We start from the raw sequence: 230,686 nt of genomic DNA, 5'->3' as shown, positions 1-230,686 counted from the left end.
GCCGTGTTCCCAGCGGGGCAGGCCGTGCCCGGGCGCAACAAGACCGGGATGTTCGCCAGGGTCAGCGGTACGAGGACTGACTTAGGGTGGGTGCGTCGGCCGTACGTACGAGTGCGGGGCGAGCACCTGGCCCCGTGGGTGCGGCCGTCGCCCCTGGTCAGTACGTACGGCAGGAGTCCGGCAGTGGCAGAGCGCAAGCCGATCGAGTCATGGCTCACCGACATGGACGGCGTCCTGATGCACGAGGGCATCCCGGTGCCCGGGGCGGAGGCCTTCATCAAGAGGCTGCGCGAATCGGGCAAGCCGTTCCTGGTGCTGACCAACAACTCCATCTACACCCCGCGTGACCTGCACGCCCGCCTGAACCGCATCGGTCTGGACGTGCCCTGGGAGTCCATCTGGACGTCCGCGCTGGCCACCGCCCAGTTCCTGGACGAGCAGCGGCCCGGCGGCACCGCGCACGTCATCGGTGAGGCCGGGCTGACCACCGCACTGCACGACATCGGCTATGTGCTGACCGACCACGCCCCGGACTATGTCGTCCTCGGCGAGACCCGGACGTACTCGTTCGAGGCGCTGACGAGGGCGATCCGGCTGATCAACGACGGGGCCCGGTTCATCGCGACGAATCCCGACGAGACCGGCCCGTCGGCGCAGGGGCCGCTGCCCGCGACCGGGTCGGTGGCCGCGCTGATCACCAAGGCGACCGGGGTCGAGCCGTACTTCGTCGGCAAGCCCAACCCGCTGATGATGCGGCACGGGCTGAACGTCATCGGCGCGCACTCCGAGACCTCGGCGATGATCGGCGACCGGATGGACACCGATGTGCTGGCCGGCCTGGAGGCGGGCATGGAGACCTTCCTCGTCCTCACGGGGCTGACCCGGCCCGAGGAGATCGAGCGGCACCCGTTCCGGCCGTCGCGGGTCGTGGACTCGATCGCGGATCTGATCGACCTGGTCTGAGCGCGGGGGCGGGTACCGGGCGGACCGGCGGGTCCGGGCCCGGGACCCACCCGAATGGCGCAGGTGCGAAGCGCACCGGGATGCGGCCGGCCGGGCATGGGCGGACCTTCGGAGTTATCGGAGGTACACCATGCGTTCACCGCTTCTTACGCTCTGTGCCGCGCTCGCGGCCTGCGCGGTGACGGCGGCACCCGCGTACGGCGGCGAGGCGTCCGGCGCCGGGACCACCGCGGCGCGGGCCGCCGCGGCCGGCCCCGGCCACCCGGGCTCTCTCCGGGCCGCCGGCGGTGCCCCGGTCCGGGCCACCGCACGGCCGGCGGCCCTCGCCGGCGTCCTACCGCCCGCCCCGTCCGTCCGGCCCGATGCGGTGACCGACGCCGCCCCGCGCCGCGAACTGAGCAGCACCTCGGCCGTCGGGCTGGTGCTGGCCGGCGGCGCCGTCCTGGTCATCGCGGGGCAGTTGCTGCGGCTCCGGCTGCGGCTGCGCCGCGATCGGCAGGGCGACGCCGATGAGCGCTGAGGAGGACGGGCCGGAGGGGTTCCGCCGCCCTGGAGCGCTGCTGACCGGGGTGGCCTGGACGGTACTCCTGCTGGGGCTGTGGCTGTGGGGACGCGAACTGTCGGACGGGGTGGCCGCGCAGCTCGCCACGACCGGTGATGTCGCCGCCGTCGGCCGCCCGTTGGGCCGCCAGGCACCCCCGCAGGCGCACGCCCCGCTGCCCGCCTCCGCCGCGGCGCAGCCCCGCCGGATCAGCATCGGCGCACTCGGCGTACGGGCGGCCGGCATCGTCGGACGCGGCCTCGGCCGGGACGGCACCCTGACCCCGCCCCAGGAGGGCGCCACCGCGGACCTCGTCGCCTGGTACGAGGGCGGTCCGCGGCCCGGTGAGGCGGGCGCCGCGGTGCTCGTGGGCCGGGGCGGCGCCCCGCACTCCGTCTTCCGCACGCTGGCCCGCGCCAAGCGGGGGCAGCGGGTGGAGATTCAGCGGGCGGACGGCAGTACGGTGCGGTTCGCCGTCGAGGACGTCCAGATCTACGGCGCCGGCCACTTCGACGCCCGACGGGCCCACGCGGTCCGCGAGCCAGGCCGCGCCGAACTCCGGCTCATCGGCAGCGGCGGCCCCCAGGAGCCGGGAGCGCGCGGTGGGCGCGAGGGCCGGGGCGGCGGCGATGTGGTCGTGGTCTCGGCCTATTTGACGGGGCATACGGACTAGGACTTGTCCGGGCGATCAAGCCGGGCTGCTCGGCGATGCAGGCCCGGGGATGACGGCCGGCCGAGGGCGATCGTGGTCGTCGAAGTCCACTTCGGGCTCAAGTCGCCTGTGGTCCCTGCTCGTTGAGCATCTTGAGCATCTTGAGCATCTTGAGCATGGCCTGGGCTGTGTTGTTCTCGGAGTTGATCCCGTGGACCTCGGTGCCTTCAAAAGTGACGGGCTCGGCGCCGCGGGCGAACATGGCCTGTTCGTACGCGGTGAGCGCGGCCTCGAGGTCGTCGGGACACGCGGCGAGGGTCTTGCCGAGTTCGGCGCCGTCGAGCATGGCCAGGTTGGCGCCTTCGCCGTTCGGGGCTGCGAGGTGGGCGGCGTCACCGAGCAGGGTCACCCCCGGCACCCGGTCCCACCGGTGCCCGGCCGGCAAAGCGTGGTGAGGGCGCAGCACAGGCGTGACATCGGCGTCCGTGATCAGCGCGGTGAGCTCCGGCGCCCAGCCGTCGAACTCCCGCGCGATCCGCGCGGCCGCGGCGGAGGCATCGGTGAAGTCGATGGCGGCAAACCAGTCCTGCGGCCTGGCCAATGCCACGTAGGCGTGCAGGGTGTCACCGCTTTCCCGGTGAGCGAAGATCTCCTTGCCCGGCGAGGGCGCGATCATCGACCCGCTGCCAACCACCTTCGCGGAGCCGGTGTGCCGGTTGTCGGCGTCGAACAGGTAGGTCTCGACGAACGACGTGCCGACGTACTCGGGTGTGGCGTCGGAGAGCAGCGGCCGGACCCGCGACCACGCGCCGTCCGCGCCGACCAGCAGGCTGGTGACGGCGGTGCTGCCGTCGGCGAACGTCACCTCGTGGCGCCCCTCGCCGAGGGCGCGGGTGCCGCTGACCTTGTGCCCCCACCGGACGGTGTCGGCCGGGAGCGAGTCGAGCAGGATCCGTCGCAGCTCCCCGCGCTGCACCTCGGGGCGTCCGCCCTTGCCGTCGTCGGCCATCTCGTGCAGGACGGTCCCGTTCTGCTCGACGAGCCGCATCGTCTGGCGGCCCTCGATGACGATGGTGTGGAACGCGTCCATCAGGCCGGCCGCCTTGAGGGCGAGCTGCCCGTTGTAGTCGTGGATGTCGAGCATCCCGCCCTGCGTGCGTGCCGTCGGGGAGGTATCGGCCTCGTGGACCGTGACCGGGATTCCGTGGACGTGCAGGACGCGGGCCAGCGTGAGTCCGCCGAGTCCGGCGCCGACGATCGTGACGGGGGTGTGCATGGTGGCTCCTCGGGGTCGGGACCGCCCAGTGATCTCCGGCGGCCGTTTCTGGAAAGGTGCCAGGCCCCGCCGACCAGCCGCCGACATCGGACCGACAGCCCCGACAACTGACCGACGCCCACCCGGAACGGCGTTCAGCCCGGCGTCCGGATCGATCGTGCTCCTGCCCCGCGCGATCACGTCGGTGCTGGAGAAGATCCGCGTCCCGCGAGCAACGCGTCCACAACCGGCCCGGACGGGCGGCCATATGCCACGATGGATGCGGCCGGTGATCCCGAGCCGGCCGGGTTCCACGCTCCGAGGGGGAGTCGATGTACGGCAAGCCACGATGGGCTGCGGTGGGAGCGCTGGTGGTGCTGCTCGCCGGCTGCTCCTCGCCCGGCAGCGGCAGCGGCGACGACCGGACTCCCGACAGACCGGGCCAGCGCCCCAAGTCCACCGTCCCGTACTGGGTCAACCCGGACAGCAAGGCGGTCCGGCAGGTCTCCGCGTACGGCAAGGACGGCAAGGGCGCGGACGCCCGGCTCCTCGACAAGATCGCGAAGCAGCCGGTCGCCGAATGGATCGGGGTCGACGATCCGCAGGGCGAGGCCCGCGGCTTCACCGAAGCGGCGGCCAAGGCCGACCGCGAGGCCCTGCTGGTCCTCTACAACATCCCGCACCGCGACTGCGGCAGTTACTCCAAGGGCGGTGCCGCCGACGGCAATGCGTACCGCGGCTGGCTGGACGGCGTCCTCAAGGGCATCGGCGACCGGCCCACCACCGTCATCCTGGAGCCCGACGCGCTGCCGCACATCGCGGACAAGTGCACCCCACAGCAGTTCCACGAGGAGCGGTACGCGCTGCTGACCGAGGCGGTCGGCAAGCTCAAGGCGCTGCCGCACACCAAGGTCTATCTGGACGCGGGCAATCCGCACTGGATCAAGGACCCGGGCGCGATGGTCGAACCGCTCAAGCGCGCCGGTATCGACCGCGCCGACGGCTTCGCGCTGAACATCTCCAACTACCAGACCACACAGGAGAACACGAAGTACGGCAAGCGGCTCTCCGCGATGGTCGGCGGCAAGCCCTTCGTCATCGACACCAGCCGCAACGGCAACGGCCCGGCCCCCGGCGGCGACGACCCGGAGAACTGGTGCAACCCGCCCGGCCGCGCCCTGGGCACCCCACCCACCACCAGGACCGGTGACCCCCAGATTGCCGCCTACCTGTGGATCAAGCGCCCGGGCGAGTCCGACGGCACCTGCAAGGGCGGCCCCAAGGCGGGCGAGTGGTGGCCGGACTACGCCCTGGAGCTGGCCCGCCGGGCGAAGTAGCCGCCGCGGCGGGTGACTTGGTGGTCGGCGCCGTAAATCCTTCGGGGTCGGGGCTGGTGATGAAGGTTCAGGAGCGGTGCTGCCAGGCTTGAGCGCGTCCTGGGCCAGCCAGCGGCGCACGGTGTCGCGCAGCCGGTACCCCGCAGCCTGCCCCGCCCGGCACCGCCCCGGCCCCCGCAATGACCGGTGCAAGAGGCCATTTGGACAGGAAAAACGCAACTTCGACATGGCCCGCAGAGGCAGCTACCTTCACCTGGTCCTCGGCGATCGCCCACGGTCGCAAAGGAGTTCCTTCAGGCTGAGCCACCCGCGACGGGATGAGTTGGTCACGCCCCACGAATCCTCGCCCCCGTGCCCAAGCCACCGAACCGGGTCCACCAGGCCCCCCAACCAGGGAGAGACGCATGCCCCATCTTGCGCTGTACACATTCGGCGTCCTGAAGTCACCTCTCGCCGATCCCGCACCTCTCACGCGCGAACTCCACGCCAGCGGCGAGGCCATCTACCGGAAGATCAGCCAGCACCCCGGGTACCTCGCTCGGGCTGAAGCGGCAGACCGCGGCCGGGGCACACACTTCGACTTGGACTGGGGTGCATGGGGAGAGTTCGCCGTACCGACCTGGTACGGCAAGGGCCGCACTGTGGAAACCATCGCCCTGGACGCGACCCTCTCCCTCTGGACCGACCTGGCCCCCGCCTTCGACGCCATCTACACCGGTCTGCACCGTGAGGCGCTGAACAGGCGTTACGACTGGTTCGAGAGGGCAGAGCACCCGAATTACGTGTGCTGGTGGGTCTCCGACGGCGTGATACCCACCTGGCGGGACGGGGTTTCCAGGCTGGAGCACCTCCACGACCACGGCTCCGCGCCGCACGCCTTCACCTTCCACCAGTCATTCGCCCCGGACGGAACTCCGACCAGGGTCAAAGGCATCGGGCGTCGGCCGGCCGCCCGCACCCCCAAGACGGTCGGCTAGGCGCCGCCCGCGCCGGGGACCTTCAGCCAGACCGCCTTCGACGGCGTCCCCTGGCCGTCCACGGCGTTGAGCATGTACCACCCCGGAGGCACCAGCGACGGGTCCTTGGGCAGGGTGACGGTCACGCCGTCCTTGCCCTTCGACACCGTGAAGTCCAGCGCGATCGACCGCTGTTCGATGTTGGTGACATGGGTGAAGGACCCGGGCCGGATCAGCCGCATCTTCTTGATCCGGTCGGCGTGCGGGGCCCCGTAGGTGGCGGTGCCGCCGAGCCGGACGGTCCTGGTGCCCCGGTCCGTCAGCTCGGGGCGTCCGTTCCGGAAGAGGTAGGGCGGGGTGTAGAGGTCGATCTGCTGCTGGAAGACGCCCGGCTTGGTGTTGTCCTTGTCGGCGTAGAGCGAGTCGGAGCCGAAGGTCATCACCCGGCCGTCGGGCAGCAGCAGCGCGCCGGAGTGGTAGTTGCGGCCCACCAGCGGATCGGCCACCGGCCGGGCGCGGTTGGTTGTCGGGTCGTACAGCTCCGCCTTGAGGACGTTGGAGTCGCTGCGGCCGCGGTAGTCACCGGAGCCGTTGGTGGTCAGCACGGTGTCGTCCGGCATGATCACGCTGCTCGGGTAGCGGGCCTTGGCGTACAGCCGCGGGCCGTCCTTGAAGCGCGGTGCCGGATCGTGCAGATCCACCAGCCGGGTCTTGTCCGTGGACCGGGGGTCCTCGCCGACCCCGCCGCCGCCCAGCACCATGTACCGCTGCTTCTGCGCGGGCGGCAGCAGCACCGACATCGACGTCTCCAGGATGCCGGGATCGCTCATCCCGGGCACGACCTGGAACTTGTTCGACTTCAGGTCCCAGATGCCGGGGGTGCGGCCGATGTTGTCCGGGCCGTAGCCGGCGTTGGAACCGGTGTAGAAGACCCGGCCCCGGTCGGTGAGGAAGAGCGCGGGGTAGGTGGGGAAGAAGCGCTGCTTGGGCAGGTAGCTCCACTTCTTCGTCTTCGGGTCGTAGATCTCCTGCTTGCCGGGCACGACCTGCCCGATCTCGTCGAGCCCGGAGACCGAGAGGACCTTGCCGTCCTGGAGCGTGGTCAGCGTCGGGTACCAGCGGGCCTCGTTCATCGGGTCGACGCGCAGATAGCGCTCGGCGACCGGGTCGAACTCGAAGGCGTCCTTGATCCCCTGGAAGTCCTTCTTGTCGAAGGACAGCTTCTGCGCGATGCCGTAGAGGTTACGGGCATCCGCGCCGTTCAGGCCCTGGATGCGGTAGTTGTCCTGGGAGCCGGTGGAGTGCGAGGGGCCGTTCTTGAGCGCCTCGACATAGACCCGCGCCTCGCTGTGGGTCACGGTCACCTTGCCGGTCACCGGGTCCTTGGTCTTCTTCGCGCGGGGCACCACGACCGGGTCCTTGGAGGCGAAGGTCTTGCCGTTCTTCTTGCCGGTGAAGAGCGTGCCGGCCGGGAAGGTCCGGGGGCCGTCCGGGTTCTCGTTGTAGATGATCATGAGGCCGCCGGCCTTCTTCACATCGCCCTGGAGCTTCTCGTAGCGCTGGGTGCCGCCGGCCACCAGGAGCTTGCCGTCCGGGAGCTGGGTGTGCCCGGAGCAGAAGAGGTCCTTGGGCGTGGGGATGTTCTTGAAGGTGTTCTTCTCCGGGTCCCACAGCACCGTACGGAACGACTTGGCCCGGAAGTTCGCGGCGTTGTTGCCGGAGCCGGCGACCAGCAGCACCTTCCCGGTGTGCAGCAGCGCCGCGTGGATGGTGTTGATGCGGTACTTCTCGGGGACGTCGACGACATCCCAGTGTCCGTTGGCCGCCTTGTACTCGGGCTTGTTGATCTCGTACTGGTGGTACTGCGCAGAGGCGAAGCTGTAGAGCGCCGGCCCGTTCATCGCGGCCAGCACGACCACCACCCCCGTCGCTATGGCCACTCGGCGGGCGCGACGGCTCGGACGGTACTTCATGTGTGACGTCCCCCAAGGGCGATCTGCATGGTCTCTTCGGTCGTGGCGGGCCGTCCGGCGGCGCTGCCCGCGGAGCCCGGGTCACCGGCCGCGGCACCGGCCGCCCCGTCGCTGCCGTCGGCCGTGGCAGCGGACGCACCACCGCCGCCACCGGCCGTGGCCTGCCGCTTCTCCCGGCGTACGCCCACCCGCCAGGCGACGATCGGCGCCGCGGTGATCAGCATCGCCAGCGAGGCCCAGGTGACCATCGCCGGATGGCTGTGCCCCAGGACGAACGAGGCGGCCAGCGAACCACCGAAGACGGCAAGGAAGAACAGATGCACCCGGAAGGTGCCGAAGAGCGTGTCCGGGCTGGAGGAGTCGCCCTTCGGCGTCACCACGAACTTGCTCTTGCGGCGCAGTACGGCGTCGAAGAGCGACCGCGCGTAGATCGGGGCGGACAGCGCGGACATCACCATGCCGGCGACGCCGCCCGACCCCTCCGGCTCGTGCGGCGAGACATTGTGCCGCCGGTTCCAGACGTACAGCCCGATCTGGAGCGCCGAGGCATTGCCGTAGAGCATCATCCACACCGACGGATCGATCTCGACTCCCGAGGCGCCGAGGCCCAGGAACAGCGCACAGCTGAGCGCCGCCAGGATCCAGTTCAGCGCCGACATCGGGTAGAAGATCACCATCATGGTGTAGTTGAAGAGCCGGCCCGCCGGCAGGGAGAACGGCGCCTTCCAGAACTGCTTGAGGATCGTCTCGTACGTCCCGCGCGACCAGCGCAGCTGCTGGGTGAAGAAGTCCGTCCAGGCCGTGGGCCCCTCGCCGACGGCCAGTACGTCCGGCGTATAGACCGAGCGCCACTTCTGCCCGGTCACCGGATTGCGGTGCCGGTGCATCTCGAACCCGGTCGCCATGTCCTCGGTGATCGAGTCGTAGAGCCCGCCGATCTGCTTGATGGCGCTGATGCGGACGGCGTTGGAGGTGCCGACGAACATCGGGGCGCCGTAGCGGTTGCCGGCCCGCTGGATCAGCGCGTGGAAGAGGAACTGCTGCGACTCGGCGGCCTTGGTGACGAAGGTGTCGTAATTGCCGTAGACCTGCGGGCCGATGACGAAGCCGACGTCCGGGTCGCGGAAGAAGCCCAGCATCCGCTCCAGGTAGTTGGGCAGCGGGACATGGTCGGTGTCGACGGAGGCGAAGTAGTCGTAGTCGTCACCGTGTGCAGCCAGCCAGGCGTTGTAGTTGCCGTGCTTGGTTTTGGCGCGATGGGGGCCCTTGGCCTGATTCCACTCCGGCACGCCCTTGCGGCTGAAGTGGTGCACGCCCAGCCGCCGGCAGACCTCCTTGACCGCGGGGTCGTCGCCCTCGTCCAGCAGCCACACATGCAGCAGTCCGCGGTGGCGCACCTTGACCGCGGCCTCCAGGGTCTTCGTCACCATGGCGAGGGGTTCCTTGCCGGGGACGAAGGAGGTGAGGAACGCGACGCGGGTGCCGCTCTCGGGTATGACCGGGACCGGATCGCGGGCGACGAGGGTGGCGTGCGCATTGGACAGCACGTTCATGCACCGGAAGAACTCGATCAGCGCGATCGAGATCAGCATGACGGTGTCCAGCACCGGCAGGAACTCGAAGGCGGGGTAGTCGCGTTCGGTCCAGTGGGCCGGCTGGAGCAGCCAGGCGAGCAGGCCCAGCGACACCAGGGGCGCGGCGCCCAGCAGCAGCGCCGCCCGGATGCGGTGCGGCTCGCCGGCGAGCAGCGAGCGGTAGCGGACCTTGTAGGGCTTGTCCGGATCCGGTTGGGTGAGCGGGCCGGCCAGCCGGCTGTAGTGCTCGTAGTCGTAGCGCGGCAGCGGTTTGCGCTGGACGCGCCGCTGCCAGTGCTGGCGGGGCACGCGAAGGCGCGCCGTGGCGGACGGATCGAACGAGTTCTCCGACCGGGCGTCGTCACGCGGCGACGTCATGAGTCCATCCCCCCCACGCAGGATGAGCTGCGTGCCGTTGCTGAGCGCCCGGGAGCTCGGTCCCCCTCGACCGACCCGGGCTCACTGGTTTGTCGGCCGCCCGCACCATCAGACGGGGAATGCCGCCTTCCGGTTGTCTGTGAACACTCCGTGATCCTGCCAAGTGGCAGACTCTGTGTGTTCACATCACGCCAACCAGCGCCATCCCTTGTCCATATTTCACCTCAACCTAGTCTCTTTCAGGCCGAGTTCCCAGGTCAGGGTCCCGGAGCGGCCTCATGATCGCAAGACGGAGTCATGGCGGATACGGACAAGACGGTGCAATGCGGGGCGGTGCACGGCGCATTTTGCCTCACTCGGGCCCACCGTCGTCCGTAACTCTGCGCATTCTGATGAATTTTGGTCCGACGGCTTGAGGGTGCTCCACCTACGGATGTGGCACAGTCCGGCCGGCGAAGCGGAGTGATGCCTTCGGCAACGATCCCCCGCCAAGGACGCCCGGGAGGACGCCGACGAACAGCACGAGAAGGGTGCCGACAAGGTGAAGGACAGGCCGGATACGAGCACGTTCGGAGCGTTCGGGTGAGCGCCGGAGGGGTATGGCCCGGCCGCGTGGTGACCGTGCTGGCGCCGCCCGCCCTCCTCGTGCTCACCGCCGGCTGGCTCCTGCTGGACGCGGGACCGCTCCGTACGGCCGTGCTGTGGGCCGCGTTCGCCGCGCTCGCCGGATGCGTCCTGGCGCTCGCCGGGTGCGTCCTGGTGGCCGGGCGGGTGACGCCGGCGCGCGGGTACGCGCTGGCGCTGGACGCCGCCCGTGCCCCGGCGCCCGGGGCGGGCACCGCGATCCCCGCCGAGCTGCACGGCTCCCGCTGGCCCTGGGCCCGGGTCACCGCCCTCGCGTTCGCCGCGCCCACCGCCCTGGTGCTCTTCATCGGCCTGGGCGCCGGCGACCCGGACCGCAGCCCCACGGCCGGCCGGGTCGTCGCCGCCGGCTATGTGATCAAGGAGCTGCCGGTCGTCGCCGTACACCACGTCGAGCGCGCGGGCAGCAGCAGCCGCTCCTCGTCCGAGGCGGACTACACCGTCCGGCTGCCGGCGCCCGACGGCGGCAAGGGCGTCCCGGCCACCTTCCGCGCGGAGGTCCACCGCGGCCTCCGGGAAGTGGGGGACACCTTCCCCGTGGCGTATGCGCCGGAGCGGCCCGAGCTGGGCGCGGTCGGCGCCGCCTCCCGCTCCGTCGTCGAGGCGCAGCTCGCCGGCCGCACCCTGTCGTACGGCAGCGCCGTGATCGTCACCGTCCTGTGGGTGAGCGTCGCCCTGGCGGCGGTCTGCGCCGGGGCGGCCGGGACCGGCCCGCCGCGCCGCGGCCGCCGGGTCGGCAAGCACTGGGTCGCCCTGCGCGCGACGGCCACCGGTGTGACGGAGTACGTGGAGCGGCCCTCGGGCGATGGCGCCGGGCCAGGGGACAGGAAGAGCGCCTCTCGCTACGCGTGCCTGACCCTGCGCACCGAGGCCGGCGAGGTTCCCCTCCGCCTCGCGGCCTCGCACCAGCATGCCGCCTCGCCGCTCACCGGCGCCGAGGGCTGGCTGCTCTGGAACCCGGCCGGATCCCCGGCCCAGGTGCCCGCCGACTTCGTCGCGGACGACGGCTGGCAGCTGCCCGGCCGCATCCCCGGGCCCGAAGCCGCCCGGATCGCCGCCGGCCGGCCGCGCGAACCGTTCGCCGTCGACGCCGGCCGCCGGCCACACCTGCTGGAACTCGGCAGCCACTGGGCGCGCACCGTGCCGGCCGCCGCCCTGGTCGGCCTGGCCCTCTCGGTGGCCGCCGTGGGGGCGCTGCTTCTCCCGGCGGACGGCGGCTGGCGCGTCTGGGTGGCCGTGGCGGGCGTCCTCGCTCCGCCGCTCGGCTGGATGACGGCCGCACTGTCGGCCGCACCGGAGGCGAAGGCGGCGGTTCCGGCCTCATGACGTGGGGCCGGATGCCTTCCGGCCCCCGGGCCCGGTCTTCCGGCCAATGACTGAGGCCCCTCGCATGGCGAGGGGCCTCAGTCTTACGTGCGCCGCCAGGGACTCGAACCCCGGACCCGCTGATTAAGAGTCAGCTGCTCTAACCAACTGAGCTAGCGGCGCGCGCTGACCTGAAGAACTTTACACGACATCGAGGCGTGCTCCGTACCCCGGACTGCGCAGCTCACGCACGTGGGCCATGTGATCCCGGCCACTCGCCGGCCGGCGGTCGCGGCGCGCCTACCGTGCCGGACGTCCGTCCCCCAGGGGGCAGAAGTCCCCCGATCTCAGGACCTTCGACTGGCGGTCCGCCCGAATTGCTCTGTGAAGATCTGGTTCGGCGAGTCCATGGCCGTAAACCCTCAGTTGCCCCGTCAACATGCGATATCTCCTACGGGTTGAGAGGCTGAGGCGGAGCGCCAGGACGAAAGAACTGAACAGACCCGGGGGGCGCCGGCCATGGCGTCCGTCACTCCTCCCGCACCTCCCGCAACCCCACCCTCCACAGCAACGTCTGCCAGGACGCGCGCCCCGGACCGGGTCTCCGGGACTCGCCCCTCCGTCGGAAAGGTTGATCGTCATGGTGTCGACAGCCAAGCGCACCCTTGAGATGCAGCTCCTCCTCGGGCCGGACGAAGCGGTGCCGGTGGCCGGCCGGTTCAGCTACCGCAGCGACCGCCCGTACGAGGTCGAGGTCGCCTTCATCAGCCGCGGGCGCACGGTCGCCACCTGGCTGTTCGCCCGCGATCTGCTGCTCGGCGGGCTCCACGACGAGGTGGGGGAGGGGGACGTACGGGTGTGGCCCTTCCGCGGGCCGGGCGGGGCGGGCCGGGTGCACATCGAGCTGTCCACCGACGACAGCGTCTGTGAGCTGTCCGTACGCGCGACGGAGCTGACCGCCTGGCTGGAACAGACCGCGGCGATCGTGCCGCCCGGCCACGAGGGCCGCTACCTCGACATGGACACCCACCTGGCCCGGCTGCTCGCGGGAAGGTGCTGAGGGGATGGGGATGGGGGACAGGATGACCAGGACCACGAGGGTGGGCGACGGGGCCGCTGCGGCGGCCGGGACGCCGGCTGCGGGCGGGGGCACCGCGGTGAGGGCAGCTGTGTACGGGGGTGCCGCGGCCGGGGCGGCCGCGGCCGGTGCCGCCGCCTGTGTACCGGCCGCGCGGGGCGGTGCGGAACCGGCCATATCCGCCGGCCCCACTTCACCCCAGCCCCATGATCCCCGCGCGCACGGGTTTCTGCCCGAGCGGCCGCCGGTCCGTTCCATGATCGGAACCTGGACCCGGCTGGACGCCATGGCGCGCGCGGCCGCCGTCGCGCCGGACCGTGCGGCCGCCGTCGCCCTGGTGGAACGCGCCCGTCGCGCGGGCGAGTTGGCCGCCCTGCGGCAGCGGGTCTCCCGGCTCTCCCTGCGCAATGCGGAGGCCGCCGCGATGCGGATCGCGGTGATCGCGGTGTCCTGCGGATGGTGCGGGCTCGACCCGCAGGCGCCGGCCGCACGCGAGGTCGCCGACGAGGCGTTCCTGGAGCTGTGGGCGGCCATCGCGCACCGCATCGATCATGACCAGTTCGTCGCCCTGCCCACCCTCGCACTCCACAACTGGGCCCCCGAGCGCAAGCCGCGCCGCCATATCCCCATCGATCAACTGGCCCGGACCGAACAGCTGGTACCGATCGTCCGCTGGGCTCCGGAGGGCCAGCCGCTCAGCCGGCTGGACCGGCTGATGCTGGCCGCGACCCGGCTCGAGGCGCACGGGATCTGGCTCTTCCGGCTCGCCGAAACCCTCGCGGGCCGGTCGCCCGACGACACCTCCACCCCGACGGCGCTCCGCCGCCTGGTCCGCGTCCAGCACGCGCTGCGCGCCCAGCTGCACGCCGAGGCGGTGGAGCTGGCGGCCGCGCCGGCGACCCCGCAGCAGCGCGCGGTGCTCGGTGCGCTCGTCGAACAGGGGGCCCTGGAGCCGCCGGTGCTCCAGGCGGCCGATGCGGTACTGGGCATCGGCGGCCGCCGCATGGGCGAGGGCCGGCGCCAGTTGCTGCGCCGCCACCTCCCGGCGCAGCACCGCGCCTGGCTCAGCGCGATGGACCGCCACTGCGCGCCCGTACGCACCCTCGCCCACCGTGGCGGCCCCGACGCCGCCGTCTACCGCGAGGCCCAGGAGTCCCTGATCGCGCTCCGCCGTACGTACACGGCGCTCGTCCAGGCCGCCGCCCGCCCCACGGCCGCCCCGCTTCCGGCAGCCGCCTGAGGGCGGCGCCACGCGGCCCCGGACCGCGCCGGAAGGGCAGCTACCGGCCGCTGCCGCCTTCCGCTGCCCGGAGCCGGTGTCGCGGACGCGCGCAGGAATGACGAAGTGGGCGTCCCCGGAGAACCGGAAACGCCCACTTCTTACGTGCGCCGCCAGGGACTCGAACCCCGGACCCGCTGATTAAGAGTCAGCTGCTCTAACCAACTGAGCTAGCGGCGCGCGCTGACGAAAGAAATACTACCTGGTCGAGAGGGGTGCTTCTGACCACCCTGCCCACCGGGCCGCCTGCCCGCTCAGATCGCCAGCGACAGCAGAACGGGAGCGGCCTTGCGATTGAGGGTGTCGGCCGCCTCGCGCAGACGGTGGGCGTGCTCCAGCGGCATGGACAGCGCAAGGCAGCCGACGGTCGAACCGGCGGTGATCGGCACCGCCGCGCAGACCGTGCCGACGGCGTACTCCTGAAGATCCAGCACCGGGACCGTGGGCGGCTGGCTGTCGAGCTTGTGGAACAGGACCTTCTCGTTGGTGATCGTCCGGGAGGTGAGCCGGGCGGTCTTGTGGCGGGAGAGGTGGTCCTTGCGGCCGTCGTGGTCGAGCTGCGCGAGCAGGCACTTGCCGACCGCGCTGGCGTGCGCCGTACGGCGGAATTCGGCCCACTCGTTGACCTTGGGCGCCAGCGGTCCGTCGGCGTAGTGCAGGATCTTGACCTCGCCGTCGATGTACCGGCTGATGTAGACCGCCGCACCGACCGAGTCGCGGAGCTGGTCGAGGGTGAGTTGCAGCTTGTCGCGCAGCGCCCGGTCGCGGTCGCTGCCCGAACCGAGCAGCAGGAGCGATTCGCCGACGACGTACGCCCCGTCGGAGACCTGCTTGGCATAGCCCTCGCGCCGGAGCATCGTCAGCATCTGGGCAAGCTGGCCCGGGGACAGGCCCGTTTCGCGGGCGATCTGCGCATCGGTCACACCATCGGCGTGCCTGGAGATCGTTTCGAGCACGCGCAGGGCGTACTGCACCGAATGGAACGGCGCGGTCGGCTCGGGCTTCAGCGCCACGGTGTCCCCCTAGCAGGTTGGTACCGCTTGCGTCGTGACCGTCGTTGCGGGGCAGGTACGGTCGGGGTAGGTGCGACCGCTTCCCGGCAACGGGGCTGCTCTCACGATAGCGGCCAACGGCCCTCGATGGAGGGGGTCTTGACCGAAAAGAATCGCGCCGCAGTTTTCTGTACTGGGGCTTGAGACGGTGGCATATGCCAAGGTCACGGTGCTGCGCGCCGGCGCATTCCGCTTTCCGGAGAGACCCGGACACCGCGGCAGGTCACCCGGAGAAGGCTCCGGGAGGATACGGAACCGGCCAATTCCGTGGCCGGTTCCGTCGTTGCCTCACGGCGCCCTCGGAGCGTCCTGGGTGGGCGTCCTCAGCGGTTGCCCACAGCAGGCCTCGTCAGGACGTCCGCAGCATCTTTTCGTCGCTGGTCCACTTGATCTTGTTGCCCTTCCATGTGCTGACGTACCAGAGGAAGATGCGCTTCTCGGCCATCTGACGGTCGAAGTTGCAGACCTGCCAGCCGCCCTTGTAGTTGCCGTAACAGCGGAACCCGGGATGGCCGTTGGAGTTGGTCTGGCCGCGCACCTCGACCCGCAGGCCGTCCCTGAGGGTGTCCTTGATCCAGACGCGGTCACCCTTGGCGCGGAAGCACGCCATACCGGCCATCTTGCGGCCGTTGGAGACGGTGTTGCAGAAGGCGTCGAACCGGGTCGACTTCGTCGTCGGCTTCGCCTTCTGGGAGTGCACCGTCTTCTGGAGGTGTACGTCGCCCGCCGTGGCCGAGGCGGCACCCGGAACGGCACCCACCAGGGCGGTCGCGGCGAGCGCGGCCCCCGCGACGCCCGCGATCATTCTGCGCATCACACACCTGCCTTTTCAGAGACCAGGGAACAGAGTTCGACGTTCGGAGTTCGGAGTTCTGGATTCGAAGTTCAGAGTTCGCAGTTCGAAGTTCTGAGTCGTTCGTGTGCCGGGCAACCGGGAACGGCTCAGCCGTACATCGGCGTGCTCCACACGGTCTTCGCCTTTCCGGGGCCCCAGGAGCCGGTGACCTTGGTGCGCCACTTCTGGATACGGGCGTCGTCCTTGACTTCCTTGGTGGCCTTGAAACAAGCCCGGCCGTGGTTACTGCACTGGGCCGTCGCCATCTTCTTCGTGCCCTTGTAGAGGGTGACCGTGAGCTTGGTGTAGGCCGGCGTGTAGTTGCACTTGATGGCGCCGTTGCCGAACTTGTCGGTCCTGCGGTCGACACGGTCGGTGTAGGCGGAGACCTTGCAGGTCCTCTTCTGTACGGCCGGGCCGTGGTCCGCGGCCACCGCGGTGGTGGCCGCCATTCCCGTCGTACCGAGAATGCTCACCGCCGTGGCACTCACCAGGAGTGCCCGAGAGGCCTTGAGTGTGCGCATGCTGCATCCCCTCCGGATTTCGGCATGGGGCGAGGACGCATCCGGCCGCGAGTATCTCCCCCGCATCCGGAATTCCGTGAAAGGCGTCCCCGCCGGTGATTCGCCTCATAGTCTTGAGGAGCCCGGCGGGGCGGCCAATGTCACGCTGATGTCGGTTCACTGACGGTTTGAATCCTCAGCGGCGAGCCGCAGACCGTAACCGCGCACCGAAGCGATTCCGACGTCCACACCGGCGCGCTCCAGCTTCCGGCGCAGCCGCCGTACGGCACTGTGAATCACCGTGGTGTCCACTCCACAGGACGCCCCCCACACGTCCTGGACGAGTTCCTGGAACGAGACCACCCCGCCGCCGTGCCGGGTCAGGCAGGCCAGCAGCGCGATCTCCTGTGCGGTCAGCTCCAGCGGAACGCCGCGCCACAGGGCCCGTTGCTCGTCCGGCCGGATCTCCAGCCGGCTCACCTGGAGCGGGGCCTGCCGCGCGGCCGGTGCGCCGGACGGCTCGCCGTCCACCAGCCGCCTGGCCTGGTCGAGATCGCGGACGAGCAGAACCGGCAGATTGCTGTGCAGAAGTTCGCCGACGTGCGCCAGGTCGTCGACGCTGTGCGCGACGACGACGGCATAGGCGTCCTGGTGCGAAAGCGGCGGAACCTGGTATGCGCTGACAGGTGTGGTGAAAAACGAGACGTTCACGTCTCCACTGTCCTTCCCATGAAAAAGGGACCCCGTTGCATAGCCTGCGGACAGACGCCTGGAACGGCCCAACTCCGTTGTTCCACCCTGGTCATGAGGTGGTGTCATGGGCGTCGCGCAGGCCGTCCTGGAACGGTAGACGGTAGACGTCTTTTCAGCCATATGCCGCCGACTTGAGGAACAGTTGAGCCGGGCGTCGGGGCGATATTCCGGGATTCGCCGGGCATGACTCCGGTGTACGTACATGAGAAAGGTGGTGCGCCCCTGACGTAAAGGGGCGCACCACCTTGAACCATGCGGTTACCGCACGCGGTTCACAGCACCGCGCTGAGGAATTCCCGGGTGCGCTCGTGCTCCGGCTCCGTGAAGATCTTCTCCGGGGAACCGGACTCGATGACCCGGCCGGCGTCGAACATCAGGACATCGTCGGAGATGTCCCGGGCGAAATTCATCTCGTGGGTGACGCAGAGCATGGTGATGTCCGTGGTGTGCGCGATGTCCCGCAGGACGTCGAGCACCCCGGCCACCAGCTCCGGGTCGAGCGCCGAGGTCACCTCGTCCAGCAGCAGCACCTGCGGGCGCATCGCCAGCGCCCGGGCGATGGCGACCCGCTGCTGCTGGCCGCCGGAGAGCTGGGTGGGGTACTTGTCGAGGTGCTCGGTCAGGCCCACCAGGTCCAGCAGCTCGCGGGCCCGCTCCTCGGCGGCGTCCTTGTCCAGCCCCAGGACGTGCACCGGGGCCTCGGTGATGTTCCGCAGCACCTTCATGTTGGGGAACAGGTTGAACTGCTGGAAGACCATGCCGATGTTCTTGCGCACCTCGCGGATGTGCTTCTCCCCGGCGGGGACGAGCTTGCCGCCCTTCTCCTCGTGCGTCAGATATTCGCCGCCGACCTTGATGGTGCCCTCGTCCGGCTTCAGCAGCGTCATCAGCAGCCGCAGGATCGTGGTCTTGCCGGAGCCGGACGGGCCGATCAGGGTGACGTGCTTGCCCGAGGAGACCGTGAAGTCCAGCGAGTCCAGGACGGTGTTGGTCCCGAAGCGCTTGGTGACATGGTCGAAACGGATCAGCTCCGCGCCGTCCACAGCGGGGTTGGCGGTTTCCTTGGAGGGGTCTTTCGAGGGGGTGCTGTCAGCGGACAAGACGACGCTCCAGGGCTCGCAGGAGAAGGGACGTGGGGTAGGAGATGACCACGAAGAGGATGCCGACGACGGTGATCGGCTCCAGGTAGTCGAAGGTGGTGGCGCTGATGCTGTTCGCCTGGAAGAGCATGTCGGCGACGGTGATACCGGCCAGCATCGGCGTGTCCTTGAACATCGCGATGACGTAGTTGCCGAGCGCGGGCACCACCCGGCGGAACGCCTGCGGCAGGATCACCGCGATCCAGGTGCGCCGGCGCGGCAGGCTCAGCGCGGTCGCGGCCTCCCACTGGCCCTCCGGGACGCCGTCGATGCCGGCGCGGTAGACCTCCGAGGTGTACGTCGAGTAGTGCAGCCCCAGGCCGATCACACCCGTGGTCAGCGGTGCGAAGGTCAGTCCCCAGCCCGGCAGGACGAAGAACAGGAAGAACAGCTGTACCAGCAGCGGGGTGTTGCGGACGAATTCGACGAAGACGCTGACCGGCCAGGTCACCCAGCGGCTCGGCGAGCGCAGCAGCAGCGCCCACACCAGCCCGAGCACGAAGGAGACCAGCGAACCGTAGATCGTCGCCTGGACGGTGATCCACAGCCCCTCGAGGAGGTCGGGCATGATCTCACCGATGTAACTCCACGACCAGTTGTTCACGGCTTTCCTCCGGTGGCCAGCGCCTCGGGGCCCTGCTTCTCGACGGGCAGTTTGCGGGAGAACCAGCCCTCACCCTTGGGCACCGCCCGGCCCACCGAGGCCTTGGCGCGGCGCTCCAGCAGCCGCATGACCCGGGTCACCAGGAAGGCGACCACGAAGTACAGCACGAGGATGATTCCGTAGACCTGGGCGCTCTGACCCGTCGACAGCCGGGCCAGCTTGGCCTGGAAGGTGAGCTCGCCGATGGACAGCAGCGAGGCGAGCGCGGTGCCCTTGAGCAGCTCGATCAGCAGGTTGTTGAACGGCGGCATCATCTCGGGGACGGCCTGCGGCAGGAGCACCTTCCGCAGCCGCTGCCAGGGCGAGAAGCTCAGCGCGATGGCCGCCTCCCGCTGGGCGGGCGGCACCGCCTGGATGGCGCCGCGCACGATCTCCGAGCCGTACGCGCCGTACGACAGGCCCAGGGCCAGGGTGCCCGCCCAGATGCCGACGAGCTGCCAGCCCAGCAGCGGCAGCGCGAAGAACAGCCAGAACATCAGCACCAGCGCCGAGGTGCCGCGGAAGAACTCCACGTACACACCGGACAGGAAGCGGATGATCCAGAAGCGCGAGGTACGGGCCAGCCCGATGCCGAAGGCGACGGTGGCGGCCAGCACGGCGCTGTAGACCATCAGCTGGACGGTGATCCACAGTCCTTCGAAGAAGAGTTTCCACAGCGCAGAGGTCACTTTTTGCAGAGCTCCTTCGCCGTGAGGTCGGTCATGAACTCCTCGGTGAAGCCGTAGGGCTTGGCGATACGCAGGAGTTCGCCGCTCTTCTTCATCTTCTGCAGCTCGTGGTTGAAGGCGTCGCGGAGCCGGTTCTCGCCGATCCGGAAGCCGTAGCCGCCACCGTCCCGCTGGGGCTTGCCGTCGACCTTCGGGGTGAACGGCGCGGTCATCTCCACCTTGGGGTGCTGACCGGCCTTCAATGCCTCGATCATGGTCAGCGCGGTACCGGCGAAGGCATCGATCCGGCCGGCCTCCAATGCCTCCATTCCAGCGATCTGGTCGCCGTAGGTCTGGATCTCGCTCTTCTTGACGCCGTTGCCGACCGCGTAGTCGATCTCCGCATAGCCGATACCGGTGCCCATGCGGAGATGCTGACGGGCGATATCCGGATAGTCCTTGATCTTGTGCGGGTTTCCCTTGGGGACGAGAAAGGCGTCCTTCGACTCGTAATCCGGGTCGGAGAAGAGCACCGCCGCGCAGCGCGCCTTGTTGATGAACATGCCCGCGACGATCACGTCGTACTGGAAGGAGTGCAGACCGGGCACGAGCGCGCCGAACTCGACCGGCACCGGCTCGAAGTTCTTGATCCCCAGCCGCTGGAAGATCGTCTTGGCGACCGCCGGCGCCTCGCCGGTCAGCTCGCCCTTGCTGTTGATGGAGGCGTAGGGCGGTTCGCTGGCGATTCCCATGCGCACGGTGCCCTTGCGGCGCAGATCCTCCAGAAGGTGCCCGCCGTCCGTCGCCCCGGTGATGTCGACCTGGGAACAGCCGGTGACCGCTCCCAGGGCACCCGCTGCGCCGAGCGCCGCTACCCCCGCGAGCAGCGACCGACGGCGGATACCGCCTGTCAATTGGCCTGTGATCTCTGAGGTGTTCCATGGTGGTGGAGCCATGGGCGCGCGACTACCCGAACGCCTCACACTTATGCCGATCGTTTCCGGCCCTTGATGCAAGCGTTCGGGAGTTGTTCCGTACTGTTCCATGCTGTTCCGTACGCCGGTATTGCCCCCCTACGATCAGAGCATGACCGATCGCTTCATCGAAGTCTCGCTGGACAAGCGCGGTGTGAGCTGCACGGCCAAACTGCTCGACGACCGCGCGCCGATCACCTGCAAGGCGGTATGGGACGCCCTCCCGCTCGGCGGCGACGTTTACCACGCAAAATACGCCCGTAATGAGATCTACGCCCTGCTGGCGCCGTTCGCGCCCGAGGAGCCGCCGCTGGAGAATCCGACGATCACCCCGATCCCCGGCGATCTGTGCTACTTCACCTTCAGCGACGTCCAATTGGGTACCGCTTCCTACGGCTATGAGCAGGAGGCCAAGCACCAGGGCCGCGGCACCGTCGTCGACCTCGCGCTCTTCTACGAGCGGAACAACCTGCTGATCAACGGTGACGCGGGCTGGGTGCCCGGCATCGTGTGGGGCAGCGTCGTCGACGGCCTCGACCGGATGGCCGATGCCTGTCAGGACCTGTGGCGGGCCGGTGCGCTGGGGGAGACCCTCAACTTCCGGCGGGCCTGAGGAGCCCGGGGGCCGGGATCCGGGCGGCCCCCGCCTCGTAGAGGGCGTGCGCGGCGCGCAGTACCAGCGCGTCCGCGTGGCGCGCGCCGACCAGCTGGACACCGATCGGCAGCCCGCCGGCGTCCACCCCGCACGGCACGGTCGCGGCCGGCTGCTGGGTGAGGTTGAAGGGGTAGGTGAACGGTGTCCAGCCCGTCCAGCGGGTGTGCCCTGATCCGGAGGGCACTTCTGCGCCGGCCTCGAAGGCGGTGAGCGGTTCGGTGGGGGTCACCAACAGGTCGTAGTCGCGGTGGAAGCGGCCCATCGCCTGCCCCAGGGCCATTCGGGTGTCGACCGCCGCCAGGTAGTCCAGCGCGCTGTAGCGGGCGCCCTGCTCGCAGATCTCCCGCAGCCCCGGGTCCAGCAGCGCGCGCTGCGCCTCGTCCAGATGCTGTACGACCCGGGCCGCACCGCTGAACCACAGCGTGTGGAAGGCCTCCACCGGGTCCACGATGCCGGGGTCGGTCTCCTCGACATGCGCGCCGAGTCCTTCGAGCGTCGCCACGGCGCCCCGTACGGCCGCGGCGACCTCCGGGGACACCGTCACCTCCCGTACCGGCGACGGGCTGTAGGCCACCCGCAGCCCGGCCACCCCGCCGGCCAGCGCCTGACGGAACGAACCGGGCGCCGGCCCCAGCTCCGACCAGTCCCGCCAGTCCGCGCCGGTGATCACGTCCATCATCAGGGCCGCGTCCGCCGCGTCACGGGTCATCGGCCCGACATGCGCCAGCGTCCCGAAGGGGCTGGCCGGATAGTGCGGCACCCGCCCGTAGGTCGCCTTGAGCCCGAAGATCCCGCAGAAGGACGCCGGGATACGCACCGAGCCGCCGCCGTCGGTGCCCAGGCTCAGCGGCCCGGCGCCCAGCGCCACCGCCGCCGCGCTGCCACCGCTGGAGCCGCCCGCGGTGCGCCCGGGGTCGTACGGATTGCCCGTCACCCCGTGCCGGGGACTGTCGGTGACGCCCTTCCAGCCGAACTCCGGGGTGGTCGTCTTGCCGATGAACACCGCACCGGACTCGCGCAGCCGGGCCACCGACGGCGCATCCTCCTCCCACGGCCCCTCGGCCCGCACCGTCCGCGAACCGCGCAGCGTCGGGCTGCCCCGGGTCAGGAGGATGTCCTTGACGGTGACCGGCACCCCGTCCACCGGCCCGGCCGGCGTCCCGGACCGCCAGCGCCCGGCCGACTCCCCGGCGGCCGCCAGCGCCTGGTCCGCGTCGATCCGGACGAAGCAGTTCGTCGCTGCCTGGGCGGTCTCGGCGCGCTCCAGGACCGCCCGGGTGGCGTCGACGGGGGAGAACGCGCCGGCGGCGTACCCCGCCGTCAGCTCCGTGGCGGTCAGGTCCGCGAGGTGGGTGGGGTCGGTGGTCATACGTCCTCCGAGCGTTGGCCGCCCCGGGTGAGGCGGCGGGCGGGGCGGGGTCGGGGCGGCCGGGCCGGGGGCCGGACGCCGCGCCGTCACTGCACCGGTACGTACCCGAGCCGTTTGTCGACGACGTTGTGCAGCGGCTCGCCCGCCGCCCACCGGTCGAAGTTGTCCTGGAACTGCTCGGCGAGCGCGTCCCGCCAGCCCAGGGTGTCGCCGCTCATGTGGGGCGAGACGATCAGATGCGGCACGTCCCACAGCGAGCTGCCCGTCGGCAGCGGCTCGTGCTCGAAGACGTCCAGCGCCGCCGCCGCGATCCGCCACTCGCGCAGCGCCGCGACCAGATCGTCCTGGACGACCAGCGGGCCGCGCCCGACGTTGATGAACCGCGCCCGCGGCGGCATCCGGGCGAACGCCGCCTTGTCGAACAGACCGCGGGTGGCCTCCGTCAGGGGCGCCGCGCAGATCACCCAATCCGCGTGGGGCAGCAGGCCGTTCAGCGCGTCACTCGCATGGACGACGCCGAATTGCGGATCGTCCGCACGTCCCCGGCGGCCGACCAGATCGATCTTGACACCCAGTGTCAGGAGGGTGGCCCCGATGGCCCGGCCGATCGGCCCGGAGCCCACCACGACGGCACGGGTGCCGGCCAGCCGGAGCGTCTCGCGGTGCTGCCAGCGGCGCTGCCGCTGGAGCTCCCAACTTCCGTAGAAGTCCTTGGCCATGGCGATCACCAGCCCGGCGACGTACTCGGCGATCGGCTGCTCGAAGACGCCGCGGGCATTGGTCACCACCGTGTCGTCGGCGATCAGCGCCGGGCACAGCAGCTGGTCCACGCCGGCGCTCGCGGTGTGCACCCACCCGGGTTTGGGGCCCTTCTCCGGCCAGGCCCTGCGGATCGCATCGGAGGTGAAGTCCCAGGCCAACAGCACATCGGCGGTGGGGAGTCGGTCGGCCAGCGAGGCCTCGTCGGTGAAGATCACCCGGGCCCGGCCGGCCAGCCGGTCAAGCTTCGGCGGAGGGTCGGAACCCAGGACGAGGACGGTACTTTCGGACATGGGCCAGAAACCGTTCTGAAACGTGAGCCCCTTTCACTGGAAGGGGCGCCGACAGATGCCTGAGATGCGAGGATTGACCACGCTAAGAAGTCGTATCTACGGTGTCAACAACGGCATCTGTCCCGACGTCCCGGCTTGCTCCGGCTGCACCTCCTTCCTCGGCCACTGGCCTGGCCATCAGCCCTTCGTTTTCTAGGGGCCTTCAATGGACGTCTCCTTTCTGGGTGGCCCCCAGCCTCAGCTCGGTGTGGGCGTTGTCGCCCCTTTTGACTTCGCGCTCGACCGCGAGCTGTGGCGCTGGGTGCCCGACGATGTGTCCCTCCACCTCACCCGAACCCCCTTCGTGCCCGTCGAGGTCAGCCTCGACCTGGCCCGTCTGGTCAGCGAGCACGAAACACTGGACGCTGCCGTCCAGGCGCTGTGCGCGGTATCACCGCAGGTCATCTGCTATGCCTGCACCTCCGGCAGCTTCGTCGGCGGGGTCGCGGGCGAGCGGGCCATGTGCGCTGCCATGGTCCAGGCCGGGGAGGTTCCCTCCCTCACCACCTCGGGCGCACTGGTCGAGGCGCTGCGCGAGATCGGTGCGCGGCGCATCGCCGTGGTCACGCCGTACACGAAATCGGTCACCGATTCCCTGGAGCACTATCTCGGCGAGGCAGGCATCACGGTCACCGGCCGCGCCTACCTCGGCCTCACCCGGCACATCTGGAAGGTGCCCTACCGCGACGTCGTCGACATGGCCCGCGCGGCCGTCGTCGGTTCCGCCGACGCCCTCTTCATCAGCTGTACGAACCTGCCGACCTACGACGTCATCCCGCAGCTTGAGGCCGAGCTGCGGATGCCGGTGCTGTCCGCCAACCAGGTGACGATGTGGGCCGCACTGCGCGCCATCGGCGTCGAGGCCGTGGGCCCGTACCAGGCGCTGCTCGATCCGGTGGCACGGCGCGGTCCGGCCGCGATGACCGGGTCCGAGCCGGCCGGGCCGGGACCGGGAGCCCCGCGGGCAACCCCCGAGGCCGCCTTCGCCGGACCGGTCGCGCCCCCCGAGGGAGATCCGGTGGAAGGCCTCGACACCGCGCCCTGCCCACCCGAGGATCCCGGTCCGCTGCCCCCGGTTTGAGGCCGGTCCGAACCCGACCCCCACACCGGATGCTGCCGGCGTCGCCCGCCGTATCGCCGGCAGCGCTCCTCCCCAGGGGCGGCGCCCCACCCGTCAACACCCCCGCACCCACGAACGACCCGGCACCCGCAGCCGTACACGCAAGGGAGACCTGCATGGCATCGGTCGGCTTCCTCTACCCCGGCCACTCCGCCGAGGACGACTACCCCCGGCTGGAGACGATCCTGGGCGGCGCGGTGCGTCTGCCGCTCGTGCACACCGATATCGGCGAGGACGCCCACCGCGTCGACGCGCTGCTGGAGATGGGCTCGGCCGCCCGGCTGGCGGCCGGCGTGGCGGAGCTCAAGGAGCGCGGCGCCCAGGCCGTCGTCTGGGCCTGTACGAGCGCCAGCTTCGTCTTCGGCTGGGAGGGCGCCCAGGAACAGATCAGGGAGCTGTCCGTCACCGCCGGCCTGCCCGCCTCCAGTACCTCCTTCGCCTTCGCCCACGCGGTCCAGGCGCTCGGTGCCCGGCGGGTCGCGATCGCCGCGACGTACCCGGAGGACGTGGCCGAGTACTTCCGTGCGTTCCTGAAGTCCGCCGGAACCGAGGTCGTCTCCACCCGCGGCAGCGGGATCATCACCGCCGCCGAGGTCGGCACCTGGGGCCGCGAGGAGGTGCTGGCCCTCGCCCGGGCCGGCGACCATCCGGACGCCGAGGCCGTCCTGCTGCCGGACACCGCCCTGCACACCGCCGCGCATCTGCCGGCCCTCGAAGCCGAGCTGGGCAAACCGGTCCTCACCGCCAATCAGGTGACGGCCTGGGAGGGGCTGCGGCTGCTGGACCGGACGCTCTCCTGCCCCGCGCTGGGGACGCTGTTCTCACGCGGCGCCGACGTGTAGCGGCCCGCCTCCGCCCGGAATCTGACCCGGGAATAAGTGGAGATGGTCTCCGGTTGTCCTCCTCGCACACCCAGCACCAAGCGAGGAGGACCCGCCCGTGAGCGGCGAAGACGACGAGACCCGGGGCAGCGGCGAGGCACTCCGCAACGGCGGAGCGGAGACACCGGGTGGCGGGCGGGAGACACCGGCCGGTGGGCGGGAGATACGCGGCACCGCCCGGGGCAGTGCCGCGGTCCCGCTCTCCGTGCTCGACCTGGTCACGGTCGGCGCCGGCCGCACCGCCGCCGATGCGGTGCGCACCGCCGTCGACCTCGCCCGTACGGCCGAGCGCCGCGGCTTCCACCGCTACTGGGTCGCCGAGCACCACTCCATGCCCGGCGTCGCCTCCTCCTCACCCGCGGTGCTGCTCGCCCACCTCGCCGCGCACACGGAACGGATCCGGCTCGGCTCCGGCGGTGTCATGCTGCCCAACCACGCCCCGCTGGTCATCGCCGAGCAGTTCGGCACCCTGGAGGCGATGGCCCCGGGCCGGATCGACCTCGGTCTGGGCCGCGCGCCGGGCACCGACGGCGCCACCGCCGCGGCCCTCCGGCGGACCGGCCGTCCGAGCGAGGGCGGAGGGGAGGAATTCCCGCAGCAGCTGGCCGAGTTGACCCGTTTCCTGGACGACTCCTTCCCCGACGGTCACCCGTACGCCAGGATCCACGCGGTGCCCGGCCCGGTCCAGGCCACCTCGCCCGGCGGCGTCCGGTCCGTACACCGCCCGCCCCTCTGGCTGCTGGGCTCCTCCGGCTTCAGCGCCCGGCTTGCCGGCTCCCTCGGCCTGCCGTTCGCCTTTGCGCACCACTTCTCCGCGGCCGGCACCCTCCCCGCACTCGACCTCTACCGCGCCTCCTTCCGCCCCTCCGACGTGCTCTCCGAGCCGTACGCGCTGATCGGGGTCGCGGCGCTGGCCGCCGAGGACGAGCGGGAGGCCCGCCGCCAGGTCATGACCGGGGCCCTGTCGATGGTCCGGCTGCGCACCGGACGTCCCGGCCTCGTCCCGAGCCCCGAGGAGGCCGAGGCGTACCCCTATAACGAGCTGGAGCGCGGCTTCGTCGACAACTGGCTCGGCAACGTGGTCCACGGCACCCCCGACGTGGTCCGCCAGGGCCTCGACGACCTCGCCAAGCGCACCGGCGCCGACGAGCTGATGCTCACGGCCAACGCCCATGGCGCCGAGGCCAGGCTCAGGTCGTACGACCTGATCGCCGACGCGTACGGGATGTAGGCGCCGCACGTGGTGGCTGAGGCCGTCATGGATTCCGCCGGACCCTCGCCGCGGGGTGCAACCCCCAGAGCGAGGGTCCGGCGGAAGAACCGACGGCCCTAACCGCAACGTGGGGACTAAATGAACAGCGCCGCGACCCGGTCCGGTGCCACCGGCCGGGAGTAGAGCCAGCCCTGGCCCGTGTCGCACCCGATCCGGCGCAGCCGTTCCGCCTGCTCCGCGCTCTCCACGCATTCGGCGGTGACCGTGAGGCCCAGGCGGTGCGCCAGGGCCACCAGTGCCTCGACGATCATCTCGTCCGCCGGGTTGGGGTGCTCCTGGGAGCGGAAGCCGCGGACGAAGGAGCCGTCCAGCTTCAGTACGGACACCGGGAGGCGGCTGAGGTAGGCGAGGTTGGAGTAGCCGGTGCCGAAGTCGTCGATGGCGATCCGTACGCCCATGTCGCTCAGCGCCTGGAGGGCCTGGAGCGGGCGGCCGGCCGAGCCCATGACCGCGGACTCCGTCAGCTCCAGCTGGAGCAGCTCCGGCGGCAGCCCGGTCTCGGCGAGGATTCCGGCGACGTCCGCGACCAGGTCGGAGTCCCAGACCTGACGCACGGCCACATTGACGCTGACGAACAGCGGCTGGCCATCGGGGTGCGCCAGCTGCCAGGCGCGCGCCTGGTGGCAGGCCCGCTCCAGGACCCAGCGGCCCAGCTCCACGATCGCGCCGTTCTCCTCCGCCAGCGCGATGAACCGATTCGGCGGCAGCGTCCCGAACTGCGGATGCCGCCAGCGCACCAGCGCCTCCACGCCCTGCGCCCGGCCGTCCCCCAGTCCGACCAGTGGTTGGTACTCCAGGGTGAATTCGCCCCGGTCGACCGCCGGGCGCAGTGTGCTGGACAACGCCTGGCGGGTCATCCGGTGGGCGTTGCGCTCCGGGTCGAAGAGCGTCCAGCGGGCCTTGCCGTCCTCCTTGGCCCAGTACAGCGTGGTGTCCGCGGCCTGCATCAGACCGGTTGCGGTGGTGCCGGTGGCGGCCCGCTCCACCACGCCGATGCTCGCCGACACCGACAGCCGCTGCCCGGCCAGGTCGAACGGGCGCTGGAGCGCGTCGAGGACGCACTGGGCCAGTTCGGCGAGCTGGTCGGTGCCGGTGGAATCCTCCACCAGAAGTGCGAACTCATCCCCGCCGAGCCGCGCCACCAGATGACCGCCGCGGCCCGTACCGCGGTCCGCCGCGCTCTCCGCACAGCGCGTCAGCCGCTGGGCCACCGCGCTCAGCAGCCGGTCGCCGACCCGGTGTCCGAGGGTGTCGTTGACGGCCTTGAAGCCGTCCAGGTCGAGGTAGCACAGTCCGATCCGGCCGGTGCCGGCCGGCTCGAAGGCGGCGGTCTCGAGCGCGGTGGACAGTCGCTCGAAGAAGAGCGCCCGGTTGGGGAGGCGGGTCACCGGGTCGTGCATCTGGAGGTGCCGCAGCCGGGCCAGCAGATCGTGCCGGTCGCTGATGTCCGCGACCGACAGCAGCATCCGCTCCTCGCCGCTCAGCGGCTCCGGCGTCAACGGCTCGACGGTCACCTCCACCCAGACGGACTGCCCTTCGGGGTGTTTGAGGCGCCGGGTACAGCGCAGCCGGTCGCTGCGGCCGCACAGCACCTCGCGGTAGGCCGTCCACACCCGTGGGTCGGCACCGAGGTCGGTGAGGTCGGCGGCGGTGGCGGCGACCAGCTCCTCCGGGTCGGTGCCGACCAGCTCTCCGAAGGCGGGGTTGGCGGCGAGCACCAGACCGTCGCGGTTGAGCACCGCCATGGCCAGGCGCCCGGCGTAGAAGGCGGCGCGATAGTCGCCGAGCGAGGCGGCGGCGTCATCGCACCGGCTGGCGGGGGCCGCCTGGGCGTCGGTGGATTCTTTGGTCGTACCGTTACGCTCCGTCACTGAGGGCAGTGTCGCTCCGGGGGTGCGGCCCGGGCTGTCGGGGTGTCCGCTCACTGCTCGCTCCCGCATGGCGCTGGTCTCGTGATGGAGGGTGCTTCTCGCGCTGGAAAGTGTGGCGATCATAGAGGCTGGCACAACGGCCGATCCAGCGACGCAGCCGTGATCGTCGGCACGCATGACGGAACTTCAGCCATTTCTGTCCGGCTCTGTTCGCGCCGATTGCCCCCTTGGTCGTTTGTGACTTTCCGTAACGGGATGGCGGGGACGCGCCGATCACTCGTCTGGTCCTTCGAAACAGGACGAATAGCATTAAATCGCCACAGGGTAGATGAGGTCTCCGAATCCGTCCCTGGAGGTATGTGTGCCGCGCGCCCGGACGTCCGACGGGGTGGACCGCCGCCTGCGGCGCGTGGCGGCCGTCGTGACATCCCTGAGCGCGCTGATCGCGACGTCGATCGTCGCCGGCCCCGCCACCGCCTCCGAGGCCACCCTCTCCTGCGCACTGGGCCGCACCGACGCCCACCACTCCGAGGGCGTCGACAGCTGGAACGGCTCCTACACCCGCCCGGACCGGCCGCTGAACGCGGTGATGATCTACCTCTCCTTCCCCGACTCCCGGCCCACCGCCGCCCCGCAGCAGCTCTCGCGCGACTACTTCCCCGCCACCTCCGCCTTCTTCGAGCGCGCCTCGTACGGCAGGTTCCGGCTGCACCCGCATGTCCACCGGTCGTGGGTGACGATGCCCCGCTCCTCGGCCGCGTACGGGATACAGCGCGACTGGGACGCCGGGCGGCGCGCGGCCTATCTGCACGACGCGGTCGCCGCCGCCGATCCGTCGGTGGACTTCAGCCGGTACGACATGGTCTATTTCGTGGCCGATCCGGACGCTCCCGGTGTCGATTCGGACGCCACCAAGGTCGTCAATCTCGATCAGCCGATGCACGCCGATGACCGTGATCTGCGCCGGTTCGTCACCGTCTTTGAGCAGAGTCCGCCGGATCGCAACGTTCTTGCCCACGAAACCGGTCATGTCTTCGATCTGCCGGACCTCTATCACCGCCCCCAGAGGGACGGTAAGGGTGACTGGGACACCTATGTGGGTGACTGGGATCTCATGGGCAGCCAGTTCGGACTGGCCCCCGACCCCTTCGCCTGGCACAAGTGGAAGCTCGGCTGGATCGCCGACAACCAGGTCGACTGCGTCGATCTGACCGGCCGCACCATGTACTCGCTACGGAGCCTGTCCGCCCCCAAGGAGCCCCGCAGCCAGCGCCGCCCCCGGCTTCTGGTCGTCCGTACCGGCCACGACAGTGCGCTGGCCATCGAGGCGCGCCGTGCCGCGGGCAATGACCGCTCGCTGTGCTCCGAGGGCGTCCTGGTCTACCGCGTGCACAGCGGGACCCCCTCCGGGTCGGGGCCGGTGCACGTCCTCGACGGCCATCCCGGCACCTCCGCCTGCTGGGGCACCTCCGTCTACCCGCCGCTCGCGGATGCGCCACTGGGCGTGGGGGAGAGCCTGGACGACCCCGAGGACGGCGTACGCATCCAGGTCGCGGGGCGGTCGAGCGACGGGGACTGGGCGGTCAAGGTCGGCCGCAGCTGACGGCCCACCGGTGGCAGGCACGGCGCACCCGGCGTGATCCGTCCGGACATGACGAAGGCCCTCACCGGAGTGAGGGCCTTCGACCGTCTGTGCGCCGCCAGGGACTCGAACCCCGGACCCGCTGATTAAGAGTCAGCTGCTCTAACCAACTGAGCTAGCGGCGCCTGCTGACGGGGAAAACATTAGCATCATGGTCGGGGAGGACAAAAATCGGTTTGTCTCAGCCCTGCGCCAGCGCCGGAACGGGGTGCTGAGCTGCGGTTTCCCGCTGCACCCCGGTCGCCGCGCGGGCCGCTCGGACACAGGCCCACAGCAGCACGTCGGGGCCGGGCAGCCAGGGCTTGCGGACGTCCGGCGCGACCAGCCAGCGGGAGCCGGAGGGCGACGCGGGGTCGGCCGGGTCACCGGGCGGGGCGGTGGGGGCGCCGTACGCGGACGGGGTGTCGGTGTACGCGGGCCGGGCTTGCGCGGTGCCGGTCCCGGGGTGGGGGTGCAGCGGCGGGATGGTCACCGCGTCGCCGGCGCCGTGGCACAGCAGCGGCGGCACGGCCTTGCCCCACTCCTCCCAGACGAGCAGCGCCGGCAGCCGCTGGGCCGTGCCCGGGGCGGCGAACAGCAGGATCCGCCCGCGGTGCATGGCCACCGGCCCCGAGCCGGGGCCGTCGGACCATAACCGGTCCACCATGCGCCGCCCGAAGAGCGCCGGGGCGTTGATCACGTCGAAGGCGGTACCGCACGGCAGCACGCTCGGAGCGGCGGGCTCCAGGGCCCACAGCTCGTGCATCTCGTCCGGACGGGGGCTGGCCGAGGCGAGCCATTCGGCGCCTGCGAGCGTCACATATGCCGTGGTGGGAAAGGCCAGGGTGCGGGGGATCTCAGGCAGCCAGTCGCTCATGGGGACAGGTCTACCCAGGTGGCACAGGGGGTTTAGCCGATTGGCGGAAATCCGGACGGGGCGGTGGTGGGCCCGGTATCTTTCCTCCTTCGCATATGCCAGCGGCCCATGGTCATGGACCATGAGCCGTAAGCGGGGCGTGTGAGGTGGGTGGGGTGGGTGTGATCGGTCGGTGGGGGCCGGTGGTGATCGGTGGGGCCGGGAGGGGTCAGTCCATGTCGCCCAGCAGGGTGGTGCCGCTCCGCATCAGGCTGCGGCCGAACTCGACCATCTTCTGCGCATAGTCCTCGGTCCATTCGGCCTGCTCGGCGAGCACGGCGAGCGGCAGCCGGTCGAACCGGCTGGGGTCGGCCAGCTGGGCGGCCGCCAGTGCCTGGAACTCCGTGGCGCGGTCGGCCGCGGCGCGGAAGGCCAGGGTCAGCTCCGTCGCGCGGCTGAGCAGCTCGCGCGGGTCCTCTATCGACTCCAGGTCGAAGAAGTGCTCGGGGTCGGCTACGGCCTCGGGCGGCTCGAAGAGCAACTGCGCGGGCCTCATGCGCCGGGGGCCGGGCGCCATACCGCGTGGGTCGGGAGCCGGTCGCGGCTCGGACATGTACCTACCTCCAGATCGTGTGCCGCATTCCATTGTCCCGCTCCGCGCAAGTAGGCCCTAAGGGCGACACCCCTAGGGCCGCCACCGCACCCGGTGCTCCTCCAGGTGGGCCAGCACGGCGTGATTCGCCTCCCAGCCGTCCGGGAACTTGACCGTGACGCCCAGGCGGACCGGTTCGGTCGAGGGGTGTTCGTCCAGGAGGTCGGCGACGCCGGCGCGGCAGACGACGATGCAGGCGTGGCGGTGGCGGGAGGCCAGTACGCACAGCCGGCCGGTCTCCAGGTGGAAGGCGGTGGCGTCGGGCCGGCCGGAGAGCGGGTGGAGGACGACCGTGACGTCGAATTCGCGGCCCTGGAGGCGGTTGGCGGTGTCCACCGTGACATCGCCGGCCCCCAGACCGGCGAGTGCGGCGCGGACCGCCGCGGCCTGATCGCGATGGGCCGTGCCCACCGCGATCCTGTCCGCCGTCAGGGGCGCGGGACGGTCCGACTGCTCGCTGGTCGCCACCCCGCCGCGGTCCAGCAGCCGCCGCACCACCAGGGCCACCGCCCGTACCGCCTCCGGATCCGTACGCGGCGTATGGCGGGCGGGGAGCTCCAGCAGGCCCCAGCCGGACTCGGCGGCCTCGTCCAGGACCCGGTCCACGCCCGAACCGTCGCCCGGCACACCGAAGGACAGCCGGCGGTCGGCGTGGCCGGTGCCGCTGCGGAACGGCGTGTACGGGTAGAACGCGCCCGAGACCAGCGGTGCGGCCGAGGCGGGCAGCCGCCAGGAGACCGGCAGGCGGTGCTGCGGCAGATCGGGGTTGTGGGCCAGGAGGGTGGAGACCGCGCTCGACGAAGGGTCGTACGCCAGGCCGGCCCACTGCTCGGCGCCGACGACGCTGAACGGGTCCAGCTGCCCCGGATCGCCGACGAACAGCGCCCGCTCGAAGAGCCCGGCCACGCTCAGCAGGGCATCCGACCGCATCTGATAGGCCTCGTCCACGATGGCGTGCCGCCAGGGCTCGTCGACCTTGGTGTAGGCCCACTTGGCGGCCGTCGAGACGACGATGTCCATCCCGGCCAGATCGGCGGCCTTGGCGGACGTCCGCACCGCGGGCAGGTCGGCCAGCGCCGGGTCGAAGGCGCCCGGCTCGCTGCTGTGCAGCCGGCCGACCGGCAGCTCGGGGTCCTTCGCGGCGAGCCGCAGCACGAGGTCGTCGACCTGTGCGTTGGTCTGCGCCACGACCATCAACGGGCGCCCCGCGGCGGCCAGTTCGCGGGCCGCGCGGACCACCAGGGTGGACTTCCCGGCGCCGGGCGGGGAGTCGACGACCACACCGCGGCGGGTGCTGTGCAGGGTGTCGTGCAGGATCGCGTCGGTGGCCGTGGCGGCCGCGGCGGCGGGGTCGAAGGCGGACCGGGAAGCCGTGGCGTACGGGTCCTGGGTGGCCGTCATACGGCGGTGCTCTCCAGGCTGGTCGAGTGACGGGCGGTCGAATGGCGGGTGGTCGAATGGCCGGCCGGACGGAGGGAGACCGGGCGGCTGGCGGCCGGACGGTGAGCGGCTGGACGGCGGGAGGGCGTCACAGGAAGTCCTCCGCGGTCACGGGGTCAGGGGACTCGTGTGGTGCCTCCCCGGCACTCGGCGGCGGGCCGCCGTGCGTCCAGGGCGTGTCCTCGGGGTCCGGCAACTCCGGCCCGCCGCGCGGCGCGTGCTCGAACAGCGTCCAGCACACCGCCTCGTCCGGCTCCGGCACCGAACCGGGCTCCGGGGTCTTACCGCGCCCCATCCCGCCCGTGAGCCGCACCACCACGGCACCCGGCCCACCGGCGTAGGCCACGAACTCCGCGGTCTGGGTCTTGCCGTCCGCCAGCGGGCGGTAGAGCTTGACGCCCTCGGACAGCTGGGGGTGGTCCGCCGTCCGGAGCGTGACCAGCGGACGCGGCATCGGGCGCTTGCCCTCGGACATCGCCCTCTCCACGGCGGTGACCGTGCCACGGAACGCCTCGCCGGCCAGTCGGCGCCCCGCCATCACCAGCGGATCGTCCAGCGCTTCCTGGGCGTCCAGTTGGGCCTGCGCGGTCTCCCGTGCGGACAGCTTCTGTGCGGCGGTGACCGCATCGTCCTGCTTGGGCTGCGGCGGCTCCCCGGCGCGCACCCGGTCCCGGTGCGCCGTGTACGACCAGCGGTCACGCTTCCACCGGTCCGCCACCCGGGCGCCCGGCGGCAACGCCCGCAGCAGATCGACGCCCCGCCACACGGCGTCCCAGGTAGGCCGCAACTGGCCCTCGACCAGGGTCCGGAGCGCGTCCTCGGCGCCCGGCAGCCCGGCGTCGTAACGGGCCATCGCGGGTGCGAGCAGCCGGTTGTCGAACGCCGGTTCCGTGGCCGGGCCGGCCGGTGGGCACAGCAGCTGCCCGTCCGCGTCCCGCGCCGACTCCGCGCGCTCGGCCGCCTCCCGGCCGCTCACGCCCGGCGGCGGATCGATCCAGGCGAGCAGCGCGCCCAGGTGCTGATCCTCCAGCGCGCTCTGCCCGGTCGCCCAATGGCGGGTCAGCAGGCCCGTCATGGACAGCAGGAGGCAGGCGCCGGGCACCCGGGCCCGCTCGCCGAAGTGCGTCAGCCAGCGGCCCAGCAGCGGGACGTGCGGCGGTGCGGGATACGGCGCGGCCGGCTCCTGCTCGGCCGTCCGCCGGAACCGCATCGACCGGCCCAGCAGCCGTACGAACTCGATGCCGGCGGCGCTCGGCACGATCAACTGTGGTGCGTCCGCGCACAGTTCGACCTGCACCGGGACCTTCTTGCCGGTCTCGGGGTCGGTCTCCTTGCGCTCCTCCCATTCGATGGCGTCCGCGTAGCCGTCCACGTACGGCAGCACCGCCTCGGCCAGTTCGGCGAGGAAGGCGAACCGCAGATCGCGGTCGCGTGGCTGGGGGACGGCCAGCAGCACGGGCTTCTCACGGTCCGTGCCCACCAGCGCGCCCAGCGGGGCGCCGGCCTCACCCGCGGTCGTCAACGGGACGAGGACCAGCGGGCGTTCGGACAGATGACGGTGGCGGACCGTGCACCGCGGCTGGGCGCGACCCGCCGCCACTGCCTCCATCCTGGCCAGCGTCTCGATCAGCGACATCCCGGCTCCTCCGCTCGCGGTGCCGGTACCCCGGCGGCTCCGGCCAGCGCCTCGGCCCGCAGCGCGGCGGCCCGGCGCAGCGCGCGGACGGCCGGGTCGTCCGGGTCGTGGGGAACGGAGGTGGGGGTGTCCGGGCTGTCGGGGTCGTGGTGAAGGGTGCGGCGAGGGCAATCCGCAGCATCCACGGCACTCACGGCATCCACGGCGTCCGGGGCGTCCGGGGCGGTCAGGTCGTACCGCTCACCGGGCGCCGCCTCCGGGGCGGTGGCCGCCGCCAGCACCTCCTCGATCGTCCGCAGCCCGCCCAACTCGCCCCGTACACCGCGCCCCAGCGCCTCCACCGCGCCCTGCTGACGCGACCGCTTACGGCAGTGGAAGGCCAGCTCACAGGCGGCCAGGCACTCGGGGGCGTAGGCCGCATCGACCGCCTCCACCGCCTCGGCCAGCTCCTCCGCGGGGCGGGTCGCGGTCTTCCCGTCGTCCGCCAGCCGCAGATCGAACGTCGTCCCCGCAGGGAGACCGGCCGCGATCTCCTCCACCCGGGTCAGCTGGGCCAGCTGCCGCCGGGTCGTCGCGAGCTGCTTGCGGACGTCGACGGCCGCGGCCGTCGGGAGGTTGGAGAAGTCCTTCGGGCACACCAGCAGCACCCGGTCGCGCACCCGCACCGGGCGGCCGGTGTGCGCGCCGGTATGCCCGGCGACCCGCTCCAGGGCCAGCACATACACCGCCGCCTGCCGCGCGGCCGCGCCCACCTTGGCGGCGTCCGCCGAACCATCGATCATCGGGAAGGACTTGATCTCGACGACCGTCCAGCTGCCGTCGGGATGCACCACCACCGCATCCGGCTCCACATAGGCCGGTGAGCCGGCCACCTCGACGGCCAGCATCGGGTGGTCGAGCAGCGCCCAGCCGCCGGCCGCGGTCGCCTCGCGCAGCGCCAGCGCCGTACGCGCCGCCCGGCCCTCGGGACCGGCCGCGGACAGATCGGGGGTGGCCACCGCGTCCGGCTCGGGCGGCGGGGTGCCGGGAGCCAGGCGCTCGTGCAGCAGCCGCAGCAGCTCCGTACCGCCGTCGGCCTTCACCCGCGCCTCGAACGCATGGCCACGCACTATCGCGAACTGCGACTGGCCATAGGGGGCGGGCGAACCCAGCGCCTGGGCCAGCGCGCCCTTGTCTACGCCCGCGCCGTCCAGCAGCGCGCGGCGCCGGCAGCCGGGGTTGGCGGCCAGTGCGGCGAGCGCGCGGGCGTCCAGCGAGCGGGGGAGTACGCCGGGGCCGCGCAGCTCGGTGAGTCTCGCCCGGCTCACGCCGGGAGCTGCCCCCCACCGCAGGCTCGCTGTCGGCGCCGGCGGCTCCGCCGGAGGAGCGGCCGACGCGGGTCGACTGTCGCGGGAAACGTTCACCTGCCGAAGTCTCGCATCCGGCACTGACATACGAGGCCCCCACCACGGAATCGCGCGGCGCCAGGGGGTGGAGGCGGCCCGCCGAGGCGCGGCACCAGGGCATGGAGTCGGACCGGCTAGGCGCGGCACCAGGGCGCGGACCCGAGACGCGGCGCGAGGGCGCGGACCCGAGGCGCGGCGCGAGGGCACGGACCCGGCCGCCGAGGTGCGGCACCAGGGCGCGGACCTGGCCCGGCGAGGCGCGGCGCCAAGGCGTGGGGCCCGACCGGCGAGGCATGCCGCAGGCCGCTCCCTGCGCTTCCCCCGCCCCCTCCCCCTCCTCCCCCTTCGGGGGAGGGGGCGGGGGTGGGTTCGGGGGTGGGGGGAGGAGGGCACCCGAGCCCGAGCACCTCCCGGCCGAGCCCCCGGCCCTCCCCGCCCGGCTGCCCCGGCCCTCCGCGGCCCGGCTGCCCCGTCCTCCAGGCGAAGCCCCCTCCCTCCCCTCCCCACCCGCGGACAAACCCACCCCGTGCGCGAGAATGAAAACCCCGCGGTCAACGCTGCCCGCACCGAGCAACGACCGGCCGAGCGATCGGCGAGAGGTACGACCATGGCACCGCGCATATTCCTGGCCAGACACGGGCAGACTGAGTGGTCCCGTTCCGGTAAGCACACCGGCCGTACGGACATCCCGCTGCTCGACGAGGGCCGGCGCGGCGCCAAGCTGCTGGGCGAGCGACTGCACCACACCCCCTGGAACGGCCTGCCGGGCGTCGAGGTCCGCACCAGCCCCCTGGTGCGCGCGAAGGAGACCTGTGAGCTGGCCGGGTTCGGCGACCGGGCGCAGGAGTGGGACGCGCTGATGGAGGTCGACTACGGCGCGTACGAGGGCATGACCCCGGCCGAGATCAAGGCCGGGCGGCCGGACTGGCTCATCTGGCGCGACGGGGTGCCCGAGGGCGAGACGCTCGCCGAGGTCTCCGCACGGGCGGACGAGGTCGTCGCCTGGGCGCGGTCGGCGGAGCGCGATGTGCTGGTCTTCGCGCACGGCCACATCCTGCGTTCCCTGGGCGCCCGCTGGCTGGGCCTGGACATCTCCTTCGCGGCCCGCATCCGGCTGGACCCGACGTCCCTCTCGGTGCTCGGCTGGGCCTACGGCGAACCGGCGATCGAGCGCTGGAACGACACCGGCCACCTGGGCTGACCCGCCGCCGACCGCCCCCTGCCCAACGCCACGACCTGACGCCACGATCCGCCCCCCGATCCGGCCGGCCACGAGGTAACGGCCACGACGGCCCACGACGTGACGGCCCACGACGTGACGGCCCACGACGTGACCGGTCAGGGCGGATCACGGCGGTCAACGGCCGTCACCAGTGGTCGTCGGTAGTCGCCGCCCGGCCACCGCCCGGCCACCGCCCGGCCACCGCCCGGCCACCGCCCGGTCATCGGTCGGCCAGCGGCCCAGTGTTGGCCGGTCAGTACGCGGAGCCCGGCGCCGCCGGCCCCGCACCGGAAGGGGCGGCCGATGCCGTATGCCGTTCCAGGAAGTCGGCGACCGGGCGGTTGTGGCGGTGTGCCCGCAGCGTACGAGCCGTGCGGTCGAGCATCGTACGGATGCGGGCCGAGTGGACCTGCGCGAGCAGGGCCAGCACCCTCCCCCCGGCCGCCGCGGCCTCCTCAGGCGCACCGCTGTCCGCGAGGTCGTCGGCGAGCTCCGCGGTGAACAGGGCGATATTGCGGGTGAAGTGCGGATCCTGGAGGGCCACCGCCCGCTGTGCGTACTCCGCCGCGCGCTCCGCGTCGCCCAGCGCCGACCAGCACTGCGCCTCCAGGCCCGCCAGCTCCGCCTCCCCGTAGAACGTCATCCACTCCGGATCGCCGTCCCGCGCCCCGGCCGCGAACAGCCGCTCCGCCCGGGCCATTGCCTGCTCACAGCCGGAGCGGTCCGCGAGCCCCGCCCAGCCGCCCGCCTCGCGCAGTGCCAGCAGCGACAGCAGCCGTGGCGAGGCGAGCCGTTTGGCGGCCTGCTGGGCGGCCTGGGCGGCGCGGACCGCCTCCCGTGGCCGGCCGGCGTCGCGGGCGAGGAAGGCCGTATTGCAGAAGGCGTGTGCCTCCAGGGCGGCATCGCCGCAGACCCGGGCGGTGGCCAACGCCTCCGCGTAGTGCGAGCGGGCGTCGTCGAAGCGGCCCGAATCGTGTGCCAACCAGCCGACGGTGATGGCGAGTTCACCCGCACCGGAGTGCAGGCGGTCGGAGACCGAACGGCGCTGGACACCGGAGTCCAGCAGCTCGTAGGCGGCGCGCAGCGGCTGGGTGGCGCGGCGGTAGATGCCTTCCGCGCCGTGCCGGTCGTCCAGCAGCCGGATACGGCGTACGGCCTCCTCGACGGCGGTCGCCTCGGCCGCACCGGCGCGGCCGCCGGCCGGTGTGCGCGGCACCGGTACTTGGGCGGATGATGCGGCGGCGGCAGCGGCCTCGATCGGATGCAGGGCGGCGAAGCCCAGGGCGGCTGCCGGGCCGCCGGTGATGAACGCGCGACGCAGCACGTCGCTCTCCTCGAAGATCTGGATACAGGTATCGCGGTGGTCGGGTTCGGGTGCCAGGGGCGCGGCGCTGACCGCCGCCGTACGCGCCCCCCGTCCGCGTACCGCCTCGCGCGGCGCGAAGCCCATGTCGGGCAGCGTCAGTCCGGGGAACATGTGCCGGAACACCCGCTCGTAGGCGTAGTTCGGACATCTGATCTCCCCGGACTCGACGCGGCCCACATAGCGGGCGTCGCACGAGACCTGCTCACCGATCTCACGGGCGGCCCGTCGGACCGCCGCCGCGAACTCGCCTGGCGACAGCCGGCCGCGCAGCTGTCGGAAAGCGGTGTTCGGGCGGGCGGGTACGGTGCGGGACGACGCTGAACCTGCTGCTGGCGACGTCATGGCTGCCTTTCTCGGTGCCCTTTCCGTGCCCTCTCCGTGCCATCTTGTGGCGGTGCCGCCTCCTGGCGGTGCGGCGGGACGACGGTACCGGCTGTGACGACTCCGATACGCACAGTTTGGCTACAAATCGGATATCTCGCGCGCGATCTGCCATGAACTGCCATCCTTTGCAGCGTTACGCCGCCGTAGCTGTTGACATGCCTGACCGTTGAAGTCGGTGTAAAGGGTCCGGCGTGCAGGAGGAGGGGTTCTCCGTGTGGGAGACCGGCGTGAGCAGGGGCGGCAACGGGTCCGCGGGCCAGGCCGGCGGTCGGCAGAGGGTGGTCGTGCCGAGCGAGGTCGCGCACGGCGGGGTCGCGCACGGCGGGGTCGCCCCGAGCGGCGTCCCGGCCGGGGCGGGCGCCGGGGCCGGCGGGATCGCACCGGGGCAGCCCTGTGACCTGGTCACGGTGCCCGCGCGGCAGGGGCTGGAGGCCGTGGACATCCTGCGGCTGCGCGATGGCGTCGGTCCCGTACTGCACGACGGTGCCTGCGACACCCTCGGCTTCCTGGTGCCCCCGGGCACGGCGGACGGCTGGGACGTACCGGGCAGTGCCTGCACCCAGACCTCCGGCCGGGGTCTCGCGCTGGGCGCGCTGTGCGACGCCGGGGCCACGGGTGAGCCCCCGGCGACCGGCACCGGCTGGCTCGTCCCCCCGGAGGGCGCGGGCGCCGCGGCCACCGACCCGGCCGTCCTGCGCGCGGCGCTCGGCGAGGCGGCCCGCACGATCGAGGCCGTCGACCGCTGCCAGTAAGGCCCAATAGTGCGCGGGTTCGTCGGTTGCTCTAGTGCGCGGGTTCGCCGGTCGCCGCATCCGGGGCGGACGGGGCCGCCGGGCGGCGCGGGGTGGCCGGTGTGCTGTCCCGCGCCGGGCGGGGGATCGTGGTGGCGCTGCGCCGGTCGCCGAGCCGGCGTTGTACGCCGCGCAGCAGCCGCGCCGCGGTGAACTCCGCGCCGTGGACGAAGCGCATCGAGGGACCGTACGACGGCGCGGTCAGCAGCCCCGCGAAGAACAGCCCCGGCCAGGACGATTCGAAGCCCCAGTTCAGCTCGGGCGCGCGGCTGCCGCCCACCGTACGCAGGGTGGTGCGCACCCGGGGGTGGAGCAGCCGCAGCCGTCCGAGATCGGCGACGAAGCCGGTGGCCGCCACCACGTGCTGGGTACCGACGGTCTCGGTGTGGCCATCCGTACGGGTGAGGTGGAGGCGCACCCCGTCGCCATGGGGAACCGCGGCCCGGAGGCGGTGGCCCAGCAGGACCGGCACCGTCGGCTCGAAGCGCTCCCGGAGCCACCAGGCGCCGGCCGGTCCCAGCGCGGTCTCGGCGATCCGCACCCGGGTCGCCGACGGCAGCCGGCGTACCGCCCAGGGGGCCCGCGACCACATCCAGTTCGGCCAGCCGGTGCCCAGCCCCGAGCGAGGGGCCCCCAGCGCCCGGAGCGGGCCGCGTCGGAGCGGCTGCGGCGGGGCGTCCCAGCGCAGCCGGTCGGCGCGGGCCACCACGTACGGTCTGGCGCCCTGTTCGGCCAGCAGGGTCGCGGTCTCCAACGCGCCCTGACCGGCGCCGAGCACGGTGACGTCGCGGCCGGCGAAGCCGCTCAGATCGTGGTGGTCGATGCTGTGCGAGGCGAGTTCCGGGGGCAGTTCGAGCAGCGGCCAGGGGCGGTTGGCGAACGGCGGCAGGCCGACGGCGAGCGCAACGGTCCGCGTCGCGATCCGCTCGTCGGTGTCCGTCTCGACCTGGAAGCCGTCGCCGTCCGGGCGTACGGCGGTGACGGTGACCTCCTCGATCCGGGGCACCGCCCGTTCGCCGAACCATCTGCCGTACGCGGTGAAGGTGTCGAGGGGCAGCGGGACGTCGTGGTCGGCGGTCAGTTCATGGGCGGCGCAGTACTCGGCCAGGGTGTGGCGGCCGCCCGGGGCGGAGAGGCTGGTGGAGCCGGGCTCGGACTTCAGGAGCATGCCGGCGGGCATGTGGGCGCGCCAGGAGGCCATCGGCCGGCCCAGGACCCGCAGCCGCAGACCGGCCGCGGCCGCATGCGCGGCGACCGAGAGTCCGTAGGGGCCGGCGCCCACCACCACGAGGTCGTACATGGATGTTCCTGCTCTTTCTCATCGGGCGGTGCGGTCCGGCTACCTGTTGGAGAGCTGGGACGGGGCGGGCGGCCGGGCCGGGTCCGGCAGCGGGAGGACGCCGGAGGGGTCGGCCGGGCCGGTGGGTGCGGGGATCGGCGCGGGGGTGCGCCTGCGGGCGGGGGCGGCGGCGAGCGCCTGCTCGTACACGGACATCAGTGCCTCGGCGCTGCGGGTGATGTCATAGCGCCGCACGACCGGCGGGACGGGCAGCCGGCCCGGCCCCTGGCGCTGCAACTCGCGTAGTGCGGTGGACAGTTCATGGACGCCGAGGCTGAAGTGGCGGGCGCCGGGGGCCTGGTCCTCGGGCAGTTCGTCGACCGCCGGGCAGCTGCCGTAGAGGACGTGCAGCCCGGATGCCAGCGCCTCCAGGACGGCCAGTCCGAACGCCTCCTCCGGGGACGGCGAGACGAAGACGTCGATGGCCGAGAGCAGGCCGGGGATGTCGGGCCCGGAGCCGTCCGGCCGGCTGCCGTCGCCGGCGTCGACCGCGCCGTCCCGCACCCCGAGGAGGTGGATGCGGTCGCCCGAGCCGAACTGCTGCGCCATCTGCCGCAGCATCTCCCGCTCCGGTCCCTCGCCCGCCAACAGCAGGTGTACGCCGGGGAGTTGGGTCACCGCGCGGACCAGGACGTCGAACCGCTTACCGGGCACCAGCCGGCCGACGCCGCCGACCACGAAGGCGTCCACCGGCAGCCCGAGCCGGGTGCGGACCAGGGCCCGGGTGGCCGGGTCGAAGCCGAAGCGGTGCGCCTCGATGCCGTTGGGCACCACATGGATCCGCGGCTCGGGCACGCCCCAGCGGCGCAGCCGGGCGGCGACGGTGTCCGAGACGGCGACCGTCGCCGCGCCCAGCCGCTCGGTGGCCCGGTAGAGGGTACGGACACCGCGGGTCAGCCGTCGGCCTTCGATCACCGCGTCGCCCAGGGAGTGCTCGGTGGCGACGACGGCCCGCACCCCCGCCATCCGGGCGGCGATCCGGCCGTAGACACAGGCCCGGTAGAGATGGGTGTGGACGAGGTCGTAGCCGCCGGCGCGGATCAGCCCGGCCAGGCGGGGGAGCGCGGTCAGATCGCGGTTGCCGGTCATACCGAGGTGGGTGACGGGGGTGCCGTCGGCCTCGATGCCCTCGGCGACCGGGCCGGGACCGGTCAGGGTGACGACCTCGCACTGCGCGGGCAGCCGGCGCAGCAGCAGCCTCAACTGCTGCTCGGCGCCGCCCATGTCGAGGCCCGTGATGACATGCAGAACCTTCATCTGATGCCTCCTGGGGTCGGGGTAGTGGCAGGGGAACTCATCTGCCCTCCAGCCGGAACAGCGAGGCCACGGTGCGCAGCAGGATCCGGACGTCCTGCCACAGCGACCAGCTGTCGATATAGAGGTTGTCGAAGCGGGCGCGGTCCTCGAGGGAGGTGGCGCCGCGCCGTGCGTGCACCTGGGCGAGCCCGGTGAGGCCCGGCGGCATCCGGTGCCGGCCGGCGTACTCCGGACAGCGCCGGATGCACCGCTGGACGAACAAGGGGCGCTCGGGGCGCGGTCCGACCAGGCTCATGTCGCCGCACAGCACGTTCCACAGCTGGGGCAGCCCGTCCAGCGAGGTACGCCGCAGCAGCCGGCCGGTCCGGCTCATCGCGGGGGAGTCCGCCACCGCCGGCCCGGGGCCGCCGCCGTCCGGCTGGGTGCGGAACCGCAGCAGCGTGAAGCCGCGGCCGCCGCGGCCGGTCCGTTCCTGACGGAGGAGCACACCGGGCCCGTCCGCGATCCGGACCGCCAGCGCGCAGCCCAGCAGCAGCGGCGCCGCGGCCACCAGTGCGCCCGCGGCCAGCACGAGGTCCAGCACACGCTTGGCCCGGCTGCCGTGCCGCGGCGGCCCGGTGTCCAGCCGCCGGCAGGCGAAGCCCCACAGATGGTCGGGGTCCGGATGCGGCGGGCTGCCCTCGCGGGCCGCCGCCGCACCGGCCAGCCAGATCGCCGAGCCCTGGTCGATGAAGCGGCGCAGCAGCGCGACGGTGTGCGCATCAGCGTACGGCGACACGGTGAACACCGCGTCCCGCACGGTGTGCCGGATGACGGCCCGGGTGAGGTCCTGGGGCGAGCTGAGCCGGGGCAGCGCGCCCGCCGCACCGGCCGGGGGCACCTCGGGCGCGCCGGGGAGCATCGACGCCGGCGTGACCAGGCCCACCGGCCGCATCCCGTAGGCGGGGTGGGCCAGGAGCGCGGCGGCCAGCTGGCAGGCCGCCGGGTCGGTGCCGACGATCAGCGTGGCGCGCGGCCGGCGGCGGGCTAGGTTGCGGCGCGCCCGGTAGACCGTGGACCGGACCCCGCACAGCAGCACGGTGTGGGCCGCCACCGCGCACACCAGCAGGGCCGGCGGCAGCGCCTGACCAGGGCGTACGGCGGGCAGCAGGGCGCCCGCCGCGCACCAGCAGACGGCGGACCGGCCCAGCAGCGCCGGCAGATCGCCCAGCGCGGTCGGGGCCGGGCCGGGGCGGTAGAGCCCGGCCCGGGCGTGCAGGAGCAGCAGCGCCGCCACCATGGCGCCGAGCAGTGCCGGCGGCGTACCGGGCCCGAGGAGGAGCCCGGCGCCCCCGGTGGCCAGAGCGTCGACGGCCGTCAGCGGGGCGACGGTCCGCCACCGGGCGCCGCGGCCGGCCCGGGGCAGCAGGGTCTCGCCGGCCGGCCCGCGCGGCGGGTGGACCGCGGCGGCCGGGGGCGGGGGGCCCGCCGACGGGGGCCGGACCCGGGCGGAGTGGGGCGCGTCCGCGCGCTCCGTCGTCATCGGGTGATCCGCCCCCTGGCCTCGGGGCACGGCACACCGAGCAGTTCGCGGTAGAGCTCCACGACCGCGGCCGCGGTGCGCCGTACATCGGCCGTTGCCCGGGTGTGCGCCAGGGCCCGCCGGCCCAGCTCCGTCCGCAGCTGAGGGCGGGTCAGCAGGGTGCGTACGGCCTGTGCCAGGGCGGCCGGGTCGGCGGGCGGCACCAGACAGTGCGGCGCCGCGCCGGGCGGCAGGCTCTCCCGGGCCCCGCCGACATCGGTGACGACCACGGGGCGGCCGCAGGCCATGGCCTCCAGAGGGGGCGGCGCCATGCCCGCCCCACGGGACGGCAGCACGACCAGGTCGGCCGCCCGGTACCAGGGCACGACGTCCTCGGCCGCGCCGGCGAGGCGCACGCCCGGCGGTGCGGCCGCAGACAGCAGTTCCCGGTCCGGGCCGTCCCCGACCAGCACCAGCCGGGCCTCCGGGACGGCGGTGAGCACCGCGGGCCAGGCCCGCAGCAGCGAGCGCTGGCCGTTGTGCGCGCACAGCCGGCCCACACAGACCACCAGTGGCGCGTGCGCCGGCAGTCCGCCGAGCGTGGGCAGCGCACCGCGCAGCGCGCGCCGGGCGGCGTCATCGCTGTACGCGGGCGAGCAGCGGTCCAGGTCCACACCGTTGCGGAGCACCGCCCAACGGGCCGCCACCCCCGCTTCGGCTCCCCGCAGCCGCTCCTGCTCGCTGGCACACAGCACCCGGTCCGCCCAGCGCGCGGCGTACCGCTCCCAGCCGGCCACCAGCCGCGCCGCCGTACCGCCGGCCGGCTCGAAGGGCCAGCCGTGCGGCTGGTGGACGGTGGGGATCCGGCCGCGTACGGCGAGCCGGGCGGCGAGTCCGGCCCTGGCGCCGTGGGTGTGGACGAGGTCCGGGCGCAGCCGCCGGAAGAGCCGGGCCAGCCGCCCCGTCTCACCGGCCGGTGCGGGGCACGGTGTGCGGCGGGCCGGCCAGCAGACCGCCCGGGCGCCGGCCGCGGCGGCGTCCCGGTGCAGCCCGCCGTGGCCCGGCGCGGCCACCACGGCCCGCACCCCCGCCGCCACTTGCGCCCGCACCAGGTCGGTGACGACCCGGGCCACCCCGCCGTCGACGGGCCGGCAGACATGGAGCACCGTGGGCCGCTCGTGGGACGACAGGTCTTGTGCCAGCACGCACTGCTCCCCTGATTCCGGGCTGACAGAACTCTCTGCGGACTCTTGGTGGACTCGCCGGACGCGGTCCGACCGCGCGGTGCGGGTCCGGCTCCGGGAATTCCCGGGGCGGGTGGCTAGTGCCTGGTATCGGCCTGTACGAAGAGCGCGCCGAGCAGATATCCCGGATTGCGGGCGGTGAAGCGGAAAGTGAGCCGTTCGGCGCCTGAACGCAGTGCGGGCGTCAGGTCGAATACATCGGAATCGATTCCGGCGGTATTGCGGTAGGCGGGCTTCCGGGCGGACTCCCGGCCGAATTCGGTGATGGTCGAGTTCATGACGTCGTGCACCGGATTGGCGGCGTTGTGCAGTGCGAACGGGTGATTCCGGCCGGCCCGGACGGAGAGCCGGTCATTTCCGCTGCCGCGGCCGCCGTCATACCCCACCACACCTGCCCGGCCGGTTGAATTCGCCGGGATGCGCAGCTCCCTGAGCCGTACCGAAAGAGCCCGGCGGTTGCCGCCCAGCTGCTCGAAGCCGTCCCACAGCGCGAGCCGGCGCAGCGGCAGTCTGTCGTTCTCGTACGCCGCGACCAGCGTCCAGCCGCCCCAGGCCCCGGTCCTGGAACGGCCCGTGGCCGCTTTGATCTGCGCCACGGTGTAGGCGCCGGGGCCGCTTCTGCGCACCAGCTCGGTGACGTCCGCGGAGGCCTGGAAGGCGTCGGTGGCGGAGGCGGTGCGGTGGCCGGTCACGGTGTCGGCGTGCACCTTCTTGTACCGGCCGCCGGGCCCGGCGAGCAGCACCCGGCCGCTGCCCCTGCCCGGCGGGTGTGCACCCGCCGGCCGGCTGCCGCCCCAGTACAGCCGGGCGTAGCTGATCCGGGAGCCGGCCGGGAGGCGCAGCTCGGCCCGGCTGGAGTTGTCGGTGCGCCGGTCGGAGTCGATGTCGATGTACGCCGTCCGGTAATGGCCGTGGGCGCCGGCGCCGTCCTGCTGGAGCGCCGCACAGCCGGCGGCCGCGCGGCGCTCCGTCCGGCCGCAGGTGAGGGCGGAGTTGGCGGCGCGGGCGAGACCGCCGTGCTGGGTCACATGAAAGCGTTCGGTGAAAGGAATACGTGCGGATTCCCCGGGAGCCGGAGCGGCGGTCGCCGGAGTCAGGGCGGCCGGCAATGCCAGGGACGCCAGCGCGCAAACGACGCCGCGCCCGGTGCGGTGCATCGACTTCCGCATGTCTTCCTCTCCGCCTTCTATCAGTCAAACAGGAGAGCACTCTGACAGAAATCATGTCGGAAACCGGGACAGGCACGCCGGGCCCTGGCCGGGGCTCCCGAATGGCGGAATGCCGGTATCCGGCGACCGGGTGATGTACTGCCAAAAGCGGTAATGATAACCGGCAGAAGGGCTAAGCATTTTGCGCAAGGGGGAACGCCCGCATCTCTGACGCATTTCGCTCGTTGTGACCGGGTGCCCCATTCGCGAACTGAAAGGAGAATGGGATGAAGCGGTTTGTTAAGACCGCAGCGGTGGCTACGGCCAGCTGTGCCCTGGTGGTCAGCGGCGCAGGCATCGCATCTGCCAGCGGCGACGGTCACCACGGGGGTCGCGGCCACCACCACGACCACGACCACGGCCACTACAACGGCCAGTACCACCGTGGCGGCGCCAACGCTGCCGGCTTCGTGGCAGGCTCCCCGGGCATCCTGAGCGGGAACAACATTCAGGTCCCGATCAACATCCCGATCAACATCTGCGGCAACAGCCTCAACCTCGTCGCGGCGTTGAACCCGGCGTTCGGGAACGTCTGCATCAACAGGTGACCCGACAGCCGGCCCGGATCACCCCCGGTCCGGCACGGGTCATGACATGCAGTTGGCGGACCACCCTGACCTCGGTCGTGGTGGTCCGCCACTGTGTCGCGGCCCCGCCGACCGCCTGCCCCCTCCGCCGGCACGGCCCCGCGCCCTCCCGGCCATCCCGCCCTGACCTGCGGATACGGCCCTCCGGGTACCGGTCATACTGGAGGGCATGGCGAAGAGCAGGCGCGGGCGTGGCGGAGCGGAGTCCGTCACCGAGACGGTGGACGGCGGGCTCGCGGAGCTGCGGCCCGACCGGGACCGGCCGCGCGGCTGGACGCTGCTGCTGGACGGTGCCCCGCAGTCCCATGTGGACCTGGACGACCCGGCCTTCCTCGACTTCTCCTACCAGCGCAGGCTCGGGCACATCGCCGACCTCGCCGGCCCGCCCGGCAAACCGCTGCGCGTCGTCCATCTGGGCGGCGGCGCACTGACCCTCGCCCGCTACATCGCCGCGACCCGGCCCCGGTCCACCCAGCAGGTCGTGGAGATCGACGCGCCGCTGGTGCAGTTCGTGCGCCGGCAGCTGCCGCTGGACAGCGGCTGGCGGATCCGGGTGCGCGGCGGCGACGCCCGCGCGGGCCTGGCGAAGATCCCGGACGGCTGGGCCGACCTGGTCATCGCCGATGTCTTCGACGGTGCGCGCACCCCCGCGCATCTGACCAGCACCGAATTCATCGCGGAGGTCCGCCGGGCGCTGCGGCCCGGTGGCCGGTACGCGGCCAACCTCACCGACGGGCCCGGGAGCGCACGGGGGGCCGGGGCGGCGCGCAGTGCGGCGCCGCTGAGCTTTCTGCGCGGCCAGCTCGCCACCGTACGTACGGTCTTCCCCGAGCTCTGCGTCACCGCCGACCCGGCCGTACTGCGCGGCAAACGCTTCGGCAACGCGGTCCTGCTCGCCTCCGACGCGCAGCTGCCGCTCGCCGAACTGACCCGGCGGGCGGCAACCGACCCGCAGGCAGGGCGGGTTGAGCACGGCCGTGCGCTGCTGGACTTCACCGCCGGCGCCCCGCCGGTGACCGACGCCACCGCGGTGGCGTCCCCGGCCCCGCCGGCCAAGGCCTTCGACTGAGCGCGGGCCGGCGGCCCGTCATGTCGTGTGGTGGCTCGTCTGCACCATCGGCGGATGCCCGTTCCAGGTGCAGAACACCGAGACATGCCCGCTGCCGCCCGTGAAGTCGACCCGGATCCACTGCTCCTGCTTCCACACCTGCATCTCCCAGCCCGAGTTGGGCGTCGCCGACACCAACTCGGCAGAGGAGCCGTCCATGTCGAAGACGACCCGGCCGCCGGACGTGGAGTAGCTCTTGACCTCGCCGCCGGAGCCCGCCGCGGAGCCGCCTGGCAGGGAGCCGGCCGGGGGGTAGGAGGAGGCGCTGCCGGTCTGTGACGGCGCGGCAGGTCCGGTGGGCCTGCCGGCGTCGGGGGACGGGCTCCGGCCGGCCGAAGTGGACGGTCTGGGACGGTGCGTTGAGGAGACCCGCGGGGTGGCGCCGCCGTCCGCCCGCGCCCCCGAGGAGGCCACCCGCTCCGAGAGGGGCAGCGCGCGCGGTGCGTCGTACGCCGTCCCGGACAGCACGGTGTGCACACCGAACCACGACAGGGTGACCGCGGCGCCGGTCGCCAGCGTCCAGGCCGCCGCGTGAACCAGTCCTCGTTGCATCTGGCTCATACTGCACCACCGGCGCGCCCCGTTGCAGCCCGTCCGCCGCGGCGGACCGCCGCGCTCCGCCGCCCCTTCCGGACAGAGCGGCTGACCCGAATGGCGTACGGTGCGGCCCATGGCACGTGTGCTCGTGGTCGAGGACGACCAGTTCGTACGCTCGGCCCTCATCCGGCATCTGACCGAGGCCGCCCATACGGTACGCAGCGTCGGAACCGCCCTGGAGGCGCTGCGCGAGGTCGCGCACGTCGGCTTCGACGTCGTCATCCTCGACCTCGGGCTGCCCGATCTGGACGGCGGCGAGGCGCTGAAGATGCTGCGCGGGATCACCGACGTCCCCGTGATCATCGCCACAGCCCGGGACGACGAGTCCGAGATCGTACGGCTGTTGAACGACGGCGCCGACGACTACCTCACCAAGCCGTTCTCCGTCGAGCATCTGTCGGCCCGTATGGCGGCCGTACTGCGCCGCTCCCGGGCCGGCACGGCGGGTGCGGAACCGCCCTCACGGGTGATCCAGGTCGGCGGGCTGTCCATCGACCCGCTGCGCCGCCAGGCCGAACTGGACGGTGTGGAACTCGACCTGACCCGCCGGGAGTTCGACCTGCTGGCCTTCCTCGCCGGGCGCCCCGGCGTCGTCGTCCCGCGCAAGGAGCTGCTGGCCGAGGTCTGGCAGCAGTCCTACGGCGACGACCAGACCATCGACGTCCATCTGTCCTGGCTGCGCCGCAAACTGGGCGAAACCGCTGCGCAGCCCCGGTACTTGCACACCCTGCGCGGTGTCGGCGTGAAGCTGGAGCCACCGCGGTGAGCCGGGGCGGAGCAGCGAAGGACGGGACGCCGTGAGATGGGCCCTGGTCAAGGTGGCGCTGGCGGTCACCACGATGGTCGTGGTCGCCTTCGCCATCCCTCTCGGACTCGTCGTCAAGGAACTCGCCCGCGACCGCGCCTACGGCAGCGCCGAACGGCAGGCCGCCACCATCGGCCCGGTCCTCGCCATCACCACCGACCGCACCCAGCTGGAGCGGGCCGTCGCCAGCGCCGAGACCGGCCCCGGCGGCCGGATCGGCGTCCACGTCCCGGCGAACGGCAAGAACGGCAGGCCCGCCGAGATCGGCGCCCGGCGTGCCGCACCGGCAGAGGTGGCGGCCGCGGTCAGACTCGGCCGGGCCTCCATCTCGCCGGTCCGCGGTGGCTCGGTGCTCCTCCAGCCGACCGCCGTGGCCTCCGGTATCGCGGTCGTCGAGGTCTTCGTCCCGGACGCCGCGCTCACCAACGGCGTCACCACCTCCTGGGTGGTGCTGGCCGGCGTCGGACTCGCCCTGGTCATCGGCTCGGTCGCCGTCGCCGACCGGCTCGGCACCCGGATGGTGCGGCCCGCCGAGCGGCTGGCCGGCGCCGCCCACGACCTCGGCCGGGGCAAGCTCGGCGTACGCGTCCCGGAGGACGGCCCCAAGGAACTGCGGCTGGCCGCCAGCGCCTTCAACGCGATGGCCGACCAGGTCGTCCAACTGCTCGCCAACGAACGCGAACTGGCCGCCGACCTCTCGCACCGGCTGCGCACCCCGCTGACCGTGCTCCGGCTCAACACCGCCTCGCTCGGCGACAGCCCGGCCGCCGACCAGACCCGGGCCGCCGTCGCCCAACTGGAGCGCGAGGTCGACCAGATCATCCGCACCGCCCGCGAGCAGAAGGCCCAGACCCAGCCGGCGGCCGCAGCGGCCGGCTGTGACGCCGCCGAGGTGATCCGCGAGCGGATGGCCTTCTGGTCCGCGCTCGCGGAGGACGAGGGCCGCACCGTACGCATCGCCGGCGCGGACCGGCCGGTACGCATCCCGGTCGCCCGCCCCGACCTCGCCGCCGCGCTGGACGCGATGCTCGGCAATGTCTTCCGGCACACCCCCGAGGGCACCGCCTTCGCGGTCGACGTGCACAACGCCGAAGAGGCCGTCATCGTGCTGGTCTCGGACGCCGGGCCGGGCATCGCCGACCCGGACGCGGCGCTGCGCCGCGGCCACGGCGACGGCGGGGAGGGCTCCACCGGCCTCGGCCTGGACATCGTGCGGCGGCTGGCCGAATCGACCGGCGGCGATGTGCGCCTCGGCCGCTCGGTCCTCGGCGGCACCGAGGTACGGGTCTGGCTGGCGCTGAACGACCGGCGCGAGCGGCACGGGGGCCGCCGCGGCCACCGGCTGCGCCGCACCCTCGGCAGCCGGCGGCGGGCCGCCCGCACCGGCACCTGAGCGACCGCGCACGCGGCATAGGCCGGAGGTCTTAACCACCCCCTTCCGCTTCCTTAAGGGCGGCATAATTCCGCCAACTGCCGTACGGATCCGGGCATTTGTCCGTTTCGTAGCCGCTAGCGTGCGGGACGCACCACGGTGCACCCCAGCCACCCCCCACGCAGACGACAGGCAGGCACGAGATGAGTTCCTCGGCATACCGACGGCGCAAGAGCCGCACCACCCAGCTGATCGTGACCGGTGCGGCCGTCGTGGCCGCGGCCGGCGGCGCCTTCGCCGTCGCCGGAGCCGCGATGGCCGGCAACGCTCCGCAGACCGGCGGCGCCGCCGCCCCGAAGGCCGCGGCCGGCTTCGCCCCGTACGTCGACACCTCCCTCAGCCCCGCCTACGACCTGGCCGACACCGCCAAGAAGACCGGCGTGAAGAACTTCAACCTGGCGTTCATCACCTCCGGCGGCGGCTGCACTCCCAAGTGGGGCGGCTCGGCCGAGCTCGGCGACAACCCGGTGGCCAAGCAGATCCCCGCCCTGCGCAAGGCCGGCGGCGACGTCCGGGTCTCCTTCGGCGGCGCCAACGGCTCCGAACTCGGCCTGGTCTGCAACAGCGCGGACGCGCTCGCCGCCGCGTACGGCAAGGTCATCGACCAGTTCAAGCTCACCAAGGTCGACTTCGACATCGAGGGCGGCGCACTGCCCGACACCGCCGCCAACACCCGCCGCGCCCAGGCCATCACCCAGCTCCAGAAGTCCCACCCCGGCCTGGACGTCTCCTTCACCCTGCCGGTCATGCCCGAGGGCCTGACCCAGGACGGGGTGAACCTGGTCGCCGACGCCAAGAAGAACGGCGTCAAGGTCTCCGCCGTGAACATCATGGCGATGGACTACGGCCCCTCCTACAGCGGCGACATGGGCACCTACGCCACCCAGGCCGCCACCGCCACCCAGGGCCAGATCAAGAAGGCGCTCCGGCTGAGCGACGCGGCCGCCTGGAAGGCCGTGGCGGTGACCCCGATGATCGGCGTCAACGACGTCCAGAGCGAGGTGTTCAAGGCCGACGACGCCGCCCAGCTGGTGAAGTTCGCCAAGGCCAAGCACCTGGGCTGGCTGTCGATGTGGTCCTCCACCCGCGACAAGGCCTGCCCCGGCGGCGCCGGCAACTCCGCCCAGCCGACCTGCAGTTCCATCGAGCAGGGCCCGCTCGACTTCACCAAGGCGTTCGGCGCCTACACCGGCTGACCCCCACCGGGGGTCCGGTTACCGCCGTACCGGACCCCCGTCCCCCCGCGCGGGGCGCAGCGGCCTTCCCCCCACCCGCTGCGCCCCGCCCCGTACCGCGGCCCGGAAGGCGATCGGTGTGCTGCCGGTCCGGCGCTGGAAGAACTTGCTGAAGTTGGTGGCGTCGGCGAAGCCCAGCCGGTCCGCGATCCGGGCCGCGGACCGGTCACCGTGCGCCAGCAGCCGTTTGGCCTCCAGCACCACCCGGCGGTCGATGAACTCCTTGGCCCCGACCCCCGCATGGGCCTCGGTGGCCCGGGAGAGGGTGCGCGGCGCATAGCCCAGTGCGCGGGCGTAGTCGGCGACCCGGCGGCTGCGGGTGAAGTCCCGCTCCACCGCGTCCCGGAAGCGCAGATACGTCGCGCTCGCCTCGCAGCCGCCCGCTCCGTCGCCCGCCGGCCCGCCCGGGTGGGCGGCCCGCAGCACCAGTACGGCCAGCAGATGCCGCAGCACCTCCAGATGTATCTCCAGCGGCAGTCCGCCCAGCGCCCCGAACTCCTGGTGCAGCTGGCGCAGCGCCTCGTCCAGCCGCCGCGCCGCCGCGCCCTCCGGATGCGTGACGGGCGGTCCGTACCAGTCCTCGATCCGGGCCGCGGCCGCGGTCGCCGGGTCCAGGAAGCCGGCCTCGAAGAGCACCAGCCGCCCCTCCGCGCCCGTCAGATCGCCGAAGTGCTGGACCTGCCCGGGGCGCGCCCACAGCAGATCGCCCGGTTCCAGTACGTGCTCGCGGAAGTCGACGCTGTGCACCAGCCGGCCGCGGTCCAGGAGCAGCAGATGGTGGAAGCCGGGGCGGTGCGGGGTGGACAGCTGACAGGCGTCCGCGCGCTCGCGCAGCTCGGCGAGCGTCATCACCTCCACGCTCGCGGGCCGCCCGGCCGGCGCGGAGAACGCCACCTCCCGGATCTCCGGAACGGGCTCCCCACCCTCGTGTCGCTTTTTGACCATCGCTGGTCCCCTCGCTACCCCGGAATGTCCCGCTACCGCCCCTAGCGTAGAAGACATCAGCGTGACCGCTGACGGAAAACGGAAGTCCGCGGACCCGGACACGCCGACCACGGACACATCGAACAGCTGGGAGATCCACCATGTCCACGCTCGCTCTCTTCGGGGCCAACGGCAGCATCGGAAGCCGCATCCTGGCCGAGGCCCTGGAGCGCGGTCACCAGGTCACCGCGGTCGTCCGGGACCCCGCGAAGATCACCACGACCCATCCGAACCTGACCGTGACCACCGGCGACATCCTCGACCCGGCCTCCGTCGCCGCCGCGGCCAAGGACAAGGACGTCCTGGTCAGCGCGGTCGGCGGCGGCGACGGTCCGGGCCATATCGCCACCGTCAAGCCCGCCGCCGAGTCCCTGGTCGCCGGTCTGCGCACCCTCGGCGACGCGGCGCCCCGGCTGATCGCGGTCGGCGGGGCCGGCTCACTCCGTACGCCCGACGGCAAGCAGGTCTGGGACGCCGAGGGCCTGCCCGAGTTCCTGCTCCAGATCATGCACGCGCACGGCGACGCGCTGGACTTCTACCGCTCCGTCTCCGATGTGCGCTGGACCAACCTCAGCCCGGCCGCCACCATCGAGCCCGGCGAGCGCACCGGCAGCTACCGCACCGCCACCGACGAGCTGATCACCGATGCGGACGGTGCCAGCCGGATCTCCACCGAGGACTACGCCGTCGCCGTCCTCGACGAGATCGAGCACCCCCGGCACCTCGGCGAGCGCTTCACCGTCGGCTACTGAGCCGCCCGGAGTCCCGGGCGAGTTCGACGCCGGAAACGTTCAAGGCCCCCGACCTGAGGTCGGGGGCCTTGAAGTGGGGTGAGTAACGGGACTTGAACCCGCGACATCCTGGACCACAACCAGGTGCTCTACCAGCTGAGCTATACCCACCATGACCGGTGCTGTGTGGTTCTTTTTCCCCACCGGCTGAGAAAAAGTGTACAGGGTCCGGAGGGGTGCTCGCGCCCAGGTTTCCTGCCTGCGGGGCGCGGGCGTGTCTTTCGGGTCACGGCTGGTCGGGCAGTGACCCGAAAGACAGCACCGGGTGTGTCACGACGACGCGGCGGACTGCGGCGTGGACGGCTGTGCGGCCGGCTGGGCCGGGGGCTCGGCCGGCAGGACGTGCTTGGCGGCGATCGCCTTCGCGGTCTCCGAGTCGGGTCCGGGCTGCGGTACGAAGACCGCCTCCCGGTAGTAGCGGAGCTCCGCGATGGATTCGCGGATGTCCGCCAGCGCCCGGTGGTTGCCGTTCTTGTCCGGACTGTTGAAGTAGGCCCGCGGGTACCAGCGCCGGGCCAGTTCCTTCACGGACGAGACATCGACGATCCGGTAGTGGAGGTAGCTCTCGAGCGTCGGCATGTCGCGCAGCAGGAAGCCGCGATCGGTGCCGACGGAATTGCCGCACAGCGGCGCCTTCCCCGGCTCCGGCACATGCTGCTTGATATAAGCGAGCACCTGCGCCTCGGCCGCCTCCAGCGTCGTACCGCCGTCCAGCTCCGCCAGCAGCCCGGAGGCGGTGTGCATCTGGCGCACCACCTCCGGCATGGTGCCGAGTGCCTCGGCCGGGGGGCGGATCACCACATCCACCCCGTCGCCCAGCACATTCAGCTCCGAGTCGGTGACCAGTGCGGCCACCTCGATGAGCGCGTCATTCGCCAGCGAGAGTCCGGTCATCTCGCAGTCGATCCACACCATGCGATCGTTCATACATCTCACCCTACGGGGCGCTCGCGCTGACCGGGCAGTACGGGGCGCCCCGCAGCCCGGCCGACCGGGGTGTCCGGCAGTCGGGAGGCGTAGACATCCGACTGTGGTTTGCCCGGATCGCCCGATTCGGCGGTCGCCAGACCGTGTCCGGCCAGTGCGGCGGCGGAGAACCGCTCCGCACCGCCCGCCCCCAGCGCCGCCCGCTCGCGCTCCGGCCGCTCGGCCCGCTCGCCCCGCTCCGGTCTGAGCGAGGGCTCGGAAGCCCCGTTCTGCGGCCGGCGGGCGCGGTAGGCCGCGCGGTAGGCGGCGGGCGAGGCGCCCAGCTGCCGCCGGAAGTGGCCGCGCAGGGCGACCGGCGAACGGAACCCGCAGCGTCCGGCGACCTCGTCGACCGAATAGTCGGAGGTCTCCAGCAGCCGCTGGGCCTGTAGCACCCGCTGGGTGATCAGCCATTGCAGCGGAGCGCTCCCGGTGAGGGAGCGGAAGCGCCGGTCGAAGGTGCGCCGGCTCATATAGGCACGGGCGGCCAGCGTCTCCACGTCGAACTGCTCGTGGAGGTGCTCCAGCGCCCAGGCGACGACCTCGGCGAGCGGGTCGGCGCCGATCTCCTCTGGTAATGACCTGTCCAGGTAGCGCTGGTGTCCCAGGTCGGAGGCGGTCCGGCGGGGCGGTACGACGAGCCGGCGGGCCAGCGCGTTCGCGGCGTCCGCGCCGTGGTCGGTACGCACGATGTGCAGACAAAGATCGATACCGGCCGCCGTCCCCGCGGAGGTGAGCACATCGCCGTCGTCGACGAAGAGCTCGCGGGGGTCCACATGGACGGACGGATAACGCTTGGCGAGCGTCGGCGCGTACATCCAGTGGGTCGTGGCCGGCCGGCCGTCGAGCAGTCCGGCCGCGGCGAGGACGAACGCCCCCGTGCACAGCCCGACGATTCTGGCCCCTTCTTCATGCGCGCGGCGCAGTGCGTCGAGCGCGGCAGGCGGCGGGGCCTGGGTGATGGATCGCCAGGCCGGTACGACGACCGTCCCGGCACGGGAGATCGCCTCCAGCCCGTAGGGGGCTGACAGTTCGAGCCCCCCGGTCGTGCGCAAAGGCGCATCTTCGCCCGCGCACACAAGTAGCCGGTACCGCGGGACGCCTGCGTCCTGGCGGTCGATGCCGAAGACCGAGAGCGGAATGGAGCTCTCGAAAATAGGTCCGCCGCTGAAGAGGAGCACCGCGACTATTTCGCGGCGTCGTCGGGCGGCGAGCTTGCGTGCGGCATCTGGTACGGCAGCGGAGTCCTGGCTCATGGCACTTAAGCCCCCCTCGGTCGTCTCGCCCTCTCGGTCCTGCACAGTTCCCCCGCCGTCACTACCAAGATCGAATCTACTGTGTTCCGTGAGGATGGAGTGCCAAGTTCACCACCCACTGGTATGTCGATATGGCAACTTGGCGCGAAGCATTCGATCACGAAGCGTTCCACTCGTCGGGCCTACATGGGAAGTACGCGTCTCGGCTCTGCCCGTTCGCAGTAGGGCACAACCATGCCCAGCGGTCCTTTCCGCCCTGCTCACACCAGGGTTGAGGGGGGTCAGGGGTAAGGTGCCGACTCAGGCCGGAAGTTGGCTGAAAACGGTCGCGCGCAGACTTGCGGGGGCCTCAATCGACCGGCGTACGCCGGTCGGAATGGCGTCCGCCCCCGTGCGCCGACGGTACCGAATATCCGCTTCTGTCCCGGTGTCGTCGCAGGGCACGGGTGCGGATCCGTGCGGCGGTCCGTTCGGAATGCCGCAGCAGTGCGCGGCAGGCGCAGGTCACCGCGGCGAGACCGGCGGCGGTGCCGGCCGCGCCGATCCACGAGGCGCCGCTGATGATCAGTACGACGGGCACCAGGGCGCAGCTGAACGCGCCCCAGCGCACGACGTCGCTCACTGGGTCGGGTGATCTGTCGGGCGGCAACGGCACCTCGCGCTCCCCTCGGACGGGCTGCTACTACAACGCCGCCGACGATCACGGGTCACCGCGAGGGGTACGTACGGGGGCAGGACGGGGCATTGCCATCCGCGCCACGCTCCGGCATGCTCCGGGGAACGTTCGAGGCCCCCACCCACCTCGCACGGGCGCCCGGCGCCCGCGGCGGGCTCTGGGCACCGGGGGAGTGGCGCCGTACTCTTGGGGTATCAGGTTGGGAAGATGATTCCCGGTCGTATTGTTCCTCATTGAACTATGGCTCCCGCACCGCGAGCGAGCCAGCTCAGTCAACTGCCGGATCAAGTCAATCGCCGTTCCCCGTTCGCCCCTCCGCAAGAGGACGTCCTCGCCGAGACACCAATGGCCGGTCACGAAATCCCCGAACCCGCGGACCGCAAGCAGGTCGCCGATCCGATGGCGGACCTCGAAGCGGCGGAAGAGACCCGACACTCCTGCGACCCCGCGTTCCGGCACGGCGTCGTGGTCGGCTTCGACGGCTCCATGTCGAGCGAGCGAGCGTTGGCGTATGCAATCGGTATCGCCCGGCGCCACAGCGCCGGATTGATCATCGTCCATGTGGCCAACCGGTTGCCGACGACCGTCTGGGCGGGCTGTGAGCCCCCGGTCTTCGTGGATGTGCCGGATCACCGCACCGAAGTGCTCGGTCTGGAGCTGGCCTGCGCCGACCACCTCAGCGAGGTCCCCTGGATCCTCGTCGAGCGCGGCGGTGACATCTGCCACGAGCTGGAGGAGGTCGGGCGGGAGTACGAGGCCGACGCCATCGTGGTCGGCTCCACACAGGGCATCGTCGGCCGGATCTTCGGCTCGGTCGCCGGACGGCTGGCCCGCCGGGCGCAGCGTCCGGTCATCGTCATTCCCTGATCTTCCGGTTCGCCCCCTTCGCTCCACTCCTCCCCGGTTTGCGCACAGTTGAGGGTGCGTCATGAAGGGTGTGCGCAGTCACCTACGCCATCTCCGCCGGTCTGCGGAGGTGAATTGTGTGCGGGTGACGGGTAAAGAGCGGTTACGTGGGCGCGCCGCGTCACGGGCCCGGCGGCCGCGCGCACGGCAACTGCGTGCTGCCGGCCGGGAAGTGACGGTTCCCGGGGCGGCGGCATCCCGCCGGCGTACGGGCGACGCCGGCACAGGGGAGGCGGCGGCTCCGCGCGTAGGTGGCACGCGCGGAGCAGCCGCCGCCTCCAGGGGACGGCCCTGTGGTGCCTACTCCACCGTGACGGACTTGGCGAGGTTGCGGGGCTTGTCGATGTCCCGGCCCAGGGCCAATGCCGTGTGGTAGGCGAGCAGTTGGAGCGGAATGCCCATCAGGATCGGGTCCAGCTCGGGCTCGTTCTTCGGCACGACGATGGTGTGGTCGGCCTTCTCCTGCTCCTGGTGCGCGACGGCCAGGATGCGGCCGCTGCGGGCCTTGATCTCCTCCAGGGCGGCGCGGTTCTTCTCCAGCAGGTCGTCGTCCGGGACGATCGCCACGGTCGGCATCGCGGGCTCGATGAGCGCCAGCGGGCCGTGCTTGAGCTCGGAGGCCGGGTAGGCCTCGGCGTGGATGTACGAGACCTCCTTGAGCTTCAGCGAGGCCTCACGCGCCACCGGGTAGCCGCGCACCCGGCCGATGAACATCATCGACTTGGCGTCCGCGTACTGGGCCGCGAGCTTCTTGACCTCGGCCTCGCCCTTGAGGATCTCGTCGATCTGGCCGGGCAGCTTGCGCAGGCCCTCGATGATCCGCTTGCCGTCCGCGACGGACAGATCACGGATCCGGCCCAGGTGCAGGGCGAGCAGCGCGAAGGAGACCACCATGTTGGTGAAGCACTTGGTGGAGACCACGCAGACCTCGGGTCCTGCGTGGACGTAGATGCCGCCGTCGGTCTCCCGGGCGATCGCCGAGCCGACCACGTTGACCAGGCCCAGCACCCGCGCGCCCTTGCGCTTGAGCTCCTGGACGGCCGCCAGCACGTCGTAGGTCTCACCGGACTGGGAGACCGCCACGTACAGGGTGTCGGGGTCCACGACCGGGTTGCGGTAGCGGAACTCGGAGGCCGGCTCGGCGTCCGAGGGGATCCGGGCCAGCTCCTCGATCATCTGGGCGCCGATCTGGCCCGCGTGGTACGAGGTGCCGCAGCCCAGGATCTTCACCCGGCGCACCCCGCGCGCCTCGCGGGCGTCGAGGTTGAGGCCGCCGAGGTGCACGGTGGAGAAGCGGTCGTCGATCCGCCCGCGCAGCGCGCGGTCCACCGCGTCGGCCTGCTCGGAGATCTCCTTGTGCATGTACGTGTCGTGGCCGCCCAGGTCGTACGACTCGGCCGCGTACTCGACGGTCTCCGGCGTCGCCGTCGTACGGGAGCCCTCGGTGGTGTACGTGCGGTAGTCGTCGGCCTTGAGGGTGGCCATCTCGCCGTCGTCGAGGGTGACGACCTGGCGGGTGTGCGAGACCAGCGCGGCGACGTCGGAGGAGACGAACATCTCGTGCTCGCCGATGCCGAGGACGACCGGGGAGCCGTTGCGGGCGACCACGATCCGGTCGGGGAAGTCGGAGTGCAGCACGGCGATGCCGTAGGTGCCCTCGATGTGCCGCAGCGCCTCGCGGACCTTCTCCTCCAGCTTCTCGGCCTGGGAGCGGCCGATCAGGTGGGCCAGCACCTCGGTGTCGGTCTCGGAGGCGAACTCCACACCGTCGGCGGCGAGCTTGGCGCGCACCTCGGAGGCGTTGTCGATGATGCCGTTGTGGACGACCGCGACCTTGCCCTCGGTGTCGAGGTGCGGGTGGGCGTTCTCGTCGGTCGGCGCGCCGTGGGTGGCCCAGCGGGTGTGCGCGATGCCGGTGGTGCCGGCGAACCGCTTCGGCAGCCGGGACTCCAGCTCCCGGACCCGGCCCTTGGCCTTGGCGGTCTTCAGGCCCGCGGCCTTGCCGGTGCCGCTCGCGTGGATGGCGATCCCGGCCGAGTCGTAGCCGCGGTACTCCAGGCGCTGGAGGCCCTCCAGCAGCAGCGGAGCGACATCACGTTTGCCGATATAGCCGACGATCCCGCACATACAGTGACCCTCCGAGAAAGACGTTGTGTCGGTTGTGGTGCCCGGCGCCCGCTGTGCGGGCGTCAGCCGTAGACGAGGCGGCGCAGCTGGCGTGCCGAGAGATCGGGCGGGGCCACGGCGCGGTGCGGCATCTCGTGGCGGATCCGTTCGAAGATCTCCTCGTTGCGCAGTCCCTGGGACTGCAGCTCGCGATGGCGACGGCGGACGAACTCCTCCGTCGTCTCGTCGAAGTACGCCAGCACATCCAGCACCACCCGGGCGGCCTCACCGCGTTGCAGCGGTGTGCTGCGCACCAGGTGGTCCACCAGGTCTTCGTGCGGCGCGTCTGCGCTGCGGTTACGGCGATCGAGCACCCGTAGATACTGCGGGGCGGCGCGAAGATTCGCAAGAAATCTGCCCGGAATCGGGCAGGTACTCAGTTTGGCGGCCGGAAAGTGGTCTACACCTTGACCGGATCGGAGGCTCACGGTACGGATGGTCACCGTTCCGTCGCTCCATGCCGTGCACGACCTTCGCCGAAGGGACCGTCGATGAGACGACGAAGAATGCTCTTCTCGCTGCTGCTGGTCGCGGCGGCGGGGATGGGAACCGCCGCCGTACCGGCCCCGCAGGCCCAGGCCGCCACCGCCCCGCTCGACCGGGTCGTGCCCGCGCCGGCATCCGTGCGGCCCGGAGGCGACCCGTACACGATCAGTGACCGCACCAGGATCCGGGTGCCCGGCGGATCCGGCGAGGCCCGGAAGATCGCCGGCTATCTGGCGGACCTGCTGCGGCCGGCCACCGGCCTCGCTCTCCCGGTGACCACCAAGGACGGCAACGACGGCATCGTCCTCCGGCTCGGCGGCCGCGGCACCAAGAGCCTGGGCGCCGAGGGCTACCGGCTGACCTCCGGCAGCCGTGCGGTCACGCTCAGCGCCGGCCGGCCCGCCGGCCTCTTCCACGGCGTACAGACGCTGCGCCAGCTGCTGCCCGCGGCCGTCGAGCAGCGCACCGGGCAGCCGGGCCCCTGGAAGATCGCCGGCGGCACCATCGCCGACTCCCCGCGCTACGGCTACCGCGGCGCGATGCTCGATGTCTCCCGGCACTTCTTCACCGTCGCGCAGGTCAAGCGCTATATCGACCAGCTCGCGATGTACAAGGTCAACCGGCTGCATCTGCACCTGTCGGACGACCAGGGCTGGCGGATCGCCCTCAAATCCTGGCCCCGCCTGGCGACCTACGGCGGCTCCACCCAGGTGGGCGGCGGCCCCGGCGGCTACTACACCAAGGACGACTACCGCGAGATCGTCCGCTACGCCGCCGACCGCTATCTGACCGTCGTCCCCGAGATCGACATGCCGGGCCACACCAACGCCGCGCTGGCCTCCTACGCCGAGCTCAACTGCAACGGCCAGGCGCCGCCCCTCTACACCGGCACCAACGTCGGCTTCAGCTCGCTGTGCGTGCCGAAGAAGGTGACCTACGACTTCATCGACGACGTCATCCGCGAGATCGCGGCGCTCACCCCGGGCCCGTACCTCCACATCGGCGGCGACGAGGCGCACTCCACCAGCCACGCGGACTATGTGGCCTTCATGGACAAGGTGCAGCCGGTGGTCGCCAAGTACGGCAAGACCGCGATCGGCTGGCACCAGCTGACCGGCGCCCGCCCGGCGAAGGGCGCCGTCGCCCAGTACTGGGGCTACGACAAGACGAGCGCGGACGAGCAGGCCCAGGTCGCGAACGCGGCGAAGAACGGCACCCGTCTGATCCTCTCGCCCGCCGACCGCGCCTACCTCGACATGAAGTACGACAAGGACACGCCGCTGGGCCTGTCCTGGGCCGGCTACGTCGGCGCCAGGCGCTCCTACGAGTGGGACCCGGGCCGCTACCTCAAGGGCGCGCCCGCGGAGTCGATTCTGGGTGTCGAGGCGCCCCTGTGGTCGGAGACCCTGTCGACCTCCGCGCACATCGAGTACATGGCCTTCCCGCGGCTGCCCGGCATCGCGGAGCTCGGCTGGTCCCCGGCGGACCACCACGACTGGGACACGTACAAGGTGCGGCTGGCCGCCCAGGGCCCCCGCTGGGACGCGCTGGGCATCCACTACTACCGCTCGCCGGAAGTGCCCTGGCCCGCTGCGTAACGGTGCGCGCCACAACGTGGTGAGCCCCGGAATACCACCCGAGCCCACCACGTTGTGGCCCCGTAGGGGGCGCTCGCACCCCCTACGGGATCTGTTCGGCCGCGCCTTAAGGGATCTAGACCCCCAACTCCCGTGCGATCAGCATCCGCTGGACCTCGCTGGTGCCCTCGCCGATCTCCAGGATCTTGGAGTCCCGCCACATCCGGGCGACCGGGTACTCGTTCATGAAGCCGTAGCCGCCGTGGATCTGGGTGGCCTCGCGGGCGTTGTCCACCGCGATCTCGGAGGAGTAGAGCTTGGCGAGCGCGGCCTCCTTCTTGAAGGGTTCGCCGTGCACCAGCCGGGAGGCGGCATCACGCCAGGACAGCCGGGAGGTGTGGGCGCGCATCTCCATGTCGGCGAGCTTGAACTGGATCGCCTGGTTGGCGCCGATCGGCCGCCCGAAGGCCTCCCGCTCCTTGGCGTAGGCCACCGACTCGTCCACACAGCCCTGCGCCAGGCCGGTGGCCAGCGCCGCAATGGCGATCCGGCCCTCGTCGAGGATGCGCAGGAACTGGGCGTAGCCGCGGCCCTCCTCGCCCAGGAGGTTGGCGGCCGGGACCCGTACGTCGGAGAACGACAGCTCCCGGGTGTCGGAGGCGTTCCAGCCGACCTTGGAGTACGGGGCGCCGACCGTGAAGCCCGGGGTGCCGGACGGCACGATGATCGAGGAGATCAGCGGGCTGCCGTCCGCCTTGCGGCCGGTGACCGCGGTGACCGTGACCAGACCGGTGATGTCGGTACCGGAGTTGGTGATGAAGCACTTGCTGCCATTGATCACCCAGCTGTCGCCGTCGCGCACCGCGGTGGTCCGCGTGGCGCCCGCGTCGGAGCCGCCGTCCGGCTCGGTGAGGCCGAAGGCGCCCAGCATCTTGCCGCTGCACAGCTTGGGCAGCCAGGCGCGCTTCTGCTCCTCCGTGCCGAAGTGGTAGATCGGCATGGCGCCGAGCGAGACGCCGGCTTCCAGGGTGATGGCCACCGAGGAGTCGACCCGGGCCAGCTCCTCCAGGGCGATGCCGAGCGCGAGGTAGTCGCCGCCCATCCCGCCGTACTCCTCGGGGAACGGCAGGCCGAACAGGCCCATCCGGCCCATCTCCTGCACGATCTCGTACGGGAACGCATGCTGCTCGTAGTACTCGCCGATCTTCGGGGCGACGACGTCATGCGCGAACGCCTCGACCGTACGCCGGAGTTCTTCCAGCTCATCGGGGAGTCGGTGGTCCAGGGACATGGGGGTCACTCCTTGGGGGCGAGGGCTCGGAGGGTGCGCGAGGGGCTGGGGCGGCCCAGTACGCCGGCCATCCACCCGCTGGTGGCGGTCAGCCGGTCCAGGTCGACCCCGGTCTCGATGCCGAGGCCGTGCAGCATCCACACGAGGTCTTCGGTGGCGAGGTTGCCGGTGGCGCTCTTGGCGTACGGGCAGCCGCCGAGGCCGCCCGCCGAGGCGTCGACGGTGGTGACGCCGTGCTGGAGCGCGGCGAAGGTGTTGGCGAGGGCCTGCCCGTAGGTGTCGTGGAAGTGGACGCCCAGGCGGGAGGTGGGCACGCCGGCCTCGTCGAGGGAGGAGAGCAGCTGCTGGACGTGGCCCGGGGTGGCCACGCCGATGGTGTCGCCCAGGCTCAGTTCGTCACAGCCCATGTCGAGCAGCGCCCGGCACACCCGTACGGTCTGCGCGAGCGGCACCGGGCCCTCCCAGGGGTCGCCGAAGCACATCGAGAGGTAGCCGCGGACATGCACCTCGGCGTCCTTGGCGCGTGCGACGACCGGTGCGAACATCGCCAGCGCCTCGTCGACCGTGCGGTTGAGGTTGGCCTTGGCGAAGGACTCGGTGGCGCTGGCGAAGACCGCGATCCGGCGGGCCCCCAGGGCCAGCGCGCGGTCCAGCCCGCGGTCGTTGGGCACCAGCACCGGCAGCCGGTCCGGGTCGAGGTCGGCCAGCTGCGGGAACAGCTGCTCGGCGTCGGCGAGTTGGGGTACCCACTTGGGGTGCACGAAGCTGGTGGCCTCGACGAACGGCAGACCGGCCTCGGCGAGCCGGTGGATGAACTCGGCCTTGATCTCCGTCGGGACGACGGTCTGCTCGTTCTGTAGGCCGTCGCGCGCCCCGACCTCATGGATCCGTACGCGGGCGGGCAGCCCCTCCGCCCCGATCTCCATCGGCAGTCCTGCTGCGGTCATGACGTGCCCTCCTGCTCGCTCCCGGGAGCGCCCGCGGACGCCGCCGCGGACTGCCCGGGGCTCTCGTGCGGGGCGATCACCGCCAGGATCTGGTCCATGGCGACGGTGGTGCCCGCGGTGACGTCCAGTTCGGCGACCGTGCCGGCGTGCGGCGCGGAGATCACGTGCTCCATCTTCATCGCCTCCACCACCAGCAGGCCCTGCCCGGCGGCCACCTCGTCGCCGACCGCGACCTTGACGACGGTGACGGTGCCGGGCATCGGGGCGGCCAGGGTCTCCGCCCCGTGCACCCCGGCGGCGCCGCGCAGCGCCGCCGCCACCGGGTCGTGATCGGTCACCTGCCAGGAGTCGCCGTCCCGGCCGAGCCAGTCGCCGCTGCGGTGGAAGGTGTGCACGACCCCGTCCACGGTGACGCGTACGTGTCCCGGCCCGACCTGGCCGCCCTCGGCGCCCGGCCGTACGTCCCAGGGCACCGGGTCATGGCCGGGCACCCGCAGCCAGTGGCGGACCGGGGCGGGCTCCCCGCCGAGGCGGAAGCCGCTGGGTGCGGCGAACGGATCGCGCCAGCCGCCGTCGGCCACCGCCGGTTCCAGGGCCGCCTGCCGCACCGCCGCGGCCGCCGCATACACCTCCTCGGGTACGCCGCCGTCGACCAGCCCGGCCACCTCCCGCTCCACCAGCCCGGTGTCCAGCTCGCCGGAGACCACGTCCGGGTGGGCCAGCAGCCGCCGCAGGAAACCGGCGTTGGTGGTCACTCCGAGGGTGACGGTCTGCGCCAGCGCGGCCCGCAGCCGGCGCAGTGCGGTGGCGCGGTCCGGGCCGTGGGCGATGACCTTGGCGAGCATCGGGTCGTAGCGGCTGCCGACCTCCACACCCTCCAGCAGGCCGGAGTCCGTGCGCACCCCGTCCCCCTGGACCTCGTGCAGCGTCAGCACCGTGCCGCCGGTCGGCAGGAAGTCGCGGCTGGGGTCCTCGGCGCACAGCCGCGCCTCGACGGCGTGCCCGTTGAGGGCGATGTCGTCCTGGGCGAACGGGAGATGCTCACCGGCCGCGGTCCGCAGCTGCCACTCCACCAGGTCCAGGCCCGTGACCAGCTCGGTGACCGGGTGCTCGACCTGGAGGCGGGTGTTCATCTCCATGAAGAAGTACGACGCCGGGTCCTTGCCGGGGACGATGAACTCGACGGTGCCGGCACCGCGGTAGCCGCAGGAGCGGGCCGCCTGGACGGCCGCCTCGCCCATCGCGGCGCGGGTCGCTTCGTCCAGCAGGACCGACGGGGCCTCCTCGATGATCTTCTGGTGCCGCCGCTGGAGGGAGCACTCGCGCTCGCCGAGGTGGAGGACGTTGCCGTGGCCGTCGGCCAGGACCTGGATCTCGATGTGCCGGGGCCGGTCGATCCAGCGCTCGACGAGCAGGGTGTCATCGCCGAAGGAGGAGCGGGCCTCGCGGCGGGCGGCGGCGATCTCGTCGGCGAGCAGCGCCTCCTCGCGCACCAGCCGCATGCCCTTGCCGCCGCCGCCCGCGGACGGCTTGAGCAGCACGGGCATCCCGATCTCCCGTGCGGCCGCGGCCAGTTGGCCGTCGTCCAGACCGCTGCCCGAGGAGCCGGGGACGACCGGGACCCCGGCCGTACGCACCGTCTCCTTGGCGCGGATCTTGTCGCCCATCAGCTCGATGGCCTCGGCGGGCGGACCGATGAAGACCAGTCCGGCGTCCGCACAGGCCCGTGCGAAACCGGCGTTCTCGGCGAGGAAGCCATAGCCGGGGTGGACCGCCTGCGCGCCGGTCCGGGCGGCCGCGTCCAGCAGCCGCTCCACCGACAGATAGCTCTCGGCGGCCGGCGCGGGACCGATCCGTACGGCCGTGTCGGCCTCCCGTACATGCCGGGAGTCCGCGTCCGCATCGCTGTAGACGGCGATGGAGCGGATGCCGAGGGCGCGCAGCGTACGGATGACACGGACCGCGATCTCGCCGCGATTGGCGACCAGGACACTGTCGAACATTGACGATGACATCCCTCTCACATCCGGAAGACGCCGAAGCTGGGCTCGCCCAGCGGGGCGTTGGCACAGGCGGTCAGCGCCAGCCCCAGCACCTGCCGGGTCTCCAGCGGGTCGATCACGCCGTCGTCCCACAGCCGCGCGGTGGCGTAGTAGGCGTTGCCCTGGGTCTCGTACTGCTCGCGCACCGGCGCCTTGAAGGCGGCCTCGTCCTCGGCGCTCCACTCCTCGCCGCGGGCCTCGAGCTGGTCGCGTTTGACGGTGGCGAGGACGGAGGCGGCCTGTTCGCCGCCCATCACCGAGATCTTGGCGTTGGGCCACATCCACAGAAAGCGCGGTGAATAGGCCCGGCCGCACATCGAGTAGTTGCCCGCCCCGTAGGAGCCGCCGATGACGACCGTCAGCTTCGGGACCCGGGCGCAGGCCACCGCGGTCACCATCTTCGCGCCGTGTTTGGCGATCCCGCCCGCCTCGTACGAGCGGCCGACCATGAAGCCGGAGATGTTCTGGAGGAAGAGCAGCGGGATGCCGCGCTGGTCGCACAGCTCGATGAAGTGCGCGCCCTTCTGGGCGGATTCGGAGAACAGGATGCCGTTGTTGGCGATGACGCCGACCGGATGGCCGTGGAGGTGCGCGAAGCCGGTGACCAGCGTCGTGCCGTACTCCGCCTTGAACTCGGCGAACCGCGAGCCGTCCACGATCCGCGCGATCACCTCGCGCACGTCATAGGGCGTACGGGAGTCCACCGGCACCACGCCGTACAGCCCGGCCGGATCGACCGCGGGCTCCTCGACCGGCCGCACCGTCCAGGGCAGCGGCGCCCGCTCGCCGAGGGTGGAGACGATGGTGCGCACGAGGCGCAGCGCATGGGCGTCGTCCTCGGCGAGGTGGTCGGTGACGCCGGAGGTCTTGGCGTGCACCTCGCCGCCGCCCAGCTCCTCGGCGGTGACCACCTCGCCGGTGGCGGCCTTCACCAGCGGCGGTCCGCCCAGGAAGATCGTGCCCTGGTTCCGTACGATCACCGCCTCGTCGCTCATGGCGGGGACGTAGGCACCGCCGGCGGTGCAGGACCCCAGCACGGCGGCGATCTGCGGAATGCCCGCCCCCGACATCCGCGCCTGGTTGTAGAAGATCCGGCCGAAGTGCTCGCGGTCGGGGAAGACCTCGTCCTGCATCGGCAGGAAGGCGCCGCCGGAGTCGACGAGGTACAGACAGGGCAGCCGGTTCTCCAGGGCCACCTCCTGGGCCCGCAGATGCTTCTTGACCGTCATCGGGTAGTACGTGCCGCCCTTGACCGTGGCGTCGTTGGCGACGATCACCACCTCGCGGCCGGAGACCCGCCCGATGCCGGCGATCACCCCGGCGGCCGGTGCGGCCCCGCCGTACATCCCCTCCGCGGCCAGCGGCGCCAGCTCCAGGAACGGCGAGCCGGGATCCAGCAGGGCGTCGACCCGGTCGCGGGGCAGCAGCTTGCCGCGGGCGGTGTGCCGGGCCCTGGCCTTCTCGCCGCCGCCCAGCCGGGCCGCGGCGAGCTTCTCGCGCAGCTCGGCGGCGAGCTCGCGGTGCGCGGCCTCGTTGGCCTTCCAGGAGTCGGACGCCGGGTCGTCCCTGGGACTTCGCCCGAGGGGACCCCCGTCGCTTCCCAGCACCGGTGCCTGCTCCATCTTTACGAGCCCCCTTGCTCGGTCGACCGCCCCGGCTCCGCGCGCCGCGGCGGCCGGGCCATCCGGGTTAATGGGCGTTAACCTCATTTCCTTCAGGTTAACGAGCACTAACCCGGCTGTCTACAATCGACGGCATGAGTAATGCGCAGGCCTCCGCCCCGACCAGCCGCCGCGAGCAGATCCTCAAGGAGGCCGCCCGGCTCTTCGCCGAGCGCGGCTTCCACGGCGTGGGTGTGGATGAGATAGGGGCGGCCGTGGGGATCTCCGGCCCCGGCCTCTACCGGCACTTCGCCGGCAAGGACGCGATGCTGGCCGAGCTGCTGGTCGGGATCAGTGAGCGGCTGCTGGCCGGCGGCCGGATGCGGGTCGCGGAGGGCGGTGAGAGCCCCGAGGCGGTGCTGAACGCGCTGATCGACGGCCATATCGACTTCGCGCTGGACGACCGGCCGCTGATCACCGTGCACGACCGTGAGCTGGACCGGCTGCGTGAGGCCGACCGCAAGCGGGTGCGCCAGCTCCAGCGGCAGTACGTCGAGCTGTGGGTGGACGTGGTCCGGCAGGTCCACCCGGGCCCCTCCGAGTCCCAGGCCCGCGCCGCCGTGCACGCCGTCTTCGGCCTGCTCAACTCCACCCCCCACCTGGGCCGCCCCGGCTCCCTTCCGGGCCGTACGGAGATGGCCGAGCTGCTGCACCGGCTGGCGGTGGGGGCGTTCGGCGCGGTCGCGGAGGAGCCGGCGGCGGGGGAGCAGGTGCCGGCCGGGGTGCCGGGCGCGTAGCTCCCCGGCGGGGTACCGCGCGGGGAGCCCGTACGGGTTTTCGTTGACCTCTGGACAGCCTTGGTGACCGGCCGGTAGCTTTCGCTGAGCAAGCGCTTAGACAGGTGCTTGGCCCGGCGACCAGGAGGAGGCGACGTAGCAATGCGCCGTACGGTGTTCAACGAGGACCACGAGGCGTTCCGCGCGACCATACGCGCCTTCATCGAGGCCGAGGTCGTCCCCGTCTACGACGACTGGTTCGCCGCCGGCCAGACCCCGCGCGACTTCTACCACAAGCTCGCCGAACTGGGCGTCTTCGGCATCCGGGTCCCCGAGGAGTACGGCGGCGCCGGCATCGACTCGCACAAGTTCGAGGCCGTCATGTACGAGGAGACCGCCCGCGCGGGCGTCACCTTCGGCGGCTCCGGCGTGCATGTGCTCCTCGGCCTCCCGTACATCGAGATGCTCGCCACCGACGAGCAGAAGAAGCGCTACCTGCCCAAGTTCGTCACCGGCGAGGAGATGTGGGCCCTCGCGATGACCGAGCCGGGCACCGGCTCCGACGTCGCGGGCATGAAGACCACCGCCAAGCTCAACGACGAGGGCACGCACTACGTCCTCAACGGCGCCAAGACCTTCATCACCGGCGGTGTGCACGCCGACCGGGTGATCGTCTGCGCCCGTACCTCCGCGCCGCGCGAGGACGACCGCCGCTTCGGCATCTCCCTGTTCGCCGTCGACACGAAGTCCGAGGGCTACTCCGTCGGCCGCAAGCTCGACAAGCTCGGCCTGAAGGTCTCCGACACCGCCGAGCTGGCCTTCGTCGACGTCAAGGTGCCGGTCGAGGACCTGCTCGGCGAGGAGAACAAGGGCTTCCACTACCTCGGCCAGAACCTGCCCTCCGAGCGCTGGGGCATCGCCTTCGGCGCCTACGCCCAGGCCAAGGCCGCCATCCGGTTCGCCCAGCAGTACGTGCAGGAGCGCACCGTCTTCGGCAAGACGGTCGCCTCGTTCCAGAACACCAAGTTCGAACTGGCCGCTTGCCAGGCCGAGGTGGACGCCGCCGAAGCCGTCGCCGACCGCGCCCTCGAAGCCCTCGACGCGGGCGAACTGACGCCCGCCGAGGCCGCCTCGGCCAAGCTGTTCTGCACCGAGGTCGCCCACCGCGTCATCGACCGCTGCCTCCAACTGCACGGCGGCTACGGCTTCATGAACGAGTACCCCATCGCCCGCCTCTACGCCGACAACCGCGTCAACCGCATCTACGGCGGCACCAGCGAGGTCATGAAGTCCATCATCGCCAAGTCCATGGGCCTGTAGGCCCGGACCGGACGCCCACAGGTCATACGCACGTGAACGACGCACTGGAGTCGCTGCTCGATCTGCTCTCCCTGGAGCGGATCGAGCAGGACATCTTCCGCGGCCAGAGCCGTGCCTCGGTCGTGCCCCGGGTCTTCGGCGGCCAGGTCGCCGCGCAGGCCCTGGTCGCGGCCGGGCGCACGGTCCCCGCCGACCGGCCGCCGCACTCCCTGCACGCGTACTTCCTGCGCCCCGGCGACCCCGGCGCACCCATCGTCTACACCGTCGACCGCATCCGCGACGGCCGGTCCTTCACCACCCGCCGGGTCGTCGCCGTCCAGCACGGCCAGCCGGTCTTCCACCTCTCCGCGTCCTTCCAGACACACGAGGAGGGGCTGGAGCACCAGGAGCCGATGCCGCCGGCACCGGACCCGGCGGAGCTGCCCACCGCCGCCGAGATGCTGCCCCGCCACGCCGAACGGTTCCTCGCCCCGGAGGTCGCCGAGCGGCTGCTGGAGGCCCGGGCCGCGATCGACCTGCGGTACGTGGACGAGCCGCCGTACGTCACCGTCGGCGAGGTGCGCGACCCCCGCTCCCAGGTCTGGTTCCGCACCCACGGCAAGCTCGACGACGACGGCGACATCCCCCGCCCCCTCCTCGACATCTGCCTGGTCACCTACGTCTCCGACATGACCCTGCTGGACTCGATCCTGCTCGCGCACGGCCGGGGCGGCTGGGCGGTCGGCGACGTGGTCGGCGCGAGCCTGGACCACGCGATGTGGTTCCACCGTCCGCTGCGCGCCGACGAGTGGCTGCTCTACGACCAGGAGTCCCCCACCGCCCAGGCCGGCCGGGGCCTGGGTAAGGGCCGCATCTTCACGGCCGACGGCCGGCTGGCGGTCTCGGTGATCCAGGAGGGCGTGATCCGGGTGCCGCGCGGCTAGCGGGGGCGGGGGCGGGGGCGGGGCGTGACCGGGTGCCCCGGGAATACCGTCCTGCGCTGCCCCGTTGTGGCCCCGCAGGGGGCGCTTGCATCCCCTACGGGATCTGTTCGCCCCAGCCCTAGGGTCCTGGGGCCCGCCCGCTCAGACCCGGCCCGCCCGCCCGGGCCGGTCCGTCCGCTCAGGCCAGTCCGGCCGCGTCCAGCAGATAGGCGGTCAGCGGGTCGTAGTAGCGCGGGCTGAGGACGTGGTCGTCCAGGGGGATGGTCACCTGGAGGGTGCCCTCGGCCTCGGCCAGGAAGAGCGCCGGGTCGTTGCAGTCCGCGAAGCCGACCGCCTCGATGCCCCGCTGGGCCGCGCAGCCCGCCCAGCCGTGATCGGCCATCACCAGGTCCGGCAGCGGGGAACCGTCCCGCTCCAGCCGGTCGAGGATCGCGGCCATCGGCTCGGGGGAGTGGGTGTGCCACAGCGTCGCCCCGCGCTCCAGCATCGCCACATCGGCGAACTGGAAGACCAAGCCGTCGTCCGCCTGGAGCCCGTCCGGGATGACGACGATCTCGCAGCCCGCCGCGCGCAGCGCCTGCGCCGTCGCCCGGTGCACATCGAGCAGCCCGCCCGGGTGGCCGGTCGCGAACAGCACCCGCTGCTTGTCGGCGGCCGCCTTGCGCAGCACCGCGGCCGTACGGTCCAGCGCGTCCACGGTCAGCTCGGGGTCGATGGTGTCCTGCCCCTGCCGGTGGTGCGGGTCGTCGTTCACCCCGCAGCGCTCGGCCATCACGGCCAGTACGTCCTGCTCGTCCGCCCATCGGTCGCCGAACTCCAGGCCGAACCAGTAGTGGCGGTCGCCGTTGGCGAGTCTGCGGTAGTGGGCGAGGTTGTTCTCGCGGGGAGTGGCGACGTCGCCGGCGATACGGGTGCGGATGAGATGGTCGACGAGTTCGGCGCGCGAGGGGGCGGCGGCTGCGGAGGCTATGGGCATAGCGCCATTGTGCCCGGACGGATGTTTTGGGGCCGGGGAGTTCCGTACCCCGGACGGATGGAGGGACGCAGGGACGCAGGGACACAGGGCGGGCGGGTGCGGATGCCGGGGCGGCCGTATCGCAGCCCGGACGCCCCCGGAGGCCGTCAAGCGGGCCCGGCCACTTCGCCCGCTGGGGGTCCGCTGGCCAAAATGTCGAATGCTCTGGCGATCTCTGACGTAAATGTCCATGGGCCGACGCTGTCGCCATCCCTACCCTCGGCCTCATGACCACCGCAGCCAGCGCCTCCAACGGGCCCGTCGGCCCCATCGACTCCTCCCGCGTCCCGCGCTACGCCGGGCCGGCCACCTTCGCCCGTCTGCCCCGCCTCGACGAGGTCGGCGGCCGGGCCGATGTCGCCGTTGTCGGTGTCCCCTTCGACACCGGCGTCTCCTACCGCCCCGGCGCCCGCTTCGGTGGCAACGCCATCCGCGAGGCCTCGCGTCTGCTGCGCCCGTACAACCCGGCGCAGGACGCCTCCCCCTTCGCCCTCGCGCAGGTCGCCGACGCCGGTGACATCGCGGCGAACCCGTTCAACATCAACGAGGCCGTGGAGACGGTCGAGGCCGCCGCGGACGAGCTGCTGGCCAGTGGCGCCCGGATGATGACCCTGGGCGGTGATCACACCATCGCCCTCCCGCTGCTCCGCTCGGTCGCCAAGAAGCACGGCCCGGTCGCGCTGCTGCACTTCGACGCCCATCTGGACACCTGGGACACGTACTTCGGCGCCGAGTACACCCACGGCACCCCGTTCCGCCGCGCCGTCGAGGAGGGCATCCTCGACACCTCCGCGCTCTCCCACGTCGGCACCCGCGGCCCGCTCTACGGCAAGAAGGACCTCGACGACGACGAGAAGATGGGCTTCGGCATCGTCACCTCGGCGGACGTCATGCGGCGGGGAGTGGACGAGGTCGCCGACCAGCTCCGGCAGCGCATCGGTGACCGTCCGCTGTACATCTCCATCGACATCGACGTGCTCGACCCGGCGCACGCGCCCGGCACCGGCACCCCCGAGGCAGGAGGTCTGACCTCCCGCGAACTGCTGGAGATCCTGCGCGGGCTGGCCTCCTGCAACCTGGTCTCGGCCGATGTCGTCGAGGTCGCCCCGGCCTACGACCATGCGGAGATCACCTGTGTGGCCGCCTCGCACACGGCGTACGAGCTGACGACGATCATGTCGCGGCAGATCGCCGCCGCGCGCGGCTGACGGCCGGCGGGCGGGCGGCCGCTTCTGCCCGGTCCCGGTCCCGGTCCCGCTTCCCGGTCCCGTTCCCGGTCCCGATCCCGTTCTTGTTCGGCCTGCGGTGTTCCAACGCCCCTGATTTCTCATGGCGTTGAGTGGCATAGGGGCGTGGGCGTCACTGGACGTCGACCACCGGCTCCGGGGGGAAGTTGGGCACGGCGGTCACCTCGCCGTTGAGCTTGGAGACGACGATGCTGTTGCCGCCGGGGGTCTGCGGCGGGGCGGTCGGGTCGTCCGGGGCCGGCCAGCCGGTGTGGATGAGGTAGCCCGCGGCGAATTCGTGGATGAGGGGGGAGGGCGGCCCGTGGGGGGCGTCGGCCGGCGGGAGCGGCGGCCGGGCGGCTGCGCTCGTCGGCGCGCTCCTGGGGGCATTCCCAGGAGCGCTGCCGTTGCGGTGCTCGGCCGGGTCCGTCATGGCAGGTCCCTCCCGTGTGGCGAGGCGAGCCGTGGGCAGTGACTCGGAGTCAACCTAACCGACGCGGCAGCGGAGAGGGATGGTTCGGCAGGCCATCTCCTGCGTACCGCCGCGAGCTGGACTGCTACGGGCCGTGTGCTCCTGGGGTCCCACGGGCCGTGCGCTCCTGAACTCCCGCGCTCTCCCCGCACTTCTCTCCCCTTCTCGGCCTTTCCCCTTCCCCCTTCCCTCCTCACCCCTGGCCGGCGTCCCGGTCCAGGCACCTCAGCGCGAACCACAGCTCCATGCGGACGTCGGCATCGTCGAGGTCGGTGCCGAGGAGGGTGGCGATACGGGCGATGCGCTGGCGGACGGTGTTGCGGTGGATGCCCAGTGACGTCGCCGTGCGGTCCCAACTTCCATGCAGCGAGAGCCAGTTGTGGAGGGTCGGGAGGAGGGCCGGGGAGTCGGTCAGCGGGGCGAGCAGGGCCTCGGCGTGCTGCCGGGCCTCGGTGGGGGCGATCAGGGACGTGACGCTGTGCGGGCCGGGGGCGCGATGGCGTACGAGGGGGGTGTGCCGGGCGAGGGCGCGGCGCAGGGCGGTGGCGGCGTTCCGGTCGGCGGCCGGCAACTCCTCGACCGGGACGGGTTCGCTGACGCCGAGCGTCCAGCCGCGGTGCGCGCTGATGTCGCGGTCGGCCGGTACCAGGGCCCGCAGGGCGGTGCCCGCGGTCCCGTTGTCCCCCGGTTGCGGAGCGATGAGCGAGGTGCCCAGCGCGGCGGCCAGGGTGGCCATGTCCGCCTCGTCCGCTGCCGTTTCCCGGCGGCGCTCGGCGTGCACAACTCTCCAGAGGGGAGCGCCGAGGAGCGGGGCGATATCGGCCGGGCCGGCGCCGGTGAGCAGCTGTACCAGGGCGGCGGAGTGCGCGGCGTCGGGCGCACCGCGACGGGCGGTGGGGCCGGTGATCAGCGACAGGAGCACGGCGGCGACGCCCGCGATGGTGTGCGCGGGCGGATCGTGCGGATCGGTGGCGACCACCAGCGCGAGCGCCTGGGGCCTCGGAGCGCGCCCCGTCAGCGCGTACGCGGACAGCTGTGTGCCCGGGCGGGTCCGGGTGCCCGGGAGGGTGTCGGTGGCGGAGGACGGCCCGCCGGCTCCGCTGTGTGCTCCGGGCCCGGCGCCGTCCCCGCCGACGACCTGGGCGAGCCGGCCGGCGGCGGCCCGTACGGCGTCGGCGGGGCGGGCGCCGGCCGAGCCGTGCTCCGTGCCGTCCGGGGCGAGCAGCGCGGTCCAGCCGTGGACATGGCGGGCCAGCGCGCGCAGGACGGCGAGGGCGGGATCGCGGCGGGCGGCGGCCGCGGCCAGGGCGCGCTGTGCCTCGCCGATCCGGGTCAGCTCGCGGTGCCGGGCCTCCGTCACGGCCTGCCATACGGCGCTCTCCACGGCCGTGAACGGGGTCCCCGCGGGCACCTCGACCAGCGGCAGACCGTGCCGGTCGCAGGCCGCCACCAGCGCGCGGGGCACTGTGTCGTGCACGGGCGCGATCCCGAAGCCGAGGGCGGCGGCCCCGGCCGCGACGGTACGGGCCGCATAGCCGTCGAGGTACGCGTCGAGGGCGGCTTCGGGGTCCGCGCCGGCCCCCGCGGTCACCTCCGCCAGATGCACCCCCGCCGTCAGCAGCATCTCGCCGCCCAGGAGGTACGGCACCGGGTCGGCCATCTCGGAGGTGTGCACCCAGTGGATCGCGACGCCCTCGCGCGGGCCGGCGATCTGGCGCAGGCCCAGATCCGTGCGGGCGAGGAGATCGGCCAGGGGGACCGGCGGCGTGGACGGCGGAGGCATCGGGTGCGGCATGTGCGAAACGTCCATACGAAGGGCGAGCGGGTGGAGGAAACGTACACTTCAGCGTCGTCCTGCCGCCTCCTAGGGTCAACCCCCAGGACGCGGCGCTCGGCGGGACCCCCCGCTCGCTGAGCGCCCGTCGCTCTCGCCCCAAGCCCCCCTCACCCCCTCGCTCCCCTCGCCTCCCCGGGCGCAGCTTGAAGGGATGGCCCATGGCTGTCGACTATGCGGTGATCGTGCTCTATCTGGCCGGAATGCTCGCCATGGGCTGGTGGGGAATGCGGCGCGCCAAATCGAAGAGCGACTTCCTGGTCGCGGGGCGCCGCCTCGGCCCCGCGATGTACTCGGGAACGATGGCGGCGATCGTGCTCGGCGGCGCCTCCACCATCGGCGGCGTGGGGCTCGGCTACCAATACGGTCTGTCCGGCGCCTGGATGGTCTTCACCATCGGGCTCGGGCTGCTCGCGCTGAGCGTCTTCTTCTCGGCCCGGATCGCCCGGCTGAAGGTCTACACGGTCTCCGAGATGCTGGACCTGCGCTACGGCGGATCCGCCGGGATCATCTCCGGCGTCGTCATGTGGGCGTACACGCTGATGCTGGCGGTCACCTCCACCATCGCCTACGCGACCATCTTCGATGTGCTCTTCGGCCTGGACCGGTCCCTCTCGATCATCCTCGGCGGGGCGATCGTCGTCGCGTACTCGACGCTCGGCGGCATGTGGTCGATCACCCTCACCGACATGGTCCAGTTCGTCGTCAAGACGATCGGTGTGCTGCTGCTCCTGCTGCCCATCGCCGTCATCAAGGCGGGCGGCTTCGCCGAGATGAAGGCGCAGCTGCCGGGCGACTACTTCGCGCCCCTCGGCATAGGCGGCCAGACGGTCTTCACGTACGTACTGATCTACTCCTTCGGCATGCTCATCGGGCAGGACATCTGGCAGCGGGTGTTCACCGCGCGCAGCGACAAGGTCGCCCGGCTCGGCGGCACCGCGTCCGGTACGTACTGTCTGGTCTACGCGCTCGCCGGCGCGGTCATCGGCACCGCGGCCAAGGTGCTCTACCCGCATCTGGGCAGCCCGGACGACGCCTTCGCGACGGTCGTCAAGGACGCGCTGCCGATGGGAGCGCGCGGGCTGGTGCTGGCGGCGGCGCTGTCCGCGGTGATGTCCACGTCCTCGGGCGCGCTGATCGCCTGTGCCACGGTCGCCAACAACGACATCTGGGCCCGGCTGAAGGGCGTGGCGAGGCGACGGGCCGCCGCGCAGGACCAGGCCGCCGCGCACCAGCCGCACGACGAGGTCCGCGGCAACCGGGTCTTCATCCTCCTGATGGGCCTCGCGGTCATCGTCATCGCGATCGCGCTCAACAATGTCGTCGAGGCGCTCACCGTCGCCTACAACCTGCTGGTCGGCGGCCTGTTGGTGCCGATCCTGGGCGGCCTGCTGTGGAAGCGCGGTACGGCGGCGGGCGCGCTCGCCGCGGTCGCGCTGGGCGGTCTGACCGTCATCGGCCTGATGCTCTCGCTCGGTGTCCTCGCCAACGAGCCCATCTACTACGGGCTGATCGCCTCGCTCGTGGCCTACGTGGTGGTCAGCCTGGCCACCAGGCCGACGGACGCCGCGGTGCTGGACGCCTGGCGCGCCCGTCTGGCCGGCCGTACGGACGCGGGAGCGGCCCTGTCCGACGCGGCACCGCTGTCCGGCGTCTGACGGGCGCTACGGCGCCCTGCGGACCCTCACAACGATCTGACGGGCACTACGGCCGCCCTTACGGACCACCACAACGACATGGAGAGCCAACCCACCATGAGCACCACCGAAGCGCCGCCGGCGGCCCCGCGCAGCGGAGGCGACCTGGTCGTCGAGTCACTGACCGCGCTCGGCGCGACCACCGTCTTCGGGCTGCCGGGCCAGCACGCCCTCGGGGTGTTCGACGCGCTGCGCCGCTCCACCCTGCGCTACGTGGGGCTTCGGGTGGAGAACAACGCGGGCTTCGCCGCCGACGCGTACGCCAGGACCACGCACGGGGTCGCGCCGCTGCTGGTCTCCACCGGGCCCGGCGCGCTGATGACGCTGGCCGCGCTCCAGGAGGCGGCGGCCGCCTCGGCCGCCGTGCTGGCCATCGGCAGTCAGGTGCCGCTGGCCGGGATCGGTGGTGGCCGCCACGGCTATCTGCACGAACTCACCGACCAGAGCGCCTCGTTCCGCGGTGTGGTCAAGTCCGTCCACACGGCCCGTACCGCCTCACAGATCCCGTCCGCGGTGGCCGCCGCCTGGGAGTCGGCGCTGAGCGCCCCGCACGGGCCGGTGTGGCTGGAGATCCCGCAGGACGTCCTGCTGGCCGGGACCGAGATCCCTCCGGTGACCGGACTCATCGCTGTACCGAGGGAGTTGACGCCCCGCCCGGAACTGATCGCGGCGGCCGCCGACCGGCTGGCACAGGCCCGCCGGCCGGTCATCCTGGCCGGCGGCGGAGTCGTCCGGGCCGGGGCCGAGGCGGAGCTGCTGGCGCTCGCCGAGCAACTGCGGGCACCGGTGGCCACCACCTTCGGCGGCAAGGGCGCCTTCCCGTGGGAGCATCCGCTCTCCCTCCAGTCCTGGCTGGAGGACCGCTACACGACCACCTTCCTGGAGGACGCGGACACGCTGCTGGTCGTCGGCTCGGGGCTGGGTGAACTCTCCTCGAACTACCACACGTTCCGGCCGCGGGGGCAGGTCGTGCAGATCGAGGCGGACCTGGGCAAGCTGGAGTCGAACCATGCCGCGCTGGGCATCCACGCGGACGCGCGGGCGGCGCTGGCCGCGCTGGTGAAGGAGGTGGCGCGGCGGGACCGCCCGCACGCCGCCCCTGGTGCCCCCGAGGCTGCCGTCGCCGGCCTCCTCACCCGCGTCCGCGACCGGATCGCCGGGCAGCAACTCGACCTGGAGCAGCAGGTCCTGGCCTCGGTGCGGGACGCCCTGCCGGACGGCGCGGTCAGCTGCTGGGACATGACGATCCTCGCCTACTGGGCCTGGTCCGCCTTCGACCCGCGGGGCACCAACGCGCTGCATTCGGCGCAGGGCGCCGGCGGGCTGGGCTATGGCTTCCCGGCGGCCCTGGGGGTGGCCGCCGCGGACCCGGCGCGGCCGGTGCTGGCGGTCTCCGGTGACGGCGGCGCGATGTACTCGATCGCCGAACTGGCCACCGCCCGGCAGTACGACGCGCCGGTGACCTGGCTGATCGTGGACGACGGCGGCTACGGCATCCTGCGCGAGTACATGACGGACGCGTTCGGCGAGGCCACCGCCACCGAACTCACCCGGCCGGACTTCGTGGCGCTGGCCGAGTCGTTCGGTGTCCTCGCGGTCCGTACGACGCCGGAGCGGCTGCGCGGGGACTTGACGTCGGCGCTCGCAGCCCCCGGCCCTTCGGTCGTCGTACTCCCCGCCCGGCTGCGGATGTTCGCACCGACGCATCTGGAGACCTGACGGATCGCCCGCCGCCTCGGGCGAACGACGGGAGTCCGACGACACCCCCTGGGCCCTAGCCGGTTCCCGCTCCCACCCGCCCCTGCAACAGCCGTGACAGCGCCGCATGGACGTCCTCGACCGAGCGGTCCGGCTGGAAGGACTGCCAGTCCAGGGCGGCCACCAGGACCATGCCGAGGAGGGCGGAGGCGGTGAGGGGGATGTCGAGCTCGCCGGAGAGTTCCCCGGTCCGCACGGCGTCCCGGAGGACGTCCTCGACGACGGCCTGGGCCCGGCCGCGTACGGACGTGAGGGTGGCACGCCAGGTGCGGTTGGTGCGCCAGAGTTCGGCGACGTAGAGCTGGATGAGGGCGGGGGAGCCGGCGATGAAGTCCAGGCCGGCCCGGATCATCGCGTCCAGGGCGTCGACCCGGGTGCCGCCGCGCTCCGCCGTGGCGTCGGCGGCCCGGCGCAGTGAGCCGGCGAGCAGATCGATGCCGTCCCGCAGCAGCTCCTCGTAGAGGACGTTCTTGCTCGCGAAGTTGTAGTAGACGGTGCCCTTGGCGACGCCGGCGCGGTCGGCGATCTCGTCGACGGTGGTGGCGGAGAAGCCCTGTTCGGCGATGAGGATGACGGCGGCGTCGAAGATCCGGCGGCGGGTCGAGCCGCGCCGGGGGCCGGGGGCGGCCCCCGGGGCGGCGCCGCGTACGGCACCGCCCCTGAGGCCCGAGGGGAGGCTCATGCCGAAACCACGCTTCGCGTGACTTCGCATTCGCTCAGCTCGCACCTCTCCATGGTGAGCTCACTTCGTTCGCTCACAGGCTGAGCTCCGGATGCAGGTCCTTCATCCGTACGACCTGCCGGCTGCGCGCCGCGAGGGCGGTGAGGGCCAGCGCGCCGACGGTGAAGGCGGCGAGGACGCCACAGCCCTGCCAGACGACGGTGAGGTCGCCGCCGGTGATCAGCTTGCGCAGACCGTCGACGACGTAACTCATCGGCAGGAACGGGTGGAGGGCGGAGAAGAAGCCGGGGCTGGTCTGCACCGGGTAGGTGCCGCCCGCCGAGGTCAGCTGGAGCATCAGCACGACCAGGGTCAGCACCCGGCCGGCCGGGCCGAAGAAGGCGCTCAGCAGCTGGATGAGGGCGGTGAAGCAGGCCGTGGCCAGCAGCAGGAAGCCGACGGTGCCGCCCGAGCGGGCCATCTCCAGGCCGAGGCCCCAGTGGAGTACGGCCATCAGGGCCAGCACCTGGACCACGCCGACGGCGAAGGCCGGCAGCCAGGAGCCGAGCGCGATCCGCCAGCCCGGGGCGCCCGCGGCCAGTGCGCGCTTGCCCAGCGGCTGGAGCAGCATGAACGCGACCATCGCGCCGACCCAGAGGGAGAGCGGGATGAAGTACGGCGCCAGGCCGGTGCCGTAGTTGGGCGCCTTGTGCAGCGACTTGGCGGCCAGGGCGACCGGGTCGGCCATCACCTCGGTGCGGGCGTCGCGGTCCTTCTTGTCGTAGTCCGGGATCTTGGCGACGCCGCTGTGCAGCCCGTCGGCCAGCTGGTTGGAGCCGTCCTTGAGCTTGAAGAGGCCACCGGTGAGCTTCTCGGCGCCGTCCTTGGCGGTGCCGAGGCCGCTGTGCACCTTGCCGGCGCCGTCGGCGACCTTGCCGGCCCCGTCGGCGAGCGTGCGGAGGCCGTCGGCGAACTGGCCCGCGCCCTGGGAGACCTTGTGGGCACCGGCGTTGAGCCGGTTGATCTGCCCGATCGCGGTGTCCGCACGGGCGGCGATGCCCGGTGCCTGCTCGGCGACCATCGTGGCGCCCTGGTGCAGCTCACGCAGCTTGCTGCGCAGCTGCCCGAAGTCCGTGCGGGCGACGGTGTCGTTGACCTTCTCCGCCGCGTCCGCGGCCACCGCGCTGCCGTCCGCGAGGGCCTTCAGCTTGGCGCAGTCGGGATTGGTGGAGAGGAGGCCGCCGCAGCGCTCCCGGTACAGCTCGGCCGCGTTGTCGGCGTTCTTGCGGGCCTGTGTGGCGGCCTTGGCGGACTCCCCGGGCAGCTTGTCGAGGTCGTCGTCGAGCCGCTGGGTGAGGTCGGCGACCAGCTGCGCCTTCTCGCCGATCTCCTTGCCGTGCTCCCTCAGGTAGGGGAGGTCCTTCCGGGCGATGCCCTGCACCTTGTCGGCGAGCTGCTGGGTGCCGTCCGCGACCTGACCGGCGCCCCGGCTGAGCTGCCGGGCCTTCGTGGCGGCCAGCGTCGTGCCCTTGCTGAGCTCTCCCGCGCCCTTGCTGACCGCGCCGGAGCCCTCGCCCAGTTTGCCCAGCCCGTCCGCGAGCTTCCCCGTCTTGTCCTTGGCCGTGCCGAGTCCGTCGTCGATCTTCCCGGCGCCGTCGGCCGCCTCGGCCGTCCGGTCGTGCAGATCGGAGAAGGACACGAAGATCTTGTCGAACATGGCCCGGGACGAGGTCGCCGAGGTCTTGGCGCGGATCTCGGAGAAGACCGTCTTGGAGATCGAGCCGACGACGTAGTTGTTGGCGTCGTTCGTACGGACCTGGAGCGCGCCGGTCTGCGGGTCGTCCCCGGAGCTGGAGGCGATCCGCTTGCTGAAGTTCTGCGGGACCGTCAGGGAGAGGTAGTAGGTGCCGTTCTCGACGCCCTTGGCGGCGTCTGCGGCGCTGACCTCTTCCCAGTCGAAGGTCTTGCTGTCCTTGACCTTTTCGGCCAGATCGTCGCCGGCGGTGATCTTCTTGCCGTCGGCGGTGGCGCCCCGGTCGTCGTTGACCAGGGCCACCGGGATCTTGTCCAGACGGGCGTAGGGGTCCCAGAAGGAGCAGAGGTAGAGGGCCCCGTACAGCAGGGGGATCAGCATCAGGGCGACCAGCCCCAGCCGGGGCAGCTTGCCCCGGCCGAAGCGCCTGAGCTCAAGCGCGGCCAGTTTCGGCGAACGCATGTGCCGCTTCCTCCTTGGGGGTGTGGGTGTCGTCCTGGGCGGGGGCCGGGGTGCCGGCCGGGGCGGTGGCGGGGGTGTCGGTCTGTGCGGTACGGACGATCAGCGCGTCCGCGGGGGCGTCGCTGCCGGCGGCCACGACGGTCGTGCCTGCCAGTGCCAGGTCCCGCAACAGCTGCCAGGCCAGGCCGCGTTCGTCCGCCGAGAGCTTGAGGTCGACATCGTCGACGGCCAGCAGCTGCGGGCCGTGCATCACCGCGAGCGCGATCGACAGCCGCAGCGCCTCCAGCCGCTCCAGATCGCGGACGGTGGTGCGCAGGCCCTTGGGGAGGGCGCCGGTGTCGAGTCCGGCGGCCGCGAGGGCGGCCTCGATCCGGGCCCGGGTGGCCTCCTTGTGGCGCTTGCCCCAGGGCAGCGAGCCCTTCAGGCGGCGCCCCAACAGGGCTTGTTCCTTGAGGTGTTCGCCGACCGTGAGGGCCGGTTCGAGCTCGGCGACGCCCGGTACGTGGGCGAGCGCGGTACGGCCGCGCACCGAACCCATCCGCTTGGGCAGCGGGAGTCCGGCGACCGTCGCGGTGCCCTCGGTGATCCGCATCCGGCCGGTGAGGGCGAGCAGGAGACAGGTGCGCCCGGAGCCCGAGGGCCCCTGGAGGGCGATGAGCGAGCCCGGGGCGGCGGTGATGTCCACTCCTCGGAAGGCCCACCCCCGTGGGCCCTCCACTCCGATCCCCCTGGCGCTGACCGCCGCACCCTGGCGGGTGGTGTTCACAAACCCCTCCCCTTTTGATCTGACTGGTCAGTCTAAAATTGTGCCGTACAAGCGGCGGTTTTGACCAATCGGGCCGAAGTGGCCTGATCCCGCCCGTGACCCGGACGGCCGATACGTCCTAAGGTGCCGTGCAGGCGGGGGCCTGATGATGTTCAAGGTGGAGTCCGTATCGCGGCACGCGGTACGGACCGTGCATGTATCGACGGAGAACCATGGAACATTCGGCACAGCACCCCGTTGACCCGCCGCCCGCGCCCCCGGCGCGGGACCGGCCCGGCACCGCCGCGCGCCGCTCCCGGAAGCTGGTCGCGCCGCTGATGGCGGGCGCGCTGGTCGCGGTCCTCGCGCCCATATCGGCCTCCGCGTCCGCCCCGCCGCCGGCACCCGGCAGGCCCGCCGCGCAGGGCCCCTGCGAGCTCGGCGACGGCTGGACCGCCACCGCCACCCGGATCGACCCCAAGGACAGCCACCACGCCTTCGTCGGCAACGGCTACCTCGGCCAGCGGGTGCCGCCCAACGGCACCGGATACGCCGCCCCCGGCGGCACGACCGGCTGGCCCCTGAAGACCCCCGAGTACGACGGATCGTTCGTCTCCGGGCTCTACGCCAAGGGCCCCAAGAACCTCCAGGGCCGCCAGGCCATCGCCGCGATCCCCACCTGGACCACGCTCGACGTCACCACCGGCGGCGCCCGCCCCGACACCTTCTCCTCCGCCACCAAGCCGGGCCGGATCTCCCACTACCGCCAGACCCTCTCGCTGCGCTGCGGTTTCGTCCGTACGTCGCTGACCTGGACCGCCGCCGACGGGCGCAGCACCGACCTGGTCTACGACGTGCTCGCCGACCGCAACGACCCGCACATCGCCGCCGTACGGCTGCGGATGACGCCCCACTGGAGCGGCGAGGCCACCGTCACCGACGCCCTCGACGGCCGCGGCGCCCGCCGGGTACAGCCGTCCGGGGCCCCCTCCGCCGGGGCCGGCACGGACGGCCCCGCGAAGGACGGTCCCGCCAAGGACGGCCCTGTCAAGGACGGCCCTGTCAAGGACGGCTCCGTCAAGGACGGTCCCGCCAAGGAGAGCGCCGCCAACGACGGCGGCAGCACCATGGACGTCGCCTTCCGTACGGACGGCACGAAGACCGAGGGCGCGGTGGCCTCCACCCTGCGCACCGGGCCCGGCGTCCGTGCCCAGCGGCCCCAGCAGACCCCGCAGCAGGGCAAGCTGAGCAACCGTCAGCAGGTGACCTTCCCGGTCCGCAGCGGCCGCTCGTACGAGCTGACCAAGTACGTCGGCGTGGACACCGCGCTCACCTCCCGCACCCCGCGCGCCGCCGCCGACGCCGCCTCGCGCCGGGCCGCGGCCCGCGGCTGGGCGGACCTCTTCGCCCGGCACACCGCCGCCTGGCAGCGGCTGTGGCGCAGCGACATCGAGGTCAAGGGGCAGCGCGAGCTCCAGTCCTGGGTGCGCTCGGCGCAGTACGGACTGCTGTCCTCCACCCGCGCCGGCAATGAGAACAGCATCGGCCCCACCGGCCTGACCAGCGACAACTACGCCGGTGAGATCTTCTGGGACGCCGAGACGTGGATGTACCCGGGGCTGCTCGCCACCCACCCCCGGCTCGCCCGGTCCATCGTCGACTACCGCTACAAGACCCGGGCCGGGGCCCGCGCCAACGCCAAGAAGCTGGGCTACGACGGGCTGTTCTACTCCTGGACCAGCGGCAGCAAGGGCGATCTGTGGACCGAGTGCCACAGCTGGGACCCGCCGCACTGCAAGACCCAGAACCACCTCATGGGCGATATCTCCCTCGCCACCTGGCAGTACTACCTCGCCACCAAGGACACCGCCTGGCTGAGGTCCCGCGGCTGGCCGGTCCTCAAGGGCATCGCCGAGTTCTGGGCCTCCCGGGCCACCCGTAACGCCGACGGCAGCTACTCCATCAAGAACGTCGCCGGACCCGACGAGTACAGCAACGGCGTCAACGACGGCGTCTTCACCAACGCCGGCGCCGCCACCGCGCTGCGGCACGCCACCCGCATCGCCGCCGTCCTCGGCGAGCAGGCCCCCGCTTCCTGGAAGACCATCGCCGACAAGCTGCGGATCCCCTACGACACCAAGAAGAAGGTCTTCGAGCAGTACGCCGGCTACAAGGGAACCACCATCAAGCAGGCCGACACGGTGCTGCTGATGTACCCGCTGGAATGGCCGATGTCGCAGACCCAGGCGTCCCGCACGCTGGACTTCTACGCCGCGCACACCGACCCGGACGGCCCGGCCATGACCGACTCGGTGCACGCCATCGACGCGGCCGGGATCGGCGAGGCCGGCTGCTCCACGTACACCTATCTGCTGCGCTCCATCAAGCCGTTCGTGCGGGGGCCGTTCGCGCAGTTCTCCGAGGCGCGCGGCAGCAAGGCCGGTGCCGAGGACCCGCACGCGGGCAAGCCCGCCCAGGACTTCCTCACCGGCAAGGGCGGCTTCCTCCAGACCTTCACCCACGGTCTGACGGGCCTGCGGCTGCGCGAGGACCGCGTGCACCTCGACCCGATGCTGCCGCCGCAGCTGTCCGAGGGCGTCACCCTGCGCGGGCTGCACTGGCAGGGGCGCACGTACGACATCGCGATCGGCGCGCACCAGACCACCGTGCGGCTGACCGCGGGCGCACCGATGCGGATCGAGACGCCGGAGGGCGAGAAGGTCGTGAGCCGGGGTGTGCCGGCCGTCCTCAAGACCCGCCGCCCCGATCTGGCCGCGACCTCGAACGCGGCCCGCTGTACGCCGGCCACCGCCACCTCGGAGGAGCCCGGGATGTACGCGGCGGCCGCGGTGGACGGCAACGCCGCCACCGCCTGGGTCCCCAACGCCGCCACCGGCACCCTCACCGTCGACCTCGGCCGCACCACCCGCGTCGGCCAGATCACCCCGCACTGGAACGCCACCGAGCCCAAGCGCTACAACGTCCAGGTCTCCCTGGACGGCAAGCACTGGAGGGGCACCGGGTTCTCGGGCCGGACGCCGGCCCGGTACGTACGGGTCGTGGTGGAGGGTGACCGCACCCCGGGAGCCGACGGGAAGCCGAAGCCGCATCCGGGGATCTCGGAACTGACGGTGCAGCGCGTGGAGTAGCCACACCGACTGCCCGGCCTACGGCCCCGCCCCGCCATCCGGGGGGCGGGGCCGTCCTGCGTCCTGGGACGGGCCGTTCCGCGTCCGCCTCCGCCGGGCCGCCGCCCGTCACTCTCCGCAGTTTCGTTGCCGCGGGATGAAATCCGCCCCCGGCGGCGTTGGTGTCTTGCGGTAGGCGTCGAGGTGCGGTCGAGGTGCGGGAGGCATCGGGTGGCGGGGACGGATGCGGAACGGGACGGCTGGGCGCGGCGGCTGAGCCGCGACTGCTGGCAGTACAAGAAGGACGTGCTGCTGGCGCTCGGCGCCTCGCTCGGCGGGATGGGCGTGATGGCCCTGGTCCCGCTCGTACCGAAGCTGATCATCGACGATGTCATCGTCCGGCACGAGCGCGCCCTCGCCCCCTGGGCGAGCCTGCTGGTCCTCGCCGCCGTCGTGGTCTACGTCCTGACCTACCTCCGCCGCTTCTACGGCGGCCGGCTCGCACTGGACATCCAGCACGATCTGCGCACCCGGATGTTCGGCGCGATCGCCCGGCTCGACGGCCGGCGGCAGGACGAGCTGAGCACCGGACAGGTCGTCGGCCGCGCCACCAGCGATCTCCAGCTGATCCAGAGCCTGCTGTTCATGCTGCCGATGATGATCGGCAGCCTGCTGCTGTTCGTGATCTCGCTGGTGGTGATGGCGGTCCTCTCGCCGCTGCTCACCGTGGTGGCGCTGGCCGTCGCCCCCGCCCTGTGGTTCATCGCCAACCGCAGCCGGCTGCGGCTCTTCCCCGCCACCTGGTACGCCCAGAGCCAGGCGGCCGCGGTCGCCGGTGTGGTGGACGGCGCGGTCTCCGGAGTCCGGGTCGTCAAGGGCTTCGGGCAGGAGGAGCAGGAGACCGACAAGCTGCGCGAGGCCGGCCGCCGGCTCTTCGCCGGCCGGCTGCGCACGGTCCGGCTCAACGCCCGCTACACCCCCGCGCTCCAGGCCGTGCCCTCGCTCGGCCAGGTCGCGATGCTGGCCCTCGGCGGCTGGATGGCCACCCAGGGCCAGATCACCCTCGGCACCTTCGTCGCGTTCTCCACCTACCTGGCCCAGCTGGTCGGGCCGGTCAGGATGCTGGCGATGGTGCTCACCGTCGGGCAGCAGGCCCGCGCCGGTGTGGAGCGGGTCTACGAGCTGATCGACACCGAACCGTCGATCCAGGAGCGCCCGGACGCCCATGAGCTGCCCGCCGACGCACCCGCCACGGTCGCATTCGACCGGGTGACGTTCGGGTACGCACCGCTGCACGACGGCGACGGGCCCGGCCCGCGGCCCGTCCTCGGCGACTTCTCGCTGCGCATCGAGGCCGGCGAGACCGTCGCCGTGGTCGGCACGTCCGGCAGCGGCAAGTCCACCGTCTCCCTGCTGCTGCCCCGCTTCTACGACGTCTCCGCAGGACGGGTCCTGGTCGGCGGCCACGACGTACGCGAGCTGACCCTGGAGTCGCTGCGCGCCGCCATCGGCCTGGTCCCCGAGAGCAGCTTTCTGTTCTCCGACTCCATCCGGGACAACATCGCCTACGGCCATCCGGAGGCCACCGACGAGCAGGTGCGCGCCGCGGCCCGCGCCGCCCAGGCCGAGGGCTTCATATCCGAGCTGCCCGAGGGCTACGACACCAAGGTCGGCGAGCAGGGACTGACCCTGTCCGGCGGCCAGCGGCAGCGCATCGCCCTGGCCCGCGCCATCCTCACCGACCCCCGGCTGCTGGTGCTGGACGATGCGACCTCGGCGGTCGACGCCCGGGTGGAGCACGAGATCCATGAGGCCCTGCGGGGCGTCATGGCGGGCCGTACGACCCTGCTCATCGCGCACCGCGCCTCCACCCTGGCGCTCGCCGACCGGGTCGCGGTCCTCGACCGCGGCCGGCTGGTCGACATCGGCACCCAGGAGGAGCTGGCGGAGCGCTGTCCGCTCTACCGCGAGCTGCTGACCGACCCGGAGGAACTGGGCGGCGTCGAGCGCGACCCGGCGGGCGAGCTGGCCGGCGCCTTCGACGGACGCGAGAGCCGCCACGGCCTCGACGCGCCGGCCGGGCTGGACGGGCTCGACGGTGAGGCGGACGACGAGGCCGGCCGCCGCGCGGTGTCCGGCGCCATCACGCCCGAGCTGTGGGTCCGCCGCGAACAGGACGCCGAGGCGGGCGGCGCCGGGGTGGCGCCCCGCACGGCCGCCGCTGCCGCGCCCGGCCTCGGTCCCGCCATGGCCGGTACCTCCGCCACCCCCGAACTGCTCGCCCGGGTCGCCGCACTGCCGCCGGCCACCGACGCCCCCGCCGTCGACGAGGACCGGGCGGTGCGCCCCGAGCGCTCCTACGGACTGCGCCGGCTGCTGCACGGCTTCGGCGGACCGCTGGCCTTCGCCCTCGCCCTGGTGGCGGTGGACGCCCTGGCCGGGCTGCTGCTGCCGGTGCTGATCCGGCAGGGCATCGACGAGGGCGTGCGCCGCGGCGCGCTGGCCGGTGTCTGGACGGCCTCGGTGCTCGCCCTGATCGTGGTGCTCGCCCAGTGGGCCGCGCAGATCGGCGCCAACCGTATGACCGGCCGCACCGGCGAGCGGGTCCTCTACTCCCTCCGCCTCAAGATCTTCGCGCAGCTCCAGCGCCTCGGCCTCGACTACTACGAGCGCGAGCTGACCGGCAAGATCATGACCAGGATGACGACCGACGTTGACGCTTTGTCGACATTTCTGCAGACCGGTCTGGTCACCGCACTGGTCTCGATGCTGACGTTCTTCGGCATACTCGTCGCGCTGCTCGCCCTCGACCTCCAGCTGGCCCTGGTGGTCTTCGCCACCCTCCCGCCGCTGGTCATCGGCACGTACTTCTTCCGCAAGCAGAGCGTCAAGGCGTACGAACTGGCCCGCGAGCGGATCAGTGTGGTCAACGGCGACCTCCAGGAGAGCGTCGCCGGACTCCGCATCGTCCAGGCCTTCCGGCGCGAGCGGAGCGGCGCCCAGCGGTTCGCCGCGCGCAGCGACGCTTACCGCCGGGCGCGGGTCCGCGGCCAGTTCCTGATATCCGTCTACTTCCCGTTCGTCCAGCTGCTCTCCTCGGTGGCAGCCGCACTGGTACTGATCGTCGGCGCCGACCGGGTCGGCGCCAACACCCTCACCGCCGGCGCGCTGGTCGCCTACCTGCTGTACATCGACCTGTTCTTCGCCCCCGTACAGCAGCTCTCCCAGGTCTTCGACGGCTACCAGCAGGCCTCCGTCTCCCTCGGCCGCATCCAGGAGCTGCTGCGCGAGCCGACCACCACCCCACCGGCCGAGCGGCCCCGCGAGGTGCCCGCGCTGCGCGGCGAGATCACCTTCGACGGCGTCCACTTCCACTACGGGCAGAGCGCGGAGCCGGCGCTGGCCGGCATAGACCTCACCATCCCGGCCGGTCAGACCGTGGCCTTCGTCGGCGAGACCGGCGCGGGCAAGTCCACCCTGGTCAAGCTGGTCGCGCGGTTCTACGACCCGTCCGAGGGCGCGGTCCGCATCGACGGCACCGACCTGCGCGAGCTGGACCTGACCGGCTACCGCCACCGCCTCGGTGTGGTCCCCCAGGAGTCCTACCTCTTCGCCGGCACGGTCCGCGATGCCATCGCCTACGGCCGTCCCGACGCCACCGACGCCGAGGTGGAGGCGGCCGCCCGCGCCGTCGGCGCACACGCCATGATCGCCACCCTCGACGGCGGCTACCTCCATGAGGTCGCCGAGCGCGGCCGTAACCTCTCCGCCGGCCAGCGCCAGCTCCTCGCCCTGGCCCGCGCCGAACTCGTCGACCCGGACGTGCTGTTGCTCGACGAGGCCACCGCGTCCCTGGACCTGGCCACCGAAGCCGTCGTCAACCAGGCCACCGACCGCCTCGCCGGCCGCCGAACGGCCGCCCCCTCGCCCGACCGCGACCCCTCAACGGGCTCCGGACTCCGTCCTGCGCGCACCACCTTGATCGTCGCCCACCGCCTGACCACGGCCGCCCGCGCCGACCGTGTGGTGGTCCTCGACCACGGCCGGATAGCCGAGGACGGCAGCCACACCCAGCTGCTGGCCCGCAACGGCCGCTATGCGGAGCTGTGGCGCACCTTCACGGGCGAGGGCGAAGAGGAGGAACTGGTGGCCTGAGGCCGCCCGTACGGCCCCGCCCGGCGCCGGACCGCCTCGGCTCCGGCGCCCGCACGGACTGTCCGGGACGCCCGAACGGCGTACCCGGACAGTCCCTTTGGTCTACCCGCACTGTCTGGTGAACATCCCCGTACGGCCCCCGAGGGCTGGTGGCCCGGGTGTCCCGCCGATAGGTTCAGCCCGACCTTTGCTATCCCAAGGGGAGGGTGCATGCGCAAGGCCACCAGATGGCTGCTGTCGCTCGCGGTGCTCATAGGCACGGCGGGAGCCGGCAGCGTACCGGCAGGAGCGGCCACCGCCGCCGAGCCGAAGACCGAGGACATAAAGGACCGGATCCTGGCGATACCGGGTATGAGCCTCATAGAAGAGAAGCCGGTTGACGGCTACCGCTACTTCGTCCTGAACTACACCCAGCCGATTGACCACCGGCACCCGTCGAAGGGCACCTTCCAGCAGCGGCTGACCGTGCTGCACAAGTCGGTGGACCGTCCGACGGTGTTCTTCACCTCCGGTTACAACGTCAGTACCACGCCGTCCCGCAGCGAACCCACCAAGATCATCGACGGCAATCAAATATCCCTGGAATACCGCTACTTCACCCCGTCGCGGCCCACGCCCACCGACTGGAAGAAGCTGGACATCCGGCAGGCCGCCAACGACCAGCACCGCATATTCCAGGTACTGCACCGCATCTACGGCAAGAACTGGATCGACACCGGCGGCAGCAAGGGCGGGATGACCGCCACGTACTACCGCCGCTTCTTCCCGCACGACATGAACGGCACCGTCGCCTACGTCGCACCCAACGACGTACGCAACAACGAGGACTCCGCGTACGACCGCTTCTTCAAGACCGTCGGGACCGCGCAGTGCCGCGCCGACCTCGCCGCCATCGAGCGCGAGGCGCTGGTGCGCCGTGGGGAGATGGTCAACCGCTTCCAGGAGTGGGCCGACAAGGAGAAGCAGACCTTCACCAAGGTCGGCAACGCCGACCGGGCCTACGAGGTCATGGTCACCGACCTGGTGTTCGGCTTCTGGCAGTACCAGCCGGCCGAGACCGCCTGCGCCGAGGTCCCCAAGCCGACCGTCTCCACGGACGAGCTGTGGAAGTGGATGGACAAGGTCGGGGGCTTCGACAGCTACACCGACCAGGGCATGGAGCCGTACACGCCGTACTACTACCAGGCGGGCACCCAGCTCGGTGAACCCGGCTACGCCTACCCCAACCTCGCCGGCCTGCTGAAGTACCCGGGCATCAACAACTCCCGCAGCTTCGTGCCGAAGGACATCCCGATGCGCTTCGACAAGCGCGCGATGCCCGACATCGACCGCTGGGTCAGGCACCACGCCAACCGGATGATGTTCGTCAACGGTGAGTACGACCCGTGGAGTTCGGAACACTTCGAACTCGGCAAGGGCGCCCGGGACTCCTATGTCTTCACCGTCCCCGGCGGCAACCACGGCTCGAACATCGCCAAGTTGAAGGAGGCCGACCGCACCAAGGCCACCGCCGAACTCCTCGACTGGGCCGGCGTCCCGGCGCCCGAGGGCGCCAAGGCCACCCCGCTGGCCCCGGACAACAAGAAGCTCGACAAGCAGGAGTTCCGCCGGATGCCGCTGCTGCGCCCGTAAGGCCGTTGCGCCGTACGCCGTAGCGAGGCGACCGGTACGGCGCGCTCTTACGACCACCACGGGAGCGCGCCGTACCACCCCTGACACCTCCGGCCCCGGTACGCCAACCGGGGCCGGAGACGGTGCGCCAACCGGGGGCCGGCCCCGGTGCGCCCGCCGGCGGACTCAGTACGACAGCCCGTGGCCGATCTGGTACAGCGCCTTCTCCGGCGTGTCGGCCCGCATTATCGGGACGGGCAGCCGGCCCACCGGATCCCGCCGCCCGGCGATCACCCGGGCCGCGGCCCGCAGCTCCACATCCGTCCACGAGTAGCTGGCCAGGGCCGCCTTCACCCCGTCCAACTGCGCGATGTCATAAGGGTTGCGGACCGCCAGCTGCACCACCGGCTTCCCGGTGCCCAGCAGCGCACCGACCAGCGTCCGCTGCGCCGACTGCGCCGTCACGTTGTAGGTCGCCACCACCACCGCGTCCCGCTCGCCGAGCGCCGCCACCGCCTCGTCGATCTGCTGCCGGCCCGGGTTCAGGCCCGTCGGGTGCGCGGTGGCCGTGAAGCCGAGCTCGGTGAGGGCCTTCGCCAGCACGGCGGTCGGCGGCCCTCCGGTGCCCGACGGCGCGGCCGCGTCCACCCCCACCACCAGCACCCTGCGCTCCCGCCGCCGCGACAACGGCAGCAGGCCGGCGTCATTGCGCAGCAGCGTGGTCGTACGGTCCGCGATCCGGTCCGCGGTGGCGAGATGGCCCCGGGTGCCGACGACCCGGTCCACCGCCTGCCGTGTGGTGTACGGGTCCTTGAACAGCCCCCGGCGCTCCTTGAGCAGCAGGATGCGCATCAGCTTCTCGTCGATGTCCCGCTCCGTCAGCTCCCCCTCCGCCAGCGCCTTCAGCACCGAACGGTGCGCAAGGGACAGATCCGGAGGGTTCAGCAGCTGGTCGACGCCGGCCTTGAGGGCCAGCACCGGCACCCGGGCGTCGCCGTACTTCACCCGAACGCCCTCCATCCCCAGCGAGTCCGTGACCACCACACCGTCGTAGCCGAGCCGCTCGCGCAGGATCCCGGTGAGGATCGGGCGGGAGAGCGTGGCCGGGTCCTCGCTGGCGTCGAACGCGGGCACGACGATATGCGCCGTCATGATCGAATCGATCCCGGCGGCGATCGCGGCCTTGAACGGCGGCGCGTCCAGCCGCTCCCACTCCGCGGCACTGTGGTGTATGTACGGCAGCCCCACATGGCTGTCGGTATCGGTGTCACCGTGCCCCGGGAAGTGCTTGGCGCAGGCGGCGACCCCGCCCTCCTGATAGCCCCTCACCTGCCCGCCGACCATACGGGCCACGGCCTGCGGATCCGCGCCGAAGGAACGCACGCCGATGACCGGATTGGCGGGATTGACATTGACATCGGCGTCCGGCGCGTAGTCCTGCCGGATACCCATCGCGAACAGCTCCGCACCGGCGATCCTGCCCGCCGTCCGCGCATCGTCGCGGGAGCCGCCGGCGCCGAGGGCCATCGCCCCGGGGAAGAGCGTCGCGGGCGCACCGACCCGGGCCACTATGCCGTGTTCCTGGTCGGTGGAGATCAGCAGCGGAATGGGCACGCGCTGGGCGACGGCGGCCCTCTGGATGCCGTTGGAGAGCTCGGCGATCTGGTGCGGCTCACGGGTGTTGTGCGCCCAGCCGAAGTAGATGATGCCGCCGACGTGGTACTTGGCGATCAGCTCCGCGGCATTGGCGACCCCGATCTCCTTCTGATTGGCCGCCACATCCGCCGGATCCGGGTCGGTGGCGGAGTGCCCGTAGACCCGCATCACGAAGAGCTGGCCGACCTTCTCCTCCGGATTCATACGGGCGATGAGACGGCGCAGCCGCGCCCGGGTGGCGGAATCGGGGGCGGGCTGACGGCCTGGGGCGGGCGCCGCGGCCTGTGCCGGACCGGCACCCGCGGCAACGGCGGCGGCTGCGGCGGCCGCACTGGTCAGAACGGTACGTCTGGAGTGCATCTGCGCTCCTTCCGGAGGGCTTCCTCGACTCATTGAAGGAAACTTCCAAGGAGACACGGATAGCCGGAAAACTATTGTCGGTCAATCACTCCGTCCAAGGCGCCGCCCAGCAATTGCGCTCGGGCGGTGAGTGTGTGAGGGGGCGGCAGGGGGCGAGACGGGTGGGGTGGAGAGACGGGCGAGGTCGGGTGGGGCGGGGCTTGCGCGGCTTCGGCGAGGTTCCTACGGGGCCCGAAGCCCGGACAGAAGCCGCTGGAGGTGTTCGCGGGCCGGGACCAGAAGGGCGGGGAGGTCGAGCGCGTCGGGGTACCACCGCTTCTCGTACTCCCAGCACAGCCAGCCGCCCGCCCCCTGGTCATAGATGCCCTCGGGCGTCGGTACGGGGCCACGTGGCGCGCCCCGGCCCTCGTCGAGCGTGGCCAGGACGGCCGCCAGCGGCAGCACCCCGGCCCCGAGCGGAACGGGGGCCGCGTCGTCCGCCGAGGCGACGTCCTTGACCTGCACATAGCCCAGATGCGGGGCGAGCGCCGCATGTGTGTCCACGGGCTCCTCACCGCCGAGCCAGCTGTGCAGCACGTCCCAGAGCGCGCCGACATTCCGGTGACCCACGGGGCCGAGGATCCGTGCCGCGGCCGCGCCCGTACGGTGCGAGTCATGGGTCTCCAGCAGGACCCGTACGCCCCGCTCGGCCGCGAGCGGCGCCACCGCAGCGAGCCGGCGGGCGGCATCCGCGTCCGCCTCGGCCGCCGGGCGGTCACCGCCCCCGGGGAACACCCGAACGTACGGCGCTCCCAGATCCGCGGCGAGCAGCACCAGCTCACCGAGCTCCTGCGCCAGCTCCTCCTCGCCGGCCGCGTCCCGGGCCGCGGCAACGCGCGCGTACCCGGCGACGGTCAGGATGTCGACACCGGCGGCCGCGAACTGCTCGCGCACCGCGGCCCGTTCCCGCATCCCGATCAGCGGATGCACCGGCTCTTCCGGATGGGCACGCAGCTCCACCCCCTGATAGCCGGCCTCGACGGCCAGCTCCAGCACATCGGCCACCGGCATCCCCGGCACCCCGAGGGTGGAGAACGCGAATCGCATCGCCGGACTGCTGCCGCCCACGCCGCCCGTACCGCCTGAACTGCTGCCCATGTTGCGCTCCTCCTCGTGCCGTACGTCCCGTCCGTGTGTCCTCATGGCCGGTATGCCGCCGATGGGTACGGCTCACGTATGCCCGTCAGCTCCGCCGTTCACCTGCCCGTCGGCCCCGTCATGCATTGCCTCACTCCACCGACTGCACCACTCACCACTCCACCGCTGCACCACGCCACACGGGCACCACGCCACAGGGACACGGAGCTACAGGGTCACGGCACCGCGGGGACACGGCAGCACGGGCGCCCACGCACGCACACACACGCTCGCCGCACCGGGCCACCAGGCCACCGGACCGCTCGGGTCGCCGGACCGCCCGGATCGACGGATCACAGAGCCAGTCGCCAGTCCTGGCCCATGAGGTCCTGGCCGAAGCTGTGGTGCGGTGACTCGGCGACCAGCTCGAATCCGGCCCGCTGGTAGATGCTGCGGGCCGCGCCGAGTATGGAGTTGGTCCACAGCACCATCTCCCGATAGCCGGCCTCTCGGGCGAACTCCACGCATGCCTCGACGAGTTGGCGCCCCACGCCGTGCCCCCGGGCGCCGGGCTCCACCAGCAGCAGCCGCAACCGGGCGACTCCGGGCCTGCCGTCCCGTACGCACATCACCGCGCCCACCCTCTCCCTGGGTGCTCCGACAGGCTCCGTACCAGGGGGGACCCCCATGCCGCCCAGCTCCGCTATCCAGGTGCGGTCCCATCGTGGGTCGAAGTCCTCGGCGTACTCCGCCACGATCCGGGCCACCAGCGCCTCATAGCTCAGATCGAAGCCGTACTCGGCGGCGTAGAGCGCGGCGTTGCGCTCGACCATCCAGCCGAGGTCACCGGGGCGGGTGGTGCGCAGCGTGACCTCGGGCGCGGGGGAGCCAGCGGAGTGGTCCGCCTCGGCCTGCGCTCCCTGCGCCTCCTCCGCGCTCTCCGCCTCCTCGCCGAGCAGGGCGCGAATCGTGCGCATCGACGCCACCAGCCGGGCGCGGTCCCGCGCCGGAAGGTGCTGGAGCAGCGTCCCCGCGGCCACCTGCGAGCGCTCCTCCAGCACGCCGGCCGCCTCCCGGCCGCCCTCGGTCAGTCTGATGCGCTGACGACGGGGATCCTCCTCGGACTTGCCGCGGCTGATCAGCTCACGGTGCTCGAACTTGCCGAGCAGCCGGCTGAGGTAACCGGCGTCCAGCGACAGCGAGGCGCGCAGATCCGCCGCGTCCACCCGCTCCTGGTGGGCGAGTTCGTAGAGCACCCGGGCCTCGGTGAGGGTGAAGGGGGTGTAGAGGTGCCGGCCGTAGTCGAGCGCGCCGATCAGATTCGTATAGAAGCGGTTGAACCGGCGCAGCTCACGGACCTCTTCGGCCGCGGCGTCGTGCGCCGTGCCCGGTGCCTCGTCGGACACCGGCCCGGATGTCGTCCCGGTCGTCATCGTCATCGACCCCCTCACCCTTGACTGAGTCAAGGGTACGCCACCGCGGTCGATCCGCGCACCATCAATTCCGCCCGCAGCGTCGCCAGTCCGCCCGGCGGCCGCTCCTCCCGCCCCATCGCCAGCCGCCCGGCCCCTCCGCCGCGAGCGCGGCCCGACGGCCGGCCAGGCGCTCGCTGGTGGTGGTCCGCCCGGCCGGACCCGCGACACAGACGATCCGGTGGTGGCCGAGCGCGATGAGGTGCGCGGTCAGCCGCTGTGCGCCGCCCCGGTTGTCGAACGCCGGCGTGATGGGGGAGGGGCCCGGTCGGCCCACGGGGGCGGGCCGGTCCAGGCGGCCGGGGTGGCTCTCGCGGCCGGGGCGCCCGCAGAGCACCACCCTGGTGCCCGCGCCGGACAGCCGTCATCGCGAACTCCCCACGTACTGCCCCTGGTTGGCGGTCCGCCCCGCGCCCCTGCCGCTTGTCGACGTCCCGCCCTGCCGGCGCGCGCCCGCCCCCTTGTTGGTGTCTCGCCGCGCAGGCTAGCGTCCCTCGGGGGAGAAAGCGCTTGCTGCCGCAAACGCACGGACCACCGCACTGCTGCTCCACCCCGCACCGCGAACCCCCGCTGAGCGCGGGAGAGAGGCCGGGCCGTGACACGCAGGACCGTACGCATCGCCATGAACGGCGTCACCGGACGCATGGGACACCGCCAGCACCTGGTCCGTTCCCTCCTCGCCCTGCGTGAACAGGGCGGCCTCGAACTGGCCGACGGCACGGTGATCTGGCCCGAGCCGGTGCTCGTCGGCCGCAACCCCCACAAGCTGCGGGCACTGGCCGAACGCCACGGCCTGGAGAGCTGGAGCTGCGACCTCGACGCCGTACTGGGCGACGACACGATCGAGATCTACTTCGACGCACAGGCCACCGTCGCCCGTGCGGAGGCCGTGAAGAAAGCGATTGCCGCCGGAAGGCATGTGTACGTCGAGAAGCCCACCGCGAGCGACCTCGCGGGAGCGCTGGAGCTGGCCCGGCTGGCCCGGGACGCCGGCGTCAAACACGGCGTCGTCCAGGACAAGCTCTTCCTGCCCGGCCTGCGCAAGCTCCGCCGCCTGGTCGAGGGCGGCTTCTTCGGCCGCATCCTGTCCGTACGGGGCGAGTTCGGCTACTGGGTCTTCGAGGGCGACTGGCAGCAGGCGCAGCGCCCCTCCTGGAACTACCGCGCCGAGGACGGCGGCGGCATCGCGGCCGATATGTTCCCGCACTGGGAGTACGTCCTGCACGAGCTGTTCGGGCCGGTCAGGACCGTCCAGGCACAGCTCACCACACATATCCCGCGCCGCTGGGACGAGTTGGGCACCCCGTATGACGCCACCGCCGACGACGCCGCCTACGGGATCTTCGAGCTGGCCGGCGGCATCGTCGCGCAGATCAACTCCTCCTGGGCGGTCCGGGTGCACCGCGACGAACTGGTGGAGTTCCAGGTGGACGGCACCGAGGGTTCGGCCGTCGCCGGACTGCGCGGCTGCCGCGTCCAGCACCGCTCCGCCACCCCCAGACCGGTCTGGAACCCGGACGTTCCGGCGTCCGAACCGTTCCGCGACCAGTGGCAGGAGGTCCCCGACAACGCCGACTTCGACAATGCGTTCAAGGCCCAGTGGGAGCTGTTCCTGCGGCATGTCGTACGCGACGAGCCCTGGCACTGGGATCTGACGGCCGGCGCGCGCGGCGTCCAACTGGCCGAACTCGGGCGGCGTTCGTCGGAGGCGGGCCGCCGCCTGGACGTACCGGAGCTCACCCTGTGAGCGGGCGCCGCCGGGACGCAGCAGAGGTGGCCCCGGGCACGCAGGTGACTGCGTGCGCCCCAACGGGTGGGCCCGCGCCCCTGCGTTCCCGCACCGTCTTCGCCGCCGCCCATGTCGTCGCCGATCCGCACGCCGACACCACCCCCGACGGCCCGCCCGCCCTCGACTGGGACGCCACCCTCGCCTTCCGCCACCACCTGTGGTCGCACGGTCTGGGCGTGGCCGAGGCGATGGACACCGCACAGCGCGGTGCCGGCCTGGACTGGCGCACCGCCGCCGAGCTGATCCGGCGCACCGCCGCCGAGGCCAAGGCCGTCGGCGGCCTGCTCGCCTGTGGTGCGGGCACCGACCAACTGCCGCCCCTCGGGGCCTGCTTGACGGACGTTCGGGCCGCGTACGAGGAACAGCTCGGGCTCATCGAGGACGCCGGGGCCCGGCCGGTCCTGATGGCCTCCCGCCAGCTCGCCGCGGCCGCCACCGGCCCCGAGGACTACCTGGACCTCTACGGCCACCTCCTGCGCCAGACCACCACACCGGTGATCCTGCACTGGCTCGGCCCGATGTTCGACCCGGCGCTCGACGGCTACTGGGGCAGCGCGGAACCCGACACCGCCACGGAGACCTTCCTGCGGATCATCGCCGCACACCCCGACAAGGTGGACGGCGTCAAGGTCTCCCTCCTGGACGCCGGCCGGGAAGTACGGCTGCGCCGACGGCTGCCGGCGGGCGTGCGCTGCTATACGGGCGACGACTTCCACTACCCCGAACTGATCGCGGGCGACGAACACGGCTTCAGCCATGCGCTGCTGGGCATCTTCGACCCGCTCGCCCCTCTTGCCGCCGAGGCCGTGCGCCTCCTCGATACGGGAGGGCCGGAGACCACCGCCGCCTTCCGGGCCACGCTGGACCCGACCGTCGCCCTCGCCCGCCACCTGTTCCGCACACCCACCCGCTACTACAAGACCGGTGTCGTCCTGCTGGCCTGGCTGGCGGGCCATCAGTCGCACTTCACCATGGTCGGCGGCCTCCAGTCGGCCCGTTCACTGCCACATCTGCGCCGCGCCTACGAACTGGCCGACGCGCTGGGCCTGTTCCCCGACCCCGAGCTGGCCGCCGCCCGGATGCGCAGCCTGCTCGCGGTCCACGGGGCGGAGGAGACGAGGGAGGGCACCACCCCATGAGCGACCGCACCCCACCGCCCCGCCCCCAGGCCCGTCAGCTCCCCCTCCCCTGTCTTCTCGACCGCCTGAGCCTCAATCAGGAGACCGTCAGACAGTGGTCGCTGCCCGAACTGGCCGACGGGTGCGCGCGGGCCGGCGTACGGGGCGTGGGCCTGTGGCGCGCGCCGGTGCAGGAGTACGGGGTGGCCGCGGCCGCCCGGCTCGTACGGGATGCCGGGCTGCGGGTCACCAGCCTGTGCCGGGGCGGCTTCTTCACCGCCCTGGACCCCGGTGAGCGGGCGGCCGCCCTGGACGACAACCGGGCGGCGCTCGACGAGGCCGCCGCCCTGGGGACGGACACCCTCGTCCTGGTCTCCGGTGGCCTGCCGCCCGGCAGCCGCGATCTGCCCGGGGCCCGGGAGCGGATCGCCGACGCGCTGGCCACGCTGGTGCCGTACGCCGCCGAGCGGGCCGTACGACTGGCGATCGAACCGCTGCACCCGATGTACGCGGCGGACCGCTGCGTGGTCTCCACGCTCGCCCAGGCGCTGGACCTGGCCGAGTGGTTCCCCGCCGCCCAGGTGGGCGTGGTCGTGGACACCTACCACCTGTGGTGGGACGACACGATCGGCCCGCAGATCGACCGCGCCGGCGGCGGCCCCGGCGGCCGGGCCGGTTCGCGGCTCGCCGCCTTCCAGCTCGCCGACTGGGTCACGCCGTTGCCCGAGGGCGCCCTCCTGGGGCGCGGACAGCTGGGGGACGGCTCGGTGGACCTGCGGTGGTTCAGGGAGCGGGTCGACGCCGCCGGCTACCGGGGGCCGGTCGAGGTGGAGATCTTCAACCCGGCGCTGTGGGCGCGGGACGGCGCTGAGGTGCTGGCCGAGGTCGTGGACCGCTTCCGGCAGCACGTCGGATGAGCGGCGAAAATCGCACTTCCGGTGACGGGGAAATAACTCTGCGAAGCCGCGCAACCGTTGGCGGCCCAGGAATGTCATAGCTGACGCTGGTCCCGATAGGGGAGGGGCCCGGGGGGGACCCGGGGCCGGCGCGGAGGGGGAATCGAGGGGCCCGACCATCGGACGGGCCCCTCGATGGTGCTCCGACGGCGATCCGCGCCGGCCCCGGCCCACCCCGGCAGGCACTGCCGGCCGGGTGCGTTGTCAGACCCCGGCGGTACGGTCGTGCCATGGTCAACGCAGCCGTGGTGGAAGGGGTCCTGGAGCGGATCACCTACGCCAACGAGGAGAGCGGTTACACGGTCGCGCGGGTCGACACCGGCCGCGGCTCGGGCGATCTGCTGACCGTCGTAGGGGCGTTGCTCGGGGCGCAGCCGGGGGAGTCGCTGCGCATGGAGGGGCGATGGGGCTCCCACCCCCAGTACGGCAAGCAGTTCACGGTCGAGAACTACACCACCGTCCTGCCCGCCACCATCCAGGGCATCCGCCGCTATCTGGGCTCCGGCCTGATCAAGGGCATCGGGCCGCGGATCGCGGACCGCATCACCGAGCACTTCGGCACGGACACCCTCGACGTCATCGAGCACGAGCCAGGGCGCCTCATCGAGGTGCCGGGCCTGGGCCCCAAGCGCACGAAGCTGATCGGCGCGGCCTGGGAGGAACAGAAGGCCATCAAGGAGGTCATGGTCTTCCTCCAGGGCGTCGGGGTGTCCACGTCCATCGCGGTGCGGATCTACAAGAAGTACGGGGACGCCTCGATCTCCGTCGTCCGCAACCAGCCCTACCGGCTCGCCGCCGACGTCTGGGGCATCGGCTTCCTGACCGCCGACCGCATCGCCCAGTCCGTGGGGATTCCGCACGACAGCCCGGACCGCGTCAAGGCGGGCCTCCAGTACGCGCTGTCGCAGTCCACGGACCAGGGGCACTGCTTCCTGCCCGAGGAGCAACTGATCGCCGACGCGGTGAAGTTGCTCCAGGTGGACACGGGACTGGTCATCGACTGCCTGGCCGAGCTGGCCGCCGACCCCGAAGGGGTGGTGCGGGAGAAGGTGCCCGCCGGGGAGGACGGTGTGCCGGTCACCGCCGTGTATCTGGTGCCGTTCCACCGCGCCGAGCTCTCCCTCGCCGGCCGGCTGACCCGGCTGCTGCGCACGGACCAGGACCGGATGCCCGCGTTCCGGGACGTCGCCTGGGACAAGGCGCTGGCGTGGCTGGCGCGCCGTACGGGAGCCGAGCTGGCGCCCGAGCAGCAGCAGGCGGTGCGGCTGGCGCTGACCGAGAAGGTCGCGGTGCTCACCGGCGGGCCGGGCTGCGGCAAGTCCTTCACGGTCCGCTCCGTGGTCGAGCTGGCCCGCGCCAAGCAGGCGAAGGTCGTGCTGGCGGCGCCCACGGGGCGGGCGGCCAAGCGGCTCTCGGAGCTGACCGGCGCGGAGGCCTCCACGGTCCACCGCCTCCTGGAGCTCAAGCCGGGCGGGGACGCCGCCTATGACGCCGACCGTCCGCTGGACGCCGATCTGGTGGTCGTCGACGAGGCGTCCATGCTGGATCTGCTGCTGGCCAACAAGCTGGTCAAGGCGGTGCCGCCGGGCGCCCATCTGCTGCTGGTGGGCGATGTCGACCAGCTGCCGTCGGTCGGCGCCGGCGAGGTGCTGCGCGATCTGCTCGCGGAGTCCGGCCCGGTGCCCGCGGTGCGGCTGACCCGGATCTTCCGGCAGGCCCAGCAGTCCGGGGTGGTCACCAACGCCCATCGCATCAATTCCGGAGTGCCGCCCCTGACGAGCGGCCTTGCGGATTTCTTCCTCTTCGTGGAGGAGGACAATGAGGAAGCAGGACGGCTCGCGGTCGATGTCGCGGCCCGCCGGATCCCGGCGAAGTTCGGCCTCGACCCGCGCCGCGACGTCCAGGTGCTGACCCCGATGCACCGCGGCCCGGCCGGTGCGGGCGCGCTGAACGGTCTGCTCCAGCAGGCCGTCACCCCCGCCCGCCCCGACCTGCCCGAGCGCCGCTTCGGCGGACGCGTCTTCCGCGTCGGCGACAAGGTCACCCAGATCAGGAACAACTACGAAAAGGGCCGCAATGGTGTCTTCAACGGGACGGTGGGCGTGGTCACGGCCCTGGACTCCGACGAGCAGCGGCTGACCGTGCTCACCGACGAGGACGAGGAGGTCCCCTACGACTTCGATGAACTCGACGAACTCGCACACGCCTATGCCGTGACGATCCATCGCTCGCAGGGTAGTGAGTATCCAGCGGTGGTGATTCCGGTCACCACAAGTGCCTGGATGATGCTGCAGCGCAATTTGCTGTATACCGCCGTGACCCGGGCGAAGCGACTGGTGGTGCTCGTCGGCTCCCGCAAAGCCCTGGGACAGGCCGTCCGCACGGTTTCCGCCGGTCGGCGGTGTACGGCGCTGGCTCACCGGCTCGCCGGGGCGATGTGATGTCACTCCTCTTTCCCAATCGGGGCGAAGGGGAGCAGGATGGGGCAGTCACGCGGCACTGAGTGCCGCATTGAGGCCCTATGGCCGACCCCGAGTGCACATCCAAGGTCCAAATGGGGGAAGGTATAGGCAGTCAGGGCACCTCGAAGAAGAGGCACAACGTCGGTGAGGGATGACGTGAGCGACAACTCTGTAGTACTGCGTTACGGGGACGGCGAATACAGCTACCCGGTCGTCGACAGCACCGTCGGCGACAAGGGCTTCGATATCTCGAAGCTGCGCGCCCAGACCGGTCTGGTGACCCTGGACTCCGGTTACGGCAACACCGCGGCATATAAATCCGCGATCACCTATCTCGATGGTGAGCAGGGAATTCTTCGTTACCGCGGGTACCCGATCGAGCAGCTTGCAGAGCGCAGCACGTTCGTCGAGACCGCGTACCTCTTGATCAACGGTGAGCTGCCCACCGTCGATCAGCTGTCGGCCTTCAAGCAGGACATCACGTACCACACCCTGCTCCACGAGGACGTCAAGCGCTTCTACGACGGCTTCCCCCGGGACGCCCACCCGATGGCCATGCTGTCGTCCGTCGTCAGCGCGCTGTCGACCTTCTACCAGGACAGCCACAACCCGTTCGACGAGCAGCAGCGCCATATCTCCACGATCCGGCTGCTGGCCAAGCTCCCGACGATCGCGGCCTACGCCTACAAGAAGTCGGTCGGCCACCCGGTCGTCTACCCGAGCAACGACCTCGGGTACGTCGAGAACTTCCTGCGGATGACCTTCTCGGTGCCCGCCGCCGCCTACGACCTCGACCCGGTCGTCGTCGGTGCCCTGGACAAGCTGCTGATCCTGCACGCCGACCACGAGCAGAACTGCTCGACCTCCACGGTCCGCCTGGTCGGCTCCTCGCAGGCGAACCTCTTCGCCTCGATCTCGGCCGGCATCAACGCCCTGTGGGGCCCCCTGCACGGCGGCGCCAACCAGTCCGTGCTGGAGATGCTGGAGCGCATCCAGCGCGACGGCGGCGACGTCGACGCCTTCATCCGCAAGGTGAAGAACAAGGAAGACGGCGTGAAGCTCATGGGCTTCGGGCACCGCGTCTACAAGAACTTCGACCCCCGGGCGAAGATCATCAAGGCCGCGGCGCACGATGTCCTCTCCGCGCTCGGCAAGTCCGACGAGCTGCTGGACATCGCCCTCAAGCTGGAGGAGCACGCGCTCTCCGACGACTACTTCGTCGAGCGCAAGCTCTACCCGAACGTCGACTTCTACACCGGTCTGATCTACCGGGCCATGGGCTTCCCGACCGAGATGTTCACCGTGCTCTTCGCGCTCGGCCGGCTGCCCGGCTGGATCGCCCAGTGGCACGAGATGATCAAGGAGCCCGGTTCCCGTATCGGCCGCCCGCGGCAGATCTACACCGGCGTCATCGAGCGCGACTTCGTACCGGTCGAGCAGCGCTGAACCCCGCCCTCCGAGGGGCAGGCCGCCGCGCCTGCCCCCTGAAGGCAGGCCGCTGAGTGCGGCAACGCCGGGCCTCGGCCGCCCGGCCCGCACAAGACGAAGCAGAAGCGCAGAAGCACGAAAGCGCCCCGCCTCCGGATCCCCCCACGGGTCCAGAGAGCGGGGCGCTTCCTATCCCGGTTGGATTCCCCCCACGGGATCCGTCCGGGCGCTCCGGTTGCACCGCGCTCTGCCGGGACGCGCACATCGGGAGGGCCGCTCAAAGCTCCCCGGGCACGTCGCCCCGGCCACGCGTAGCCGGGCTTGATCCCCCAAGATCAGCACGGCTGGTGCAGTGCAAGCCCCGCCGGGGTGCCTGCACTGCACGGTTAGACTCGCGACCCCCCTCAATGGTTACGTTCCAATGAGTGTGATCTGGGTCTCTTGCCATATGGGGGCGAATGCGGTCAAGGGCCGCCATCTGGAGATCGGGCGCCCGGAGTATGAGTGTTGTGCCCCGGTGTGGGGGCGTTGTGGCAGTTGTAAAGACTGCGTGAAGATTGATGGCGATCAGGCCGCCGGTCCCCCGAACTCATACCCCGCCTCGTCAACCGCGGCGCGCACGGCCTCCTCGTCCAGCGGGGCCTTGGAGGTGACGGTCACCAGACCGGTGGCCGCAACTGCCTGTACCGAGCTGACCCCGGCGATCTCGCCGATCTCGGACGACACCGCCCCCTCGCAGTGGCCACAGGTCATGCCCGTGACCTTGTAGGTCGCGGTCACCTCGCCGACCTGGACATCAGTGCCGCCGGAGTGGCAGGAGCCTTCCGGGGTGCAGCAGGAGCTGTTCTCGGTCATGGATTCTCCTCGTGGAGCCGGTGTGGGGCGCCGGTATGGGGTGCCGATGTCGAGCCTATACCCCTAGGGGGTATCAATCCAAGCATCGGCCACGCCACCACGTTGCCGCCTTCCCCGCCCCGCGTCAGCCTTGGGGTACGGGCTCGGGGCGGATCCGAGGAGGCGGCCGGATGGACGTACTCGCCCTCTACGGCCTGCTGGTGCTCACCACCCTGCCGCCGCTGGTCCCCAACTCCGCCCTGCTCGTCTCCGCCGGCGTGCTCGCCTCCCGCGGCGAACTCTTCCTCCCCCAGGTCCTGCTGGTCGTCGCCGGCAGCGCCCTGCTGGGCGACCTGCTGATGTACTTCGCCGCGCGGCACTTCGGCGAACCCGTGCGGAACTGGATGCGACGCCACCCCCGCCGCCGGGCGCTGCTGGAGTGGACCTCGCAGCACATCCAGCGCTACGGCGTGCCGTTCGTGATCGCCGTACGGTTCCTGCCCAGCGGACGGATCGCCGGGGCGCTGGCATCCGGGGTGCTGCGCTATCCGCCCCGCAAGTACGCCCTCGGCGCCGGCATCGCCGAGCTCACCTGGGCGACGTACTCGGTCGGCCTCGGCTACATCGGCAGCGCCGCCGCCCATGACCGGCTCTACGCCGCCGGGGTCGGCCTGGGCGTCTCCTGTGCGGTCGCCGCCGTCGGCGCCGCGATCCAGTGGGTGGCCCGGCGCCGGACGCTGCGGGAACGGCCCGAGGAGAGCGGCGAACGGGACGGTGAGGGGCGCGACGACCGTGCCTCATCCCCGGTGGCGGCTTAACGGCGTTGACCTGGCCTTCCCTCGTGCGGGGCGGCACTGTCAGTGGCGGGCCGTACAGTTCAGTCGTGGGGTAATTACGGAGAGTGACTGTAGGGGTGTCGGTAGCTCGATCGGCAGCCCGATCGGGATCCCACTGGATCCCATCGGGAGCTCAGCGAAGGAGGTTGAGGCTGGACAGAGCGGTGAAGAGGAGCACCAGGCGTTCGAAGAGGGCCTGATCGATGCGGTGCACGAGAGCTCGTCCGAGGAACGCGCCGGCCGGCACGGCGAGCGCCGGCACCGCGACCAGAGCAAGGAGATCGGGCGTGATCAGCCCCAGCCCGATGCGAACGGCAGCTTGAAGAGATTCACCAGGAGGAAGAACCACGCGCCGGTACCCAGGAACCCGAGCATTGTCAAACCCGAGGAGAGGAGGTAGAGCGACATCGCGGGGCCGCCCGCGTTGGCGACCATGGTGGCGAAACCGGCCATCAGGCCGAAGAGCAGGGTGCGCGCCGGCCGAGCGTGCCCGGCCGGCACCGACGACCGGTGCCTCCGCCCTACGTGGTGCAGCACGATCGCCAGCAGCAGCACGCCGATCGTCCGGCGCATGACGGTGTCATCCGCCATGGCGACGAAGACGGCACCGAGCAGCACGCCGGCCACGACCGACGGCAGCAGCCGCAACAGCGCGGACCAGTCGGTGTGCCCGCGGTAGGCACGGACGGCCAGTACGTCACCGATGAGGAGCAGGGGCAGCAGAGCGCCGGTGGACTCTTTGGCGGGCAGGACGGCCGCGAAGAGCGCGACGCTCAGCGCGCCGACGCCGCTGAGGGCGGTCTTGGAGACCCCCACCAGCAGCGCGGCGCACAGCAAGATGCCCAGCGATATGACCCCGGGGTCGCTCACGCGCCCGGCGTCGCCGGCCCGGCCGTGGCGCGGACATCCGCCAGAGCGACCGGTTCGCCGGTCCGGCGCGAGCGCTCACAGGCCTCGGCGACATACAGCGCCTCCAGCGCCTCCGCGGGCGAACACGGGCTCGGCGTACGGCCGGCGGCCACCTCGGTGAAGACGCCCAGCTCGGTCACGTAGGCGTCGTGGAAGCGCTCCATGAAGGTGGCATACGGTTCCGCGGCCCGCTGCCAGGACAGCTTCGGCTCCGCGGACGGCAGCGGCGCGCGGTCGTCGAGCCCCACGAAGCGGGCGCCCTCGGAGCCGCAGACCTCCAGCCGGACATCGTGGCCCGCCCCGTTGTAGCGGGTCGCGGTGACCGTCGCCAGGGTGTCGTCGTCGAAGCGCAGCAGCGCCGCGCAGGTGTCGACATCGTCCCCGTCGGCGAAGAAGGGCGCGCCACGGTTGGCGCCCTGGGCGTAGACCGAGACCACCTCGCGGCCGGTGAGCCAGCGCAGGATGTCGAAGTCATGGATCGAGCAGTCCCGGAACAGCCCGCCCGAGGTGGGGATGAAGCCGGCCGGCGGCGGGGTCCGGTCACTGGTGCAGGCACGCAGGGTGTGCAGCCATCCCAGCTCGCCGGACCGCAGCGCCTCGCGCGCGGCGCGGTAACCGGCGTCGAAGCGGCGCTGGAAGCCGATCTGTACGGGGACGGTGCCGGCCCGCGCCCGCTCCACGACGCCGATGGTGCCCGGCACGTCCAGCGCCACCGGCTTCTCGCAGAAGACCGGAACCCCGGCGTCCAGGGCCTGGTGGATCAGTGCGGCGTGAGCGCTGGTGGCGGCGGTGATCACCACACCGTCCAGGCCGTCCGCGTACATCTTCGCGATGCTCGTGGCGGCCCGTACGCCGAGGGTGTCCGCAAGCGCCGTGGCGCGCGCGGCATCGGCGTCCGCGACCACCAGGTCGGTGACGTCCGGGACGCTCTGGAGGGTCTGGGCGTGGAATGCGCCGATGCGCCCGGTGCCGATGAGGCCGATCTTCATGGTCGGTCCTTCCAGAGAAACTGTTTGGAAACGGTCTTTGGAACGGTCCAACGCCGTCGTTCCGAGGACCCTGCATGTCCGGATGTCCGCATGTCAACCCTTCTGCGGCGGCCCATCGGTCCGGCATTGGTGCTCCATCGGCGCCGTCGGTGCCTCTCGGTGCCGACCAGGCACCGGCATTGACCCCGACCCGCCCCGGTGGAAGGATCGCCATCTATGGAACGTTCCAACGAGCATGCCGAAGGGCGCCCCGACGGGCGTCCCAACAGGCGTCCCGACAGGCATCCCGATGGACGTTCCGGCGGGCGGCGGGCGGATGCGGTGCGGCCCCCGACGATCCGCGGTGTCGCCGAGCGTGCCGGCGTCTCCAAATCGCTGGTCTCGCTCGTTCTTCAGGGCTCGCCACGGGTCAGCGACGCCAAGCGGCAGGCCGTACTCGACGCCATCGACGAACTGGGCTACCGGCCGAACGCCGCCGCCCGCAGCCTGGTCGTACGCCGTACGCACACCGTCGGCGTGCTGCTGAACGATATGCGCAACCCCTGGTTCGTCGAGGTCCTCGACGGCCTGAACTCCCTGCTCCAGGCGCACGGTCTGCGGATGCTGATGGCCGACGGCCGCCTCGACCAGCGAGCCGGTCAGGACTTCGCCCGCACCTTCCAGGAGCTGCGGGTCGACGGCATCGTCGTCGTCGGCACGCTCCCGGACACCGACGGGCTCGCCGAGGTCGCCGAGCGGCTGCCGACCGTCATCGCGGGCAACCACGGCCCCCGCCTGCCGCGCGTCGACATCGTCGCCAACGACGACGAGCGCGGCGCCCAGCTCGCCACCGAGCACCTGATCTCCCTGGGCCACCGGCGGCTCGCCCACATCACCGGCCACGGGCCGGTCGGCGCACTGCGCCGGCGCGGCTTCGAGGCCGCCGTACGCGCCCACGGCCTGGACGCGAGCGCCCTCGTGGAGACCGGTGACGGCACCGAAGAGGGCGGCTACCGGGCCGCCGTACGACTGCTCAACCCCGCCCGCGGCGCCGAACGCCCCACCGCCGTCTTCGCGTTCAACGACATCTCCTGCATCGGCGCGCTCTCCGCAGCCCAGGAACTGGGGCTGGAGGTGCCCGCCGACCTCTCCCTCGTCGGCTACGACAACACCTACCTCGCCCGCATCCGCCACCTCTGGCTCAACTCGGTGAACAACGCCAGCCACGAGGTCGGCCGCCGCGCCGCACGCTGCCTGCTGGACCGTATGGACCGCCCGGACGCCCCGGCCGACCACCAACTCGTCGCGCCCGCACTGGAGATACGGGGATCGACGGCGGCACCCCCGCGCCCGTGATCCGTTACGCCGTCCCGCCTCGCAGCTCGCGGTCCACCGCCCGCAGCAGGGTCAGCAGCATCCGGTTCAACGGCGTCGCGATGCCGTGCCGTTCGGCCGCCCTGACCACCGCTCCCGTGATGAACTCATGCTCCAACGGGCGCCCCGCGAGCCGGTCGTAGAGCATCGACGAGCCGCCGTCCGGGGGCGCCTTGGCGTACAGCTCCAGTGTCCTGGCGACGTCCTCCTCGCCGATGTCCGCGCCCTCCGCCCGCGCGACGGCGGCCGCCTCGCGCAGCAGATCGCGGCTGAGCGCCGCCATTTCGGGGTCGGCGAAGATCCCTATCCGCTGCTGGAGGAGGGCGGTGAGCGGGTTGGCTGCGAGGTTGGTGAACAGCTTGCGCCAGGCCGCCGTGGTGAAGTCCGGGACCGGGTGCACCTGGAGTCCGCTGCCGGCCAGCAGGGCGGCGAAGCGGTCCGCCAACGGGCCCTCGGGAACGTGCAGTTCGCTCGCGACATGGTGCCGGATCCGGCCGGGCGCGGTGCGTTCCGCAGAGATATAGACGACGGTGGGGAGGATCTCCGTGCCCTGGGGAACAAGCGGAGCCACCCGCTCCTCCTGGTCGATGCCGTTCTGGAGCACCGCGACGGCGGTCCCGGGTCCGCACAGCCGCCGCAGCCAGCTCTCGGCGCCCGCGGTGTCCTGTGCCTTGGTGGTCAGCAGCACCCAGTCGACCGGTGCCACCTGCGCAGGCTCGGTGGCGATCCGTACCGCCGCGGAACGGGCCTCGCCGCCGCTCTCGACGGTGAGCCCCGGCAGTGGGCTGCGTACGCACAGCGTGACATCGAGGCCGGCCCAGTGGGTGAGGGCGGCGGTATAGCCACCGATCGCGCCGGCACCGATCACCGCGATCCGCGCGGCGGGCGCTGCGGCCCGGGATTGCTGGGGCATACCCCGATCGTAGAGCGGCCGCGCTCACGAGGGCAGGAGCCCGGCCGGACGCGGCGGGCCCCGGCGCCTTGCAGGGACGCCGGGGGCCGGGGGCTCGTTCCAGGGCGGCGTCAGCGTCGGCCGCGCTGGCCGGGTCGCCGGGCCACCCATGCTCTGACCGTGTCCGCGAACCAGTACGGTTTTCCGCCCTCCACCAGATCCGGATCCGGCAGCAGCCCGTGCTTGCGGTACGAGCGCACGGTGTCCGGCTGTACCTGGATGTGCGCGGCGATCTCCTTGTACGACCAGAGCCTGCGGTCGGTCATCTCTGCCACCTCCTGGGTGCCGTACGCAGGGTCGGCCCGGGGCGAGCCGGCAGGGGCCGCGTACGGCCTGGTGATCACTCACCCTGTGCCTGGACAACGACACCGAGTGACCGTCGGGGAGGGGCTGTTGATCGGCTGTGACGGAAGGCCCGCGTAACGGTGACAGCTGTGACGCAGGACGGACGCCTGTGACGAGGATGGGACGGGCGTGCCGGCCACGGGAGGTGGAGAACCGGCCACGGGAGGTGGAGAAGGGGAGTGGGTAGGCAGACAAGCAGTGTGGCGGGCCGGTCCCGCGTGGGAACCGGCCCGCCACACCGTGTATATGTCGCGGCCCTGGGGGACGACGTACATGCATCGCAGCCCTGTGGGACGACGTACATGCGTCGCGGCCCTATGGAACGGCGTACATGTGTCGCGGCCCGTGGGGCGACGCGCTGCGGATCAGCCGTACAGCGCGCGCCAGGTCTTCTTGTCGACCTTGCCGTTGGCGGTCAGATGGTGCCGGGACTGGAACTTCTTCACCGCGGACCGCGTCTTGGGCCCGAAGTAGCCGGTCAGATCTCCCCAGGGGAGGTAGCGGCGGTTCGCCAGCAGGCACTGCACCTGCGAGACGCGGTCGCCGCGCTGACCGTAGACGGTGAGGGCATAACCGTTGTAGTACGCGCAGGCCGCCAGGGTGCCGGCCCGCTCGCTCGCCGGACCCGTTGCGGATACCGGACCGGCTGCGGATGCGGGACCGGTGAGCAGTCCGGCGGTGAGCAGCCCCGCGGTCGCGGTCAGGACGGTTGCGCGCTTGACGGCATGACTGAGTGCATGGGCATTCACGAATTCCACCGTTTCCCCCGTTGGATGTGATTCCACCCACTCTGACGCCGGGCGGGCGGTGCACGGTTCCCGCCGACGCCCCGTCAGCCCGCCGTCTCCACAGTCCCCGCCTCTGCCACCTCTCCTGTCTCCGTAACCTCCGTCGTCTCCGCTACGTCGGCCACCCCTCTCGCCTCATCCGGCTCAGCGCCCGCCGCCTTCCGCAGCTCCTGCTCCAGGTCCTCCAGCGCCAGCCCCTTCGTCTCCGGTGCGTACCGCTTGCAGAAGAGCAGGGACAGGACGCACATCGCGCCGAAGAACCAGAACGTGGTGCCCGCGCCGACCGCATCCAGCAGCACCGGAAAGACCAGCGCAACCGCGAAGTTGACCATCCACATCACGAACACCGCGGCACCCATGGCCAGTCCGCGGACCTTGAGCGGGAACATCTCGGCGAGCAGCAGCCACACCCCGGTGTTCAACGTGGCCTGCATGAACGCCATGTACAGCACCATCAGCCCGAGGACCAGGGCGCTGACGGCGGTGGACCGCGGCAGACGGAAGGAGGCGCCGAGCAGGACGAGCGCCACCGCCATACCGGCCAGCCCGGTGATCAGCATGGGGCGCCGGCCGACCCGGTCGATCAGCGACATCCCGATCGCGGTGGCGACGACGGAGATCACACCGACCGCGATCGTCGCGGTGATCGCGGCGCCGGTGCCCAGCCCGGTCGACGCCAGGATCTTGGGCGCGAAGTAGACCACCGCGTTGACACCGGTGATCTGCTGGACCACCGCCAGCCCGATGCCGACCAGCAACAACCGCCGCACCCACGGCGTACGCAGCTGCTGCCAGGCCCCGCGCCGGGCGCCCGCCTCCAGCCTGCGGGCGTGGTCGATACGGGCCAGCTCGCCGGGTACGTCCTCGGCGGGCAGCGTACGGCGAAGCACCCGGGCCGCATCGTCCTGCCGTCCCTTGCTGATGTACCAGCGCGGGGTGTCCGGCAGGAAGAACAGGCCGCAGAAGAGTGCCACGGCGGGCAGCGCAGCCAGCCCCAGCATCCAGCGCCAGGCCTCCCAGTGCGCCAGTACGGCGTTGATGAGGTAGGCGAGCAGCTGACCGCTGACGATCATCAGCGAGTTGAAGGAGACCAGTCGGCCACGGATGTGCGGTGGCGCGATCTCGGAGAGGTAGAGCGGGGTGATGACGGAGGCGCTGCCGACGGCGAGGCCGAGGACGAAGCGCGCCACCGTCATGAAAGGGATGCCGGGGGAGAGCGCGACCGCCACCGCGCCGCCGATGAACACGGCGCCCGCCCACAGCAGGGAGTTGCGCCGCCCGAGCGCGTCGGACATCCGGCCGCCGATCAGCGAGCCGAAGGCCGCGCCGATCAGCAGCGCACTGGTGATGATGCCTTCGCCCAGGGACGTGAGACCGAACTGGTCCTCCATGAAGGGGAGAGCGCCGGAGATCACCCCGGTGTCGTACCCGAAGAGAGCACCGCCGAGCGCGGCGATGGCAGCGATGCCGACGATGAAACGCCTGGCGCTGCGGGCCTGAGGACTGCTGGTTGATGTGGTGGAGGTGGTTTGGCTGGCCGGAGTGGTGGAGGGGGCTGGGCTGGTCGGTGTGGTGGAGGTCGTTTGGCTGGTTGGAGCGGCGGAGTCTGCTGGGCTGGTCCGAGCCGTCATGGTCGGCTCCGCTTCGCCCGGGTGGCCAACTCGGCGACCGGGGCGGGCGGTTCGAGGGCGAGCGGTTCCATGGCGGGTGGTAAGAGGGCGGGTGGTACGGGGTGGCGCGATGCAGCGGCGGCACGGGCGGGGCGCATGATGCGGGGCCTTTCGACGGTCGGGCGGCACGGCCCGCCGCCGTACCGACCTACGGGGGCGCGGGACGGCGAGGGGCGGGGAGCAGCGCGGAGGGCGGTGAGGGGCGGGAGGGTGAAGAGCCCGAGGCAGCGCGATGGGTCACTGATGTCGCGGTCGGTCCCTGGCGGCGCGGTCGGTCACTGACGCACGGAACGGACGCGCCCGCGTGTACGGAACGGACGCGCCGGCTCTACGGAATGGACGTGCCGCGTCTACGAAACGGACGCGCCGCGCCGGCCGTCCGCATCTACCGGTACAGCGCCGGCCGCTCGATCAGCTCCACCGCCACCCGCTCGCCGCTGGCCTGGGCGAGCACACCCGCCTCGCACACCGCGGCCGCCGCATAGCCGTCCCAGCAGCTGGGCCCCTCGACCTCGCCACGTCGGGTGGCGTCCACCCAGCGCTGCACCTGCCGGTCGTAGGCCTCCTCGAAGCGCTCCACGAATCCGGGGGTGATGGTGCCGCCCCATCGGCCGGCCGTGTTGGTGAACACCCCGTGGTCGTCGCCGATCCGGGCGGTGCCGCTCTCACACACCGCCTCGCAGACGACCTGGTAGCCGAAGCCGCAGTTGACGAAGATTTCGGTGTCGACGACCTGGCCGCCGGCGGTCTCGAAGAGGACCAGCTGTGGGTCGCTCAGCCCCTCGGGCGCGTTCCCGGTGGGCGTCGGGCGCAGCACCCGTACGGCCGTGATCTCGTCCTCCAGCAGCCAGCGGGTCACGTCGATCTCGTGCACCACCGAGTCATTGATCATCATCGCGTTGGTGAAGCCGGGCGGGGTGTCGGCGTTGCGGTGCTTGTTGTGCAGCATCAGCGGACGGCCGTAAGTGCCTTGATCCAGCAGGGACTTGAGGGCGCGGTAGTCCGCGTCGTAGCGCCGCATGAAGCCCACCTGGACACGACGGTGCCCCAGCGCCTGCTCGGCCTTCAGGACGCGCAGCGCGGAGGCGGCGTCCGGCGTCAACGGCTTCTCGCACAGCACGGGCAGGTCGCGGGCGAAGGCGTCCAGCAACGCCGCCTCGTGCGCGGGGCCGGGTGAGGCGATGAGCACAGCGTCCACCGCGGGGTCGTCCATGGCGGCGGCCGGCTCGGTATAGGGGGTGCAGCCCTCGATGCCGTCGGCGAGGTGCTTGACCCGTGCCGCATCGATATCGACCACCGCCGCCACCCGGGCGCCACTGATCACCTCATTGATCCGGCGCACGTGGTCGGCGCCCATCCGGCCGGTCCCGATGACCGCCACACCGAGCGTTCCGTACGAAGTCATGTCGTCCTCAAGTCCTTACGTGCTCAGACTGACGTGTTACAGCATGTGATATACCCTGGGAACTGATTACTCTCCGTAATCGTTGCCGGAGTATGAGGAGGCGCCACGAGGTCAAAGCCCAGCACCCACGACCAGCACCCAGTGACCGTTACCCAGGCCCAGCACCCAGGCTGCTACCCAGACCCAGCACCGGTGCCCAGGCCCAGTACCGAGCGCCCGGGCCCAGTGCCCAGGCTCAGCACTCAACGCGCACCGCTCAACTTGCAGTACCCGCGGCGCGCCCGTGGCTCACGGACCAGGGTGAGTGGCTCATGGACCAGGGTGAGTGGTCATGGCCCAGTGGGGTGGCTCAGGCCCCGCAGGAGCGGAGGAAGCGCCGGGTGCGCTCGGCGATGGGGAACGGCTGGTCGGGCGGGCAGGGGTACATGTCCTGCTCGACGATGGCGAAGAGGTCGACGTTCAGCTCCTGGGCGGCTTCCAGGACAGGCGGCAGTGCGGGCACGCCGAGCGGCGGTTCGCACATCACGCCCTGCTGGACGGCCGGGCCGAAGGGCGTGCCCTTGGCGACGACGTCGCTGAGGATGTCGGGGTCGACCTGCTTGAGGTGCAGGTAGCCGATCCGCTCGCCGTAGGTGCGGATCAGCTTGACGCTGTCGCCGCCGCAGTAGGCGTAATGCCCGGTGTCCAGGCAGAGGTTGACCAGGTCGGAGTCGGTGACGTGCAGGAACCGCTCGACGTGCTCCTCGGTGTCGATGTGGGTGTCGGCGTGTGGATGCACGACGATGTCCAGCCCGAATTCGTCCCGGACGCGCTTGCCGAGTCGCTCCATGCCGGTGGTCAGGTGCTTCCACTGCTCGACGGTCAGCTCGCGGGGTTCGAGCTCCTCGGCGGTCTTGTCGTCCCGCCAGAAGGAGGGGATGACGACGAGGTGCTTGGCGCCCATCGCCTGGGTGAGGGTGGCGACCTCCGAGACGTGCGCCCAGGTCTTGTCCCAGACGGCGGGGCCGTGGTGCATCGAGGTGAAGATCGTGCCGGCCGAGACCTTCAGGTTGCGGCGGGCGATCTCCTCGTGCAGGACCGCTGGGTCGGTGGGCAGGTAGCCGTACGGCCCGAGTTCGATCCACTCGTAGCCGGCCTCGGAGACCTCGTCCAGGAAGCGCTGCCAGGGGACCTGCTGCTCGTCGTCGGGGAACCACACGCCCCAGGAGTCGGGTGCGGAACCGACGCGGATGCGGTCCAGAACGGGCGGTGCGGCATGGGGTACGGACATGCTGCGGCTCTCCTCTCGCCGGTCGGCGGTGACCGGGAGGCGCTGGGGTGGGGTTGTGGGGCACAGCCTCTCTATCGCCCCGGGGAGTGTCAAGACTTCGTCCTGACATAAGGACTTAAGGACTTTGTAACTCTGGGGAAGGGGGAGGGCTGGGGGCGGGGCGGGGTTGGGGTGGGGTGGGGGTGTGGTCGGGAGGGGTGGGGTGGCGTCGTGGGTGGGCTCGGTTGGCTGGCGAGTCCTGGCCGGTCCGGGCGGGTGGCGCCTGGTGGGTCCTGGTCGGTCGGGGCGGGTGGTGTCTGGTTCTTCCGGGGCTGTTCGGCGTCTGGGGGTGGTCTCTGTCCCGGGGTCTGTTGAGGTCTGCCTGGGCTTCGTTTGGCCGGCCGATGTTGGGGCCCGTTCGGGGCTTCGGGGGGCGTGGGGGCGGGCTTTGGATTTTTGACTGTGCTGTCCGGATTTCGGATTTCGGTGTTCTTGACGTCAGAATGTAAGGACAAACTGTTGACAGGGTCTGATCCTCCCCGTTAGACCTTTCCTCAGACCGAAGCCGACGAACCTGCGGGACTGGAGGGCCTGAGGGCTTGCGAGTCCCTGTGGGCCCACGACCCACAGAACCCGCTCAACCCGCTCAACCCACCGCAACCGCCGAAGGACCCGCCGAACCCGGCCGTGCCCGATGGGCCGGCCGAACCGAAGGGGCGTATATGACCGAGCCGTACGACCTGATCACCATGGGGCGCATCGGGGTTGACATTTATCCGTTGCAGTCCGGTGTGCCGTTGGCGCAGGTCGAGACCTTCGGGAAGTTTCTGGGGGGGTCCGCCGCGAATGTTGCGGTGGCGGCCGCCCGGCTGGGTCGTCGTAGCGCGGTGATCAGCCGTACAGGGCGTGATCCGTTCGGCGACTATCTGCATCAGGCGCTGCGGGACTTCGGGGTGGACGACCGGTGGGTGAGGCCGGTGGACGGTCTGCCGACCCCTGTCACCTTCTGCGAGATCTTTCCGCCGGACGATTTCCCGCTCTACTTCTACCGTCTGCCCAAGGCCCCCGACCTGGTCATCCACCCGGAGGAACTCGACCGGGACGCGATCGCGGCGGCGCGGATCTTCTGGGTCACCGGTACGGGGCTGTGTGAGGAGCCCAGCCGTAGTGCCACCCTCGCCGCGCTGGAGGCCCGCGCCAAGGTGGGCACGACCGTTTTCGACCTCGACTGGCGGCCGATGTTCTGGGGCGGTGAGGGCGGGGCTTCCAAGGACGGTGGGGCGAGCGGTGCCGCGGCGCGGGCCGCTGCCCGTCCGTTCTACGAGGCCGCGTTGCAGCACGTCACGGTTGCCGTGGGCAATGTGGACGAGGCCGAGGTGGCGACCGGGCTGCGGGACCCGAAGGCCTGTGCCCAGGCGCTGCTGGAGAGGGGGGTGGAGCTGGCCGTCATCAAGCAGGGGCCGAAGGGGGTGCTGGCCGTACACCGCGACGGCCGGGTGGCGGAGGTCCCGCCCACCCCCGTCGAGGTGGTGAACGGGCTTGGTGCCGGGGACTCCTTCGGCGGGGCGCTGTGCCACGGGCTGCTCTCCGGCTGGGACCTGGAGCCGATGATGCGCTACGCCAACGCCGCCGGCGCCCTGGTCGCCTCCCGCCTCGCCTGCTCCTCCGCGATGCCTACGGCCGAGGAGGTCGAGGCGTTCCTCGCGGAGCGGCGGTAGTCGCTCTCCGCTCCGGTCTCCGGTCCGGCCTCCGTTGCTTCCCCGCGCGCCCGCCCCGCCTGCGGCACCACCGCCGGCGCCTCCGCCCCGCCCCCACCTGTGCACTCAAGAAGGTGAGTTGAGCCTTGACCCCTCGGATCAGTGACCTCGCGACGCTGCGGGCCCGGCGGCCCGGAGCCGTTGCGGAGGCCGCCGCCCGCCGCACCCGTCGCCCGCTCATCGGCGACAGCGGCCGGCTGATGATCGTCGCCGCCGACCACCCCGCCCGTGGGGCGCTCGCCGTCGGTGACCGGCAGCTCGCCATGGCCAACCGCCTCGATCTGCTCGAACGCCTGGTGCTGGCGCTGTCGCGGCCCGGTGTGGACGGGGTGCTGGCGACCGCCGACATCCTGGAGGACCTGCTGCTGCTCGGCGCCCTTGAGGGCAAGGTGGTGATGGGTTCGATGAACCGGGGCGGCATCGCGGGCGCCTCGTTCGAGATGGACGACCGGTTTACGGGCCATCGGCCGCAGGACCTGGCCCGGCTCAGGTTCGACGCGGGCAAGCTGTTGCTGCGCATCGACTACGACGATCCCGGGTCGCTGACGACCCTGGAGGCCACGGCCCGCGCCATCGACGCGATGGCCGAGCGGGAACTGCCCGTGTTCGTCGAGCCGTTCCTCTCCTCCCGGATAGACGGCAGGGTGCGCAACGACCTCAGTCCCGAGGCCGTCACCCGCTCCGTCGCCATCGCCTCCGGCCTCGGCGGTACCTCCGCGTACACCTGGCTCAAGCTGCCGGTCACCGACGACGCGGACGGCATGGCCCGGGTGTGCGAGAGCACCACCCTGCCGACCGTGCTGCTCGGCGGCGATATCGGCAGCACCGTCCAGGACCAGGAAGCCGCCTACGAGAAGTGGCGCAAGGCGCTGCGGCTGCCGACGGTGCAGGGCCTGGTCGTCGGGCGCTCGTTGCTCTATCCGGCGGACGGGGATGTCGCGGCCGCCGTGGACACCGCCGTAGGCCTGTTGTGAGCGTCGTGTCCGCCGCCGGGCCGCAGTCGGAGACGAAAGCCGCACCTCTGTGCCGCGCGGGGCGGGGAAGCGAACGAGAAGGTACTGCGAGCGTCACGATTTCCGCAGGAGACTCGAGTTATGGGTACTGAATTCCATCTGAGGGCCGGGGCCGCGGCCGAGGGGCCGTACGCCGTGGACATCGATCCGGAGCGGGCCGGCTGGGGGTACTCCTCGCTGCGCGTGCTGGAGCTGCCGGCCGGTGGTCACCACTCCTTCGCCACCGGCGACAGTGAATGGATCGTGCTGCCGCTGAACGGCGGCTGCACGGTGCTGACCGACGGCGGCGACACGTTCGAACTGACCGGCCGGGAGAGCGTGTTCAGCGGTGTCACGGACTTTGCGTATGTGCCGCGTGAGGCGCATGTGCAGATCGCCAGTGGGGCGGGTGGCCGCTTCGCGCTGACCGGTGCCCGCTGCGAGCGCCGGCTGCCCGCCCGTTACGGTGCCGCGTCCGGTGTCCCCGTGGAGCTGCGGGGGACCGGCAACTGCTCCCGTCAGGTCAACAACTTTGCCGCCGCTCCCACGGGAGACGACCCGGAGTACGGCTTCGCGTGCGACAAGCTGATCGCGGTGGAGGTGCTCACCCCGGGCGGCAACTGGTCCTCCTATCCGCCGCACAAGCACGATGAGTGCCGCCCCGGCGAGGAGGCCGAACTGGAGGAGATCTACTACTTCGAGATCGAGCCCGCGCACGGTACGGACGGTGTCGGCTACCAGCGGGTCAGCCCTTCCGGGCACGGCCGCGGCACCGATGTGCTCGCCGAGGTCCGCAGTGGGGACGCGGTGCTGATCCCCGACGGCTGGCACGGTCCGTCCATCGCGTCCCCCGGTCACGCCATGTACTACCTGAACGTCATGGCCGGTCCCGGTGCGGACCGCGAGTGGCTGATCTGCGACCACCCCGACCACGGCTGGATCCGCGGCACCTGGCCCGGTCAGCCCGTCGACCCCCGCCTCCCTCTCTACGAAGCGCCCGCAGGAGACGCCCGATGAACGCTCCGACGACCCGCCGTCTGACGGTTGCGCAGGCCCTGGTCGAGTTCCTCGCCCACCAGTACACCGAGCGGGACGGCCGCCGGCACCGGCTGATCAATGCCTGCTGGGGCATCTTCGGCCATGGCAATGTCGCCGGTATCGGCCAGGCCCTGCTGGAGTCCGGTGAGGCGCTGCCCTACCTCCAGGGCCGTAACGAACAGGCCATGGTGCATGCCGCGGTCGGTTACGCGCGGCAGTGCGACCGGCTCTCCGCGCAGGCCGTCACCACGTCCATCGGGCCGGGCGCCACCAACCTCGTCACGGGCGCCGCGCTGGCCACCGTCAACCGGCTGCCGGTGCTGCTGCTGCCCGGTGACATCTTCGCGACCCGGCCCGCCGACCCCGTCCTCCAGCAGCTCGAAGTCCCGTACGCGGGCGATGTGTCGGTCAATGACGCGCTGCGTCCGGTGTCCCGCTACTTCGACCGGGTCACCCGTCCCGAGGCGCTGATCCCGGCCGCGCTCCAGGCCATGCGGGTGCTCGCCGATCCGGTCGACACCGGCGCGGTGACCCTGGCGCTGCCGCAGGACGTGCAGGCCGAGGCGTACGACTGGCCGGAGGAGTTCTTCGCCGACCGGGTGTGGCGGGTGACCCGGCCCGCCCCGGATGCCGGTGCTCTCGCGGAGGCGGTGCGGGCCGTGCGGGGTGCCCGCCGGCCGCTGCTGATCGCGGGCGGCGGAGTGCACCACTCCGAGGCCGAGGAAGCGCTGCGGGCCTTCGCCGACGCCACCGGCATCCCGGTCGCCTCCACCCAGGCCGGCAAGGGCTCGCTGCGCCACGACCACCCCGCCGACATCGGCGGTATCGGCCACACCGGCACCGCCACCGCCGATGCGCTGGCCCGGGAGGCCGACCTGGTCATCGGTGTGGGCACCCGCTACACCGACTTCACCACCGCCTCCTCGACGCTCTTCGACGCGCCCGGTGTCCGCTTCGTCAACCTCAACATCGCCCCGTTCGACTCCCACAAGCTCGGCGCGGCCTCCCTGGTCGCCGACGCCCGCGCCGGTTTGGAGGCGCTGACCGGCGCGCTGGCCGGGTACCGGGTCGAGGAGGAGTACGAGGCCGGCTACCGGGCGGCGAAGGAGGAGTGGGAGCGCCGGGTGGATGCCGCGTACGGTGCCGCGGACGACTCCGTACGGCCGTCCCAGACGCAGGTCCTCGGTGCGCTGGACGCCTTGGTCGACGACACCGACGTGGTGATCAATGCGGCCGGGTCCCTCCCCGGTGACCTGCACAAACTCTGGCGCGCACGGTCCCGCAGGCAGTACCACCTGGAGTACGGCTACTCCTGTATGGGCTATGAGATCCCCGCGGCGATCGGTGTGCGGCTGGCCGCGCCGGACCGGCCGGTGTGGGCGCTGGTCGGCGACGGTACGTATCTGATGAACCCCACCGAGATCGTCACGGCGGTCCAGGAGGGCATCAACATCAATATCGTCCTCATCCAGAACCATGGGTATGCGTCCATCGGAGGCCTGTCCGAGCAGACGGGTGGTGAGCGCTTCGGGACGGCGTACCGCTTCCGGGCGAAGGACGGTACGTACACGGGCGCGCCGCTGCCGGTGGATCTGGCCGCCAATGCCGCCTCGCTCGGGATGCAGGTCATCCGGGCGGGCACGGTGGGTGAGCTGCGTGCCGCGCTCGCTGAGGCGCGTGGCGCGAACCGGCCCACATGTGTCTATGTCGAGACCGAAACGGCCGACACTGTGCCGGGCGCGCCGGAGGCGCAGGCCTGGTGGGATGTACCTGTTGCCGAGACCGCGACCCGTCCGGCGGCGGTCGCCGCACGTCAGGCGTACGACCGGCAGGTCGCCGGGCGCCGTCGCCACCTCTGACCCCGTTCGAAGTCGTCAGCCCAGAAAGGCCCCCCGCATGAAGACCATCAGCCACTGGATCGGCGGCAAGCCCGTTGAGGGTGTCTCCGGCAACTTCGGCCCGGTCTACAACCCGGCCACGGGTGCGCAGGAGAAGCAGGTCGCTTTCGCCTCTGTCGAGGAGGTCGATGCGGCCGTCCGTGCCGCCAGGGAAGCGTTCCGGACCTGGGGCACCAGCTCGCTGGCCAAGCGCACGTCGGTGCTGTTCAAGTACCGCGAGCTGGTCGATGCGCACCGTGAGGAGATCGCCCGGCTGATCACAGCCGAGCACGGCAAGGTGCACTCGGATGCGCTCGGTGAGGTTGCCCGTGGTCTGGAGATCATCGAGCTGGCCTGCGGTATCCCGGAGAAGCTGAAGGGCGAGCTGTCCACGCAGGTCTCCACCCGGGTCGATGTGGCGGCGATCCGCCAGTCGCTCGGTGTGGTCGCCGGTATCACGCCGTTCAACTTCCCGGCGATGGTGCCGATGTGGATGTTCCCGCTGGCGATCGCCTGCGGTAACACCTTTGTGCTCAAGCCGAGCGAGAAGGTGCCCAGCGCGGCCTTCAAGCTGGCCGAGCTGGCCGCCGAGGCGGGGGTGCCGGACGGGGTGCTGAACATCGTCAACGGTGACAAGGTGGCGGTCGACGCGATCCTGGCGCACCCGGACATCGCCGCGGTCTCCTTCGTCGGCTCCACGCCGATCGCCCGTTACATCCACACCACCGGTACCGCCAACGGCAAGCGGGTGCAGGCGCTGGGCGGCGCCAAGAACCACATGCTGGTGCTGCCGGACGCGGACCTGGACCTGGCCGCGGACTCCGCGATCAATGCCGCGTACGGGTCGGCCGGTGAGCGCTGCATGGCGATCTCCGTCGTCGTCGCGGTCGGGGAGACCGCCGACCCGCTGATCGGCAAGATCAAGGAGCGCGCCGACAAGCTGCGGATCGGTCCCGGTGACGACCCGGCCTCCGAGATGGGCCCGCTGATCACCAAGGCCCACCGTGACAAGGTCGCCTCGTACGTCAGCGGTGCCGCGGCGCAGGGTGCCGATGTGGTCATCGACGGCACCGGCTTCACCGTCGAGGGCTACGAGGACGGCCACTGGATCGGTATCTCGCTCCTGGACCACGTCACGCCGGAGATGGACGCCTACCGCGACGAGATCTTCGGCCCGGTGCTGTCGGTCGTACGGGTGGAGACGTACGACGAGGCGATCGCGCTGATGAACAACTCGCCGTGGGGCAACGGCACCGCGATCTTCACCCGGGACGGTGGCGCGGCCCGCCGCTTCCAGCTGGAGGTCGAGGCCGGGATGGTCGGTGTGAACGTGCCGATTCCGGTGCCGGTCGGCTACCACTCCTTCGGTGGCTGGAAGGACTCGCTCTTCGGCGACCACCACATCTACGGCAATGACGGCGTGCACTTCTACACCCGCGGCAAGGTCGTCACCACCCGCTGGCCCGACCCGTCCGACGGCGGCATCAACCTGGGCTTCCCCAGCAACCACTGACGGGAGCCGTCACGGGGTGCCCTGACAGGACCCGTGACCCGGGCCCCCTGCCGGTCTTCTCCGGCAGGGGGCCCGGCATGTCCCGGTTCGTGGGGCGGTGGGGCGGGTGGGGGAGGGAAGGCCGCAGGTCCGGGGGAGAGCGGGCGGTGGCGCGTTGCTACCGTGCTCCCTCGCCGAGCTTCGACACCACCGGGGGACGATATGCATCAATCCATGGCGCTGGCCAAGGGCGCCCGTATCACGGGCGGGGTCTTCTGCCTGCTCTTCTTCCTGTTCACGGCCTACTGGTTGGCCGTCGACCTCGGCGAGTTCGGTATCGACGGCGTCTGGGAGTCCTGGACGCTTCAGCACCCCGGCGGCACCAACGAGGTCACCGGCCCGTTGCAGTTCGGTCTCGCCCTGGTCCAGTTGGGGGCCGCGTTCACGGCCTTCGCCGGGCAGCGGGTGGCCGGCGGGCTGCTGGCCGTCGCCACCACCTTCACCTTCGCCACCGCCCTTCAGGCTCTTGTCAGCGTCGGCAACCACACCAGCGACGACAAGTGGTTCACGCACGCGGAGACGGCCACTTCCACCTTCGACGGTGTCTTCATCAGCAGCGGACTGCTGTTCCTGCTGACGCTGGTGGCCGGCGCCGTGCTGCTCGGCGGGATGCGTGCCTGGCCGCGGGAGAAGCCCAGCGATCCGCCGGTGCGTCCGGTGAAGACGGCCGGTGTGGTGGCCGGTCTGCTGCTGGGCGCGATGGCGCTGTGCAATGTGGCGTGGCAGATCTACATGCTGGTGCAGGGCGGCAGTGGCTCCTTCGAGATGTTCTACCTCGGCCGGGGTGTGCTCAGTTCGCTGCTGAGCCTGGCTCCCGGCTGGTCCGGGCTGGTCTTCCTGGTGCTGACCGCGGTGGCCGGTCTCAGCAGCCTGATGCGTGGCGGGGCGGCCCGTGGTCTGGCCATCGGGCTGTCGGCCCTGTCGCTGCCGGGCGCCCTGTTGACGGTGGTCGCGATGGCCGGCGACGGTGCGCTGTTCAAGCTGAGCGACACCATGCCGGGCCTGAGCATCCTCAACATTCTCCAGCTCCTGCTCGATGTGCTGGGGTCGGTGGCCCTGTTCGTCCTGATGGGCCGTGGTGAGCCGGTGGCGCCGGCCTGGTATCCGCCGTCGGGCGCCGGGCAGTTCGCCGTTCCCGGCTTCGCCCCGCACGGTCCGCAGGGCCCGCCGCAGCCCGGCTGGCAGCCCCCGGCCGGCCCGGTGCCCCCGGTCGGCGGGCCCCCGATGGCCCCGCCCGGCGTCCCGCCGATGCCGCCCGGGACGCCGCCGATGCCCCCGCAGGGCGGATTCGGGCCGCCGCAGTACTGACGGCGCCGGTGAGGACCTGGTCGCTGTCGTCCGGGAAGAAACAACTGTGCTGCGCGTCCGCCGGGTTGGTAGTCTCCGGCGGACGCGCAGCGCGTGTGCGCACTGCTGGACAAGGGAGGTTGATGAATATGGCCCGCCGGACGCCTCATCAGCATGCCCTTGGCCGGGCCGCCGTCTGAGCCGGACCCAGAAACGTCCGGATCTCCGGCGCTGCCCGGTCGTCGCAGAACGACCAGGAGTGACGCGTGTCTTCTTTCCTCACCCCGGATTCCGCATCCCAGGATTCCCCTTCTCCCGATTCCGCTTCTCCGGATGCCGCTTCTCCGGACCCCGCCTTCTCCGTGCGCGGTACGGATCTGCTCACCGAACGGCTGCTGCTGCGGACATGGTCCGACGATGAGCTCGCCGCCGTCCTCGGCGATGTGCGGCAGCCCCACTGGGCGGCGGACTTCCCCGCCGACGGGGACCGGATCATCGCCGGATACACCGCCGAACACCCGCAGGCCCGCGGCGGCTACGGCCAGCGGCAGATCATCGAGCGGGCGAGCGGCCTGGTGGTCGGCGCCATCGGGCTGTTCTGGCCGCCCGGCGAGGGCGCGGTCGAGTTCGGTTACGGCGTCGTGCCGTCCCGGCGCGGCCGCGGCTATGCGCCCGAGGCGGCCCGTGCCCTGGTGGCCTTCGCGCTCACCGCGCCGGGCGTGCACACGGTGTACGCGGATGTCGAGACGGCGAACCGGGCCTCCTGCCGAGTGCTGGAGAAGGCCGGTCTTGAGCGCTGGAGCGGCGACGACAAGCTGGCGCGGTTCCGTAGGACGGCGCCGGCCGGGTAAAGCGGTACCGGCCTCGTACCGCGTCCGTGGTACGAGGCCGGCGAACCCTACTCCCTGAGAGGGGCATGGGGGTCAGCCCGGGGTACGGCTCGTCCGCGGCAGGCCGTACCTAGGATTCCGGTATGGATCTCCGAGCGCTCAGACTCCGCGAAAGGCTGCGCGGCCGGCACGGGCGGCTGCGCGGCCGGCGTCTGTACGCCGCCGCGGCCGCGCTGGCCGTGCTGGCGGGAGGCGGCACCTGGGCGGCCGCTTCGCCGGAAGCGGCACCCGCCGTGCACCGCGAGGACCGGCGGCTGACGATGCCGGAGGAGCCCGGCGGCAAGAAGGAGGTGCGCATCGACACCTCCTTCTTCACCGCCCGGCAAGGTTCCGGCGGGCGGCGGCCTGCCGTGCTGCTCGGGCACGGCTTCGGCGGCAGCAAGGCCGATCTCCGCGCCCAGGCCGAGGAGCTGGCCCGCGACGGGTACGCCGTACTGACCTGGTCGGCGCGCGGTTTCGGCAGGTCCACGGGCCGGATCGGGCTGAACGACCCGGACGGTGAGGTCGCCGATGTCCGCCGGCTGATCGACTGGCTCGCCAAGCGGCCCGAGGTGCAGCTCGACAAGCCCGGCGACCCCCGGGTGGGGGTGGCCGGCGCCTCGTACGGCGGGGCGATCTCGCTGCTGGCGGCAGGCCACGACCGGCGCGTCGACGCCATCGCCCCACAGATCACGTACTGGAACCTGGCCGACGCCCTGTTCCCGCACGGTGTCTTCAAGAAGCTGTGGGCGGGAATCTTCTTCACCACCGGGTCGTCCGGCGCTCCGTCCGGCGCGCCCGGGGCTCCGCCCGGCCCGTCAGGTGCCCCGTCCGGCGGGCCCCGTGCCGCGCCGACCGTGTCCGGCGGCTGCGGGAAGTTCGAGCCGGCGCTGTGCCGGATGTACGAGCGGGTCGCGGTCAGCGGCACTCCGGACGCCGCGGCCCGCCGGCTGCTGGAGGACCGCAGTCCCTCCGCCGTCGGCGGCCGCATCAACGTGCCGACCCTGATCATGCAGGGGCAGACCGACTCGCTGTTCACCCTCGACCAGGCCGACGCCATGCAGAAGGCGATCCGTAAGAACGGGGCGCCGGTCGATGTGGACTGGATCTCGGGCGGCCATGACGGCGGGGACCGGGAGACGGCCCGCCTCCGGGCCCGTACGAAGGCGTGGTTCGACCGGTATCTGAAGGGCGACAAGGGCGCCGGCACCGGGCCGGGGTTCCGGGTCAGCCGCAGTGGCGGAGTGGACTCCACCGACGGCATGGTGCGGCTGCGCGGGGCGAGCGCGGACCGCTACCCCGGTCTGGACAACGCTCCGCGGAAGATCCGGCTGGCCGGGCCCGCCCAGACCTTCCGCAACCCGGCCGGCGCCGGACCGCCCGCGATCTCCGCGGTGCCCGGTGTGGGGGCGCTCGGCAACCTCTCCGCCCTCGGCAGCGGCGGACTCTCCCTGGACTTCCCCGGCCAGTACGCCCGTTTCGAGTCGGGGCCGCTGCCCGCCCCGGTCCGTCTCACCGGCAGCCCCACCGCCACGGTGCAGGTGCGGTCCGGCGCGCGGGACGCGGTGCTCTTCGCCAAGCTCTACGACGTCGCCCCGGACGGCCGCCGCCAGGTACTGCCCTCCCAGCTGGTCACGCCGTACCGCATCAAGGACGCCCATGACGGCCGCACCGTAAAGCTCCAACTGCCCGCCGTCGACCATGACTTCGCGGCCGGGCACCGGCTGCGGCTGGTGCTCTCCGCCACCGACCTCGGCTATGCCTCGCCGGCCGGGCCCACCAGCTACACCGTCTCCCTGAAGGGCGGCGGTGCCGTCAGCGTGCCCACCGCGCCCGAGGTGCGCAGCGCGGCCACCCCGCTGCCCGCCTGGACCTGGGCGCTGCCGGCCGGGGCCGCGGTGGTGGCCGCGCTGCTGCTGTTCACCGCCCGCCGCAGGGCCGCGGCGCCGGCCCCCGATCCGGCGCTCGCCGACGTCCCGTTGCAGATCAGCGCGCTGAGCAAGCGGTACGCCGGGTCCGTGGACCGGTACGCGGTACGGGAGTTGTCCCTCCGCGTCGACAAGGGGCAGGTGCTCGGCCTGCTCGGGCCGAACGGCGCGGGCAAGACCACCACGCTGCGGATGCTGATGGGGCTGATCACTCCGGACGACGGGGAGATCAGGGTCTTCGGGCAGGCGATCCGGCCGGGCGCTCCGGTGCTGTCGCGGGTCGGTGCGTTCGTCGAGGGCGCCGGCTTCCTGCCGCATCTGTCCGGACGGGCCAATCTTGAGCTGTACTGGCAGGCCACCGGCCGGCCCGCCGCCGACGCGCATCTCGACGAGGCGCTGGAGATCGCCGGCCTCGGCGATGCGTTGCAACGCGCGGTCCGCACCTACTCCCAGGGCATGCGCCAGCGTCTCGCCATAGCCCAGGCCATGCTGGGGCTGCCGGATCTGCTGATTCTGGACGAGCCGACGAATGGGCTGGATCCGCCGCAGATCCGCGAGATGCGGGACGTGATGATCCGTTACGCGGCTGCCGGACGCACCGTCATCGTCTCCAGCCATCTGCTGTCCGAGGTCGAACAGAGCTGTACGCATCTGGTCGTCATGGACCGCGGACGGCTCGTCCAGGCCGGACCGGTCGCCGAGATCACCGGGTCCGGCGAGACCCTGCTGGTGGGCGTCGCCGAGCCGGTGGACGACGCCGTCGTGGAGAAGGTGGATGCCTTGCCGGGCGTCGCCTCCGCGGTCCGCGCCGAGGGCGGCCTGCTCGTCCGGCTGGGCGGCGCCACGACCACCCAACTCCTGACCGAACTCCTCCGGTTGGAGGTCGCGGTGGACCGTATCGGCCCGCACCGTGGTCTGGAGGACGCCTTCCTCACCCTGATCGGAGGTGACGCACGATGAGCGCGACCGCCACCGAGCGGGCACCCGGCTACCGCCCGGGCCGTACCCTCCCGCTGCGGGTGGAGGCCAGGCGGCAGCTCAGGCGCCGCCGCACCCTGGTCATCGCCGCGCTGCTGACGCTGCTGCCGTTCGTGCTGGTGGCGGCGTTCGCGATCGGTGGCGACCCGAGCGGCCGCAGCAACGGCCGGATCACCCTGATGGACGGGGCCACCGCGTCCGGCGCCAACTTCACCGCCACGGTGCTGTTCGTCTCCGCGGGCTTTCTGCTGGTCGTGCCGGTGGCGCTGTTCTGCGGCGACACGGTCGCCTCGGAGGCGAGCTGGTCCTCGCTGCGCTATCTGCTGGCCGCCCCGGTCCCACGGGCCCGGCTGCTGCTGAGCAAGCTCACCGTCGCGCTGCTGTTCAGCGCCGCCGCGATGCTGCTGCTGCCGCTGGTCGCGCTGGCCGTCGGCTCGGCCGCGTACGGCTGGGGGCCGCTGCAACTGCCCACCGGGGGCGCGCTGTCGGCGGGTGAGGCGGTGTCCCGGCTGGCGGTCGTGGCCGGCTATGTCTTCGTCAGCCAGCTGGTCACCGCGGCGCTCGCCTTCTGGCTGTCGACGGTGACCGATGCACCGCTGGGTGCGGTCGGCGGCGCGGTCGGTCTGACCATCATCGGCAATGTCCTCGACCAGGTCACCGCCCTCGGCGACTGGCGGGATGTGCTGCCCGCGCACTGGCAGTACTCCTGGGTGGATGCGTTGCAGCCGCGGTTGGAGTGGGCCGGGATGATCCAGGGCTCGGCGGTCTCGGTGTCGTATGCGCTGGTGCTGGTCGCGCTGGCGTTCCGGGGGTTCGCGCGCAAGGACGTGGTGTCGTGACGGCGGCGTGCGGGGGACGGCGGGGTGCGGGGCGGGCCGGGGCCGGCCGCCGTGGTCGGACGGCCGGCCGCGGCTGTCAGGCGGTCGGCCCCTGCATGTGTGCGCTGACCCAGCGCATCGTGCCCTCGCCCAGGCCCTTCACATAGGTCGCCCCGCTGTGTGTGCCGCCCGGGATGATCTGCAGCCGGGTGTGCACCGGCCCGTGCCCGTACTGGGCGAGGAACCTGCGTACCTTCGGCAGCACCGTGTGCTCCTGGGAGCCGTCCTGGAAGGCGAGGTAGACCGGCGGTCCGCCGCGTGCGATCAGCCGGCGGGCCAGCACCTCGGGGTTGTTCTCGCGCTTCTGTGCGGGGTGGCCGTTCCACAGCGGTGAATCGGGCACGATGTCCGGCCCGTTGGGTATCGCCACCTTGAACGTCTGGGGGTTCTGGAGCACGTTCTTCAGCGCCGCGAAGCCACCGGACGAGGAGCCCATCATCGCCCAGGCGTCGCGGGTCTTGAGGGTGCGGAAGTTCTGCCGTACGAGATCGGGCACGTCCTGGCTGAGCCAGGTGCCGATCTTCGGCTGGCCGGGTATGTCGCTGCCGTCGTAGTACTGCTTGTCGTTGGGGTTGAGCACCGGCATGACGACGATGAACGGCAGGCTGGTGCCGTCCTTGGACCACTGGGCGAGGTTCTCCGCCAGCTCGAAGCGAGAGCCGGCCCAGTAGTTGCGCGGATAGCCGTAGGACCCGGGCAGCGCCACCATCACCGGGAAGCCCTTGTTCGCGTTCCGCCGCTCGTAGTACTCCGGCGGCGCCCACACCCACACCTTCCCGGTGAAGCCCGACTTCGGGCCGTGCAGGGTGGTCACGCCGATCGGGGTGTCGCCGCCGGCCCCGCCGACCCGGCGCTCCTCCGTGAAGCTGATCGGCCGGGTGGGCCACCGCACCAGGGAGTGCTTCCCCGGTGGCGTGGCGTGCAGCGCGGCGCCCGTCTTGGGTCCGCCGAACCGTATGGGGGAGGCCTGGGTGGCGCCGGTGCCGCAGCCGGCCGTGGTGACGAGAACGGTGAGGGTGATCAACGCGATCACCGGACGGAACAGGGCTGTGCGCACGGGGCCTTCTCCTTGCCGAACATGCCGGGGCGGGCCCGGCCGGCCAGGAGCTGTCCCGGCCGCTCTGCAAGAGGGCGCCGGCGCCGGCCGCGGTTTCCGCTGGCGGGTGTCGGCTTGGTCGCACCACCGCCCGGAATCCGGGCGTCCCCTTGGTGACCTGCGACGTTTCACGCGCGCCGGATGCCGGTTTTACCAGGATTTTCCCGGTGGACGGTGCGGCGGCCGGGTGGCCCACACCGCGTCCCGGCCCTTCCGGAACTCCCGCCTCCGGCCCGTATCCTCTCGCTATGACCTGGTCGCGAGCGCTGAAGGAAGCCGCCCGCTCGGGGCTGACGATCGAGCGGACCAAGCTCACCCCGCTGATCGCCGTCCGCGGCTCGGTGGGCGTCGCGATCGTCATCGGGCTGTGCCTGTGGCGCGGCGATGCGACCCTCGCGGTCTCCTCCGCCTTCGGCGCGTTCGCCTCCGGCCTCGTCACCTTCCAGCGCAGCATGCGGCCGCGCCCGGTCCTCGCGCTCGCCGTCGCCGGCGCGCTGGCGGTCTCCACCTTCCTCGGCTATCTGGCCGCCGCCCATACCGTCGCGTTCGTCCTGCTGCTCGCCGGCTGGACCTTCCTGGCCGGTATGGCCTGGGCGATCGGCCCGGTCTCCGGACTGGCCGGCACCCAGACCGTGGCGATCATGCTGGTCACCGTCACCCTGCCGACGTCCGTCCTCGGGGCGCTGGAGCACGCCGCCCTGATCTTCTTCGGCGGACTCGTCCAGGCCACCCTCATCGTGGTCTTCCCGGTCCGCCCCTGGGGCGTCCAGCGCGATGCGCTCGCCGACGCGCTGGCCGCCGAGGCGGACTACGCCCGGCGGCTGCGGCAGGACCCGGTCGCCCCGTTCGACCCCGCGCCCCTGATGGACGCCCGGCTCGCCTCCACCGTGACCCCGCGTCAGGCCAGGCGTCGCCCCGTCCAGCTGCACGGCCCCCGCGGCCTCGCCGAACGCGTCCGGCCGGTCCTCGCCTCCCTGGCCGACCCGGTCGTCGGCGCTCCCCTGGAGGGCCCCGAACGCGACCGCGCCCGGGAGCTGCTGGCCGCCGCGGCCACCGTCCTGGACGCCGTCGCGCACGCCGTACGGCACGCCAAGCCGGTACGGCTGCCCCCTGAGGCGATGGCCACCCTCGAAGTCCCGGCGACCGGCCCGATGCTGAAGGGCGCCGCCCGCCGCGCCGCCTACCGGCTGATCTCCCTGCTCGCCGACGCGGTCGAGCTCACCGACGAGCCGGTCCAGGCCACCCGCCCGACCACCGAGGCGGAACGGGGGCAGGGCGGGCGGGAAGAAGGCAGCCATCTGCTGCGCCCCAGCGTCCCCAGGCTGGTGCCGGTCGCGCTGCGCGCCCTGCACCGCGAGGCCCGCTGGTCCTCCCACATCTTCCGGCACGCGCTGCGGGTCACCGCGGTCGCCGCGGCCGGCTATCTGCTGGGCACCGCGCTGCCGTTCGGCCACGGCTACTGGGCGCCGCTCGCCTCCGTCATGGTGATGCGCCCCGACTTCGCGCAGACCTACTCGCGGGGCGTGGCCCGTTTCAGCGGCACGCTCGTCGGCGTCGCCGTCGGGGGCGGCCTGATGGCCCTGGCGCACCCCGGCGCGTACGTCAGCGCCGCGCTCGCCGTGGTGTGCGTGGGGCTGATGTATCTGCTGATGCGCACCGGCTTCTCGGTGACCTCGGCCTGTGTCACCGCGTACGTCGTCTTTCTGCTCGGCATCGCCGGCGAGGGCTGGCAGCAGACCGTCCAGGAGCGCATCGTGCTCACCCTCGTCGGCGGGCTGCTGGCGATGCTGTCGTACGCGCTGTTCCCCGCCTGGGAGACGCCCCGGCTGCGCGACCGCCTCGCCGAGTGGCTGGAGGCCAACGGGCGCTACGCACTGGCCGTCCACGACCGCTACGCCCGTCCCGCCGAGGGCCGCCCCCGGCAGGTCCGCGAGGCCCTGCTGGATGCCCGTGCCGCCCGTGCGGCCTGGGAGGAGAGCGAGGCCCGGGCGGAGAAGGAACCGGTACGCCACCGCGGCCTCTCACCGGGGTCGGCGAAGGCCGCCGGGGCCGCGCTCGCCACGATGGGGCGGGTGACGATGATCCTGGAGGCGCACCTTCCCGACAAGGACGCCGAACCCTCCGCCGGGGCGGCCGCGTTCGCCGCCGAGCTGCGCCCCTCTCTGGAGCGTGCCGCGCACGCCGTACGCGAACGGGGCGTCCTGGAGTGGAGTGCGCTGCGCGCCGCATGGGAGCGGTGGGACGCCGAGGCCGGGAGCCAGGGCGTTGCGCTGCGCGCCGCCGACCTGCTGCTGGACGCCCTCGACGAGCTGGCCGAGGCGCTGTCCAGGGAGCCGGGGGACGGGTGACCGCCCGGCGCCGGGAACCATCCGACGCCGCCAGTAGTCTTAGTAATTGCCCGCAATGAGCCCCATTGATGGTCAATGGGGTTGTTCTGTGGTGCAACGCCCCGGAAATCCGCCATCCCAGCAACCACGGAAACACCAGCACCCCCGCCCCCCGCCCCGTCCCCTCGTCGAGAGAGCACACGAACTCCCCATGGCGTCCAGCACTTCGTCCGGTACGTACGACATAGGCATCGACCTCGGCACCGCCAACACCCTGGTGTACGCCCGCGGCAAGGGCGTGGTGCTGAACGAGCCGTCCGTCGTCGCCGTCAACGCCAACGGCGAGGTCATCGCCGTGGGTCTGGAGGCCAAACGGACCATCGGCCGCACGCCGTCCGGGATCACCGCGATGCGTCCCCTCCAGGAGGGCGTGATCGCCGACTTCGACGCCGCCGAGCAGATGCTGCGCGCCCTGATGAAGAAGGCCGTCCCCAGCCGCCGTTTCTCCCGGCCGCGGGTGGTGATCTGCGTGCCTTCCGGTGTCACCGGCGTCGAACGGCGCGCGGTCATCGACTCCGCCCGGGGCGCCGGGGCCCGTGAAGTGCACCTGATAGAAGAGCCGATGGCCGCCGCGATCGGTGCCGGTCTCCCGGTGGACGAGCCGGTCGGCTGCATGGTGGTGGACATCGGCGGCGGCACCACCGAGGTCGCCGTCGTCTCCATGGGCGGCCTGGTCACGGCGACGTCCGTACGGGTCGCGGGCGATGCCCTGGATGCCGCCATCACCACGTACGTCAAGAAGAAGCACTCCCTGGCCATCGGGGAGCGCACCGCCGAGGACATCAAGATCGCCATCGGGTCGGCGGCCTGGACCCCGGTCGACGTCGACGAGGAGGGCGAACCGGAGCGCCGCACCGCCTACACCGTCCGCGGCCGTGACCACGTCAGCGGTCTGCCGCGGGTCCAGGAGATCACCGAGGAGGAGGTCCGCGAGGCGCTGGCCGAACCGGTCGAGGCGATCGTCGGCGCCGTCCACCGCACCCTCGACGCCTGCCCCCCGGAGCTGTCCGGCGACATCATCGAGCGAGGTATCGCGCTGACCGGCGGCGGCGCCCTGCTGCGCGGCCTGGACCGGCGGCTGCGGCAGGAGATGGGCGTCCCCGTGATGATCGCCGACCAGCCCCTGGACTGCGTGGTCAACGGCACCGCCAAGTGCGTCGACGAATTCGCCACGCTGCACGGGCTGCTGACGGGGGCGAAGGAACAGCCGAGGAAGACGGTCCGGCTGTAGGGGTGCCCCCGGGGGCAGGGGGCGCGAGGGCCGGGACACGGGCAACCGGGAGGAGCGGGGCGCACCGGCCGGTGCGGTTTGCCGGACCGGCAAAAAACCTCGCGCGGGCGTGCGATCGCGCACCATGATCCGGGAGACAGGTCCAGCGGCCGCGAGGGCCGCAGCCCGTGGCCGTTACCGAGGAGGATGCATGTCGTCGCCCGCCAAGACGCCGCCTGCCCAGCCCACTTCGCCGCCCGGCCCAGGACCGGTACCCCACGGCTCCACGCCGCTGCCGGACGCGGTCCACCGCACGGTGGAGGTCCCCGGGGGCCGCATCCACCTGGTCGAGCAGGGCTCCGGCCCCCTCGTCCTCATGGTCCACGGCTTCCCCGAGTCCTGGTACTCGTGGCGCCATCAGCTCCCCGCGCTCGCCGCCGCCGGCTATCGGGCGGTCGCCATCGACGTACGCGGCTACGGGCGCTCGTCGAAACCACGGGACATCCCTGCCTACCGGATGCTGGCCCATGTCGCCGACAACGTCGGCGTACTGCGTGCCCTCGGGGAGGAGACCGCCGTCCTCGTGGGCCATGACTGGGGCTCACCGATCGCCGCCCACACGGCGCTGCTGCGGCCCGATCTCTTCACCGCCGTGGCGCTGCTGAGCGTCCCGTATGCACCCCGGGGCGCGGTCCGGCCCACCGAGGCCTTCGCGGCGCTCGGCGGCGCCGAGGAGTTCTACATCTCCTACTTCCAGGAGCCGGGCCGGGCCGAGGCGGAGATCGAGCCCGACGTCCGCGGCTGGCTCGCGGGCTTCTACGCCGGCCTCTCCGGCGACGCCCCGTCACCGGCCGGCCAGGAAGGCTTCCCGCTCTTCTCGGTCCCCCGGGGCGGCCGGCTCTCCGACCGCTTCACCGACGGTGCCGCCCCCTCGGCCTGGCTCACCGAGGCGGATCTCGACTTCTACGCGGGCGAGTTCGAGCGGACCGGCCTGACCGGCGGACTCAACCGCTACCGCAACGTCGACCGGGACTGGGAGGACCTCGCCGCCTGGCACGGAGCCCCGCTCACCCAGCCGGCTCTCTTCATCGGCGGGGAACGCGACGCCCCCACCCACTGGATGGCCGAGGCCATCAAGGCCTTCCCGGTCACCCTCCCCGCCCTGTCCGCCTCCCACATCCTCGACGGCTGCGGCCACTGGGTTCAGCAGGAACGCCCTGAGGAGGTCAACGCCCTGCTCCTCAACTGGCTGGGGTCGCTGAAGGCCTGACCCGCACGGCGCCCCGCGCCGCCTCACCTGTCCGTACGGGTGCCCATATAGGCCTCCAGTCCGTCCAGGATCCGCTCCAGGCCGAACTCCCACGCCTGATTGCGTGCGCCCTCTTCCGCCTCGGCGGAGGCCAAGGCCGCGGCGACCGCCGGGAAGCGGTCGCCGCGGGTGGCCAGCAGCTCGTTCAGCGCCGTGCTCATGGCCTGCTCGGGGTCCTTCGTGCGCCCGCCGCCCGGCCCCATCGAGGCCGCCACCTGGGCGATGCCCCGGATGTGGCCGCTCACCACGACCACGGCATCGAGCTGTTCCGCGCCGCTCAGCCCGGTGTCCGCGAGGGCGGCCACCGCCCGCTCCGTCCAGCCGAGTTCATGCGGCCCCATGACCCGGGGGCCGACCATGGCGTCCAGCAGCCAGGGGTGCTGCGCGTACACCGCCGCAAGGGCCGCGGCCCAGGAGCGCACCGCGTCCCGCCATCCGCCGGCATCGCGTCCCGGGGGGCCGGCCGGCCGGGGCGGGCGCGGCGGCTCCCCCATCGCCGCGTCGATCATCAGCGCGACCAGCTCGCTCTTGCCCGGCACATAGCGGTACAGGGACATCTTGGTGAAGTCCAGCTCGCCCGCGACCCGTTGCATGGAGACCGCCGCGAGCCCGCCGGCATCGGCGAGGGCGATGGCGGTCTGCGTGATCCGCTCCAGGCTCAACGCCGGCTTGGGGCCCCGGCCGGGCCGCTCGCGCCCGCCCCACAGCAGCTCCACGCTGCCCGCCTGGTCCCCGAACACGCTGCGCTTCTCATCGTCTCCAGCCACCCTCGCATCCTAAAACTGTGTCCGGGGTACACAGAACAGTGTCCGTCGGATACAGTTTCTCTTGACCGACCTTTCCGCAGGACGACGAACAACGGGGGAGTGTGCGATGACGCACGGGAACACGCAGCGACACCACGGGACCGGCCGCAGCACGGGGCACAACGGGACCGCGTACGGCGGGCCGGGGCGCACCAGGCCGTACGAAGTCCTCATCTCGGGCGCCAGCGTGGCCGGCCCGGCGCTGGCCTACTGGCTCCGCCGCTACGGCCACCGGGTGACGGTCGTCGAGATGGCCCCGGCCCTGCGCGGCGGCGGCTTCGCGGTCGACTTCCGCGGGGCCGCACACCGTACGGTCCTGGAACACATGGGCGTCCTGGAGGCCATCGAGGCACACGCCACCGGCGGCGTCGCACCCATGAGTTTCATCGATGCCGGGGGCCGCGAACTGTCCGCCATGCCACCGGAGTTCACCGCCGGTGAGGTGGAGATCTTGCGCTCCGACCTCTCCCGGGTCCTCTACGAACACAGTCTGGCCCCGGCCGGTGACGGCCCCGCCCCCGAGTACCTCTTCGGCGACTCCCTCACCTCCCTGACCGAAACCGCCGACGGCGTACAGGCCACCTTCGAGCGGAGCGCGCCGCGCACCTTCGATCTGGCCGTCGGCGCCGACGGCCTGCACTCCATGGTCCGCCGGCTGGCCTTCGGCCCGGAGTCCGACTTCGTCAGCCACCTCGGTTACTACGTCGCGGCCTGGGACCTGCCCGAGTCCTCCGGCGACCTCGCCGCCCGCCCCGTCGGTTACGGCGAACCGGGCCGGCTCGCCACCGTCGGCCGTATCCCGCGCCGCGCGGCCGATCCGGGGTACGCCGGCGAGGCCTTCTGCGTCTTCGCCTCCGCCACCGAACTCCGCTACGACCGACGGAACCTCCACTCCCAGAAGCAGGCGATAGCCCAGGCCTACGAAGGGGCCGCCTGGCGCACACCCGAACTCATCAAGACCCTCTGGGACGCCGACGACCTCTACTTCGACGCCATCAGCCGCGTCGATGTCCCGCACTGGTCCACGGGCCGCACGGTCCTCCTCGGCGACGCCGCCTACGGCGCCACCCTCGGCGGCATGGGCACCGGCTCGGCCCTCATCGGCGCCTACGTCCTCGCCGGCGAACTGGCCCTGGCCGGGGAAGACCACCAGGCCGCCTTCGCCCGCTACGAACAGAAACTCCGCCCCTACGTCACCACATGCCAGCAAGGAGGCCGCGGCGCAGGCGAATTCCTCGCCCCCCTCACCCCACAGGCCCTGGACGCCCGCAACGCCCTCCTGAACGACCCGGCCGCCGTCACCGCCGTGCTGCAACAGGGCCACGACATCTCCGCAGCCATCACACTGAACGACTACCCGTCACCGGCCCACGCCGCGCGCTCCTAGCGGGCGGGCTGGCCCTGCACCTGGGGCCGGCTCCCGCCCGGCCTGGCTCTGGTCTCGGCCAGAGCCCCGGCCCCGCCATGGGCGTACCGCATAGGTGGTACTCGGCCGTTCAGTCCGAGGGTTTCCGTGAACTGAGCGCCGACGAGCGTGTCCACTTCTCCGTGGAGCAGGCGGAACAGGACCAGTTCCACTGGCGGTCGGTATGCGTCTGGCCCGATGCCACGCCGCCGCTCGCGGGCTGCGGTGACGCCGGCAACGCACCGGGCCACCCCTCCGCCCTGGACAGCGGTGAAGAACGCCGCCTGCTGGCTCGGCGGCGCGGTCCGGCGTCCCGGCGCGCGGCCGGGGGCGCCGGACGCGCATCATGGACAGGAGGCATAGATCGCGGCGTGGCCCGCCTGGTGAGTACGGCCGGGTGCCGACTGCGGCCGGAGATGTCGACGATCCGCCTTAGGAGTGGCGATGCGACTTTCCTTTCTCGAACCTCTCTGCAAAGAAGCCGGGCCGTTCGCCTCGGTGTACCTGGACACTTCGCGCGACGGCGCCATCGAGGACCCGGACGCCGCGATCGCGCTGCGCTGGCGCCATCTGCGAGAGGCCCTGATATCCGAGGGCGCGGATCCGGAATCCGTGGCCGCCGTCGCGGGCACGGTGGGTAACGATACGGATGTGCCCGGTACGCACGGACAGGCCCTGTTCACCGCGCACGGAAAATTGATCTTGCAGGGTGAGCTGCCCGCCCCGCCCGTCCAGGACACGGCCCACTTCGGGACGCTGCCCGACACCATGCCGCTCATCGTTCAGCATGCGCCCGAGATTCCGTACCTGGCTGTGCGTATCCAGTACGCGGGGCGGCACTCCACCGACGCGCTCGGCACCGTCCATATCGACGCCGAGGCAGGCACATGGCCGTTGACCAAGGTCGCGCCCGGGGAACGCTTGCACGAAGACGTTCCCGTGACCGAATGGCCACACGCGGCCGGGCGGCTGGGCCGTCGGCTGGAGGCGCAAGCGCGGCGGCTCGATGCCGAACTCCTGGTGCTCGCGGGAGACGTATGGGCACGGGGGATCCTGGCCCGCCGGCTCCCCAAGCCGCTGCGCAGGCTGACCACCACCGTCGACAGAAGCGCCGCGCCACAGCCGGGGCGTGCCGTGCTCGAGGATCAACTCGACCGCCTGCTCAGCGGACGGATGGCCGCACATGACCGCGAACTCCTGGAGGCCTTCCTCGCCCAGCGGGCACACGACGGAGCATCCGCCGAAGGGCTGGGGGCCGCCGTGTCGGCACTGCAACGCGGCCAGGTCAGAGCCCTCTTCCTCAACAACCACCCGGAGTCGCCCCTGCGGCTGTGGGTCGGTCCGGAGCCCAGCCAGCTCGCCCTCACGGAGAACGAGCTGCGCTCCTACGGCATAAGGACCGTCCGTGAGGAGCGGGCCGACGCGGCCCTGACCCGCGCCCTGGTGGGAACCGGAGCGGAATTCGTCCTGGTACCCGAGCAGCAACTGCGGCTTCACGAGGGGGTGGGCGTGCTCCTGCGCTACCTCGATCCCGCACAGCCGACCTGAAGCGGACGGCCGGCCGGTCAACGGGAGCGGCCGGGGCGGCCGCTACCGAGCCCGGGCCGGGAGGTGAGGCCAGTGACGTGGCGGCTGCGGCTGACACTGCTGGGGATCGGAGCGATGAACTCGCCGCGCTTCGCGCCGGCCGGGCTCCTGGTGCGCTACCGCCGTGACCGGGTCGCATTCGACGGTGGGCCCGGCGCCGAGCCGCCGCAGCGCCTGGACGCCTGGCTGGTGACCGACGAACGGGCCGAGCTTCGTTCGGCGCTGCGCCGGATGGCGGCGGACCGTGGTGTCGTGCCCCGCATGACGGATTGCGAGCTCGGTGAGATGCGGATCAGTGCCTGTCCGGTGGCACACACCTCGCATCCGACCTGCGGGTACCTCATAGAGGCCGGCGGTGTGACGGCCGTGTGGGCGCCGGAGTTCTGGGAGTTCCCGGCCTGGGCACAGGGCGCGGACCTGATGTTCGCGGAAGCGTCCGGCTGGAATCGGCGGATCCGCTTCCGGGGCGGGGTCGGCGGCCACCTCGACGCGCTGGAGGTCGGCCGCGAGGCGGCAGGGCACGGCGTGCGGCGCCTGGTCTACGCACATATCGGTCGCCCGTGCCTGCGCGCGATGGACGCGGGGTTGCGGCCCGCGTGGGGCGAGTGGGGCCGCGAGGGCCGGACGTACACGCTGACATCGGAGCCCGTGACGCCGGCTGCCCGATCACGGGACAGTGGCCCCGGCTTTCACCGGGGCCACGGTCAACATCCAGAGCCTGCGCAGCGGATCACTGCGTCAGGGCACTGAGGGGAACTGAGGGGCACTGACGGGGACTGAGGTGCCCCGGGCGATGGTCAGTCGCAGCAGTCGGGCTTGCAGCGTTCGACCGTGACGTCGTCGATGACCGGTCCGGTCGCGCTGTGGAGAGTGGTGCTGGCGAACGTCAGAGTCGTGGCCGGGCCGGTGGCCACGAAGGTGACCTGACGCCTCACATAGCCCATCTTCGCCTTCGTCTTCCCGGTGACGTTGAAGGAGAAGTTCTGGATGTTCTGGCCGTCGATGAGCACCTTGCCCCTCTTCAGGGCCGGGACGCCGCCCAGTTCGGGGTTGCCGGCGAGCGAGTACGTCACCGTGTACCTGACGCCGGGCTTCGTGGTGAAGGTCTGGGACGCGGCCCCCGCGTCACTGCCGTTGAGGTCCAGGGACTGGTCTCCCTCGGCCGCCTGCCAGTAGCCGGCGCCGATCAGGTCGACGGTCCCGCGGGTGACTCTCCAGGGGCCGAAGGACTGCCCCGCCGCGAATTCGTCGAAGGTGTTCGGCTTCACCTGGGGGGTTTCGAAGCTGCCGTCGTCGAAGCGGCTGACCGCGGCGGCGGATGTGGTGGCCGGACCGCTCGCCCGGCCGCTGGTGTCTGCGGGGGCAGCCGTCGCGGTGGCCGCCCCGGCAAGAAGGAGGGTCGCTGTGGTGACTGCGGTGAGGTAGGTGCGTAAGGCCGGCATGGTGTCCTCTCGGGTCATCGGTTCGAAGTGATCTGATGTGAAGGGATCTGATGCGAAGTGGTCTGAGGTGTCCTGACGGCCGGCTGTCTGAGCAGCGCGTAGCCGGGTCAGGGCAGTTGGGTGTGCTCGGGCGTCGCTTGTCCTGGGCCGGTCTCAGTCGTCGTCGCAGGACGCGCAGCAGTGGGACGTGCAGCGTTCGACCGTGACGTCGTCGATGACGGCGCCGCTGGCGGTGTTGGGAGTGGTCGTGCCGGCGAACGTCAGGGTCGTGGACGCACCGGTGCCCACGAAGGTCACCTGACGCCTCACATAGCCCATGTTCCGGTAGGTCTTGCCGGTCGTGTCGAAGGAGAAGTCCTGGACGTTCTGCCCGTCGATGAGGACCTTGCCCGTCTTGAGGGTCGGGCCCTCGGGGTGGGGGTTGCCGGCGAGCGAGTACGTCACCGTGTACCTGGCCCCGGGCTTTGTGGTGAAGGTCTGGGACACCGCGCCCCCTTCGGTGCCGCTGAGGTCCACGGACTGGTCGCCCTCGGCGGCTTGCCAGTATCCGGCGCCCTTCACGTCGACCGACCCCCTGGTGACCTTCCACGGGCCGATGAACTGCCCTGCCGTGAAGGTGTGGAACGAATTCGGCGCAACCTTGGGGGTTTCGAAGCTGCCGTCGTCGAAGTGACTGACGGCGGCAGATGGCGCGGCCGGGCCGCTCGCCCGGCCACCGGTGTCTGCCGGGGCGGCCGTCGCGGTGGCCGCCCCGGCAAGAAGGAGGACCGTCGCGGAGAAGGCGGTGACGGAAGTACCTATGGCCCGCATGATGTCCTTTCGGTAGTTGTCGTGAAGCAATGGCGTGAGATGTCACAGGCAGCTTCATCAAGGGCTGCCGATTGGTTCGCTGGAGAAGTGATTTCCGGCGTTCGCCCGCTGGGGGCAAAGCCATTCTGGCGACGCGTCATGAGCGCCGGAAAGGCCATTGTGGGCAGCAGTTCGGGAACTCGCCGGCACCCAATGGGGAGGATTTCCCCGGTAAGGAGATTTCGCTTTCCGGGTGCTTAACAAAAACGTGCCGCAGCGCGCTCAGGCAGGGCAAGAGGAGGTGAATGTGTACGTCAATTCCGCAGACCCTTGCGCACCGGACGTGCGCTGTGACGGCCGCTGGCAGCGGCAGCGCGACGGGGAACCTCGCTTGCCCAGGAGCGCAGTGGGGGGAGACCGACGAAGGTCCCGAAGAGCAGTGCCGCTGCTGTGGCCGCGAGTACGCCCGGCACCATCTCGTAGACACCGGTCCGGAACGGGCCGAGCAGAGGGTCGATGTGCTTCCACACGCCGACCGTGAGCGCACCCGTGACGATGCCGGCCGTCGCCCCTGCCTTGGTCATGCGCGGCCAGTAGAGCGAGAGCAGCAGCACCGGGCCGAAGGCCGCACCGAAGCCGGCCCAGGCATGGGCGACGATGTCCAGCACGGTGCCGCCGTCGAGCGCGATCACGTAGGCGACCAGCGCAACTGCGACCAGCGCCGCATGTGCCACCGTCACCAATGTCGCGTCCGAGGCCCGGCGGTTGCGGAGCGCACGGAAGAAGTCCTCGGTGAGGGAGGTTGCCGTCACCAGCAACTGACTGTCCGCGGTCGATTTGATCGCCGCCAGCACCGCCACGAACAGCACGCCGGCGAACCAGGGGTTGACCGACTGCTTGACCAGTTCGATGAAGACCATCTCCCGGTCGACCGGATGGTGGAGCGCCGCGATACCGAGGAGCCCCACGAGGCTCGCCCCGGTCAGGGAGAGGACGACCCAGCTCACCGCGATACGCCGGGCGACCGGAATGTCGTGCGTACTGCGAATGGCCATGAAGCGGGCCAGGATATGCGGCTGCCCGAAATAGCCGAGTCCCCAGGCGAGCAGGGAACTCACCGCGATGAAGCCCAGGGGCTCGCCCGTGCCCCACCGGCCGTCGGAGAAATCGGCCTTCGCCCATATGTCGAGCAGTGCCGGGCTCTTCTCGTCGATCGCATGGCGCAGCGCGCAGAGGCCGTCGAGGTGCCCGAGGATGACGAGGGGGAGGACGCACGCCGCGAAGAGCATCAGGGTGCCCTGCACCACATGAGTCGTGCACACGGCGCGGAATCCGCCGAGGAGGGAGTAGAGGACCATCACCCCGGCGATGACGGTGAGGCCGAATGCGAAGTTGACGCCGAAAATCTGATGGAACAGCAGGCCGCCCGCCACGAATCCGCTCGCTACGTAGAGGGTGAAGAACACGACGGTGACGGTCGCCGAGAGTATGCGAAGAATCCCGCTGTGGTCTTCGAATCGTTCTTCGAGATATGCGGAAAGGGTCACCGCGTTGTTGGCGCGTTCGGTGTAGGTGCGCAGCCGCGGTGCCATGAACCGCCAGTTGAGGTACGTGCCGATGATGAGGCCGACGACGACCCACATGGCGCCGACACCTTCTGCATACACGGCACCTGGAAGGACGAGGAACAGCCAGCCCGACATATCGCTGGCTTCTGCCGACAAGGCGGTGACCAGGGAGTTGAGCCGTCGGCCGCCGAGCACGAATTCAGGGAAGCTATCGGTCTCCCAGTAGGCCCAGATCCCGATAATGATCATCACGATGATGAAGATCCCGAACACCATCATTGCTGGTGCGACGGTCTGTGGCTCCACCCAATTCTCCCTCGGCGCAAAGCAAACAAGGCTGACCGCGACCGTCTTCGACCGCGGTGATTCTCGGCCGCGGTGGCGGATCCCCGGCCCCGTGCTACGCAACTGCGCTGTCTGTCCTGGTCGTTGATGCCGTGGCCGCCCCGTCCCGCTCCGGTTGGCAGTGGGGCCGAAGCGGGACGGGACGGCTGTTGGGGCCCGCTCGACGGCGAAGAGCGGGCCGTGCCGTCCCCCGGGGGAAAGGAGAGGACGGCGTCTGGGGCCGGGCGCCCGTGGCCATGTGTCGTACGGCCGTGCCGGGCTCCCGGCAGTCGGTGGCGAAACGCTCGGATCCGGCGAACCGCTCGGATCCGGCGGCGAACGGCCCGGATACCGGTGGCGAACCGCTCGGATCCGGCGGGGCAGCGGTCGAGCCGCCTGGTCTCAGGGCCCGCGGGTCTCAGGGGCCGCGGACCTCAAGGACCTCGGATCTCAAGGACCGTAAATCTCAAGGACTTCGGAACGGTGCGACCGCGCCCTCGATGGCCGTACGCAGCGCCCGGACGTCGGTGATCAGCCGGCCGTCGGTGGGACGGATCCGCCAGTGCGGCCCCGGCCCTTCGACGCGATGCGGCGGCGGCACGACGAGGTGCTGGGTCACGCTGAGCGGACGGGTCTCCGGGACGTCCCACCCGGTTGTCGACCCCTCACGGACGAACCAGTAGACGGCGGGCTCGCCCGGGTCCTCGATCACGGCACCGCTGCGGGCCCCCAGGCTCGCCAGCGCACGTATGCCGACGCCCCGGGGCACACGGACCGCGTCCCAGTCGACGCCCGCGGCCTGTAACTCGCAGCCCCCGATGGTGGGCAGAGCGGATGGTCTGTATGTGTCGGTGTGCATGGGTAGCGGCTCCTCACCGTCTCCGTCGCGCAGGACCGATATCCGGACCGGTTCGTCGTTCTCCCACAGCCGATGGCTTGTGACAGCGCGGAATTGCCGACGTGTTCGCGTCCGGTTCCCGCCGGGCGGGGGAGCGGTCACGAGTTCCCCGCCCCATGCCCGGCGCCGCCCGACCGGCCGGTCTCCCTCCCGCCCACAGCCAGGATCCGGCCGCGTCGGGCGGGCCATGGGCGGGCGCGTCGGCGACGGCGGAGGAGAAGTGGTCGCCTTCTCCTCCGCGGTCACCGGCCGCATCGACCGCCCGTCACATGGTCAGCGTCCGGAACGCCCCTCCGCAGCCGTAATACGGGCGGATTTTGGGGTGGTTGAGCCGCACGATAGGGCACCCGCCGGCCGGCCACCGGCTGGACGCGGTGCCGCGGTCGCCGTACGGCAGCGTCGCGGCCGCGCCAGTGCCGGTACAGGTGCCGTTGAGCGGGTTCCTGCGGCCGCACCGGAAAAATCTTGGAGTTCTGCCGTCATAGCTGCGCCCCGGACGTCTCTGTGTAGGTGTGGACACGAACTGTGAAGCGCAGCAGGAAAAGGTGAAGGATGCCGACGTACGAGCGCCTGACGCGCCCTTGCCCAGGGGCCACCTCGCCGAGGACGCGGGCGGCCACCGCGCCAACGGCCCGGAGACGGACGAGCTGTCCACGGCTGACGTCGGGCTGCGGCTGCTGCGGGTCGCCCTCCGCCTGATCCACGACGCGGACGGCGGCCACGAGGGCACCAGCCAGGAACTCTCCCGCTTGGCTTCGTCCCTGGCCGACCTCGTACCCGGTGCCGTACGGAGCGGGCACCCCACGAGCGTCGGGGATGCCGCCGGGGATGCCGCCGGGCAGCTCGCGGTCCGCCGCCCCGACGCCGAGCGGCGCCGCGGCACCCGGTACGCCGCCTCGCCGGGCTCCACCGGCGCCTTGCCGGCCACCGCACCGAACGGCCCGTTCGGCCGAGGGCATGCGCTGCCGCCCTCCACGCACACCGACGAGCGGAGCCCCCGGGTGGCGATCAGATGCTTCGGCGGCTTCCGGATGACCGTGGGTGACCGGGTGATCGACTGGACGAGGGTCCGCCCCCGCGCCCGCGCCGCCATGAGGCTGCTCACCATGCGGGCGGGCCGGCCCGTGCACCGCGAGGCCCTCATCGAGGCTCTCTGGCCGGGCATGCCCGCCAAGTCGGCCACGGCCAGTCTCCAGGTGGCCGTCTCCACTCTGCGGAGTCTTCTGGAACCTGACCGGGACCGCGGCAAACCACGACTGCTGGTCCGCGTCGGTGACGCGTACCTGCTCAGCCTGCCTTCCGACGCCTACCTCGACACCCTCGCGTTCCAGACCGCGCTGACCCGGGGCAGGCAGGCCAAGGCAACCGGGGACACCGCCTCGGCCGTGCAGGGCTTACGGGACGCACTCGCCCAGTACCACGGTGAGCTGCTCCCCGAGGACGGCCCCGCCGAATGGCTGCAACAGGACCGCGAGTTCTACCGGCGTCAGGCCGCCGACGCCGCCGTGGAACTCGCCGCCGCCGAACTCCAGGCCGGCAATGTGCAGGAGGCCGTGGCCGCGGCCCAGAAGTGTCTCGCCATCGACCGCTTTCACGACACCGGGTGGCACCTGTTGCTGCGGGCCTACCACCGCATCGGCGCACCCGCCGCCGCCGAGCAGGCCCGACGGCGGTACCTCGCCACGCTCGCCGCACTCGGCCTCGATGCCGACGAACCGGCTGCCGACGTCGCCCAGAACTTCGCGCCGGCCGTGCCCACCTGGCCGAGACGCGGTGACGGGCCCGCCGCCCGCGCGGCCGGACGGCTCAGTGTCGCGGCGGGCGCGCCACGACCTTGATGTCGTCGACGGCCGGCCCGCAGGGGCTGTTCGGATCGCTGGTACTGGCCAGCCGCAGGGTGGTCCGGCGACCGGTCGCGGTGAAGCGTACGGTCTCCGGCCGCCACCCCATCGCGGCGGGCGAATGCCCGGTGGTGTCGAAGGAGAAGTCCTTCGAGACTCCGGCGACCTGGACGGTCAGGGACATCACGGCGGCCCCGTGCATGGGGTTGCCGGCCAGGGCGAAGCTCACCGTGTACTGCTGACCAGGCTTGGTGGCGAAGCTTTGGCTGATCGCTCCGTTTGCGGCGGGCGGATCGCCGTTCAGGTCGAGTGCCTGTGTGCCGCTCGCCGGCCGCCACTCCTTGGTACCGGTGAGGCTCACGGAGTTCTCGACCCGCCATCCCCCGATGAACTGGCCCGTGCCGTAGCGGACGTTGGAGGCCTCACCCACGGACGGCGACTCGAAGGCGCCGCCGCTCAGCCGGGGGTCGGGAACGGGGGCGGGGCGGCCCGAGGGGGCGTGGGACGGACCGTCGGACGGACCGTCGGACGGGGCTTCGGACGGGTCGTCGGAGGGCGGTTCGGTGACGCGGTCCGTGGGGTCGCCCGCGGTCGGATCCGGACCTGGCCCCACGCCGCGGTCGCCCGGCGGCGACTCCCGCCATAAGGGAGGCGTCGGGCGGGACGGGACGGGCCCCGGCGAGGCGGACGCCGGCGGGGACGGCGGGGTCGAACGGGGCCCGGTGAGCGGGGCCCTGCCCGCGGCGCGGGAACGTGAGGCGGGGTCCTCGGGCAGCAGGAGCGTGCCGGCCGCCCCCAGCGCGACAACGACGGCGGCCAGCGCGGTCACGGCCACCGCGGCCTGCGAGGAAGCACGGCCGCCCGCCACGCCCATGCCGAGCCCGGTGTGGTCGTTCGGCGCGGTCGGCTCCGCCGCACCGTCCGCCGGCGCGTCAGCTGATCCGTCCGCCGCCGCATCCGCTGATCCGTCCGCCGGCGAGGCGAAGTACCCGGCGAAGAGCGGCCCCAGGAGCAGCGGGGCCAGGACGCCGCGCAGACGACCGGAGATCTCCCGCAGCTCGGGCAGCAACGCCGTACAGCGGTCGCACTCGGCGAGGTGAGCCTCGACGCTTCCCCGGGCCCGCCCGCTGAGCGAACCGCGGACATAGGCGGCCAGCTTTGCCGCGCACCGGCGGCACTCCCGCTCCAGCTTCTCCGCGGACAGATGCGCCTGGAGATACTCCTTGCGCAGTCCCTCACGGGCGCGGACGGCCAGCGCGGCGACCCCGTTGGCCGACAACCCGAGGTGCACCGCCACCTGAGCCGGGCTCTCCCCTTCCACCGTGGTGTGCCACAGGACGGCCTGCCACCGCTCAGGCAGCGCCGCGAACGCCCGTGCCACCAGCGACACTTCCAGATCCGCCAGCACCGGGTCCTCGAACGGGACCAGCGGCGCCACACTCTCCAGCTCCGGCGTGGGGACATCCCGCTTCGCCCTCGCCGCCCTCCTGGCCGCGATCCGGCGCACCGTCGTCAGCACGTACGGCCGGAACGCCTCCCGCGGGCCACCACCGGCCCGTACCGCGCTGAGCACCTGGGTGAACCCCTCGGACGCGATGTCCTCCGCATCCGCCGGGGTCGATGCGTAGAGCCCGGCCAGCCGGCGAGCCGATTCCACATGACGTTTGTAGAGGACACCGAAGGCGGCCTCGTCCCCCGCCCGGGCACGCACGATGAGTTCGGCGTCGCCCTGCTCGCCCCGCGCACCGGGCCCCCGCTCCGCGAACTCGCCCGGCTCCCGACCCTGCTCCGGCTTCCCCGCCATCGCCACCCACACTCCGCACCCGACCGGACGCGCCTCCCGGCCGCTTCTTGCACGGGTCCCGGCAGCGGGAAGCGTTTGTCCGAGAGACCCTAGACGCGCCGCCCGACGATGTTCGGGTGTTCCGCGAAATGCGCCCCATAGGGCAACGCGCCGTCCGCCGCCCGACCGGTCAACCTCCGCCTCAAATCAGGCCGTTGCGCGTCGCGTACGCCACGGCATGACACCGGTTGCGCAGCTGAAAGCGGTTCTGGAAGTCGTGGAGGACCTGCTTCACCGTCCGTGCGGAGTAGGCGACCGCGGCCGCGATCTCCTCGGTGTCGAACCCCTCGGCGGCCAGCCGCAGCACCTGGACCTCCCGCTCCGTAAGGTTGTTGACGTCCAGACCGCGTGGCCCCAGCACATGCCGCTGCACCCGGCCGACCTGGTCGAGCAGCCGGCCCAACAGGTCCGGAGGCACGGTTCCCTCTCCCGCCGCGGCCGACTTCAGCACCGTCACCAGCCGTTCCGGTGTGGCATCCCTGCGGCGGACCACGCCCATCACCCCTGCCTCGACCACCGGCACCAGATCGGACTCGGCGATCTCCGGGGTGACCAGCACCAGCCGGGCCTCGCTCATCTGGGCAGCGACCGACCGCAGGACCGGCGGGGTTTCCTCGGTCACCGCACCGGTCACCACCACGGCCACCCGCGCCTCGTCCATCTCGTCGGCTCCGACCACCCGCACCTCTGGCCGCGGTCTGAGCTCCGCGGTCACTCCGAGCTGTGAGATCGGATCGTCCGCGCGGATACACACGGGAATGCGGTCCATCCATGCTCCTCGACAGGCACAGGACGCCGTCGGTCATGCGGCGTCTCGGAGGGCAAGCATCCTCGTCGCGCTGGGCGTCCACTGAACACGGACTTAACACACGGTTGTCACGCCAACTGCGGGCTTCCGGCGAACGAGTGGCGCTACTGCGCGACCACCGCTTCACCGACCCTCTCACCCCGCAGACGCACGGCACACACCGCCCGGGGCCGTAACGCCCCATCGCGCACGAGGAGTTCACAAACCGCCGCCTCCTTGGCCGTTACGGCACTTCCGACCCGCCGCAACGATGGCGGCGACACGAGCTGCCCGGCCACCGCGCGGCGCCCACAGCCCGCGCGCACCGCGCGGCGTTCAGAAAGGAGGCGGCCTGGTTGCTCGCCGACATCACCCGCAGCAAGAACATCCGCGGCCTGCTCACCTACTTCTACGGCCCCGGCCTCGCCAACGAACACACCGACCCGCACCTGGTCGCCTCATGGAACGGCGCCGCGCCCGACCCCGGCCGCTCCAAAGACGTCCCGGACGCCCAGGCCCAGCTCCTCACGGCCCTCACCCCTGGGAACGAACAGCCCGGCCCCGGCACGCCCATACCTCAGATCTGGCACTGCCGCGTACAAGCCGCCCCCGAGGACCGCATCCTCACCGACGCGGACTGGTCAGCCATCGCCCACCGCCTCGTGCACGCCACCGGCATCGCCCCCAAAGACAACGACGGCAGCCGCTGGATCGCCGTCCGCCACGCCGACGACCACATCCATATCCTCGCCACCACCGCACGAGGCGACCGCCGCCCCTCCGAACACCCCAACAATCACCGCGCTACCGACGAAGAACTCACCCTCATCGACAAAGAACTCGCCGCTACCGACAAAGAACTTGCCGCTACCGACAAAGAATTCGCCGCGACCGACGAAGAACTCGCCGCCATCGAGCGCGAGTACGGCCTGCACCAGGTGAGCCGCGCCCAGCACACCACCACCCCACGCCCCACCCGCGCCGAGGACGAAGAGGGCCGGCCCGCACCCAACCCCTGGCACCAGGCCACCGCCGCCACCGAACGCATACCCACGCTCCTCGCTCGCAACGACGACGCAGCCGCCCAGGCCCACCTCGCCGCCTTCGCTGAAGCCCTCGCCGCCCTCCCGTCCCTGTCTCCCCACGACATCGGAGCCCAACTACAACTGGCGGCCCTCGCCTTCGAACGCGTCCCCCGCGTCCGCCCCCGTACCCGCGGCGACCACCCCCACATCCACCCCCACCCCCACGCTTGCGCCCTGCGCAACGCCGTCCGAGCCATGCGCCGCGGCCCGGTGCAGTCGCACGGAGCGACGCTCGCGATGTTTCTCGACTCAGCTGTCCTCGTCGTCATCGCCGCCATCCGCTGGCACCGACTCCGCTGGCACGACCAGCAGGTCATCGCCGCCCGCCGGACCCTGCGGCACCTACAGGCCGCCTACGACCTGGCCGCCGCCAAGCCCCTGGCAGGCTTCTCCCTGCACATCCCGGCAACAGCGAACCCTTCGCACTACGCACAACTCGTCCACGAAGCCGTGCCCGACCAGGCGCAGCAGATCCTGTACGACCCGGCCTGGGCCGCGATGTGCGCCGTCCTCGCGGAAGCCGAAGCGAGCGGCCACCAGCCTGCCCGACTCCTCCAACAGGCTGCCCACCACCCCAACCTGAACGACGCCCGCTCACCGGCCCACGCCCTCACCTGGCGCATCCACCGCCTCGCCCAACGCCCGGCCCTCAGCATCCGGGCCCTGGCCGCCCGCGACCGCCGTCGGCGTTAGCGCAGGCGGGCAGGGGCGCCGACGAGCATCCTCCGATGCAGATAACTGACACGCGCGCACCGCCGGACACCCGGCCCGTCACCCTAGAGATCGAGCTGGTACTCGAATGCCGTGTGCGTCGGCGCATAGCCGAGCGCGTCATTGATGTGCCTCATGTGCGGGTTGTTGTCAGCCGTGTCGGTCAGCAGACCGCCAAGGTCCGGGTACCGCTCAAGGGCCTGAAGAATCGAGGCGGCCTTCATCCACCGTCCGAGGCCGTGCCCGCGGTGCTCGGGCAGGACGCCGGTGCCGTAGTGCTGGCCATCGCTCTTGCCATCACCAGGGACGACCAGTTCGGTGAATCCGGCAATCGAGCCGTCCGACTCGTCGATGGCAACGACGGTGTGCAGCAGATCACCACGCTTTTCGACGGCCGCCGCTGCGGCCCGGACCCGGTCCAGGTCCCAGGCCACCGTGCCGAAGTCGGTGCCGCCCATCGGCATGTCGTCCATGGCACGACGCGACGCGACGAACGTCTCGGCGAGGTCGTCGGAGACCACGCCCTCCCACGACGCCAGCCGATAGCCGGGATGCGGCCGTTCGGTGATCTCGGTGAGCGCGGTGATGTCCGCCTCGGCCAGCGAAAGCCGGGTGTAGATCAGGGTCAGGACCCTGCGGAAGCCGCTGGCCAGCAGGAAACGGTCGCCGGGAGAGCCGGCTTCGGCCTGGGTGATGATGCAGCGTCGGCCGTCCTGACGTGCAGCGGCCAACGCCGCGTCCAGGAGCCGGGAGCCGGTGCGGTTCCGCCGCTCGGCCGGATGGACCTGGACTTCCAGTGCGGCGAGGTGGTCCTGCCCGATCTGGGAGTAAAGACGCAGGAACGCCGACCCGACGGGTATTCCGTCGGAGTCGGACGCCAGCCACGCCAGACGGCGGCCGGCCAGACTGGTGTCGGGGTCGGTCAGCGCAGTGATGCGAACGGACAAGGTGTCTCCGTCGTTGAGAGGTGGAAGCTGTCAGGACCTGGGGTCGGCTGCTGACCGGTCGTGCGGATGTGCTGCACACCTCCTTGGCGACGGCGACGGCGTCGGCCTGGGCGGCCGACGGCCCGCAGAAGGTAGCTGCTCCCCTCCAGAAGCAGCAAAGGGTTTACCGTGCCGCTCCAGAAGCTCCCCACTCTGCGCTGGACGTGAGTGAACGAGACCAGAGCTGAGATCGGAGCCTGGGCCTGGTCATCCTGCATCGGCTCGCTGTCAGCGGAACAAGAGGGCGCCTGCGCCGAGCAGGCCGCGGTTGCCCGGGTTCTTGGCGGAGTTGATGTGGTCCCAGCCGTGGCCCCCAGATCCGACACGTAGCGGGTGCTGGCCTATGGAGCCCGCTGGTGGACGTTGCGAGGGGAACAAGCCGCCGCGGGCGTCATCCTCACTCAGGCCCCCTCCGTGGGTGCCCCAGACGTGTCCGGGTCCTGCCTCAGCCGCCCTCACGGTTCAGGACGCGCCGGGCAGCTGCCAGCCAGCGGCCTTTCAGGACTTTGGCGTTGTGCAGGCGGTCGGCATTCTGCTGGATCAGGCGGCGTTGAACGCGGGTCTCGGCCGCTGCCCATACCTTCACCGCCTTTGTCGACCGTTGACAGGCCACGTCGGCACGGGCGGTGGCGCGTTCGGTCGGCGTGGGCTCGGCCGTGTCCCAGCGCCGGCTGCCAGCAGCTGCCAGGGGGTCTTCGTAGTCAGAGCCCGCCTTCGCCATGCATGCGCGCCATTCACGCATGGCACTGCGCACCTCGGGAGCGCGCAGGGAGGCTTCCAGGGCGGTGCCGGTCAGCTGGTTGAACGCGTGGTAGTCGGGCGGGGCGGTGTTGCCGACGAGTTGGTGCTGGGCGGTCTTGAGGCACCCGCCCTTGCCGGAGGGCCCGTAGGCCGCACGTCGTACCTCGGCGGGGAGCGCCTCGCGCTCGTCCCAGGCACGGTTGCGCCGCACCACCGACGCCGGGGCGGGGCGCGGGTGGTAGCCGAAGTGGGCGGCATCCGCCTCGACGGCTCCGTAACGGCCGAGGTTCGGCGGCTCGATGTCCTGGGCGCTCACCCGGGGCAACGTCTTCCACTCCATGCCCAGGTCGCTCATGCACCGGCGCATGAGGATGTCCAGCGCGTCTTCCACCGCGTAGGTCTCGGCCGTCGTCGATGCATAGGCGTCCAGCGGCAGCGTCAGCCGGCCGGCTTGTCGGCTCGCGGACGGCGGCGGTGCGGTGGAGTGCCCGGCGGGCGCGGGCTCCTGCTGCACGGCTGTGCAGGCGGTGGTGGCCAGAAGCAGCGCGAGCGCGGTGGCGGCCCGGGCGCGGGAGAGCGACATGGTTGCCTCTCGTCATGCGGTGCGCGGTGTGCGGTGCGCGGTGTGTGTGGAGCGGGGTGGGGTCGCAGGCGGGGCGGGGTACGGCCCTGGGATGCCGCACCCCGCCCGTCATCAGTTCGCTGCTGACGGAACGTGCTGTTTAGCGGAACTTGATGGAGCTCGTGGAGTCGGGCAGGCCACGGTTGCCGAAGTGCGCCTCACGGTCGCCCGGCGCCAGGGAGAACGAGGCGCCCTTGTAGTTGGTGTGCTGGTAGAAGGTGACTGTGCGGTTGCCGAAGTTCTTGGCAGAGCTGATCTTGTCGTTCCAGCCGTACGGGCTCAGGCGCGGCAGGCTGGTCTGGGTGCTCGTGCTCGCGCCCTTGTAGTTGGCGTCCACGTAGACCTTGACGTTCGCGCCCTTGAGCTTGGGCGCGACACCCGCGTGGGCATCGGCGAAGGCCGGCAGCGCGGCACCGAGCGAGAGCGCAGCAGCGGCAGCACCCGCAGCGGCTATGTGATGGATACACATGATGTGTTCCCCTTTTGGCCATTCTCACGTGGTGTACGTGAGCTTGGCGTCCGCGATTGGTCCGCGTATGCCCCGAAGGAGGCAGTGCGGCCAGTCCCTGCGCCACGACGATTCAAGCCCTCGAGAACGCCAGGCAGCCTCGACCCCGCTGACGATCCGCCTCCGCCGCACAGGGGAGCCGTACCGCAGAAGACGATGCGGAGGGGATGACCCGGAGATCCGCAATCTGGGGGACGGAGTTGGCTCAATTGCGCCTGGGTGCACACGCGTTGGAGGAGGTAAAGGCGAGTGGGGCAGTCCGCAGAATCCGCTCGATCCGCTGGGCGGTCTTGTTCAGCGCTTCGCCTATGAGCTGCGCAAGCTCCAGCAAACTCCAGGAGGAGGCCGATGCGCCCGCCTACCGGGTGATAGCTAGGCAGCCCGGCCGAGATGTTCGGCGACGGCAGAGCGCACCGAGCGCGAGCACGACTCCCCGATGGGCAGACGCATCCACGACATCCGGCACAGCCGCCTGACCAAGTGGCTCAACGACGTCATCCCGCCCGCGCAGGTCGCCTACCGGGCCGGCAACAGCGTCCCGGTCCTGCTGGCGTTCTGCGCCGGCTGCATCTCCGGGCAGCTTCCGGACCTGAAGCGACGGATCGAGGCCCAGGAGGACCTCCCCGAGCTCCACGAACCGACTGATCAGCTGCGGCAGCTTCGCCACGCATTCGACACAGCCACCCGCAGAATCCCGGTGGCAGCCGGACAGCGCCGGACCCTCCCCGTGATCATCGGGGAGGGTCCGGCGCTTTCGTATGTGCGGCCAAACCTGCCCTGACCAGCAAAAAGACCCTCCCGAAGGGAAGGTCTTGGAGAGCGCCCCCGGCAGGACTCGAACCTGCGGCCAAGTGCTTAGAAGGCACCTGCTCTATCCACTGAGCTACGGGGGCCGGATGTGGACGTGGATCACGGACCGCGGACAAGGATAGAGGTCCGGGTGCCTCGTCCCGGTTGCTTCACCTCCGTGGCACGTTGTGGAGGTTCGGTGAAGCGGTCCCGATAATCGCAGGCAGGTACGAATCCTGCACCGCTTTTGGCGTCTCGTGCAGCGGGTGTTGTGCACTCGTTATGCCTGCGTCTCACTTGTCGCGATCGTCCCATGGATCACTTGTCCCGTTCTATGGGGGTTCTTGCGGCGCGCACAAGGGGTTATACGCTTCAAAAACCTAACGAAATTGGGCATTCTTCACATGTGGCGACCTTGGACGTACGACCCCGGCTGCTCGACGCACTGTCCGTTCTGCGCGACCGCGTCGATGCCGCACGCTTTCCGCTGCCACTACGGGGCGCTGCCCGGGCCCGGCGCAACCGGGACGAGCTCCTCGCCCAGCTCGACGACTATGTGATTCCCCGGCTCCGGGCGCCTCAGGCCCCGCTGCTGGCGGTCATCGGCGGGTCGACCGGGGCGGGCAAGTCCACGCTGGTCAATTCGCTGGTCGGGCGGCGTGTCTCGGAGGCCGGGGTGCTGCGGCCGACGACGCGTACGCCGGTGCTGGTGTGCCATCCCGACGATGTCCACTGGTTCGCCGGGCCGCGGGTGCTCCCGCAGCTCACCCGGGTGTGGGTCCCCGAACAGGATGACGGGGGCGAGGGGGAGGGGGAGTACGCGGGCGGTGCTGGCTCCGCGGCGGATGTGTATCGGACCTTTGGGGGTGCGGGGGCGGAGACCGGCGGTGGTGGACGGGTAGGTGTGGATCTTGGCGCCAATGGCGGGCCTGGCGGGCACGGCGGGCGTAGTGGGCACGGCGGGCGTGGTGGGCACGGTGGGCATGGCGGTAGAGGTGGGGGTGGGGGTGTGCCTGGGGCGGGCGGGGTGGCTGGGGCGCCGGGGGCCTCGCCGGGGGCGCTGACCGTGCGGATCGAGGCGGATGCGGCGCTGCCCAGCGGGGTGGCGTTGCTGGATGCGCCGGATATCGATTCGCTGGTGGCCCGCAACCGGGACCTGGCCGCGGAGCTGATCTGCGCGGCGGATGTATGGGTGCTGGTCACCACGGCCGCCCGGTACGCGGATGCCGTGCCCTGGCATCTGCTGCGTACGGCCAAGGAGTACGACGTCACGCTGGTGACCGTGCTGGACCGGGTCCCGCATCAGATCGCCACCGATATCTCCGGGCGGTATGCGGAACTTCTACAGCGGGCCGGCCTCGGCCACGTCCCGCGGTTCACTATTCCCGAACTGCCCGAGTCGGCCGGCGGTGGGAGCGGACTGCTGCCGGCCACCGCGGTCGCGGCGCTGCGGGACTGGCTGGAGCGGCACGCCAAGGACCCCGTGGCCCGTGCCGCCGCCGCGGAGCGTACGGCGGCCGGTGCGATCTCCTCGCTGCGCAGCCGCCTCCCGGCACTGGCCGGGGCCGCCGCGGCCCAGCACGCCGCGGCGCTGCGGCTGGCCGGGCGGGTCGAGGAGGCGTACGAGCGGGCCGCGGAGCGGGTACGGCGGGAGGTCGCGGCCGGTGAGGTGCTGGCCGGTGACGCACGCGCCCACTGGCGTGACCACGGGCTGGGCGGCCGCCCGGACGAGCTGCTCGACGCGCTGACCGACGGACTCACCTCGTTGCTGGCCTGCGCCGTGGAGGAGGCCGACGAGCGGGCCGCGGACGCCTGGCGGCGCGACCCCGCAGCGGCGGAGGTCTCGTTGAGGGCGGCCGCCGGGCCGACGGGTGCCGGCGAACGGCTGGGCGTGGTCGTACGGCGCTGGCGGCGGTGCCTGGAGGAGCTGGCCGAGGAGGAGACCCGTGAGGCGCGGGCCGGGCAGGCCGGGGAGCGCGTGGGTTCCGTGGAGCCGGAGGAGTCGGCGGCGCTGCTGGCCACAGCGTTGCTCGGCGGACGGCGCGCCCGTACGGCGGGCGAGAACCTGGCCGACCTCTTGGGGGCGCAGACCGCGCTACGGCTCTGTGACCGGGGCAGCCGGCTGCTGACTACGTATCTGGAGCGGGCGCTGCACGGCGAGCGTGAACGGCGGCTGGCACCGCTGGACCAGCTGACCGTCCCGCCGGACCAGCAGGCGGAGCTGATCGCCGCGCTGTCCGTGTTGCAGCGCGAGCGGCAGACGGAGAAGGAGAGGGCGAAGGAGGGGGAGGCGGAGCGGAGGCGGGTGGGGCGGGGAGTGTCGGGGACGGTGCCGGTGCCCGTGCCGATGGCTGGTTCGGGTTCGGGCTCGGGGGCGGGGTCCGGGCGCGCAGTGGAGTTGGGGTTGGCCAAGGAGGAGGTGTCCGGGTGAGCGGTTGCACGGTGACCGGGGCCGGGGAGAGCCCGGGGACGGGGCGCAGGGCGGGAGAAGAGGAGGAAGAGGAGAACGGCGCGGCGGAGAACCGGCGGAGGGCGGCGGTGGGGGACGGGGTGGCGAGCGGCGATGAGGAGGTTGTGACATCCGGTGAGGGTGAGGGCCCGGTGGCGGGTGGGGAGTCGGTTGTACGGGTGGCGGGGGGAAGGGGCGGTACGTGGGACGACGGGCTGATTGCGCGGAGGGCGCGGAATGGGGGCGGCGAGCAGCGGGGAATGGGCCCTAGCGGGGAGACCGGGGAGACCGGGGCGAACGGGATGTCTGGGACGACTGGGGTGACTGAGATGGGGGTGGAGGCAGAGGCAGCGTCTGTGGCGGCTTCCGAGGGTGCTGCGGCGGACGGTGAGGAAGCGGGTGAGGAATCATGCGCCATGTCATACGTCGAGCCACTTACCGGATCACTGGGCGAACCACGCGCAGCGTCGCACGACGCTTCCCGCGCCGCTTCGCATGGCGCGTCACGCGACGGGGCATGGGACGTATCCCGCGCCGGGTCGCCTGGCGGGTCGGCTACGGACTCATGGGGCGCATCCCGCGCCGGGTCGCGTGGCGCGTCACGTCCGGAGTCATGCGGCGTATCCCGCGCCGGCTTGCCTGGCGGCTCACCTACCGGAGCGCGTACGGCTTCATGCGGTGGAGCGCGCGCGGAATCGCTCATCGGATCAGCCACCGGATCAGCCATGGGGTCACGCGTGGGATCAGGCATCGGGTCGGGCGCCGGCCTTGGTACCGGGTCGGTCACCGGGCCAGGCGCCGGGCGAGGCACTGGACAAGGCGTCGGTTCACGCACCGGATCGCGGGACGCGGTGGGTCACGCCTCCCGCGCCGGATCGCGTGGTGAGTCGCCTCGTGAGCCGCACCGCGAGCCGCACCATGAGTCGCACTGTGCGTCGCCCGGCGAACCTCACCGTGAGCCGCACCGTGCCTCGCTTCCCGCGGCGCAGGGCGATGGTGAGGCGTTGATCCAGCCGCGGATGGCGGCGGACGCGGTGGCAGGGGGCGCAAGTGGCAGCGGTTATCGATGGGTTGCGGACGGGGGGCGGCGGGCCGTGGGGGACGGGCTGCGGGAGCGGCTGGAGGCGTTGCGGGAGTTGATCGCGCTGTCGCGGACCCGGCTGGACGGGCGGACGCTGGAGGCGGCGCAGCGGGTGCTGGAGGTGGCGGACGAGCGGTACCGGCTGTCCGGCGAGCACACCGTCGTCGCCATCGCCGGGGCCACGGGGAGCGGGAAGTCGTCGCTGTTCAATGTGCTGGCCGGGGCGAACCGTTCGCAGGTCGGGCCCCGGCGGCCGACCACCGCCGAGCCGGTGGCCTGTGTGTGGCCGGGCGGCAGGCCGGGCGCTGAGGAGTTGCTGAACCGGCTGGGCGTCCCCGTACACCGCCGTCACGTACCCGCGGACGGCAGCGCCGAGCTGCGCGGACTCATCCTGATCGATCTGCCCGACCACGACTCCTCGGCCACCGAACACCGTGCGCAGGTGGACCGGATGCTGGAGCTGGTGGATGCGGTGATCTGGGTGGTGGACCCGGAGAAGTACGCGGATGCGGTCCTGCACGAGCGGTATCTGCGGCCGCTGGCGGGCTACGCCGAGGTCATGTTCGTCGTTCTCAACCAGGTGGACCGGCTGCCCGGGGAGGCCGCGGACCAGGTGGTCGACGATCTGCGGCGCCTGCTGGACGAGGACGGGCTGGCACTCGGCGAACACGGGGAGCCCGGGGCGGCGGTGCTCGCGCTGTCCGCCGCGACCGGCAAGGGCGTCGGGGAACTGCGTGAGGCGCTTGGCCAGTTCGTGGCGGAACGGGGTGCGGCGGACCGAAGGCTGGCGGCCGATGTGGATACGGCCGCAGAGCGACTGCGGTCGGTGTATGTGGCGCAGACCCGGGTCGGGCTGACGGAACAGGCCCGCGCGGAGTTCGACGACCGGCTGGCGGAGGCGGTCGGGGCGGTGGCCACCGGGCGCGCGGCGGAGCGCGACTGGCTGCGGCATGCGGAGCGCGCGTGTGGCTCACCGTGGACGCGGATGCGGGGGCGGCGGGGGAGTCGTCGGTGGGGTGTGGGGTCGCCGGGGCTGGAGGGGGCAGAGGCGACGGAGGCGACGGAGGGACCTGCGGGAATGACGGGGGCGGCGGGGGTGCCGGGGACCGACGCCGGTGGGCGGACGGGCACGGGGAGACGGCGAGGGGTGACGGGGCGGCGGGGAGTCGCGGGACGTGTCGGTGCCGGTGCTGCCGGGGGGCGGGGCGGTGCCGCTGCCACTCGAAACGGTTCTGCTGGGAGTCGGACCGGTTCTGGGGGGCGGACCGGCACTGGGCGCCATGCGGGGGCCGGGACGGCGGCATCGTCCGGCGGTCTCGGTGGTGCCGGTGGTGCCGGCGGTGCCGGTGGGGTCGCGGTGGACGGGCGGGCGGCGGCGCGGCCGGTGGTGGAGCAGGCCGTACGGAACGTGGCGGGGGATGCGGCGCGTGGGCTGCCGGCGCCCTGGGCGCACGCGGTGCGGGAGGCGGCCGAACGCGGTGCGCACGGGCTGCCGGAGGCGCTGGACAAGGTGGCGGCCGATGCGGAGGAGTCGCTACGGGGCGGGCCGGCCGTGAAGCCGCGTTGGTGGGCGGTGGCCGCGGCGTTGCAGGGGCTGATGTCCGTACTCCAAGTTGTCGGTGTGCTGTGGCTGTTGGGGGTGGTCACCGGCATGGGCGAGGCGACGGCCTGGGTCTCCGGGCTGCTGCCCGCGGCCATCGGCTCGGTGGGCGGGCCGGCGCTGTCGTGGATGTGCCGGGTGGTGGCGCGCGGGCCCGCCAGGCGTTACGGGCAGGATGCCGAGCGGCGGCTGCGGAGTGCGGCGGCGGGCTGCGGGCGGGCCCGGGTGCTGGAGCCGGTCGCCGCCGAGCTGTTGCGCTATCGCGAGGTCCGGGAGCAGTACGCGGTGGCGTCGGGCGTCTGACTCCGCATGGGGGGTGCCGCGTGACGTCAGGTGCGTGATGTCAGGCGTGGGACGTCGGGTGTGTGAGGTCGGGTGTGTGATGTCAGGCGTGGGACTGCGGACTTCGGCGTTGAGCGCGGCTGGGGCACTCTTCCGGGTGGCCGAGTTGTCCACAGCCGGCCACCCGTCCACAGGCCTCCGCGGGCTTCGCCGAATCCATGCAGCATGAGGTCAACGCAGCGCGAGCGACAGAGGCGAGCGCACAGGACGCGGGGGAGGCGTGTTCCGTGAACGACACGATGGTGACGCTGGTGGGGAATGCCGCGACGGCGGTGGAGCACCGGCTGACGACGGCGGGCGTGACGGTGGCGAGGTTCCGGCTGGCGGCGACGTCCCGACGGTGGGACAAGGCACAGGAACGCTGGACGGACGGGGAGACAAGTTTCTATACGGTCCGGTCGTGGCGCGGGCTTGCCGACAATGTCGCCGCGTCGGTCGCGGTGGGCGAACCGCTCGTGGTGCAGGGACGGTTGCGGCTGAGGGAGGGGGAGCAGCCTCCCGAGCGGGGCGGACAGCGCTGGTTCTCCGCCGAGGTCGATGCCGTCGCGATCGGTCACGATCTCTCCCGCGGTACGTCGGCGTTCCGCCGTGTGGCGCGGGCGGCGCGGACAGCAGCCGACCCCGTCCCGGAGGCGCGGCTCCAGTGGCAGCCGCAGCCGCAACCGCATCCGGACCTGGACCAACCGGCCCCGCTGACCGCCGACGCGACTTCGGCAGCCGCGAAGCCATCCCCCACACCGGGACCAACTGCGGGCCCGGTTCCGGGACCTGCGCCAACTGCGGGGCCGGCGGGCGCAGCCTCAACGCGCGGATCCTCCCCAACGACCGAGCCAACCACCGCACAGGGCCCGGCACCGCCCCCGCCGCGCCCACGCCCGTCACCCCCAACAGCCGTGCCCACGCCGCACTTGGGGGGCTCGGCGGTGCCCAAGGCAGCAGCGTCGGTATTCGTGAAACGGTCGTCGGCCGGGCGGGGCGAAACGGTGCAGAAGGTGTCAGTGGGATGAAAGGGCCCGGGGATTTATCGATAATGCCAGGTCAGGATGCCGAGTATCGATAACGATTGCGATTCGGATCGCTTATGGGAGGGCATTGCTGGGGACCGTGATGCGCCTGCTCCATAAGATCCGACGAGTACTCACGGGGGCTCACGGGGACTGACGTTCGGCTGTTGAGTTCTTTGGGATCTTTCCGGCGAGGCACCTTCCCCACGCGACCGCCTCGCCCAGAGGGGAAATTCATGCTTTCGATGAAGGGGCGCGGCGCAGCCCGCCTTGCCGCCGCGGTCGTGGCCTCGGGCCTGGTCGCGGCGGGTGCGATAGCCACCGCGGGGACTGCCGCGGCGGACGAGATCACCCCGGCTCACGGGGGTGCCACCGCCACGCTCGGCGGGCTGAAGACCTTCGACCAGGCGGTCGTGCACAGTGACGGTGGGGACCAGCGCGTCGGCGCCGGGCTCTTCGAGATGTCGGTCGACAACGGCGGCACCCTCCAGACGTACTGCATCGACATCCACAACCCGACGCAGCAGCAGGCCAAGTACCAGGAAGTGCCCTGGAGCGCCTCGTCGCTGCACAACAACGCGGACGCCGGCAAGATCCGCTGGATCCTTCAGAACTCCTACCCGCAGGTGAACGACCTGGCCGCGCTCGCCTCCAAGGCCGGTGCCGGGAACCTCACCGAGAAGACCGCCGCGGCCGGCACCCAGGTCGCGATCTGGCGCTTCTCCGACCACGTCAAGGTGGACGCGGTCGACCCGGCGGCCGAGAAGCTCGCCGACTACCTCGAGAAGAGCGCCCAGAGCGTGGCCGAGCCCAAGGCCTCGCTGACGCTGGACCCGCCGGCCGTCTCCGGGAAGTCCGGCGGCAAGCTCGGCCCGGTCACCGTGCACACCAACGCCGACAGCGTCACGATCTCCCCGGCTGCCGGTGCGCCGGCCGGTGTGAAGGTCGTCGGCAAGGACGGCAAGCCGGTCACCAGCGCCGCCGACGGCACCCAGCTGTTCTTCGACGTGCCCAAGGGCGCCGCGGACGGCAGCACCTCGGTGACCGCGCAGGCCGCCACCAAGGTCCCGGTCGGCCGTGCCTTCACCGGCATTGGTGAGCACGCCAAGAGCCAGACCCAGATCCTGGCCGGCTCCAGTGAGTCCACGGTCTCCGCGGCCGCCACGGTCTCCTGGAAGAAGCAGGGAGCCATCCCGGCGATCACCGCCGAGAAGAACTGCGCCAAGGGCGGCGTGGACGTGACGGCGGCCAACAAGGGCGATGAGGCGTTCCGCTTCCAGCTGTCCGGCAAGGACTACGAGGTCGCTCCGGGCAAGTCGCAGACCGTGACCGTGCCGGTGGCCGAGGACCAGCCGTACGAGATCACGATCAAGGGTGCGGGCGGCTTCAAGAAGACCTTCAGCGGCGTCCTGGACTGCAAGACCGCCGGCAGTGGCGGCGGCAAGCCCTCCTCGAAGCCCAGCCCGGCGTCGGTCGGCGGCAGCACCGGTGGCAGCCACGGCACCGACCTCGCCGAGACCGGTTCCAGCAGTGCCACCCCGGTGATCGCGGGCATCGCGGTCGTGCTGGTCGTGGTCGGCGGTGCCGCGGTGTTCTTCCTCCGTAAGAAGAAGGCCGGTACTCCCGCCCAGTAATAGGGCCGGGACTCCCGCCCAGTGATGAGGCCGGTACTTCCGCCCAGTAATGCCGTGAACACACTGCACTAGCAGTCGGTGACCGCTCGTGACCGAATGGTGAGCGAGCTGCACCGAGGGAACGTCCCGTGGCCCCGGAGCGTTGTATCGCTCCGGGGCCGCTGGCGTCCGCCCCTTGGCACCCGTTTCCTTCAAGGGATGGACGTACGGCAAGATGGGGTGTATCTGCCCTCCCCTGCCTCGGCGCACGGTGGCCCCGGGCGGCGTCGCACACAGACTCTGATCGATCCAATCTGGCGGACGGTTTCTCTTGGCTGAGTACATCTACACGATGCGGAAGACGCGCAAGGCGCACGGCGACAAGGTCATCCTCGATGACGTGACGCTGAGCTTCCTGCCGGGCGCGAAGATCGGTGTCGTGGGTCCCAACGGCGCCGGTAAGTCCACGGTGCTGAAGATCATGGCCGGTCTTGAGCAGCCGTCGAACGGCGACGCCTTCCTCTCCCCGGGCTACACCGTCGGCATGCTCCTCCAGGAGCCCCCGCTGGACGAGTCCAAGACGGTTCTGGAGAACGTCCAGGACGGCGCCCGCGAGGTCATGGACAAGCTCCATCGCTTCAACGAGGTCGCCGAGCTGATGGCGACCGAATACTCCGACGCGCTGATGGAGGAGATGGGCAAGCTCCAGGAGGACCTCGACCACGCCAACGCGTGGGACCTGGACACCCAGCTCGAGCAGGCCATGGACGCGCTCGGCTGCCCGCCCGGCGACTGGCCGGTCACCAACCTCTCCGGTGGTGAGCGCCGCCGCGTCGCGCTGTGCAAGCTGCTGCTGGAGGCCCCCGACCTGCTGCTCCTCGACGAGCCCACCAACCACTTGGACGCCGAGTCCGTGCAGTGGCTGGAGCAGCACCTCGCGAAGTACCCCGGCACCGTCGTCGCCGTCACCCACGACCGGTACTTCCTCGACAACGTCGCCGGCTGGATCCTGGAGCTCGACCGCGGCCGTGCGCATGGCTACGAGGGCAACTACTCCAAGTACCTCGAGACCAAGCAGACCCGTCTGAAGGTCGAGGGGCAGAAGGACGCCAAGCGTGCGAAGCGTCTGAAGGACGAGCTGGAGTGGGTGCGCTCCAACGCCAAGGGGCGGCAGGCCAAGTCCAAGGCCCGCCTGGCGCGTTACGAGGAGATGGCCGCCGAGGCCGACAAGATGCGGAAGCTGGACTTCGAGGAGATCCAGATCCCGCCGGGCCCGCGTCTGGGCAATGTCGTCGTCGAGGTCGACAAGCTCAACAAGGCCTTCGGCGAGAAGGTCCTGATCGAGGACCTGAGCTTCACCCTGCCGCGCAACGGCATCGTCGGCATCATCGGCCCGAACGGCGCCGGCAAGACCACCCTGTTCAAGATGCTCCAGGGCCTGGAGACCCCGGACTCCGGCGACATCAAGGTCGGCGAGACCGTCAAGATCTCCTACGTCGACCAGAGCCGCGAGAACATCGACCCCAAGAAGACCCTGTGGGCCGTGGTCTCCGACGAGCTGGACTACATCAACGTCGGCCAGGTCGAGATGCCCTCGCGCGCCTACGTGAGCGCGTTCGGCTTCAAGGGCCCGGACCAGCAGAAGCCGGCCGGTGTGCTCTCCGGTGGTGAGCGCAACCGCCTGAACCTGGCGCTCACCCTCAAGCAGGGCGGCAACCTGCTGCTCCTCGACGAGCCGACCAACGACCTCGACGTCGAGACCCTGTCGTCGCTGGAGAATGCGCTGCTGGAGTTCCCGGGCTGCGCCGTGGTCGTCTCCCACGACCGCTGGTTCCTCGACCGCGTCGCCACCCACATCCTGGCGTACGAGGGCGACTCCAAGTGGTTCTGGTTCGAGGGCAACTTCGAGTCGTACGAGAAGAACAAGGTCGAGCGTCTCGGCCCGGATGCGGCCCGTCCGCACCGCGCCACCTACAAGAAGCTCACCCGGGGCTGACCGACGTGCGCCACCTCTACTCCTGTCCCCTGCGCTGGTCGGACATGGACGCCTTCGGCCATGTCAACAACGCGGTCTTCGTCCGCTACCTCGAAGAGGCGCGGATCGACTTCATGCGCCGGCTGGCGCCGGGGGGCGGCAGCCCGTCGTTCACGGGCGGCTCGGTCGTCGCCCGGCACGAGATCGACTATGTGCGGCCGCTGGTACACCGGCCTGCTCCGGTGACCGTCGAGTTGTGGGTGACGAAGATCAGCGCCGCGTCGATGACGGTCGGCTACGAGGTCAAGGACGAGGACTCCCTCTATCTGCGGGCCTCGACCGTCGTCGTGCCGTACAACTTCGCCGAGGAGCGTCCGCGCCGTCTCACGGCGGAGGAGAAGGCGATCCTCAAGGAGTACCTGGACGACGCCGCGCACCAGGAGGGAACTGCCGCGGTATGACGGCGCTGCACCTGGCCGACGCGGGGGAGGCGGCGGATCTCGCCGCCTTCCTCGCCCGGCTGATCCACTACGACCGCGCCGCGGCGGTACGGCTGCAGGCCGGCGGCGGGGTGCTCGCCGTCTTCGGCCGTCCGCCGTCGTTCGAGGTGCTGGCGATCCGTACCGCGCGGCTCGCCGAGGACACCTCCCCGGACGTCTCCCAGGACACCTCCCAGGACACCTCCCGGGACGTCTCCCAGGACACCGCCCTGGACACGACGGTCTCGGCCGGTGAACTCCTCGAAGGCATCGACGAGCAGGAGGGGGCGCTGACCGTCCCCGCCGCGGTCACGGGTCCGCCGTGGACCGGGCTGCTGCCGCCGCGCGGCGGCTGGCAGCGGGTGCCCGGACTGCCGGCGCCCGAGGCGCTGGTGCGTGCGGTGGCCGCCGCGGTCGCCGAATTCCGGGCCCGCGACGAGGCACTGCCGCCCGAGCAGCGCACCCGCGCCGCACGGGACCGCATCGGCCGTGAGATCTGGTCGCGCACCCTCGGCGACACCCACCTTCCGCTGCGCGCCGCGCACGCCGCCCAGTCGCTGGGCTTCCTGCGCCCGGCGCGGGCCGGGGCGCTGGCCGGCGGCCGCACCACACCAGGCGCGCCCGCCCCGGAGGCACAGCCGCTGAGCCTGCTGTCCGCGGGCGGCTGGCTGCGGCTGAGCACCCCGTACGGATCGATCGCCGTACGGACCGGGGGACCGGCCGGGCTCACGGGGCTGTCGGGGCTGACGGTCACGCCGGTCTGACGGTTACGCCGGGCTGAGGGCTGCCCGGGGCTGAGGGCCACCGGTACGCGAACGCCTCCGGTCTGCCGGCGCTCCAGTCCGCGGCCGCCTCCGTTCCGCCGCCGCCTCCGGATCGCCGGCTAGGTCTCCTCGCCGCTCCCTTCCCCTCTCCCGCTCGCGCTCCCTCCCCCTCCCCCTTCCGAATGGTCCGAGTGGTCCGAGTGGTCCGAGTGGTCCGGCCACACCCCGATGTGATCGCTCTCCAGCTCCAGCAGGACGCGGTGCGCCATGCCCAGGCTGCTGGTGTAGTCGGCCGGCAGCTGGAGCCGGCCCGCGCGGTCGAGCATCGCGTATTCGCGGGCGACCAGGGACTCCTCGCCGGTCGCGGCGTTGCGTTCGGTGCGCCGCAGCACCTCCGACGACGTACGCCCGTCCCTGATCGCAACCGTGCGCCGTACCTCGTTCGCCACCGCCTGGTCATGGGTGACGATCACGATCGTGGTGCCCAGTACCTCGTTGGCCGTACGGAAGGCCGTGAAGACCTGCTCGGCGGTGTGCGAGTCCAGCTCGCCGGTCGGCTCGTCGGCCAGCAGTACGGAGGGGGTGTTGGCCAGTGCCACCGCGATGGCGGTGCGCTGCTGCTCGCCGCCGGAGAGCTGGTGGGGCCGGCGGTCGCGGCAGTGGTCGAGGGAGAGCATCGACAGCAGCTCGTCGGCCGCCTTCGCCCGGGCCGCCCGGCGCCGCCCGCCGCGCAGCTGCATCGGCAGGGTGACGTTCTGGAGGGTGGTCAGATACGGCAGGAGGTTGCGGGCGGTCTGCTGCCAGACGAAGCCGACGACCTCACGCCGGTAGCCGAGCCGGGCCCTGGCGTCCATCGTCAGCAGATCGCGGCCGGCGACCTTGGCTGCGCCCGCGGTCGGCACGTCCAGACCGGCGAGGATGTTCATCAGGGTGGACTTGCCGCTGCCGGACGCCCCCACCAGTGCCAGCAACTCGCCCTCGGCGACCAGCAGATCGAGCCCCTGAAGCGCCTGCACCTCGACTCCGTCGGTGGAGAAGACCCGCACCAGCCGGTCGCAGACGATCAGGGCGTCGTGCCCGTAGGCGGGCCGCCCCCGCCGGGCCGCCGCGCGCGCCTCCAGCTCGGCGAGGCCGGCGGGGGCCGGTGGGGTACGGCCGTCGGCCGGTGGGGTCAGGGATCGGGTCTCAGGCTCTCTCCCGGTCGTCATGCGTGCTCTCCCACCCTCAACTCGGTGCTTTCGCGCCGCCGTTCACCGATCCAGGCCTGGGCCAGCACCACCGCAAGGGCCAGTGCCACCACGCCCGCCGACGGCAACAGCAGGGACGCGGGGTCGGTTTGGAGTCGTACGGTGCCGGGTGCGCCGCCGCCCGGGGCGCCGGGCAGGGCGAGTGGGGTGAGGTCCATACCGGGGCCCAGCAGCCGGATCGTGGCGGCGCCGGTCAGTGCCCCGCCGACAGCTGCGAGCAGCGTCTGCGGCAGCGCCTCCAGGACCATCAGCAGCCGCCCCTGGGCGGGGGGCAGACCCATCGTGCGCAGTCTGGCCAGGAGTTGGGTGCGCTGTGGGGCGGCCTGGAGGAGCGAGAGCAGCAGGGCCAGCAGCGCGAATCCGGCGCCGGCCACGACGGCGGCTGTGTAGAGGCGTTGGGCGCCCTGTTGGAGGGGCGCGTCGGCGAGCCCCGCGCGCTCCGTGGAGCGCAGGGTCAGCCGGGCGGGCGACGATGCGGGGGAGTGGGCGCGGACGGCGGTGCGCAGCGCCCCGGCGTCCAGGCCGTGGCCGGACAGCAGCAGGACGGTGGGGCCGTTGGCGGGGTCGGCGTAGGTGTCCGGGTGGAGCCGGGCCACGCTGCGGGCGTTGAGCAGCACGAAGTCGCCGCCGGGCTGGGCGGGGGTGTCGGAGCGTACCGCGGTGAGGCGGACGACGAGTTGGCCGAACTCCGGTTGCAGCGCCATCGGGGCGCGTCCGAAGCGGGCCAGGACGCGGGGGGAGACGAGCGCCGGCAGCGGCCGGTCGCCGCCGGGGTCGGCCAGTTCCGTTGCGGAGAAGGCGCCCAGGCCGGTGGCGCGGGCGAGCCGGGCGTAGGCCTCGGCGTCGGCGATGATCAGGTAGAGGGGCGGACCACCGTCGTCGGCGGCCTGGACGGTGATCCGTATCGGTACGGCGTCCACGACGCCCGGCACTTGGGCAACGGCGCGTTGCAGCGCCCGGGGGAGCGGCTTGTCGGCGGAGATCCGGGCGTCCGCGCCGACCGCGGTGAGCGCCGCGCGGTCGCGGGCGGTGGCGATTCCGGTGAGCACCGAGCCGCCGAACGACGCGGTGGTCAGCGCCACCAGGAGGGCCAGGAGCGGCAGGCCGGCGGTGGCCGGGGCGCGGCCGGCGCGGGCCAGTGCGAGAAAGCCGGTCAGCCCGGAGGTGCGCGCGGCGGGCCGGGCAGCCAGCCGCAGCGGCAGCGGGTAGAGCCGCATCAGGACCAGTGCCGCGATCACACCGATCAGCACCGGTGCCGCGCTGACCAGGGCGTCCACCCCGCCGGCGGCCGTGCTGCGGCGGCGCAGCGCGACCACCGCGCCGACCGCCAGTACCAGCACGGTCAGTTCGGCGACGGTACGGCGCCGGGAGGGGCGGGCGGCCGCCAGATCGGCGCGGGCGACGGGGCGGGGGCGGCGGTGCGCGGCGGCGGCCCGCAGCGGCAGCGCGAGGGTGCCCAGCAGCCCGGTGCCGGCCGCCGCCAGCAGGGAAGGCAGCACCCGCTCGCCGGGCATCAGCAGCAGGGCGAGTGCGCCGCCCACCGCGGCCGAGGGCAGCGCCACCACCGCGCTCTCCGCGGCCAGTTGCCCGGTCAGCCCGGCCAGCGAGGCGCCCCGGGCCCGCAGCAGGGCCAGCTCCGGGCCCCGCCGGGCCGCCGTCAGCGCCCCGGTCATCAGCAGCACCACCCCCGCGACGGTGCCGACCCCGAACGCCGCCACCGCGATGACCGGCGCGATCGCCGACCGCATCCGGGCGAAGCCGTCCAGCAGACCGTCCACCGAGCTGTCGGCCAGTGCGCCGGCGCCCGCGACCGTGCGCAACCGGGCCAGCGCCGCGCCGTGTTCGAGGGAGAGCAACCGGTCCCGCAGCCGTGGGGCGTCCTGGGCGGTCAGCGCGCTCACGTCGACCGGATAGCGCCAGTACTTCTCCGGCTCCCCCTCGGTGTCCGACAGCGCCGGCCCGTCCTGCGGGGCGAGCAGCAGACCGGCGCGCCAGAACCTCTTCGACGGCGGCCCGGGGGAGGTGTCCTGACGGGCGGCGGCCATCAGCGGATCCACCGCCCAGTACGTACTGTCCGGGTCGCGCGGGGTGAGCAGTCCGGAGATCCGTACGGTCAGGTCCGGCAGGTGCAGTGCGCTGCCGACGCGCAGATGGAGGGTGCGTGCGGTGGCGACGGTCACCGCCGCCTGGACGGTGCGCGCCCCGGGGGCCGCGCCGTGCGGCAGTTGTCCCCTGGTGAGCGTGGCGTGCCGGCCGAGGCCGGCGGCCGCGTAGAGCGTCACGGTGGGGCCGAGGCCGTCGGGCCGGGGCAGCCAGGAGTCGCGCGTGGCCAGTGGCTTGGTGGTGCGTACGCCGTACTGCGCGTCGCCCTCGGAGATCCGCAGCGGGGCGTGGAACTGCCCCCGGATCGCCCGGTCCTGGCGGGCGAGGTCCGCCGCACCGTAGCCGGCCACGGGGCCGGAGCCGGCCGTCTCCGTCTGCGAGATCTCCGTCTGCCCAACGGAGATCTCCACGGTCCGCTGCTCGGGCGGCGCCGAGCCGACCGCCTGACGCACCCCACGCGTCTCGTACGCCTCCATACCGCGCGGTAACACCGCCGCGAGGAACGCGGTGACCAGCACCAGCACGCCCAGTGCGAGCGCCGCGCCGCGCGCCGCCCGCAGCCGGATGCGCAGCAGGCCCGTCCAGGTGGGCGCGCTCATCGGCATCCGCCGCTCAGCATCCCGGTCATCGTCACCGCTCTCCTCGGCCGCGCAGGGCCTGCACCGGGTCGCCGCGGCGCAGCGCGAGGCCCGCGACAACCAGCAGCGGAACCGCCGCGACCGCCGCCAGCATCAGGGCCACCTGTCCGGCCGGCAGTTCCACCAGCACCGGCGGCACCGGGCGGCCCGCCTTTCCGGTCAGCACGATCAGCGGCACCACCGCCCGCGTCAGCGCCGTCCCCAGCGCCGCTCCGACGCCCAGCGCCAGCGCGATCAGTACGCCCTGCTCGACGACGATCACGCGGGCCAGCTGGGAGCGCGGCGCTCCCAGGGCCCGCAACACGGCGAACTCCCGGGCCCGTTCACGGACCGAACCGGCGGCGCTGACCGCGAAGCCCACCGCCGCCAGCGCCACCGCGGCCACCGCGGCGGCGGCCAGCGCGCTCTGCGGGCCGAGGCCGAGCGGATCGTCGTGCAGCTCCCGGGCGATCTCGTCGCGGACCAGGACCTGGCCCGGATCGGTGTCGGGGCGGGCCCGCAGCGCGGCGACCACCTGCGCCGATGCTCCCGGGCGGGGACGCAGCCACCACTCGGTGGCGGTCAGCGGCGCGGCGCCACGGTCGGCCAGCGCCTCGTTGACGGCGCCGAAGTCGACCAGCAGACCGGTGGCCGGGGTGCCGTCCGCCGCGCCGGGCAACGCCCGTACCGCCCGGACGATCCGCACCTTCAACGGCTGCCCGCTGACCGGCACTTCGATGACCGAGCCGGCCCTCGAACCGCTGGCGCGCAGAAAGGCATCGGTGGCGACCGCGGCGAGCGGCGGCCGCTCCGGGTGCGCCGCGGTGATCCGCAACGCCGTCACCGCCGCGCTCCACGGGTTCAGCTCGGCGCCGGTGTCGTACGTCTGGGACAGCACACCGCCCCCGGGCACCTCGCTACGGCCCGCCCTGGGGCCGGACGCCTCGCCCACGGAACTGCTCTTGTCGGTGATCTGCGCCCGCCAGGAGAGGGAAGGCGGCAGCAGGGCCCTGGCACGGCCGTCCGCGCCGACCGCCTGTGCGGTGGAGACGGTCAGCCGCTGACGGTGCGGGACGGACGGCTGGTCCATGTCGGCGATGAGCCCGGTCAGCCGCAGCGGACCGGCCGGGCGGCCCGCCGGGGCACCGGCTGCGGCGGCGAGATCCACGTCCAGGGTGTGCGGCCGGCCGTCGGCGGCCACCGGGCCGAGCGGCAGGGTGTACGGAACGCCGAAGCCATCGGTGAGGAGGGCGGAGAGGGTCGCGGGCACCGGCCCGGTGTCCTGCGGATCCGCGTCCTGGCCGCTGGTGACCGTCGGCGGAACGGGCGCGGGCGGCAGCGTCTTCAGGGAGCGCAGGGTGGTGGTCAGCCGTAACCGAGCGGTCCCGGCGGGGAGTTCGAGGCCGCTCGGTGTGCCGCCCCGTGGCGCCACCGCACGCAGCACTCCGTCCGCCGCCGCGCCCGGTGCCGGGTCCGCACCGCCGCGCACCGGATCACCGCCCACCAGATCACCGCGCAGCAGCAGCGCCCCCACCGACCGCCGGGCGTCCAGGGCGAGCAGCGAGGAGCCCCGTCCGCCCGACAGCTCCAGGCCGGTCTGCCCGGCCGGCAGCGCGGCGGCCACCCCCGGCACCGCCGCATAGGCACCGCCCTGCCCGAACTGCGGTGTCCTGCCGGCCAGTACCCGGACCGGCACGCCCGCCCGGAAGTCCGCCTGGTCGTCCTGCGAGCGGTCCCAGGACGCGCGCTGGCCGATCGCCAGCATGCCCAGCGCGGTGGCCAGCACCAGCAGCAGGACGGTGTCCGCGCCGCGGAGGGGGCCTTGCCTCCTCGAACGGAGCGGAGAACTCGGAGAAGAGCGGCGGCTGAGCTGCCAGCCGGCCAGCGCCCCGGCCAGACCCCGGCCGCGTGCCGCGCCCCGCTCGGCGATCCGCGCGGCGAGCGGCAGCAGCCGCAGCGTCAGCACCGTACCGGCGAGCAGCGCCAGCGCCGGGGCGGCCACCAGCACCGGGTCGATACCGAGTTGGCCGGTGGCGTCGACGGTCAGCACCCCGGCACCGCCACTGCCGCCGCCCGTGCCGTCGTCCCCCGTCGTCTGTCGCTGGAGCTGCCAGTACGCGACACCGGCGATCACCAGCAGCCCCAGGTCAGCGCCGGCCCTGCCCCGCGCTCTCCACGACGTCCGAGCACCGGAGGCCCCCGGGGCACCGGGCAGCGCCCGCCGCCGCGGTGGCGCGTCCGTACCGGTCCGCAGCAGGGCGGGCGCGGCGAGGGCGAGGGCGCAGCCCAGGGCCACACCACCGCCGGTCAGCCAGGTCGCGGCCGTGAGCGGGGTGTCCAGCGGCAGTCCGGTACGGGCCGGTCCGCCGCTTCGGCCCATCAGCTGCCCCAGCGGGCCGGACAGCAGCGGCGCACCGACCGCGGCCGGGGCCGCGAGCAGCAGCGACTCCGCGAGCGCCGCCCCGGCGATCCGCCACCGGGACCCGCCCCGGGCGCGCAGCAGCGCCGTCTCGCCCGCCCGCTCCGTGCTCAGCGTCCGGGCGACCAGCAGCAGTGCGGAACCGGCGAGCAGCAGCAGCGGTAACGCGACGATCAGGATGGTCGAGCGGTTCACCAGCAGCGCCCGCCGCAACTCCCGCAGCGCATCGGGCAGATCGGTGGCGGCGGTGGCCTGGCCGGCGAACGCCGGGTCGGCCATCAGCGCTCTGGGGGCCGGGCCGGCCGCGGCGCTCAGGGCGTCCAGCCGGTCCGCGGTCAGCCCGCGGAAGTCGGCGGTGGCGAGCCAGCCGACCGAGTCCTGTACGAGGGGACCGGCGTGGAAGGCCGCCGGGTCGGTGAGCAGCGGTCCGTACGTGGTGAAGCCGAGGGTGCGCACCCCACGCCCGCCGAGATCGTCGAGCTTCCAGTACGGGTCGGCGCGGTCCTTGGGCCGGTAGACCCCGGTGATCTCGACGGTCAGGCGGGCGGGGCCGGACAGCCGGTTGTCGAGGGTGATCCGGCGGCCGGGCCCGGCCCCGAGCCGGGCGGCCGCGGCCTCCGGCAGGGCGACCGGCAGCGGCCCGTGCGCGACCGGCTCCGGCCAGCTGCCCCTGACGAGGGTGAGGCGGGAGCGGTCCATGGCCGCGAGGTGGGTGAGATCCGGCTCGCCCTTGCGCGCCTCAGGTGGCCGGAGCGTACGGGGCAGTGCGTACGGCCCGGAGCGGGTCAGGGTCCGCACCGCGAACGGCAGGCCGTCGAAGGCCCGTCGTGCCCCCTTGGTGACCGCACGGTCCGCGGACTCCCGTTTGTCCGCGGGTAATTGGGCCTTCACCTGGAGAGCCGCGGCGGCCGCGGTTGGGGTCTCCCCTGCTCGAACGGAGTTGAGAGCTTGGGGAACGGTCTCCAGCGCCTTGCGCAGCCCCGCGTCCCCGACCGCGTCCGAGAAGGCCGCCAGTGTGGCCGGGACGGTGGCGGTCAGCAGCACCGACAGCAGCGCGGCGGCCAGCAGCAGACGGTGCGCCCGCATCCGCAGGAAAACAAAGCCGGCCACGGTCCCCCCTGCCGCGCTCACGGCGCCGTACCCACAGCACCAAACAGATGAACGGATGCTGTCAGAGGACGGGGTGTCCGGTAAGCGGATTGCGGGGTGCCTTGACCGGATCGTGACGGGGCCGGGCCGTGCGCGCGCCCGTGGGCGGGCGGTGTGACGCGTTCCTCAGCCGGCCCTCAGTCGGCGGCGTTGATCATCGAGGCGGCCGCGTACGTGAGGTAGTTCCACAGCTGCGTCTCGTGTTCCTCGGACAGGCCGAGGGAGTCCACCGCGTCCCGCATGTGGCGCAGCCAGGCGTCGTGCGCCGCGCGGTCCACGGTGAACGGGGCGTGCCGCATCCGCAGCCGGGGGTGCCCGCGGCCGTCGCTGTATGTACGGGGGCCGCCCCAGTACTGCATGAGGAAGAGCGCGAGCCGCTCCTCGGCCGGGCCCAGATCCTCCTCCGGGTACATCGGCCGCAGCAGCGGGTCCTCGGCGACTCCCTGGTAGAAGCGGTGCACCAGGCGGCGGAAGGTCTCCTCGCCGCCGACCTGCTCGTAGAAGGTCTGCTCCTGAAGCGTGCCGCGTGGAATCTTGTTCACCCGTCCATGGTGGCAGATGCCCCGGGCTAGGACTCCGGTCGTAGGACGACCGTCCGCGGGGAGCGTGGGCGGGCGCCATGAACGGCGAGCGGGGCGTGACCGGTTGGTCACGCCCCGCATGTGCCTCATGGTCGTCCGGCGGGTCAGCCCCGGCGGATGGTCAGCGTCGTCCAGGCACCGACATGCACCCGGTCGCCCTCATGGAGCGGCACCGGCACATAGGGCTGGATCGGGTCCTCGGCGAGGTTGATCGTCGTGCCGTTGGTGGAGTTCTGGTCCACCACCGCCCAGCTGCCGTCCTGCTGCTGCACCAGCAGCGCGTGCTGGTGGGAGACGCCCGGGTCCTCCGGCGCGCTGCCCAGGTCGATGTCCGGGGACTCGCCGGTGCTGTTGCGGCGCCGGCCGATCGCGAGCTGGCCGTTGGCGAGCGGGAGCACCTGCTCGGGGGAGTACGAGGGCAGGTTGAGCCCCGCCGCCTCCGGGCCGCTGCGGCCCATCATCGCCATGAAGTACTCGCGGTCCGGCGCGACCGCGACCACCCAGCCGGCGCCGACGACCGGCTGCGGACCCTGCGGCGGCGCAGCGGGACCCTGACCGGGGCCGCCGTTCCACTGCTGGTCCGGTCCGGGCCCCTGCTGCGGCGGCATCTGCTGCTGTTCGTACGGCTGCTGTTGCTGCTGCTCGTACGGCGCCTGCTGCTCGTACGGCTGCGGCTGTTGCTGCTGCTCGTACGGTCCCGGCTGCTGCTGCGGCGGGAACGGCGCGGGCGGCTGCTGCTGCTCGTACGGCGCCTGCGGGCCGGGACCGGGCGGCGCGGGCGCCATCGGCGGCGCGGCCTGGGCGGCCGGGGGGCTCAGGGGCCAGTCGTCGGCCTGCTGCGGAGGCGGGCCGGGCTGGCTGGCCGGGCCGGGACCGGGCATTCCGGGCGGCGGGCCGGGCTGACCGGGGAAGCCGCCGGGACCGGGCTGGCCGGGGCCGCCCGGGGGCATACCCGGCATGCCCTGCTGCTGCATGCCCTGCTGCGGGGGCTGCGGCTGCTGGTGCTGCGGCGGCGGGAAGCCGTAACCGCCCTGCCCGCCCTGGGTGCCGGGGCCGGGCTGGCCGGGGCCCGGTGCGGGCGGCGGGAAGCCGTAGCCACCCTGGCCGCCCTGCGTACCGGGGCCGCCGGGGCCGGGCGCACCGGGCGGCGGGCCCGGCTGCTGGCCGGGCGCGGGGGCGTACGACGTCGGGGAGTTGGTGAGGAAGTTGTATTGGCACTCCGCACAGAACGGCGCCATCGCCTCGCGCGGCGTACCGCACTGCGGGCACAGCTCGCGCGGCGCGGACTGATCGGGGCCGGGGCCGGGCGGGGGCTGACCGGGGCCGGGCGCGGGCGGCGGGAAGCCGTAACCGCCCTGGCCGCCCTGCGTGCCGGGGCCGGGCTGGCCGGGGCCGGGGGGCGGCGGGAAGCCGTAGCCACCCTGGCCGCCCTGTGCACCGGGGTCGCCGGGGCCGGGTGCACCGGGCGGCGGGAAGCCATAGCCACCCTGGCCGCCCTGACTGCCCTGCATGTCAGGGGCACCCGGGCCGGGACCACCGGGACCGGGGAAGCCGGGGCCACCGGGCGGCGGACCGGCCTGCCCTGGCGGCGGACCGGCCTGTCCCGGCGGCGGGCCGGGCGCTCCGGTCGGCTGGCTGGGCGGGGTGTTCAGGAAACCGGCAGGCAAAGAGGGCGGCGGGGGGACAGCACCCGCCATCCGCTGGCCGCACACCTCGCACCAGTCTTCGGCCACCGACTGGTGGCCGCTCGGGCAGGTCGGCATGTCGGTTCTTCCCCCTCCGTACCGCGTCTTTCGGGCACTGCTCGGTACTGATTGTGTCGGTACTGATTGTGAATCTCTGTGGCTGTTTCTTTATGCGAACGATGCCGTCGAGCGCGTTTCGAGAGTCATCGCATCCGCCTCGGCGACCGTCGCCGTCAGTCGCACAGTACCGGTCGCCGTATCGACGACGTCCACCACCTTCGCAAGGAGTTTCGCAGCCTCCTCGCCGCCCGAGCCGTCAACGAGCCGTATCGCGCCACCCGATTTCGCCGTTGTGTCTGCTTTATGTCCCGACTTACGGCAATCGGGCCCCCGTTGGGTGACTTGCGACATCTGCGACCTGGTGAAATCGGCCACTCCTTCCGCCCCTTGGGGCGCCGTTCAGGCCGGCGTCGTCCCCACGGTCGGCGCGGGGAACGGAACCAGCGCCACCGTGACGTTGTCGTGCCCGCCGCCGTCCAGCGCGTGGGTGACCAGTGTCCGGGCGGCGTTCAGCGGCCGGCCAGGGGCGTCGTGCGGCAGCACCGCGGCCATCTGCTCGGCGGACTCGGCGTAGTTCCACAGCCCGTCCGTGCACACCACCACGACACCGGGGCCGTCCGGCTTGAACGTCGCGGTGTGCGGCTCGACCTCGTACGCATCGGCGCCGAGCCAGCCCGTGATGGCGTGCGCCCGCTCATCGGCGTTCGCCTCGGCCTCGGACATCAGGTTGTTGGCGATCATCTGGGCGGCCCAGGAGTCGTCCTCGGTGAGGCGGGCGGGCGGCGCCGTACGGTCGTCGGGGATCCAGTAGGCGCGGCTGTCACCGACCCAGCCGACGGTCAGCAGCCCACCGCCGACCACCGCGCCGACGAACGTACAGGCCGGGGCGTTCTGCTGACGGTGCTCGTCATGCACCAGTGTGGGGTCGGCGGCCAGCGCGTCCACCGCGGCGGAGGCCGCCATGACGGCGTCGTGCATGGCCTGCTGCGGGTGCGTACCGCGCGGCAGCGACTCCAGCAGTGCCTCGCCGGCGGCCTCCGACGCCGCCTGGGACGCCTCGTCCGGACGGGTCGCCGAGGAGACCCCGTCGCAGACCACCGCGACCACGACGGGGCTGCCGTCCGGCAGCGCGGCGGACCGCAGCGCGAAGAAGTCCTCGTTGCGGTGGTGGCGGTGGCCCCGGTCGCTGACCGCGGCGATGCCCGCCACCTCGCTCTCCATGTGGTCACGGGCCGGTGGCCCGTCCTGGCCTGCTGCCGCCTGCGGCACACCGGACTCCGCCTCGGCGGCCGCTCCGGCGACCGCCTCGTATCCGGCGACACGGGGGTCGACGGGCGGCGCATCGGACACCGTCGCGGGACGGGGCGGCGCCGCGGGGGAACCGTCCGGCAGCGGCGGCGCGCCCTCGTCGCCGTACGGGAGACGGGCGTTGGGGTCCGGAGGCGGCGGCGGGCCGGCGGCCCCGGCTGCGGCAGCCGGAACGGCAGGCGCGGCCGGTACGGCAGGCGCCATCGGTACGGCAGGTCCGGCCGGTACCGGCGGCACCGGCGGTCTGGGCGGCATCGGCGGCACCGTTGGAACGGCCGGTACCCCGTACCCCGGCGGCACCCCGTACGCCGACGGGACGGCCGGAGCCAGGAGTTCGGCGCCGCACCGGCCGCAGAACCTGTCCCCCGCAATGAGCGGTTCACCGCACCCCGCACAACGAGACGGCCCAGTCACACCCATGTCACACCCACGTCCTGGGGCGGAAGCGGTTGGCCCGTTCCACCAGTTCGATCCTTTTCTCGCCACGCTGTGCCAGCCGCGCCAGCAGGCGGTACGACCTCTCCAGGCCGAACCGCAGGCCGCGCTCGTCCAGCGGGGCACCGAGCAGCACCGGCCGCCCGTTCGCGGCCCGTTCGCCGTCCTCCCCGGCACCGTGGCTACCGGAGAGTACCCAGTCCAGGGCGCTGCCCAGTACTTCGGTGGTGAGCTGTTCCCGCCGCTCGGCGTCCAGACCGAAGGCCGCCAGACCCTCGACCTGTTCGGCGGCCGCCCGCAGATCCGCCAGCAGCGGATCGCCCGGAGGGCGCTGCCGCAGCCGGGCGCGGACCGCCGCGATCCGCGCCGCGGTGTAGTGGATGGACGCCTCCGGTACCGACTCCAGCGCCTCGACCGCGCCTCCGCGGTCGCCCGCCGCCAGCCGCACCCGGGCCAGCCCGAACGCGGCGCTGACATAGCCCCGGTCGGTCGCCCACACCAGGCGGTAGTACTCCACGGCGCAGTCCAACTGCCCCAGCAGCTCCGCGGCAAGGCCCAGCGCCAGCTTCGGCGCCGGCTCGCCGGGGAACGCGTCGTAGACCGCGTCGAAGGCCAGTGCGGCGCCCTCGTGGTCCCCGGTGGCCAGCGCCACCAGACCGCGGTGCCACACCACCCGCCAGTCGGCGTTCCACCCGCCGGAATCCCCGCTCGCCACCGCGGTGGCCCACGGCCCGCCGGACTCCGCCGCGATCGCCTCCAGCACCGCCTGCGCCGCCGTACCGTCGCCCGCCTCCAGATGGGAGCGCAGCTCCCGCAGCCGGACCTCCAGGGAGTCGACGGGCGCCGAGCGCAGGGCGCCCAGCAGTTCGGCCGGGGCGGCGGTCAGCAGCCCGGCGAGCAGCCCGGCGTTGGGATCGGCCGGGTCGGTCCGCGGCACCGGGAGCGCGAGGGCGGCCCCGGCGACGTCCAGGGGGCGGAGCACCGGACCGCCGGGCTCCGCACCGGCAGGCAGGGCCGGCGCCGCTCCCCGCGCGCCCAGCAGCGAACTGTCGCCCTCCTGCGGGGCGAACACCTCGGTGTCCACCGCGCGCAGTTCGGGCCCGAACAGGGTGGACAGCGCCGGCCGCGGCTCGCCCGACTGGAGCGCCACCACCTCCCGCAGCACACCCGTCAGCTGATCGGCCATCTCCTCCGCTGAGCCGAACCGGCGCGCCCGGTCGGGGTCCGTGGCGCGCACCAGCAGCCGGTAGAAGGACTCGTAGCGGCGGAACACCTCGATGTTGTCCGGATCGGGCAGCGAGTCGGCGAAGACGTTCGTATAGCCCTGGAAGTCGAAGGTGAGCACGGCGAGCGTGCGCGCGACGGTGTACAGGTCCGAGGCGACCGAGGGGCCCAGCCCGGCGATCTCGGGCGCCTGATAGCCGATCGTGCCGTAGATCGGGCTGTCGTGGTCGTCCATCCTGCGCACCGCGCCCATGTCGATCAGCTTGAGCTGGTCGTGCTGCTGGATGGCGTTGTCGACCTTGAAGTCGCAGTACAGGAAGCCTCGGCTGTGCAGATGGCCGAGCGCCTCCAGCGCCTCGATGCCGTACGCACAGGCCTGCTCGACCGGCAGCGGATCGCGCCGTCCCTGGGGTGTACGCCGGTCGTTGGCGAGGTCCTTGAGGGACTTGCCGCCGACGTACTCCATGACGATGTAGCCGTCGAGGCTGCCCGTTCCGCGGTCGAGGTGCTGCACGAAGTTGTAGATCCGCACGATGTTGGCGTGCTCGATCTCGGCGAGGAAGCGCCGCTCGGACATCGCCACCGCCAGCGCCTCCTCGTCACCGGTGTCCAGCAGCCCCTTGAGGACCACCCACCGGTCGGAGACCGCACGGTCGATCGCCAGATAGATCCAGCCGAGCCCGCCGTGCGCCAGACAGCCCACGACCTCGTACTGGCCGTGCACCATCTCACCGGGCCGCAACTTGGGTACGAAGCTGTACGGATGGCCGCACTTGGTGCAGAAGCCCTCCGTGCGGCCCACCCGGTCACCGCGGGAGCGGCCCACCGGCGCGCCGCAGTCCGCCCGGCTACAGAACCGCTTGCGCTCGGGCACCTCCGGATGTTCCAGCACCGCCGTACGCGGATCGGGCCGCGGTACCTGGGGCACCGTCACCAGGCCCGCGCCCAGCCGGCCGCGCGACGATCCGGAGGGCGGGCCGTTGCCCGCGCTGCTGCGCACCGACACCGCCGCCATGCCGCGCGTCGACCCGCTGTCCGAGAGGGAGCGCGACAGCCGCCCGGACACCGAGCGCCGGGACGACGCGGAGCGCGGGGAGGTGGCCGTGGAGCCGGAACCGGGGCCGGGGGAGGGCACCGTCAGCAGCGCTCCGGCCGCCTCACGGCCCGATACCGGGCCCGTGAGGGCCCGGCCCGTCAGGCCCGTGGGCGGTGAGGACAGCAGGCCGTCCGGTGAGACCACCGGCGCCAGACCGCACAGATCGCAGTACAGTTCGCCGCCGCCGGCATCCTCGTAACTGCCCGCGCAGTCCCGCCGCTGGCAGCGCTCGTCGGCCCGCTCGCCGGCCTGCTCCGTCATGACTCCCCCCTTCCCTCCAGCTGTTGCGGAACCAATGACTCCGCTGCGGTCTGCTGGTAGCGCCACACCGCGTGCTCGGCCGCCCGGAGATCGCACGGCGCGCTCCACAGCATCCGGCGGGCCACGTCGTACCGCTCCGTCAGCAGCGGATCCTCCGCCAGACCGTGCCGCGCCACCTTCGCCCGGTAGGCGTCCAGCCGGCCGCGCAGCTCGGCGCGCACCGCGAGCGGCGCGGTGACCGCCGTCAACGACTCGCGGGCGCGGTGGAGTTCGTCCTCGGCCCGCTCCTCCAGGCTGTCCAGCAGCGGCGAGAGCCGGTGCCACTGCGCCCTTCTGCGGTACTCCGCGGCCGCCGCCAGCTGCTCGTGCAGCGCCGCCGACGGGCCGCTCACGGCCGGCACCTCGGACGCGGCGATCTTCGCCAGGACCTCGCCGCGCGCCTGCCGCGCCTCGGCCAGCGTCCGGTCGGCCCGCGAGAGCACATCGCGCAGCGCCATCAGCCGCCGCTCCGCGTCCTGCCGGACGTCCAGCACCGCAGCCACCTCCCGCCGGATGTCCTCCAGCGCCCGCGCCGCACGGTCGTAGCGCGCGGTGTCCGGACGGCCGCCGCCCGGCGCCGAACTCCCCGTCGACGACGACACCCAGAACGCGAGCGGATCGGAGATCACCTGGGCGCGCAGCCGCAACAGCTCCTCCGTGATCCGCTCCAGGTCGTCGCCCGCAGGATGTTCGCCGGGGCGCACCCCCACCGAATGCGCCAGCGAACGCGTGCGCTGCAACTCCGCGGAGAGCAGGTCTATACGGGCGGGCAGCGCCGACCAGACCGCATCGGCGGCGACGATCACATCCAGCGACCGCGCGTACAGCCCGTTGATCCGCTCGACGAGGTCCTCCAGGCTGTACCGCTCACCCGGCCCGGCCGGACCACTCTCCGGGCCGCCGGCCACCGCGGCCGCACCGGGGACCGCCACCCCGTCGCCGTGCAGCAGCTCCGTCAGCTCCGCCAGATCCTCCGGCGACGGCCAGCGCCGCCGGGCCCGTACCTCGCGCGCCGCCTCCAGCGTCGCCGTATAGGTGTCGAACAGCGACCACAGGACCGTGATGGACCGTTCCGTGGCGGCCCAGCGCTCCTTGGTGGTGCCCGTCAGGGCGGCGCCCTCCAGCAGCCGGCGCCCCGCGTGGTCCTGAAGCGCGAGCAGTGAGGTCTCGATCGCCTCGTACTCGGCGCCGAGCCGCGCCAGGGCGCGGTCGACCTCCTCCCGGCCCAGTACCGGGGCATCGGGCCTCCCCGGAGAATCGGGGAAGGGTCCAGGGACCCCCATCGATCACCTCTCCAATACGCGTACGGTGCACGGCGATTGCTGTGACCGGGTGGCTGCTGTGGTTCCGGCTCCTTCCGTTTCCTTTCTCCTCCATAGTGAACGGCATCGGGCCGCTCCATGCGGCGATCAGTCACCTACACCGCTCCTTGGGGCGGTTTGTCCCCGGTACGGCCCTCCTGGGACGGTCAGTCGCTGTACTCCGGCGACGGCGGCCCCGATATCCCCGGCATGTCCGCCTTCAGCCAGCCGCGGTACGCCCGCATCCAGGGGCTGTCGGCGCCACCGCCCCGGTAGTCGTCCAGGACCTTGTTGACCCGCCGCACCAGATCCGTGTCGTTCCTGTTCATCGCCACGCCGTACGACTCGTCGGTGAACGGCTTGCCCTTCAGCTCCACCGTCGGATCCTGCGCCGCCTGCGCCGCGGCCAGCGCATTGTCGGTGACCACCGCATCCGCCTGGCCCAGCTGGAGCCGTACCAGACAGTCGAGTTGGCTGGGGACCGTCAGCACCTTCGCACCGTGCGGCTGCGCCGCCAGCTCCGACTCACCCGTCGAACCCGCTGCCGTGCACACCCGTTTGCCGCGCAGCGAACCGTCGAACGCCTTGACCGAGGATGTCTTCGGGGCCAGGACCTGCTGCCCCGCCTGGAAGTACGAGGTCGAGAACGCCACCTGCTGTTTGCGCGCGCAGTTGATCGTCATCGTGCGCACCACCATGTCGACCCTGCGCTTCTGGAGCGCCGGTATCCGCTGGTTGGTGGGCACCGCCTTGAAGACGACCTTGGCGTCCGGCCCCAGGATGTCATCGGCGATCGCCCGTGCCAGATCGATGTCGAAGCCCTCCAGCTTGCCGGTGGCCGGATCGCGGTACCCCCACCGGTAGGTGTTCTGGTCGACGCCGACGACCAGTTGGCCCTTCTCCTTGATACGCGCCACCGCCGGGCCGTCGGCGGACGACGGACGCAGGCTCTCCGCGGCGTTCTGCGCCGTGCACTCCGCCTCGGCCGGCGCCGCTTCGGGCCCGTACGCCCGGTGCGTCGCCGCCGGCGACGAGGCACCACCACGGGACGGCCCCGCGTGTCCGTGCGCGCTGCCCAGTGCCGGCACCAGTATTGCCGCGGCCGCCGCCATCACCCCCATCCCGGCGGCGAGCGGAGCCAGGACGGCACGCAGATCCCGCAGCCCTCGCGCCCGCATCTTCATCTCCCCTTCACCCGGCCCCTCACCGGTACTCCGCCAGCCTGCGGCCGATCCCCAGGACCGCGCCCACCGCCCCCAGCGCCGCCAGCACCCCGGCACCGACCGGCAGCCCGTCCAGCGCTCCGCGCCCGCCGTCCGCCGCCGACCGGAACTCCTCCTGCTCATGCACCAGCGCCTTCTGGAGCCCCGCCGCCACCTGATCGAAGGATGCGCCGGTGGAACCGTCCGCACCGATCACCTTCGCCAACGCCCGGTCATAGTCGCCCTTTTCGTCCGCGGCCCGCGCCTGGGCGTGTCGCGCCTGCCACTGCCGTACGTGCGCCAGCGCATCGCGCACCGGGCCGCGCCCCGCCTCGTCGTCCGCCAGCGCCAGCGCCGCGCCCAGCCTGCTCCGCGCCGCCGCCGGACCATGATCGCCCGGTCCCGCCAGATCCGTCATCCCGGTACGGAATCCGGCCTCGTAGAAATCCTGCTGATTCTCCGTGAGCACCGCACCGCGCGCCACCAGCGTCAGATTCTCGTCCCCGCGTGCCTGTAGCGCATCGATCCGCGCCTCATTGAGCACCCGCAACGAGCGGACACCGTGCTCATACGAAGCGGTCAGTCCCGCGCGCGCCACCGCATGCCCCGCCACCAGCCACAGCAACACCGCCACGGAGGCGGCCGTCGCGGCCAGCAGCCCCCTGTTGAACACCCGGTTCGTCCGCCGGTAGTGGCGGCGCTGCGCCCAGCCCAGCGCACCGAGCGCCACCAGCCCGGCCGCCATCGCGAACCACGGCCATGCCTTGGCTTCCTCGTAGTCCGCCGTCAGACGGGCCGTCTCCGCGTCGTACAACGCCCGGGCGGCCGGGAGGAGTTCCCGGCGCATCTGGTCGTTCGCATACCGCAGGTACGCCCCGCCCAGCGGCAGCCCCTGCCGGTTGTTCGCGCGCGCGGTCTCCACCAGGCCGGTATAGCGCGGCAGCTGACGGTTGAGCCGGGCGATCTGCGCACCCGTGCCGTCCGAGCCCCGGCTGCTCTGCGACGCCTTGGTCAGTAGCTCCGCCGCCGTGGCGATATCGCGGTCATAGCGGTCGCGGGTCGCCTTGCTGCCCTCGACGCCCGTCAGGAACCCTCCGGCAGCCGTGGTGTCGGCATCCGCCAGCGAACGGTAGATGCTCGCCGCGTCCGCCGTCGCGGGCTGACTGCGCTCCACCACGTCGTCCGCGGCCGCCGCCCGGTCCTCGATCTGCCAGGCCGAGACCGCGCCGAACACCACTACCAGCAGCGCGAGCACGGCGCCGATCACCCGCAGCCGGCCCGGCTCGGTCGTCGCCGCGGCACGCAGCTCGTCCAGCCCCTCGGCCCAGGCGGGCCGGCGCCCCGAGGCGGACGGCGCCACGCTGCTGGTCGACACGGCCGACACAGAACCTCCCCCTGGTCGCTGACTGCGGGTCCGACCCCACGTCCGGCGCCCGGGAGCGCTCACGACAAGGACCGGTGCATGGCCAGCAGTATGTCCGCCGCCACTGACAAGCACACCGCTATTCCCCCGATCTTGTTCGGATCGCGATCCGCGACGGGGTGGTGGTGGCAGGGGCGGGGGCCGGCCCGGGCCAGGCCGTGGCGCGGTCTGTGGCGCGGCCTGTGGTCTGTGTCCTTGGCGTGTGTCCGTGGCGCGATCCTGGCGGGGAGCCCGCCGCGTCGCCCCGGCCGGGCATTACAGTGACGGCAGAGTCATCAGACATCTGGTGACGGGGCCGTCGAAGGGAGCGTGATCTCGTGCAATCGGTCCGCAAGGGCAGGGTGTCGCTCGTGGAGACCGCGACCGACGAGATCCGCGCCCAGATCGTCAACGGCACCTGGCCGGTGGGCAGCCGTATCCCGCCGGAGAACGCGCTCTCCGAAAGCCTCGGCGTCAGCCGCGCCTCGGTACGCGAGGCCGTCCGCTCCCTCGTCCACTCCGGACTCCTCGAACCGCGGCAGGGCGACGGCACCTTTGTGATCTCCGACGACGACAGTGCGGCCGCCCTCCGCCGCCGCCTCGAACGCGCCGAACTCAGCCATGTCACCCAGGTCCGCCAGGGCCTCGACGTGGTCGCCGCCCGGCAGGCCGCCAAGCACCGCACGGACGCCCAGCTCGCCGGGATCGAGGCCTCGCTGGCCCGCCGCAAGGCCGCCCTCGCCGCTCATGACGCCGATGCCTTCACCGCCGCCGACGCCGAGTTCCACGTGCTGGTCGCCGAGGCCGGCGACAACCCCGTCCTCGCCGATATCTACCGTTCCCTCAGCTCCGCCCTGCGCGCCGAACTCCGCCGCGCCGCCTGCCTGGACACCGCCACCGCGGCCGCGACCGATCCGCATGCCCGCCTCACCGACGCCATCCGCGACCAGGACCCGCAGGCCGCCGTGGACGCCGCGGTGCTCCTCCTCGCCGGTCACGTGCGCGATCTCGCCCTGCCCCTCGACGACTGACCGCGTCATCGCCGACGCCTCCGGCACCTCCGACGCCTGCGGCACCGCGCACTCCGTCCGTCATCGCCTGACCCCCTCGCCGTCGCGGGTTTTCCCCCTTCCACCGCCCCACAGCGCATTCCGCGCCCTGCACGCCCCCTGGTTCGCCTCCGCGCGCCGCTGCCGACCTCACCCTTTCTGGCTACGCTGAGTGACGAAGGTTGAACTCGACACAGCGATCGGCGCGGTTCCGTCTGCGCCCGAAGAAAGGAGACACCGCCATGCAGCCCCACCACACATCCCTCGCCCCGCCCGTCCCCCTCATCCACGAAGCGGATCCCGCCCCCTCCCACACGCCTCCGGCCAGCGGATTTCTGACGATCGGAGGCACCACGTACGTCAACCCCGTCGGCAGCTACCCCATCGACCACCGCATCGACGGCTCCGCCACCCTCATCATCAACGACACCGACCAGCCCCTCACCATCGTCACAGAACGCGACCACGACCATCCCCCGGCTGCGCCTCCGACCCATGCCCCTCCGTCGGCCCAGGCCCCTCCACCGCCCCAGGCCCTTCCGCTGCCCCTCGTTCTCGCCCCCGGAGAACGCACCGAGACCCTGACCGGAAACTGCGTCCGGGTCGGTCATCCCAGGCCCCTCTGAGCTGTGCATAGGCCTCCGGCTGTGCGCCCGCGCGGTCCAGGGCGTCCAGGGCCGCGCCCAGTACCGGTGGGGCGGTCACCACGTGGGGGACGGCCTTGGGGGCGGTTTCGGCGAGGAGACGGAGGACGTGGTCGTGGAGAAGGGGGTGGCGGGCGGCCAGCACGCTGCCGCCGAGTACCACGGGGGTGGGTTCGGTGAGGAGACCGAGGCGTTCCAGGGCGACGGTGGCCATCCGGGCGACCTCCTCGGCCTGGCGGGCGACGATGGCGCGGGCGACCGGATCGCCGGACGCCGCGACGGCGAAGAGAAGGGGGGTGAGTTCGTGGCGGCGGTGGCCGGGGATGCGCTTCAGATGGAGCGCCTCGATCAGTTGCTGCATGGTGGTCAGGCCGAAGTGGGCGGGGAGCGCGCGGGCCAGCTCCGTCGGGTCGCCGCGGCCGTCCTCGGCGCGGGCCGCGGACCACAGTGCCTCTTCGGCGAGGAAGAAACCGCCGCCCCAGTCGCCGGAGACCCGGCCGAGGGAGGGGAAGCGGGCGAGGGCGCCGTCGTGCCCCAGGCCGGCGCAGTTGATGCCGGCCCCGCACACCACGGCGACGCCTACCGGTTCCCCGTCGTCCGGTAGCCCGGCCCGCAGCAGGGCGAAGGTGTCGTTGCGGACGGAGACCGTGTGCGCCCAGCCGCGGGCGGCGATCTCGGTGGTGAGGACGGTCTCCTCGACGGGGAGGTCTGCGTTGGCGAGGTAGGCGGAGAGATGGCCGACGGGGCCGCCGCCGGCCGGCCCGGCCTGGGCAAGGGCGGATTCCACCAAGGGTGCCAGGACGTCGACGGCGCGGGCGGCGCCGACGACCGGGGGCCGGAAGCCCCCGCCGCGTGCCGTCCCGAGCAGCCGGCCGTCCGTGGTCACCAGCGCCACATCGGTCTTGCTGTTGCCCGCGTCGATGGCGAGCGCCGTGCCGGTCAGGCCCACGTGAGGTGCTCCCGGTTGTGCGCGATCAGCTCGTCGGCGAGCCGGTCCGCGTAGTCGATCTGTCCGATGAGGGGGTGGGAGAGCAGCGCGGAGAAGACCCGGTCCCGCCCGCCTTTCAGCGCCGCCTCCAGGGCCAGGTGTTCATAGGCGGTGACGTTGGCGATCAGCCCGGCGTAGAGGGGTTCGAGAGGGCGTACGGGCAGGGGAGTTGGGCCGGAGGCGCCCACGGTGGCGGGGACCTCGATCACCGCGTCGTCGGGGAGGAAGGGGAGGGTGCCGTTGTTGCGGGTGTCGACGATCTGGGTGTCGCCGGTGTCGCCCAGCAGGGAGGAGGTGAGGGCCACGGCCGCCTCGGAGTAGAAGGCGCCGCCGCGCCGGGAGAGGAGCTCCGGCTTCTCGTCGAGGGCGGGGTCGGCGTACAGGGTGAGGAGCTGCTGCTCAATGGCGGCGACCTCGGCCGCACGGGAGGGCTTGCTGCGCAACTCCCGTACGACGGCGTCGTGTTGGTAGTAGTAGCGCAGGTAGTAGGAGGGGACGGTTCCGAGATGGTCGAGGAGGGGGCGGGGCAGATGCAGATCGGCGGCGATGGCCTCGCCGTGTTCGGCGAGGAGCCAGGGGAGGACGTCCTCGCCGGCGATGCGTACGGACCGCTCCCAGGTGAGGTGGTTGAGGCCTACGTGCTCCAGCTCGATCCGCTCCGGGGGGACGCCCAGCAGCTTGGCGAACTTCCGCTGGAAGCCGATCGCGACGTTGCACAGACCGACGGCCTTGTGGCCATGGGTGAGCAGCGCACGGGTGACGATGCCGACGGGGTTGGTGAAGTCGACGATCCAGGCGCCGGGGTTGCGGCGGCGCACCCGCTCGGCGATGTCCAGCACGACGGGGACGGTGCGCAGCGCCTTGGCCAGCCCGCCGGCGCCGGTGGTCTCCTGGCCGACGCAGCCGCACTCCAGCGGCCAGGTCTCGTCCTGGTTGCGGGCGCTCTGGCCGCCGATGCGCAGCTGGAGCAGTACGGCGTCGGCGCCGTCGATCCCGGTATCGAGGTCGTCGGTCCAGGAGATCCGGCCCGGGTGACCCTGCTTGGCGAAGATCCGCCGGGCCAGGCCGCCCACCCTCTCCAGCCGGTCCATGGCCGGGTCGATCAGGACCAGTTCCTCCAGCGGCAGGACGTCACGCAGCCGGGCGAAACCGTCGATCAGTTCGGGGGTGTAGGTCGAGCCGCCGCCGACCACGGCGAGTTTGGTGCGGGGGTGCGGGGAGTGTCCTTCGGAAGACGGCAGCATGGTCGATCAGCCCTTTACTCCGGTGAGGGTGACGCCTTCGACGAAGGCCTTCTGTGCGAAGCAGAAAACGATGATGACCCGTGTCATGACCAGCAGCGTCGCCGTGACATGGGGGACCACTTTCACCGTGATGTTGCGGTGCTTCTTCTCGAAGCGGGCGATGCCCTCGTTGAGGGCCTTCGTTTCCCCCGGGGTCGACCAGCCGTGCCAGAAGGTGAGCGTGACCGGTTGGGTCGGGTCGTCGCGGTCGCTGCCGACGCCCGGATTGACGCACCCCGAAGCGAGCAGCCCGGTACCAGCCGTTGCCACGCACATCCGGAGGAACCTTTGCGACATCGGCATGGCGGTTCCTTACGGCCGGGGGGTGGGGAAGCGAACGCGTGGGGCGGCGCCCCGGTGCTTCAGCCCGTCGTGTCGAACACCGCGGTGCGCGCCTCCGTGAGCGCCGTGCGCAGTGCGCCGATAAGGATCGGATTGCCGTCGATATCGCTGAGCCGCAAGACGGGCCGGGGCAGTGCGAGCCCGGTGAATTCCGCCTCGACCAGGGCACGTAGCGCCTCCCCGCCGGCCTGCGGGACCTCGCCGGAGAGCACCACCAGCCGCGGGTCGACGACCGCGACCACGGCTGCCAGCCCGGTCGCCAGTCGCCGGGCGACCTCCTCCCGTACCCCCGCCCGGGCCAGCGCCTCTCCGACCGTACGGACGTCCGTGGCCCCGTACTCCCGGGCCAGTCCGATCACGCTCGGCGAGCCGACCAGCCGCTGGAAGCCACCGCCGGCGTCCGGCTGTGCGGCGCTGCGCTCACCGCCCCGTGCGAGGGGAGCGCCGGGCAGCGGCATATAGCCGATCTCGCCCGCACCGCCGGTGGCCCCGCGCAGCAGCTGCCCGCCGAGGACGATCGCCGCCCCGACCCCCTCGTCGGCCCACACCAGCACGAAGTCGTCGAAGTCCTGGGCGGCACCGTCGTGCTGTTCGGCGACCGCCGCCAGATTCACATCGTTCTCGATGGTGATCGGGGTGCCCAGCACCTCGGCCAGCTCCTCCTTCAGCGCCCGCGAGTGCCAGCCCGGCAGATGCGGCGCATAGCGCAGCCGGCCGGTCTGCGGGTCCAGCGCGCCGGGCGTGCCGATCACCGTGCCGTGCAGCTGCGTCCGCTTCAGCCCGGCCTTGGCCAGGGCCCCGTCGACGGCCGTGGCGACCAGCCGCGCCGTCCGGTGGGGCACGTCCTCGTCCACGGCGTCGGTGCCGACCCGCTCCTCGCCGAGTACCTGCCCGGTGATGTCGGCGACCGCGGCGGTGATGCCCAGCTGATCGACCGCCAGCGCCGCGACACGCGCCGCCCTCGGGTTGATCTCGTACAGCTGCGCATTGGGCCCGGGCCGCCCGGTCACGTTCCCGGTGGTCCGCACCAGCCCGGCGGCCTCCAGCCGGGCCAGCAGCTGCGAGGCGGTCGGCTTCGACAGCCCGGTCAGCTCCCCGATCTGGGTACGGGTCAACGGCCCCTGCGATACGAGCAGATCGAGCGCGGCCCGGTCATTCATGGCCCGCAACACCCGTGGCGTCCCAGGTGTGCCCTGTGCGCCCCGTCCACCGGCCATGCCTGTCACCCCGTCCACACACCGGCAGCCGCATCGACCACCAGCATCTGTTAAGAAACTTTCCAATCGATGAAAAGGAAGGTAGGCGGCGGGTCAGCGCGACGTCAATGGGTGGGGTGGGGTGAGTTGTGGGGGAACGACAGGGCGGATGCGACGTGTGTCGCATCCGCCCGTGGTGTGCTTGAAGGGGTACCCGCTGTGCCCGTGAGCCGATGTGCCCCGTGGGCCAACGGCCTTTGGTCCGCCGCTACTTCCCCATCTTTGGCGGTGCCGCCAGCGGATCGGTCGCCTGGGACTGGGGGGAGGTCGGGTTGCTGAGCGCCGAGGGGGCGGCGACCGCGGCGGTGGGGTCGGCGGCGGGCGAGTCTTCCTCTTCCTCGGGGACGGGGCGCGGGGCGAGGTGGACACCGGCGGCGTCCAGCGCGCGCTTGATGCGCCAGCGCAGTTCGCGTTCCACGCCGGGTGCCTTGCCGGGCATGGTCTTGGCCGAGACGCTGATGGTGACCGTGTCGAGGTGCACCTCGCTCAGGCCGAGGACCTCCACCGGCTCCCACAGCTGCTCGTTCCAGGGCTCGGCCTTGGACATCTCCTCGCCGGCGCCGGTGATGAGGTCGCGGGCCCGCACCAGGTCCTGGTCGGCGGCGATCATGACGTCGACGGAGGCCGTGGACCAGCCCTGGCTGAGGTTGCCGATCCGCTTGACCTCGCCGTTGCGTATGTACCAGATCGCGCCGTTGGGGCCGCGGAGCTTGGTGACCCGCAGGCCGACCTCGATGACCGTACCGGAGGCCACACCCGCGTCGATCTCGTCGCCGACGCCGTACTGGTCCTCAAGAATCATGAAGACGCCGGAGAGGAAGTCCGTGACGAGGTTGCGGGCGCCGAAGCCGATCGCGACACCGGCCACACCGGCGCTCGCCAGCAGCGGTGCCAGGTTTATCTGGAGGACGGAGAGCACCGTCAGCGCGGCCGTGCCCATGATCACGAACGAGGCGACGCTGCGCAGCACCGAGCCGATGGCCTCGGAGCGCTGGCGGCGGCGCTCGGCGTTGACCAGCAGACCGCCCAGCGCGGTGCCCTGGGCGGCGGCCGCGGTGCGGTTCATCCGCTCGATGAACTTGGTGATCGTGCGGCGAATCACATGCCGCAGTACCACCGCGATCACGATGATCAGCAGGATTTGCAGGCCGGACGTGAGCCACGTCCCCCAGTTCTCCTGCACCCAGCCGGCGGCGTTGGTGGCCTTCTCCGTGGCCTCGTCGAGCGAGGTCGGGCCGGTGGAGCCGGGTGTGGCGGCGCTCAGGGGCGCGGCAGCGACCGGCGAAGAGGACCAGAACACAGTCGAACCTTCCGTGTGGGACACCAGGCCCGGAGCGGAGTGGGACCCCTGGGGACCGGGCTGACCATCCACACTAACGGGGCAACGAGGGCGGTCCGCGCCCATGTTCGAACCGAGAGTTCCCGGGACGGCCGGAATGAGCCGTATCTGGAGGGAGGTGCGGGGGTGTGGTGGAAAACACCTCCGGCCCGTTACTCGGTCATGGTGGCGCTCCGACCAGGCACCGGGGGACACTGTGGGGAGATCGTCCCGGCGCGAGCCACGCGCCGCCGGCGTACAAGGAGGCACCCGTGCCGCATGTCCTGGTCCTCAACGCGTCGTACGAGCCGCTCGGCGTCGTACCGCTCCGCCGCGCGCTCATCCTCGTACTCAATGAGAAGGCTGTCAGCCTTGAGGAGTCCGGCGCCCTGATGCACAGCGCGACCCGTGTGATCCCCGCTCCGAGTGTGGTCCGCTTGAAGCGGTTTGTGCGGGTGCCCTTTCGTGGCCCCGTGCCCCTGACCCGCCGGGCGCTGTTCGCCCGTGACGGCGGGCGCTGTATGTACTGCGGTGGCGTCGCAACCAGCGTCGACCACGTCATCCCGCGCAGCCGTGGAGGGCAGCACACCTGGGAGAACGTCGTCGCCGCCTGTCGGCGCTGCAACCACGTCAAGGCAGACCGCCATGTCGCCGAGATCGGCTGGCGGCTGCGTCATCAGCCCGCCCCGCCGTCCGGACTGGCGTGGCGGATCATCGGTACGGGCCATCGCGATCCGCGCTGGCTGCCGTACTTGCAGCCGTACGGCGCGGATGACGCCTTGGCCCGGATCGATGCCGTATCGGCGTAGACGGTCCGGGCTTTTCGGTGCGCCGGGGCTCCGACGCACCGCCGGGTCCTGCCGCACGGCAGGGCTGGTGTGCGGTGCGCCCGGGATCGCGGGCCATGCCGCCGGGCCCTCACTGTCGTGGTGCCGCGCCCCCAGGGCGCTCCGTCACGAGGGCGAGGGTCCGGCGGGATGACGGCCGGCGGCGCTCAGCCTGCCGGGCTGCTCATCCGCGGTCTCCGGGGGCGCCGTGGTCTCCGGGGGCTCTCTTTTCTCCGGGGGCTCCGCGGTCTCCGGGAGCTTCGTGGTCCTCGACCGCGTACGCCTCGACCGACCACAGTGAATAACCGAACCTGGTCGCCCGCTTGTCGCCCTGAATGCGGACGAACCGGGCATCCTTTGCGTCCATCCTGACCGATTCCCGGCCGCCCTTGCCGTCCTGCACGGTGGCGGCCGTGCGCCAGCTGCGGCCGTCCGGGGAGACCTGGATGCGGTAGCGGGCGGCGTAGGCGTCCTGCCAGGTCAGTACGAGCCGGCCGAGGCGGGTCGGATGGGCCAGGGCGAACTGGAGCCAGGCGCCGTCCTCGGCGGGGGAGGACCAGCGGGTCTTCGGGTTGCCGTCGGTGGCCGCGGAGGCCGGGAAGTCGGGGGTCTCGTCCCCGGAGGAGGTGGCGACGGTGCCGCGCGCCAGATCTTTGCCGCCGGCGCGGGGATAGGCGCGTACGGTCAGCGTGCGCACCTCGCCGCCGAAGGACACCGGGATCTCGTAGGTGCCGGAGGGGGTGCCCTCGGGCACATCGACCGTGATACGGACCGTGGCGGTGCCGCCACGCGGGGCGGTGACCTCCTTGGGCGCGTGCACGGTGAAGCCCTTGGGTGCCTTGACCGTCAGCTTCTCGCGGACGTCGCCGGGGCGGCGGGAGAAGATCCGGGCGTCGACCGTCGCACTGCCGCCGGTCTGGGCGTACGCCTCCGAGCGGGAGAGTTCGAGACCGGCCGGCGGGGTGTCGGCGAACCACGGCGTCAGGGCGTGCACGGACGGGGCGTCCACGCCATGAGCCCAGGTCAGACGGGCCGCGTCGGCACGCAGCCGGGGCGTTGTGGCCTCCGTCCAGCCGGTCGGGGAGAGCCGGTCGAGACGGCGCCAGCCTTCGCCGGGGACATGCACCTCCAGCGAGACCGCACCCGCGGACGGGCCCGGGTCGGTCAGCGCGGTGACCGCGGCCAGCGGGCGGGTGCGCTCGAAGGGCACCGTGAGGGACGTCGGGGCGGCGCTCTCGGTGGGGCGCGGCGCGGTGCCGCGGGCGCCCGTCCAGGCATCGGCCTCGGTCATCGCCCGCTCCAGGAACGGCGCCAGGACCCCCTTGCCGACCGTCGCCGGGCTCCGCCCGATCTCCTTGCGCAGCCGCTGCACCGCACGCTGGGCCGACCAGGCACCGTCCCCGTCGTCCTGGGCCTGTGCCGTGAGCGTGTCGACGGCCTGCATGCCGGCGCTGCCGTAGCGGGCCAACTGCTCGGCCCAGGGCCGTATTTCGGCGGCCAGATCGGAGTTGAGGTCCTTCGGGGCGGCGCTCATGGTGCGGAAGGCGGCGCGCAGCGCCCGGGCGGCCTCGGCGAAGTCCTCGTCCTTGCCCGGGTGACCGCTGTTGACCGCCGCCTCGCGGGTCTGCCAGAACCGCTCGATGAGCGGCTGGAGATAGCCGGACTCCCTGCGGCTGAGCAGCGAGGAGGAGGCGTTGCCGGCCAGCGCGCGGAGCGCGGCGCGGGCCCGGGCGTCGCCGCCCGCCAGATCGTCGACGGCCGCCGCCCAGGACTCCGCCGGCCGGTAGTCGCGCGGATTCCACGCGTAGTCGGCGGCGGTGAACAGCGGGATACGGGACGCCAGCGGCTGCTCCATGGCGTTGGCGAGCAGCGCCGCCGAACCGGTGGCGACGGCCGGCTCCCGGCCGCGGTAGGGGCCGAGGAAGATCCGGTCCTGGGCGTAGTCGTTGACCGGGTAGTTGTCCATGGTGACCAGCGGGTGGCCGAACACCTGGCGGGCGGTGGACAGTTCCGTGCCGGTGATGGTCCGCGGCACCACGCCGACCCCGGTCCAGGCCACCTCGACCCGGTCACCGAGCGCCTCGGAGAGGGCGCCGCGGTATGCCGTCGAGCCCTCCTGGTAGTACTCGGTGGGCATCAGCGACAGAGGCGCGGCGTCCGGGTACCGCTCCCGCAGGTGCTCGGCGAGCGCATTGGCGACCCGGGCCTGCGCCTTGGCGGCGGCCCGGGGGCCGGTACCGAACGCGTCCTCGTCCTCGCCGCAGTGCCATTCGTCGTAGCTGACGTCCTGGAACTGGAGCTGGAAGGAGCGCACGCCCAGCGCCCACATCGCGTCCACCTTGCGCCGCAGCGCCCGCAGGTCCTCCTCGGAGGAGAAGCACATCGCCTGTCCCGGGGACAGCGCCCAGCCGAGGGTGACGTGGTTGGCGCGGGCCCGCTCGGCCAGCGCCCGGAAGTCGGCACGCTGCTCCGCCGGATACGGGTCGCGCCACCGGGCCTGGCGGTACGGGTCGTCGCCGGGCGCGTACAGATAGCGGTTCTGCTTGGTGCGGCCCATGAAGTCCAGCTGGGCCAGCCGCTGGGCCCGGCTCCACGGCTGCCCGAAGAAGCCCTCGGTGGTGCCGCGCACCGCGGTGCCGGGCCAGTCCCGTACGACCACCGACGCCAGCTGCCGTCCGCCGCCCTCGTGGTCCGCGCCGTCGGTGACCAGCTGTCGCAGTGTCTGGGCTGCGTGGAAGAGGCCGTCCGGGCCGACTCCGGCCAGGGCGACGGTGTCGCGGCCGTCGACCTGGCCCACGGCCAGCCGGTAGCCGCCGGCGGGCAGATCATCGCGAGCCGGTGCCCGCAGCGCCCGCAGGGCGTCCTCGGCCTGCTCGCCGCCGACCAGGATCACCGGCCCGGAGGCGGGCAGCCGGTCGCCCGGGGCCGGCTCACGGACCGTGCGCACCCCGGCGTCGCGCAGCAGCCCGCGCAGCACATCCAGGGCGTAGGGATCGGTGCCGGGCGCGGCCACCAGGGCCGCTTCCTCGCCCAGCGGTACGGCGCTGCCGAGCTGCTGGAGCGTCTGGGGGCGCGGCCAGACGGCGGGCACCTGGCCCGCATCGGCCGGCCGGTCGGGCCGGTCCGGCTGGTCGGGGCTGCCGAGGCCCGGGTCCGCGGGCGCCGCCTGGGCGCTGGGCACACCGCCCAGCAGTCCCGAGATGACCGCGGCGGCCAGCGCGGTGGTACCCGCCACCCGCGCACGGGTGCCCGCACCGCTTCCCCGGCCGCTCCTACCGATTCTTCCGACGCCCCACACGCCCCGGCCTCGCACGGCTGCTCCTCGTCCCCGTCCCGCTGCTCACCGGCTTGCGCCGGCACCCCGTTTTTCCCCGGTACTCCCGCCGATGCCTGTTCGGGCAGACCTTCGCCGTGAGCCCACCATTGTGGCGGTGGGGGTGTCAACCGGGCGATACCGGGGGTCCCGGACGGACGGGTACGAGAGGGATCCGGCCGTTGCCGGGGCGGGGTCGGAAGGCGTCTCGGGTCCGCAGAAATTCCGCTGTGAGGTCCGTCCCGGCCGTGTTCTGTGCGCCCAGTGGTGTCCGGTACCGGGAAATCGCCTGCGTACGGCATAATGTGACGTGGGTCACGTTTCGTGAGCAGATGCGTCTGCGAACGTGTCCAGTGGGTAGGGCCCACGTGTCCCATTACCGATGAACGGGAGGCCTTCGTGGCCGCATCCGCTCAACTGCTCCTCGACGCCCTGTCTTCCAAACCGGGAGGTGCGACGGTGGAGTCCGATCTCTACGACGGCGTGTCCGACCCCGATTCCGGCCTGGACGGCTCCGGATCCTTCAGTTTCGCCGAGCCGCCCCTGACCAGCGAGCCCCCGCTCGCCGACGCCGCGCCACTGACCAGCGAGGTCCCGATCGCCGCCGAGCTGCCGCTGACCAGCGAGCCGACGGCCGCCGGCCACGGTACGGAGTCCATGGAGGTCTGAGGACCCATGGGCCGCGCGCGGCTCGCCCGGTTGCACGGCATCGCCACGTCGTACGAACCCTCACCGGGCAGAAGCGTCCAGATCGCCGATGACACCGTTGTCGCCGTGCTCGCCGCGCTGGGCGTCGATGCCTCGACCCCGCACGCCGTACGCACCGCCCTGGCCGCGTACGAGGACGGCCCCGGCCGCGCCCTGCTGCCCCGTACCGTGGTCGCCCGCCCGGGCCGGCCACCTGACCTCGCGGATCTCCCCGACGGCACCGTCCTGCGGGTGGAGACCGAGGACGGGCAGACGGCAGGCGAGACGGACCGTGCGCACCGGAGCGGCCCCGACAGGCGGTTACCCGCCCGGCTGCCACTGGGCATCCATACCCTGCACGCCCGAGCCCCCGACGGCCGCAGCGCCCGCGCCCCGCTGATCGTCGCGCCCGACCGGGTGCCCGCACCGCCCGGCCGCAGCCACGGCTTCCTGGTGCAGCTCTACTCCCTGCTGTCCCGGCAGTCCTGGGGTATGGGGGACCTCGGGGACCTCGCCGACCTCGCCGCCTGGTCCGGACGCGCCCTGAGCACCGGTTTCGTCCAGCTCAACCCGCTGCACGCGGCGGTCCCCGGCCCGCCCACCGACCCCTCCCCCTACCGGCCCTCCTCGCGCCGCTTTCCCGACCCGGTCCATCTGCGCATCGAGCACATCCCGGAGTACGCCCAACTCTACGGCGCCGCCCGGTTACGGGCCGACGAGCTGGCCGCGCGGGCCCGTGCGCTGAGTGCCGGGGTGCTCGACGAGGGTGCGCTGATCGACCGGGACGCCGTCTGGGCGCTCAAGCGCGAGGCCCTGGAGCTGGTGTCGCAGGTCCCGCTCTCCCCGGGCCGGCGGGCCGCGTACTGCGACTTCCTCGCCGAGCAGGGCCGGGCGCTGGAGGACCACGCCACCTGGTGCGCGATCGCCGAGCAGCACGGTCCCGACTGGCGCGGCTGGCCCGCCGGGCTGAGTGATCCGCGGTCCCCGGGGACCGCCCGGCTGCGGCACCGGCTGATGGACCGGATCGACTTCCACTGCCGGCTCGCCTGGCTCACCGACCAGCAGCTGGCCGCCGCACAGCGGGCCGCGCGGGACGCCGGGATGGCCATCGGGCTGGTGCACGACCTCGCCGTCGGCGTGCACCCCTCCGGCGCCGACACCTGGGCACAGCAGGACGCCTTCGCCGCCGGTATGTCCATCGGGGCACCGCCCGACGCCTTCAACGCCCGCGGCCAGGACTGGGGCCTGCCGCCGTGGCGCCCGGACGCCCTGGCCGCCGCCGGCTACGCCCCGTACCGGGAGCTGCTGCGCGCACTGCTGCGGCACGCCGGCGCGCTGCGCATCGACCATGTGATGGGGCTGTTCCGGCTGTGGTGGGTCCCGGAGGGCCGGCCGCCGACCGAGGGCGCCTATGTCCGCTACGACGGCGAGGCGATGCTCTCGGTGCTCGCCCTGGAGGCGCACCGGGCCGGCTCCGCGGTGATCGGCGAGGACCTGGGCACCGTGGAGCCGGGGGTGCGCGAGGCGCTGGCGGAGCGGGGCGTGCTGGGGACCTCGGTGCTGTGGTTCGAGCGGGACTACGGCGGCCGGGAGAGGGCGGGGGACACGACGGACCCGGACGGCGGGTCGGCCGAGGGGGCGGTCCCGGAGAGCCCTGGGGCGTCCTCCGGGACGGCCCGCATCCTCGGCCCCGAGGAGTGGCGCAGCGCCTGTCTGGCCACCGTCACCACCCACGATCTGCCGTCCACCGCCGCCCGGCTGACCGGCGAGGACGTGGCCCTGCGCGCACGGCTCGGGCTGCTGGCCGGCCCGCCGGAGCGGGAGCGGTCCCGCGCCCGCTACGAACTCGCCGAGTGGCTGGGGGAGTTGACCCGGCGCGGACTGCTGCCGGAGGGTGCGGGCGACGAGGAGGCGGCGGTCAAGGCCGTACACCGGTTTCTGCTGCGCACCCCGGCCCGGATGGTCGGCGTCTGGCTGCCGGACGCCGTGGGGGACCGCCGTCCGCAGAACCTTCCGGGGACATGGGATGAATACCCGAACTGGCGGCTCCCGATCGCGGACCACGAAGGACGCCCGCAGACCCTGGAAGAGCTGGCCGCATCGCCCCGACTACACGCGCTGATGCGGGAATTGTCGAACGGTAAGCGCTGAGCCGCGCTGCGCATCCGGCGCTGCCGACACCCTTCCGGTACGCCGTGGCCTCCGGCACCATGCCCTGGACACCATCCAGACATCCGACCATTCGAGCTGCCCGTCCCGCACTCCCATGGATCGGCGAGTTGGAGGGAACCATGGCACCCCGCAGCACCCGGCGGACCCTGTGCGCGCTCGCGCTCACCGCGGCCGCCGCGCTCGTCCCCGTCCAGAGCTCCCCGGCCCGGGCGTCGTCGGCCGCCGGCCCCTGCGACCGGCCGGTACGCCCCGCCTCCCAGATGACGGTCGAGCCCTGCGACACCCCGGACCGCGTCATCGAGAAGGCCGCCCACACCGTCCCCAACAAGGGGCAACTCGCCTGGCAGCGGCGGGAGGTGACCGCCTTCACGCACTTCGGTATGAACACCTTCACCAACCGCGAATGGGGCTCCGGCACCGAGGACGAGAAGCTGTTCGCGCCGTCCCGTATGGACATCGACCAGTGGATGCGCGCCTACAAGGCGGCCGGCGCCGAGCAGGTGATGCTCACCGCCAAGCACCACGACGGCTTCGTCCTCTACCCGAGCCGCCACACCCCGCACTCGGTCGCGGCCGCGCCCGGCCGTCCCGATGTCGTCGGCGCGTACGTCCGGGCCGCCCGCCGGGCCGGACTGAAGGTCGGCATCTACCTCTCACCGTCCGACGGCGCCGAACTCCCGCACGCCTGGCACGCACAGTGGGTCGAGGAGATCCGCAGGAAACAGCAGGAGGGCAAGCCGCTCAGCCTGCCCGAGCGGGTCGCCCTGGAGGACGCCGGCCACACACCGCGCGGCCTGGGCCGGTTCGGCAACGGCAGCAAGGTCACCGAGCGCACCGTCCCCGCCCTCGTCCCCGGCGACGACCGCACCGCCGCCGTCCGCAGCGGCCGGCTCCCCGTCTTCCGCGTCCGCGCCGACGACTACAACGCCTACTACCTCAACCAGGTCTACGAGTTGTTCACCCGGTACGGTCCCATCGACGAGCTGTGGCTGGACGGCGCGAACCCGTGGGCGGACTCCGGCATCACCCAGAAGTACGCCGTCAGCGAGTGGTTCCGGCTGATCCACCGGCTCTCCCCGGACACCGTGGTCTTCGCCGGGCCGCAGGGTGCCCGGTGGGTCGGCAACGAGAACGGCATCGCCCGGGAGACCGAGTGGAGCGTCACCCCGTCCGCCGAGGACCCGTGGACCGTGATGGCCGGCGGACTGCCCAACGACTCCACCGACCCCGACATCGGCTCCCGCGCCAAACTCCTCGCGCCCACCACCAAGTACCTCCAGTGGTACCCGGCCGAGGCCGATGTCTCGCTGCGCCCGGGCTGGTTCCACCACCCCGGCGAGCGGCCCAAGACGCCGGGACAGCTCATGGACGTGTACGAGAAGAGCGTGGGCCGCAACGCCTCGCTGCTGCTGAACGTCCCGCCCGCCAAGGACGGCCGGATCGCCGCCGAGGACGTCGCCGCGCTCACCGCCTTCGGGACGGCCGTACGCGAGACCTACGGCAGCGAGGTACGGGCGGCCGGGCCGGGGCCGTGGACCTTCGACCGGATCGGGCTGGGTGAGGACATCCGGCACGGCCAGCGGGTCGAGCGCTTCACCGTACGGGCGCGCAGCGGCGGGACCTGGACGACGGTCGCGCAGGGCACCACCATCGGGCACCGGCGGATCCTCGCGCTGCCGCATCCGGTGACCGCGGACGCGGTGCGCGTCACCGTCCAGGAGGCGCGGGGGCGGACCTACCTCTCGCCGGTCACACTGCACCGCAGCCGTGGCACGGGGGGATGAGGCACCCGTTGCGCTCCGCGGCCGGGGCGCCAGGGGACTGAGGCGCCCGTTGCGCTCCGCGGCCGGGGCGCCAGGGGACCGAGGCGCCCGTTGCGCTCCGCGGCCGGGGCGCCAGGGGACCGAGGCGCCATTGCGCCACCCCGGGCGCGCGGGGCGGCGGGGCGTCCGATATTTTGACTCCGTGAGCCACAAGGTCAAGAAGAATGCCCTGCGCGCCGGAACCATCACCGCCGGCACCGCGCTGATGCTGATGATGTCGTCCCCCGCGTTCGCGCTCATCCCCGACGACGGTGACGACCCCGGTCCGGGCATCGGCGTGGCCGAGACGCTCGGCCTTTATGTCGTTGCCCCCATCGTGCTCTTCCTGGTCATCGCCGGACTGGTCGTCCTCGGTGACAAGTCCGGCAAGCAGTCCAAGTCCAAGGGCTGACTTCCCTGGCGGCCCCCTGAGCGGGGTCCCCAGGGTCCGGGGCCGTCCCGAACGCCGGCCCCCGCGACGCCTCAAGGGCGCCGCTCGGTTACAAGAACCGAGCGGCGCCCTTTGTCGTACCCGGATATTTCCGCAGGTGAAAAACGGGTTGCGAGGTGGCTATCGCGCAATTTTCGGCCGATTTGAGCGGCCGGAACGTTTAACCGCTCCTAACCTACGATGACGTAACCTACGCAGCCGTAGGTCAAACCTACGGCCCCGTAGGTCATCGTCCCCGCAGGAGTTCCCCCGTGACCATCGCCCCCGCCCGCCATAACGGAGAGCGCGGCCAGGCCGCCTGGAGCGACGCCCAGCTGCTCTACGCACTCGAAGAGGTCGTCGAGAAGGAACTCAACCGGCACCTGAAGGTCGCCAAGGAGTGGATGCCGCACGAGTACGTCCCCTGGAGCGACGGGCGGAACTTCCCCGGCGTGCTGGAGGACGGCGAAGCCTGGGCGCCCGAGCAGTCCAAGGTCAGCGACATCGGCCGGATCGCCCTCGTGGTCAACCTCCTCACCGAGGACAACCTCCCCAGCTACCACCACGAGATCGCCACTCTCTTCGGGCGCGACGGCGCCTGGGGCACCTGGGTGCACCGCTGGACCGCCGAGGAGGGCCGGCACGGCATCGTGATGCGCGACTACCTGCTCACCAGCCGGGCCGTCGACCCCGACGAGCTGGAGCGGTTCCGCATGGCCCATATGTCGGAGGGCTTCGAGTCCGACAACGGGCACAGCATGCTGCACTCGGTGGCGTACGTCGCCTTCCAGGAGCTCGCCACCCGGATCTCGCACCGCAACACCGGCCACCACTCTGGCGACCCGGTCTGCGACCGGATGCTGGGCCGGATCGCCGCCGACGAGAACCTCCACATGCTCTTCTACCGCAACCTCCTCGGTGCCTCGTTCGAGCTCGCCCCCGACCAGACCATGTGCGCGGTGCGCGATGTGGTCACCGGCTTCCGGATGCCCGGCCACGGCATGCCCGGCTTCGAGCGGGCCGCCGCACGGATGGCCATCGGCGGGATCTACAACATGCGGATCCACCACGACGACGTGCTCCAGCCGGTGCTGCGCTACCTCAAGGTGCTGGAGATCAGCGGTCTGGGCCCGGCGGGTCTGGCGGCGCAGGAGGAGCTGGGGCTCTTCATGAACGGTCTGGACGCCCAGGCGCGCAAGTTCGACGAGCGGCAGGCGGCCATCCTCGCCCGCCGGCAGGCCCGCAAGTAGGAGCCTGCGAGTAGCGTCCCGCGGGCAGCGTACGGGCAGGCCCGTACGCTGCCCGCATGGCCGACTGGGACATCAAGAAGCTGCGCATCCTGCGCACCCTCCAAGAGCTGGGCACGGTCACCGCGACCGCCGAGGCGCTGCACATGACGCCCTCGGCGGTCTCCCAGCAACTGACCGGGCTGGCCAAGGCGCTGGGGGTCACGCTTCTTCAGGCCCACGGCCGGCGGGTGCGGCTGACCGACGCTGCGCAGCTGGTGCTGCGGCACGCCGAGGCGGTCTTCGCCCAACTGGAGCGCGCGGACGCGGAGCTGCTCGACTACCTCCAGGGTGAGGCGGGCGAGGTCCGGGTGGGCGCGTTCTCCACCGCCATCCCGGCGCTGGTGGTGCCCGCCGTCCAGGGGCTGCGCCGTAACCGTCCGGGCCTGTCGGTGGCCGTACGGGAGGCGGAGGCGGAGGCCGCGTACGAGCTGCTGGCGGAGGGCAGCGTCGATCTGGCGCTGTCGCTGGCGGCGCACGCCCCCACCCCGCGCGACCCCAAGTTCAGCCGGGTCACGCTGCTCGCCGATCCGCTGGACGTGGCGCTGCCGGCCGGGCATCCGCTGGCCGGTGAGCCCGGGCTGCGGCTGGCCGACCTGGCGGGCGAGCCGTGGATCTTCGGCAGCAGCGGGCCCTGGTCGCAGATCACCACCGCCGCGTGTGAGAACGCCGGGTTCGTGCCCGAGCAGGCGCACGCCGCCGCCGACTGGAGCGCGATCTGGGCGATGGTCGCGGCGGGGATGGGGGTGGCGCTGGTGCCCCGGATGGCGATGGCGGGCGGGCTCGGCGCGCTCGGCCGTGAACGGGGCGGCGCCGTCGCGCTGCGGGTGCTCCACGCCGACCAGCCGCGCCGCCATGTGGTGGCGGCCGTCCGGCGCGGCTCCGAAGGGGCGCCTGGGCTGTCCCGGGTGCTGGCCGCGCTCCGGGAGGCGGCCGCCGCCGCGGCGCGGGCGGACGCGCAAGCCGGCTGAAACCGCGCCGCATCGACAGCCAACCATTCAGCTTGGCTGAACATAAAGTCCAAAAACTTTCGATGGACCTGTGGGGTGCTCCGCTGCGACCGTGGACCGGTCCGCACCACCCGACACCTCGAAGGGCAGCGATGACCACCACCCCGGCCGCCGACACCACTGATCCGCACGCCAACGACGCCGACCCGTACGGTGGCGGAGACCCCTACGCCGACTACCGCGGCGGGGACTTCCCCTTCACCTCGCTCGTCGATCTCGCCGACCGCCGCTTCGGCGCCGGAGTGATCGCCGCGAACGACGAGTTCTTCGCCGAGCGGGAGAACCTGCTGAAGCCGGGCCCGGCGGTCTTCGACCCCGAGCACTTCGGCCACAAGGGCAAGATCATGGACGGCTGGGAGACCCGGCGCCGCCGCGGCACCGACGGTGACCACCCCTTTCCCGCCGACGACGAGCACGACTGGGCGCTGATCCGCCTGGCCGCCCCCGGCGTGATCCGCGGCCTCATCGTCGACACCGCCCACTTCCGGGGCAACTACCCGCAGCAGGTCACCGTCGAGGCGACCGCGCTGCCCGGCAGCCCCGGCCCCGGAGAACTCCTCGCCGACGACGTGAAGTGGGAGGAGCTGGTCCCGCGCACGCCGGTCCGCGGCCACGCCGCCAACGGCTTCGAGGTCACCGTCGAACGCCGCTTCACCCACCTCCGCCTCAAGCAGCACCCCGACGGAGGCATAGCCCGCCTCCGGGTCCACGGCGAGGTCGTCCCGGACCCGGAGTGGCTCGATGTGCTCGGCACCCTCGACCTGGCCTCCGTGCTGCACGGCGGCACCGTCGAGGACGCCTCCGACCGCTTCTACTCCTCGCCCACCCAGATCATCCAGCCCGATCTGTCCCGCAAGATGGACGACGGCTGGGAGAACCGCCGGCGCCGGGTCAAGGGCACCCACGACTGGGTGCGCTTCCGTCTCGCCGCGCAGGGCGAGATCCGCGCGGTGGAGATCGACACCGCCTACCTCAAGGGCAACTCCGCGGGCTGGGCCGCGCTGTACGGCTGTGACGCGGAGTCGGCGGACCCGGCGGACGGTGCGTCCTGGTTCGAGATCCTGCCCCGCACCAGGCTCCAGCCCGACACCCCGCACCGCTTCGCCCTGCCGCGCCGGGTCACCGCCACCCACGTACGACTGGATGTGTTCCCCGACGGCGGCCTGGCCCGGATGCGGCTGCACGGCGATCTCACCGAGACCGGCCGCGCCGCACTCGTCCGCCGCTTCGACGAGCTCAGCGGCTGACCGGTCCCTCGGCTGCCGGGCCCCGTAAGGCGAAGGGCCCGGCAGCCGGCGATCCGTCCGCGACCCGCGACTACTCCGCCGCGCCGGCCGCCGCGTCCGCCGCCCTGGCCTTCAGGGCCCGCTCGATGCCCGCGCGGGACTCGGTGACCAGCCGGCGGAGCGCCGCGCTGGGCTCGGCCGAGGCCAGCCAGGCGTCCGTGGCGTCCAGCGTCTCCTGGGACACCTGGAGCGAGGGGTAGAGGCCGACCGCGATCTGCTGGGCCATCTCATGGCTACGGGAGTCCCAGATGCCCTTCACCACGTCGAAGTACTTCGCGGTGTACGGCGCCAGCAGCTCCCGCTGGTCGGTCTGCACAAAGCCGCCGATGACGGCCTCCTGCACGGCGTTGGGGAGCTTGTCGGACTCCACGACCGAGGCCCAGGCCTCCGCCTTCGCCTCCGCGGTCGGACGCGCCGCCCGCGCGGTGGCCGCATGCCGCTCGCCCGCCGAGGTCTTGTCCCGCTCCAGCTCCGCCGCGATGGCCTTCTCGTCCGCCCGGCCGGTGGCGGCCAGCCGCTCCAGCAGCGACCAGCGCAGCTCGGTGTCCACGGCCAGCCCTGCGATCTCCTGGCTGCCGTCCAGCAGGCCCTGGAGCAGGTCGAGCTGGGCGTCCGTACGGGCCGACGCGGCGAACGCGCGGGCCCACGCCAGCTGGTGGTCGCTGCCCGGCTCGGCCGCCCGCAGGTGCTCCAGCGCCGCCTCGGTCCAGGCCGCCAGACCGCTCTCGCGCCACTCCGGTGCCGCATACAGATCCAGCGCCAGCTTCACCTGGCGGTGCAGCGACTGCACGACGCCGATGTCGGACTCCTTGCCGATGCCCGACAGGACCAGGGACAGATAGTCACGGGTGGCCAGTTCGGCGTCCCGGGTCATGTCCCAGGCCGACGCCCAGGACAGGGCGCGCGGCAGCGACTCGGTGAAGTCCCCGAGGTGCTCGGTGACGACCTTCAGCGACTCCTCGTCCAGGCGGACCTTCGCGTATGACAGATCGTCGTCGTTGAGGAGGACGACGGCCGGCCGCGGCGTGCCCACCAGCTGCGGTACGGCGGTCAGTTCGCCGTCCACGTCCAGCTCGATCCGCTCGGTGCGGACCAGCTTGCCGTCCTGCAAACGGTACGCGCCGATGGCGATCCGGTGCGGCCGCAGAACGGGCTCGCCCTTCGCGCCGGCCGGCAGCGCCGGGGCCTCCTGCCGGACCGCGAACGCGGTGATCACACCGTCCGCGTCCACCTCGATCTCCGGCCGCAGAATGTTGATACCGGCCGTCTCCAGCCACTTCTTCGACCAGGTCTTCAGATCGCGGCCGGAGGTCTCCTCCAGCGCGCCCAGCAGATCGCTCAGCCGGGTGTTCCCGTAGGCGTGCGCCTTGAAGTACGTCTGCACGCCCTTGAAGAACTCCTCCATGCCGACGTACGCGACCAGCTGCTTGAGGACGCTGGCGCCCTTGGCGTACGTGATGCCGTCGAAGTTCACCAGCACATCGTCGAGATCCCGGATCTCGGCCATGATCGGGTGCGTGGACGGCAGCTGGTCCTGCCGGTACGCCCAGGTCTTCATGGAGTTGGCGAACGTGGTCCACGAGTGCGGCCACTTCGAGCCCGGCGCGTAGGCCTGGCAGGCGATCGAGGTGTAGGTGGCGAACGACTCGTTCAGCCAGAGGTCGTTCCACCACTCCATGGTGACCAGGTCGCCGAACCACATGTGCGCCAGCTCGTGCAGGATCGTCTCGGCGCGCACCTCGTACGCCGCGTCCGTCACCTTCGAGCGGAAGACGTACTGGTCGCGGATGGTCACCGCGCCCGCGTTCTCCATCGCACCGGCGTTGAACTCCGGCACGAAGAGCTGGTCGTACTTCGCGAACGGGTAGGCGTAGTCGAACTTCTCCTGGAACCAGTCGAAGCCCTGCCGGGTGACCTCGAAGATCGCGTCCCCGTCCAGGTGCTCGGCCAGCGAAGGCCGGCAGTAGATCCCCAGCGGCACCGTCCGCCCGTCCTTCTCATACGTGCTGTGCACGCTGTGGTACGGGCCCACGATGAGCGCGGTGATGTACGTCGAGATCCGCGGCGTCGGCTCGAACCGCCAGACGGTGCCGTCCTCGCCGCCCGGCTGCGGCGTCGGAGAGTTGGAGATCACCGTCCAGCCCTGCGGCGCCTTCACGGTGAACTGGAAGGTCGCCTTCAGGTCCGGCTGCTCGAAGGACGCGAACACCCGCCGGGCGTCCGGCACCTCGAACTGCGTGTAGAGATAGGCCTGCTCGTCCACCGGGTCGACGAACCGGTGCAACCCCTCACCCGTGTTCGTGTACGCGCAGTCCGCGACGACCTTCAGCTCGTTGCGGCCGGCCCGCAGCCCCGCCAGCGCGATCCGCGAGTCCTTGAACACCTCGCCCGGATCCAGCGCCTCGCCGTTGAGCACCACTTCGTGCACGGCCGGCGCCACCAGATCGATGAACGAGTCGGCACCCGCCTCCGCGGCATCGAAACGCACCGTCGTCGCGGACCGGTACGTACCGCCCTCCTGCGCACCGGAGAGGTCGAGGTCGATCTCGTACGCGTCCACGGTCAGCAGTCGCGCCCGCTGCTGCGCCTCGTCGCGGGTCAGATTCGTGCCAGGCACCAGGTCATCTCCTCGTAAGCGTCCTCGTATGCGGCGTTTCCGTCATCCTTCCACGGTCAGCTGTCCGGGAGGGGGGTGGTATGTGAGGCAGCACGCTGAGTAGCGTCAGGACATGAAGATCAGCGTGAGCCTGCCGGAGGAGGACCTCGCCTTCCTCGACGAGTACGCGACGAGAACAGAAGCCGGGTCCCGGTCCGCTGTGATCCACACCGCCATCGCGCTGCTGCGCGTCGCAGAGCTCGAGGCGCAGTACACGGAGGCCTTCGAGGAGTGGGACGCGAGCGAGGACGCGGCCCTGTGGGAGCGGACGAGCGGGGACGGAATCGCCGGTGAGGCGAGGTGACATCCACCTGGGTGGGAGATCGATACCGCGATCCGGCGGCAACTGGCCCTCTGACCGGCGGCCGACTGCGCCGTCGGAATCCCGCCGGCGTGCAGCGCGCCCGCGGCCGACGCTGGACGCATGACGACTCCTATGACGGTTTACGCCCCGCTTCCCATCCCGCCCGCCACGCTCAAGGAACTCCGCGACACCGATGACGCCGGGCGGCCGGCCGCGCCGTACCTCGCGCGCGAGGACGGGGCGCCGGTGGACTGCGTCGGCAGTCTGGCGCGCTGTTGTCTGCGGGCGATCCGGGCAGAGGAGCCGGTCGCGCTGGTCTCGTACGCGCCGCTGCGGCGCTGGGCGCGGGAGAGCGGGGCCAGGCCCGGGGCGTACGACGAGCAGGGGCCGGTGTTCATCCACGCCGAGGAGTGCGGCGGGCCGGACGGGCGCGCCGAGGGATATCCGATGGCGCGGCCGGGCGCACTGCGTACGCTGCGGCGCTACAACGCCGGTGGACAGATCACCGGCGGCCGGCTCCTGGAGATCCCGGAGGCCGCGGAAGCGGCGATCGATGCCGCCCTGGACGAGGCCTTCGCCGACCCGGAGGTGGTGCTGGTGCACGTACGGGCCGTGGAGTACGGCTGTTTTCTCTACGAGGTGCGGCGGAGCTGACCGCCGGCGGCCCGGGAAAGGCCCGGAAAAGGCCGGGGCCCGTACGGAGAGCAATTACTCCGTACGGGCCCCGGCCTGCGGTGGTGCGGTCAGCCGCGCAGCTCCGCTGCGACCAGCTCCGCGATCTGGACGGCGTTGAGCGCCGCGCCCTTGCGGAGGTTGTCGTTGGAGAGGAACAGCGACAGGCCGTGCTCGACGGTCTCGTCGGCGCGGATGCGGCCCACGAAGGAGGCGTCCTGGCCGGCGGCCTGGAGCGGGGTGGGGACCTCGGAGAGGGTGACGCCGGGGGCGCCGGCCAGCAGCTCCTGCGCGCGGGCGGGGCTGATCGGACGCGCGAAACGGGCGTTGACCTGGAGCGAGTGGCCGCTGAAGACCGGCACGCGGACGCAGGTGCCGGACACCTTGAGCTCCGGGATCTCCAGGATCTTGCGGCTCTCGTGGCGGAGCTTCTGCTCCTCGTCGGTCTCGCCCAGACCGTCGTCGACGATCGAGCCGGCCATCGGCAGCACATTGAAGGCGATCGGGCGGACGTACTTGTCCGGCGCCGGGAACTCCACGGCCGAGCCGTCGTGGGTCAGCTTGGTGGCGTCCTGCTCGACGGCCTTACGGACCTGGCCGTCCAGCTCCTCGACACCGGCCAGACCGCTGCCGGAGACCGCCTGGTAGGTGGAGACGACCAGCGAGACCAGCCCGGCCTCGTCGTGCAGCGGGCGCAGCACCGGCATCGCGGCCATGGTCGTGCAGTTCGGGTTGGCGATGATGCCCTTGGGGCGGTCCGTGATCGCGTGCGGGTTGACCTCGGAGACGACCAGCGGGACCTGGGGGTCACGACGCCAGGCCGAGGAGTTGTCGATCACGACGGGGCCCGCGTCGGCGACCTTCTCCGCCAGCGCCTTGGACGTCGCGCCGCCGGCCGAGAAGAGGACGATGTCGAGCCCGGAGTAGTCGGCGGTGGCCGCGTCCTCGACGGTGATCTCGGTGTCCTGCCACGGCAGCGTCCGTCCGGCGGACCGGGCCGAAGCGAACAGCCGCAGCTGCTCGACCGGGAAGTTCCGCTCGGCGAGAATGCCCCGCATCACGCCGCCGACCTGTCCGGTGGCTCCGACGATTCCGACCCTCATGGGACTCCTTCTTTCTGGCCTGACATAGGTGTCTGCTCAGAACACCTGCTCAGTAGTGCCTCCATCATGTGTGTGACACCCGTCGCCTTGTCCAATCCATTCCATTCTGTGGAGGGTCGCGGGGCGCGAGGAGCGCGGACCGTCGCCGGTCGGGTACGGAGTGTGCCGGGCGCGCGGCGGTGAGTGAGGGGGATACCCCGCAGAGTGAACGCGCGGTGACCGCCGTTCGCACCCCCGGGCAGGGCTCCATGACCGGCCGGTGGCCGGCGGCTCCCTGTGCGGTGATGGGTTCTCCGCGTTGCGGTGGTGTTCACGCGCAGGTCACCCCCGGTGCCAACCATCCCTGGTGACAGGGCAGTTGTCGTGCCCTGGCCGCCTTCGCGTTCGCACCCGGGGAGCCTCGCGTATGTCCCGTATCCGGTCCGCCGCCACTCTCGACCGCCGTACGTTCCTCGCCGCCACCGGTGCCGTGGGCGCCGCCACCGGAATCGGGCTGACCTTCGGCGTCGGCCCCGACCGGGCGGCGCAGGCCGCCACCGTCGCACCCGGCCCGGCCCCCGCCGCGCCGGTGTCCGTCGAGGCCCCCGCCGTGCCCCGGGTGCCGTACACCAGGGGCACCACCCTCGGCAGCGTCTCCTCCCCGCGCGGCAGCGGTGGCTACCGCCGGCTCGCCGACGGCCCCGCCTGGGACCGGGTGGTGCGCGCCGAGCTGGCCACCGCGCACGGCGGCCGCGAGCGGCGGCGGACCGCGCTGGCGTCCTTCGTGCAGTTCACCGATCTGCACCTGGTCGATGTGCAGAGCCCGCTGCGCTACGAGTATCTGCGCGCCGAGACCGCGAGCGCCTGGCGGCCGCAGGAGGCGCTGTCCGTGGCCGGCGTGGTCTCGCTGATCGAGCGGGTCAACGCGCTGCCCGGCGGGCCCGCCACCGGCGCCCCGCTGTCCTTCGTGATGACCACCGGCGACAACACCGACAACAACTCCAAGCTGGAGCTGGAGTGGTTCCTGACCGCGATGAGCGGCGGCCGGATCACCCCCAACTCCGGTGACCCGCGGCGCTACGAAGGTGTCCAGGACAGCGGACTGAAGCTGTACTGGCAGCCGGACAGCCCGCTGCGCGACGCCGACAAGAAGCTGGGTTTCCCGCAGCTGCACGGGTTCCTGGACGCCGCGATCCGCACCGTGCACAGCCCGGGGCTGCGGCTCCCCTGGTACTCGACGGTCGGTAACCATGACTCGCTGCCCGGCGGCTGCTACGCCCCCGGAGACCCCTTCTGGACCGAACTCGCCACCGGCGGCCGCAAGCTGGAGACGCTGCCCGCCGCCGAGGCCGCGAAGGTCTGGACGGCGGTCAAGAACGGCCTCGACCCCAAGGGCGAGGACTTCAAGCGGCTGCTGAAGACCCACGCCAAGCAGGCCAGGAGGATCACCCCGGACCCGCGCCGGGCCCCGTTCACCCGCGCCGAGTACCTGCGCGCCCACCTGGACCCGGCGCACAAGGGCCCCGGCCCGCACGGTCACGGCTACACCGCGGCGAACCTGGCGGAGGACCGCCTCTACTACACCTTCCGGGTCTCCGACGACGTCCTGGGCATCAGCCTGGACACCACCGACCCCGGCGGCCACTACACCGGCTCGGTCGGCGAGGCGCAGCTGCGCTGGCTGGAGCGGACGCTGAAGGCGAACGAGAAGGGCGAGAAGGCGCATGTCCTGGTCTTCAGCCACCACACCAGCAAGACCATGAACAACACCCGTCCCGACCCGGCCCACCCGAACGAGAAGCGGTACGGCGGTGCGGAGCTGGTCGAGCTGCTGGCCGCCCACCCGAGCGTGGTCGGCTGGATCAACGGCCACAGCCACAAGAACGACATCACCGCGCACGGCAGCTTCTGGGAGGTCTCCACCGCCTCGCACATAGACTTCCCGCAGCTGGCCCGGGTCATCGAGCTGGTGGACAACCACGACGGGACGCTGTCGCTGATCACGACCCTGGTCGAATCGGCCGCCCCGCACCGCACGGACTTCACCGACCTCTCGCAGACCGGGCTGGCCGCCCTCTACCGCGAGCTGTCCTTCAACGCCCCCGAGGCCCGTACGGACCTGGTGGGCACCGCCCGGGACCGCAACGTCGAGCTGCTGCTCAAGCGGCGCTGACGGACCGGACCGGACCCGGGTCTCAGCGCGGCAGTACCACCACATACGCGCCGGGTCCCCGGTCCGGTGCCGCCATCAGCGCCGTACGGACCACCGCGGCCTGTTGCTCGGGGGCTCTGCGCAGGGTGCGCGGCAGACAGCGGACGACGGTGATGCCCAGCCGCTCCAGGTGCTCGCGCTTCTGGTCGAAGGCCGAGTGCAGCGGGTCGTCCTCGGGGCGCGGCGCACGGGTGTCGATCTCCATGGCCACCGAGTGCTCCGGCCAGAACGCGTCCACCCCGCCGAGGTGCGGCCCGCCCGGCAGCCGCAGTTCGACGTTCCACAGCGGCTCGGGCAGCCCGTGCTCGCGCACCATCGCATAGAGCTGCTGCTCGGCCCGTGCCCGGCCCTCGGCGAGCAGGGTGTCGACCGCGTCGACCACATGGGGCCGGGTCAGCAGCCGGGCCCGGCTGAGCTCGCGGACCACCGCGGCCGCCTCGCAGTGCCCGCCGCGTACCGCCTCGGTCAGCAGCCGGCGTACCGCCGAGGCCTCGCCGATCCCGGCGACCGCGTCCGCCAGCGCCCGCGGCACCGGCGCGGTCAGCACCCCGGTGACCTCCTGCGGGACGGGCAGGTCGGCCGCCCGCACGATCTGTACGAAGCCGGTCGAGCGCAGCCGCCGGGTGCGCGGGACCAGTACCTCGATCCGGTCCAGGGCGAGCAGCGGGGGAGTCTCGGAGAAGCCGTGCAGGGCGAGCGCGGCCGGACCGGTGATCATCGCTGCCGGGGCGTCGCCGGCGGGGGAGCCCTGCCGGGGCACGGTCGGCCCCCGCTGCGTGGCGTACAGCAGCGCCGCGTGCAGCCTTTCCTCGCTGGTGGGCGGGCCGGGATGGAGCAGATAGACGCCCGGGAGGACCTGTTGCCAGCAGCCGCCGGGGCGGCAGCGCTCGGTGAGCTCCGCCGCCGGGACGCCGTGCTCGCGCAGTTGACGGGTGGTCAGCACCCGGCAGCGGAGTTCGGTGAGGTGGTGGAGGGGGAGGGGGGAGAGCGGGGTTTCGTGGTTCATGCCTGGGCGATTCCCGCGCACGATCCTCCCCCTAACCGCTGTTACACGCCCGTATCACAAACCGGACAATCCTGGGCTAAAGTACGGGCGTTCGACTGCCGAAAAAGGCTGGTCGCACCGGTGGTTACGGCCGTGTCCCGGCTCCGGCGTCACAAGCCTGTGCGCGCAGCGCCCGGGCGAGATCGTCGCGCTCCTCCAGCACCATCCGGCGCAGCGCGGGCGCCGCCTGCGCGTGCCCCTCCAGCCAGGCGTCCGTGGCGTCCAGCGTGGACTGCTCCACCAGCCACGCCGGGAACAGCCCGCGCACCACGTCCATCGCGATCTCGATCGACCGCTCCTGCCACACCCGCTCGATCGCCGCGAAGTAGCGCGGTGCGAACGGCGCCAGCAGTTCACGCTGCCCGGGCTGCGCGAACCCGGAGATGGTCGCCTCCACCAGGGCGTTGGAGAGCGCATCGGACTCCACCACGTCCGCCCAGGCCTGCTCCTTGACCCCGGCCGAGGGCCGGGCCGCCAGGCAGCGCACCTGGTGGCGCTTGCCGGACGCGGTGTCGTCACGGGCCAGCTCCGCGGCGATCACCGCCTCGTCCGCGACCCCGTGCGCGGCCAGCGGCTGGAGAAACGCCCAGCGCAGCTCCTGGTCCACCTCCAGGCCGTCGATCTTCGCCGTACCGTCCAGCAGACCCTGGAGCAGCTGGAGGTCGGCGGGCGTGGCGGCGATCGCGGCGAAGTGCCGGGCCCAGGTCAGCTGATGACCGCTGCCGGGCGGGGCCAGCCGCAGTTCACGCAGCGCGCCCTCGGCCAGCTCACGGGCGGCGAGCTCCCGGCGGTCCGGTGCGGAGTAGTGCTCCAGCGCCGTCTCGGCCTGGCCGTGCAGCGACTGAAGTACGCCGATGTCGGTCTCCTGGCCGGCGAACCGCCGCACCAGATCGAGGTAGTCGCGGGCCGGCATCAGCCCGTCACGGGTCAGACCCCACAGCGCGGCCCAGCACAGCGCCCGCGCCATCGGGTCGGTCAGCTCGCCGAGGCGGGCCCGCAGGGTGGCCAGCGATCCCTCGTCGAACCGCACCTTGCAGTACGTCAGATCCTCGTCGTTGACGAGGATCAGCTCGGGCCGCTCCAGCCCGGCCAGCTCCGGCACCGCGGTCCGCGGGCCGGCCACATCCACCTCGGCGCGGGCGTAGCGCACCAGCGCGGTACCGCCCTCCTGGCGGCGGTAGAGACCCACCGCGACCCGGTGCGGGCGCAGCTCAGGGTGCCCGGGCGCCGCCTCCTGGAGGATGCCCAGCTCGGTGATCCGGTCCTCGGCGTCATAAGTGACCTGCGGGGTCAGCGCGTTGACGCCCGCGGTCTCCAGCCAGGACCGCGACCAGGCCGTCATGTCCCGCCCGGACGTCTCCTCCAGCACCGTCAGCAGATCCGCGAGCCGGGTGTTGCCGTACGCATGCCGCTTGAAGTAGCGCCGCGCGCCCTCCAGGAAGGCGTCCTGCCCGACATAGGCCACCAGCTGCTTGAGCACCGCGGCGCCCTTGGCGTACGTGATGCCGTCGAAGTTGAGCTTGGCGTCCTCCAGGTCACGGATGTCGGCGGTGACCGGGTGGGTGGAGGGCAGCTGGTCGGCGCGGTAGGCCCAGGACTTACGGCGGTTGGCGAAGGTGATCCATCCGTTGGTGAAGCGGGTCGCCTCCACCAGCGCGAAGGCGCCCATGAAGTCCGCGTAGGACTCCTTGAGCCACAGGTCGTCCCACCACTGCATGGTCACCAGGTCGCCGAACCACATGTGCGCCATCTCGTGCAGGATGACGTTGGCCCGGCGCTCGTAGGACGCTTCGGTGACCTTCCCGCGGAAGATGAACTCCTCGCGGAAGGTGACACAGCCCGGGTTCTCCATCGCGCCGAGGTTGTACTCGGGCACGAACGCGGTGTCGTACTTCCCGAAGGGGTAGGGGAAGTCGAAGTGGTCGTGGAAGAAGTCCAGGCCCTGCTTGGTGACGGTGAACACGTCATCCGCGTCGAAGTGCTTGGCCAGCCCCTTGCGGCACAGCGCGCCGAGCGGGATCTCCAGCTCGGTGCCGTCCTCGAAGGTGCGCCGGTAGGTGTCGGAGACGAAGTGGTACGGGCCGGCGACCACAGCGGTGATGTAGGTGGAGATCGGCTGGGTCGTGGCGAACCGGTGCCTGCCCTCCTCGGCTTCGCCCTCCTGGGCGCCGTTGCTCAGCACCACCCACCCCTCGGGCGCGGTCACCTCGACGGTGAACGGGGCCTTCAGGTCGGGCTGTTCGAAGTTCGCGAAGACCCGGCGGGCGTCGGCCGGCTCGTACTGCGTGTAGAGGTAGACCTCGCCGTCCTCGGGGTCCACGAAGCGGTGCAGACCCTCGCCGGTGCGGCTGTAGGCGCACAGCGCCTCGACGACCAGGGTGTTCTCGGCGGCCAGGCCGTCCAGCGTGATCCGGGTGCCGTCGAAGACCACGGCCGGGTCCAGCTTCCGGCCGTTGAGGGTGACGGAGGTGACCTCAGGTGCCAGCAGATCCGCGAAGGTCGAGGCGCCGGGCTCGGAGCAGCGGAAGCGGATGGCCGTACGGGAGAGGAAGGTGGCCGCGTCGGCCCCCTGCCCGACCGCTGAGCGGACATCCAGTGCCACGTCGTAGCCGTCGACGCTCAGCAGCCGGCCCCGCTGACGTGCCTCGTCCCGGGACAGATTCTCACCTGGCACGACGTGACTCCCTCGTCCTCGTCTCGAATATCGAACACGGGGAATCATGGCACGCCCGCCGACGGTTGAACCGTCCGCGTAACAGCACGTCCGATAACCGACGCCGCACCGCTCTCATGAGGAGACCAGACCCGTGTCCGACACCGCGAAGACCCCGGCAGACTTCTGGTTCGACCCCCTGTGCCCCTGGGCCTGGCTGACCTCCCGCTGGATGCTGGAGGTGGAGAAGGTCCGCCCGGTCGAGGTGCGCTGGCATGTGATGAGCCTGGCGGTCCTCAACGAGGACAAGCTCGACCAGCTGCCGGAGGAGTACCGCGAGAACATGCGCCCCGGCGGCAAGGCCTGGGGCCCGGTCCGTGTGGTGATCGCCGCGCAGCAGCTGCACGGCGACGAGGCCGTCGGCAGGCTCTACACCGCGCTCGGCACCCGCTTCCACAACGAGGGCCTCGGTGTGAACCCCGAGAGCATCGCCGCCGCCCTCGACGACGCGGGCCTGCCCGCCGATCTGATCGAGTACGCCGACAAGGACACCTACGACGCCCAGCTGCGCGCCTCCCACAAGGCGGGCATCGACCTGGTCGGCCAGGAGGTCGGCACCCCGGTCATCGCGGTCCCCGGCTCCGACGGCGACCAGATCGCCTTCTTCGGCCCGGTCGTCACCCCCGCCCCCAAGGGCGAGGAGGCCGCCAAACTCTGGGACGGCACGCTGATGGTGGCGTCCATCCCCGGCTTCTACGAGATCAAGCGGACGCGTACCCAGGGGCCGATTTTCGACTGAGGGCCCTTCCGGCCGCACCCATGGGAGCGCCCCCGCACGTATCGGACGTGCGGGGGCGCTCCGTTCTTCCGCCTGCCCGCGTGAAGGGTGAGAAGACGATCACGAGGCAGGACGTGTGAGGGCCGCTACGGCGCCAGCAGCAGGTTGTTCGCGCGCTCCTTGGCGGCGGCGTACCGCCTGGCCACGTCCTGCCAGTTCACGACCTGCCACATGGCCTCGATGAAGTCCACCTTCTGGTTCTTGTACTGGAGGTAGAAGGCGTGCTCCCAGGCGTCGAAGACCAGGATCGGCACCGAGCCCTGGCCGACATTGCCCTGGTGGTCGTAGATCTGCTCGACGATCAGCCGGCCGGTGACCGGCTCGTAGGCCAGCACGCCCCAGCCGGAACCCTGGGTGGTGGCCGAGGCCTTGGTCAGCTGGGCCTTGAACTTGGCGAACGAGCCGAAGGATTCGGCGAGCGCGTCGGCCAGCTCGCCCACCCCGTCCTTCTCCAGCGGCTCACCGCCGCCGTCACCGGTCATGTTGTGCCAGTAGATGCTGTGCAGGATGTGGCCGGAGAGGTGGAACGCGAGGTTCTTCTCCAGGCCGTTGATGCTGCCCCACTGGTCCTTGTCGCGCGCCTCGGCGAGCTGCTCCAGGGTGTCGTTCGCGCCCTTCACATACGCCGCGTGGTGCTTGTCGTGGTGCAGCTCGATGATCTCGGGGCTGATGACCGGGGCCAGTGCCGCGTAGTCGTAGGGGAGTTCCGGAAGTGTGTAGGTCGCCATGCCGATCCCGCCTCCAAGCTGCCTCAAAGCAGTAGTTGCAAATAATGTGCAAGAGCACGCTATCAGCAGCAGTGATCATCGGAGGGGCGCGCTGGCCGGGCTGGTCCCAAAGACGGAGGCGGGGCGGGACCTCGGAAGGAGGTCCCGCCCCGCCTCAGGGGACTACGGGTGGGTGGGCGCTACTGCCGCGCCGCCCCCACGCCCTTGAGGGCCCGCTGCCGCACCAGCCCGATCGCGGCCAGCACCACCCCGAAGCCACCGGTGAACAGCAGCTGGATGCGCTGGTTCTCGTCGCGCAGCATCAGCAGCAGCACCACCACGATGCCGGCCAGCGCCACCCACGTCAGCACCGGGAAGGCCCACATCCGCACGACCAGCTTCTCGGGCGCCTCGCGCTCCAGCTGTCGCCGCATCCGCAGCTGCGCGACGGCGATGAAGCCCCACACCACCAGGACGGCCGCGCCGACCATGTTCAGCAGCCACTGGAAGAGCGTGGTGGGCCACAGGAAGCTGAACAGGACCGCCAGGAAGCCGAAGGCGGAGCACATCAGCACCGCGCGGCGCGGCACCCCGCCGCTGACCTTCCCCAGGAAGGCCGGGCCCTGGCCGCGGGAGATGAGCGAGTACGCCATCCGCGAGGAGCCGTAGAGGTTGGCGTTCACCGCGGAGAGCAGCGCGACCAGGATGACCACGTTCATGATCTGGCCGGCCGCCGGGATCTTGAGGTAGTCCAGGACCGCCACGTACGGTCCGGACTTGGCGATCGAGGGGGCGCTCCACGGAATGACGGTGACGATGACGGCCATCGAGCCGACGTAGAACAGGGCGATCCGCCACATCGCGGTGCGCACCGCGCTCGCCACACCGCGCACCGGGTCCTTGGACTCGGCGGCCGCGATGGTGACCGTCTCCAGACCGCCGTACGCGAAGACCGACGCCAGCAGACCGACCATCAGGCCGTCGACGCCCTTGGGGAGGAACCCGCCGTCGCCGGTGAGGTGCGTGGCGCCCGGCGCATGGGTGCCGGGCAGCACACCGAAGATCGCCAGCACGCCCAGGACCAGGAAGAGGGCGATCGCCGCGACCTTCAGAGCGGCGAACCAGAACTCGAACTCACCGAAGTTGGAGACCGCGGCCAGGTTCGTGGCGGTGAAGATCACCATGAACAGCAGCACCCACATCCAGGGCTCGGTGCTCGGGAACCACTGGTGCATCACATCCGCGGCGCCCAGCGCCTCGGCGGCCACCGCCACACACAGCAGCGCGGTGAACATCCAGCCCACCGTGAAGCCGGCCCACGAACCTATGGAGCGCTCGGCGTGCACGGAGAAGGAGCCGGAGGCCGGGTTGGCCGCGGCCATCTCACCGAGCATCCGCATGACCAGCATGACCAGGGCGCCGGAGACCGCGTAGGCCAGCACGATCGACGGGCCGGCCGCCGCGATGCCCTCCCGCGAGCCCACGAACAGACCCGCGCCGATCACGCCGCCCAGGGCGATCATGGAGAGATGGCGCTGCTTGAGGCCGTTGGACAGTGCGGGGCCACTATCGGGGCCGGTGCCCTGGATCGCGCTGTGCTCATGCGCGGGCGCGGCGGACGAGGGTGTCCGATTCATGTCGTACCTGTCCCAGTAGGTGAGAGCGGAGCAAGGCGATACTGCGTTCTCCCGAGGCCGCGACCGGCGCTACGGTGCTGCCGGTCCCCCCGGACCTCTGCCGGGGCAGTGGGTCGCGCGGGGGCTGCCGACGGCGCAACTCCGGGATCCTCGGCAAAGCTGGCTCAGTTTGGGCGCCGGTGTCCGCTCAGGGCAACAGTTGTGCAGCGAATGTTCGGTATTCAGACGTGATCGTCACCGTGCGTGTCTGATTCATCGTCGATTACGACTCCCGGTGAGGCCCGTACGGCGGTCGGCTCAGCGCCGCGCACGGCGCTGCCGCAGCTCCCGTACACCCGCGACGAGCAGTACCGCACCCGTCGCCCCGGCCGACCACAGCAGCTGGGGACGGGCGGTGTCATCGGTCAGCATCAGCACCAGGACACCCGCCATCCCCAGCAGCGCCGCCCACGTCAGATACGGGAACGCCCACATCCGCAAGGCGGGTTCCCCGGCCGCCTCGCGTTCGATACGCGGACGCAGCAGCAGCTGGGAGACCGCGATCAGCCCCCAGACGAACAGCAGTACCGCACCCACCGCGTTGAGCATGTAGAGGAAGACCGAATCCGGCCATTTCAGATTCAGCAGCACGGAGACGAACCCGAAGGCCACCGACGCCAGCACCGCCCGCCGCGGCACCCCTCCCGACACCTTCAGCAGCGCCCGCGGCGCCTCGCCCCGCTCGGCCAGCGAGAACACCATCCGCGACGAGCCGTACAGATTGGCGTTCAGCGCGGACAGCAGCGCCACGAACACCACGATGTTCATGATCTGGCCGGCGCCCGGCACCCCGATGCGGTCCAGCACCGCCACGTACGGGCTCTCGCCCGGCCGCAGCGACGACCACGGCAGCAGCGCCACGATCACCAGCATCGAGCCGACGTAGAAGAACAGGATCCGCCACACCGCGCTGCGCACCGCCCGGCCCACCGCACGCGCCGGATCGTCCGACTCGGCCGCGGCGATGGTGACGACCTCCAGCCCGCCGAAGGCGAACACCACCGCCAGCACCCCGGAGATCACCCCGGCCCAGCCGTGCGGCAGAAAGCCGCCGTGCCCGGTGAGGTTCGCCGTCCCGACCGGATCCGTGTCCGGCAGCACCCCGAAGATCGCCAGCAGGCTCAGCACGAGGAACAGCACGATCGCGGTGATCTTCAGCGCCGCGAACCAGAACTCGAACTCCCCGAAGTTCTTCACCGCGGCCAGGTTGGCCACCGTGAACACACACATGAAGATCAGCACCCAGCCCCACTGCGGCACCGCCGGCACCCAGCCCTCGGCGATCTGCGCCGCGCCGGTCGCCTCCACGGCCAGCACCACGACCAGCAGGAACCAGTACAGCCAGCCGACGCTGAAACCGGCCCAGCGGCCCAGCGCCCGCTCCGCGTGCACCGAGAACGCCCCGGAGGCCGGCATCGCCGCCGACATCTCACCGAGCATCCGCATGATGAGCATCGCCAGCGCGCCCGCGATCAGATACGAGAGCACGATCCCCGGCCCGGCCACCGCGATCCCCGCACCGGACCCCACGAACAGGCCGGCGCCGATCACCCCGCCCAGCCCCAGCATCGTCAGATGGCGCTGTTTGAGCCCCGTGGACAGCGGCTCCTTCTCGCCGGCGCCCGCACCGGGCGCGGTCGGCCCGGCGGTGGTCGGTGTGTCGTGCATCGGCTCGTGACTCTCGCAGGGGGAGGGGCGGCGGGGCCGCCGGTGTTTGGGGGAACCCCACAGGAGCACCGCGGGGCGGACCCAGTGTCGCCGCACCTCGCGCGCTACCACAAAACCGGCGTCCCGCAGCGGCCCCGGCCGTGATGAGCATCACGTGACCTGCGAAGACGCCAGATGCCCCAACAAGCCCGGGCAGCGCGGCGGTTGTTCGGAACTCTCCAAGCCGGCCGGTGCGGCTTTGTCGCCGCCTCACGATGATCGCTCCCGGTCCCCTGGACTAACGTCATCGCGACCCGACCTGTCCCGATCCCTCTCACCCTCGCGGAGCCCCGATGAGCACTGCCGCTCTCCACCGCCCCGGTACCGTCCTCGCCGACCTGCTGCCGGCCGCCTCCACCGCCACCCGCGCCCGCGTCCGCGACGCCGCGCTGGTGGCCGGCGGCGCCGTGCTCACCGGTGTCGCGGCCCAGATCGCCGTCCCGGTCCCCGGCTCCCCGGTCCCGGTCACCGGCCAGACCTTCGCCGCCCTCCTGGTCGGCGCCTCGCTCGGCACCGGCCGCGGTCTGCTCTCGCTCGCGCTGTACGCCCTGGCGGGCATGGCGGGCCTGCCCTGGTTCGCCGGCGGTGCCTCCGGCGCCGGCGGCGTCACCTTCGGCTACATCGTCGGCATGCTGCTCGCCGCCGGCCTCGTGGGCGCGCTGGCCCGCCGCGGCGGTGACCGCGGAGTGCTGCGCACCGCCGCCACCATGGCCGCCGGCACGGCCGTGATCTACGGCGTCGGCGTCCCCTACCTCGCGCTGAGCACCGGGATGTCCCTCGGCCAGGCCGTCGCCGCGGGGCTGGTGCCGTTCCTGATCGGTGACGCCCTCAAGGCCGCGCTGGCGATGGGCGCCCTGCCGACCGCCTGGAAGCTGGCCGGCCGCCGCGGCTGACCACCCCGCACGACAAGGGCGGGCCCGCACCTTCCCGGTGCGGGCCCGCCCTCGTCACTGCCGCTATCCGCGTTCCACGGCGTCCACGGTGTCCCGCTCCCGCGGCCGCTTCCGGTCCAGCAGCAGACCGATCGCCAGCACCACCACGGCCGCGACCACCGACAGCACCATCTGCTCGCGCCCGTCCGGGTCGTAGAACATGTAGCCCACGACGAAGACGATCAGCCCGATCGTCGCGTACGTCAGCCACGGATACAGCCACATCCGTACCGTCAGCCGCTCCGGCGTCTCCCGTTCGAGGATCCGGCGCATCCGCAGCTGCGAGAGGCAGATGACCAGCCACACGAACAGCGCCACCGCACCCGACGAGTTCAGCAGGAACTGGAAGATGGTGTCCTTCGACGTGTAGCTGAAGATCGTCGCGATGAAGCCGAAGGCCACCGAGGCCCAGATCGCGACCGCCGGCACCCCGCCCTTGTTGACGGTGGCGAACGACTTGGGCGCGTCGCCGCGCTGACCGAGCGAGAACGCCATCCGGGAGGCGGTGTACAGCCCGGAGTTCAGACAGGACAGCACCGCGGTCAGCACCACGACATCCATCACGGTGCCCGCGTACGGAATGTCCAGCGACTCCAGCACCGCCACGTACGGGCTCTTGAGCACCGCCGGGTCGTCCCACGGCAGCAGCGTCACGATCACCGCGATCGAGCCTATGTAGAACAGCGCGATCCGCCAGATGACGCTGTTGACTGCGTGGCGCACGGCCTGCACGGGGTTGGGCGACTCGCCCGCCGCCAGCGTGACGATCTCGCTGCCCATGAAGGAGAAGACCACCAGCAGCATGCCCGAGAGGATCGCGCACGGCCCGTGCGGCAGGAATCCGCCGTGCCCGGTCAGATTGGCCAGCCCCGGCGCATGGTCGCCCGGCGGCAGCCCGAACACGGCCAGCGCGCCGACCAGGATGAACACCACGATCGCGACGACCTTGATGCCGGCGAACCAGAACTCGAACTCGCCGAACGAGCTGACCGAGACCAGGTTGGTGCCGGTCAGCACGATCATCACCAGCAGAGCCCAGGCCCACTGCGGGACGGCCGGGACCCAGCCGGTGAGGATCGCGCCGGCCGCGGTGGCCTCCACGGCCAGTACCACCGACCAGAAGAACCAGTACAGCCAGCCGATGGTGAAGCCTGCCCAGCGGCCCATCGCCTTGTCCGCGTAGGCGGAGAAGGAGCCCGAGGCGGGGGAGGCCGCGGCCATCTCGCCCAGCATCCGCATCACCAGCACGACCAGCAGACCGGTCAGCGCGTAGGACAGCAGAATGCCCGGGCCGGCGGCGGCGATTCCCGCGCCGGAGCCGACGAACAGTCCGGCGCCGATCACCCCGCCGATGGCGATCATCGACAGATGGCGGTTCTTGAGACCTGCCTGGAGCCCGTCCTGCGACTGCCCCGCTTGGAGTCCGCTGCCGGGGTCGCCGGCGGTGTGGACCGCTTTCGTTGTAGGCGGGTGCGCGCCCATGTGCACCGTCCTTCGTGGTTCGCGGATGGGAACCCCCGCATTAGATCTTTGTTAACCCATCGATTGGAAGGTCTAGAACCGGATTGTTGGGTGAAACACTGGGCGGTTACCTGTCTGACATACGTACGGAAGGCAATAGAGCCATTCCGCCCGCCGGACTCACGGAGAAGACCCGGCGGCGCCTACCCGGCGGGGCGCGTGTCACACTCATCGCATGCGCGTGTATCTCGGCTCCGACCATGCAGGGTTCGACCTCAAGAACCACCTCGTCGAGTGGCTCAAGGCCAACGGCCATGAGCCCGTCGACTGCGGCCCCCACATCTACGACGCCCAGGACGACTACCCGCCGTTCTGCCTCCGTGCCGCGGAGAAGACCGCCGCTGACCCGGACAGCCTCGGCATCGTGATCGGTGGTTCCGGCAACGGCGAGCAGATCGCCGCCAACAAGGTCAAGGGCGTACGGGCCGCGCTGGCCTGGAGCGAGGAGACCGCCCAGCTCGGCCGCGAGCACAACAACGCCAACGTCATCTCCGTCGGCGGCCGGATGCACACCCAGGAAGAGGCGACCAGGTTCATCGAGGTCTTCCTCAACACCCCCTACTCGGGCGAGGAGCGGCACACCCGCCGCATCGAGATGCTCTCGGTGTACGAGACCACCGGCGAACTCCCGGCCATCCCTGCCCACCACCCGCAGGGCTGACCACCGCACACCCCGCCGCCCGCCCTCCCCGGCCGCCGGGGAGGGCGGGCGCGCCCACTGGAGGACACCCATGCCCGAAGGGCATACGATCCACCGGCTCGCCCTCGACCACCGCGCCCGCTTCGAAGGACGACGGGTCCGGGCGAGCAGCCCCCAGGGCAAGTTCGCCGACGGCGCGGCGCTGATCGACGCCCAGGTCATGACCACCGCCGAGGCACACGGCAAGCACCTCTTCCTCGGCTTCGGCCCTCCCCCAAGGACCTCCGACGAGCTCCGGTCCCGGGGGTACCCCCATCGCTGGGTCCACATCCACCTCGGCCTCTTCGGCAAGCTCGGCTTCGGCGCCCACACCGCTCCACCGCCCACCGAGACCGTACGGCTGCGCCTGGCCACCCCCGACGCATACGCGGACCTGCGCGGCCCCACCACCTGCGCACTGATCACCGACGCCGAGAAGCACGCGATACATGACCGCCTCGGCCCCGACCCGCTGCGCCCCGGCGACGACGGCACCCGCGCCTGGCAGCGGATCTCCCGCAGCCGCACCACCATCGCCGCCCTGCTCCTCGACCAGAAGGTCATCGCCGGCGTCGGCAACGTCTACCGGGCCGAGGTCCTCTTCCGGCACGGGATCGACCCGTACCTGCCGGGCCGTGACCTCACCCGCGCCCAATGGGACGCCCTCTGGGCCGACCTGGTCTTCCTGATGGCCGAGGGCGTCCGCCACAACCGCATCGACACCGTACGGCCCGAGCATCTGCCCGAGGCCATGGGCCGCCCGCCGCGGGTCGACGACCACGGCGGCGAGGTCTACGTCTACCGCCGCGCCCTCCAGGGCTGCCACATCTGCGGCACCGAGATCCGTACCGCCGGTCTCGCCGCCCGCAACCTGTTCTGGTGCCCGGGCTGCCAGCCCGCCACCACCGTCAACTGACGGCCCGGGGCGGCGGCACACCGGGGCCCCGGGGCCCGGGGCGGCGGCACACCGGCGCCGCCGCCCACCGACGGCCGGGAATCCGGCAATCGGGGAATCGGGAATCCGGGAACCTGGGAATACTGCCTGCCCCACCTCGGGAATACTGTCCTGCCCCACCCCGTTGTGGCCCCGCAGGGGGTGCTCGCACCCCGTAGGGGATGTGTTCGCCCAACTCCTAGGGAGACTCCGGCTCCTAGGGCATGCCCGGAAGACGGGACTGTGCGAACACCCCTAGAACCCGTGCGGCAACCACGGCGCCACCTCTGACCCGAACGCCGCCGAAGCCGCCGCCAGCGCCCCCGCCCGCAGCTCCCGCACCCGGCCCGCCGCGGCCAGCGACGCCAGGGAGAACCCGCCCAGATAGGCGGACCCCAACTCCCGTACGGACAGCGCCAGATCGGCCGCATCCGTCGTCCGCGCACAGCTCGCACCACGCTCGTCGCCCGACAGCCACCACCGGCCCTCGTTCCACGGGCAGAACGGGTCCGTGACCTCCAGGACCACGTCCACCGGCCTGAGGTACGTCCGCGCCGCCAGCGCCGCGCCCACCTCCACCGGCCGTACGAACAACGACTCCCGCAGCGCCATCCCGCAGCGCCGCATGTCCGCCACCAGATGGAGCAGCGGATCGTCGACCGGCCGGGTGACCACCGACACCGACGACGTCAGATCGATCCCGAACAGATAGCGCCACAGCGCCGCATACACCACCGGGTCCAGCGCCTCGAGGTGCCGGACCTGCACCCTTCCGCACGGCCCGGCCCCGTCCGACCCCGGTGTGACCGCATAGCGCGCATACCCCCGCACCTCGCCGTCCACCTCGGCCACCACACACTGCAACGCCCCGGCCCCCGCCCGCTCGGCGGGGAGGTCGAGCACCGCGATCCGCTCCCAGCCGGGCAGCCGGGCCAGCATCCCCGGGCGGGTCGGCACCAGTTGGGCGTAGACCCGCTCACAGTCGGCCAGCGCGGCCGCCGGGTCCACCAGCCGCAGCCGTACGCCGTCCACGCCGGGCAGTTCCGGGGCCGCCAGCCGCACCGTTTCCACGGTCAGCCCCATGTCCAGGGCCGCCGCGCCGTAGCCGAACCGCCCGTAGATCGCCGGCTCCGAGGCGGTCAGCACCGCCAGTGGCTCACCGCGCTCGCGCACGTCCGCCAACTGATGGCGCATCATCGCGCGCAGCAGCCCGCGCCTGCGGTGCGTCGGCCGCACACCCACCATCGTGACCCCGGCCACCGGCACCCCGGCCCCGCCCGGCACGGTGAGCCGGAACGAGAACGCCCCCGCGGTGCCGACGCACTCCGCCCCGTCCCATACGGCGAGCGCGCGCTCGGTCTCGGTGATCTCACGCCGGATGGCGAGCTTCTCGGGAGGCTGTGGCAGTGCCCCGAACGGCAGTTCCGTCGCTTCGGACCAGACGTCCCATTCGGCGTCCCGGAGCACCCGTAATTCCGTCGTCATACCCCATCCCTAGCAGCCCCCTCTCCGGCCGCGCGACCGCATTTCGAACGGGGTTTCCCGGCAATCGGGCCGGGCGGCGTGCGGCGAATCGACGCGCCGCCGAACGGGTGGATAAGGTCCCAGGGCAATGACAAGCGGCCCGGGAACGGAAACCCTGACGGCCCGGGTGCACAAGGGGCTGCACCGGGCTCGCGTCGGTGTGCGCAAAGCCGGGGTCGACTACTTCCGCGGCGAGGGCTCCGACCACTTCGCGCTCGCCGTCCTGCTGCTGGCCATCCCCGCCATCGCCGCGGGCACCCTCTGGCGCCCCGAATGGATCGCCCCGACCGCCCTGGTGCTCCCGGTGATCGCCGGCGGCCTCCTCCTCCGCCCGGCCAACCTTCTCGTCCTCTACGGAGCCTCCGCCGCCGCCCTGGTCGTCGAGTCCGCGCTCTTCGCCCGGTACGAGGAAGGAGTCGAGCGGATCACGCCCGGCACCGTGCTGGTCGTGGCCGCCGTCGGGTTCTTCGGCCTGCTCATCGCGCAGTTCCGCAGCCGGGTCGGGGTGCCCTGGCGGCGCGGCGGCACCATGCTCTTCGACCTGCGCGAACGCATCCGCGTCCAGAGCAAGCTGCCCCGGCTGCCCCAGGGCTGGCACCACGAAATGGCGCTGCGCCCGGCCGGCGGCCAGTCCTTCTCCGGTGACTTCGTCGTCGCCTCCCGCACCCAGGGCGGCAACATCCTCGAAGTCGTGCTCACCGATGTCTCCGGCAAGGGGATGGACGCCGCCTCCCGCGCGCTGCTCCTCTCCGGCGCCTTCGGCGGCCTGCTGGGCTCCCTCCCGCCGCACGGCTTCCTCCCCGCCGCCAACGGCTACCTGCTGCGCCAGGACTGGGACGAGGGCTTCGCCACCTCCATCCACCTCGTCCTCGACCTGGAGTCCGGCGACTACGAACTCCTCTCCGCGGGCCATCTGCCGGCCCTCCAGCTCAGTGCGGGCAGCGGCCGCTGGGAGGAGAAGTCGGGGGAGGGGCCGCTCCTGGGTGTCTACGACGGCGCCCAGTTCGACCCGGTCAAGGGGACCCTGCGCCCCGGCGACGTGCTGATGCTCTTCACCGACGGCCTGGTCGAGGCCGCCGACCGGGACATCGCCGAGGGCATCGACCGCCTGACCGGCGAGGCCGACCGCTATGTCGCCGGTGGCTTCGCCGGCGCCGCCTGGCACCTGATCGAGGCCGTGGCCAAGGACGTCAACGACGACCGGGCCCTCCTGCTGATCTGCCGCGACTCCTGACCCCAGCCCCTGGCTGCTCCCGGTGGGGTTTTCCCCACACCTCGTCGTCCGGCCGTCCTCATGAGGGGCCGGTCCGGACCGTCCCACCGCCGGTCCGTGCGCCTCGCCGGGACGGAAATCAGCCGAATGAGTGAGAACCGCCTCACCACCCTGCGCCGCAGCCGGCTGGCTTCGTCTTCCAGGCCTTCCGCCGCCGTGCGATTGTACCTACTAGTATGTACGATCAGGTTGCCGACCAACTCGCCCGCCGGACCGCGCCGATCCGCGGGTTCACCACGTCCGAAGGGGGACACCGATATGCCGTTCGTCCGCATTGACGCACTGGGCGCCGACGGCGCCCGGCTCGACGCGCTCGGCCGCGCCGTGCACGACGCCCTGGTGGAGACGATCGGCATCCCGCCCGATGACCGGTTCCAGGTCCTGGCCGGTCATGACGGCACCCGCAGCACGCTGCGCTACGACGACTACCTCGGGGTGCACCGTGACGAGGGCATCGTCTACGTCGCGATCACCATGCGCGCCGGCCGCACCCCCGACCAGAAGCGGGCGCTGTACCGGCGGATCGCCGAACTCGCCCAGGCGTACGCGGGGACCGAGCCGCGGAACGTGTTCGTCATCGTGTCCGAGAACGAGTCGGTCGACTGGTCGCTCGGCAACGGGGTGGCCCAGTACGCCGAGGCCGGCCGGGAGAACGCCGGTTAGGCGGCGGTCCGTTCGCGGGTGCGTGCGGTGCCGGCCGGGTCCTTGCGGAAGGCCCAGGACATCGTGGGCTCCATCGCGAAGCGGAAGAACTTGCGGACCGGCGGCGTGCACAGGGCCGTGATGATGAGGGCCGCGACCAGGGTGACGGCGATCTCGCCGAGCGGGGTGTGCAGCCAGGCGTAGTCGTCGAACCAGCCCCAGAAGCGCGAGCCCTTCGCCAGGAAGCCGTGCAGCAGGTAGCCGTACAGCGTGCCGGCGCCCAGCACCGTGAACCACGTCCGGCGCGTCGGCACCCAGGAGAAGAAACAGGCCACCAGCACGATCGAGCAGCCGAAGAGGGCCGGCGTCATCACCGCGCCGATCCACCAGGTGGTGCCCAACTCCTGGGCGCTGTCCCGGTGGTAGAACCACGCCGAGGACATCCGGGGCGCCGCCCAGTAGGCCATCACCAGCGCGGCCGCGAAGAGGGGCACCGAGGCGATCCGCACCGCCCGCCGCTGCACCAGCTGGAAGTGCTCCGGCCGCAGCGACAGACCCAGCACGAAGAACGGCAGGAACTGAAGCACCCGCTGGAGGTCCAGATCGTCCCCTATGTCGGGGGAGATGGAGGCCAGTACCGCGATCGCCACCGCGAGCGGAATCGGCCAGCGCACGACCTTCCACAGCGGTGTGGTCAGCCGCCAGACGAACAGCGCCACCAGGAACCATGTCAGGAACCACGGATCGAGCAGGCTGATCGGATGGCCGGGATCGTCGTCCGCCCAGCGCTTGAAGAAGGCGTACGCGGTCTCGAACAGGATGTAGGGGACCGCGACCCCGGTGACCAGCCGCTGCAACCGGTCCTTGCGCATGTCGAAGCTGCGCGAGAAGTAGCCGGAGATGATGATGAAGGCCGGCATGTGGAAGGTGTAGACGGTCATGTAGAGCGCCTCGGCGGCCCGGCTGCCGTCGGTCAGCGGCTCCCAGGAATGGCCCATCGCCACCAGCACGATGGCCAGATACTTCGCGTTGTCGAAGAACGCGTTACGGGCGCCGCCGCCGGTCTTCGGACCGGGTGCCGGTCCGCCCTCCGGTGCGGCGGGCGGCTGCTGCCCCGCGGGCTCCGTTCGCTCCGTGTCCACTGCCTCACGGGCAGGGGGGAGCTCGCGTCGAGGTGTCGGGGCAGCGGAAAACATTGGAGGCACGATAGCGGTGCCCGGCGAATGCGTAAAACCGCATCCGAGCCATTCGCTATTTGCGCAGGTGCCGCCCCGGATAGCGCAGGGATAAATCCTGCAATCAATGAAGCGTAACCCTCACCAGCTGTCCTTTTTACGGTGTTTCATACCCCCAAAACGGGTGATATCCCCTGCGAACGGCGCGGAAGGAATGTCCACTTGTAGGGTGTTACGTTCCCGTGGGGCGGGTCACTCCTGTGCGGTCCGTAAAAGCGTGACGGACGCCACGAATAAGTGAATTTCCCGGGCTGGTGAGCCAAGGAAAACGATCAGAAAGTTCGGGCCGAATTACCGGCGTGGCGCCGGCTGATGAATTCCCGGCGGAGGGCACCGGGGGTGTCCGCGCCGGCCCCTGCCTCCCTCGCCACCGGACTGCCGCCCCGTCGGCACCCCGTCCCCCTCACTGGCGTCCCATCACCCCCACCGGTCGGAATCGGGCAAAGCGTTGGCCGATGATTCATCACCGGCCTGCGATGGGCATGGAGTTGGTGGCACGATGGGTGCCGGGGGGTGTGCGCAGCATGCTCATGCTCCCGGGCCGGTGTGAGGCGTTCCGACCAAGGGTGTGATCAGTTGTGGCTCTGTCGCTGTCAGTTGTGCTGCTGTTGGGGATCATCCTGATCGTGCTGATCAGAGGGAAGTCACTCAAGGCCGGACCGGCCATGGTGGCCATACTGTTCGGCTTCTTCCTCGCCTCCACGGGCATGGCGCCGTCCATCAACAGGTTCCTGAACTCCCTGGCGGACACCATCAACCACATCACCTTCTAGGTGATCCGCGGGGGCGCCAGGTCCCCCGCCGGCTCCTCGGGCGGGCCTCCGCACCAGGCCCGGCCGTACGCGTCCCCGTCGTACGAGGTCACTCGCCCCCGGTCCGCGCCAGCACCTCGCGTACGGCCTCCTCGGTGCGTCCCACCAGCGCCGAACCGTCGTCCGCCGTGATGATCGGCCGCTGGATGAGCTTGGGGTGCGCCGCCAGCGCCGCGATCCACCGCTCACGCGCGGCCTCGGTGCGCTCCCACTCCCGGAGCCCCAGCTCCTTCGCCGCGGCCTCCTGGGTACGGGTGATGTCCCAGGGCTCCAGGCCCAGCCGCGCCAGCACCTCGCGCAGTTCGTCCGCGCTCGGCGGGTCCTCCAGATACCTGCGCACGGTGTACTGGGCACCCTCCTCGTCCAGGATCTCGACGGCGGAACGGCACTTGGAACACGCGGGATTGAGCCAGATCTCCATGCCGGCCAGCATAAGGAGCCGCGCGGGCGGAGCGAAGAGGCGTACCCGGGAGACGCGGTGCGCTGTCGTGCGCGAAGGGCGGGGTGCCGGAAAAGCGGAAACCCGGGCCGCGCGGCCCGGGTTTCCTCATCTGAGCGGGCGACGGGAATCGAACCCGCGTAGCTAGTTTGGAAGACTAGGGCTCTACCATTGAGCTACGCCCGCAGGCGCCGTGGGTCGAAGGACCTCGGCACGCAGTGCATCCTAGCGGGTCGCGGCGGTGCGCCGCACACCCCTTCCCCGCGCGAGCCCTCCGCGTACCCCGTGCGTTTCCGTACGAGGCGTGGCTTTCCCCGGCGCCGGGCACCGCATCCCACCAGGCATCCCGATAACTGGCAGCCGTTCTGTCCGCGGCCATGTACCCTACGTGTCGCACCGACGGGGTGTGGCGCAGCTTGGTAGCGCGTCCGCTTTGGGAGCGGAAGGTCGTCGGTTCGAATCCGGCCACCCCGACCATCAGGTCACCCCGACCACCAGGTCACCTTGACCGTCAGGTCAGCCCGGCGACAGCGGCCGGGCGCCCCGGCCCACCGGGACCCGCACGACCGGCGGGCGTTCAAGATCACGTTGTGGGCGTCATCCTCCTAGCGGTTACTATGCAAGCTGCGTGTCCGTGTGTCTGTGTATCTGCGTACGGGACACGATCGGCCGGGCCCGGAACAGCCGGGTACTGGTGGATCTCATCAAGCAGAACCCCAGAAGTCAGCCCCAAGGAGACCGAACCGTGAAGAGCGCCGTGGAGACCCTGAACCCGACTCGGGTTCGGCTCACTGTCGAGGTGCCCTTCGAGGAGCTCAAGCCCAGCCTCGACGCGGCGTACAAGAAGATCAACCAGCAGGTCACGGTGAAGGGCTTCCGCCAGGGCAAGATCCCGGCCCGCGTCATCGACCAGCGGTTCGGCCGCGGCGCCGTGCTGGAGGAGGCCGTCAACGACGCGCTCCCGAAGTTCTACACCGAGGCGGTCAACGAGGGCGAGCTGAACGTCCTCGGCCAGCCCGAGGTCGACATCACCGAGCTGAAGGACGGCGAGCTGCTGGCCTTCACCGCCGAGGTCGACATCCGCCCGGCCCTCGAGATCCCGGACTACTCCGGCATCGAGGTCGAGGTCGACGCCGTCGAGGTGTCGGACGAGGACGTCGACAAGTCCGTCGAGCAGCTGCGTGAGCGCTTCGCCTCGACCAGCCCGGTCGAGCGCGCCGCCCAGGACGGCGACGTGCTGACGGTGAACCTCGAGGCCAAGGTCGACGGCGAGGTCCTGGAGGACGGTGTCGCCGAGGGCGTCACGTACACCGTCGGCTCCGGTGAGCTGCTGGACGGCATCGACGACGCGGTCAAGGGCCTGGAGGCCGGCGGCAGCGCCACCTTCACCTCCGAGCTCAAGGGCGGCTCCGCCGAGGGCAAGGAGGCCGAGGTCAAGGTCGAGGTCACCGAGGTCAAGGCCCGCGAACTGCCCGAGCTGGACGACGACTTCGCGCAGCTGGCGAGCGAGTTCGACACCCTCGAGGAGCTCAAGGCGGACAGCCGCAAGCGCCTCGAGCAGATGAAGAAGTACGACCAGGCCACCCAGGCGCAGGAGAAGGTCCTGGACGAGCTGCTGAAGCTCGTCGAGGTGCCGATGCCGGAGAAGCTGCTCGCGGACGAGATCCAGACCCGCAAGCACAACCTGGAGCACCACCAGCTCGGCCAGATGGGTCTCGACCTCGCGAAGTACCTGGAGATCCAGGGCAAGACCGAGGAAGAGTTCGACGCCGAGACCAAGGAGCAGGCCGAGAAGGGCATCAAGACCCAGTTCATCCTCGACGAGCTGGTCAACAAGGAGAAGCTGAACGTCAGCCAGGAGGAGCTCACCGAGCACCTCATGCGCCGCGCGCAGTCCTCCGGTATGTCCCCCGACCAGTTCGCCCAGGCCGTCGTCGAGGGCGGCCAGGTGCCGATGCTCGTCGGTGAGGTCGCCCGCGGCAAGGCCCTCGCGGTCGTCGTCGAGGCCGCCACGGTCAAGGACACCAACGGCGAGGTCGTCGACCTGGAGGACGAGGACGAGGCCGAGGTCGCCGAGACCGTCGTCGCCGAGGCCGAGGGCGCCGACGAGCAGCCCGAGGCCTGAGCCCCGACCGCCTCGCGGTTTCGCTGAACGACTGTTTACGGGCCCGAACACGCACGTCCGCGTGTTCGGGCCCGTACGTCATCACGGACCGGTGAGCCTGCGCTCACAGCGAACAGTTGACAATGCGGGATGGCGTTGTCCGACCTGCGCGTTAGGGTCCGTAGATACGAGGGCAGGGGAGTCCCTGAAACCGCGCCGGGGCGACATACGGCGCCCGATCCCCGCGCCCCAGAAGACGACGCTGAGACGGCCCCTGGCCGTCCGACAACGAGCAGGTGGACACGTGACGATCCCGATGCCTTCCGCCGCCGCTGAGCCGACCTTCGGTGGCCTCGGCGACCAGGTCTACAACCGGCTGCTCGGCGAGCGGATCATCTTCCTCGGCCAGCCGGTCGACGACGACATCGCCAACAAGATCACCGCGCAGCTGCTTCTCCTCGCCGCGGACCCGGACAAGGACATCTTCCTCTACATCAACTCCCCGGGCGGCTCGATCTCGGCCGGCTTGGCGATCTACGACACCATGCAGTACATCAAGAACGACGTGGTGACGATCGCGATGGGCCTCGCCGCCTCGATGGGACAGTTCCTGCTGAGCGCCGGCACCCCGGGCAAGCGCTTCGCGCTGCCGAACGCCGAGATCCTCATCCACCAGCCCTCC

The 230,686-nt window shown here is 71.9% G+C and carries 174 protein-coding genes, 7 tRNA genes and 5 pseudogenes (1 of these 186 running past the window's edge); 86 read left to right on the top strand and 100 right to left on the bottom strand.

Features of this window, described 5'->3' with window-relative positions:
• Window positions 1-183: 183 nt before the first annotated feature.
• From ACZ55A_RS05745 to ACZ55A_RS05735, 3 genes are all read left to right on the top strand, one after another.
• Window positions 184-963 carry an HAD-IIA family hydrolase gene (locus tag ACZ55A_RS05745; RefSeq protein WP_468834383.1) on the top strand — a complete coding sequence of 260 codons (780 nt, stop codon included), beginning with the start codon at window positions 184-186 and terminating at the stop codon, window positions 961-963.
• Window positions 964-1,093: 130 nt separating this feature from the next.
• Window positions 1,094-1,483: a hypothetical protein gene (locus tag ACZ55A_RS05740; RefSeq protein WP_468834376.1), complete on the top strand. Its 390-nt coding sequence runs from the start codon at window positions 1,094-1,096 to the stop codon at window positions 1,481-1,483.
• A complete protein-coding gene (locus ACZ55A_RS05735; protein ID WP_468834369.1) occupies window positions 1,473-2,177 on the top strand; it encodes a sortase domain-containing protein in 705 nt (234 codons plus the stop codon). Before ACZ55A_RS05740 ends, ACZ55A_RS05735 begins: the two co-directional genes overlap by 11 nt.
• A gap of 97 nt (window positions 2,178-2,274) precedes the next feature.
• Here the strand turns inward: ACZ55A_RS05735 and ACZ55A_RS05730 are convergent, their stop codons facing one another.
• Entirely contained in the window at window positions 2,275-3,432 is a 1,158-nt protein-coding gene (locus tag ACZ55A_RS05730) for an FAD-dependent oxidoreductase (protein WP_468834364.1), read from the bottom strand.
• A 311-nt stretch (window positions 3,433-3,743) separates the two neighbouring features.
• On the opposite strand from ACZ55A_RS05730, the gene ACZ55A_RS05725 reads away from it, so the two are divergent.
• Together ACZ55A_RS05725 and ACZ55A_RS05720 are read left to right on the top strand one after the other, a co-directional pair.
• Complete coding sequence (locus ACZ55A_RS05725) at window positions 3,744-4,748, top strand: glycoside hydrolase family 6 protein (RefSeq protein WP_468834358.1); 1,005 nt, start codon at window positions 3,744-3,746, stop codon at window positions 4,746-4,748.
• 404 nt (window positions 4,749-5,152) lie between these two features.
• Entirely contained in the window at window positions 5,153-5,725 is a 573-nt protein-coding gene (locus ACZ55A_RS05720) for a DUF3291 domain-containing protein (protein ID WP_468834351.1), read from the top strand.
• Here the strand turns inward: ACZ55A_RS05720 and glxA are convergent.
• Complete coding sequence (glxA, locus tag ACZ55A_RS05715) at window positions 5,722-7,677, bottom strand: radical copper oxidase GlxA (RefSeq protein ID WP_468834347.1); 1,956 nt, start codon at window positions 7,675-7,677, stop codon at window positions 5,722-5,724. The genes ACZ55A_RS05720 and glxA overlap by 4 nt on opposite strands.
• Window positions 7,674-9,629: a glycosyltransferase family 2 protein gene (locus tag ACZ55A_RS05710; protein ID WP_468834341.1), complete on the bottom strand. Its 1,956-nt coding sequence runs from the start codon at window positions 9,627-9,629 to the stop codon at window positions 7,674-7,676. Before ACZ55A_RS05710 ends, glxA begins: the two co-directional genes overlap by 4 nt.
• A gap of 582 nt (window positions 9,630-10,211) precedes the next feature.
• Between ACZ55A_RS05710 and ACZ55A_RS05705 the strand changes: the two genes are divergently transcribed.
• Window positions 10,212-11,597, top strand: a complete 1,386-nt coding sequence (locus ACZ55A_RS05705) for a hypothetical protein (protein WP_468834333.1) — start codon at window positions 10,212-10,214, stop codon at window positions 11,595-11,597.
• Window positions 11,598-11,685: 88 nt separating this feature from the next.
• On the opposite strand, the gene ACZ55A_RS05700 is transcribed toward ACZ55A_RS05705, so the two are convergent.
• Window positions 11,686-11,759, bottom strand: a tRNA-Lys gene (locus tag ACZ55A_RS05700).
• Window positions 11,760-12,216: 457 nt separating this feature from the next.
• On the opposite strand from ACZ55A_RS05700, the gene ACZ55A_RS05695 reads away from it, so the two are divergent.
• Together ACZ55A_RS05695 and ACZ55A_RS05690 are read left to right on the top strand one after the other, a co-directional pair.
• Window positions 12,217-12,636: an SsgA family sporulation/cell division regulator gene (locus ACZ55A_RS05695; protein WP_468834326.1), complete on the top strand. Its 420-nt coding sequence runs from the start codon at window positions 12,217-12,219 to the stop codon at window positions 12,634-12,636.
• Between the two features lie 274 nt (window positions 12,637-12,910).
• Entirely contained in the window at window positions 12,911-13,894 is a 984-nt protein-coding gene (locus ACZ55A_RS05690) for a hypothetical protein (RefSeq protein WP_468834320.1), read from the top strand.
• A 145-nt stretch (window positions 13,895-14,039) separates the two neighbouring features.
• Here ACZ55A_RS05690 and ACZ55A_RS05685 read toward each other — a convergent pair.
• From ACZ55A_RS05685 to ehuB, 9 genes are all read right to left on the bottom strand, one after another.
• Window positions 14,040-14,113 (bottom strand) — tRNA-Lys (locus ACZ55A_RS05685).
• A 74-nt stretch (window positions 14,114-14,187) separates the two neighbouring features.
• Window positions 14,188-14,946, bottom strand: coding sequence for an IclR family transcriptional regulator (locus ACZ55A_RS05680; RefSeq protein WP_468834313.1), 759 nt, complete (start codon window positions 14,944-14,946; stop codon window positions 14,188-14,190).
• Window positions 14,947-15,334: 388 nt separating this feature from the next.
• Window positions 15,335-15,799 carry a hypothetical protein gene (locus ACZ55A_RS05675; protein ID WP_468834307.1) on the bottom strand — a complete coding sequence of 155 codons (465 nt, stop codon included), beginning with the start codon at window positions 15,797-15,799 and terminating at the stop codon, window positions 15,335-15,337.
• A gap of 128 nt (window positions 15,800-15,927) precedes the next feature.
• On the bottom strand, window positions 15,928-16,344 hold the full coding sequence (locus tag ACZ55A_RS05670; RefSeq protein ID WP_468834301.1) for a hypothetical protein: 417 nt from the start codon (window positions 16,342-16,344) through the stop codon (window positions 15,928-15,930).
• A 156-nt stretch (window positions 16,345-16,500) separates the two neighbouring features.
• Window positions 16,501-17,034, bottom strand: a complete 534-nt coding sequence (locus ACZ55A_RS05665) for a winged helix-turn-helix domain-containing protein (protein WP_468834294.1) — start codon at window positions 17,032-17,034, stop codon at window positions 16,501-16,503.
• 314 nt (window positions 17,035-17,348) lie between these two features.
• Window positions 17,349-18,176: an ectoine/hydroxyectoine ABC transporter ATP-binding protein EhuA gene (gene ehuA, locus ACZ55A_RS05660; RefSeq protein ID WP_468834289.1), complete on the bottom strand. Its 828-nt coding sequence runs from the start codon at window positions 18,174-18,176 to the stop codon at window positions 17,349-17,351.
• Window positions 18,166-18,783 carry an ectoine/hydroxyectoine ABC transporter permease subunit EhuD gene (ehuD, locus tag ACZ55A_RS05655; RefSeq protein WP_468834708.1) on the bottom strand — a complete coding sequence of 206 codons (618 nt, stop codon included), beginning with the start codon at window positions 18,781-18,783 and terminating at the stop codon, window positions 18,166-18,168. The genes ehuA and ehuD overlap by 11 nt, the downstream gene beginning before the upstream one ends.
• Window positions 18,784-18,815: 32 nt before the next feature.
• A complete protein-coding gene (ehuC, locus tag ACZ55A_RS05650) occupies window positions 18,816-19,547 on the bottom strand; it encodes an ectoine/hydroxyectoine ABC transporter permease subunit EhuC (RefSeq protein WP_468834284.1) in 732 nt (243 codons plus the stop codon).
• A complete protein-coding gene (gene ehuB / locus ACZ55A_RS05645; RefSeq protein ID WP_468834279.1) occupies window positions 19,544-20,482 on the bottom strand; it encodes an ectoine/hydroxyectoine ABC transporter substrate-binding protein EhuB in 939 nt (312 codons plus the stop codon). Before ehuB ends, ehuC begins: the two co-directional genes overlap by 4 nt.
• 130 nt (window positions 20,483-20,612) lie before the next feature.
• Between ehuB and ACZ55A_RS05640 the strand changes: the two genes are divergently transcribed.
• Window positions 20,613-21,113 (top strand): DUF3830 family protein, encoded by a 501-nt coding sequence (locus ACZ55A_RS05640; RefSeq protein WP_468834275.1) that lies wholly within the window; start codon window positions 20,613-20,615, stop codon window positions 21,111-21,113.
• Here ACZ55A_RS05640 and ACZ55A_RS05635 read toward each other — a convergent pair.
• Both ACZ55A_RS05635 and ACZ55A_RS05630 read right to left on the bottom strand, forming a co-directional pair.
• Window positions 21,094-22,524: an amidase gene (locus tag ACZ55A_RS05635; protein ID WP_468834269.1), complete on the bottom strand. Its 1,431-nt coding sequence runs from the start codon at window positions 22,522-22,524 to the stop codon at window positions 21,094-21,096. The genes ACZ55A_RS05640 and ACZ55A_RS05635 overlap by 20 nt on opposite strands.
• Window positions 22,525-22,610: 86 nt before the next feature.
• Window positions 22,611-23,576 (bottom strand): D-2-hydroxyacid dehydrogenase, encoded by a 966-nt coding sequence (locus ACZ55A_RS05630; RefSeq protein WP_468834263.1) that lies wholly within the window; start codon window positions 23,574-23,576, stop codon window positions 22,611-22,613.
• A gap of 205 nt (window positions 23,577-23,781) precedes the next feature.
• Between ACZ55A_RS05630 and ACZ55A_RS05625 the strand changes: the two genes are divergently transcribed.
• From ACZ55A_RS05625 to ACZ55A_RS05615, 3 genes are all read left to right on the top strand, one after another.
• Window positions 23,782-24,696, top strand: coding sequence for a maleate cis-trans isomerase family protein (locus tag ACZ55A_RS05625; RefSeq protein ID WP_468834255.1), 915 nt, complete (start codon window positions 23,782-23,784; stop codon window positions 24,694-24,696).
• Window positions 24,697-24,851: 155 nt separating this feature from the next.
• Complete coding sequence (locus ACZ55A_RS05620) at window positions 24,852-25,577, top strand: maleate cis-trans isomerase family protein (RefSeq protein ID WP_468834249.1); 726 nt, start codon at window positions 24,852-24,854, stop codon at window positions 25,575-25,577.
• A 97-nt stretch (window positions 25,578-25,674) separates the two neighbouring features.
• Window positions 25,675-26,847: an LLM class flavin-dependent oxidoreductase gene (locus ACZ55A_RS05615; RefSeq protein WP_468834243.1), complete on the top strand. Its 1,173-nt coding sequence runs from the start codon at window positions 25,675-25,677 to the stop codon at window positions 26,845-26,847.
• A 116-nt stretch (window positions 26,848-26,963) separates the two neighbouring features.
• Here ACZ55A_RS05615 and ACZ55A_RS05610 read toward each other — a convergent pair whose 3' ends face one another.
• On the bottom strand, window positions 26,964-28,760 hold the full coding sequence (locus ACZ55A_RS05610) for a putative bifunctional diguanylate cyclase/phosphodiesterase (protein ID WP_468834238.1): 1,797 nt from the start codon (window positions 28,758-28,760) through the stop codon (window positions 26,964-26,966).
• 361 nt (window positions 28,761-29,121) lie between these two features.
• On the opposite strand from ACZ55A_RS05610, the gene ACZ55A_RS05605 reads away from it, so the two are divergent.
• Complete coding sequence (locus ACZ55A_RS05605; protein ID WP_468834230.1) at window positions 29,122-30,363, top strand: M6 family metalloprotease domain-containing protein; 1,242 nt, start codon at window positions 29,122-29,124, stop codon at window positions 30,361-30,363.
• 90 nt (window positions 30,364-30,453) lie between these two features.
• Here the strand turns inward: ACZ55A_RS05605 and ACZ55A_RS05600 are convergent.
• From ACZ55A_RS05600 to ACZ55A_RS05575, 6 genes are all read right to left on the bottom strand, one after another.
• Window positions 30,454-30,527: transfer RNA gene (locus ACZ55A_RS05600), tRNA-Lys, on the bottom strand.
• Window positions 30,528-30,583: 56 nt separating this feature from the next.
• On the bottom strand, window positions 30,584-31,258 hold the full coding sequence (locus ACZ55A_RS05595) for a bifunctional DNA primase/polymerase (RefSeq protein WP_468834225.1): 675 nt from the start codon (window positions 31,256-31,258) through the stop codon (window positions 30,584-30,586).
• Between the two features lie 208 nt (window positions 31,259-31,466).
• Entirely contained in the window at window positions 31,467-31,850 is a 384-nt protein-coding gene (locus ACZ55A_RS05590; RefSeq protein WP_468834218.1) for a hypothetical protein, read from the bottom strand.
• Window positions 31,851-31,922: 72 nt separating this feature from the next.
• Entirely contained in the window at window positions 31,923-33,290 is a 1,368-nt protein-coding gene (locus tag ACZ55A_RS05585) for an AAA domain-containing protein (RefSeq protein WP_468834213.1), read from the bottom strand.
• 127 nt (window positions 33,291-33,417) lie between these two features.
• Window positions 33,418-34,965, bottom strand: a complete 1,548-nt coding sequence (locus ACZ55A_RS05580) for a hypothetical protein (protein ID WP_468834208.1) — start codon at window positions 34,963-34,965, stop codon at window positions 33,418-33,420.
• Complete coding sequence (locus ACZ55A_RS05575; protein ID WP_468834203.1) at window positions 34,956-36,398, bottom strand: hypothetical protein; 1,443 nt, start codon at window positions 36,396-36,398, stop codon at window positions 34,956-34,958. Before ACZ55A_RS05575 ends, ACZ55A_RS05580 begins: the two co-directional genes overlap by 10 nt.
• A gap of 559 nt (window positions 36,399-36,957) precedes the next feature.
• Between ACZ55A_RS05575 and ACZ55A_RS05570 the strand changes: the two genes are divergently transcribed.
• On the top strand, window positions 36,958-37,551 hold the full coding sequence (locus ACZ55A_RS05570; protein ID WP_468834199.1) for a histidine phosphatase family protein: 594 nt from the start codon (window positions 36,958-36,960) through the stop codon (window positions 37,549-37,551).
• 274 nt (window positions 37,552-37,825) lie between these two features.
• On the opposite strand, the gene ACZ55A_RS05565 is transcribed toward ACZ55A_RS05570, so the two are convergent.
• Entirely contained in the window at window positions 37,826-39,280 is a 1,455-nt protein-coding gene (locus tag ACZ55A_RS05565; RefSeq protein ID WP_468834196.1) for a tetratricopeptide repeat protein, read from the bottom strand.
• Window positions 39,281-39,513: 233 nt separating this feature from the next.
• Between ACZ55A_RS05565 and ACZ55A_RS05560 the strand changes: the two genes are divergently transcribed.
• The gene (locus ACZ55A_RS05560; protein WP_468834192.1) at window positions 39,514-40,074 is read left to right on the top strand and encodes a hypothetical protein; all 561 of its coding nucleotides are present in this window, start codon (window positions 39,514-39,516) and stop codon (window positions 40,072-40,074) included.
• Between the two features lie 31 nt (window positions 40,075-40,105).
• Here ACZ55A_RS05560 and ACZ55A_RS05555 read toward each other — a convergent pair whose 3' ends face one another.
• From ACZ55A_RS05555 to ACZ55A_RS05535, 5 genes are all read right to left on the bottom strand, one after another.
• Entirely contained in the window at window positions 40,106-41,413 is a 1,308-nt protein-coding gene (locus tag ACZ55A_RS05555; protein ID WP_468834189.1) for an NAD(P)-binding domain-containing protein, read from the bottom strand.
• Between the two features lie 39 nt (window positions 41,414-41,452).
• Entirely contained in the window at window positions 41,453-42,709 is a 1,257-nt protein-coding gene (locus ACZ55A_RS05550) for a glycosyltransferase (RefSeq protein WP_468834184.1), read from the bottom strand.
• A gap of 37 nt (window positions 42,710-42,746) precedes the next feature.
• Complete coding sequence (locus ACZ55A_RS05545) at window positions 42,747-44,231, bottom strand: sugar transferase (protein WP_468834179.1); 1,485 nt, start codon at window positions 44,229-44,231, stop codon at window positions 42,747-42,749.
• Window positions 44,228-45,415: a glycosyltransferase family 4 protein gene (locus tag ACZ55A_RS05540; RefSeq protein WP_468834176.1), complete on the bottom strand. Its 1,188-nt coding sequence runs from the start codon at window positions 45,413-45,415 to the stop codon at window positions 44,228-44,230. The genes ACZ55A_RS05545 and ACZ55A_RS05540 overlap by 4 nt, the downstream gene beginning before the upstream one ends.
• Window positions 45,416-45,531: 116 nt before the next feature.
• Window positions 45,532-46,482 (bottom strand): hypothetical protein, encoded by a 951-nt coding sequence (locus ACZ55A_RS05535; RefSeq protein WP_468834171.1) that lies wholly within the window; start codon window positions 46,480-46,482, stop codon window positions 45,532-45,534.
• A 407-nt stretch (window positions 46,483-46,889) separates the two neighbouring features.
• Between ACZ55A_RS05535 and ACZ55A_RS05530 the strand changes: the two genes are divergently transcribed.
• Both ACZ55A_RS05530 and ACZ55A_RS05525 read left to right on the top strand, forming a co-directional pair.
• On the top strand, window positions 46,890-47,210 hold the full coding sequence (locus ACZ55A_RS05530; RefSeq protein ID WP_468834166.1) for a chaplin: 321 nt from the start codon (window positions 46,890-46,892) through the stop codon (window positions 47,208-47,210).
• 208 nt (window positions 47,211-47,418) lie between these two features.
• Window positions 47,419-48,318, top strand: a complete 900-nt coding sequence (locus ACZ55A_RS05525; RefSeq protein WP_468834160.1) for a spermidine synthase — start codon at window positions 47,419-47,421, stop codon at window positions 48,316-48,318.
• Between the two features lie 18 nt (window positions 48,319-48,336).
• Here the strand turns inward: ACZ55A_RS05525 and ACZ55A_RS05520 are convergent, their stop codons facing one another.
• The gene (locus ACZ55A_RS05520; protein ID WP_468834156.1) at window positions 48,337-48,918 is read right to left on the bottom strand and encodes a hypothetical protein; all 582 of its coding nucleotides are present in this window, start codon (window positions 48,916-48,918) and stop codon (window positions 48,337-48,339) included.
• A gap of 109 nt (window positions 48,919-49,027) precedes the next feature.
• Between ACZ55A_RS05520 and ACZ55A_RS05515 the strand changes: the two genes are divergently transcribed.
• The 3 genes and pseudogenes from ACZ55A_RS05515 to ACZ55A_RS05505 all read left to right on the top strand — a co-directional run.
• The gene (locus ACZ55A_RS05515) at window positions 49,028-49,720 is read left to right on the top strand and encodes a response regulator transcription factor (RefSeq protein ID WP_468834152.1); all 693 of its coding nucleotides are present in this window, start codon (window positions 49,028-49,030) and stop codon (window positions 49,718-49,720) included.
• Window positions 49,721-49,751: 31 nt separating this feature from the next.
• A complete protein-coding gene (locus tag ACZ55A_RS05510) occupies window positions 49,752-51,152 on the top strand; it encodes a HAMP domain-containing sensor histidine kinase (RefSeq protein ID WP_468834149.1) in 1,401 nt (466 codons plus the stop codon).
• Between the two features lie 344 nt (window positions 51,153-51,496).
• Window positions 51,497-52,387 (top strand): annotated as a pseudogene (locus tag ACZ55A_RS05505) (chitinase); the annotation flags it as partial.
• Window positions 52,388-52,405: 18 nt separating this feature from the next.
• On the opposite strand, the gene ACZ55A_RS05500 reads toward ACZ55A_RS05505, so the two are convergent.
• Window positions 52,406-53,371: a helix-turn-helix domain-containing protein gene (locus ACZ55A_RS05500; protein WP_468834145.1), complete on the bottom strand. Its 966-nt coding sequence runs from the start codon at window positions 53,369-53,371 to the stop codon at window positions 52,406-52,408.
• Window positions 53,372-53,511: 140 nt separating this feature from the next.
• On the opposite strand from ACZ55A_RS05500, the gene ACZ55A_RS05495 reads away from it, so the two are divergent.
• The gene (locus tag ACZ55A_RS05495; protein WP_468834140.1) at window positions 53,512-54,162 is read left to right on the top strand and encodes an NAD(P)-dependent oxidoreductase; all 651 of its coding nucleotides are present in this window, start codon (window positions 53,512-53,514) and stop codon (window positions 54,160-54,162) included.
• A 74-nt stretch (window positions 54,163-54,236) separates the two neighbouring features.
• Here ACZ55A_RS05495 and ACZ55A_RS05490 read toward each other — a convergent pair.
• The 4 genes from ACZ55A_RS05490 to ACZ55A_RS05475 form a co-directional block, all read right to left on the bottom strand.
• Window positions 54,237-54,312 (bottom strand) — tRNA-His (locus tag ACZ55A_RS05490).
• Window positions 54,313-54,471: 159 nt separating this feature from the next.
• The gene (gene orn / locus ACZ55A_RS05485; RefSeq protein ID WP_468834137.1) at window positions 54,472-55,128 is read right to left on the bottom strand and encodes an oligoribonuclease; all 657 of its coding nucleotides are present in this window, start codon (window positions 55,126-55,128) and stop codon (window positions 54,472-54,474) included.
• A 5-nt stretch (window positions 55,129-55,133) separates the two neighbouring features.
• Entirely contained in the window at window positions 55,134-56,423 is a 1,290-nt protein-coding gene (locus ACZ55A_RS05480; RefSeq protein ID WP_468834133.1) for a GlxA family transcriptional regulator, read from the bottom strand.
• 349 nt (window positions 56,424-56,772) lie between these two features.
• A complete protein-coding gene (locus tag ACZ55A_RS05475; protein WP_468834129.1) occupies window positions 56,773-57,045 on the bottom strand; it encodes a hypothetical protein in 273 nt (90 codons plus the stop codon).
• 399 nt (window positions 57,046-57,444) lie between these two features.
• On the opposite strand from ACZ55A_RS05475, the gene ACZ55A_RS05470 reads away from it, so the two are divergent.
• Window positions 57,445-57,966, top strand: a complete 522-nt coding sequence (locus ACZ55A_RS05470) for a universal stress protein (RefSeq protein WP_468834125.1) — start codon at window positions 57,445-57,447, stop codon at window positions 57,964-57,966.
• 339 nt (window positions 57,967-58,305) lie between these two features.
• Here the strand turns inward: ACZ55A_RS05470 and glmS are convergent, their stop codons facing one another.
• On the bottom strand, window positions 58,306-60,132 hold the full coding sequence (gene glmS, locus ACZ55A_RS05465; RefSeq protein ID WP_468834120.1) for a glutamine--fructose-6-phosphate transaminase (isomerizing): 1,827 nt from the start codon (window positions 60,130-60,132) through the stop codon (window positions 58,306-58,308).
• Window positions 60,133-60,194: 62 nt separating this feature from the next.
• Window positions 60,195-60,485: a hypothetical protein gene (locus ACZ55A_RS05460; RefSeq protein ID WP_468834116.1), complete on the bottom strand. Its 291-nt coding sequence runs from the start codon at window positions 60,483-60,485 to the stop codon at window positions 60,195-60,197.
• A gap of 177 nt (window positions 60,486-60,662) precedes the next feature.
• Between ACZ55A_RS05460 and ACZ55A_RS05455 the strand changes: the two genes are divergently transcribed.
• Window positions 60,663-62,255 (top strand): beta-N-acetylhexosaminidase, encoded by a 1,593-nt coding sequence (locus ACZ55A_RS05455; RefSeq protein WP_468834112.1) that lies wholly within the window; start codon window positions 60,663-60,665, stop codon window positions 62,253-62,255.
• Between the two features lie 115 nt (window positions 62,256-62,370).
• On the opposite strand, the gene ACZ55A_RS05450 is transcribed toward ACZ55A_RS05455, so the two are convergent.
• Genes ACZ55A_RS05450 through ACZ55A_RS05435 form a run of 4 tightly spaced genes read right to left on the bottom strand, consistent with a single transcriptional unit; the run spans window position 62,371 to window position 68,136 of the window.
• On the bottom strand, window positions 62,371-63,525 hold the full coding sequence (locus ACZ55A_RS05450; RefSeq protein WP_468834107.1) for an acyl-CoA dehydrogenase family protein: 1,155 nt from the start codon (window positions 63,523-63,525) through the stop codon (window positions 62,371-62,373).
• Window positions 63,526-63,530: 5 nt separating this feature from the next.
• Window positions 63,531-64,472 carry a hydroxymethylglutaryl-CoA lyase gene (locus tag ACZ55A_RS05445; RefSeq protein WP_468834102.1) on the bottom strand — a complete coding sequence of 314 codons (942 nt, stop codon included), beginning with the start codon at window positions 64,470-64,472 and terminating at the stop codon, window positions 63,531-63,533.
• Window positions 64,469-66,475, bottom strand: a complete 2,007-nt coding sequence (locus tag ACZ55A_RS05440) for an acetyl/propionyl/methylcrotonyl-CoA carboxylase subunit alpha (protein WP_468834097.1) — start codon at window positions 66,473-66,475, stop codon at window positions 64,469-64,471. Before ACZ55A_RS05440 ends, ACZ55A_RS05445 begins: the two co-directional genes overlap by 4 nt.
• A 17-nt stretch (window positions 66,476-66,492) precedes the next feature.
• Entirely contained in the window at window positions 66,493-68,136 is a 1,644-nt protein-coding gene (locus ACZ55A_RS05435; RefSeq protein WP_468834091.1) for a carboxyl transferase domain-containing protein, read from the bottom strand.
• A gap of 134 nt (window positions 68,137-68,270) precedes the next feature.
• Here ACZ55A_RS05435 and ACZ55A_RS05430 point away from each other — a divergent pair, with 134 nt between their 5' ends.
• From ACZ55A_RS05430 to ACZ55A_RS05420, 3 genes are all read left to right on the top strand, one after another.
• Window positions 68,271-68,912, top strand: coding sequence for an SACE_7040 family transcriptional regulator (locus tag ACZ55A_RS05430; RefSeq protein WP_468834087.1), 642 nt, complete (start codon window positions 68,271-68,273; stop codon window positions 68,910-68,912).
• 141 nt (window positions 68,913-69,053) lie between these two features.
• The gene (locus ACZ55A_RS05425) at window positions 69,054-70,211 is read left to right on the top strand and encodes an acyl-CoA dehydrogenase family protein (RefSeq protein WP_468834081.1); all 1,158 of its coding nucleotides are present in this window, start codon (window positions 69,054-69,056) and stop codon (window positions 70,209-70,211) included.
• Window positions 70,212-70,243: 32 nt separating this feature from the next.
• A complete protein-coding gene (locus ACZ55A_RS05420) occupies window positions 70,244-71,134 on the top strand; it encodes an acyl-CoA thioesterase (protein ID WP_468834077.1) in 891 nt (296 codons plus the stop codon).
• A gap of 178 nt (window positions 71,135-71,312) precedes the next feature.
• On the opposite strand, the gene ACZ55A_RS05415 is transcribed toward ACZ55A_RS05420, so the two are convergent.
• Window positions 71,313-72,110, bottom strand: a complete 798-nt coding sequence (locus ACZ55A_RS05415; protein ID WP_468834072.1) for a phosphatase — start codon at window positions 72,108-72,110, stop codon at window positions 71,313-71,315.
• Window positions 72,111-72,376: 266 nt separating this feature from the next.
• Here ACZ55A_RS05415 and speB point away from each other — a divergent pair, with 266 nt between their 5' ends.
• On the top strand, window positions 72,377-73,357 hold the full coding sequence (speB, locus tag ACZ55A_RS05410) for an agmatinase (protein ID WP_468834068.1): 981 nt from the start codon (window positions 72,377-72,379) through the stop codon (window positions 73,355-73,357).
• A gap of 151 nt (window positions 73,358-73,508) precedes the next feature.
• Here the strand turns inward: speB and ACZ55A_RS05405 are convergent, their stop codons facing one another.
• Both ACZ55A_RS05405 and ACZ55A_RS05400 read right to left on the bottom strand, forming a co-directional pair.
• A complete protein-coding gene (locus tag ACZ55A_RS05405) occupies window positions 73,509-73,808 on the bottom strand; it encodes a hypothetical protein (protein WP_468834063.1) in 300 nt (99 codons plus the stop codon).
• Between the two features lie 232 nt (window positions 73,809-74,040).
• Window positions 74,041-75,642, bottom strand: a complete 1,602-nt coding sequence (locus tag ACZ55A_RS05400) for a helix-turn-helix domain-containing protein (RefSeq protein WP_468834059.1) — start codon at window positions 75,640-75,642, stop codon at window positions 74,041-74,043.
• 200 nt (window positions 75,643-75,842) lie between these two features.
• Between ACZ55A_RS05400 and ACZ55A_RS05395 the strand changes: the two genes are divergently transcribed.
• On the top strand, window positions 75,843-77,339 hold the full coding sequence (locus tag ACZ55A_RS05395; RefSeq protein WP_468834054.1) for a sodium:solute symporter family protein: 1,497 nt from the start codon (window positions 75,843-75,845) through the stop codon (window positions 77,337-77,339).
• A 96-nt stretch (window positions 77,340-77,435) separates the two neighbouring features.
• On the top strand, window positions 77,436-79,097 hold the full coding sequence (locus ACZ55A_RS05390; protein ID WP_468834049.1) for a thiamine pyrophosphate-binding protein: 1,662 nt from the start codon (window positions 77,436-77,438) through the stop codon (window positions 79,095-79,097).
• Between the two features lie 55 nt (window positions 79,098-79,152).
• Here ACZ55A_RS05390 and ACZ55A_RS05385 read toward each other — a convergent pair whose 3' ends face one another.
• From ACZ55A_RS05385 to ACZ55A_RS05375, 3 genes are all read right to left on the bottom strand, one after another.
• Complete coding sequence (locus ACZ55A_RS05385) at window positions 79,153-79,818, bottom strand: TetR/AcrR family transcriptional regulator (protein ID WP_468834043.1); 666 nt, start codon at window positions 79,816-79,818, stop codon at window positions 79,153-79,155.
• 73 nt (window positions 79,819-79,891) lie between these two features.
• On the bottom strand, window positions 79,892-82,012 hold the full coding sequence (locus ACZ55A_RS05380) for a YhgE/Pip family protein (protein WP_468834038.1): 2,121 nt from the start codon (window positions 82,010-82,012) through the stop codon (window positions 79,892-79,894).
• Window positions 81,984-82,778 (bottom strand): ATP-binding cassette domain-containing protein, encoded by a 795-nt coding sequence (locus tag ACZ55A_RS05375; RefSeq protein ID WP_468834033.1) that lies wholly within the window; start codon window positions 82,776-82,778, stop codon window positions 81,984-81,986. The genes ACZ55A_RS05380 and ACZ55A_RS05375 overlap by 29 nt, the downstream gene beginning before the upstream one ends.
• 212 nt (window positions 82,779-82,990) lie before the next feature.
• Here ACZ55A_RS05375 and ACZ55A_RS05370 point away from each other — a divergent pair, with 212 nt between their 5' ends.
• From ACZ55A_RS05370 to ACZ55A_RS05360, 3 genes are all read left to right on the top strand, one after another.
• A complete protein-coding gene (locus ACZ55A_RS05370) occupies window positions 82,991-85,906 on the top strand; it encodes a discoidin domain-containing protein (RefSeq protein WP_468834030.1) in 2,916 nt (971 codons plus the stop codon).
• Window positions 85,907-86,116: 210 nt separating this feature from the next.
• The gene (locus ACZ55A_RS05365) at window positions 86,117-90,040 is read left to right on the top strand and encodes an ABC transporter ATP-binding protein (protein ID WP_468834026.1); all 3,924 of its coding nucleotides are present in this window, start codon (window positions 86,117-86,119) and stop codon (window positions 90,038-90,040) included.
• A 210-nt stretch (window positions 90,041-90,250) separates the two neighbouring features.
• Window positions 90,251-91,672, top strand: a complete 1,422-nt coding sequence (locus tag ACZ55A_RS05360) for a S28 family serine protease (protein ID WP_468834020.1) — start codon at window positions 90,251-90,253, stop codon at window positions 91,670-91,672.
• 165 nt (window positions 91,673-91,837) lie between these two features.
• On the opposite strand, the gene ACZ55A_RS05355 is transcribed toward ACZ55A_RS05360, so the two are convergent.
• The 4 genes and pseudogenes from ACZ55A_RS05355 to ACZ55A_RS05340 form a co-directional block, all read right to left on the bottom strand.
• Window positions 91,838-93,667, bottom strand: a complete 1,830-nt coding sequence (locus ACZ55A_RS05355; RefSeq protein ID WP_468834015.1) for a glycoside hydrolase family 3 protein — start codon at window positions 93,665-93,667, stop codon at window positions 91,838-91,840.
• Window positions 93,668-93,889: 222 nt separating this feature from the next.
• Window positions 93,890-94,753 carry a sugar phosphate isomerase/epimerase family protein gene (locus tag ACZ55A_RS05350; protein WP_468834701.1) on the bottom strand — a complete coding sequence of 288 codons (864 nt, stop codon included), beginning with the start codon at window positions 94,751-94,753 and terminating at the stop codon, window positions 93,890-93,892.
• Between the two features lie 383 nt (window positions 94,754-95,136).
• Entirely contained in the window at window positions 95,137-96,222 is a 1,086-nt protein-coding gene (locus tag ACZ55A_RS05345) for a bifunctional helix-turn-helix transcriptional regulator/GNAT family N-acetyltransferase (RefSeq protein ID WP_468834011.1), read from the bottom strand.
• A gap of 127 nt (window positions 96,223-96,349) precedes the next feature.
• Window positions 96,350-96,619: pseudogene (locus ACZ55A_RS05340) on the bottom strand (LacI family transcriptional regulator); the annotation flags it as partial.
• 231 nt (window positions 96,620-96,850) lie between these two features.
• Here ACZ55A_RS05340 and ACZ55A_RS05335 point away from each other — a divergent pair.
• The 5 genes from ACZ55A_RS05335 to ACZ55A_RS05315 all read left to right on the top strand — a co-directional run bounded on the left by ACZ55A_RS05335 (window position 96,851) and on the right by ACZ55A_RS05315 (window position 104,026).
• Window positions 96,851-98,002, top strand: coding sequence for a Gfo/Idh/MocA family protein (locus ACZ55A_RS05335; RefSeq protein WP_468834005.1), 1,152 nt, complete (start codon window positions 96,851-96,853; stop codon window positions 98,000-98,002).
• A gap of 26 nt (window positions 98,003-98,028) precedes the next feature.
• Window positions 98,029-99,183 (top strand): dihydrodipicolinate synthase family protein, encoded by a 1,155-nt coding sequence (locus ACZ55A_RS05330; RefSeq protein ID WP_468833999.1) that lies wholly within the window; start codon window positions 98,029-98,031, stop codon window positions 99,181-99,183.
• Window positions 99,180-100,079: a sugar phosphate isomerase/epimerase family protein gene (locus ACZ55A_RS05325; RefSeq protein WP_468833992.1), complete on the top strand. Its 900-nt coding sequence runs from the start codon at window positions 99,180-99,182 to the stop codon at window positions 100,077-100,079. Before ACZ55A_RS05330 ends, ACZ55A_RS05325 begins: the two co-directional genes overlap by 4 nt.
• A 269-nt stretch (window positions 100,080-100,348) precedes the next feature.
• Window positions 100,349-102,559, top strand: coding sequence for an SF1B family DNA helicase RecD2 (recD2, locus tag ACZ55A_RS05320; RefSeq protein WP_468833988.1), 2,211 nt, complete (start codon window positions 100,349-100,351; stop codon window positions 102,557-102,559).
• Between the two features lie 177 nt (window positions 102,560-102,736).
• Window positions 102,737-104,026 carry a citrate synthase gene (locus tag ACZ55A_RS05315; protein ID WP_468833984.1) on the top strand — a complete coding sequence of 430 codons (1,290 nt, stop codon included), beginning with the start codon at window positions 102,737-102,739 and terminating at the stop codon, window positions 104,024-104,026.
• A 549-nt stretch (window positions 104,027-104,575) separates the two neighbouring features.
• Here the strand turns inward: ACZ55A_RS05315 and ACZ55A_RS05310 are convergent.
• Window positions 104,576-104,863: a heavy-metal-associated domain-containing protein gene (locus tag ACZ55A_RS05310; RefSeq protein ID WP_468833976.1), complete on the bottom strand. Its 288-nt coding sequence runs from the start codon at window positions 104,861-104,863 to the stop codon at window positions 104,576-104,578.
• 170 nt (window positions 104,864-105,033) lie between these two features.
• Between ACZ55A_RS05310 and ACZ55A_RS05305 the strand changes: the two genes are divergently transcribed.
• Window positions 105,034-105,660, top strand: a complete 627-nt coding sequence (locus ACZ55A_RS05305) for a DedA family protein (RefSeq protein ID WP_468833968.1) — start codon at window positions 105,034-105,036, stop codon at window positions 105,658-105,660.
• A 151-nt stretch (window positions 105,661-105,811) separates the two neighbouring features.
• On the opposite strand, the pseudogene ACZ55A_RS05300 reads toward ACZ55A_RS05305, so the two are convergent.
• A pseudogene (locus ACZ55A_RS05300) lies at window positions 105,812-106,548 on the bottom strand (sulfite exporter TauE/SafE family protein).
• Window positions 106,545-107,576 carry a Gfo/Idh/MocA family protein gene (locus tag ACZ55A_RS05295; RefSeq protein ID WP_468833961.1) on the bottom strand — a complete coding sequence of 344 codons (1,032 nt, stop codon included), beginning with the start codon at window positions 107,574-107,576 and terminating at the stop codon, window positions 106,545-106,547. Before ACZ55A_RS05295 ends, ACZ55A_RS05300 begins: the two are co-directional and overlap by 4 nt.
• A 216-nt stretch (window positions 107,577-107,792) precedes the next feature.
• Between ACZ55A_RS05295 and ACZ55A_RS05290 the strand changes: the two genes are divergently transcribed.
• Window positions 107,793-108,911 (top strand): LacI family DNA-binding transcriptional regulator, encoded by a 1,119-nt coding sequence (locus ACZ55A_RS05290; protein ID WP_468833954.1) that lies wholly within the window; start codon window positions 107,793-107,795, stop codon window positions 108,909-108,911.
• A gap of 4 nt (window positions 108,912-108,915) precedes the next feature.
• Here the strand turns inward: ACZ55A_RS05290 and ACZ55A_RS05285 are convergent, their stop codons facing one another.
• From ACZ55A_RS05285 to ACZ55A_RS05260, 6 genes are all read right to left on the bottom strand, one after another.
• Complete coding sequence (locus ACZ55A_RS05285) at window positions 108,916-109,842, bottom strand: 2-dehydropantoate 2-reductase (RefSeq protein ID WP_468833949.1); 927 nt, start codon at window positions 109,840-109,842, stop codon at window positions 108,916-108,918.
• A 110-nt stretch (window positions 109,843-109,952) separates the two neighbouring features.
• A complete protein-coding gene (locus tag ACZ55A_RS05280) occupies window positions 109,953-110,147 on the bottom strand; it encodes a MerR family transcriptional regulator (RefSeq protein ID WP_468833946.1) in 195 nt (64 codons plus the stop codon).
• A gap of 444 nt (window positions 110,148-110,591) precedes the next feature.
• The gene (locus ACZ55A_RS05275) at window positions 110,592-110,975 is read right to left on the bottom strand and encodes a peptidoglycan-binding domain-containing protein (protein WP_468833942.1); all 384 of its coding nucleotides are present in this window, start codon (window positions 110,973-110,975) and stop codon (window positions 110,592-110,594) included.
• 83 nt (window positions 110,976-111,058) lie between these two features.
• Window positions 111,059-112,645, bottom strand: coding sequence for a sugar porter family MFS transporter (locus tag ACZ55A_RS05270; RefSeq protein ID WP_468833936.1), 1,587 nt, complete (start codon window positions 112,643-112,645; stop codon window positions 111,059-111,061).
• A gap of 424 nt (window positions 112,646-113,069) precedes the next feature.
• Window positions 113,070-114,089: a Gfo/Idh/MocA family protein gene (locus tag ACZ55A_RS05265; RefSeq protein ID WP_468833931.1), complete on the bottom strand. Its 1,020-nt coding sequence runs from the start codon at window positions 114,087-114,089 to the stop codon at window positions 113,070-113,072.
• Between the two features lie 349 nt (window positions 114,090-114,438).
• Window positions 114,439-115,359 (bottom strand): sugar phosphate isomerase/epimerase family protein, encoded by a 921-nt coding sequence (locus ACZ55A_RS05260; RefSeq protein ID WP_468833924.1) that lies wholly within the window; start codon window positions 115,357-115,359, stop codon window positions 114,439-114,441.
• A 701-nt stretch (window positions 115,360-116,060) separates the two neighbouring features.
• Here ACZ55A_RS05260 and iolC point away from each other — a divergent pair.
• From iolC to ACZ55A_RS05215, 9 genes are all read left to right on the top strand, one after another.
• Window positions 116,061-117,056: a 5-dehydro-2-deoxygluconokinase gene (gene iolC / locus ACZ55A_RS05255; protein ID WP_468833918.1), complete on the top strand. Its 996-nt coding sequence runs from the start codon at window positions 116,061-116,063 to the stop codon at window positions 117,054-117,056.
• Between the two features lie 125 nt (window positions 117,057-117,181).
• Window positions 117,182-118,069, top strand: coding sequence for a Cgl0159 family (beta/alpha)8-fold protein (locus ACZ55A_RS05250; RefSeq protein ID WP_468833911.1), 888 nt, complete (start codon window positions 117,182-117,184; stop codon window positions 118,067-118,069).
• A gap of 120 nt (window positions 118,070-118,189) precedes the next feature.
• Window positions 118,190-119,104, top strand: coding sequence for a 5-deoxy-glucuronate isomerase (gene iolB, locus ACZ55A_RS05245; protein ID WP_468833905.1), 915 nt, complete (start codon window positions 118,190-118,192; stop codon window positions 119,102-119,104).
• Complete coding sequence (iolD, locus tag ACZ55A_RS05240) at window positions 119,101-120,984, top strand: 3D-(3,5/4)-trihydroxycyclohexane-1,2-dione acylhydrolase (decyclizing) (RefSeq protein WP_468833899.1); 1,884 nt, start codon at window positions 119,101-119,103, stop codon at window positions 120,982-120,984. Before iolB ends, iolD begins: the two co-directional genes overlap by 4 nt.
• A gap of 37 nt (window positions 120,985-121,021) precedes the next feature.
• Window positions 121,022-122,515: a CoA-acylating methylmalonate-semialdehyde dehydrogenase gene (locus tag ACZ55A_RS05235; RefSeq protein WP_468833893.1), complete on the top strand. Its 1,494-nt coding sequence runs from the start codon at window positions 121,022-121,024 to the stop codon at window positions 122,513-122,515.
• A 213-nt stretch (window positions 122,516-122,728) separates the two neighbouring features.
• The gene (locus ACZ55A_RS05230; protein WP_468833887.1) at window positions 122,729-123,862 is read left to right on the top strand and encodes a hypothetical protein; all 1,134 of its coding nucleotides are present in this window, start codon (window positions 122,729-122,731) and stop codon (window positions 123,860-123,862) included.
• 341 nt (window positions 123,863-124,203) lie between these two features.
• A complete protein-coding gene (locus ACZ55A_RS05225; RefSeq protein ID WP_468834697.1) occupies window positions 124,204-124,692 on the top strand; it encodes a GNAT family N-acetyltransferase in 489 nt (162 codons plus the stop codon).
• Window positions 124,693-124,814: 122 nt separating this feature from the next.
• Window positions 124,815-127,598, top strand: coding sequence for an alpha/beta fold hydrolase (locus tag ACZ55A_RS05220; protein WP_468833884.1), 2,784 nt, complete (start codon window positions 124,815-124,817; stop codon window positions 127,596-127,598).
• Complete coding sequence (locus ACZ55A_RS05215) at window positions 127,595-128,455, top strand: ABC transporter permease (protein WP_468833878.1); 861 nt, start codon at window positions 127,595-127,597, stop codon at window positions 128,453-128,455. Before ACZ55A_RS05220 ends, ACZ55A_RS05215 begins: the two co-directional genes overlap by 4 nt.
• Before the next feature lie 76 nt (window positions 128,456-128,531).
• Here ACZ55A_RS05215 and ACZ55A_RS05210 read toward each other — a convergent pair whose 3' ends face one another.
• Complete coding sequence (locus tag ACZ55A_RS05210; RefSeq protein ID WP_468833872.1) at window positions 128,532-129,551, bottom strand: alpha/beta hydrolase; 1,020 nt, start codon at window positions 129,549-129,551, stop codon at window positions 128,532-128,534.
• A gap of 287 nt (window positions 129,552-129,838) precedes the next feature.
• Here ACZ55A_RS05210 and ACZ55A_RS05205 point away from each other — a divergent pair, with 287 nt between their 5' ends.
• The 3 genes from ACZ55A_RS05205 to ACZ55A_RS05195 all read left to right on the top strand — a co-directional run bounded on the left by ACZ55A_RS05205 (window position 129,839) and on the right by ACZ55A_RS05195 (window position 134,457).
• Window positions 129,839-131,938, top strand: coding sequence for an FUSC family protein (locus ACZ55A_RS05205; protein ID WP_468833867.1), 2,100 nt, complete (start codon window positions 129,839-129,841; stop codon window positions 131,936-131,938).
• Between the two features lie 190 nt (window positions 131,939-132,128).
• A complete protein-coding gene (gene mreB, locus ACZ55A_RS05200; RefSeq protein WP_468833861.1) occupies window positions 132,129-133,208 on the top strand; it encodes a rod shape-determining protein MreB in 1,080 nt (359 codons plus the stop codon).
• A gap of 190 nt (window positions 133,209-133,398) precedes the next feature.
• Complete coding sequence (locus ACZ55A_RS05195; RefSeq protein ID WP_468833853.1) at window positions 133,399-134,457, top strand: alpha/beta fold hydrolase; 1,059 nt, start codon at window positions 133,399-133,401, stop codon at window positions 134,455-134,457.
• Between the two features lie 23 nt (window positions 134,458-134,480).
• Here ACZ55A_RS05195 and ACZ55A_RS05190 read toward each other — a convergent pair whose 3' ends face one another.
• On the bottom strand, window positions 134,481-135,263 hold the full coding sequence (locus ACZ55A_RS05190; protein ID WP_468833849.1) for a TetR/AcrR family transcriptional regulator: 783 nt from the start codon (window positions 135,261-135,263) through the stop codon (window positions 134,481-134,483).
• 106 nt (window positions 135,264-135,369) lie between these two features.
• Between ACZ55A_RS05190 and ACZ55A_RS05185 the strand changes: the two genes are divergently transcribed.
• From ACZ55A_RS05185 to ACZ55A_RS05175, 3 genes are all read left to right on the top strand, one after another.
• Window positions 135,370-136,689, top strand: a complete 1,320-nt coding sequence (locus tag ACZ55A_RS05185) for an FAD-dependent monooxygenase (protein ID WP_468833842.1) — start codon at window positions 135,370-135,372, stop codon at window positions 136,687-136,689.
• Between the two features lie 462 nt (window positions 136,690-137,151).
• The gene (locus ACZ55A_RS05180; RefSeq protein ID WP_468833839.1) at window positions 137,152-138,255 is read left to right on the top strand and encodes a baeRF2 domain-containing protein; all 1,104 of its coding nucleotides are present in this window, start codon (window positions 137,152-137,154) and stop codon (window positions 138,253-138,255) included.
• Between the two features lie 72 nt (window positions 138,256-138,327).
• On the top strand, window positions 138,328-139,044 hold the full coding sequence (locus ACZ55A_RS05175) for an MBL fold metallo-hydrolase (protein WP_468833835.1): 717 nt from the start codon (window positions 138,328-138,330) through the stop codon (window positions 139,042-139,044).
• Window positions 139,045-139,091: 47 nt separating this feature from the next.
• On the opposite strand, the gene ACZ55A_RS05170 is transcribed toward ACZ55A_RS05175, so the two are convergent.
• The 4 genes from ACZ55A_RS05170 to ACZ55A_RS05155 form a co-directional block, all read right to left on the bottom strand.
• Window positions 139,092-139,736 (bottom strand): choice-of-anchor C family protein, encoded by a 645-nt coding sequence (locus ACZ55A_RS05170; protein ID WP_468834694.1) that lies wholly within the window; start codon window positions 139,734-139,736, stop codon window positions 139,092-139,094.
• A 153-nt stretch (window positions 139,737-139,889) separates the two neighbouring features.
• Entirely contained in the window at window positions 139,890-140,546 is a 657-nt protein-coding gene (locus tag ACZ55A_RS05165) for a choice-of-anchor C family protein (RefSeq protein WP_468833831.1), read from the bottom strand.
• Between the two features lie 293 nt (window positions 140,547-140,839).
• Entirely contained in the window at window positions 140,840-142,399 is a 1,560-nt protein-coding gene (putP, locus tag ACZ55A_RS05160; protein WP_468833827.1) for a sodium/proline symporter PutP, read from the bottom strand.
• Between the two features lie 484 nt (window positions 142,400-142,883).
• Window positions 142,884-143,276: a hypothetical protein gene (locus tag ACZ55A_RS05155; protein WP_468833821.1), complete on the bottom strand. Its 393-nt coding sequence runs from the start codon at window positions 143,274-143,276 to the stop codon at window positions 142,884-142,886.
• A gap of 551 nt (window positions 143,277-143,827) precedes the next feature.
• Here ACZ55A_RS05155 and ACZ55A_RS05150 point away from each other — a divergent pair.
• Window positions 143,828-145,153: an AfsR/SARP family transcriptional regulator gene (locus ACZ55A_RS05150; protein WP_468833814.1), complete on the top strand. Its 1,326-nt coding sequence runs from the start codon at window positions 143,828-143,830 to the stop codon at window positions 145,151-145,153.
• On the opposite strand, the gene ACZ55A_RS05145 is transcribed toward ACZ55A_RS05150, so the two are convergent.
• Window positions 145,122-146,960 carry a choice-of-anchor C family protein gene (locus ACZ55A_RS05145; RefSeq protein WP_468834692.1) on the bottom strand — a complete coding sequence of 613 codons (1,839 nt, stop codon included), beginning with the start codon at window positions 146,958-146,960 and terminating at the stop codon, window positions 145,122-145,124. The two genes, ACZ55A_RS05150 and ACZ55A_RS05145, sit on opposite strands and share 32 nt — an antisense overlap.
• A 181-nt stretch (window positions 146,961-147,141) precedes the next feature.
• Window positions 147,142-147,768, bottom strand: coding sequence for a response regulator transcription factor (locus ACZ55A_RS05140; protein ID WP_468833809.1), 627 nt, complete (start codon window positions 147,766-147,768; stop codon window positions 147,142-147,144).
• Between the two features lie 374 nt (window positions 147,769-148,142).
• Between ACZ55A_RS05140 and ACZ55A_RS05135 the strand changes: the two genes are divergently transcribed.
• On the top strand, window positions 148,143-149,564 hold the full coding sequence (locus tag ACZ55A_RS05135) for a mobilization protein (protein WP_468833802.1): 1,422 nt from the start codon (window positions 148,143-148,145) through the stop codon (window positions 149,562-149,564).
• 83 nt (window positions 149,565-149,647) lie between these two features.
• Here the strand turns inward: ACZ55A_RS05135 and ACZ55A_RS05130 are convergent, their stop codons facing one another.
• From ACZ55A_RS05130 to ACZ55A_RS05120, 3 genes are all read right to left on the bottom strand, one after another.
• The gene (locus ACZ55A_RS05130) at window positions 149,648-150,529 is read right to left on the bottom strand and encodes a GNAT family N-acetyltransferase (RefSeq protein ID WP_468833796.1); all 882 of its coding nucleotides are present in this window, start codon (window positions 150,527-150,529) and stop codon (window positions 149,648-149,650) included.
• A gap of 484 nt (window positions 150,530-151,013) precedes the next feature.
• Window positions 151,014-151,892, bottom strand: a complete 879-nt coding sequence (locus ACZ55A_RS05125; protein ID WP_468833789.1) for a hypothetical protein — start codon at window positions 151,890-151,892, stop codon at window positions 151,014-151,016.
• A 139-nt stretch (window positions 151,893-152,031) separates the two neighbouring features.
• Window positions 152,032-152,400 carry a peptidase inhibitor family I36 protein gene (locus ACZ55A_RS05120; RefSeq protein WP_468833784.1) on the bottom strand — a complete coding sequence of 123 codons (369 nt, stop codon included), beginning with the start codon at window positions 152,398-152,400 and terminating at the stop codon, window positions 152,032-152,034.
• A gap of 475 nt (window positions 152,401-152,875) precedes the next feature.
• On the opposite strand from ACZ55A_RS05120, the gene ACZ55A_RS05115 reads away from it, so the two are divergent.
• Window positions 152,876-153,220: a hypothetical protein gene (locus ACZ55A_RS05115; RefSeq protein ID WP_468833777.1), complete on the top strand. Its 345-nt coding sequence runs from the start codon at window positions 152,876-152,878 to the stop codon at window positions 153,218-153,220.
• Window positions 153,221-153,259: 39 nt separating this feature from the next.
• Here the strand turns inward: ACZ55A_RS05115 and ACZ55A_RS05110 are convergent.
• A tRNA-Arg gene (locus ACZ55A_RS05110) sits at window positions 153,260-153,332 on the bottom strand.
• Window positions 153,333-153,643: 311 nt separating this feature from the next.
• Between ACZ55A_RS05110 and ACZ55A_RS05105 the strand changes: the two genes are divergently transcribed.
• The 7 genes from ACZ55A_RS05105 (at window position 153,644) to ACZ55A_RS05075 (ending at window position 164,535) form a co-directional block, all read left to right on the top strand.
• On the top strand, window positions 153,644-155,659 hold the full coding sequence (locus ACZ55A_RS05105) for an ATP-binding protein (protein ID WP_468834689.1): 2,016 nt from the start codon (window positions 153,644-153,646) through the stop codon (window positions 155,657-155,659).
• A gap of 1,037 nt (window positions 155,660-156,696) precedes the next feature.
• Window positions 156,697-158,661, top strand: coding sequence for a GTPase (locus tag ACZ55A_RS05100; RefSeq protein WP_468834686.1), 1,965 nt, complete (start codon window positions 156,697-156,699; stop codon window positions 158,659-158,661).
• Between the two features lie 197 nt (window positions 158,662-158,858).
• Window positions 158,859-159,707 carry a single-stranded DNA-binding protein gene (locus tag ACZ55A_RS05095; RefSeq protein WP_468833770.1) on the top strand — a complete coding sequence of 283 codons (849 nt, stop codon included), beginning with the start codon at window positions 158,859-158,861 and terminating at the stop codon, window positions 159,705-159,707.
• A gap of 233 nt (window positions 159,708-159,940) precedes the next feature.
• On the top strand, window positions 159,941-161,338 hold the full coding sequence (locus ACZ55A_RS05090; protein WP_468833765.1) for a Cys-Gln thioester bond-forming surface protein: 1,398 nt from the start codon (window positions 159,941-159,943) through the stop codon (window positions 161,336-161,338).
• 310 nt (window positions 161,339-161,648) lie between these two features.
• Window positions 161,649-163,313, top strand: a complete 1,665-nt coding sequence (gene ettA / locus ACZ55A_RS05085) for an energy-dependent translational throttle protein EttA (RefSeq protein WP_468833760.1) — start codon at window positions 161,649-161,651, stop codon at window positions 163,311-163,313.
• Between the two features lie 5 nt (window positions 163,314-163,318).
• Window positions 163,319-163,753: an acyl-CoA thioesterase gene (locus ACZ55A_RS05080; protein WP_468833753.1), complete on the top strand. Its 435-nt coding sequence runs from the start codon at window positions 163,319-163,321 to the stop codon at window positions 163,751-163,753.
• Window positions 163,750-164,535, top strand: coding sequence for a DUF8185 domain-containing protein (locus tag ACZ55A_RS05075; RefSeq protein ID WP_468833749.1), 786 nt, complete (start codon window positions 163,750-163,752; stop codon window positions 164,533-164,535). The genes ACZ55A_RS05080 and ACZ55A_RS05075 overlap by 4 nt, the downstream gene beginning before the upstream one ends.
• A gap of 119 nt (window positions 164,536-164,654) precedes the next feature.
• Here ACZ55A_RS05075 and ACZ55A_RS05070 read toward each other — a convergent pair whose 3' ends face one another.
• The 11 genes and pseudogenes from ACZ55A_RS05070 to ACZ55A_RS05020 all read right to left on the bottom strand — a co-directional run bounded on the left by ACZ55A_RS05070 (window position 164,655) and on the right by ACZ55A_RS05020 (window position 182,637).
• Window positions 164,655-165,743, bottom strand: a complete 1,089-nt coding sequence (locus tag ACZ55A_RS05070; RefSeq protein WP_468833744.1) for an ABC transporter ATP-binding protein — start codon at window positions 165,741-165,743, stop codon at window positions 164,655-164,657.
• Window positions 165,740-168,484: a thioesterase domain-containing protein gene (locus ACZ55A_RS05065; RefSeq protein ID WP_468833738.1), complete on the bottom strand. Its 2,745-nt coding sequence runs from the start codon at window positions 168,482-168,484 to the stop codon at window positions 165,740-165,742. Before ACZ55A_RS05065 ends, ACZ55A_RS05070 begins: the two co-directional genes overlap by 4 nt.
• Window positions 168,485-168,515: 31 nt before the next feature.
• Window positions 168,516-172,031 carry an FtsX-like permease family protein gene (locus ACZ55A_RS05060; protein ID WP_468833731.1) on the bottom strand — a complete coding sequence of 1,172 codons (3,516 nt, stop codon included), beginning with the start codon at window positions 172,029-172,031 and terminating at the stop codon, window positions 168,516-168,518.
• Window positions 172,032-172,207: 176 nt separating this feature from the next.
• The gene (locus ACZ55A_RS05055) at window positions 172,208-172,612 is read right to left on the bottom strand and encodes a globin (protein ID WP_393486794.1); all 405 of its coding nucleotides are present in this window, start codon (window positions 172,610-172,612) and stop codon (window positions 172,208-172,210) included.
• Between the two features lie 143 nt (window positions 172,613-172,755).
• Window positions 172,756-174,414: an FHA domain-containing protein gene (locus ACZ55A_RS05050; protein WP_468833723.1), complete on the bottom strand. Its 1,659-nt coding sequence runs from the start codon at window positions 174,412-174,414 to the stop codon at window positions 172,756-172,758.
• Window positions 174,415-174,499: 85 nt separating this feature from the next.
• Window positions 174,500-174,771: pseudogene (locus ACZ55A_RS05045) on the bottom strand (hypothetical protein); the annotation flags it as partial.
• Window positions 174,772-174,795: 24 nt separating this feature from the next.
• Complete coding sequence (locus tag ACZ55A_RS05040) at window positions 174,796-176,124, bottom strand: protein phosphatase 2C domain-containing protein (protein WP_468833718.1); 1,329 nt, start codon at window positions 176,122-176,124, stop codon at window positions 174,796-174,798.
• Between the two features lies 1 nt (window position 176,125).
• Window positions 176,126-178,720 carry a serine/threonine-protein kinase gene (locus ACZ55A_RS05035; RefSeq protein ID WP_468833713.1) on the bottom strand — a complete coding sequence of 865 codons (2,595 nt, stop codon included), beginning with the start codon at window positions 178,718-178,720 and terminating at the stop codon, window positions 176,126-176,128.
• Window positions 178,717-180,042 (bottom strand): hypothetical protein, encoded by a 1,326-nt coding sequence (locus ACZ55A_RS05030; RefSeq protein WP_468833706.1) that lies wholly within the window; start codon window positions 180,040-180,042, stop codon window positions 178,717-178,719. The genes ACZ55A_RS05035 and ACZ55A_RS05030 overlap by 4 nt, the downstream gene beginning before the upstream one ends.
• A gap of 185 nt (window positions 180,043-180,227) precedes the next feature.
• Complete coding sequence (locus ACZ55A_RS05025; protein WP_468834679.1) at window positions 180,228-181,238, bottom strand: glutamate ABC transporter substrate-binding protein; 1,011 nt, start codon at window positions 181,236-181,238, stop codon at window positions 180,228-180,230.
• A 25-nt stretch (window positions 181,239-181,263) separates the two neighbouring features.
• Complete coding sequence (locus tag ACZ55A_RS05020) at window positions 181,264-182,637, bottom strand: hypothetical protein (protein WP_468833698.1); 1,374 nt, start codon at window positions 182,635-182,637, stop codon at window positions 181,264-181,266.
• Between the two features lie 398 nt (window positions 182,638-183,035).
• Here ACZ55A_RS05020 and ACZ55A_RS05015 point away from each other — a divergent pair, with 398 nt between their 5' ends.
• On the top strand, window positions 183,036-183,695 hold the full coding sequence (locus tag ACZ55A_RS05015) for a FadR/GntR family transcriptional regulator (protein WP_468833691.1): 660 nt from the start codon (window positions 183,036-183,038) through the stop codon (window positions 183,693-183,695).
• 630 nt (window positions 183,696-184,325) lie between these two features.
• On the opposite strand, the pseudogene ACZ55A_RS05010 reads toward ACZ55A_RS05015, so the two are convergent.
• The 5 genes and pseudogenes from ACZ55A_RS05010 to ACZ55A_RS04990 form a co-directional block, all read right to left on the bottom strand.
• Window positions 184,326-185,306: pseudogene (locus ACZ55A_RS05010) on the bottom strand (N-acetylglucosamine kinase); the annotation flags it as partial.
• Window positions 185,297-186,589: a 6-phospho-beta-glucosidase gene (locus ACZ55A_RS05005; RefSeq protein WP_468833687.1), complete on the bottom strand. Its 1,293-nt coding sequence runs from the start codon at window positions 186,587-186,589 to the stop codon at window positions 185,297-185,299. The pseudogene ACZ55A_RS05010 and the gene ACZ55A_RS05005, both read right to left, overlap by 10 nt.
• A gap of 6 nt (window positions 186,590-186,595) precedes the next feature.
• Window positions 186,596-186,931, bottom strand: coding sequence for a hypothetical protein (locus tag ACZ55A_RS05000; protein ID WP_468833679.1), 336 nt, complete (start codon window positions 186,929-186,931; stop codon window positions 186,596-186,598).
• A 59-nt stretch (window positions 186,932-186,990) separates the two neighbouring features.
• Window positions 186,991-188,130 (bottom strand): ROK family transcriptional regulator, encoded by a 1,140-nt coding sequence (locus ACZ55A_RS04995; RefSeq protein WP_468833674.1) that lies wholly within the window; start codon window positions 188,128-188,130, stop codon window positions 186,991-186,993.
• A 304-nt stretch (window positions 188,131-188,434) separates the two neighbouring features.
• On the bottom strand, window positions 188,435-189,526 hold the full coding sequence (locus tag ACZ55A_RS04990; protein ID WP_468833668.1) for a mechanosensitive ion channel family protein: 1,092 nt from the start codon (window positions 189,524-189,526) through the stop codon (window positions 188,435-188,437).
• A 290-nt stretch (window positions 189,527-189,816) separates the two neighbouring features.
• Here ACZ55A_RS04990 and ACZ55A_RS04985 point away from each other — a divergent pair, with 290 nt between their 5' ends.
• The gene (locus ACZ55A_RS04985) at window positions 189,817-190,353 is read left to right on the top strand and encodes an HNH endonuclease (RefSeq protein WP_018088296.1); all 537 of its coding nucleotides are present in this window, start codon (window positions 189,817-189,819) and stop codon (window positions 190,351-190,353) included.
• Between the two features lie 202 nt (window positions 190,354-190,555).
• On the opposite strand, the gene ACZ55A_RS04980 is transcribed toward ACZ55A_RS04985, so the two are convergent.
• Window positions 190,556-193,606 carry a beta-N-acetylglucosaminidase domain-containing protein gene (locus tag ACZ55A_RS04980; RefSeq protein WP_468833657.1) on the bottom strand — a complete coding sequence of 1,017 codons (3,051 nt, stop codon included), beginning with the start codon at window positions 193,604-193,606 and terminating at the stop codon, window positions 190,556-190,558.
• A gap of 477 nt (window positions 193,607-194,083) precedes the next feature.
• Between ACZ55A_RS04980 and ACZ55A_RS04975 the strand changes: the two genes are divergently transcribed.
• The 7 genes from ACZ55A_RS04975 (at window position 194,084) to alc (ending at window position 202,318) form a co-directional block, all read left to right on the top strand.
• Entirely contained in the window at window positions 194,084-194,353 is a 270-nt protein-coding gene (locus ACZ55A_RS04975; RefSeq protein ID WP_468833649.1) for a hypothetical protein, read from the top strand.
• A gap of 6 nt (window positions 194,354-194,359) precedes the next feature.
• Entirely contained in the window at window positions 194,360-196,522 is a 2,163-nt protein-coding gene (gene malQ, locus ACZ55A_RS04970; protein ID WP_468833642.1) for a 4-alpha-glucanotransferase, read from the top strand.
• 140 nt (window positions 196,523-196,662) lie between these two features.
• The gene (locus tag ACZ55A_RS04965) at window positions 196,663-198,327 is read left to right on the top strand and encodes an alpha-L-fucosidase (RefSeq protein ID WP_468833636.1); all 1,665 of its coding nucleotides are present in this window, start codon (window positions 196,663-196,665) and stop codon (window positions 198,325-198,327) included.
• 181 nt (window positions 198,328-198,508) lie between these two features.
• Entirely contained in the window at window positions 198,509-198,757 is a 249-nt protein-coding gene (locus ACZ55A_RS04960; RefSeq protein WP_468833629.1) for a hypothetical protein, read from the top strand.
• A 290-nt stretch (window positions 198,758-199,047) separates the two neighbouring features.
• Window positions 199,048-200,025, top strand: coding sequence for an acyl-ACP desaturase (locus ACZ55A_RS04955; protein WP_468833621.1), 978 nt, complete (start codon window positions 199,048-199,050; stop codon window positions 200,023-200,025).
• 56 nt (window positions 200,026-200,081) lie between these two features.
• On the top strand, window positions 200,082-201,032 hold the full coding sequence (locus ACZ55A_RS04950; protein ID WP_468833614.1) for a LysR family transcriptional regulator: 951 nt from the start codon (window positions 200,082-200,084) through the stop codon (window positions 201,030-201,032).
• A gap of 131 nt (window positions 201,033-201,163) precedes the next feature.
• The gene (gene alc / locus ACZ55A_RS04945) at window positions 201,164-202,318 is read left to right on the top strand and encodes an allantoicase (RefSeq protein WP_468833608.1); all 1,155 of its coding nucleotides are present in this window, start codon (window positions 201,164-201,166) and stop codon (window positions 202,316-202,318) included.
• Between the two features lie 70 nt (window positions 202,319-202,388).
• On the opposite strand, the gene pepN (ACZ55A_RS04940) is transcribed toward alc, so the two are convergent.
• Window positions 202,389-204,974 carry an aminopeptidase N gene (pepN, locus tag ACZ55A_RS04940; protein ID WP_468833603.1) on the bottom strand — a complete coding sequence of 862 codons (2,586 nt, stop codon included), beginning with the start codon at window positions 204,972-204,974 and terminating at the stop codon, window positions 202,389-202,391.
• Between the two features lie 112 nt (window positions 204,975-205,086).
• Between pepN (ACZ55A_RS04940) and ACZ55A_RS04935 the strand changes: the two genes are divergently transcribed.
• The gene (locus tag ACZ55A_RS04935) at window positions 205,087-205,317 is read left to right on the top strand and encodes a ribbon-helix-helix domain-containing protein (RefSeq protein ID WP_468833597.1); all 231 of its coding nucleotides are present in this window, start codon (window positions 205,087-205,089) and stop codon (window positions 205,315-205,317) included.
• 132 nt (window positions 205,318-205,449) lie between these two features.
• On the top strand, window positions 205,450-205,971 hold the full coding sequence (locus ACZ55A_RS04930) for a DUF1203 domain-containing protein (RefSeq protein WP_468834673.1): 522 nt from the start codon (window positions 205,450-205,452) through the stop codon (window positions 205,969-205,971).
• Between the two features lie 89 nt (window positions 205,972-206,060).
• Here ACZ55A_RS04930 and ACZ55A_RS04925 read toward each other — a convergent pair whose 3' ends face one another.
• Window positions 206,061-207,092 (bottom strand): aspartate-semialdehyde dehydrogenase, encoded by a 1,032-nt coding sequence (locus tag ACZ55A_RS04925; RefSeq protein WP_468833590.1) that lies wholly within the window; start codon window positions 207,090-207,092, stop codon window positions 206,061-206,063.
• 406 nt (window positions 207,093-207,498) lie between these two features.
• Between ACZ55A_RS04925 and ACZ55A_RS04920 the strand changes: the two genes are divergently transcribed.
• Window positions 207,499-209,244 carry a TIGR03767 family metallophosphoesterase gene (locus ACZ55A_RS04920; protein ID WP_468833582.1) on the top strand — a complete coding sequence of 582 codons (1,746 nt, stop codon included), beginning with the start codon at window positions 207,499-207,501 and terminating at the stop codon, window positions 209,242-209,244.
• 22 nt (window positions 209,245-209,266) lie between these two features.
• Here ACZ55A_RS04920 and ACZ55A_RS04915 read toward each other — a convergent pair whose 3' ends face one another.
• Together ACZ55A_RS04915 and pepN (ACZ55A_RS04910) are read right to left on the bottom strand one after the other, a co-directional pair.
• The gene (locus ACZ55A_RS04915) at window positions 209,267-210,289 is read right to left on the bottom strand and encodes a hypothetical protein (RefSeq protein ID WP_468833577.1); all 1,023 of its coding nucleotides are present in this window, start codon (window positions 210,287-210,289) and stop codon (window positions 209,267-209,269) included.
• Between the two features lie 124 nt (window positions 210,290-210,413).
• Window positions 210,414-213,002: an aminopeptidase N gene (gene pepN / locus ACZ55A_RS04910; protein ID WP_468833572.1), complete on the bottom strand. Its 2,589-nt coding sequence runs from the start codon at window positions 213,000-213,002 to the stop codon at window positions 210,414-210,416.
• A 133-nt stretch (window positions 213,003-213,135) separates the two neighbouring features.
• On the opposite strand from pepN (ACZ55A_RS04910), the gene ACZ55A_RS04905 reads away from it, so the two are divergent.
• Window positions 213,136-213,780, top strand: a complete 645-nt coding sequence (locus ACZ55A_RS04905; RefSeq protein ID WP_468833565.1) for a mycothiol-dependent nitroreductase Rv2466c family protein — start codon at window positions 213,136-213,138, stop codon at window positions 213,778-213,780.
• A 125-nt stretch (window positions 213,781-213,905) separates the two neighbouring features.
• Here ACZ55A_RS04905 and ACZ55A_RS04900 read toward each other — a convergent pair whose 3' ends face one another.
• The 3 genes from ACZ55A_RS04900 to ACZ55A_RS04890 form a co-directional block, all read right to left on the bottom strand.
• Window positions 213,906-214,547 carry a superoxide dismutase gene (locus ACZ55A_RS04900; protein ID WP_468833560.1) on the bottom strand — a complete coding sequence of 214 codons (642 nt, stop codon included), beginning with the start codon at window positions 214,545-214,547 and terminating at the stop codon, window positions 213,906-213,908.
• 179 nt (window positions 214,548-214,726) lie between these two features.
• Window positions 214,727-216,163, bottom strand: a complete 1,437-nt coding sequence (locus ACZ55A_RS04895; RefSeq protein WP_468833554.1) for an amino acid permease — start codon at window positions 216,161-216,163, stop codon at window positions 214,727-214,729.
• A 297-nt stretch (window positions 216,164-216,460) separates the two neighbouring features.
• Window positions 216,461-217,870: an amino acid permease gene (locus ACZ55A_RS04890; RefSeq protein ID WP_468833547.1), complete on the bottom strand. Its 1,410-nt coding sequence runs from the start codon at window positions 217,868-217,870 to the stop codon at window positions 216,461-216,463.
• A 332-nt stretch (window positions 217,871-218,202) separates the two neighbouring features.
• Here ACZ55A_RS04890 and ACZ55A_RS04885 point away from each other — a divergent pair, with 332 nt between their 5' ends.
• A complete protein-coding gene (locus tag ACZ55A_RS04885; protein WP_468833542.1) occupies window positions 218,203-218,802 on the top strand; it encodes a biotin transporter BioY in 600 nt (199 codons plus the stop codon).
• Window positions 218,803-218,865: 63 nt separating this feature from the next.
• Here the strand turns inward: ACZ55A_RS04885 and ACZ55A_RS04880 are convergent, their stop codons facing one another.
• Entirely contained in the window at window positions 218,866-220,323 is a 1,458-nt protein-coding gene (locus tag ACZ55A_RS04880; protein ID WP_468833536.1) for an amino acid permease, read from the bottom strand.
• Window positions 220,324-220,537: 214 nt separating this feature from the next.
• On the opposite strand from ACZ55A_RS04880, the gene ACZ55A_RS04875 reads away from it, so the two are divergent.
• Window positions 220,538-221,023, top strand: a complete 486-nt coding sequence (locus ACZ55A_RS04875) for a ribose-5-phosphate isomerase (RefSeq protein ID WP_468833530.1) — start codon at window positions 220,538-220,540, stop codon at window positions 221,021-221,023.
• A 70-nt stretch (window positions 221,024-221,093) separates the two neighbouring features.
• The gene (locus ACZ55A_RS04870; RefSeq protein ID WP_468833524.1) at window positions 221,094-221,957 is read left to right on the top strand and encodes an Fpg/Nei family DNA glycosylase; all 864 of its coding nucleotides are present in this window, start codon (window positions 221,094-221,096) and stop codon (window positions 221,955-221,957) included.
• A 273-nt stretch (window positions 221,958-222,230) separates the two neighbouring features.
• On the opposite strand, the gene ACZ55A_RS04865 is transcribed toward ACZ55A_RS04870, so the two are convergent.
• The gene (locus ACZ55A_RS04865) at window positions 222,231-223,460 is read right to left on the bottom strand and encodes a GNAT family N-acetyltransferase (RefSeq protein WP_468833518.1); all 1,230 of its coding nucleotides are present in this window, start codon (window positions 223,458-223,460) and stop codon (window positions 222,231-222,233) included.
• Window positions 223,461-223,587: 127 nt separating this feature from the next.
• Here ACZ55A_RS04865 and ACZ55A_RS04860 point away from each other — a divergent pair, with 127 nt between their 5' ends.
• Window positions 223,588-224,733: a SpoIIE family protein phosphatase gene (locus ACZ55A_RS04860; RefSeq protein ID WP_468833509.1), complete on the top strand. Its 1,146-nt coding sequence runs from the start codon at window positions 223,588-223,590 to the stop codon at window positions 224,731-224,733.
• 297 nt (window positions 224,734-225,030) lie between these two features.
• The gene (locus tag ACZ55A_RS04855; RefSeq protein WP_468833502.1) at window positions 225,031-225,435 is read left to right on the top strand and encodes a tautomerase family protein; all 405 of its coding nucleotides are present in this window, start codon (window positions 225,031-225,033) and stop codon (window positions 225,433-225,435) included.
• Here ACZ55A_RS04855 and ACZ55A_RS04850 read toward each other — a convergent pair.
• Window positions 225,432-226,610 carry an acyltransferase family protein gene (locus ACZ55A_RS04850; protein WP_468833496.1) on the bottom strand — a complete coding sequence of 393 codons (1,179 nt, stop codon included), beginning with the start codon at window positions 226,608-226,610 and terminating at the stop codon, window positions 225,432-225,434. The genes ACZ55A_RS04855 and ACZ55A_RS04850 overlap by 4 nt on opposite strands.
• Window positions 226,611-227,227: 617 nt before the next feature.
• Between ACZ55A_RS04850 and ACZ55A_RS04845 the strand changes: the two genes are divergently transcribed.
• Window positions 227,228-227,422 carry a hypothetical protein gene (locus ACZ55A_RS04845; protein ID WP_468833492.1) on the top strand — a complete coding sequence of 65 codons (195 nt, stop codon included), beginning with the start codon at window positions 227,228-227,230 and terminating at the stop codon, window positions 227,420-227,422.
• Between the two features lie 88 nt (window positions 227,423-227,510).
• Here the strand turns inward: ACZ55A_RS04845 and ACZ55A_RS04840 are convergent, their stop codons facing one another.
• Together ACZ55A_RS04840 and ACZ55A_RS04835 are read right to left on the bottom strand one after the other, a co-directional pair.
• Window positions 227,511-227,882: an arsenate reductase family protein gene (locus tag ACZ55A_RS04840; protein WP_468833488.1), complete on the bottom strand. Its 372-nt coding sequence runs from the start codon at window positions 227,880-227,882 to the stop codon at window positions 227,511-227,513.
• Between the two features lie 133 nt (window positions 227,883-228,015).
• Window positions 228,016-228,086: transfer RNA gene (locus tag ACZ55A_RS04835), tRNA-Gly, on the bottom strand.
• A gap of 214 nt (window positions 228,087-228,300) precedes the next feature.
• Between ACZ55A_RS04835 and ACZ55A_RS04830 the strand changes: the two genes are divergently transcribed.
• The 3 genes from ACZ55A_RS04830 to ACZ55A_RS04820 all read left to right on the top strand — a co-directional run.
• A tRNA-Pro gene (locus tag ACZ55A_RS04830) sits at window positions 228,301-228,377 on the top strand.
• 268 nt (window positions 228,378-228,645) lie between these two features.
• Entirely contained in the window at window positions 228,646-230,025 is a 1,380-nt protein-coding gene (tig, locus tag ACZ55A_RS04825; protein ID WP_468833482.1) for a trigger factor, read from the top strand.
• A gap of 295 nt (window positions 230,026-230,320) precedes the next feature.
• Window positions 230,321-230,686: the 5' portion of an ATP-dependent Clp protease proteolytic subunit gene (locus tag ACZ55A_RS04820; RefSeq protein ID WP_030283915.1), read on the top strand. 237 nt of this gene lie beyond the right edge of the window; the window shows 366 of its 603 coding nt (coding positions 1-366); its start codon is at window positions 230,321-230,323; its stop codon lies off the right edge, out of view.

The sequence above is a fragment of the Streptomyces sp. NPDC034111 genome, from assembly GCF_055575375.1.
This window is presented reverse-complemented; position numbering and strand designations above follow the sequence as displayed.

Coding starts and splice junctions, on each gene's coding strand:
- ACZ55A_RS05265 (WP_468833931.1), bottom strand. CDS start 114,089: ATGACTTCGTACGGAACGCTCGGTGTGGCGGTCATCGGGACCGGCCGG.
- ACZ55A_RS05495 (WP_468834140.1), top strand. CDS start 53,512: ATGTCCACGCTCGCTCTCTTCGGGGCCAACGGCAGCATCGGAAGCCGC.
- ACZ55A_RS05640 (WP_468834275.1), top strand. CDS start 20,613: ATGACCGATCGCTTCATCGAAGTCTCGCTGGACAAGCGCGGTGTGAGC.
- ACZ55A_RS04865 (WP_468833518.1), bottom strand. CDS start 223,460: ATGACGACGGAATTACGGGTGCTCCGGGACGCCGAATGGGACGTCTGG.
- ACZ55A_RS05290 (WP_468833954.1), top strand. CDS start 107,793: ATGGAACGTTCCAACGAGCATGCCGAAGGGCGCCCCGACGGGCGTCCC.
- mreB (WP_468833861.1), top strand. CDS start 132,129: ATGGCGTCCAGCACTTCGTCCGGTACGTACGACATAGGCATCGACCTC.
- ACZ55A_RS04965 (WP_468833636.1), top strand. CDS start 196,663: ATGGCACCCCGCAGCACCCGGCGGACCCTGTGCGCGCTCGCGCTCACC.
- ACZ55A_RS05385 (WP_468834043.1), bottom strand. CDS start 79,818: ATGAGCCTCCCCTCGGGCCTCAGGGGCGGTGCCGTACGCGGCGCCGCC.
- ACZ55A_RS05030 (WP_468833706.1), bottom strand. CDS start 180,042: ATGGGGGTCCCTGGACCCTTCCCCGATTCTCCGGGGAGGCCCGATGCC.
- ACZ55A_RS04860 (WP_468833509.1), top strand. CDS start 223,588: ATGACAAGCGGCCCGGGAACGGAAACCCTGACGGCCCGGGTGCACAAG.
- ACZ55A_RS04840 (WP_468833488.1), bottom strand. CDS start 227,882: ATGGAGATCTGGCTCAATCCCGCGTGTTCCAAGTGCCGTTCCGCCGTC.
- ACZ55A_RS05555 (WP_468834189.1), bottom strand. CDS start 41,413: ATGTACGACCTCGTGGTGGTGGGCGCCGGCCCCTACGGACTCTCGGTC.
- ACZ55A_RS05345 (WP_468834011.1), bottom strand. CDS start 96,222: ATGACGATGACGACCGGGACGACATCCGGGCCGGTGTCCGACGAGGCA.
- iolB (WP_468833905.1), top strand. CDS start 118,190: ATGGGTACTGAATTCCATCTGAGGGCCGGGGCCGCGGCCGAGGGGCCG.
- ACZ55A_RS05525 (WP_468834160.1), top strand. CDS start 47,419: ATGGCGAAGAGCAGGCGCGGGCGTGGCGGAGCGGAGTCCGTCACCGAG.
- ACZ55A_RS05630 (WP_468834263.1), bottom strand. CDS start 23,576: ATGTCCGAAAGTACCGTCCTCGTCCTGGGTTCCGACCCTCCGCCGAAG.
- ACZ55A_RS05455 (WP_468834112.1), top strand. CDS start 60,663: ATGAGACGACGAAGAATGCTCTTCTCGCTGCTGCTGGTCGCGGCGGCG.
- ACZ55A_RS05145 (WP_468834692.1), bottom strand. CDS start 146,960: ATGGCGGGGAAGCCGGAGCAGGGTCGGGAGCCGGGCGAGTTCGCGGAG.
- ACZ55A_RS05120 (WP_468833784.1), bottom strand. CDS start 152,400: ATGTGTATCCATCACATAGCCGCTGCGGGTGCTGCCGCTGCTGCGCTC.
- ACZ55A_RS05430 (WP_468834087.1), top strand. CDS start 68,271: ATGAGTAATGCGCAGGCCTCCGCCCCGACCAGCCGCCGCGAGCAGATC.
- ACZ55A_RS05470 (WP_468834125.1), top strand. CDS start 57,445: ATGGCCGGTCACGAAATCCCCGAACCCGCGGACCGCAAGCAGGTCGCC.
- ACZ55A_RS05725 (WP_468834358.1), top strand. CDS start 3,744: ATGTACGGCAAGCCACGATGGGCTGCGGTGGGAGCGCTGGTGGTGCTG.
- ACZ55A_RS05425 (WP_468834081.1), top strand. CDS start 69,054: ATGCGCCGTACGGTGTTCAACGAGGACCACGAGGCGTTCCGCGCGACC.
- ACZ55A_RS05735 (WP_468834369.1), top strand. CDS start 1,473: ATGAGCGCTGAGGAGGACGGGCCGGAGGGGTTCCGCCGCCCTGGAGCG.
- ACZ55A_RS05390 (WP_468834049.1), top strand. CDS start 77,436: ATGAGCACCACCGAAGCGCCGCCGGCGGCCCCGCGCAGCGGAGGCGAC.
- ACZ55A_RS05215 (WP_468833878.1), top strand. CDS start 127,595: ATGAGCGCGACCGCCACCGAGCGGGCACCCGGCTACCGCCCGGGCCGT.
- ACZ55A_RS05310 (WP_468833976.1), bottom strand. CDS start 104,863: ATGACCGAGAACAGCTCCTGCTGCACCCCGGAAGGCTCCTGCCACTCC.
- ACZ55A_RS05635 (WP_468834269.1), bottom strand. CDS start 22,524: ATGACCACCGACCCCACCCACCTCGCGGACCTGACCGCCACGGAGCTG.
- ACZ55A_RS05695 (WP_468834326.1), top strand. CDS start 12,217: ATGGTGTCGACAGCCAAGCGCACCCTTGAGATGCAGCTCCTCCTCGGG.
- ACZ55A_RS05595 (WP_468834225.1), bottom strand. CDS start 31,258: ATGAGCGACTGGCTGCCTGAGATCCCCCGCACCCTGGCCTTTCCCACC.
- ACZ55A_RS05675 (WP_468834307.1), bottom strand. CDS start 15,799: ATGCGCAGAATGATCGCGGGCGTCGCGGGGGCCGCGCTCGCCGCGACC.
- ACZ55A_RS05405 (WP_468834063.1), bottom strand. CDS start 73,808: ATGACGGACCCGGCCGAGCACCGCAACGGCAGCGCTCCTGGGAATGCC.
- ACZ55A_RS05180 (WP_468833839.1), top strand. CDS start 137,152: ATGCGACTTTCCTTTCTCGAACCTCTCTGCAAAGAAGCCGGGCCGTTC.
- ACZ55A_RS05570 (WP_468834199.1), top strand. CDS start 36,958: ATGGCACCGCGCATATTCCTGGCCAGACACGGGCAGACTGAGTGGTCC.
- ACZ55A_RS05305 (WP_468833968.1), top strand. CDS start 105,034: ATGGACGTACTCGCCCTCTACGGCCTGCTGGTGCTCACCACCCTGCCG.
- ACZ55A_RS05195 (WP_468833853.1), top strand. CDS start 133,399: ATGTCGTCGCCCGCCAAGACGCCGCCTGCCCAGCCCACTTCGCCGCCC.
- ACZ55A_RS05220 (WP_468833884.1), top strand. CDS start 124,815: ATGGATCTCCGAGCGCTCAGACTCCGCGAAAGGCTGCGCGGCCGGCAC.
- ACZ55A_RS05480 (WP_468834133.1), bottom strand. CDS start 56,423: ATGAGCCAGGACTCCGCTGCCGTACCAGATGCCGCACGCAAGCTCGCC.
- ACZ55A_RS04935 (WP_468833597.1), top strand. CDS start 205,087: ATGAAGATCAGCGTGAGCCTGCCGGAGGAGGACCTCGCCTTCCTCGAC.
- ACZ55A_RS05740 (WP_468834376.1), top strand. CDS start 1,094: ATGCGTTCACCGCTTCTTACGCTCTGTGCCGCGCTCGCGGCCTGCGCG.
- ACZ55A_RS05115 (WP_468833777.1), top strand. CDS start 152,876: ATGGGCAGACGCATCCACGACATCCGGCACAGCCGCCTGACCAAGTGG.
- ACZ55A_RS05565 (WP_468834196.1), bottom strand. CDS start 39,280: ATGACGTCGCCAGCAGCAGGTTCAGCGTCGTCCCGCACCGTACCCGCC.
- ehuB (WP_468834279.1), bottom strand. CDS start 20,482: ATGGCTCCACCACCATGGAACACCTCAGAGATCACAGGCCAATTGACA.
- ACZ55A_RS05070 (WP_468833744.1), bottom strand. CDS start 165,743: ATGACGACCGGGAGAGAGCCTGAGACCCGATCCCTGACCCCACCGGCC.
- ACZ55A_RS05155 (WP_468833821.1), bottom strand. CDS start 143,276: ATGCACACCGACACATACAGACCATCCGCTCTGCCCACCATCGGGGGC.
- ACZ55A_RS05000 (WP_468833679.1), bottom strand. CDS start 186,931: ATGCCGATGTCGCAAAGGTTCCTCCGGATGTGCGTGGCAACGGCTGGT.
- ACZ55A_RS05260 (WP_468833924.1), bottom strand. CDS start 115,359: ATGTCCGTACCCCATGCCGCACCGCCCGTTCTGGACCGCATCCGCGTC.
- ACZ55A_RS05395 (WP_468834054.1), top strand. CDS start 75,843: ATGGCTGTCGACTATGCGGTGATCGTGCTCTATCTGGCCGGAATGCTC.
- ACZ55A_RS05520 (WP_468834156.1), bottom strand. CDS start 48,918: ATGAGCCAGATGCAACGAGGACTGGTTCACGCGGCGGCCTGGACGCTG.
- ACZ55A_RS04925 (WP_468833590.1), bottom strand. CDS start 207,092: ATGAGGGTCGGAATCGTCGGAGCCACCGGACAGGTCGGCGGCGTGATG.
- ACZ55A_RS05445 (WP_468834102.1), bottom strand. CDS start 64,472: ATGACCGCAGCAGGACTGCCGATGGAGATCGGGGCGGAGGGGCTGCCC.
- ACZ55A_RS04855 (WP_468833502.1), top strand. CDS start 225,031: ATGCCGTTCGTCCGCATTGACGCACTGGGCGCCGACGGCGCCCGGCTC.
- ACZ55A_RS05270 (WP_468833936.1), bottom strand. CDS start 112,645: ATGACGGCTCGGACCAGCCCAGCAGACTCCGCCGCTCCAACCAGCCAA.
- ACZ55A_RS05090 (WP_468833765.1), top strand. CDS start 159,941: ATGCTTTCGATGAAGGGGCGCGGCGCAGCCCGCCTTGCCGCCGCGGTC.
- ACZ55A_RS05050 (WP_468833723.1), bottom strand. CDS start 174,414: ATGCCGACCTGCCCGAGCGGCCACCAGTCGGTGGCCGAAGACTGGTGC.
- ACZ55A_RS05170 (WP_468834694.1), bottom strand. CDS start 139,736: ATGCCGGCCTTACGCACCTACCTCACCGCAGTCACCACAGCGACCCTC.
- orn (WP_468834137.1), bottom strand. CDS start 55,128: ATGAACGATCGCATGGTGTGGATCGACTGCGAGATGACCGGACTCTCG.
- ACZ55A_RS05125 (WP_468833789.1), bottom strand. CDS start 151,892: ATGTCGCTCTCCCGCGCCCGGGCCGCCACCGCGCTCGCGCTGCTTCTG.
- ACZ55A_RS05075 (WP_468833749.1), top strand. CDS start 163,750: ATGACGGCGCTGCACCTGGCCGACGCGGGGGAGGCGGCGGATCTCGCC.
- ehuD (WP_468834708.1), bottom strand. CDS start 18,783: ATGCCCGACCTCCTCGAGGGGCTGTGGATCACCGTCCAGGCGACGATC.
- ACZ55A_RS05435 (WP_468834091.1), bottom strand. CDS start 68,136: ATGGAGCAGGCACCGGTGCTGGGAAGCGACGGGGGTCCCCTCGGGCGA.
- ACZ55A_RS05325 (WP_468833992.1), top strand. CDS start 99,180: ATGAGCGACCGCACCCCACCGCCCCGCCCCCAGGCCCGTCAGCTCCCC.
- ACZ55A_RS05355 (WP_468834015.1), bottom strand. CDS start 93,667: ATGCACTCCAGACGTACCGTTCTGACCAGTGCGGCCGCCGCAGCCGCC.
- ACZ55A_RS05500 (WP_468834145.1), bottom strand. CDS start 53,371: ATGGTCAAAAAGCGACACGAGGGTGGGGAGCCCGTTCCGGAGATCCGG.
- ACZ55A_RS05140 (WP_468833809.1), bottom strand. CDS start 147,768: ATGGACCGCATTCCCGTGTGTATCCGCGCGGACGATCCGATCTCACAG.
- ACZ55A_RS05065 (WP_468833738.1), bottom strand. CDS start 168,484: ATGAGCGCGCCCACCTGGACGGGCCTGCTGCGCATCCGGCTGCGGGCG.
- ACZ55A_RS05415 (WP_468834072.1), bottom strand. CDS start 72,110: ATGCCCATAGCCTCCGCAGCCGCCGCCCCCTCGCGCGCCGAACTCGTC.
- ACZ55A_RS05550 (WP_468834184.1), bottom strand. CDS start 42,709: ATGAAGGTTCTGCATGTCATCACGGGCCTCGACATGGGCGGCGCCGAG.
- ACZ55A_RS04895 (WP_468833554.1), bottom strand. CDS start 216,163: ATGAATCGGACACCCTCGTCCGCCGCGCCCGCGCATGAGCACAGCGCG.
- ACZ55A_RS04930 (WP_468834673.1), top strand. CDS start 205,450: ATGACGGTTTACGCCCCGCTTCCCATCCCGCCCGCCACGCTCAAGGAA.
- recD2 (WP_468833988.1), top strand. CDS start 100,349: ATGGTCAACGCAGCCGTGGTGGAAGGGGTCCTGGAGCGGATCACCTAC.
- iolC (WP_468833918.1), top strand. CDS start 116,061: ATGACCGAGCCGTACGACCTGATCACCATGGGGCGCATCGGGGTTGAC.
- ACZ55A_RS05205 (WP_468833867.1), top strand. CDS start 129,839: ATGACCTGGTCGCGAGCGCTGAAGGAAGCCGCCCGCTCGGGGCTGACG.
- glmS (WP_468834120.1), bottom strand. CDS start 60,132: ATGTGCGGGATCGTCGGCTATATCGGCAAACGTGATGTCGCTCCGCTG.
- ACZ55A_RS05100 (WP_468834686.1), top strand. CDS start 156,697: ATGGCGGCGGACGCGGTGGCAGGGGGCGCAAGTGGCAGCGGTTATCGA.
- ACZ55A_RS05095 (WP_468833770.1), top strand. CDS start 158,859: ATGCAGCATGAGGTCAACGCAGCGCGAGCGACAGAGGCGAGCGCACAG.
- ACZ55A_RS04900 (WP_468833560.1), bottom strand. CDS start 214,547: ATGGCGACCTACACACTTCCGGAACTCCCCTACGACTACGCGGCACTG.
- ACZ55A_RS05515 (WP_468834152.1), top strand. CDS start 49,028: ATGGCACGTGTGCTCGTGGTCGAGGACGACCAGTTCGTACGCTCGGCC.
- ACZ55A_RS05690 (WP_468834320.1), top strand. CDS start 12,911: ATGATCGGAACCTGGACCCGGCTGGACGCCATGGCGCGCGCGGCCGCC.
- ACZ55A_RS05450 (WP_468834107.1), bottom strand. CDS start 63,525: ATGTCCCTGGACCACCGACTCCCCGATGAGCTGGAAGAACTCCGGCGT.
- glxA (WP_468834347.1), bottom strand. CDS start 7,677: ATGAAGTACCGTCCGAGCCGTCGCGCCCGCCGAGTGGCCATAGCGACG.
- ACZ55A_RS05360 (WP_468834020.1), top strand. CDS start 90,251: ATGCGCAAGGCCACCAGATGGCTGCTGTCGCTCGCGGTGCTCATAGGC.
- ACZ55A_RS05530 (WP_468834166.1), top strand. CDS start 46,890: ATGAAGCGGTTTGTTAAGACCGCAGCGGTGGCTACGGCCAGCTGTGCC.
- ACZ55A_RS05235 (WP_468833893.1), top strand. CDS start 121,022: ATGAAGACCATCAGCCACTGGATCGGCGGCAAGCCCGTTGAGGGTGTC.
- ACZ55A_RS05165 (WP_468833831.1), bottom strand. CDS start 140,546: ATGCGGGCCATAGGTACTTCCGTCACCGCCTTCTCCGCGACGGTCCTC.
- ACZ55A_RS04890 (WP_468833547.1), bottom strand. CDS start 217,870: ATGCACGACACACCGACCACCGCCGGGCCGACCGCGCCCGGTGCGGGC.
- ACZ55A_RS05285 (WP_468833949.1), bottom strand. CDS start 109,842: ATGCCCCAGCAATCCCGGGCCGCAGCGCCCGCCGCGCGGATCGCGGTG.
- ACZ55A_RS05350 (WP_468834701.1), bottom strand. CDS start 94,753: ATGCGATTCGCGTTCTCCACCCTCGGGGTGCCGGGGATGCCGGTGGCC.
- ACZ55A_RS04950 (WP_468833614.1), top strand. CDS start 200,082: ATGGCCGACTGGGACATCAAGAAGCTGCGCATCCTGCGCACCCTCCAA.
- ACZ55A_RS05025 (WP_468834679.1), bottom strand. CDS start 181,238: ATGCGGGCGCGAGGGCTGCGGGATCTGCGTGCCGTCCTGGCTCCGCTC.
- speB (WP_468834068.1), top strand. CDS start 72,377: ATGACCACCGCAGCCAGCGCCTCCAACGGGCCCGTCGGCCCCATCGAC.
- ACZ55A_RS05545 (WP_468834179.1), bottom strand. CDS start 44,231: ATGACGACGGAGCGCGCGGACGCGCCCCACTCCGCCCGGGTCCGGCCC.
- ACZ55A_RS05400 (WP_468834059.1), bottom strand. CDS start 75,642: ATGCCGCACCCGATGCCTCCGCCGTCCACGCCGCCGGTCCCCCTGGCC.
- ACZ55A_RS05370 (WP_468834030.1), top strand. CDS start 82,991: ATGGAACATTCGGCACAGCACCCCGTTGACCCGCCGCCCGCGCCCCCG.
- ACZ55A_RS04880 (WP_468833536.1), bottom strand. CDS start 220,323: ATGGGCGCGCACCCGCCTACAACGAAAGCGGTCCACACCGCCGGCGAC.
- iolD (WP_468833899.1), top strand. CDS start 119,101: ATGAACGCTCCGACGACCCGCCGTCTGACGGTTGCGCAGGCCCTGGTC.
- ACZ55A_RS04870 (WP_468833524.1), top strand. CDS start 221,094: ATGCCCGAAGGGCATACGATCCACCGGCTCGCCCTCGACCACCGCGCC.
- ACZ55A_RS04995 (WP_468833674.1), bottom strand. CDS start 188,130: ATGAATGACCGGGCCGCGCTCGATCTGCTCGTATCGCAGGGGCCGTTG.
- ACZ55A_RS05280 (WP_468833946.1), bottom strand. CDS start 110,147: ATGACCGACCGCAGGCTCTGGTCGTACAAGGAGATCGCCGCGCACATC.
- ACZ55A_RS05590 (WP_468834218.1), bottom strand. CDS start 31,850: ATGTCCGAGCCGCGACCGGCTCCCGACCCACGCGGTATGGCGCCCGGC.
- ACZ55A_RS05440 (WP_468834097.1), bottom strand. CDS start 66,475: ATGTTCGACAGTGTCCTGGTCGCCAATCGCGGCGAGATCGCGGTCCGT.
- ACZ55A_RS05005 (WP_468833687.1), bottom strand. CDS start 186,589: ATGCTGCCGTCTTCCGAAGGACACTCCCCGCACCCCCGCACCAAACTC.
- ACZ55A_RS05035 (WP_468833713.1), bottom strand. CDS start 178,720: ATGACGGAGCAGGCCGGCGAGCGGGCCGACGAGCGCTGCCAGCGGCGG.
- ACZ55A_RS05230 (WP_468833887.1), top strand. CDS start 122,729: ATGGCGCTGGCCAAGGGCGCCCGTATCACGGGCGGGGTCTTCTGCCTG.
- ACZ55A_RS05040 (WP_468833718.1), bottom strand. CDS start 176,124: ATGGGTGTGACTGGGCCGTCTCGTTGTGCGGGGTGCGGTGAACCGCTC.
- ACZ55A_RS05710 (WP_468834341.1), bottom strand. CDS start 9,629: ATGACGTCGCCGCGTGACGACGCCCGGTCGGAGAACTCGTTCGATCCG.
- ACZ55A_RS05620 (WP_468834249.1), top strand. CDS start 24,852: ATGGCATCGGTCGGCTTCCTCTACCCCGGCCACTCCGCCGAGGACGAC.
- alc (WP_468833608.1), top strand. CDS start 201,164: ATGACCACCACCCCGGCCGCCGACACCACTGATCCGCACGCCAACGAC.
- ACZ55A_RS05580 (WP_468834208.1), bottom strand. CDS start 34,965: ATGTCGCTGATCGAGACGCTGGCCAGGATGGAGGCAGTGGCGGCGGGT.
- ACZ55A_RS04920 (WP_468833582.1), top strand. CDS start 207,499: ATGTCCCGTATCCGGTCCGCCGCCACTCTCGACCGCCGTACGTTCCTC.
- malQ (WP_468833642.1), top strand. CDS start 194,360: ATGGGCCGCGCGCGGCTCGCCCGGTTGCACGGCATCGCCACGTCGTAC.
- ACZ55A_RS05730 (WP_468834364.1), bottom strand. CDS start 3,432: ATGCACACCCCCGTCACGATCGTCGGCGCCGGACTCGGCGGACTCACG.
- ACZ55A_RS04875 (WP_468833530.1), top strand. CDS start 220,538: ATGCGCGTGTATCTCGGCTCCGACCATGCAGGGTTCGACCTCAAGAAC.
- ACZ55A_RS04850 (WP_468833496.1), bottom strand. CDS start 226,610: ATGTTTTCCGCTGCCCCGACACCTCGACGCGAGCTCCCCCCTGCCCGT.
- ACZ55A_RS05625 (WP_468834255.1), top strand. CDS start 23,782: ATGGACGTCTCCTTTCTGGGTGGCCCCCAGCCTCAGCTCGGTGTGGGC.
- ACZ55A_RS05670 (WP_468834301.1), bottom strand. CDS start 16,344: ATGCGCACACTCAAGGCCTCTCGGGCACTCCTGGTGAGTGCCACGGCG.
- ACZ55A_RS05720 (WP_468834351.1), top strand. CDS start 5,153: ATGCCCCATCTTGCGCTGTACACATTCGGCGTCCTGAAGTCACCTCTC.
- ACZ55A_RS04885 (WP_468833542.1), top strand. CDS start 218,203: ATGAGCACTGCCGCTCTCCACCGCCCCGGTACCGTCCTCGCCGACCTG.
- ACZ55A_RS05295 (WP_468833961.1), bottom strand. CDS start 107,576: ATGAAGATCGGCCTCATCGGCACCGGGCGCATCGGCGCATTCCACGCC.
- ACZ55A_RS05585 (WP_468834213.1), bottom strand. CDS start 33,290: ATGACGGCCACCCAGGACCCGTACGCCACGGCTTCCCGGTCCGCCTTC.
- ACZ55A_RS05380 (WP_468834038.1), bottom strand. CDS start 82,012: ATGCGTTCGCCGAAACTGGCCGCGCTTGAGCTCAGGCGCTTCGGCCGG.
- ACZ55A_RS05185 (WP_468833842.1), top strand. CDS start 135,370: ATGACGCACGGGAACACGCAGCGACACCACGGGACCGGCCGCAGCACG.
- ACZ55A_RS05575 (WP_468834203.1), bottom strand. CDS start 36,398: ATGTCAGTGCCGGATGCGAGACTTCGGCAGGTGAACGTTTCCCGCGAC.
- ACZ55A_RS04915 (WP_468833577.1), bottom strand. CDS start 210,289: ATGAACCACGAAACCCCGCTCTCCCCCCTCCCCCTCCACCACCTCACC.